The organism is Bradyrhizobium sp. 44, from assembly GCF_023073095.1.
Lineage (GTDB): Bacteria > Pseudomonadota > Alphaproteobacteria > Rhizobiales > Xanthobacteraceae > Bradyrhizobium.
In genome coordinates this window covers 845999-1071951 of the sequence record NZ_JADPIY010000014.1, presented here as the reverse complement: position 1 = coordinate 1071951, position 225953 = coordinate 845999, and the positions used below count along the sequence as shown (strand labels likewise).

Below are 225953 nucleotides of genomic sequence, written 5' to 3'. Positions count from 1 at the left end.
TATCTTCTTGATCAGGTCGTGCCCGCTGTTGATGTGCTCGATCGCGAGCTGATAGCCCTTGAGCTCGTCTTCACCCTGTACGGCATAGGTGCCGGTGCGCGGCACGGAGATGCCGATGAAGGCGGTGGAGCCCGAGACCCCGGCGGGGTAGGAGCCGATCGCCAGCTTGTCCTCGGCAAACGCCGGCATCCCGGGCAGAACCGCGCCGCCGATGAGGCCCGCGGTGGTCTGAAGCAGGCCACGGCGCGAGAGGCCGCGGCGGATGAGATTGTCAGTCATGATCGTTTCCTCCGAACATCGTTCTTGTTTGCAGGCAAAGCACGTCCTGTCCGGGGGCAGCCGGCCTCAAGGGCCTGCCCGCGCCGGGCACGTCACATCCGCGTGTAGCTCTTGGACGCAAGCATTGCTTGTGAACGCCTTCTGTCAATTTCGTCTTTGGTCGAACGCCGAAAATTATCTCGTGAAAACATATCGCATCACGATATATATTAGTCTTTGTGAGTACGAGGCTGGCGGGTTCGGCGAGAGAAATGGCGCGGCAGACGACGGTGGCGGGTACCCGGAAGCGACGGTCTTGGCCGCAAGGTGCGGAGCGGCAGGAGGCAGGGTGGCCAGTGGAAGAGGCGAACGGACAGCGAGCGACACCGCAGTCCGGCGATGCCTCGCGCATGCCCGATCCGCGCAACTGGCCGGCCGGCCGGCGCGGGCCCGCCGTCGGCCCCGTTCAGGCGAAGCGCGCACCCGGTCCGATGCAGAAGCTGAGCGTGCGCGCCCAGAACGTCCTCAAGGAGCTCGCGGTCGAGCTCACTGCCGAGCAGCCGCCGAAGGGGAATTGGTCGCCCTCGCGCGAATTGCTGCTTGCTCTGACGGCTGAACGCCTCGCCACCGCGCGCAATTGCGGCCCTCACACGATGAGGGAGATCATCGACTGGGCGCAGGGCTGCGGCGTGACCATCAAGCCGGTGATCCCACCCGGCGGCTCGCTGTCGCAGATGTGGGCGGAGATGATTACCAATGCATCCGCCGGTACCTTGACCAGCTCCGAGATTGCCGGCGCGCTGCAGCGCTCGATCCGGCGGAAGAGCGTCCGCATCCCGATCGCGTTACAGGTCATCCTGGTGAAGATCCTGCTGTCCAGCTTCGAATAGGTGGCGATATTTGTGCATCCGGGGCGCCGGTCGGTTGGTTCGGCCTGACCTTCCTTGCTAGTCTCGGTGAGGCCGCCCGTTGCACCGGCTGGCTCGACGTCGCAGGCAGGGAATGGCCCCATCGAAGCGGAAGACGACACGCCCGGCGCGTGCTGTGCCCACAAAGAGTGGCGCGATGCGCGAGGCCGACTACGCGGCGCTTGCGCAGTTTCGCTATCAGCTCCGAACCTTCCTGGCCTTCAGCGAAGCCGCGGCTCAGAGCGCCGGGTTGACGCCGCAGCAGCACCAGGCGCTGCTGGCGATCAAGGGATTGGCTGCCCCTGATGGCGCCAGCGTCGGCGACATCGCGCGCTTCCTGCTGATCCGGCACCACACCGCGGTGGAGCTGGTGGATCGCATGGCGAAACTGAAGCTGATTGGCCGGGAAGCCGACCCCGATGATGCGCGGCGCGTCTTGGTCAAGCTGACAGCGAAGGGCGAGCGGAAGCTGCGATCCCTCTCGCGCATCCATCTGGACGAGCTCAGCGCCGCCGCGCCCGGTTTGGGCAAGATCCTGCGAGCGTTTCGAGCAAAGAGACGCTGAGGACACGCTGAAGAAAGCGCGAAGCCGCGAGCTTTACGCCGCCGCGCCCTGGGCGGCGAGCTGCGCGGCCTGGTGTTCGGTGGTCAGCGCGTCGGTCAGTTCGCCCAGCGCTTCGCCCGCGATCACCTGCGGCAGCTTGTAGAGCGTCAAATTGATGCGGTGATCGGTGACACGTCCTTGCGGAAAATTGTAAGTGCGGATGCGCTCGCTGCGGTCGCCGGAGCCGACCTTCTCCTTGCGCTCGGCCGAGCGCGCCGCGTCGAGACGTTGCTGCTCGGCGTCGTAGATGCGCGAACGCAGGATGTTCATGGCGGAAGCGCGATTTTTGTGCTGCGAGCGGCTGTCCTGCATCATCACCACGATGCCGGTCGGGATGTGGGTGATGCGGATCGCCGATTCGGTCTTGTTGACGTGCTGGCCGCCGGCGCCTCCGGCGCGCATCGTCTCGATACGCAAATCATCGTTCCGGATCTCGACATCGACCTCCTCGACCTCGGGCATCACGGCGACGGTGGCGGCGGATGTGTGGATGCGCCCCTGCGTCTCGGTGTCCGGCACGCGCTGTACGCGGTGCACGCCGGATTCGAACTTCAGCTTCGAGAACGCGCCGCGGCCCTGCACCTCCGCGATGATTTCCTTATAGCCGCCGACGCTGCCTTCGCTGGCCGAGATCACCTCGACCTTCCAGCCCTGCAGGGCCGCGAAGCGCTCGTACATCCGGAACAAATCGCCGGCGAACAGCGAAGCCTCGTCGCCGCCGGTGCCGGCGCGGATTTCCAGCACCACGTTGCGGTCATCCATCGCGTCCTTCGGCAGCAGCGCGACGCGGATCTTCTGGACCAGCTCCTCGATCCTTGGCGTCAGCTCGTCGCGCTCGGCTTCCGCCATGGCGCGCATCTCCGCATCGGTCGCGGGGTCGGCGATCAGCGCTTCGGTGTCGGCGAGCTCCTTGACGGCCGATCGATAGGTCTTGACCGCTTCGATCAATGGCGTGAGCTCGGAGAGCTCACGCGTGATCTGCACATAGCGTTCGGAAGCGAGCTGACCGAGCGATTCGGCCTCCAGCGAGGCGTGATGCGCGAGCAGGACGTCCAGTTTGGCTTCGGGGAGTGACGACATCGGTTCAGTCTCAAAATGCGGAAAAGGGCGAGGCGGCGGGAAGCGGCGACAGGCCCGCTACAACGCCAGGCCTTCGGCCTCGGCAAATTCCGTCAGCTTCTGCCGGATCGAGACGCTGCCGGCGGGCGCGTCCAGCAACGGGCCGAGCATCGCTTCGGCCTTCTTGGCGTCGAGATCGATCACCATCGCCTTGACCGGGCCGAGCGCGGTGGCCGAGAGCGACAGCGAGCGATAGCCCATCGCGATCAGCGCCAGCGCGCCGATCGGCTTCGACGCCATCTCGCCGCAGAGCGACAGCGATTTCTTCGCGGCTTGCGTCTTGCGTGCGATGTCGCGAAGCGCGCGCAGGATCGGCGCCGACATGGTGTCGAAGCGCTCGGAGACTTTTGCGTTGCCGCGGTCGACCGCGAACAGGAACTGGAACAGATCGTTGGATCCGACCGAGATGAAGTCGACCTTCTTGAGGAGTTCGTCGAGCTGATAGAGCAGCGCCGGCACCTCGACCATGGTGCCGATGTCGATTCTTTCAGGCAGCGTGTGGCCGTGCTGGCGCAGATAGGTCAGCTCGCGCTCGACCAGCGCCTTCGCCGAATCGAATTCGGCGACCTCCGAGATCATCGGGAACATGATGCGCAGCGCGCGGCCACCTCCGGCGCGCAGCAACGCGCGGATCTGGCCGCGCAACAGGCCGGGACGGTCGAGCCCGAGCCGGATCGCGCGCCATCCGAGCGCGGGATTCTCCTCGATCACCGCTTCCATGTAAGGCAGCGCCTTGTCGCCGCCGATGTCAAGGGTGCGGAAGGTGACGGGCTTCGTGCCGGCGGCATCCAGCACGGTGCGATAGAGCGCGAGCTGGTCGCTGGTGCGCGGCAGGCTCTGGCCGACCATGAATTGCAGCTCGGTGCGGAACAGGCCGATGCCGGCGCTGCCGGTGTCTTCGATATGCGGCAGGTCGATCGCGAGACCCGCATTGATCATCAGCTCGACCTTCTGGCCGTCTTTGGTGACGCAGGGCAGGTCGCGCAGCGCCAGATACTGCGCCTGGCGGCGGGCGCGGAAGCGCACGCGCTCTGCGAAGGCCGCTTCGACCTCCTGCGACGGGCGCACATAGATCATGCCGGAGGTGCCGTCGACGATGACGGCGTCGCCGGGATCGGCGATGCCAGGCGCGTTCGGCACTTCGCCGACCGCGGGAATGCCGAGCGCGCGCGCCACGATCGAGACGTGGGAATTGGCGGTGCCTTCCTCCAATATGATGCCGCGCAGGCGCTTGCGGTCATAGTCGAGCAGCGCCGCCGGGCCCATCGCGCGCGCGATGACGATGGCATTGTCGGGCAATTGTTCGCGTGACGGCGCGTGATCCTGGCCGACCAGCTGGCGCATCAGGCGATAGCCGAGATCCTCGAGATCATGCAGCCGGTCGCGCAAATAGGGATCGGTCGAGCGCAGCATGCGCGCGCGGGTGTCGGATTGCACACGCTCGACGGCGGCTTCCGCCGTGAGGCCGGTGGCGACCGCCTCGTGCAGCTTGTGCGACCAGCCCTGGTCGTTGGCGAACATGCGGTAGGCTTCCAGCACCTCGCGATGCTCGCCGCCTTCCGCGACGTCGCCGCGCTCCAGCATGCGGTCGAGATCGGCGCGCAGCTTGGCGAGCGCGGTGTCGAGCCGCTTGATCTCCTTCGGCAGGTCCTCGGCGATGTAGTCCTTGATGACGACGCGCGGCTCGTGCAGCACGACATGGCCGAGCGCGATGCCTTCCGACAGGATGGCGCCGACCTTCTGCGCCGAATGACGTGCCGCGGGCTCATGGCCCGGCTGGGCCAGCGCAGACAGCTCGCCGGAGGCGATCAGCTCCGCCAGCACCATCGCGGTGGTCTGAAGCGCCTCGAGCTCCTCCTCGACATAGTTGCGCTTGGCGCGGTTCTGCACCACCAGCACGCCGAGCGTGTTGCCGGCGCGCAGGACCGGCACGCCGAGGAAGGAGTGGTAGATTTCTTCGCCGGTCTCGGGGCGGAACGAGAACGCCGGGTGACTCTGTGCGTCGTTCAGATTGAGTGGGGTCGCCTCGCTGGCCACAAGGCCAACCAAGCCCTCATGGGCGGTCAGCACGGTGTGGTGCACCGCCTCGCGGTTGAGGCCTTCGGTGGCATAGAGCTCGAGCGTGTTGTCGACGCGCAGCACATAGACCGAGCACACCTCGGCCACCATGTTGGCGGCGATCAGCACCACAATCTTGTCCAGCCGCTCCTGGGCCGAGACCTGCTCCGCCATGGTTTCGCGGAGCCGTCTCAACAAGACGCGGGGACCTCCCGACGCGCTCCGCATGAACCGTCAATCTCCTACGTCTGCCGGGGTCGAAATGACCCGCGGCGGCTCGCCCAGAAATCCAGAAAAACAACAAATTTGCTCGTCCGGCGCCGGCCCCGGCGGTTGCCTGGGCCGAATCAGCACCGCCTCAACTGGGGCACAGTTTCCGGCAGCCCACCCTGTTCGCCGTATAGCGAATTGGGGCTTGTTTTGCCAAGCAAAACGCCTGCCAAACGCGAAAGTGTGGACACCTTCGCGTTTGCTGCGACCGCTAAGAGAAAATTAGCCTAAGCCTGATCGAGACCGTAGAGCGTGTGCAGGGTGCGCACCGCAAGCTCGGTATAGGCGGTGTCGATCAGAACCGAGAATTTGATCTCGGAGGTTGTAATGGCCCGGATGTTGATATTCCGTCCCGCGAGGGCTGAGAACGCTTGGGCGGCAACGCCGGCATGGCTGCGCATGCCGCTGCCGATCACCGAGATCTTGGCGACGTCGGTCGCGGTGTCGAGTCGGGCATAATTGATCTGGCTCTTGGCCGCGGTGATCGTCTCCTTGGCCCTGGTGTAGTCGGCGGCCGGGACCGTGAAGGTGAGGTCGGTGGTCTTGCCGTCCTCGGAGACGTTCTGCACGATCATGTCGACGTTGATGTTGGCATCCGCGAGCGGGCCGAAGATCGACGCCGCAACGCCCGGCTTGTCCTCGATCTGGCGTACCGAGATCTGGGCCTCGTCCTTCGAAAAGGCGATGCCGGTGACGACGTGGCTTTCCATGATCTCCTCCTCGCTGCAGATCAGCGTGCCGGGCGGCTGGTTGGCATGCGGGTCGATATCCTCGGGCTTGTCGAAGCTCGAGCGGACGAAAATCGGCATGTTGTGGACCATACCGAGTTCCACGGAGCGGACCTGGAGCACCTTGGCGCCCTGGGAGGCCAGCTCCAGCATGTCTTCGAACGCGATCTTGTCGAGCCTCTTGGCCTTCGGCACGATTCGCGGATCGGTGGTGTAGACACCGTCGACGTCGGTGTAGATGTCGCAGCGGTCCGCCTTGACGGCGGCGGCGATTGCCACGGCCGAGGTGTCGGAGCCGCCGCGGCCGAGCGTGGTGATGCGGTTGGTCTCCGGGTTGATGCCCTGGAAGCCGGCGATCACGGCGACTTCCTTGCGTTCCCTGAAGCGCTTGATGATCTCGCTGCCGTCGATGCCCTCGATCCGGGCCGAAGCATGGGCGTTGCTGGTCGCGATCGGGATCTGCCAGCCCTGCCAGGAGCGGGCCTGGATACCCATGCCCTGAAGCACGATGGCAAGCAGGCCGGAGGTCACCTGTTCGCCCGAGGCGACCACGGCGTCATATTCGCGCGCGTCGTGCATCGGCGAGGCCTCGGTGCACCAGGCCACCAGCTCGTTGGTTTTACCGGACATCGCCGAGACGACCACGGCCACTTCATGGCCGGCGTCGACCTCACGCTTCACATGGCGTGCGACGTTGCGGATACGTTCGATGTTGGCGACGGACGTGCCGCCGAATTTCATCACGAGGCGGCTCATGACGACGCGTGCATTCCTTCATAAGGATCAGTATGGTGGCCCGCACTGGACGGGCCTCGCGGACACCGACCGCGCGTATACATAGCGGCGGGGCCGGGGGCAAGCGGGTTCCTGCGGGGCAGGGTGCGGGGTAGTGGGTTAACCGAGATCATGGCGCGCTATATCGACGAGATCCTGCAGCCTGGCGAGAAGGTGCTGTATTCGACCAATGCGCACTGGATCTTCTATTTTCCGGCGATCCTGGCCTGGATCGTGGCGCTGATCCTGTTCGTCCTGTCCCGGCAAACCATCGTCGAGGGGCTTGTCCTGCTCTGTCTCGTCGCGGCCGGCCTGGTGGCTCTGGCGGCGCTGTACTGGGCTGTGAAGGGCTGGTTCCATCGCTTTACCACCGAGACCGACGTGACCAATTTGCGGGTCGTGCACAAGACCGGCTTCATCAAGCGCCGCACCTTCGAGATGGCGCTGGACAAGGTCGAGAGCGTCGATGTGAATCAGACCATTCTTGGACGTATTCTCAACTATGGCGACGTGACGATCAACGGCGTGGGGGAAGGTCGCGAAACCATCCGGACCATCGCCTCGCCGCTCGCCTTCCGCAGTTCGATCACCACGCGGTAGGACCGCGCGCAACCCATGAGCATGCAGCAAGATACTTCCGCAACCGCAAGCCCGCAGCCGGGCTCGACCGTCGACGCCGCCGAGATCGCGAAATTCTCAAAGCTTTCGGCCGAGTGGTGGGACCCCAATGGCAAGATGGCGCCGCTGCACCGGATCAACCCGCTGCGGCTCGGCTACATCCGCGACGCCGCCTGCCGCAAGTTCGAGCGTAATGTGCGCAGCCTCAACTGCCTCGGCGGTCTGCGCGTGCTCGACATCGGCTGCGGCGCCGGCCTGCTCTGCGAGCCGCTGTCGCGCCTGGGCGCGCAGGTCATCGGCGTCGATCCGTCGGTCAGCAACATCGCGGCCGCGAAGCTGCATGCCGACAAGGCGCATCTCGCGATCGACTATCGCTGCACCACGGTGGAGGAGATCGACCCGCGCGAGCGCTTCGACATCGTGCTGGCGATGGAGGTGGTCGAGCACGTCGTCGACGTCGGCGTTTTCCTGAAGCGCTGCGCGGCGATGCTGAAGCCGAACGGCCTGATGGTGGTCTCGACGCTGAACAGGAACTGGAAGAGCTTTGCGCTCGCCATCGTCGGCGCCGAATACGTCCTGCGCTGGCTGCCGCGCGGCACCCACGAGTGGAACAAGTTCGTCACCCCCGACGAGCTGACGAAATACCTGCTCGACAACCGCCTGGTCATTACCGAGCAGACCGGCGTCGTCTACAGCCCCTTCGCCGACAGATGGACCCTCTCGTCAGACATGGACGTGAACTACATGGTGGTGGCGGAAGGCATGGTGTGAGGCCGCGCCGCTTCCAGACATTCGGCGTCGTCCTGGCGAAGGCCAGGACCCATTACCCCAGTTAGGCGTAGGCTGATAAGCACGAGTCTTCGCCAAATCACTCCCTGGGGTAATGGGTCCTGGATCTGCGCTTCGCTTGTCCAGGACGACGATTGAATTTGGCGAAGGCATCGCACCTATGACGTGGGCGTGATTGACCTGATTGAGTCCTGGCGGCACGTTGGCCGCAATCATTGGCCCTCCCACCCATTTCCCCATGTTCACCATCGCCAGCCTCTGGATTCCCTTTACCGTCATTGCCGCGCTCGGCCAGGTCGCGCGCAATGCGATGCAGCGATCGCTGACGAAGCCGCTGGGGACCTGGGGCGCAACCAATATCCGCTTCCTGTTCGGCTTTCCGTTCTCGCTGCTGTTTCTCGCGGTGGTGCTGGTCGCGACCGGCGATCATCTCGGCATGCCGCCCGGCGTGTTCTGGCCGTGGCTCCTGCTCGGCGCCCTCAGCCAGATCGTCGCGACCGGCCTGATGCTGCTCGCCATGAACGAGCGCTCTTTCGTGGTGACGACGGCCTATTTGAAAACCGAGGCGATCCAGACCGCCATCTTCGGCTTCGTCTTTCTCGGCGATCATCTGACATGGCTCAAGGTGCTTGCGATCGTGATCGCGACCATCGGCGTCGTCATCACCGCGCTGCGTCCCGGTGGCGAGAAGAGCTTTGCCGAATTGAAGCCGACCATCACCGGCCTCGTCGCGGCGGCAGCGTTCGCGTTGTCAGCGGTCGGTTTCCGCGGCGCCATCATCAACGTGCCTGATGTCTCGTTCGTGACGGCGGCATCGTTCACGCTGGTGCTCGGCCTGTTCGTGCAGACGCTGATCCTGACGATCTACCTGCTTTGGCGCGCGCCAAAAGTGCTTCAGGGCATCCTCTCGATGTGGCGACCCTCGATGCTGGCCGGCTTCACCGGCGCCTTCGCCTCGCAGTTCTGGTTCCTCGCCTTTGCGCTGACGGCCGCCGCCAATGTCCGCACGCTCGCCTTGATCGAGGTACTGTTTGCGCAAGGCGTGGCCTATTACTCGTTCAAGCAGCCGATCGCGCCGCGCGAGATCATTGGCATCGCGCTGATCGTGCTCGGCGTCGCAGTGCTGGTGGGAGCCTAATTCCGATCTTCCGGCAGCGTCGGCAGCGGCGACACCTCGATGCCTTCGTCGATCAGCGACTTGGCCTCGTCGGGTGAGGCCTCGCCGTAGATCGGACGGTGCTCCTTGTCGCCGTAATGCATCGCGCGGGCTTCGGTGGCGAATCGCTCACCGACATTGTCGGCGTTCTTCACGATGTGATCGCGCAGCTCTTTGAGCTTGGCACGCAGCTCGCGCTCCTGCGCCATCAACAGCGAGGTCGGTGCGGATTGCGCAGCCTCGGGCGCGGGCGCGGGCGTCGTGGCGGTGGGCTCAGGCGGCGGCGTGGCGCGTCCGCGGCCCTTCTTGCCGACGACGCGCGGCGCCATGATCGCCTTTTCGACCTTGGCCGAGCCGCAGATCGGGCAGGTCACGAGCTTGCGCTTCACCTGAGAATCGTACGCGGCCGAGCTCTGGAACCAACTCTCGAAGTCGTGGCTCCGGTCGCAGCGGAGCGCGTAGCGGATCATGCCGATCCCCGCACGAGGTGCAGATGGTCCGGCCCCGCCTTGGGGTCGGCGACGCCGAAGCGGCGGCCGTGCTGGAGCGAGGGGATCGCGCGGCGCGCGGTCTCGACCTTGGCCGGGTCGATTTTTGCCATGATGATGCCGGGCTCGACGTCGCCTTCGGCGAGGATCTCGCCCCAGGGATCGATGATCAGCGAATGGCCATAGGTCTCGCGCTTGTTCTCATGCAGGCCTGCCTGCGCCGCGGCGAAGATGAAGCACCCGGTCTCGATCGCGCGCGCACGCAACAGCACGTGCCAATGCGCCTCGCCGGTCTTGCGGGTGAAGGCCGAGGGCACCGTGATGAAATACGCGCCGCTTTCGGCCAGCGCGCGGTAGAGCGCGGGGAAGCGCACGTCATAACAGATCGTCAGGCCAACGCGGCCCCAGGGCAGGTCGGAGATCACGGCCGTCTCGCCCGGCTGGTAATTGGCGGATTCGCGATAGCTCTCGCCGTCCGGCAGCTCGATGTCGAACATGTGGATCTTGTCGTAGCTCGCGAGCACATTGCCCTCGGGCCCGATCAGGAAGGAGCGGTTGACCGCTTTTTCGTCCGAAAAGCGCAGCGCCAGCGAGCCGACATGGATGTGGATCTTCAGTTCGGCCGCGAGCGCCCGGTAGGCCCTCAGCGAGTTGTCGTCGTCTTGGCTCTGAAGGTGCTCGAACAGTGCCTTGCGGTTGAGCTGCATCATGTTGCTGACTTCGGGCGTCTGCACGTAGTCGGCGCCATCGGCCGCAGCCTGGCGGATCAGCCTGGTGGCCTGCGCGAGGCTCGGCTCGGGCATCAGGCCGGTGCGCATCTGCACCATCGCCGCCGTGAAGGGCCTGTTGTCGCTCATGACTCCGCCTTGACGCTTTCGAGCATGGCGTCGAGCTTGCCTTCGCGATCGAGCGCGTAGAGCTCGTCGCAGCCTCCGACATGGGTTCCGCCGATCCAGATCTGCGGGAAGGTCGAGCCCTCGCCGGCGCGATCGTACATCTCCTGGCGCCAGGACGGGTTCTTGGCGATATCGAACTCCGTGAAGGTCGCCTTCTTGCGGGTCAGCAGCGACCTGGCGGCGGAACAATAGCCGCAGCCCGGCCTCGTGTAGATCTCGACAGCAGCGGTCATCTTGTCTGGCGCTCTCATGTCATGAATTCATTGAATTATATGGGACTTCACCGGCTCTCGACAACCCGGGCAAACACCAGCACATCCACTTGCGCCGCCTTGGCCCGGAGCAGGGCCCGCGCACAGGCATCCAGTGTCGCACCCGACGTCAGGACGTCGTCGACGAGGACAATGCGCCGACCCTGGACCTCCGCCTGACGGTCGGGGGATACCTGGAATGCGCCCTGCACATTGGTGGCGCGCTGGGCTCGCGACAGGCCGATTTGCTGCTCGGTCGCGCGCACCCGGCGCAGCACCTCGGGCTTCGCTTTCACCCCGCTCTGCCGCTCGATGATCCGCGCCAGCGCCCCGGACTGGTTGTAACGGCGGCGCCAGGCCCTTCGCCAATGCAGGGGAACGGGCACCAGCATGTCGGCCTCGGCGAGCAGCTCGCCGCCCGCGCGCGCCATCCAGCGGCCCATGGCAGGCGCCAGATCCGTGCGGTCCTGGTATTTCAGCGCATGCACCAGGGTGCGCGCGACGTCGTCATAACGCACCGCAGCGCGCGCCCGCTGGTAGGCCGGCGGGCTCGCGATCGCCTCCATCGACAGCATGTCGGGGCCGGGATCGTACACAAAAGGAATGCCGAGCCGCGGGCAGTAGGGCCGTTCGATGAACGACAGCCGTGCCCAGCACGCCGCGCACACGCCCTCGCCGTCAACCGGCTCGCGGCAGGACACGCATAGCGTCGGCAGCGCGATGTCGAGCGCAAGCCGTGCTGCACGTGACAGCACGTGCCGGCCAGCCGTCCATGCGGCACGCAAGGGGGCGGCGATGGAACGAGAAGGGGCGGCGTCGGATGCCATGGCCGAAAGCTAGCGCCCCACGCACCGGATTGCCAGAACCGTCGCGATCGGCGTAACCAGCGGCATGGCTCAAGATCCGCAAACCCCGCCCGCTTTGTTCGATCGTGCTTTGCTGCATGCGCGACAGCGCCGCGCGCAGGCGCAAGGTGCCGTGAGCTTCCTGCTGGATCGGGTCGCCGAGGACATGTCCGACCGGCTGGCCGCGGTGATGCGGGAGTTTCATACAGCGGTCGATCTCTGGACGCCCGGCGAGGGTCTGGCGGTGCTGTGCGCGCGACTGCCCTCGATCGAGCGCATTAATCTCGATGCGTCGGGTGCGGAGAAGCTGCCCTTTGCGCCCGAAAGCCTCGACCTCGTGGTCTCGGCGCTGGCGCTGCAATTCGTCAACGATCTGCCGGGGGTACTTGCGCAAATCCGTCGCGCGCTGAGGCCGGACGGCCTGCTGCTGGCGGCGATGATCGGCGGCGACAGCCTGACCGAGCTGCGCCAGGCTTTTGCCGCCGCCGAGGCCGAATGCGAGGGCGGCGTGTCGCCGCGCGTCGCACCGTTTGCCGATCTGCGCGACGTTGGCGCGCTGTTGCAGCGGGCGGGGTTTGCGCTGCCGGTCACCGACGTCGACCGCGTCGTGGTGCGCTACGCCAACGCGTTCGCGCTGATGCAGGATATCAGGCGCATGGGCGCCGCCAATGTGCTGATCGAACGGCGGCGCACGCCGAGCCGGCGATCGACGCTGCTGCGGATGGCGGAAATTTACGCGGAACGCTTTGCCGATGCCGACGGCCGCATCCGTGCGACATTTGATATCATCTGGCTCTCCGGCTGGGCCCCGCATGCGAGCCAGCAGCAGCCGCTCAAGCCCGGCTCAGCGAAGGCGAGCCTGGCGGAGGCGGTGAAGAAGGCGGGGAAAGAGTAATCCTCATGGTGAGGAGGCGCGTCAGCGCCGTCTCGAACCATGCAGGCCCGGCTCTCATCCGCAGCCATCCTTCGAGACGACCGCTGCGCGGTCTCCTCAGGATGAGGTCTGAGCTCACATCAGCAGATCAATCAAATGCGGGATCAGCGGAATGTCCGCGGGCGGCATGGGATAGTCGCGCAGCTTGTTGGCGCGGACCCAGGCGAGGGTCTGGGCTTCGCGTGGCATGACCTGTCCCTCCCAGCGCCGGCAGATGTAGAGCGGCATCAGGAGGTGAAAGGTCTCGTAGCCGTAGCTTGCGAATGTCAGCGGCGCCAGGCAGGGCTCCGCGACGGTGATGCCCAGCTCCTCGTGGAGTTCGCGGATCAGGCTCTGTTCCGGCCGCTCGCCGGGCTCACACTTGCCGCCGGGAAATTCCCAGAGGCCGGCCAGCGTCTTGCCCTCGGGGCGCTGCGCGATCAGGACGCGGTTGTCGGCGTCGACCAGCGCGCAGGCCACCACCAGCGTCAGTTTGAGATCAGCCATGCCTGGAATGTCGCTCGCTGAAGGTCATTCGCAACGGTTCGTTAACCCTGTTAAGGCCCGTGTTTCCGAGGTCTCCATAAGTCATATTTAATCCACGGTTCCTAGAGTGGAAACGCCGAAACCAATCCGGGCCAGATCCATGCGCGCTGAGTGTCGTACCATCTTCCGCCGGTTCCTCCGCGACCGGCGCGGCAATGTGGCGGTGATCTTCGCAATCTGCTGCGTGCCTCTGATCACGTTCGTCGGCAGTGCAATCGACTACTCCCGCGCGACGCAGGTCCGGGCGAAACTTCAGGGCGCGGCCGACGCGGCCAGCGTCGGTGCCATCGCCAAAGCCTCGCCGGGGTTTGCCGCCGCGGGCTCGATGACCACGGACGGCTCGATCGCGGTCGGCGTCACCGACGCCCAGAAAATCTTCGATGCCAATCGCGCCAACCTGACCGGCTATACGCTCAACAGCGTCACCCAGACCGTCGTCAAGACCGGCTCGACCATCAACTCGACCGTCTCGTTCACCGCCTCCATCAACACCATGTTTCTCGGTTTGATGGGCAAGACCACGCTGACCATGAGCGGCACGTCGGCGTCGACGGTCAATATGCCGCTCTATGTCGACTTCTATCTCCTGCTGGACAATTCTCCGTCGATGGGTGTCGCAGCGACGCCGACCGACATCACGAATTTGCAGGCGAAGACGGGTGGATGTGCATTTGCCTGTCACGACACCACCAAGGCGGCCGGCACAAGCAACTACGACATCGCCAAAGCAAATGGCATCACGACCCGAATTGACGTGGTGCGCCAGGCGAGCGCGAACTTGATGGACACGGCCCAGAGCACGCAGACCTACGCGAACCAGTTCAGAATGGCGATCTACGATTTCGGCGCTTCGTCGGCGACGATCGGATTGAGAAATCTGTTCGCGCTCTCGTCGAGCCTGACCTCCGCCAAGACGGCGGCGGGAAACATCGACCTGATGGCGGTTGCCGGTCAGAATGACGTGTACACTATCGACAAAGATACTCCCCTCACCACTATTTTTCCCGCAATCAATAGCGCAATCGCCTCGCCTGGAGCAGGTACGTCCGCGTCACCGCTGAAATATCTGTTTTTTGTATCCGATGGGGTCGCTGACGAAGCCAACTCGGGCACGACGATGTGTAGTGTCTCGTCTTCTTCGTATCCTCTCGCGTCATCGAACCGCTGTCAGTCGCCGATCAATCCGGCGCTCTGCACGACCATCAAGAACCGGGGCATCAAGATCGCGGTGCTGTACACGACATACCAACCGCCTACTGACGGCTGGTACAACACATGGATATCGCCCTTTAATTCCGGGCCGTGGGGGCCGTCTCCGAACAGCAAGATCGCGCAGAACATGGAGAGCTGCGCTTCGCCGGGATTCTATTTCGAGGTTAGCCCCACCCAGGGCATTTCGGCCGCGATGAACGCGCTGTTCAAGAAGGCGGTCGCCGACGCGCGGATTGCAGGGTGAGACAGCCGTAGACTCTACGACCTGTAATCCCCGTTGATCGCGACATACTCCTTGGTGAGGTCGCAGGTCAGCACGCGATCGCGGCCCTTGCCGAGGCCGAGCGAGACCTTGATCGCGATCTCCGGCGCCTTCATGGCTTCCGACACCTGCGCCTCGTCATAGGACGGATCGCGCGCGCCGTTCTTGGCGACGCGGATGCCGTTGAAGGAGATCGAGAGCTTGTCGCGGTCGGCCGGCTCGCCGGCCTTGCCGACCGCCATCACCACGCGGCCCCAATTGGCGTCCTCGCCGGCGATAGCGGTCTTCACCAGCGGCGAGTTCGCGATCGACATCGCGATCTTGCGCGCCGAAACCTTGGTCTTGGCTCCCTCGACGGTGATCTCGACCAGCTTGCGCGCGCCTTCGCCGTCGCGGGCCACCTGCTCGGAAAGATTGGCGAGCACCTGGTTGAAGGCCTTGACGAAGGCTTTCAGGCGCGGGTCGCTGGCCCGGCTGATCTTCGGCGCGCCGTGTTCTGCAGCAGCACCGGTGGCAAAGGCCAGCAGCGTGTCCGAGGTCGAGGTGTCGCCGTCGATCGTGACCGCATTGAACGTGTCTTCGACGCCACTCTTGAGCAGCGCCTGCAGCGCGGCAGGCGCGATCGGTGCGTCGGTGAAGATGAAGGACAGCATCGTCGCCATATCGGGCGCGATCATGCCGGCGCCCTTGGCCATGCCGTTGATCGTGACCTTGGCCTTGCCGAGCTTCACGGTCGCTGTCGCGACCTTCGGGAAGGTGTCGGTGGTCATGATCGCCTTGGCGGCGGCGAGATAATCGCCGGCCTCGGCGGTCTCCGCGAGCCGACCAAGCACGCCGTCGAACTTGGTCGCGTCCAGGGGCTCGCCGATCACGCCGGTCGAGGCCAGGAAGATTTCTCCCTCGGTGCAGCCCACGGCCTTGGCCGCGATCCTGGCGGTCAGTGCGGTGGAGCTGCGACCGGTCTTGCCGGTAAAGGCATTGGCGTTGCCGGAATTGACCACCAGCGCGCGCGCCTTGCCGCCCTTGAGCTTGGCGCGGCACCATTCCACCGGCGCGGAGGGGCATTTCGACTTGGTGAAGACGCCTGCGACCGCGGTGCCCTTGTCCATCACCGCGAGCAGCACGTCGGTGCGGTTCTTGTAGCGGATGCCGGCCTCGGCCGTCGCGAGACGGACCCCCGCGATCACGGGCATGTTCGGAACATTCTTCGGGGCGAGGGGAGAGACGGAGGAGGACATCGCGGGCGCCTTGATGGGATCTGGATATGCAGATGCCCGGCGCGGGGGCCGGGCATCACAAAGGCTTAGATACTCTTCACGTCACTGAAGTGACAGCGAATTCTTACTTCTTCGCGGGCGGAGCCATCTTGCTGTCGGACGGCTTCGCATCGGCAGGCTTGGCATCGGCAGGCTTGGCCGCATCAGCCGGCTTCGCGTCCTTGGCCGCATCCGCCGGCTGGTCCAGCCGCTCGACCTTGGCTTCCGCGCGCAGCTTGGCGACATAGTCGGCCTGGGCCTTGCGGGTGACATACTGCTCGATCTGCGCCTTGACCTGCTCGAAATCAGGCGCCTTGCGGCTGCGCTTTTCCTCGACCTTGATGACGTGCCAGCCGAACTGCGACTTCACGGGGTCGGAGATCTTGCCCGGCTCGAGCGCGAAGGCGATTGCCGAGAATTCCGGCACCATCTGCTCCTTGGTGAAGAAGCCGAGGTCGCCGCCGTCGGCCGAGCCCGGATCCTTGGACTTCTTCTTGGCGAGTTCGGCGAAATCGGCCCCCTTGTCGAGCTCGGCCTTCACCGCCTTGGCCTCGTCCTCGGTCTCGACCAGGATGTGGCGGGCGTGCACTTCCTGCTCGCCGGTGATCTGCTTGGAGGCCTCCTCATAGACCTTCTTCATGGCATCCGGGGTGGTGGCGGCCTTGCCCTCGCCGGCGAGCAGGCTGTCCATCAGCAGGCGGTTGCGGGCGAACGCGAGCCGCTTCTTGAACTCCTCGCCGTCGGCGAGCTTCTTGTCCTCGGCGGCCTTGCCGACGATCTTCATGTCGATCAGGAAGGACAGGACGTTCTCGTCCTTGGTCGCCGGGTCCATCTGGGCGAGGCTCGGCCCGAGTTCCTCTTCGGCCATGGCGACGTCGCTCTTCTTGATTTCAGCGCCATTGACCTTCGCCAGCACCGGATCGTCGGCAGCCCGGCCGGGACCCGCGATCAGCGCCAGCGCAAGGCAGCCCACGAGGGCGGTGGCGAGGCCGAAGCGCAGGCCGGTTTTGGTTACCGGGAACGAGGTGGTCATGGAAAATCCTTTTGTTGAAGCAGGGGGCTGCTCGAGCGGGGCGGACACTCGCCCAATTCAGGGGGCCTTGGCAACGCGAAAAGTCTGTCAAAATGATGAATTAGCCGCAATGCACCCGCCGTTGACAAGGCCCTGACCGGGCCATATCTCTGCCCGGTCGCGTCCATGCGATGGCGTTTATTTTGCTGCGTTTTTGGCCGTTGAACCCAGACTTGCCCAACTCCCACCCATATGGCGGATGGACCCCCCGCAGACGGGGCTCCGGCGCCCAGCAGGCGTCACGGTGAGTTGATAGGCAGGCGGGTGACAACCTCTTGGCTGCAACGCGAACGCGGTTGAATCGCGAACACAGGAACTAAGCATGATCGGCGCGCTCGCCCGCAAGTTTTTCGGCTCCGCCAACGACCGGCGGGTGAAGGGATATCAGTCCCGCGTCAACGCGATCAACGCGCTGGAGCCCGAGGTCTCGAAACTCTCCGACGAGGCCCTCAAGGCCCGCACCGCCGAGTTCAGGAAGCAGCTCGCCGAGGGCAAGACGCTGGACGACCTCCTGGTCCCCGCTTTCGCCACGGTCCGCGAAGCCGCCAAGCGCACGCTCGGCCAGCGCCATTTCGATGTCCAGCTGATCGGCGGCATGGTGCTGCACGAGGGCGACATCGCCGAGATGAAGACCGGCGAAGGCAAGACCCTGGTTGCAACGCTCGCGGTCTATCTCAACGCGCTCGCCGGCAAGGGCGTCCACGTCGTCACCGTCAACGACTACCTCGCCCGCCGCGACTCCGACTGGATGGGCCAGATCTACGGCTTCCTCGGCTTGACCACCGGCGTGATCGTGCACGGCCTCGACGATTCCGAGCGCAAGATGGCCTATGCCTGCGACATCACCTACGGCACCAACAACGAATACGGCTTCGACTATCTGCGCGACAACATGAAGTACCGGCTCGAGGACATGGTCCAGCGGCCGCACTTCTATGCGATCGTCGACGAAGTCGACTCCATCCTGATCGACGAAGCGCGCACGCCGCTGATCATCTCCGGCCCGCTCGACGACCGCTCCGACTTCTACAACACCATCGACGGCTTCCTGCCCAAGCTCGACAAGTCCGACTACGACGTCGACGAGAAGCAGCGCACGGTGACGCTGACCGAAGCCGGCATGGAGAAGATCGAAACGCTGCTGCGCGATGCCGGACAGCTCAAGGGCGAGTCGCTCTACGACGTCGAGAACGTCTCCGTCGTGCACCACATCAACCAGGCGCTGCGCGCCCACACGCTGTTCACGCGCGACAAGGACTACATCGTCCGCGACGACGAGGTCGTCATCATCGACGAGTTCACCGGCCGCATGATGCAGGGCCGCCGCTATTCCGAAGGCCTGCATCAGGCGCTGGAAGCCAAGGAGCACGTGCAGGTCCAGCCCGAAAACCAGACGCTGGCCTCGATCACCTTCCAGAACTATTTCCGGATGTACGAAAAGCTCGCCGGCATGACCGGCACGGCGCTGACCGAAGCCGACGAACTGTTCGACATCTACAAGCTCGAGGTCGTGGAGATCCCGACCAATTTGCCGGTCGCCCGTCTCGACGAGGACGACGAGGTCTATCGCACCCAGAACGAGAAATACGCCGCGATCCTGGCCGAGATCGAGCGCGCCAATGCGCGGCTGCAGCCCGTGCTGGTCGGCACCGCCTCGATCGAAAAATCGGAAGTGATCGCCGAATATCTCAAGAAGCACGGCTATCGGCAGATCGATTTCGGCAACGAAAATTCGATGCAGAAGCTGTACGCCGCGGCCCGCGCCGGCAAACCGGCAAAGCTGTTCGCGGTGCTGAACGCGCGCTTCCACGAGCAGGAAGCCTACATCGTCGCGGAAGCCGGCGTCCCCGGCGCGATCACGATCGCGACCAACATGGCCGGCCGCGGCACCGACATCAAGCTCGGCGGCTCGCTGGAAATGCGCATCCAGCAGGAGGCCGCTTCGATCGAGGACGAGGCCGAGAAGGCCTTGAAGATCGAACAGATCAAGGCCGACATCGAGCATTTCCGCGAGATCGTGCTGAAGGCCGAGGAAGAGGTCGAGATCGAGCCGGCGAAGGGTTCGAAGCCGGCCAAGACCGTGAAGAAGCCCGGTGGCCTCTACATCATGGGCTCCGAACGCCACGAATCCCGCCGCATCGACAACCAGCTCCGCGGCCGTTCCGGCCGTCAGGGCGACCCCGGCCGCTCCAAATTCTTCCTGTCGCTGGAAGACGATCTGATGCGCATCTTCGGCTCGGATCGCCTCGACAGCATGCTGCAGCGTCTCGGCCTGCAGGAGGGCGAGGCCATTATCCATCCCTGGATCAACAAGGCGCTCGAAAAGGCGCAGCAGAAGGTCGAGGCCCGCAACTTCGACATCCGCAAGAATTTGCTCAAGTTCGACAACGTCCAGAACGACCAGCGCAAGGTGATCTTCGACCAGCGCGTCGACCTGATGAAGGACGACAGCGTCGCCGAGACCGTCGCCGACATGCGCCACGCCTTCATCGACGACCTCGTCGCCAAGCACGTGCCCGAGCATGCCTATGCCGAGCAGTGGGACGTCGCGGGCCTGAAGGAAGAGCTCAAGCGCGTGCTCGATCTCGACCTGCCGGTCGAGGACTGGGCCAAGGAAGAGGGCATCGCCGACGAGGAGCTGCTCACGCGCATCGAGACCCGGGCCGACGAGCACATGGCGGCCAAGGTCGGGCAATGGGGCCCCGACGTGATGCGTTACGTCGAGAAGACCATTCTGCTGCAGACGCTCGACCATCTCTGGCGCGAGCATCTGATCATGCTCGACCATCTGCGCCAGGTCATCGGCCTGCGCGGCTACGGCCAGCGCGATCCGTTGCAGGAGTACAAGACCGAAGCGTTCAACCTCTTCCAGGAGATGAGCGCGCATCTGCGCGAGGCCGTCACGGCGCAGCTGATGCGGGTCGAGATCGTGCCGCCGGAGCAGGAAGCCCCGGTGCTGCCGCCGATGGAAGCGCACAAGTTCGACCCGAACACCGGCGAGGATGAAATGGCGCTCGCCAGCGTCACACTCGGAGCGCAGGCCACCGACGCCGCGTTGCGCGATCCCAAGAACCCGGCAAGCTGGGGCAAGATCGGCCGCAACGAGGATTGCCCCTGCGGCTCAGGCAAGAAGTACAAGCACTGCCACGGGCGGTATGCCTAAGGTTTGAATGTGAGGCGCCGACGTCGGCGCCTCACTCTCCGCTGTCGTCGCCCGGTTTAGCCGGGCGACCCAGTACGCCGCGGCTTCTCGGTTCAAATCACATCAGTCTCTGGAATACTGGATCGCCCGATTAAATCGGGCGATGACATCGAGTATGTGGCGCGCAGCTCCATCTCCATCGTCGGGACGACCGTGTCGAGAGAGCTAGCTAAACGCACCACTCAATTCGAACTGTCGATCAAGCTCTCCAGCAGCCGCTTCAGCTCGCTCGTCGACTTGTCGCCGTAGCTCTCCAGGATGTGCTCCTCCTGGTCGACCGCGAGCGAGTTGAGCTTCTTGCTCAGCACCTTGCCGCGATCGGAGATGAACATCAGGACCTTGCGGCGATCGTTCGGGTCCTGCACGCGATAGACCAGCGTGTCGGAGACCATGCGGTCGATCATCTTGGTCAGCGTCGGATGGTTGAGCAGCACGGCATCGGCGAGCTCGCCCATCGAATGGCCGTTGCCGTCCGACAGGACTTTCAGGATGCGCCACTGCTCGACGGGCACGCCTTCCTTGCTCAACCGCAGTTCGAGCTGCCGGTTGATCTCCCGGTTGGCTTGCGCGAGCAGGTAGGCGAGGTGTTCGGTGATCGGGGTGTTCGGTTTTGCCACGGCTAAGACTTTGTCTTGACCCAAATGAGTGAATGTCTTGCAATCGATGCTGCATCTATATGCACTTCAATTCTTGAATATTCAATATTTTCAAAATAGGATATTGCCCAACAATAGGGCGGGTGCCGCGGCCGCCTCTCGAATGAGCTTTCAAGTCTGGTCTCAGACAGGAGTTGGCGTGCGCGCGACGGTAAACTTCCCGGCTCACGGCGGTCCGGCGTTACCGCCGTCCTTGCTGTTCAGGAATCTGTCGTCCGCGGCAGCGGATTTCGATCTGTCGCCGACTGACGCGCATTTCATGAAGCGCCGCGGCGCACACAACAAGCTCCGCATCGGGGGCTTCATGTGCTGCACCGGCTCGCCCGGCGTTTGGGGCCCGTGCGCGACAAGCAGCGCGCAGCTCGCGGTCGCCGAGATCAACAAGCGCGGCGGCATTCTCGGGCGCGAAATCGAGCTTTCGATCTATGACGCGGGCGGCCCGCTCGACGGGATTCTGAGCCGCGCCGAGCAGGCGATCGCGTCCGATGAGATCGATCTCATCGTCGGACTGCATACCAGCGCGGTGCGCGTGGCGCTGCGCAAGGTCACCACGCGCCACCGCATTCCCTACATCTACACGCCCGTTTACGAGGGCGGCGAGCAGACGCCGGGCGTCATGGCGATCGGCGAGACGCCGCGCTGGCAGAGCCGCCCCTCGATCCACTGGCTTGCCGACGTCAAGAAGGCGGCACGCTGGTACCTGATCGGCAGCGACTATGTCTGGCCCTGGCAATCGCACCGCGCGGTGAAGCGCTACATCAAGGAGGCCGGCGGCCATGTCGTCGGCGAAGAGTTCGTTCCCCTCGGCGAAGACAACCACGAGCCGCACCTGGAGCGCATCCGTGCCGCGAGGCCGGACGTCGTCCTGATCTCGTTGATCGGCACCGACAGCATCACGTTCAATCGCGCGTTCGGCGAATGCGGCCTCGGCGCCACGACGCTGCGGCTGGCCGGGGCGATGGACGAGACCGTGCTGCTCGGAATCGGCGCCGACAACAGCGAGAACCTGTTCTGCGCCTCCGGCTATTTCCCCGGCATCGGATCGCGGGCCAATGACGACTTCCAGAGCCGCTATCGCGCGATGTTCGGGCCGAACGGGCCCCCGATCGGGTCGCTCGGTCAATCCAGCTATGAGGGACTGCGCTTCCTCGAGGCCGTGGCGAACAAGGCGGGCACGTTGGCGATGGGGCCGATGCTCGCGGCCGGCCGCAACATCGTCTATGGCGGCGCGCGCGGCCCCGTCACGGTCAGCAACGGTCACACCCGGATGCAAATGTATCTCGCCGGGGCGGATGGCCTCGACTTCAAGCTGATCAAACCGATCTGATGCGGGCGCAGTGACGTGCACAGGCGGAAATCCAAAATAATACTTGAAAAGGAAAATATTTCCGTCTGTAATATTGAGGCGAAGCCGCCCGACCGACGCCATGCAGGCGCAGGACGGCTTCCGTCCGATGCCAGGGATCAAGAAACTTCAGGAGAGCGCCGTGACAGTTGTCCTTCCCACGCCAGCCCAATTGCGCAGCGTCGCCGACCAGTGCGGCCTTTCGCTGACCGACGACGATGTCGCCTCGTTCCGCGGCCTGATGCAGGGCTCGATCGAAGCCTACAATCTGGTCGGAGCCATGCCGGACGAGGTGCCGGAGGTCAAATATCCGCGCACGCCGGGTTATCGGCCCTCGCCGGAAGAGAACCCGCGCAACGCTTGGTATCGCAAGTCGACCGTGAAGGGTGCGGCGAGCGGCAAGCTCAAGGGCAAGACGGTCGCCCTGAAAGACAACATCATGCTCGCCGGCGTTCCCATGATGAACGGCTCGGCGACGCTCGAAGGTTACGTCCCCGATTTCGACGCCACCATCGTCACCCGCATGCTCGATGCAGGCGCCGAGATCGCCGGAAAAGTCCATTGCGAATCCTTCTGCATGTCCGGCGGCAGCCACACCAACGCGGTCGGCGCCGTCCACAATCCGCACAAGATGGGCTATTCGGCCGGCGGCTCGTCGTCAGGCTCAGGCGTCGTCGTCGCGCTCGGCGAGGTCGACATGGCAATCGGCGGTGACCAAGGTGGTTCGATCCGCATGCCGTCCTCGTTCTGCGGCACCTACGGCATGAAGCCGACCTGGGGCCTCGTGCCCTACACCGGCATCATGCCGATCGAGGTGTTCGTCGATCACACCGGCCCGATGACGGCGACCGTCGCCGACAACGCGCTGCTGCTGGAGGTGCTGGCCGGCGACGACGGCTACGATCCCCGCATCAAGGCGCCCAAGGTCGAGGAGTACACCAAGGCGCTCGGCCAGGGCGTCAAGGGCATGAAGATCGGCATCCTCAAGGAAGGCTTTGAGCAGGCGAACGCGGAGGCCGCCGTGAACGAAAGCGTGCGGGAGGCCGCAAAGCGTTTCAGGGATCTCGGCGCCACGGTCGAGACCGTTTCGATCCCGATGCATCTCATGGGTCCCGCGATATGGACGCCGATCGGCACCGAGGGCATGACCCAGACCATGATGTATGGCGACGGCTATGGCCTGTCCCGCTCGGATCTCTATTCGACCACATTGATGGACTTCCATCGCGGCTGGCGGCGGCAGGCGGATTCCCTGTCCGAGACCACAAAGCTGTTCCTGCTGCTCGGCACCTACATCAATAACACTTTTGGTCCGCGCTATTACGGCAAGGCGCTCAACATCTCGCGACGCCTAACCGCGGCCTATGACAAGGCCTTCAAAGACTACGATTTGCTGCTGCTGCCGACCACGCCGATGAAGGCGACGAAGCTGCCGGAGCCCACGGCCAGCCGCGAGGACTATGTCGCACGTGCGCTGGAGATGATCTCCAACACTGCGCCGTTCGACATCACCCATCATCCCGCGATGTCGCTGCCCTGCGGCATGGTCGACGGCCTGCCCGTCGGCCTGATGCTGGTCGGCCGCATGTTCGAGGAATCCACCATCTACCGCGCCGCCCACGCCTTCGAGCAGATCGGCGACTGGAAGAAGATGTGAGCGAGGCATTGATGCGGGCCAACGGAACAGGGAAGCGTTTCCGCGCGACGTGGATACCGGTTCGCGCCAGGAAAACGTGTCAAGACAACAAGCCTGAGCCCCGTTCCGATTCCATCGGAACGGGAAAGGCTCCGGCGCATGGCTAACGCGTTCGTCGCGGCGTTCGAGATCCTGAGCTTCGGCGCGATCATCGTCCTGATCGTGCTGGGGCTCGGGATCATCGCCAGCATGATGGGCATTTTCAACTTCGCGCAGGGCGAGTTCGTCCTGCTCGGGGCCTACATTACCTATCTCGCCTACGCCAAGGGCCTGCCGATCTGGGCCGGCATGGTCGCCGCGCCCTTCCTCGTCGGCGCACTCGGCTTCGTGCTGGAGGCGCTGATCATCCGACGCTTCTACGCAGCCCCCATCGTCGCCATGCTCGGCACCTATGCGCTCGGCCTGATCATCCGCGAATCCGTGCGCGGCCTGATCGGCGGCTTCTATCTCACCGTGCCGGAGCCGATCGGCGGCTCGATCGACATCGGCGCCATGCATATCTCGGCCTGGCGCTTCACAATCATCGTCATCACGGCGCTGGTGATGGGCGGCTGCTATCTGCTGCTGGCGCGCACCAGCTTCGGCCTGCGCGTGCGCGCCACGCTGGAAAACCCGTCGCTGGCACGCGCCTCCGGAATCTCCACGCCGCTGATCTACGGCGCCACCTTTGCGTTCGGCGCGGCGCTTGCCGGCCTTGCCGGCGCGCTGATCGTCCCCGTGTTCAGCCTGTTCGCCGATCTCGGCCTGCGCTTCCTGATCCAGGGCTTTGTCGCGGTCATGGTCGGCGGCGTCGGCTCCTTCATCGGGCCGGTCGCGGGCGCCGGCGTCATCGGCACGCTCAGTGCCGCGCTGCCCTGGGTGATGGCGCCCGTCGTGGCCGATGTCCTCGTCTTCGTTCTCGCCATCGTCTTCATCAAATTCCGGCCGCAGGGCCTCATTGCTGGAAAAGGGGTTTAGTCACATGTCCGATCGCACTCAGCTCTCCCGCCGCCGCTTCCTCTCGAATTTCGCCTTTGCCTCCGGGGCGGTCGCAACCGGCGTCGGCAGCTGGGTGATCCCGGCGCCCTGGGCCAATGCGGCCGAAGCCCCGATCAAGGTCGGTATCGCCACCGACCTCACGGGGCCGATCGCCTATGCCGGCAATGCCGACGCCAACGTCGCCAAGATGGTGATCAAGGAGATCAACGCCGGCGGCGGTCTGCTCGGCCGCCCGCTCGAGCTCTACATCGAGGACACCGCCTCGAACGAATCCGTCGCGGTCGGCAACGTCCGCAAGCTGATCCAGCGCGACAAGGTCGACATGGTGCTCGGCGGCATCACCTCGTCGATGCGCAACGCGATCAAGGACCCGATCGTCGCGCGCGGCAAGACGCTCTACATCTATCCGCAGCTCTACGAGGGCAAGGAGTGCACGCCCTATCTGTTCTGCACCGGGCCGACGCCCGCGCAGCAGTGCGACGAGTTCATTCCCTGGCTGATCAAGAACGGCGGCAAGAAATTCGCGCTGCCGAGCGCCAACTACGTCTGGCCGCACACGCTCAACGTCTATGCCCGCAAGGTGATCGAGGCCAATGGCGGCGAGGTGGTGTTCGAGGAATATTATCCGCTCGATCAGGTCGACTTCTCCTCGACCGTCAACCGCATCATCTCCAACAAGGTCGACGTCGTCTTCAACACCGTCATCCCGCCGGGCGTCGGTCCGTTCTTCAAGCAGCTCTATGAAGCGGGCTTCCTGAAGAATGGCGGACGGCTGGCCTGCGTCTACTATGACGAGAACACGCTCAACATCAATCAGGCCGCCGAGATCGAGGGTCTCGCCAGCTGCCTCGATTATTTCAAGGTGCTGACCAAGGAGAACCCGTTCGACGCAAAAATCCAGGCGGCCTATGAGAAGGATTTCCCGGGCAATTTCCTGTTTGCCGCCGGCAGCGCCGCCACCGGAACCTATCGCGGGCTGAAGCTGTGGGAAGCCGCCGTCAAGGAAGCCGGCAAGATCGACCGCGAGTCGGTCGCGGCTACGCTCGACCACGCCAAGATCGCCGAGGGCCCGGGTGGACCGGCCGAGATGGTCCCGGGCAAGCGGCACTGCAAGATGAAGATGTACACCGCGGTCGCCAAGGGCGGGAATTACGAGATCGTCGGACGCAGCGACGGGCTCGTCGATCCCAAGGAATGTTAAGGCGGAATGCTGAAGTCGATGGGCGCAGTGAAACAGGCGATCCCCGCCGAGATCGGCGGGGAGGCGGCCGCCGCCATGACTGAGCACGGACCAACGAAGCAAGCCGCTTCGGGCCGAAAGGTCTTGCCGATCGTGGAGGGCGTCGTGCTGGTCGCGGCGCTGTTCGCGCCGCTGCTGCTGCAGGACTATCTCACAGTGTTCGCGACGCGTGTGATCATCCTCGCGCTGTTCGCGCTGTCGTTCGACCTGGTGTGGGGCTATGCCGGCATCATGAGCTTCGGCCAGGCGCTGTTTTTCGGCTCGGCCGGCTATGGCGTGGCGCTGCTCGCGCGCGACCTCAACATCACCAACATCTTCCTGGTGCTGCCTGCGGGCACCATCATCGGCCTCACCTTTGCGCTGCTGCTGGGCGGCTTCCTGCTGCTGGGACGGCATCCCTCCAGCGTGATCTTCGTCTCGCTGGGCACGCTGACCGGATCCTACGCCGCCGACCGGCTCGCGCGCGGCTGGTACTATCTCGGTGGCCAGAACGGCATCCCCTCGATCTCGTCGATGACGCTCGGCAGCTACGAGTTCTCGGAAGGGCCGCCGTTCTATTATCTCGTGCTTGGCCTTCTTGTGGTGGTCTATCTGCTTTGCCGTTTTCTGGTGCGCTCGCAATTCGGGTTGGCGCTTGCGGGATTGCGCGAGAACGAGCAGCGCATCGCCTTCTTCGGCTACAAGACGCAGCACCTGAAGGCGATCATCTTCGCAATCGGCGGCGCGGTGGCGGGTCTTGCCGGCAGTCTTTACGCCTTCCACGAAGGTTTCGTCTGGCCCAACATGGTCGGCGTCGTGGTCTCGACGCAAGTCGTGCTCTATGTGCTGTTCGGCGGCTCCGGCACGCTGATCGGCGCCGTCATCGGTGCCGTCATCGTCGAGGGCGTCAGCTTCTGGCTCTCGGACAATTACCGCGAGGTCTGGCCGATCATCCTTGGCGTGCTGCTCCTGCTCGTGATCCTGTTCCGGCCGCTCGGCCTGATCAGTTTCGTGCTCGGCGAGCGCGAGCGGGTCGGCAGCTTTGGTGGCAAAGCGAAGGAGAAGCGCGATGCCGCTCCTTGAAGCCACCGGCGTCAAGAAGATCTTCGGTAAGCTGACCGCGCTCGATGGCGCCGCGCTGACCGTCGGCGAGAACGAGTTTCACGGCCTGATCGGCCCGAACGGCTCCGGCAAGAGCACGCTGATGAAGTGCATTGCCGGCGCCGAGGTGCCGACGCAGGGCAAGGTGAGTTTCATCAACACCGACATCACCGCGTTCACGCCGACCGAACGTGCCCGCGCCGGCATGAGCCTGAAATTCCAGATCACCAGTGTGCTGCCGACGCTGACGCTCTATGACAACATCCTGCTCGCGCTGCAGGCGCAGTCCTCGCTGTTCGATCTCGTGTTCTCGCGCACGCGCGGGCTCCTGCACGATCAGGTCATGACCATGCTGACGCAATTTCGCCTTGCCGGCCGCGCTTTCGATGCGGCCGCGGCGCTGTCGCACGGCCAGCAGCAATGGCTGGAGATCGCGATGGCGCTTGCCTGCAAGCCGAAGCTTCTGCTGCTGGACGAGCCCACCGGCGGCATGAGCCTGGAGGAGCGCCGCGTTACCGGCGAACTGTTGCAGCCGATCAAAAAACACTGCTCGCTCGTCATCGTCGAGCACGACCTCGATTTCATCCGCGACATCTGCGATCGCCTCACCGTGCTCGACCAGGGCAAGGTGCTGGCGTCCGGCACGGTGTCGGAGATCCAGGCCAACAAGGCCGTCCAGGAGATCTATTTGCGCCGTGCCTGAATTTTTGCACATCAAGCATCTCGACGCCGGCTATGGCCGCAGCCAGGTCCTGTTCGACGTCAACCTCGGCATTCCCTGGCGCGGCGGTGTCGCCGTGCTGGGCCGCAACGGCGCCGGCAAGACCACGCTGATGAAGACCATCGTCGGCGAGCTGCCGGCGTGGAAGGGCGAGGTCGCCTTCGACGGGCGCGACATCAGCCGCCGCGCGACCCAGGAGCGCGTGCGCGCCGGCATCGGCTACGTGCCGCAGGAGCATTCGGTGTTCGCGCGCCTGTCGGTGCGCGACAATCTCGCGGTCGGCTCGCTCGCGAGCAGGAAGGCCGACGCGGTCGACCACGTGCTGACCATATTCCCAAAGCTCGGCCAGCGCCTCGACCAGCCCGCCGGCACGCTGTCCGGCGGCGAACGCAAGATGCTCGCCATCGGCCGCGCCATGCTGGGCGATCCAAAATTGCTTCTGCTCGACGAGCCGACCGAGGGCGTCTGGATCGGCGTGATCGAGGAGATCACCGAGCGCCTGATCGAACTCGCGAAAACCATCGCCGTCATCATCGTCGAGCAGCACCTCGACCTCGCGCTCCGCGTCGCCGACTACGCCTACGTGCTCGACCGCGGCCGCGTCGCACTACAAGGCGAGGCAGGCGAGGTGAGGGGCAATCCGGAGCTGCTGCGGTATCTGGCGCCGTAGGAGAGCGCGCGTGAAGCGCGTCGCTCTCACACCGAACTCGGCTGTCATGCCTCGCGGAGGCGGGGCATCCCGTACGCCGCAGCTTCTCGATCGATAAGGGGTGCCTGGAATACTGGATTCCCCGCCATCGCGGGGAATGACGGCGTCAGGCTGGGATGGATCGGAGAGATTAAGCGGAGCGCCCGCTTACTTCACCGCCCCAAACCGGCTGTCGAACGAGTTCGACTGCACGACCGGCGCGGCGCCCATGATCTGGGTCGCTTCACCCGCGCCATCCGACACCGACGGCTTCAGCGTCGGGCGCGTCGCCGCGAGGCGGGTATCGGGCTTCGCAGGTTCGGCGGGCTTGGCTGCGGCAACAGCCGGCTTCGGCGCATCCTTCGCTGCATCCTTGGACGTGTCGCGACCCGGTACGAACCGGGTCACCGCGGCCTTCAGCCGGGACGCTGCGGTCGGCGGTGTCGTGGTCGTCGCGGCCGGAGCGACGGATGCCGTGGCCTGCGGCGGAGGCGTGGTTGCCGTGGCGTCGGCGTTGCCCATGCCCATCTTGCGGCCGAGGTTGGAGAAGAAGCCGGATTTCTCAGGCGCAGCTGCGGTGGCGACGCGGGCGTTGGCGGCGGGCGTGCTGACGGCGACGACCGGCTCTTCCTGCGGCGAGGGCGCGGCTGCATCGAGATTCGGCTTCGGCGGATTGACGTGTCCAGGGATCGTGCCGGGCGCCTTCGCCATCGCCAGCATCTGCAAGGTGGTGCCTTCGGCGCCCTCCGACAGGCCGGTCGAGCCTTCCGGAATCTTCGCGGCGAAGATCTTGTTCATGCCGCCGTCGATACCGGTGTTCATGCGCGCAACGGGCGTACCGCGCGAAACCAGCTTGTTGTACTCAGCCTGGTCGCGCGCATCCTTCTCGCGCACGGCGCTGACGATCTCCTCGGGGACCACATAGGCCGGACATTTCGCGGACGCGTCGAACACCGGATCGCGCTTGGCGTCAGGCGCCTTCGCCGCGTCGAACACGTACTTCTTCTCGCAGAAATCGACCTTCGGCTCCTGCCGCGTCACCTCGAAATGATCATAGCCTTCCTTGATCATCTTCCAGAACGGCATGTTCGGATTGTTCCGGTGCTTGGCCATGTTCACCGGGGTCATCTTGAACGGATAGGCCTGCAGCTGGAACGCCTTCTGGCCGCCGAAGAAGGATTCGCGCCCGAGCGAATAGATCTCGGCGATCTGCTCGTCCGTCATCGCGTAGCAGCCGCGCGACGAACAATCGCCATGCACCATCAGCTGCGAGCCGCTGCGGCCCAAAGCCTTGTCGAACGCGTTCGGATAGCCCGTGTTGAACGACAAATAGTACGCCGACTGCGGATTCATCTGACCCGGATTGATCGAGTAGAATCCTTCCGGCGCCTGGCGGTCGCCTTCGCGCACCTTCGGGCCGAGGTCGCCCGACCAGCGACAGATCGGATAGGTCTTGAGCAGCGCGAACTGGCCGTTGCGGGTCTGCTTCCAGACCTCGAGCTCGGCCTCCTGCTTGAACAGGCGCACCAGAATCGGCGATTGCAGGTCCATGTTCTTCTCGACCATCGCGGCGAGAAGTTTTGGCGGGACCGGCTGGTTGGCCTTGGCATTGGTCGCAAGCGAAACCTGGTCGGTATCGCAGCCGGCCAGCACGAAGCTGGCGGCAAGCGCCACCGAAACCAGAAACGCGCGAGCAAGCGAACGAGAAATCAAGATGGACCCCACACCGTCCAGGGCAGCGCGCGCAAACCCCAATCTTGAAGCATGATCCGACCGGAGACCCGGACCCGTCGCGACGGGCTTTTTCGCAATCACGCTCCAGCGCTTATGCCCTAAAGCATTGATTAAAATTCTAACCTCTGGGTCATGTGGTCGCAACCCGAACGGGGATCACGAGCCCGTTGGCCCAAAGGCGTGGTCAACGAAGACTTAAACTGGGCCGTAACTTGGGCCTCGCGGCCAAACCGGTACAGAGATCGCTGATTTGGGCAAAAAAAGGGTTAACGCGGGGTTACCGGACGCCTGCGGGGCTTGGCCGGCCTCAAATCCAGCGTCGTCCTGGCGAAAGCTTGGACGACGGCGGAGGGTAACGCGTCCAACGGGTCCCAAACCGCCCGAATCAGCCCAGTTTCCGGCCGATATCGAGGAATTTCTGCCGCCGATGCTTGCGAATGGCGTCACCGTCGAGGCCCCGGAGTTCGTCGAAGGCCTTGGCGATGGCATCGCCCGTGGTGGCGATCATGGCGGCGGGGTCGCGATGGGCGCCGCCGACCGGCTCCTTCAGGATGCTGTCGATCACGCCGAATCGGAGCATGTCCTGTGCCGTGATCTTCATGTTGTTGGCGGCTTCCTGCGCCTTGGAGCCGTCGCGCCAGAGGATCGAGGACGCCGCCTCGGGCGAGATCACGCTGTAGATCGCGTGCTCCAGCATCAGGACCTTGTTGGCGGTGGTGATGGCGATGGCGCCGCCCGACATGCCCTCGCCGGTGATGATGGCGACGTTCGGCACGGTCAGCGCCATGCAGGCATCGGTCGAACGCGCGATCGCCTCGGCCTGGCCGCGCTCTTCCGCACCGATGCCGGGATAGGCGCCGGCGGAATCGGCGAGCGACAGCACCGGCAGGCCGAACCGCTCGGCCATCTCCATCAGCCGCACGCATTTGCGATAGCCCTCGGGCCGCGCCATGCCGAAATTATGCTTGATGCGGCTCTCGGTGGAATCGCCCTTTTCCTGGCCCATCACGCAGATGGCCTCGCCGCGGAAGCGGCCGAAGCCGGCTACCAGCGCCTCGTCCTCGCCGAACTTGCGGTCGCCGGCGAGCGGGGTGAACTCGGTGATCAGGCCCTTGATGAAGTCGTTGAAATGCGGCCGCTGCGGATGCCGCGCGACCAGCGTCTTCTGCCACGGCGTCAGGTTCAGATAGAGGTCGGCCATCGCCTGCGCCGCCTTGTCCTCGATCCGCCCGATCTCCTCGGCGATGTCGCTGCCGGAGGCCGCAAGCGTCCGCAATTCATCGAGCTTGGAATCGAGCTCGGCGACGGGCTTTTCGAAATCGAGATAGCTGCGCATCTGGTCTGGCATCAACTCAATATAGGGAGGACGGGGCGAGGCGGCGAAGCGGATTCGATGTCGTGGAAAGAAATGTAGGTCCGTCAATGAGTTGGCTTGTGTGTTCGCAACCAGCGCAGGCCAATCATCGTGAGGCCCCGGCTCTTTCTGCGGAGATGTGGCCGAAGTCAAGGCGGTTTCGGCCTTGGCCTGTAGCGGGGCGACGCGCAGACCTACTTCTCCGCCAGCGGGTGCAGGTCGCGGACCAGGCTCTTCAGCCGCTCCTCGACCACGTGGGTGTAGATCTGGGTGGTCGAGATGTCGGTATGGCCGAGCAGCGTCTGCACGATGCGCAAATCGGCCCCGTTGTGCAGCAGGTGGCTGGCGAAGGCGTGGCGCAGCACGTGGGGGGAGACCAGCCGGGCCTGCAGGCCCGAAGCGACCGCGAGCTCCTTCAAGTCGCGGGCAAAGTGCTGCCGCGTCAGATGCCCGCTCTCGCCGAAGGAGGGGAACAACCATTTCGAGGCCGCCACGCTGTTTTTCTTGTCGGACTTGTTGTTGTCCTTGGCGGCCTCCGTCGCCGCGAGGTAATCGGCCATCGCCTGCCGCGAGGCCTCGTTGAGCGGCACCAGCCGTTCCTTGTTGCCCTTGCCGCGCACCACGATCATGCGGGCGTCGCGCTTCGCGGCCGTGCGCGGCAGCGCCACCAGTTCGGAGACGCGCAGGCCGGTGGCGTAGAGCACCTCGAGCAGGCAATAGAGTCTCAGGGCGCGCAGCCGTTTCGAGGGCGAGGCATCCTCCGCCTCGCTCAATTCCTTGGCGCGGCGGAGCATGCGGTCGACATCGGCGATCGACAGCACCTTCGGAAGGCCGCGGCCGCGCTTGGGGCCGGACAGGATCGCCGCGGGATCGTCGGTTCTGATGCGTTCGTTCAGGAGGAAGCGATAGAGATGCCGCATCGCCGACAGCCGCCGCGCGACGCTGGTGGACTTGAAGCCGCGCGTGTCGAGATCGGCGAGATAGTCGCGCAGCGTCTGTGTCTCCGCGTCCGCGAATGCATGGCCGACACGGCCGAGAAACTCGGAGAAGTCGGTGAGGTCGCGGCGATAGGCATCGAGCGTATTGGCACCGGCGCCCTGTTCCGCCGCGAGCATGTCGAGGAACAGGCCGGTGAGTTTTGTGTCCGAGGGCTTGCTGGCGGAAGATCTGGCACGCATGCCCGGCAGCCTAGCTTCTATTTCTTGAGAAACTTATCCGGCGGGATCGTCACCGTCATTTCCCGCGGCTTGGGATTGACGAAGTTCGCCAGCGCGAAGACCACGCCATAGACGATGCCGGCGATCACGGCGACGACCGTCAGGAAGCGGAACAGGCTGGGCATCGGCAGGATCTCGGAGAGGGTCTCGGTCAGGCGGCTTGGCGGGCAAATTAACCAATGAAATCATCCAACACGTTAGCCGTTTCGTGGCAAGAGTCCTCTGGCGAGGGCCCCTGCGGGGTCGTATAGGTGGCCAAAGGATGCCGCCTTTGGCGGCAGATCGAGCGAGACCCATTCGAGCGAGACAAATGCCCGACGCCGCGTTGCCGATCCAAGCTTCGCCCGAGGCCGACATCCTGTCGGCGCTGGGGACGCGCTCGATCGTGCTCGTCGGCATGATGGGGGTGGGCAAATCCACCATCGGCCGCCGCATGGCTCTCAGGCTCAAGCTGCCCTTCGTCGATGCCGACACCGAGATCGAGGCCGCAGCCGGCATGACCATACCGGAAATCTTCGAGCGCCACGGCGAGCCGCATTTCCGTGACGGCGAGGCCCGCGTGATCGCGCGTCTGCTCGACGGCGGCCCCATCGTGCTGGCGACCGGCGGCGGCGCCTTCATGCGCGAGGAGACGCGGAGCCGTATCGCGGCAAAGGCGATCTCGATCTGGCTCAAGGCCGATCATGACGTCATCATGCGCCGTGTGCGCCGGCGCGCCGACCGTCCGTTGCTCCAGACCGCCGATCCCGAAGGAACCGTGACGCGCCTGCTCACCGAGCGCGAGCCGGTCTACGGCCATGCCGACCTCACCATCGCCTCGCGCGACGTGCCGCACGACAAGATCGTTGAGGAGACCATCGAGACGCTACGCGCGCATCTTTGCGGCGAACGGGCGTCCCCGCCACCAGCCGACGTCGCGAGTGCCGCACGATGACCGCGCCTTTGAAACATTCCGATCCCGTCAACGTCGAGGTCGCGCTGGAGAATCGCGCCTATGACATCGTCATCGGCCGCGGCGTTCTGGCTTCGCTCGGCGAACGCGTCGCGCGCCTGCGCCCCGGCGTGCGCACCGCGATCGTGACGGATCGCACCGTCGCGAAATACTGGCTCGAACCCGCCGAGGCCTCGCTCGCAGCCAGCGGCATTGCGACATCGCGCATCGTCGTCGAGGAAGGCGAGATCTCGAAGACCTATGCCGGTCTCGAAAAGGTCAGCGAAGCCCTGATCGCCGCGAAAATCGAGCGCAACGATCTCGTCATCGCGCTCGGCGGCGGCGTGGTCGGCGATCTCGCCGGCTTTGCAGCGGCGATCCTGCGCCGCGGCGTCGATTTCGTGCAGGTGCCGACCTCGCTGCTGGCGCAGGTCGATTCCTCCGTCGGCGGCAAGACCGGCATCAACTCGCCGCAGGGCAAGAATCTGCTCGGCGCCTTCCACCAGCCGGTGCTGGTGATTGCCGACACCGCCGTGCTCGACACGCTGTCGCCCCGGCAATTCCGCGCCGGCTATGCCGAGGTCGCCAAATACGGCGTGCTCGGCGACGAGGCCTTCTTCACCTGGCTCGAGAAGAACCATTCCGACATCTCCAAAGGCGGTTCGGCGCGCGAGCATGCGATCGCGACCTCCTGCCGCGCCAAGGCCGGCGTGGTCTCGCGCGACGAGCGCGAGACCGGGGAGCGCGCGCTGCTCAATCTCGGCCATACGTTCGGCCATGCGCTGGAAGCCGCGACCGGCTTCTCCGACCGCCTGTTTCACGGCGAGGGCGTTTCGATCGGCATGACGCTGGCGGCGCAGTTTTCGGCGAAGCTCGGCATGATCGGTGAAGCGGATGCGACGCGCGTCGAGCGTCACCTCGTTGAGGCAGGCCTGCCGACGCGCTTGCAGGACATCGCGGGCTTCGCGCAGGAGGGGCTTGCCGATGCCGACGCGCTGATGGCGCTGATGGCGCAGGACAAGAAGGTCGTGCGCGGCAAGCTCACCTTCATCCTGCTGGAGGCTGTGGGACGCGCCGTCGTCGCGAAGAACGTCGAACCGGCTCCGGTGCGCGACTTCCTCAAGGACAAGCTCGCCCACAAGGCGTGACACGCGGTTGAACGGCGCTAAAGCGTTTTCGAGCGAAGTGGGTACCGGTTCGCGTCAAGAAAACGCGTCAAAACAAGAAACCAGAGTGGTTCATGGATTGGCTCGGATTCACCATCGTCATTCTCTGCCTGCTCGTCTCCGGCTTCTTCGCCGCGAGCGAGACCGCGTTGACCGGCGCCTCGCGCGCCAGCATGCTGCGGCTCTCCAAGCAGGGTAATCGCGACGCCGACGTGGTCTCGCAGCTGCTCGACATGCGCGAGCGCCTGATCGGCGCGCTGCTGCTCGGCAACAACATCGCCAATATCAGTGCATCCGCCCTGGCCACCAGCATCTTCACGGCCTGGTTCGGCGACGTCGGCGTGCTCTATGCCACCGGCCTGATGACCGCGCTGGTCGTGATCTTCGCCGAGGTGCTGCCCAAGACCATTGCGATCAACGCGCCTGATCGCATGGCGCTGGCGGTGGCACGCCCGATGCGGCTGACGATGTACGTGCTGGGGCCGCTGCTGCGGATCGTGGAAGTCATCGTTCGGCTGTTGATGCGCCTGTTTGGCCTTGCCGGCGAGCACCAGGCGATCCTGTCGCCGACCGAGCGCCTCCGCGGCGCGGTCGACCTGCTGCACCATGAAGGCAAGTTCGAGAAGCACGACCGCGACATGCTGGGTGGGCTGCTCGATCTGCGCGAGCTCCAGGTCTCCGACGTCATGATCCATCGCACCGAGATGACGATGATCAACGCCGACCTGCCGCCGGAGGATCTGGTGCGCGAGGTGCTGGCGGCCGAATACACCCGCATTCCACTGTGGCGCGAGAAGCCGGAAAACATCATCGGCGTGCTCCACGCCAAGGATTTGCTGCGCGCGATTCGCGCGGCCGACGGCGAGACCTCGCGCATCGACGTCTCCACCATCGCGCTGCCGCCGTGGTTCGTGCCGGAGATGCGGCCCGTCTCCGAGCAGCTCAAGGCGTTCCGCCGCCGCAAGACCCATTTTGCCCTGGTCGTCGACGAGTACGGCGAAGTGGAAGGTCTCGTGACGCTAGAAGACATTCTGGAAGAGATCGTCGGCGACATCTCCGACGAGCACGACGTCGTGGTCGCGGGCGTGCGCGCCCAGCCGGACGGCTCGGTCGTCGTCGACGGCTCGGTGCCGATCCGCGACCTCAACCGCGCCATGGACTGGCACCTGCCTGACGAAGAGGCAACGACGGTCGCCGGCCTCGTCATTCACGAGGCGCGCTCGATTCCCGACCGCGGCCAGAGTTTCACCTTTCACGGCTTCCGCTTCCGCGTCCTCCGCCGCGAACGCAACCGCATCACCGCACTCCGTATTTCACCGGTGCCGCGCGAGACGGAGATGGAGGAAGCCAAGCGGCGGCGGGCCGGGACGTCGTTTTGACGCGGTAGCTGTCATCGTCCGCGAAGGCGGACGATCCAGTACGCCGCAGCGGCTCGATTCTAGCCGCGCCGCCTCGGAGTACTGGATGCCCGCCTTCGCGGGCATGACAGCCGTATCGGCGAGCTAGCTCCCGCCTTCTCCCGGCGCTTGCGCGTGGATCGCCAGTGCGTGCACGCTGCCGGAGAGTTCCGCGGCGAGCGCCGAATTTATCATGCGGTGCCGATCAACCCGGCTCTTCCCTTTGAAGGCGGAAGACACAATATAAACGCGGAAGTGCGTCTCGCCGCTCGGCCGATGGCCGGCGTGGCCCTCATGCAAATGTGACTCGTCGACGACTTGCAGGCTTTCCGGCGTGAAAGCTTCCTGCAACTTGTTGCTGATAGTGTCTCTGATGGCCATCTGGGTCATTACGGTGCGAGATCGCTCTCCGTATTGCATAGGCCGCCTCTGGCGGTCGTTCAAGGACGCCTCAGCATAGTTTCGGCTATGCTTTTCAGCTAATTGCAATGTCAAGACTTGAAGGTTTTTGCATTGCGTAGTCAAAGTCAGCCATGCCGATCGATTCATCAAAGTTCTTCGACTCCATCCGGATCAAGCCGAAAGGCAAGCAGCCGGAAGTGAAGCCGCGCGACGCCGTGGTCAATTGCGAATGGACCGGGTGTCAGAACAAGGGCGCGCATCGTGCGCCCAAGGGTCGCGACAATCAGCGTGAGTACTGGCACTTCTGCCTGAATCATGTGCGCGAGTACAACCAGAACTACAATTTCTTCTCCGGCATGAATGCCGACGCTGTCGCGCGCTATCAGAAAGATGCGCTGACCGGTCATCGTCCGACCTGGAAGATGGGCGCCAATGGCGGCGTCAAGAAAGGCGCCGAGGCCGAGATCGACGGTGCCTTCGATCCGTTCAGCATGTTCCAGGAGCTCAACGGCCGCACCGGCTGGCGCGCCGGCCCGCAGGCCGCGCCCAAGGCCGAGACGCGCAAGATCATGAACGCCGAGCGCAAGGCGCTCCAGGTGATGGGCCTCGGCCCCGAGTCCACCCTCGCCGACGTCAAGTCCAAGTACAAGGCGCTGGTGAAGCAGCACCACCCCGACGCCAACGGCGGCGACCGCTCCACCGAGGACCGCCTGATCGAGATCATCAAGGCGTATAATTATCTGAAGACCGTGGTGCGCGAGGCCTGAGGCCGCGCCACTGTCTTCCCTTCTCCCCTTGTCGGAGAAGGTGGCGCGAAGCGCCGGATGAGGGGTTGCTTCCTCAAATTCCAATGCAAGGGATTGTGCGGGGAGAGAACCCCTCACCCGTCTCGCCGCTACGCGGCGAGCCACCCTCTCCCACAAGGGGAGAGGGAAAGAACGCCGTTCTATCCAGGCTACGTTTCATCACGCCTCCGGCATCGCCCCCACATATGACGAGCTCGGCCGGATCAGCCGCCCCGTCCGCTGCTGCTCGCGCGCATGGGCGGTCCAGCCGGCGGCGCGCGCCACCGCGAAGATCGGCGTGAAGGCCTGCCTCGGGATCGCCAGCGCATCGAGCAGGATCGCGGTGAAGAACTCGACATTGGTCTCCAGCGGCCGGTCCGGATTCTTCTTGCGCAGCGCGCTGCGGATGTAGGCCTCCACCTCGCCGGCAAAGGGCAGGTCGGCGCCGTCCGAGGCCAGCGCCTCGATCGCGGTCTTGAGCACGTCGGCGCGCGGATCGCGCACGCGATAGACGCGATGACCAAAACCCATCATCCGCTCGCCGCGGGCGAGTGCCGCGTCCACCCAAGGCTGGATGCGCTCGCGCGAGCCGATGGCGTCGAGCATTTCCAGCACCGGCTCCGGCGCGCCGCCATGCAGCGGACCCGTCAGCGCGCAATAGCCGGCGGTGACGGCGGCGAATAGATCAGCCTGCGTCGAGGCCACCACGCGCGCGGTGAAGGTCGAGGCGTTCATGCCGTGGTCGCTGGCGGTGACGAGATAGGCGTCCAGCGCCGTGACCTCGCGTGGTTCGGGCGCGCGTCCGTGCAGCATGCGAAGCGTATCGGCGGCGTGGCTCGCGTTCGGATCGGGCGCCACGGGATCGAGACCCCTAGCGCGGCGGACGAGCGCGCCCGCAATTACCGGGAATGCGCCTACGATCGTCGCCTCATGGGCTAGGTCGTGCTCGGCGCGAAGTCCCGCGACCGCCGCGCGAAACCCGTCGACGACGCCCATGCCGCGCGTTGCCGGCAGCAGCTCATCCAGCCGCGCGAAGGCGCGCTCGCGTGCCGCGCCGAGGCTCGCGCGCACATTGGCTTCGCTCAGCGTGGTCGTGCTGGCGCCGTTCCAGAGCCGGGCGGTGACGCCCTCAAAGCTCGACTGACTCGCCAATCGGCCGACATGCTCGCCGGCGATGATCAACTCGCCGCGCTCGCCGTCGACATGGCTCAGCACGGTTTCGGCCGCGGGAACGCCGTCCAGCCCGATCTGGCTCTTGGTGAGGTGGATGTTCATGGCCCAAATCTCCTTTGCACCAGCCAAAGGTCGGGCCTCTCGACAGATTGATCAATCTTGATTATATAAATGAATATGAAAAATTCCGAGGGGCTTTACCTCTCCGCCCGGGAAGCCGCCGCCGAGCTCGCGATCTCGCCGGCCACGCTCTACGCCTATGTCAGCCGCGGCCTGGTCCGCTCCGAGCCGACGCCGGACTCGCGCAAGAACCGCTATCGCGCCGAGGACGTCCGGGCGCTGAAGGAGCGCCGGGTGCCGTCGCCGGAGCCGCGCGGCCTGCGCAGTTTCGATGCCGATCTGCCGGTCATGGACACGGAGATCTCCACCATCACCGAGGACGGCGCGATCTATCGCGGTGTCAATTGCGTCGATCTCGCCGAAAACGACACGCTGGAGCACACGGCGACGCTTTTGTGGGATGTCTCCGGCGTCGATCCGTTTGCGCCGGATAATCAGCCCGCGGTGTCCGACGAGATGCGCGCGATCGCACAGGCCGCGCGCCGGGCGGCACCGATCGATCGCGCCATTGCCGTGCTGGCGCTCGCATCGAGCGCCGATCCCCGCGCGTTCACGCGTGCACCGGATGGCCGCGCCATGGTCGGTGCGCGCATCGTCCGGCTCCTGGTCGCGACCATGCTCAACGCGGAGCCGTCCGCCGAGCCGCTACATCAGCAGATCGCGAGGGCCTGGGCGCCCGACAACAAGCACGCGGCCGATCTGATACGTCGCGCGCTGGTTCTGCTCGCCGAGCATGAGTTGAACGCGTCCACCTTCACCGCGCGCTGCGCGGCCTCCACCGGCCTCAATCTTTATGATTCCGTCATCGCCGGCCTCGCCGCGCTGAAGGGACCGAAGCACGGCGGCGCCGGCGTGCTCGCCTCGCAGCTCGTCAAGGCGCTGGTGGATCGTGACGTCGAGCCAATGGTCCGCGAACGCGTCGCGCTCGGCGAACGCTTTGCCGGCTTCGGTCACGGCGTCTACAAGCGGGGCGATCGGCGCGCGCAGTCGCTCCTGAATGCCCTGGCCCGCGCCGGCGCACCCCGCAAATTCACCAAGGAGGTGCCGGAGCGGATCGCGGAGGCGACCGGCGAGCTCGTCAACATCGACTACGCGCTCGCGGTGCTCGTGCACGCGCTGCGCCTGCCCGCAGGCAGCGAGCTCGCCTTGTTCGCGATGGCCCGCAGCGTCGGCTGGATCGCTCATGCGAGCGAGCAATTACAGCACGGCAAGCTGATCAGGCCGCGGGCAAGGTATGTCGGGCCTGCGCCGGGGCGGAGGGCGGGGGTTGCGGATTCCAAAGGATGATCAAGAAACCTCATGGTGAGGAGCGCGGAACGCGCGTCTCGAACCATGCAGGCCCCGCTGTCGCCCGCGGCCATCCTTCGAGACGCCCGTCGTTGGCAGGTCCTCTCAGGATGAGGGTGGTGTGCTTGGATAGATCACCCTCGCGGCTTCGCCACCGCGACGCCGCCGCCATTCCGGCGGCGATAGATCCAGACCGCCAGGCCCAGAACGATCGCGACGCCGATCACGGTCAGGATCCAGATGTGCTTGCCGACATGTCCATGGTGGTGCAGCCCGGCATATTCGTGCAGCACAGAGACCGCCAAAACACCCGGCAGCACATGCGCCGGCGCCCAGACCAGGATCGCCGGGATGTTGATGGCATAGAAGCGGGCCGGGGGCATGCCCAGCGCACCCGCGGTGACCGGGACGAAGGCACGGATCGGCGGCACGAAGCGGGCGAAGAACACCGCCCAGGTGCCGAAGCGGTGGAAGAAATTCTCGCTCTGCTCGACCACGCGCGGATAATTGGTCAACGGCCAGGTGTTGAGGATCTCCCGTTGCTGCCGGTGGCCGATCCAGTAGGCCGAACCGTCGCCGAGCACTGCGCCGAGGGCTGCCGCCAGCAACACCCATTGCAGCCTAAGCTCGCCGCCCGGGACCAGGGCGCTTAGCGCCAGGATGATGGTCGAGCCGGGGATCACAGACCCCACCACCGGAACCGCCTCCAGCAGGGCCGCCAGGAACAGGGTCAGATAGGCCAGCCACGCATGGGCCGAGACGAAGGAAATGAGGGGATCGAGAAAGGACGTCACGTCGTCTCTGTGGTGGGATCGGGCCTCGGGGTTCGGGCCCTGCATTCGGACCCTACATAAGTAACAAGCGGCGGTAAAAGTGCCACCCGCGTGGGCAGGACCGCGCCCTTGGCACGAAATTCAGGCGTGATTCGCAGGGCAGCCTTCCAAAAATCGCGTTCCTTGCCTATCTAAATGAAAAGACAACGGAACTTTGATTGGGGGGCGGGCTTCTGCCCGCACGTTGTCTCTGATAGGTTCGCGATCGCACCCAGCCGCAGCCAACGTGCAATAACTGGTCTCGGGATCGCCCGGGACCTCGGAGGATTGATGACGACCGCCGCGATGTCCAAAGTTGAGGAAGTTTCCGGTTTGCCCGACATGAAGGTGTCGGTGCGCCAGGTGTTCGGGATCGACAGCGATCTCGAAGTCCCCGCTTATTCCGAAGTCGATCCTCACGTCCCCGAAGTCGATTCCGATTACCGCTTCGATCGCGCCACCACGCTCGCCATTCTCGCCGGCTTCGCGCACAACCGCCGCGTCATGGTCACGGGCTATCACGGCACCGGCAAATCCACCCATATCGAACAGGTCGCCGCGCGGCTGAACTGGCCCTGCGTGCGCGTCAACCTCGACAGCCACATCAGCCGTATCGACCTCGTCGGCAAGGACTCGATCGTGGTCCGGGACGGCAAGCAGGTCACTGAATTCCGCGACGGCATCCTGCCCTGGGCGCTCCAGCATAATGTCGCGCTGGTGTTCGACGAATACGACGCCGGCCGTCCGGATGTGATGTTCGTGATCCAGCGCGTGCTGGAAGTCTCCGGCCGGCTGACGCTGCTCGACCAGAACAAGGTGATCAAGCCGCACCCGGCATTCCGCATGTTCTCGACCGCAAACACCGTCGGCCTCGGCGACACCTCGGGCCTCTATCACGGCACCCAGCAGATCAACCAGGGCCAGATGGACCGCTGGTCGATCGTCACCACGCTGAACTATCTCAGCCATGACGAGGAAGTGGAGATCGTGCTGGCCAAGGCCAAGCACTATCGCACCACGGAGGGCCGTGACATCGTCAACAAGATGGTTCGCCTCGCCGATCTCACCCGCAACGCCTTCGCCAATGGCGATCTGTCGACGGTGATGAGCCCGCGCACGGTGATCACCTGGGCCGAGAACGCCGACATCTTCAGCGACATTGGTTTTGCGTTCCGGGTCACCTTCCTCAACAAATGCGACGAGCTCGAACGCCCCCTCGTCGCCGAGTTCTACCAGCGCTGCTTCAACGCGGAGCTGCCGGAATCGGCGGTGAACGTGGCGCTCAGCTGATCTCTCTCGGTGTCGTCCCGGCCGAGTGCGCAATTGCGCACGGGGACCGGGACCCATGCCGCGAGGTCTCTCGGTGAAGCGACGCTGATAGTTTTCCCTGACGCAACAACCGTCGGTGGCTATGGATCCCGGCCTTCGCCGGGACGACGGTGAGATCGAGATGAGCACCACCTCCAACTCCAAGTTCCGCAACACCAAGGAAGCCCCGACCGAGCCGTTCAAGCGCTCGGTGGCCTCCTGCCTGAAGGCGATCGCCAAGGCGCCCGAGCTCGATGTCAGCTTCGCCGCCGAGCGTCCCGGGCTCGCGCCGGGCAAGGCGCGGCTGCCCGAACCCGCGCGAAAAATGACCAGGCGTGATGCCGCGATCGTGCGCGGCCACGCCGATTCCATCGCGCTCAAGCTCGCCTGTCATGATCCAAAGCTGCATCGCAAGCTGATGCCGGGCAATCCGCAGGCGCGCGGCGTGTTCGAGGCGGTGGAGCAGGCCCGTGTCGAGGCGATCGGCGCGCGGCGCATGGCGGGCGTTGCGAAAAACCTCACCGCGATGCTCGACGACCATTTCCATCGCGGCAAGTTCGACGAGATCACCGATCGCGCCGACGCGCCGCTCGCCGACGCGCTGGCGATGCTGGTGCGCGAACGCCTGACCGGCATGGCGCCGCCCACGGCCGCCAAGAAGATGGTCGATCTCTGGCGTCCCATCCTGGAAGACAAGATCGGCAGGCGGCTCGACCGGCTCGATACCGTGGTCGAGGACCAGACCAGGTTCGGCGATGCCGTGCATGATCTGCTGACGGCGCTGGAAATCGGCGACGAGCGCAGCGCCGACAGCGAAGACAATGACGAGAACGACGAGAACCAGGACGGCGACAACGATCAGTCCGGTGCCGAGGGCTCGCCCGATTCCGACGCCGCGCAGGAGATGAGCGCCGACCAGGCGCAGGCCTCGAGCGAGGAGATGAGCGAGAGCGCGATGGAAAGCGCGCAGGCCTCGACCTCCGACACCTTCGACGACGGCGAGCTCGGCGACGACGAGACGCCGGGTGAGGCGACGCGGCCGAATTCGCACGGCAAGAACGAGCCGCGCGGGCCGGAATATCATGCCTTCGCGCCGAAGTTCGACGAGGTCATCGCCGCCGAGGACCTCTGCGACCATGACGAGCTGGAGCGGCTGCGTGCCTATCTCGACAAGCAGCTCGCGCATCTGCAGGGCATCGTCGCCCGTCTCGCCAACCGCCTCCAGAGGCGCTTGATGGCGCAGCAGAACCGCGCCTGGGAGTTCGATCTCGAAGAGGGCATTCTGGACCCGGCGCGGCTGTCGCGCGTGGTGACCGATCCCTATCACCCGCTGTCCTTCATGCACGAGAAGGAGGCGACGTTCCGCGACACCGTGGTGACGCTGCTCTTAGACAATTCCGGCTCGATGCGCGGGCGCCCGATCACGGTCGCGGCGACCTGCGCCGACATCCTCGCCCGCACGCTGGAGCGCTGCGGCGTCAAGGTCGAGATTCTCGGCTTCACCACGCGCGCCTGGAAGGGCGGGCAATCGCGCGAGGCGTGGCTTGCCGCCGGCAAGCCGGCCAGTCCGGGCCGTCTCAACGATCTCCGCCACATCATCTACAAGTCGGCGGACGCCCCGTGGCGCCGTGCGCGAAAAAATCTCGGCCTGATGATGCGCGAGGGGCTGTTGAAGGAGAACATCGACGGCGAGGCGCTCGACTGGGCGCACAAGCGCCTGCTCGGCCGGCCCGAGCAGCGCAAGATCCTGATGATGATCTCGGACGGCGCGCCGGTCGACGATTCCACGCTGTCGGTCAATCCCGGCAACTACCTCGAGCGGCACCTGCGCCACATCATCGAGGAGATCGAGACCCGCTCGCCGGTCGAGCTGATCGCGATCGGCATCGGCCACGACGTGACGCGCTATTATCGCCGCGCGGTGACGATCGTGGACGCCGAAGAGCTCGGCGGCGCCATCACTGAAAAGCTCGCCGAACTGTTCAGCGAGACCAACACCGCGCCCACGCAACCGGCCGGCCGCCCGCGACGCAAACTGCATTCGTGAGCAATCATCGATCCCGCCGCAGCTTTATCGGCCACGCGGCGGCGGGATTTTCCACTTTCGCACTGTCTCGCCTGGCGCAGGCGCAGCCTGCGCCGAAGCCGGCGCTGATCGAGCACGCCGTCGCAGCGCCCGTCGGCATCGAGGTCAACGCGCGGCCGATCCCCAATTTCGAGCCGCGCGACCGCGCGCGCACGCGGTTCGGTTCGCTGGACTATCGCGGAGGCCTGGTGCTGACCTCGCCGCATCGCGGCTTCGGCGGCCTGTCCGGCTTCCGCTTTCTCGACACCAAAGGCGAGCGCTTCCTCGCGGTCTCCGACCAGGGCACCTGGTTCACCGGTCGCATCCGCTATTCCGGGCGGAGCATGACGGGTCTCGACGACGTCGTGGCCGCGCCGGTGCTCAATGCGGAGGGGCGGCCGATCACGGAGAAGCGGCTGTGGTACGACACCGAGGCGCTCGCGCGCGACGGCGACCTCGTCTATGTCGGGCTCGAGCGCGTCAACCAGATCATGCGGTTCGATTTTGCGAAGGGCGGCACAAGCGCCCGCGGCGAGGTGCTGCCGACGCCGCCCGCGGTGCGAAAGCTGCCCTATAACAAGGGGCTCGAGGCGCTGGTGTTTGTCCCCAGGGACATACCAAAGGGGCAGCCGCTCGCGGGGACCTTGATCGCGCTGTCGGAAGGCGGCTTCGATGCCGACGGCAATCTGATCGGCTTCTTGATCGGCGGCCCGACGCCGGGCCAGTTCAGCATTCGCCGCACCGACCAGCAGCTCATCAGCGACGCCGTGCTGCTGCCCTCGGGCGATCTCCTGATCCTCGAACGAAAATTTTCCTGGTTCACCGGCGTCGATATCCGCATCCGCGCGATCCCCCTGAAATCGATCGTGCCGGGCGCATTGGTCGACGGCCCTGTGCTGTTCAAGGCCGATCTCGGCCATGAGATCGACAACATGGAAGGCATCGATGCCCACGTCACCGCCGACGGCGAGACCGTGCTGACGCTGGTGTCCGACGACAATTTCTCGATGCTCCAGCGCACCCTGCTGCTACAGTTCGCGCTAGTGGAGTAGGGCGCCCTCGGCGCGCGGCCGCAATGCATGACGCTACGGGCGGCCATTCCCCCGGCGCGGCTGGCAATCCGCGTTTCCCTCACTAAACTCCCCTGCATCGCCCTCCCTCCCTTTCGGAACTCCCCCGCATGAGCGCCCTGTTTTCCCCGATCAAGCTGCGCGGCCTGAATTTGAAGAACCGCGTCGTGGTGTCGCCGATGTGCCAATATTCGGCCGAGGACGGCGTTCCCACCGACTGGCACTTCACCCACATCAACAATCTCAGCCTGTCGGGCGCGGCGATGTTCTGCATCGAGGCGACCCATGTCGAGGCGATCGGCCGCATCACGCCGGGCTGCCTCGGGCTCTACAGCGATGCCGCCGAGGCCGCGCTGAAGCAGATCCTCGCCTCGGTGCGGAAACATTCTTCCACCGTCGTCGCGATGCAGCTCGCGCACGCGGGCCGCAAAGCCTCGAGCGCGCGGCCCTGGGACGGCGGCCAGCTGATCCCGCAGAGCGAGGGCGGCTGGCAGACCGTGGCGCCGTCGGCGCTGCCGCACAAGGAGGGCGAAGCCGCGCCGCTGGCGCTCGATGCCGCCGGCCTCAAGCGCATCCGCGATGCCTTCGTCGATGCGGCGAAACGCGCCGATCGCATCGGCATCGACGCGATCGAGCTGCACGGCGCGCACGGCTACCTCCTGCATCAGTTCCTGTCGCCGATCTCGAACAAGCGCACCGACGAATATGGCGGCTCGCTGGAGAACCGCATGCGCTTCCCGCTGGAGGTCTACGACGCGGTGCGCGCGGTGTTCCCGCACGACAAGCCGGTCGGCATGCGGGTGTCGTCGACCGACTGGGTCGACGGCGGCTGGGATCTGGCGCAGACGATTGAGTTCGCCAAGGCGCTGAAGGCGCGCGGCGTCGACTGGATCGATGCCTCCTCCGGCGGCGTCTCGCCGCTGCAGAAGATCGCGCTCGGCCCCGGCTATCAGGTGCAGTTTGCCGAAGCCATCAAGCGCGAGACGGGATTGCCCACCATCGCAGTCGGCCTGATCACCGAGCCGAAGCAGGCCGAAGACATCGTCGCATCCGGCAAGGCCGACATGGTCGCGCTCGCCCGCGGCTTGCTCTACGACCCGCGCTGGGCCTGGCACGCGGCAGCCGAACTCGGCGGCGAGGTCGAAGCGCCGCCTCAATTCTGGCGCTCGCAGCCCTCGACCCAGAAGGCGTTGTTCGGCAAGACGACGTTCGGGGCGCGGTGAGGGGGTGCCTGATTGTGGTGCGAGAGCCGAGCCACAAACTCGTCATTGCGAGGAGCCCTTGCGACGAAGCAATCCAGACTGCGTCCGCTGAAAGAGCCTGGATTGCTTCGCTGCGCTCGCAATGACGGTCGGGGAGGCATGCGCCCACGCAAAGGTCGCCGCGCTGTGCGTCCTTTGGTCCTGAACCACCCCCCGCCTCACGCATCCGTAAACCCTCTCAGCTTCCACCTCCGCCAAATCTGGCCTAACCTCACGCGCGTCCAACTCCTCGCGGAGGCCCGCCATGCGGTTTCGTGTTCGAAAGGCTGCCCACGTCATCGAGCGCGTGGGGCTTGCGATGGCGGGCGCGGCGTGCGGGCTGTTCGTCGGCGCTTACGTGGGATCTGCTATACCCGCGCTCACCACCGAGGGCTTCCTGCTGCTGATGATGGTGCTGGGCTTCGTCGGCTTCTATCTCGGCATCGACACGCCGCAATTGCCGTTCGACGAGGCCCACGGCGACATCGACGCCGCGGAACTGTTGAGCGCCGCCGGCACGCTCTGCGCCACGCTCACCGCGCTCGCCTCCGTCGCCATCATCGTGCTCCGCCTCGAGCCGCATATCGCCTGGAGCTGGTTCGCCTTGTTCGGCTGGATCGCCGGCGTCGCGATGCAGATCGTCGCGGGCGCGAAGGCGCGGATGCGGACGTAGGGAGACCGTCTTAAAACACCACGCCCACCTTCGTGCCGCGCTTCCACGCGACGCGGCAGCGCTTCTTGGTGTTGACGTGCAGCAGCTCGAACCGATCGGGAATCTTCACCTGGCCGCCGAGATCGACGCAGGCGCCGCCCGGCGAATAGTCGATCAGCGTGCAGGGGATCACCGGCGCGCGCGGGTCGGTGATGATCTTGGCCTGGCGGGACACGAGGCCCGCGGGTTTGACGCGGGCATGTCGTCGCGGATGCATTGGCACTCTCCTCCAATTTCCGCGGATGGCGCGGGTGGTCAGGGCACCATGATGAACGAGAGGTGATTCGATCCGGCTAAAGCGGGGGCGATAATTTTAATGAATATTGGTGGTAGCCTGGTGGGGTGGGGTGGGGCGGGGCCTGCTTCGCAGGCACGACAGGGATGGTGTCGTGCGACGCTGCCTCAACCATCGTCATTGCGAGCGCAGCGAAGCAATCCAGACTGCCTCTGCGGAAAGATTCTGGATTGCTTCGCTGCGCTCGCAATGACGAGTGGGCTCACCCCACCACGATCTCCCCCGCCTCCGCCGCCATGCCCACATGCGGCGGCAGCGGCATCGGCACGGTCACATAATCCTTCGGCAGATTCACCGGCCGATAGTCCGGCTCCACCGCCATCCGCTTCACCACGCTCTCATGCACATGCGCGCCTTCGGGGATGGGGCGCGGTTCGCAATCGGGGATGTAGAGCCCGAGAAACACTTTCCGTTCCGGCCATTCCTTGTAGGTCGCGCTCTTCGGCAGATACTCCAGCACGCGCCACAGCGCCGTCATCGAATCATGAAGCTCGCCCGTCTTGCCGGTGTAAGCCGGCGGCACGTATTGGAACGGCGAGTTCGTGCGCTGGACGCCCCAGGCGAGCTGGTTCACCGTGCGCGGGTTGAAGTTCAGCCCGGCCTTGGTCGCCTCCTCGATCATCCAGAGCAGCGGATATTTGGACTCGCCGCTCTCGGCCTCCGGATAGCCGCCGCCGACGTCGCAATGCACGCCGGCGAACCACACCTGCAGGATGTCCTGCGGCTCCTTCTTGTCGTCGGGCACGAAGCGGTTGCGCCAATAATCCTGCGGCTCGTCATACTGCTTGAGGCGGAACATGCAGCGCCGCTCGTCGATGGCGATCGCCTGGCGGAAGATGTTGACGCTGGGATTGCGCAGCGTGAAGGCGAGCTCCTCAAAGCTCGGCAAATAGAGCCGGTCGGCGCGCGGCACGATCACGCTCGCCACCGTGTCCCAGACGCCGATGAAGTGGATGGTCGGCCAGCGCGACGAAGTAATGCGTGCGAACTGTGCGGCGAGATCGAACTTGTTTTTCGGCAGCGGCCCGTTGTCGTCAAAACCCTCATCGATGAGGTCGCTGACATCGTTGCCGCGCCCGGTGCCGGAATATTGCTTGTAAGCGACGAGGCCACTGCCTGCGAGGTTGGCCTGCTCCGGCGAGATCAGGCCGATCTTGTGGATCAGCCCCGCCAGCACCCGCACGGTATAGGCGCCGCGCGAAAAACCGAACAGGTAGATCCTGTCGCCCGGCGCGTAGTGCTGGACCAGGAAGCAATAGGCCGACAGCGTGTTGTCATCGAGCCCGTAGCCGGTGGCGAGCCCCAGCACCAAATTGACGTTGGCTTTCCAGCGGTGCCACGTCGACGGCTCCGTCACCGTGCCGACCCCGGGATCGTAGAACACCTTCTGCCGCGGCCGCGTCTTGTCGGTTTTGCGCAGGCAGCGATAGAGCTTCAGGACGTTGGAGATGTTTTCGGAAATCTCATTGCCGGTGCCGTCACAGCAGATGACGAGGTTCTTCGGCTCTGGAAGTTCTCGACTTAGATCCGCTGGACTGCTGCTATGATGCTCTTTCTGAATATTCTTTCTGTAGGTATCTGAAGTGCTTTCGCGTTCTTGGTCGAGCTCAAGCCCATACATTAATCTTATTGCTTGAGATACCTTCCCTTGGTCCTTTGGTGATAGCTTTGGAGCTACCGCGGAAATGAACTCGTAAAGTCTGTTGCCGAATTTCCTTCGAATCCCCTCTAGCCTTGGAATCAAATGCTCCGAATCCAAAAGCTCGTCACCGGCCGCCTCTACAAACGCCCGTTTGACATTTACGAAGCTTTCGTTTGCGGAAATGAGAGTAAGCCATTCACCTGTGTACTCCCGTCGCAACTCACGATCGGCGTTTAGAGCCGCAATCGTTGGCGGGAATCCGAGATCCATCAGAGCGAGCATAAGCATCAATCGCGCCTCGCCGTTTAGGACAGCCGGCTCGGCAAGTAGAATTCTAAGTGAATCGGCGAGGCGCCGATCTTTCAACTGCAATTGAGACACTATCTTGCGGCCCAATCGAAGATATCGGCCGCCATCGCGAACAAGCTGAGGATAAAGATTGATCAGATAGTTTATGAGGCCTTCTCGATCATCGTCATCGGACGCGCGCTCGATCGCCTCATCTAAAGGCGTTTTGCCCGAAGAATCTTGCATGCCTTGCGCGGTAACTTGGAGGCTAGCCCCTATGTAATCGAATGGCATCCTTTAGGTCGCTCTTAGCTGGGTTATTTTCTTGACCTCGCCGAATTTCGGTGAGCCGGCAACTAACTCTTCCAGTCCTTCCAGAAGACACATGGCCGGCGTGCCGACTAAAGGAAGGGTCTTTCCATTAGGTCGCCAATATTCGTGCATCTCCCAGTTTACATCAATGAAGATGGCTGCGCGCGGATGCTGAAGTGTAGCGTGATCGATTTCGAAGCCAACATAATTGGAGCCAGTACGGACGTACTGAAGGCCCAATCGCCACGGCAGACACCCGGCGTTGCTGGAAAATGGAGCAGCATTGCGTGGCGCCGCGCGAAAGTACCAGCCATTTTCTAAATCGATCCTTTGATCTTTGATGAAGGTATCGAACCAATAACTTGCTGCGGATTCCTCTATCGTCGACGGCTCCTTAAGTAGCCATTTAACGAATTCAGTTACTTCGGAGATATCGAGTTCGAGTAGATCGGCTATATGAGCGATAAAACGGGCTCGATATCGCACTCGTCCTACTAGATCGTTTGCCTCAAAGGTCATCGTGTGATTTGGAAAGCTCTTGTTGCTTTGTACTGAGAGTCGCCACTCTTCGTATATGCGCTTTGCGTCCGGCTCATCTTTGGCCATAGCTAGGGTGCGGAGGACGTCATCCTTAAGCCCATCAGGCATCAATTCGTCGCAATCAATATTTTCGAAGCATTGTGGTTGAACATAGGTGGGGCAATTTCGGACCACGTAAAGATGTCCCTAAAATAAGGCTACTGGGTTGTCTCGCACTATATTCGCTGCCCTTTTTTGCAGTCAACGAGCCCGCGTCGATACGGCTTCGTCTTGTCGGTCTTGCGCAGGCAGCGATAGAGCTTCAGGACGTTGGAGATGTTCTCCGAGATCTCGTTGCCGGTGCCGTCACAGCAGATGACGAGGTTCTTCGGCTCGGATGTGTGGTCGGCGTTGCGCTCGTGCTCCACAGGATGCCCCTCCCGCTGATGCTACCCGGGCGAGTATAGCGGAAAAGGGTGCGGAGAGGGAGATGGTGCTTCTTCCCCTCTCCCCTTGCGGGAGAGGGTGGATCGCCGCGAAGCGGCGAGACGGGTGAGGGGTCTCTCTCCGCGCGCGAATCTCCCGCGTCGGAGCTCCGCGGAGACAGACCCCTCATCCGGCGCCATAGCCGATGCGAAGCATCGGCGTTTTCAAGAACGGCGGCCGAAGACCGCCTACGCCACCTTCTCCCGCAAGGGGAGAAGGGAAAACAGCGCCCGCTACTTCTTCTTCTGACCGATCTCCGGCTGCCACGCCGCATCCTTGCGGCTCGGCGCTGCGGCGCTGGTCTTGATCTTGTCCTTCTTCGGCTTCTTGGTCTCGCGGTTGCTGCGTTGCTGTCCCTTGGCCATGACGTCGTCTCCTCCTGGGTTTCGAGTTCGTCCGCGTGCGAGATCGGCGCTGCAATGGTCACTGGCGGGGCTGTAAGATGCGTCCGCCGAGCCATTGAAGATCGCCGCCGCGCACACGAGGCGCGAAAGATGCAGCGCAACATCGACGCGCGGCAATTGCGTGAGCTGCGCTGACGTGGTCGAGCGTACGCCCGCGCCATGCCGATTGCGAGGACTAAAACGCCGCGCGCGAGCGCCGCGCTTGCGCCTTAAGTCCCGGCCCGCGCTGACATAATGCTGGCTATTGCCGCGCAAGAAGCGCATGCTTCGCCACAGCTGGCGTCGGTTCGGGGCCCCTTCTTTGCGAAAGGCAGGCGCGCATGACCATCCGCTCGCGGCGAGAAACCATCACCTTCAAGCATCCATTCCACATCCGCGGCCTCGATCGCGAATTGCCGGCCGGCGCCTATGAGGTCATCACCGACGAGGAGATGATCGAGGGCCTGTCGTTCGCGTCCTATCGCCGCGTCGCCACCATGATCACGGTCCCCTCCGAAGGCGTGCGCGGTGCGACGGAAATGCTGTCGATCGGCTCGGTCGACCTGGCGGATGCCCAACGTATCGACGCGAGTGCCTGAAATGACTGACATCCCGGTCGATCTCGACAGCCACCGCGGCATGGCCGCCCAGAAGGCAACCGATCTGCGCCGCGCGCTGGCCGATGTCGAGGCCCAGGTCAGGGAGCTGCGCGAGCGCGAGGCCGATCTCGAAAACCGCATGATGTCGGTGCCGGCCGCGTCCTGGCCCGAGGCCGCCGTGAAGGCCCGCCATCTGCTCAACCTCTATGCCGCGGGCCTGCCCGCCGAGGACACCCGCCACCGCGCGCTGGTGACCGCGCTGTTCGACGATTTCGCAAGGCTGAACGGCGACGGCTGACGCGGGCCAACTCAGGCGTCGTCCCGGCCGAGTGCGCTATTGCGCACGGAGCCGGGACCCATAGCCACCGAAGCGCATTGTTGTGCACCCTTGTGCCACAGCGTGCTTCGATAACGCTGACCGGCGTCCCCGTGCGCGACGCGCGGACGCAAAAGGAGTACCCCATGACACTCACCACCAGCCGCTTCATCGCCCACGACCAGGACCGCGGCATCGTCCAGTTCTCGATGCAGGACGGCCCCAAGGAGATCGCCTGCGCGATCTCGACCTCCGCCATGGACGACCTCGAGCGCGGCCCGCGCGCCAGGCCCAGCGAGCGCGAAGAGCAGTTCACCCGCCTGCGCGAACGCATCGAAGCTTGCACCGGACGGAAGTATCAGGCGACGGAGTTCGAGGGGACGCCGCCGGGCATCGTGCTGCGGAGCATTGATTTTCGGGGGTAGGGGGAGCGAGGACGCCTACTTCGGCGGTTCCTGGGGTTTGCCCTGGAATTGAATGTTGCACTTCTTTGCGATCGAGGCCTGCTCGACCGCAATCAATTGTCCCTTCATCTGCGCAAGTTCGGCCGCAGCCTGTTTGTCGCCGCCGACCAGGAACGCCGCGGGCCAGAACACAACGACGGCAACGCCCGTCGCGACCTGATCTTTGGTGCGCTGGCTGTCTTGAACGCCGGAGAGGGTCGCAGCTCTAGCGGATACCGACTGCGCCTCAAGCGCGAGCTGCTGGCAATTGTACTGTTGATATTGCACCGGCGAGACGTAAGCCGCCGATATGTCAGATGAAGACGACGCGCAGCCAGCAAGTGCGGCCGCAAGGACCGCCAGGCCCAAATTACGCATCAGAAGAATCCCCCCGGAAAGTTGCACAAAAGCGCAACCACTGCGGGAGATCAATAAGACCTTGGCTTAGCTAGTAACACTACGGGGTGGCTCGTTGCGCGGCGGCAACTGTGGATCGACAATTCTGAGTCTTGGATCGTCGCCACCTCGCATGAGCGTCCGGTTCTCTCTGCAGGACGGCGCGAAACGAGCTCGCCTGCGCGAACTCGACCTCCGCCGGGGACAGGGTCTTTCTCGATCAACCGCTGATTGCGTTGGTCCGGCAGTATCCCTAAGCTATCTGCTTCTGATTCAATCCATATTGCAGGCAAATGACAAGAGACAGCGGCGGTTACGATGAAGGCTATTCGTCGAGTGATTGCTTTTGGGGGACGTCCCCCGGCTCTTTAGTGAAATCGTTTCTCGAAGAGCATCGGGATTTACGTGGAATTCGCGTACTCGACTTAGGTTGCGGGGAAGGGAAGAACGCCGCCGCATTTGCTCAATGCGGCGCAAGCGTAACAGCAGTTGATTGCTCCGCGAAGGCTATAGAAAATGGTCGGCGCTCGTTTCCAGACCCGCGAATTGAATGGCTCGTCTTAGACGGAGGGGCTTATCTTACTAGGGATGAATTATTTGATGTGGTTGTGCTCTATGGCTTAGCGCACTGCCTTAGTTCGTCTGAAGAGATATCCTCACTGATCCAAACGGCGCTGCTGAGGACACGGCTTGGCGGGTATCACTTCCTTGTTTCATTCAATGATGGGCCCCATGATTTATCTGCCCATCCGAACTTTTCGCCAACCCTACTGGCTCATTCGTTTTATGTGGAGCAATACGGAGGCCACACGGTCTTGGCTGAGTCTGACTCGATCATTCACGAGACGCATCCCAATAACAACATCCCGCATTTTCACAGTCTTACTCGCTTAGTAGTGAAGAAGGTTCGATGACCTGTCCCCCCGATCTTCGAAGACTATACCGCGATAGGCGCGTCGTCCCGTTCGTCGGCGCAGGAGCGTCAATGTCAGTTACCTGGGACGGAGGAACCAAGAGGGGGCCGTCCTGGGAAGCGATGGTGGACCAAGCAGCGAAGTTGATTGGCTGTAATGACGAGAATTTGCTGCGGATGCGGGGAAGTGACCTCCAAATCTTGGAGTACTTCAAGATTTTGAACCGCGAACTCGCACCGCTAACGAATTGGCTTTCGCTACAATTCGCTGAAGCGACGGATGCAGACATTCTTGCTTCGCCGGTGCATTCAGAGTTGGTCCAACTGGATCGTTGCAGCCTCTATTATACAACAAATTACGACGATTTTATCGAACGAGCTCTAAAGAAGAGCGGACGAAACACGCACATCGTATCGGGCGAACACACAATTGCGCATGATCGGTCCGTGATCGAAGTCGTCAAATTTCACGGCGACTTCAATAATCCTCAACAGATGGTGGTCTCCGAATCGCAATACATGGAGCGAATGCGATTGGAAAGTCCAATGGACTTCAAGTTACGGGGCGACATACTCGGTAGAGCCGTTTTGTTTATCGGGTACAGCTTCCGCGATCCGAATGTGAATTACTTGTTTCACATCGTGAATCGCTTATTTTCCGATCTGCCGAACTCTTCGAGCGGGCGAAGAGCATACATAGTTTTGCCAGAGCCGTCGGAATTCGAGCGGCGCCTATTCAATGAGCGCAACATCGATGTCATACCCGTTGGGGCGGAAGATATTTCAAAGAACGTCGCTGAAGTGCTTCATGAGATGAGAATCTAGTGATGAGCTCCTCTCCCATACAAATCGCGTATTGCTCCTGGAGCGATTACAAGAAGGAGGAATGGGCACTAGCGAAGGACACGATCGAGCTTGAGTATACCGGCAAGACGCTGGGCGAGCTCTTCGATGTTCGCTTTAGGAAGATCGCAACAACGGAGCCGCTATTATGCGATCTTGAGTCTATGGTGAAGTTCAAAGTTGAATCTGCGTATCGACAGATTCAGATACCCTGCATTGTTGAGCATGCAGGGCTCGTTCTGGAAGGCTTCGGGGATAAGTCGTTTCCGGGTGGGCTTACTCAGCCGATGTGGGACTCTCTTGCTCCCGAACAGTTTGTGGCGGCTTGTTCGACGCTCACGACTAGAGCTATTGCGCGAGCTGTAGTCGGCTATTGTGATGGTCTAAACGTCCACACCTTTGTCGGCGAGACCCAAGGCGCTTTGAGTAATTCTCCAAGAGGAACTAGAGAGTTCTACTGGGACACCATTTTTTGTCCTGACGGCTTTGGCGGTCGGACCTATGCGGAGATCGTGAAGGACGACCATTCAGGTCTTGGGGAAAAACTCGTCGTATCGCAATCAATTAAGGCCCTCAAGGCATTCATGACGTATCGCTTGGCCGCTGAACCGTCTTTGTTTCCAGCGCTATGAACGCATTTGCGGCAATAGTTCGTCTAGCGTTCGCCGAAAGGCTTCCATCCCAAAAGAGTTGTAGATGTAGGCGTTTGCTCGGCGCCCCAGACTTGAGATCTCCCCCTCTACTGGGGCGTCGTATACCTTAAGAAAATCGCGATAGCTGAATTTCAGCGTTCCTGCCTCTCTGGCGCGATACATGTCGAACGCGAGATCCGGTGGAGTCTGCACAAAGAGTAGTCCGATCCCGCCAGCGCACTTTCTTTCTAAGTGCTCGAAGGTGTCGAGATTTCGAATTCCATCGACAATCGTACGATTGCCACCTTCGTGCGCGATTTGGCTCGCTATAGCGTCAGCCAACTTCTTAGTGCCGCCTTCCGCGCTGATGAATTTGTATGCTCGAGTTTGAAATTCCTCTCGTCCAATCTCCCCGATTGGAGGTGATTCCATTAGCGCGCGAACCAACTCCCCAGTCTTGATCAAAGAGCAGTGTAAGCGTTGGCTGAGGTAATTGGCGGTCTCCGACTTCCCCGATCCAATTCGGCCAGCGACAACTAAGATGCGGTCGCTCGCGAAGCGAGAGTTACTTACGATTTCGAGTCTTGCTCGCGTGAAGAGAGTGGACGGATAAAAGCGTCGCAAACATAGCTGCGACCAATATTCGAAATCGGTTATGTCTACCTTGTCCTTTGAAAGATCGATCCATCCCAAGCCTTTGATCGATGAATCGCCCTTCTGCAGCTTCTTGGCTGTGTTCCAATCGGGAAGCCATGCACGGTAAACAACGGCAACGTGCCGCCTTCCGACCTCCGAAGAGTCGTCGTTCAGAACTCCCAAACACTCTAGTGGAACGCTCTGAAAGAGATCGATAGTAGGCTTATCTGTAAGACTTGCCTCAGCCGAGACCTTGCGTTTCCGTCTGGTTCGGTCTGGCAAAAAAAGTTCTTCCGCGAGCTCTCTGCGTCCGCAAGCTGACAAACCAAAGTCGGCTCGCGAAAGCATATCGAGATCAGCGGCGCTAACGTGGCCACCGAAGCCAATGCACTTCGATCCTCTTAGAAATTCGGCTGCTCGGCTGAGATAGGATCGCTTGAAGAACAGCAAGCGCTGACCACATTGAACCAAGACGTACGTTATGAATTGCTTCGCGTCGTTGTTGACCTCAGCCTCAGCTCGCCCGAGATAGGTGGTAGTTTTTTCGCTAAGAAGCTGCCCCAGTATCAAGGGTGTATCGGTGTCTATACCCTGAAAGGTCAGGACATCGCGATATGCAGGCTCTGGAACGCACAGAACTTCTTCTCGCGGCGTATTTAGTACACGGCGCTCGGCTACGTATTCAGACTGAACTTCGCCGGGCGCAATGTCCGGTTCACTTACTGGTGCTCCTAGCGAAGCGCGAAGGGTAAAGCGCCCGCGACCGGTTCGAACAAATCGTGAGTCAGTCTTTCTGTGTAGGATGTCCATGCTAAGCCGAGCCTGCATGGATTTCTGGGGTGTGCGACCCATTGTGTGGTCGCCAAAGAGTCCTTGCTCGACTCCTCGATCAACAATCTCACCAGCGCTAAGTGGGACACGAGACTTGCTCAACACAATCTCCGCGACACGAAGAAAGGTTTGTCGTTCACCTTCGACGCGCTCGTCGGTCTGATTCTGCACGGCAACCGTTTGTTTTTGGTAACTATGCATTAGGATGACGTGCTTCCGCTCGGCGAGTGCTCTCTCAAAGCTACCTCGATCTAGGCCGCGCGCGAAGGACGATACGGCCGTCGTTGAGAGGCTCCCAAAAAGTCGTGGCAATTGATGATCTTAGCGTAGCCTACTCCAAGCGAAGCGGCGACATAGACATTTGCACCGCAAAAACAAAAACGGCCGGATCTTCCGATCCGGCCGTCCCGCAAAACTCTCTCCGGCTAAGCCTACGCCTCACGACGCAAGCCCCCGTCCAATTCGAAAACTCTCAGCTCGCCTTCTTCGCCGGCGCGGGCGTCGGGCCGACCTTCTTCTGGATGGCGCGCTTCAGCTCGAGGGCGCGCGGCGACAGCAGGTCGGCCTTGACCTTGAGCAAATAGGGATCGAGGCCGCCATTGTGGTCGACGCTCTTGATCGCGTTGGTGGAGACGCGCAGGCGCACGTTTCGGCCCAGCGCTTCGCTGATGAAGGTCACGTTGACCAGGTTCGGCAGGAAGCGGCGCTTGGTCTTGATGTTGGAGTGGCTGACCGTGTGGCCGACCTGGGGGCCCTTGGCCGTCAATTCGCAGCGGCGAGACATGGTAAAATCCTCAATCTTTCCCAACGATGTGCGGCCGCCATTCGGGGCGCCACGGGCAAATTCTCTGTCCTTGCAGGGAGCGGGCGGACGTATAGGGGGGAAGGGGCGGGACGTCAAGGTTTTGGGGTGGCTGGGACGCCAGTTTCGCGCCCAGCGCTCGGTGTCGTCGCCCGCCTTGCGCACTCGCGCGCCGGGGCGGGCGATCCAGTACTCCGAGCCGGTGCGGCTGACCAGAGGGGCCGCGGCGTACTGGATGCCCCGGTCAAGCCGGGGCATGACAGCGGTGGAGGTGGCGGGGTGAGGTGCGCGCTTCTGACCCGCCCCGATCACCAAAACGGCAATGATTATCGCGTCTTACCATCACATAAAGGGCGTATTCGCGCCCGAAGAGTCCGGTGGAGTTCCGGACGCGGACTTGCCCGGACGCATTGCCTGGCGCGGTTTTTGGCTTAAGTAACAACCGTTCGCGCCCCGATTGGATTGTTTCGTGCTCACAACGCCTCATCTCGCGCCAAGTCTGCGTCCAAATGAGCTGCGCCCAAAAGAGCTGCGCTCAGCGGAGCGGGGCGCAAGGAATCCGCACGCAAGTCATCCGCGCTCTGCCGGCCGCTGGGTCATGGCGGCCCTTGGCGGGCTGGTTTTGGCGTGGGCGGCGGAGCCCGCGGCGGCGCAGGGCAAGCTCGAGGCGCAATACGAGGCGACGCTGGCGGGCATTCCCGTCGGCAAGGGCGCCTGGAACATCGACATCCAGGACGATGTGTTCGCGGCCGCGGCCTCCGGCGGCACCTCGGGGCTATTGAAATCCTTCGCGGGCGGGTCCGGCACCGGCGCCTCGCAAGGGCGCGTGGTCAACGGCGCGCTGGTGGCGACCGGCTACCAGGCCTCCACCACCACCTCGAAGAAGACCGAAGAGATCCGCATCACGCTCGACAAGGGCAATGTGAAGGATTTTGCCATCGTGCCGGAGCCTCCGGTCGATCCCGACCGCATCGTCGTCACCGACGCGCATCGCCGCGGCGTCTGGGACCCAATGACGGCCTCGCTGGTGCGCGTCTCAGGCAGCGGCGACGTGCTGTCGGCGGACGCCTGCCACGGCAGCGCCGCCGTGTTCGACGGCCGCATGCGCTACGAGCTCAAGCTCGATTTCAAGCGCATGGAAAACGTCAAGGCGGAGAAGGGCTATCACGGCCAGGTCGTGGTCTGCTCGCTGTATTTCGTGCCCATTGCCGGCTACATCCCCGACCGCCCGGTGATCAAATATCTCGCCGCCCAGCGCAACATCGAGGTCGCCTTCGCGCCGATCGCGGGAACGCGCATCCTGGTCCCGTTCTGGCTGAAAGTGCCGACCCCGCTCGGGCCGGCCATGCTGGAAGCGACGTCCTTCGTCACCAGCGCCCAGCCGCCCAAGGTGGCGAAGACGCAGTAGGCTCGGCGTCCCGCGCTGAACCTCCTTTTTCGGCGAAAATAAACACTAATGATTTCAACGACATGCCTACTGTGCATGGGGTTGTTTTCGCACTTTTTGTTTGGAGGGGGTCGAGGACCGGGAATCCATTTGACTCCTCCCCGATTCTGATTCGACTCCGCGCCGTCCCCAGCTTTAACGAATCCGCCATCGAAACGTCGCTTGTGCGGCGGGGCAAAACTCCATCTAGTGCGAACCCATAAGCCTCCCGCGACATGTTGCGTGAACGGAACAGGACTCACGGGGGAGTCTGCGATTCGGCCGCGATTCGTTCTCAACTCGTTCCGAAGCTTAAAGCCAACGGGAAAAGCGTCGCAAAGTGAGACAGTTGCGCGAGGTTCGGGGAGAATGCTCCCACACTCTCGGTGTCATCGCCCGGCTTGACCGGGCGATCCAGTACGCCGAGGCGTCTGTGATTGAGCCGAGAAGCCGCGGCGTACTGGATGCCCCGGTCAAGCCGGGGCATGACAGCGGAGAAGCCGAAGCCGGGTGACTTCCAGGCGCTTCGCGCCACAGCCCCAAAACAGCACTGACATTCGCCCCAATCGCCATTACCTAATCCCCCAGATGCCTTTTTCCTCCTCCCCCTTCGCTTCCGAGCGACTCCCCGGCGCCGGCGTCACTGCGGTGCTCGGGCCCACCAACACCGGCAAGACCCATCTCGCCATCGAGCGGATGCTCGCGCATCCCTCGGGCATGATCGGGCTGCCGCTGCGCCTGCTCGCGCGCGAGGTCTACAACAAGATCGCAGCAAGGGTCGGCCCCGATGCCGTCGCGCTCGTGACCGGCGAGGAGAAGATCAAGCCGAAATCGCCGCGCTATTGGGTCTCGACCGTCGAGGCGATGCCGCGGGATCTCGACGTCTCGTTTCTTGCTGTGGACGAGGTGCAGATCGCATCTGATCTGGAGCGCGGCCACGTCTTCACCGACCGCATCCTCAACCGCCGCGGCCGCGACGAGACGCTGCTGCTCGGCGCTGCGACGATGCGTCCGATCATCGAGCGGCTGCTGCCGGGCGTCTCCATGATCACGCGGCCGCGCCTGTCGCAGCTGGAATTCGCGGGCGATCGCAAGATCACGCGGCAGCCGCGCCGCACCGCCATCGTCGCCTTCTCGGCCGACGAGGTCTACGCCATCGCCGAGCTGATCCGTCGCCAGCATGGCGGCGCCGCCGTGGTGCTGGGCTCGCTCTCGCCGCGCACCCGCAACGCGCAGGTCGCGATGTTCCAGGACGGCGAGGTCGACTACCTCGTCGCCACCGACGCCGTCGGCATGGGCCTCAATCTCGACGTCGACCACGTCGCCTTTGCCTCCGATCGCAAGTTTGACGGCTACCAGTTCCGCCGGCTGACGCCGTCCGAATTCGGCCAGATCGCCGGCCGCGCCGGCCGCGCCACCCGCAACGGCACCTTCGGCACCACCGGTCGCTGCGCACCGTTCGAGCCCGAGCTCGTCAATGCGCTGCAGAACCACACCTTCGACCCCGTGAAGGTTTTGCAATGGCGCAATTCGAAGCTGGATTTCGCGTCCCTCGGCGCGCTTCAGGTCTCGCTGAACCTGGCCCCCGGCCATGAGGCGCTGACGCGCGCGCCCATCGCCGAGGACATGCGCGTGCTCGATCACGCCGCCCGCGACGCCGAGGTGCGCGATGTCGCGCATGGCAAGGACGCGGTGGAACGGCTGTGGGAGGCCTGCCAGGTCCCGGATTATCGAAAGCTGTCGCCGGCCGCCCATGCCGAGCTGGTCACGACGCTGTACGGCTTCCTGATGCGCAAGGGATGCATCCCCGACGCCTGGTTCAGGACCCAGATCGACCAGGCCGACCGCGTCGACGGCGATATCGACACGCTGTCGGCCCGGATCGCGCAGATTCGCACCTGGACCTTCGTCGCCAACCGTCCCGACTGGCTGAAAGACCCCGAACGCTGGCAGGGGATCGCCCGCGAGGTCGAAAATAAATTATCGGATGCGCTCCATGAACGCTTGACTGAGCGTTTCGTTGATCGCCGGACCAGTGTATTGATGCGCCGCCTGCGGGAGAACACGAGCTTGAATACGGAAATCGGCAAGACCGGCGAAGTCATCGTCGAAGGCCATGTCATCGGCCGCCTCGATGGCTTCACCTTTGCACCGGATGCGGCGGAAGCCGGCTCCGATGCGAAAGCGTTGCAGGCTGCAGCGCAGGCCGTGCTCGCCGGCGAGATCAACGCGCGCGCCGAAAAACTGGGCAATGCGCCGGACGAGCAGTTCGTGCTGACCTCGGAAGGCATGATCCGCTGGACCGGCGACGCCGTGGCGCGGCTGTCTGCCGCAGAGGACGCGCTGCATCCGCGCATCCGCATCATCTCCGACGAACGCCTCACGGGCGCCCCCCGCGACAAGGTGCAGGCCCGGCTCGAGCTCTGGCTCAAGACGCATATCGAAAAGCTGCTCGGGCCGCTGTTCGAGCTCAGCAAGGCCGAGGACGTCACCGGCATCGCCCGCGGTATCGCCTATCAGCTCGTCGAGGCGCTCGGCGTGCTGGAGCGCCCGAAGATCGCCAACGAGCTGAAGGACCTCGACCAGCCCTCGCGCGCGACCTTGCGCAAATACGGCGTCCGCTTCGGCGCCTATCACCTCTATTTTCCCGGCCTGCTCAAGCCGGCCGGGCGTGCGCTGGCCGCGCTGCTCTGGGCGCTGAAGCAGGACAATGTCGATCCCTCCGCGCTGTCGGGCGCGCAGCATCTGGCAAGCTCGGGCCGCACCTCGTTCCCGGTCGACAAGCAGCTGCCGCGCGACGCCTATCGCGTGCTCGGCTACAAGCAGGCCGGCGAGCGCGCCGTGCGCGTCGACATCCTCGAGCGCCTGGCCGACCTGATCCGTCCGGCGCTGGCCTGGCGCGAGAACGCGTCCGGCGAAAAGCCCGCCGGTGCGTTCGACGGCCGCAGCTTCGTGGTGACGCAGGCGATGACCTCGCTCACCGGTTCGGCCGGCGAGGATTTTGCGTCGGTGCTGCGTGCGCTCGGCTATCGCATGGACAAGCGCCCGCCGCTGCCGGCGAAGCCCGCTGCGGCTGTTGCCGAGATCCCTGTTGCTGAAGCCTCCAGCGAAGAGACACCCGCAACCGAAGCGCCGGTCGAGGACGCCGCCGCGCCCGCGGACACCGCGATCGAAGCCGCCGCCGAGCCTGTGACTGTCGAAGACGCGCCCGGCATGGAGCAGCACGACGAGCCCGCACACGACGAGCCGGCGCTTGAGGCTTCCGTCACGCCGGAAGACGCTCCCGGCATCGCGCCACCTGCGAAAGAGGCTGCGGCACCCGTTGAAGCTGCTGAAACCGCTCCCGCTGAAACCGCGTCTGCCGAAACCGCGCCTGCGGAGACTGCTGCAACCGAAGCTGCTGCGTCGGCCGATGCGGCTTCGCCTGTGGAGGCCGCCGCGACGCCCGCCGAGCCCGAGCTCATCGAGGTCTGGCGTCCCGCCGGCCGTCACGACGATCGCAAGCCGCGCCACGAGCGCCATCGCAACCCGCGTCACCAGCCGCGCCCGCAGGCGGCTGCTGAAGCCGGCGCCGCGCCTGCCGAAGGCGAAGCCCAGCCTGCCGCCGACGGCGAGAAGCGCGGTGAGCGTCATCGCCATGGCGGCGGTCATCGTCGCGATTCCGGTCGCGATGGCGGCAGGGATTTCCGCAAGCCGCGCGAAGGCGGCACCGAAGCCGCGCCGCGTCCTGAGGACAAGAACCGTCGGTTCGAGGGCAAGAATGGCGGCAACAAGGACCGCGACAACAAGGATCGCAACAAAGGCAAGTTCGGCGGCGATCGCGACAAGGGCCGCGACAACCGTGGCCGCGACCGCGACAAGGGCCGCGACCGCCAGGGCGGGCCGTCGTTGCGCCCCTACGCATCGAGCGCCACCCCGCGCGAGCGCGATCGTCCGGTCGATCCGAACTCGCCGTTTGCAAAACTCGCTGCGCTAAAGGAGCAGCTGTCAGGGCGTAAGGAGTGAGCCCACGACCGAGCGGCAGCGCATCGACAAATGGCTATGGCACGCGCGGGTGGTGAAGGCGCGCACCTCCGCTGCCGAGCTTGTCGAGTCCGGCCATGTTCGCGTCAACGGCGCACGCGAGAAATCGCCGGGGCATGCGATCAAGATCGGCGACGTGCTCACCGTCGCGCTCGATCGCACCGTGCGCGTCTTGAAAGTCATCGCCTTCAACGAGCGCCGCGGCGATGCCGCCTCGGCCCGTGTACTCTACGAAGAGCTCAGCGAAGGCCATCCGAATTCTCAGCGCAATTAATTGCGCTTTGAATTCATTTCTTGGTCGATCAAGCGCATAAAGCCGTCATGATCGGCCGTTCCTGAGCTTGCGGCGCCGGGCCATCCGCGCTACGCAAGCCGCGACTTTTAAAAGAGCTTTTCGGAGCGTTGGATGACTTACGTCGTCACTGAAGCGTGCATCAAGTGCAAGTACACCGACTGCGTCGAGGTCTGCCCGGTCGATTGTTTCTACGAGGGCGAGAACATGCTCGTCATCCATCCTGACGAGTGCATCGACTGCGGCGTGTGCGAGCCGGAATGCCCCGCCGATGCCATCAAGCCGGACACGGAACCGGGCCTGGAAAAGTGGCTCACGGTCAACGCCGACTACGCCAAGAGCTGGCCGAACATCACCCAGAAGAAAGAATCACCTGCCGACGCCAAGGATTTCGACGGCATGGAGGGCAAGTTCGACAAGTATTTCTCCTCGAACCCCGGCTCCGGCGACTAATTCGGGTCAAACTTAACCCTATTAGCGGCGTTATCGCTGAAAACCAGCCCTTAAGACCCCTAAATCATTGATTTTTGCGGGAAATGTGCTATATTGGGCACATTGAGCCGAACCCTGGTTAGCCCCGTCGGCCCCGTTGGGTTCCCGTGAAACCAAATGTCGAACAGGGGCGTGGCAGTTTCCGCGCGCAGGCTGTGTCACAGAAAACGCGTAAAAAGAGTACTTCAGCGAAGGCTTCCCATAAGGACGCCAAGAAAGTCGCCGCGGCCAGCCGTAGCGCATCCAAGGGTCGGACCGCGACGAAGGCGCCGGCTGCAAAGTCCTCGAAGAACAAAAGAAGCGCAATGCCTAACAAGACTGCCAAGCCGGCCGCGAAAGCGACCGTTGCCAAGCCTGTTGCCGCCAAGCCTGCCGCCAAGCCCGCTGTTGCAAAGACGCCCGCTGCCAAGGCTCCCGCTGCCAAGCCCGCCGCGCCGAAGGCTCCTGTTGCTGCTGCTCCCGCCAAGGCCCCTGTCGCTGCCGCCAAGCCGGCCGTGAAGCCAGCGGCTGTCGCGCCGAAGGTCGAAGAAAAGAAGGTCGTGACCCAGCGTCAGGGCTTCAAGGCCAACGAATTCGTCGTCTATCCCGCTCACGGTGTCGGCCAGATTCTGGCCATCGAGGAGCAGGAGATCGCCGGCGCGAAGCTCGAGCTGTTCGTCATCAACTTCATCAAGGACAAGATGACGTTGCGCGTGCCGACCGCCAAGGTCGCCAATGTGGGCATGCGCAAGCTGTCGGACCCCGCGCTGGTGAAGCGTGCGCTCGAGACTCTCAAGGGCCGTGCCCGCGTCAAGCGCACCATGTGGTCGCGCCGCGCCCAGGAATACGAAGCGAAGATCAATTCGGGCGACATCGTCGCGATCGCGGAAGTCGTGCGCGACCTCTATCGCTCCGAGTCGCAGCCGGAGCAGTCCTACAGCGAACGCCAGCTCTATGAAGCCGCGCTCGACCGTCTCTCCCGCGAGATCGCGGTGGTGCAGCACTCGACTGAGACCGAAGCGGTCAAGGAGATCGAGGCCCAGCTCGCCAAGAGCCCGCGCCGCACCGGCGCCAAGTCCGAAGCCGCCGAAGGCGAAGGCGATGCGGACGCCGAGGGCGACAGCGACGAGACCGATGGCGGCGCCACGGTCGCCGACGAGGCCGCGTAAGCGTCTCACGCGTTCATCGCAACAGATCAAAAGCCCGGCCGTTTGGCCGGGCTTTTTGTTTCGGAGGGACGGTCAGCGGGCCGAATTGCTTCTAAGCCTATGCGGTCCTGAACGGCATCAAACCCGCGATGCGCTTCCCGAAGCGCCGCGCCCGGTCTCGTGGCCGTCTCCGCCCGCGTCAGTCGCAACTGTCGACCACCAGGCGCCCAACGCATCGATCAACGGCACCAAGGTGTGGCCGGCGGCGGTCAGATCGTACTCGACCCTCAACGGGTATCCGCCGAATTCCGTGCGGGTCACGATACCGGCGTCCTCCAGTTTGCGAAGCTCGAGGGCGAGCATCCTGTGCGAGATGGTCGGATTGTCCCGACGCAAGTCGCTGAACCGTTTGGTGCCCTGTTTCAAATAGTAGATCAGAAGCGTAGGCCACCGGCCGCTCAGGATCTGCATCACTTCCTCGATGGGACATCTCGAAACGAGGTCTTTCATCGGCGGACTCCAGGTTACAAAAATGTTCGCAATTTACTTGATGGAGCGAGCGACTAGGGTTCGGGACCGCTGCGCAGCGTGATCATCAGAAATCACGGAGAATAGATCGATGGATCCAATCCTACTTTACGGCTTCCCGACGGGAAGCTCCATGGGACTCGTTGCAGCTCTTGAATGGCTTGGCAGGCCATATCGCCTGTGTCGCGTCGACATGCTGGGCGAGATGCTGAGCCCGTCATACGCCAGGATCAATCCGCGACACGAGACGCCTGCACTCATCACGGAGCAGGGTGATGTACTGACGGAAACCATGGCGATCGCAGCTTGGCTCGAAGCCAGGGATACCGAACGGCGCATCAGCTTTGATCCGTTGTCGCCGAAAGCCGATCGCATGCATCAGCTGATGGCGTTCGTGAATACCGGCTTTACCGGCGCCTTCGCGCCGCTTTGGGTCGCAATGGAAGGCGTGGCGATGGACGACGCCATGCGCTCGGCCTTGCGGGAGTTCGGAAGGAGAAAGGTGATCGAACGCCACGACAAGCTCGAAGGCATGATCGAGCCGGCAAGATTCCTGCTGGCCGACCGGCCGACCCTTGCCGACGCCTTGCTGACAGGTGTGGCGCGCTGGCTCGACTTCCACGCCGTCGCGGAGAGGAGCCGCTGGCCAAAGCTGGCGGCGCTGCGCCAACAACTCGAGGCCGATCCCGGGGTCATCTACGCCACCGCCGTGGAGCGCGGCAGCAATGATCCGGGAGCAGGATCCTGCGCCGGCCATATCGCGCTGGCCGATGTCATCGCGCGATATGGCAAGCAAGCCTAACCAGTGGAGAGGAGGAGCGGCTTCGATCCGCTCCTCCCTACTTCACCGGCCGCTTCTCGAGCTTCCTTGCCAGCGTGCGCCGGTGCATCCCGAGTCGTCTTGCCGCTTCCGAGATGTTGAAGTCGGTCTCGATCAGGGTCTGGTGGATGCGTTCCCATTCCAGCGTTTTGATCGAGGTCGGCCGGGCATCGAGCGCGACCTCGGCATTGCCTGCGGCCTTGTTGAAGGCGGCCTCGATGTCGTCGGTGTTCGACGGCTTGGCCAGATAGTGGCATGCGCCCAGCTTGATGGCCTCGACGGCGGTGGAGATACTGGCAAAGCCCGTCAGCACCACGATCAACATCTCCGGATCGTGCGTGTGCAAGAGCTCGACGCAGGCCAGGCCCGAAGCTCCCCCGAGCTTGAGGTCGACGACGGCATAGCCGAACGATCGCTCCTCCAGGACTTTCCGCACCTCCTCGATCGAGGCGGCGAGCACGACCTCGTAGTCGCGGCGCTCGAACGAACGCTTCAGGGTGCGCGCGAAGCCGGCATCGTCCTCGACGACGATGAGCGAACGGTCAGGCGTCAAAGCTGCCTCCGATCGCCAGCGTTGCGAGCGGCAGCGTGAGGCGCACCGTGGCGCCGCGCTTCCTGTGGTTCTCGGCGGTCACGCTGCCCCCTAACTTGCGCACCACGTTCACCACCAGGAACAGGCCGAGCCCGCCGCCGGCGCGGCCCTTGCTCGACTGATAAGGTTTTCCGATTTGTGCCAGCATCTCCGGCGCAAAACCGGGGCCGCGATCGCTGATCGACAGCACGAGATTGTCGCCCTCGCGCCCGGCAACGAGCTCGACCCAGTCGCGCGAGACCTCGTAGGCGTTGTCGAGCACGTTGAAGATCACCTGCTTCAGCGCGACGTCCGAGACGATCGCGACGTCTTCGCCGAAGGTGTTGACGAAATACAGCGTGCGCGCCGAGCGCGCGTCGCGCCACTCCTCCACCAGCGCGGTGACGAAAGCCGCAACCGTCGTCGGCGACGATCCTTCGCCGCGGGCCTCGCCCGCTGAGACCAGGATGCCCGTCACGATCGACTTGCAGCGTTGTAGCGAGGTCTCCATCTCCGCGAGGTCCTCGGCCAGTTCCTGATCGGCGGCGAGGTCGGGCATGCGGCGCCAGTCGCCGAGGATGACCGAGAGCGAGGCGAGCGGCGTGCCGAGCTCGTGCGCCGCGCCGGAGGCGAGCAGGCCCATGCGCACGATATGATCCTGCTCGGCGGCATGCTGGCGTAGCGCCGCCAGATGCGCGTCGCGCTCGCGCAAATTCCTGTTGATGCGGGTGACGAACACCACCAGCAGCACGGCGTTGAGCACGAAGCCCAGCAGCATGCCGGCAACCGTGAGCGTGTAGGTCTCGCTCAGCGGGTTCGGCGGCAGATCGAGCGGCCGGTAGGCGACGGTCAGCCAGACGAAGCTCGCGCAGGTCAGCGCGACCAGCGACCAGGTCGAGCGGCCATCGAGCAGCACCGCGCCCAGCGTCACCTGAAGCAGGAACAGCGAGGTGAAGGGATTGGTGGCGCCGCCGCTGAGGTAAAGCTGCGCGGTCAGCGCGGCGACGTCCAGCATGAGGGCGACGAGCAGCTCGTTGTTGGTGATCGCGGCGCGATGGCGCACCCAGACCAGGCTGGAGATGTTGAGAAATATCAGGGCGCCGATCACTGCGCCCATCCGGGTGAGGGGCAGGGGAATGCCGAGCCACATATGCACGCCGCCGATGGTCACGATCTGGCCGACCACTGCAGTCCAGCGCAGCTGGATCAGCAGCGCCATGTTCTTGCGGTTGGTCTCGTCGTCGGTCGGCGCAGCGCCGATCAGCTCGCTGCGCGCGTCCGCCTGCGATTGCAGCGTGACGGCGCCATGCGTTCTTCCGTCGTCAGGTGGGCTCGACGATCGTTCCAGCATCTGATCCCGTCTTGCGGGCGACGGCATCGGAGCCGCCGGCCGCTTCGTGGACGAAGCCGCTCCAGGGCTCCTTGCGGCGGAACAGCCCGCCGCCGAATGTGACGAAAAGTTTACCGGCCAGCATGAAAGCCAGGGCAAACCACGTCAGCGCGTAGATCAGGTGGTTATTGGGAAAGCTGATCACGGTCAATCCGCCGATTGGGCTGCTGCCGGATTGTGATCGAGCGTCGGCATCGATGAAAAAGGGCGCGACGTGGTCGAGGCCGCGTGCCGCCGCAATCGCGGCGACATCCCGCGAGTACCAGCGATTGTGCTCCGGCACGTTGGTCCTGAGGAATCCGCCTTTTGGCTCCGTCACGCGCAACAGGCCGGTGATCTCAACCGGGCCTTGCGGATTGCCGTCCCGGCGCGTCGAGGCGTCGCGCCGCTCGGACGGCACGAAGCCGCGGTTGACCAGGACCAGCGTGCCGTCGCTACGCTGAAGCGGCGTCAGCACCCAATAGCCCGGGCCTTCTTCGGTGACGGCCTGAACCAGCGTCTCGCGGTCATGCAGGAAGCGGCCGGTGACGCTGACGTGCCTGTACTCGTCGTTTGCGGCGGAGACGGTCGGCCATGCCGCCGGCGAGGGGATCGGTTGGGCCGGGGCATGAACGCGCTGCTCGACGCGATCGATCAGCGCCAGCTTCCAGGCGCGGCGCTCGATCTGCCAGACGCCGAGCGCGATCAGAAGCGCAAAAGCCGTGAGCGAGAGGACCGCGAGCCACAAGGGCGGGCGCGCAGCGTCGCGGTGCGCCCCGTTTGCCTTGCTCGTCACGGTCCGGGTCTTGCTCACTTCAGGGCCTCGCTCATTTCATCCCGGTCATCTGGTGGATCGGCATCATGTTGCTGTTGAGGTGGTTCATCACCCACAGCGAACCCGACAGGGCGATCACCACCATGACGATGGTGAAGATCAGCGCCATCATGCTCCAGCCGTTCTCGGACGTCGTGTTCATGTGCAGGAAGTAGATCATGTGCACGACGATCTGCACGACCGCGAAGGCCATGATCACGAGCGCGGTGATCTGCTTGCTCGGAAGCGCGCCGCTCATCACCAGCCAGAACGGGATCGCGGTGAGCACGACCGAGAGCACGAAGCCGAGCATGTAGGTCGAGAACGAGCCGTGGGCGTGGGCTTGCGCGTGGCTATCGCCGCGGTGATGATCGCCCGCATGGGCGGCGTGAGTATCGGTGTTCATCGCAGAACTCCCAGCAGATAGACGAAGGTGAAGACGCCGATCCAGACCACGTCGAGGAAGTGCCAGAACATCGACAGGCACATCAGGCGGCGGCGGTTGGCCTCGATCAGGCCGAACTTCCAGACCTGCACCATCAGGGTCACCAGCCAGATCAGGCCGCAGCTGACGTGCAGGCCGTGGGTGCCGACCAGGGTGAAGAAGGCGGACAGGAAGGCGCTGCGCTGCGGCGTCGCGCCCTCATGGATCATGTGGGCGAACTCGGACAGCTCGATGCCGATGAAGGCGGCGCCGAACAGGCCGGTGATCGCCAGCCAGATCTGGGTCTGCGCGATCTTGTTCTGCTGCATCGTCAGCATGGCGAAGCCATACGTGATCGACGACAGCAGCAGCATCGAGGTGTTCACCGCGACCAGCGGCAGCTCGAACAGATCCTTTGGCGCGGGACCGGCGGCGTAGTTGCCGCCGAGCACGCCGAAGGTGGCGAACAGGATCGCGAAGATGAGACAGTCGCTCATCAGATAGATCCAGAAGCCGAGCGAGGTGCTGTAGCCTTCCGGATGCGGGTGTTCGTCGGCGAGGTAGAACGCCGGCTCGCCGGTTTGCGTGGGATTGACAGCGACAGTCATTTACTTGGCTCCGGCGAGCAGTTTGGTGCGCGCGTCTTCGGCCCGGATGACGTCCTCGGCCGGAATGTCGAAATCGCGATGATAGTTGAAGGTGTGACCGATGCCGACGGCGAGCATCGCGATGAAGCTCGCGGCCGCCAGCCACCAGATGTACCAGATCAGGCCGAATCCCATCGCGGTGGCAAAGCCGGCCAGGATGATGCCGGTGCCGGTGCTGCTGGGCATGTGGATCGGCTTGAAGCCGGTGAGCGGGCGCTGATAACCGCGCCTCTTCATGTCCCACCACGCGTCATTGTCGTGAACGACGGGGGTGAAGGCGAAGTTGTAGGCCGGCGGCGGCGAGGAGGTCGCCCATTCCAGCGTACGCGCATCCCAGGGATCGCCGGTGACGTCCTTGAGCTGCTCGCGCCTGAGGAAGCTGACCGCGAACTGCATCAGCATCGAGAGGATCCCGAGGAAGACCAGGAAGGCGCCGATGCCGGCGACGATGAACCAGATCTGCAGGCTCGGGTCGTCGAACACACGGAGCCGGCGGGTCACGCCCATCAGGCCGAGCACATAGAGCGGCATGAAGGCGAGGTAGAAGCCCGTGACCCAGAACCAGAACGACAGCTTGCCCCAGAACGGATCGAGCTTGAAGCCGAACGCCTTCGGGAACCAGTAGCCGATACCGGCGAACGCGCCGAACACGACGCCGCCGATGATCACGTTGTGGAAGTGGGCGATCAGGAACAGGCTGTTGTGCAGGACGAAGTCGGCCGGTGGCACCGCGAGCAGCACGCCGGTCATGCCGCCGAGCACGAAGGTCAGCATGAACGCGATCGTCCACATCATCGGCAGCTCGAAGCGGATGCGGCCGCGATACATCGTGAACAGCCAGTTGAACATCTTCGCGCCCGTCGGGATCGAGATGATCATCGTGGTGATGCCGAAGAAGGAGTTGACGCTGGCGCCCGACCCCATCGTGAAGAAGTGGTGCAGCCATACCAGGTAGGACAGGATGGTGATGACCACCGTGGCGTAGACCATCGAGGTGTAGCCGAACAGCCGCTTGCCCGAGAAGGTCGAGGTCACTTCCGAGAAGATGCCGAAGGCGGGGAGAACCAGGATGTAGACCTCGGGATGACCCCAGATCCAGATCAGGTTCACGTACATCATCGGGCTGCCGCCGAAATCGTTGGTGAAGAAGTTGGTGCCGACGTAGCGGTCGAGCGAGAGCAGCGCGAGCACGACGGTCAGAACCGGGAAGGAAGCGACGATCAGTACGTTGGTGCAGAGCGCGGTCCAGGTGAACACCGGCATCCGCATCATGGTCATGCCGGGGCATCGCAGCTTGACGATGGTGCAGATCAGGTTGATGCCGGACAATGTCGTTCCGACGCCCGCGACCTGTAAGCCCCATATGTAATAGTCGACGCCGACATCCGGACTGTAGCCGATGTTCGACAGCGGCGGATAAGCCAGCCAGCCGGTGCGGGCGAATTCGCCGATGAACAGCGAGGCCATCACCAGCACCGCGCCGCCGACCGTCATCCAGAAGCTGAAATTGTTCAGGAACGGGAACGACACGTCGCGCGCGCCGATCTGGAGCGGCACGACGAAGTTCATCAGGCCGGTGACCAGCGGCATCGCCACGAAGAAGATCATGATCACGCCGTGGGCGGTGAAGACCTGGTCGTAGTGATGGGAATTGAGGTAACCCTCGGAGCCGCCGAAGGCGAGCGCCTGCTGCAATCGCATCATCAGCGCGTCGGCGAAGCCGCGCAGCAGCATCACGATGCCGAGGATCATGTACATGATGCCGATACGCTTGTGGTCGACGCTGGTGAACCATTCGCTCCAGAGATAACCCCAGACGCGGAAATAGGTCAGGCCGGCAAGCATGATGAGGCCGCCGGTCGCCACCACGGCAAAGGTGCCGACGACGATCGGCTCGTGCAGCGGCAGCGATTCGAAGGTGAGCCGGCCGAAGATGAGCTTGAGAAGATCAGGAGACATGCGGGATCTCTTTACGAATCTGACTTCGGACGTTGTCCGAGGAAGAAGGACGAGGACTTCAGCGGCGTGAAAGTCGGCCGCTTCAGGCCGGCGCCGAGCAGCGGCGCGGTGTCGACAGGTGCCGTGATGGAGGCGGTGGTCCTGCCCTGCGGCGCATCGGGCGTGCAGGTGCCGGCGACGAAGGTCGGCTCCGGGCCAAGCGCCGTGCCGCGGCGGGCGTACTTGTCGTAGGCCAGCGGCAGGGTGTTGTTCAGGCCCTCATGGCCGAGGCCGCCCTTGGCGTCGATCGCCATCATCTCGCTCTGGCACATCTTGCCGGTCTCGACGCACATGTTGAGGATCAGGCGGTAGAGATCGGAATCGACGGTGCCGTAGCGCCGCACCGGCTCGTTCTGGCTGGGCTTTTCGAGCTGGAGATACTCGGCGCGGCCGAGCGAGCCGCCGCCGGACTTGGCGCTGGCGATCCAGGCGTCAAAGCCCTTGTCATCGAGACCCTGGAAGTTGAAGTGCATGCCGGAAAAGCCGGCGCCGCTGTAGTTCGCGGAAAAGCCCCGGTAGGTGCCGGCGTGGTTCACGACGGCGTGGAGCTTGGTCTCCATGCCCGGCATCGCGTAGATCTGGCCGGCCAGCGCGGGGATGTAGAACGAGTTCATCACCGAGGACGCGGTGATGCGGAAATTGATGGGGCGATCGACCGGAGCTGCCAGATCGTTGACGGTGGCGATGCCGTAGTCCGGATAGATAAAGAGCCACTTCCAGTCGAGTGCGACGACGTCGACCTCGAGCGGGGCCTTGGATTGGTCCACGGCGCGGTCGGCATGGATGCGGCCGAGCGTGCGATAGGGGTCGAGCAGATGCGTGCCCATCCAGGTCAGCGCGCCCAGGCAAACGATGATCAAGAGCGGCGCCGACCAGATCACCAGCTCGAGGCTGGTCGAGTGGTCCCATTCCGGCTCGTAGCGGGCGTCGGTGTTGGACTGGCGGTAGCGCCAGGCGAACAGCACCGTCAGCGCCATCACGGGGACGACAATCAGGAGCATCAGGACGGTGGAGATGATGACGAGGTCGCGCTGTTGCGCTGCGATATCGCCGGCCGGCGCCAGCACGACGTAGTTGCAGCCGCTGAGCGCAACCACCAGGGGTAGCAGCGCCAGGATCTTGAAACGGGACACGGGCCGAGCCTTATGAGAATGAGTTTCCTTTGCGAGGCCAAGGGGTAGCTGCGGCGCAGCAATCCGGACATTGGACAATTTGTCCAATGTTGCAGTGCGGGATGTTGCGCCAGACAGGGCTAGATTGCCTGGCGCCTCGCCGGGCGGTCGGCTTTGGTTTTCAGGACGTTAAGGGCGCACGAATGGCGACGGCACAGACCCCCGCAATGGCAGACCACTCGGGCGAGCACGGCCACGACCAGGCCAGTCCCGGCGAGATCGCTATCGGCGTCATCATCGGCCGCACCTCGGAATTCTTCGACTTCTTCGTCTTTGCGATCGCCTCGGTGATCGTCTTCCCGCGCCTGGTGTTTCCGTTCACGAGCGAACTGACCGGCACCCTCTATTCCTTCATGGTTTTCGCGCTGGCCTTCATGGCCCGGCCGATCGGCACCGTCATTTTCATGACGGTCGACCGCGGGTACGGCAAGACGGCCAAGCTGATCTCGGCGCTGTTTCTGCTCGGCACCGCCACCGTCGCGATCGCGTTCCTGCCCGGCTATCACGAGATCGGCGCTGCCGCGATCTGGCTGCTGGCGCTGGCGCGCATCGCACAGGGTCTGGCCTGGGGCGGCGCCTGGGACGGCATGGCCTCGCTGCTGGCTCTGAACGCGCCGCCTTCGCAGCGCGGCTGGTACGCGATGGTGCCGCAGCTTGGCGCGCCGCTCGGTCTGATCGTGGCGAGCGGCCTGTTCGCCTATTTCGCTGGGAATCTCTCGGCCGACGATTTCTTCGATTGGGGCTGGCGCTATCCGTTCTTCGTCGCCTTTGCCATCAACGTCGTGGCGCTGTTCGCGCGCCTGCGCATGGTGACGACGGAAGAATATGCCTCGCTGTTCGAGACCCGCGAGTTGCAGCCCTCGCGCATCTCCGAGACGGTGGCGCGCGAAGGCCAGAACATCATGCTCGGTGCGTTCGCGCCGTTGGCAAGCTTCGCGCTGTTCCACATGGTTACGGTGTTTCCGCTGTCCTGGGTGTTCCTGTTCACGCGCGAAACCCCGGTGCGCTTCCTGATCATCGAGATCGTCGCCGCCGTGTTCGGCGTCGGCGCGATCGTGCTCTCCGGCGTCATCGCCGACCGCGTCGGCCGCAAGTCGCTGCTGATGGGATCGGCGATTGCGATTGCGATCTACAGCGGCTTTGCCCCGCAGCTGCTCGATGCCGGCGCGTTCGGCGAGACCATCTACATGGTGATCGGCTTCATCCTGCTCGGTCTGTCGTTCGGCCAGTCGTCGGGTGCGATCGCATCGAACTTCAAGCAAGCGTATCGCTACACGGCCTCGGCGCTGACCTCCGACATGGCCTGGCTGTTCGGCGCCGGCTTTGCACCGTTGGTCGCTCTGCTGCTTGCCACCAATCTCGGCGTCATCGCCTCGGGTGCGTACCTGCTGTCAGGGGCGTTCTGGACCTTGCTTGCGCTCTGGCTCAGCGGCCAGCGCGAGGCCGGCGATATGGATGCGGGGCGCTGATCGGGCGGAGCTTGAAGGGTGGGCAAAGGCGCGTAAGCGCCGTGCCCACCACCTTTCGACAATCCTGACTGGAAATGGTGGGCACGCTTCGCTTTGCCCGCCCTACGGCAGTTTAGTGTATGTCAATCCGCCACGACCTTCACACGATCGCGCACCTTCACCTGCGCGTTGCGATCGAGCCCGTTGAGGACGCGAAAACGCTCGGCGGGGTGGTCGACGCCGGCCATGCGGTGGGAGAGCGATTCCACGGTGTCGCCGGGCTGCACGGTGATGACCTTGATGCGCAGCGGGCGCGCGGCCTGGATCTCGTCGAGCGTCAGCCGGCGGAATGAACCGACGGTCTCGCGCGCATTGCGCTCGCTCTCGGTCGATTTCTGCCGGGCCGCGAAGATGAAGCGGTAGACGTCGCTGCCGAAGCGCAACGCATAGACCTTGAACTGCCACTGGTCACCTTTCGCGGTCGCGGACGCAGCCGGAAAACCGTTGATAGTGATGTCCTCGGTGGAGGCCTTCTCGACGCCCTCCATCCAGCCGGAATTCAGGTAATCGCCGAGCGACTGTTCGGCCGGCACCCGCACGACGTCGAACCGCATCGCCTGCGAGCCGCCGTCGCGCACGCCGATCACGGCCTGCGCGGTGTTGTCGAGCGTGAAATTGTCCGGCGCCTGGAAGGTGAAGCCGAGCTTCGGATGCAGGAAGCGCCGGCCGCGGACAAAACCTTCGCTGGGGTCTTCGCCGTAGACGAGATTGTCGATCGCGGCGAGATAGGTCTCGCGGTCGCGCTCGCCGCCCTCTGGCGCTGCGTATTGCCGCGCGATGGTCTGCGCGTTCTGCACGCGCTCGGGCGTTGCCGGATGCGACGAGGTGAAATCCTGCGCGCGCGGATCGAGCGAAGTCTTGCCGACCTTCAGCTCGGCATTGCGCTCCATCGCCGAGAGAAAGCGTGCGGCACCATAAGGGTCGAAATGCGCCTTGGCGGAAATGCCGACGCCGACGCCGTCGGCCTCGAACTCCTGATTGCGCGAAAAGCTCGCCATGGTCAGCTTGGTCTTGGCGAGCGCGAGCGCGGTGAGATCGGGATCGTTGCTCATGTCGGTGACGACGCGGGTGACGATCGCCGCTTGGCGGGCCTGGTCCTCACGCATCGCGGCGTGCTTGGACAGCACATGCGCCATCTCGTGGCTGAGCACGGAGGACAATTCCGAGGTGTCACTCGCCAGCGCAAGAAGGCCGCGCGTGACATAGAGCTGACCGTTCGGCAGCGCGAAGGCGTTCACCGCGCCGGAATTGAGGATCGTGACCCGGTAACCCTGATCGGGGCGGTCGGACGCCGCGACCAGCCGGTCGACGGTCTTGGTGACGAGCGATTCGAGCCTGGGGTCGTCGTAGGTGCCGCCATAGCTCGCCAGGATGCGCTCGTGCTCCTTCTCGGTGGCGGGGGTCTGCGCGACGGCCGGCTTCGGCTTGGGCATCGCGACGGTCGGCGGGGCCGCCGCGGTCTGGAACCGGCCCATATCGCCGCAGCCGGCGAGGGCTGAACCCAGCACGAGGCATAGCGCAGCCGGCGCTGCCCGCAGGCGGCGGCGTTCACCTCGTCCGTGCCGTCCTAGCACCCCATTCACGTCGCTTAACCCGTGCCTGGCCCCTTTTAGGGCCTTACCCCTGTCGGCTCGTTTGCGCCCAGCAACTCGATCTGTCCCACGAGGCGGACATCGATACGCGGCCCCGTATTCCCCTCAGCCCAGCCCCGGACACGAATACGTTTATTTTCCAGAGACTTAAGGACGATCCCGGCGCCTTCGAACGCGGGTACCATGCGCTTTGAGATAGTCACGGCGAAGCCGCGTGTCCAGTTCCGTCCGAAGTTGAGGTAGGTCATTGCCCCAGCTTGCCGGACCGACAGGACTTTGCCCTCGACCACCACAAAACGCCCGATCCCCGCCAAAATATCGTCCGGACTTTCCGCGTTTTTTATGGCCGACGGGTCAGCCCAGCTGCCCTTTTTTTGGCGCCTCGCCTCGGCCTCCGACGCCATCAGGGCGGCCGCGCAGTCCTTATCGGCGATCTCGGCGGAGACGATGGCGTCGCCCTGGGCGAGGAGCGTTGCCTGCACGGAGATGTCGCTCTCGCCGACAAAGACCAGCGCGCCCTGGCGGCCATAGCGATCGGGCGTGTCGTCAGCGCTGCGCAAAATAACGTCGCGACCGACGAGCAGCGTGGTCAGCGCCTGCTTCGTGGTCGCGGTCGGCTCGATGCCGGTCAAGCGGATTTCCCGGCCGTCATCGAGACGCAGACTGCGCGCATCGATCGCGGCGACGCGGCCTTCGCCCTGGGACTCGAACTGGCACGGCGTGGCGGACGCACCGCGAGCCGCGACCAGAAGACATGCGACGATGAGATGAAGCAGTCGCGTCACGTTGCCCGGAAAGGTTGCGTTGCGCTCCAACCATAACTCAAGCGCGGTGGGGAGCGAAGACTGTTTGTTCATACTCCGTCATTGCGAGCGCGGCGAAGCAATCCAGAGTCCCTCCGCGGAAAGATCCTGGATTGCTTCGCCGCGCTCGCAATGATGGCGGAGGCACTCTTCCGCATCTCGTCATTCCGCTTTGCGGAAAGCGCGTGTTGATCGTTCATCTGCATCGTCCCGCGCGCTTGCTGCGCTGTCGCGCATGCGGCATGATTGCGGCAACACCAATAACCAAGCCGCCATTAGAGACAGGCGATCAAGGGAGGTCTTTTTCGATGAAGCATGTTTTGTCGGGCATTTTCGCTGCTGCGCTGGCGCTGAGTGCAAGCGCCGTGCAGGCGCAGGACAAGCCGCCACTGAAGATCGGCGGTATCCTCGACATGTCGAGCCTTTATGCCGACATCACCGGCCCCGGCAGCGAGACCGCGGCCAAGATGGCCGTGGAGGACTTTGGCGGCGAGGTGCTCGGCCGCAAGATCCAGGTGCTGGCTGCCGACCATCAGAACAAGGCCGATCTCTCTGCCAACATCGCTCGCGACATGCTCGACAATCAGGGCGTCGAGATGATCTACGACGTCGCGGCCTCCGCGACTGCGCTTGCCGCCGGCGAGATCGCGAAAGCGCGTAACAAGATCATCATGTTCAACGGCCCGGGCTCGATCCGCCTCACCAACGAGGCCTGCGGTCCCTACACCATCCACTACGTGTTCGACACCTACGGTCAGGCCAATGTGACCGGCCTTGCGGCCGTGAAGTCCGGCCTCGACACCTGGTACTTCCTCACCGCCGACTACGCCTTCGGCCAGGATCTGGAGAAGGACACCAGCGCCGTCGTGACCAAGACCGGCGGCAAGGTGCTTGGCAGCGTGCGCCATCCGCTCAACACGTCGGATTTCTCGTCGTTCCTGCTCCAGGCCCAAGCCTCGAAGGCAAAGGTGATCGGGCTTGCGAACGCCGGCGGCGACACCGTCAACGCCATCAAGCAGGCGGCCGAGTTCGGCATCACCAAGGGCGGCCAGAAGGTCTCGCCGCTGCTCGCCTTCGTGACCGACATCGACTCGATCGGGCTCGAGACCGCGCAGGGCCTGTTGCTTGCGGAAGCCTTCTACTGGGATCTCAACGATGACACCCGCGCGTTCTCGAAGCGCTTCCAGGAGCGCATGAAGCGGCCGCCGACCTCGGCGCAAGCGGGCGTCTATTCCTCCGTGACTCACTATCTGAAAGCGGTGAAGGCGGCCGGGACGACCGACGCTGCGACGGTGATGAAAGTGATGAAGGAGACGCCGATCAACGACTTCTTCGCCAAGAACGGCAAGATCCGCGAGGACGGCCGCATGTTGCACGACATGTACCTGTTCGAGGTCAAGAAGCCGTCGGAATCCAAGGGCCGCTGGGACGACTACAAGCTGCTCGCCACCGTGCCCGGCAGCGAGGCGTTCCAGTCGCTGGAGCAGTCGCGCTGTCCGTTGGTGAAGAAATAGACCTCGTCATTGCGAGGAGCGAAGCGACGAAGCAATCCAGGCTGTCTCCGCGGAAACATTTCCGGATTGCTTCGCTTCGCTCGCAATGACGAGGTCGATAGACCGAAGCAAAGAACAGCAAGGGAGACGTCCCATGAACGACATGGTCCTGCAGAAGCTCGAAGGCGGGCTGCTCACCATCACCATGAACCGGCCCGAGCGGAAGAACGCGCTCAACCCGGACATGGTCGCCGGGTTGGTCGTGGCGGCACGGCGCGCGGCTGATGATCCGGAGGTGCGTGCGGTCTTGTTCAAGGGCGCGGGCGGCAGCTTCTGCGTCGGCGGCGACGTCAAGTCGATGGCCGAGGGCCGGGCGCCGCTGCCGTTCGAAGTGAAGATGGCGAACCTGCGCCGCGGCATGGAAGTGTCGCGTATCCTGCACCAGATGCCAAAGCCCGTGGTGGCACAGCTCGATGGTGCTGCGGCCGGCGCGGGTCTGTCGATGGCGCTGTCGTGCGACCTCCGCGTCGCCTCCGAATCCTGCAAGATCACCACCGCGTTCGCAAAAGTCGGCTTCTCCGGCGATTACGGCGGCACCTATTTCCTCACCCAGCTGCTCGGCAGCGCGCGGGCGCGCGAGCTCTATTTGACCTCGCCGGTGCTTTCCGCGAGAGAAGCGCATGCGATCGGCATGCTGACGAAGGTCGTCCCCGACGCCGAGATCGACGCGGCCGCGCACGAGCTCGCACTGTCGCTGGCGCAAGGGCCCTCGATCGCGCTCGGCTTCATCAAGCGCAACATCAACAATGCCGAGCATCTGGCGCTGGAGGATTGCTTCGACGGCGAGGCGATCCACCACACCCGCTGCAGCGACACCGAGGATCACAAGGAGGCCGCCAAGGCGTTCGTCGAGAAGCGCAAGCCGACCTTCAAGGGCGCATGACGATGGCGCCCTATATGCGGTTGCGGCAGATCTGCCTGGTCGCGCCGCAGCTCGCGCCCGTGATCACCGATATCGCTGATATCATGGGCCTCGCTGTCTGCTACCGCGACGGCAATGTCGCAAAGTACGGCCTGGAGAACGCGCTGCTGCCGGTCGACACGATCCTGCTGGAGGTGGTCGCGCCGTTCAAGGACGGCACCACGGCCGGCCGCTTCATCGAGAAGAGCGGCGGGCGCGGCGGCTACATGGCGATCTTCTGCTGCAACGATCCCGACGAGCGCGGTCGTAACGCCAACGCGCTTGGCGTGCGCACCGCCAACGTCATTGACCACGCGCCCTATCACGGCGTGCAGCTCCATCCCCGCGACTGCCGCGCCGCCTTCATCGAGTTCAACCACACCGAAGGCAGCGACGACATTTTGGGTCCGTATCCACCGGCGGGGCCCGACTGGCAAAAATTCATCCGCAAGGACGTGACGCAGGCGTTGACGAGCGTGGAAATGCAGAGCCCGGATCCGCAAGGGCTGGCCGAGCATTGGGGCAAGATCATCGGCGTTGCGCCGAGCGGCGATGCTGAACTGAAGTTGCCCAACGCGACCTTCCGTTTCGTGAAGGGCGCCAGCGAAATCATGAGCGCGCTGGAGTTTCGGGTCGCTGATGTTGCCGGTGTGTTGCACGCCGCGAGGGCGAAGGGACATGCCGTGGCGGGCAACGAGTTCTTGCTCGGCGGGGTGACGTTCCGCGTCAGTTGAGTGCTTGGTAGTGATCCGTCACCCTGAGGTGCTCGCCTCTTGGGCGAGCCTCGAAGGGCGACGGCCACCAGCGGGGCCGCTCATCCTTCGAGGCTCCCAGCGCGATGCTAGGCATCGCGCTACTCGCACCTCAGGATGACGGATTGAGAGAGGGCGTGCGGCGCGACCCTGCCGCAATCACCTGCCCTTGAAATTCGCCGTCCGCCGCTCTTCCGTGGCTTTCACGCCTTCCTTGAAGTCTTCCGTCGCGCGCAGGCGGGTCTGCTCCTCGAGCTCGTGATTGGTCGCCGCCATGACGCGGTCGGCCAACCCGGCGCGCATCGTGGCGCGGGTGGAGACGAGGCCGAGCGGGGAGCATTCGGCGATTTCGCTGGCGAGCTTCAGTGCCGCCGCCCTGACCTGGTCCTGCGGCACCAGTTCGTTGGCGAGGCCCCATTTGAAGGCTTCCTCGCCGGTGACGCGGCGGCTGGTGTAGAACATCAGTTCGGCGTTGTTCTTGCCGATCAGCTCGGGCAGCGTCACGGTCAGGCCGAAGCCGGGATGGAAGCCGAGCTTGGTAAAGTTCGCGGAGAAGCGCGCTTCGGGGCAGGTGACCCGGAAGTCCGCCGAGACCGCGAGGCCCAATCCGCCACCGATGGCGGCGCCCTGCACGGCCGCGACGATCGGCTTCTTGGCGCGGAAGATGCGCACGGCCTGGATATAGAGATGGTTGATCGCCCCGAGGCTGTCGGCCGGATCGCCCTTTGCCGTCTTGTCGGCTTCGCGTGCCTCTTGCGCCTGCCGTGCCGGATCCTGGAAATTCGCGCCGGCGCAAAACGCTTTGCCCTGCGCCGACAGCACCGAGGCGCGAATCTCGATGTCGCGATCGAACTCGTCGAGCGCGTCCGCGATCTGGTTGATCAGCGAAATGTCGAAGAAGTTGAGCGGCGGGCGGCGGATTTCGATGGTGCCGACGTGACCAACTTTCTCGACGCCGATATCTTTGTAAGTGCTCATGATGTCCTCGAATGATTAGCGCAAACCAAGCCCGCGGGCGATGATGCCGCGCAGCACCTCGGTGGTGCCGCCCTGGATGGTGAGTTTCGGCGCGGTTTTGATGGCGAAGTCGAGCTGCCGCTCCAGCGTCTCGCGGTTGGTCGCGGTCTCCTCGACGAAGGCGGCGAGATCGCGCACGCGGTGCGGCAGCTGCTGTTCCCACACGGTGCCGATGTCCTTGACGATGGAGGCTTCAACGACCGGCTCCTTGCCGGCCTGCAGCATGCCCGCGACCGAGACCGACATGCGCCGCATGGTGTGGAGCTGCGCCACCAGCCGGCCGATGCCTTCGGCACTGCGGGTATCAGGATTGGGGCCGACAGCGCGAACCAGCTCGGTCAGCACGTAATAGGTCTCCAGGAAACGCTCGGGGCCCGAACGCTCATAAGCGAGCTCGCTGGTGGCCTGCTTCCAGGCGCCGTCGACTTCGCCGAGTACATGATCGTCGGGCACGAAGAAATCGGTGAAGACGACCTCGTTGAACTCGTACTGGCCGGTGATCTGGCCGATCGGGTTCACCTGGATGCCTGGCTGCTTCATCTTGACCAGGAACTGGGTCAGGCCGTGACGCCGGTTTTCCTTGGTCGGCTGCGACGTCCGGAAGATCGCGATCATGTAGTCGGCGATATGCGCCGACGAGGTCCAGATCTTGGTGCCGTTGATGAGATAGCCGCCGTCGGTCTTGGTCGCGCGCGTCTTCGCGGCGAACAGGTCCGAGCCGGAGTTCGGCTCGCTCATGCCGATCGCGAAGCAGATCTCGCCGCGACAAATACGCGGCAGGATGTCCATCTTGATGTGCTCCGGGGCGTACTTGATCAGAACCGGCCCGCTCTGGCGGTCGGCGACGAAGAACCGCCGCGTCGGCGCGTTGGCGACGCGCATCTCCTCGGTCACCACGTAACGTTCGAGGAAGGAGCGCTCCTGGCCCCCATATTTTTTCGGCCATGTCATGCCGAGCCAACCCTTGGCGCCGACCCGGCGAGAAAATTCCGGCGCGTCGGTGTCTTCACGGTTGGGCTTGTGCGGATCGAAGGTGCCGGCGGCGATTTCCTCCGCGAGGAAGGCGCGCACTTCCTTGCGCAATTGCTCGCATTTCTCGGGCAGGCGGATCGGATCGAAACGGAGGGCAGCAGTCATTGTTGTCTCGTCCCTGATCAGCGCGAAGCCACGAGCGGCCACAATTCGTCGGCGCCGCGGTTGGCAATGAGCTTGCCGAGCTCGACGGCCCAGTGGCTTTCCGAACCGAAATCATCGCGCCAGGCCAATGCCCGCAGCGAATAGCGGTGCAGGATGTGCTCCAAGGTGAAGCCGATCGCGCCATGAACCTGATGCGCGATGGCGCCGCCCTTTTCCGCGGCTTCCGCGCAGCGGATCTTTGCCGAGGCGGCTTCGAGATAGACCGCGTCGTCGAACGATCTTGCGTTGGCGATGGCATCGGCGGCCGAGGTCGCCGCGGCAAGGGCGGCAGCCGACTCGCCGGCGAGGCGGGCGAGATTGTGCTGCACGGCCTGGAATTTCGAGATCTTCTTTTCGAACGCGACGCGCTCGTTGGAATAGCGCACGGAGATGTCGAGCATCGATTCCAGCGCGCCCGCGATCTGAAGGCTGCGCGCGACGCCGCCCATCAGCATCATTGTGGTCTGGTCAAAGCCGCTCGGGGCGGGCTTGACGGTGACGGGCTGCACCTTGTCGAGCGTGACGGTGTCGCTGTGGTCGTAGCCGACATTGAGCCCGGTCTCGATCCGGCCCTTGCTCGCATCGACCAGCGCGATCGAGGCGCCGTCCTTGCCGTGGACCAGCACTGCGAAGTGCTTTGCCGCCTTTGCGAAGGGCACGCCGCGGGCGCGGCCGGAGAGCGCGCCGTCGGCGTCGCGGGTGATGCGATCCTTGGGCGACGCCGGCAGCACCGTCATCTCCCCTTCGGGGGATGCGATCTTCGCCTGCGCCAGCAGCCAGCCCGCCAGCATGGTTTCGGCCAGGGGAACCGCGACGGCGAAACGGCCGGCGGCGTTCAGGAGCGCAAAGCCGTCGGCAAGGCTCGCGCCGGAGCCGCCGAGATCGTCCGGCACCCAGGCCAACGGCAAACCGGCTTCGCTCAGCGCCTGCCACAGCGGCGCCTGCCATGAATCCTTCTTGTCGTTGTTGACGGTCTGCGGATCGGCGAGATCGGCGAAGATTTTCTCCGCGGTCTCGACGACGATATTGTCACTCTCCGCCACAGCGTTCCCCGTGTTTTGCCATTGGCGCTTCCCGCCCCGTGGGCGGACGCGCAGGTTCTTCTTGCGCCCGATGATCCAAAAAAGCCATGGCCCTGACAAGCGCTGATCGCAGGTCAACCTGCGGCGCGGGCATGGGCGATGAGCTAATTCCGCTTAGCGGAGTTTGCTCGATTTGCAGGGCGCGGCAAACTCGCTAAACAGAATGTCGATACTCAATCAAGGGGAAGGAAATCCGGATGGCAAAGGACAGTTTGTGCGCAGTCGTGACGGGGTCCGCCTCCGGCCTGGGTGCTGCGACCGCGGAAATTCTCGCACGGAGCGGAGCGCGGCTCGTCATCAACTATTCCTCGAGCCAGAAGGAAGCGGAGGCGACCGCTGAGCTGTGCCGCAAAGCGGGCTCACCGGAAGTTCTGGTCGCGCAGGGCGACGTCTCCAAGGATGACGATTGCCGCAAGATCGTTGCGGCAGCTGGCGCCTGGGGCCGGCTCGACGTGCTCGTCAACAATGCCGGCACCACCAAGCATGTCGCTCATGCCGATCTCGATGGATTGTCGGCGGAAGATTTCCAGCGCCTGTACGGCGTCAACACCATCGGCCCGTTCCAGATGGTGCGCGCGGCGCGCAGCCTGCTCGAGGCGGGCGCCAAGGCCTCTGGGCGGCCGTCCGCCGTGGTCAACATCTCCTCCGTCGCCGGCATCAGCGGCGTCGGATCGTCGATCGCATACGCCGCGAGCAAGGGCGCGCTCAACACGATGACGCTGTCGCTGTCGCGCGCGCTGGCGCCGCTGATCCGTGTCAACACGGTATGCCCGGGCTATATCGATACGCCCTGGTTCACCAAAGGCCGTGGCGAGGCGGGCGCCAAGCAGGTGCGCGACAGCGTCGTGGCCAAGGTGCCGCTGAAGGTCGCATCATCGGCGGAAGACATCGCGCAGCTCGTCTGCTTCCTGGCGATGCCGGCCTCCAGCAACATGACCGGCGAGGTCGTGCGCATGGATGCGGGGATGCATTTGGTGACGTGAGGGCGCGGCTAGCGCGGCAAATACGGGCGTCGTCCCGGCGAAGGCCGGGACCCATAACCACAAGAGGTAGTGAGGCGCGAAACCGGGAATTGCTAGTCTTCGCCAAACTGAATTCGGTGGCTATGGGTCCCGGCCTTCGCCGGGACGACACCGAGTATGTTGATAGCTCCCACTGGCGCGCTACCCCTTGATCACGCCGCTCGCCACCAGCCGGTGCCAGATGAACAGCACCACCACGGCGCCGATGGTGGCCATGATGAATCCCGCGCCCTGGTCGGGACTGTAGTGCCCGATGGCCTGGCCGATGAAGGTCGCGAGAAACGCGCCGGCGATGCCGAGGATGGTGGTGAGGATGAAGCCGCTCGGATTGTTCGGTCCCGGCGCCAGCCAACGCGCGATGAGGCCGGCGACGAAGCCGACGACGATGATCCACAACAAGCCACCCATGCTCATGTCCGTGCTTCCCTCGTTTGACTAAACTAACTCAGACTCTGCCCGCGATCTCATGCTCGGTCGGCAGCCGTCCGTCCGGCGTCAGATGATCGACCACCTGCGGCAGATACTGGCTGAGACCCGAGAGCAGCTCGTCACGCGACAAGCCGCTTTGGGCGGACAGGCTCTCGATCTGGTCGGCGCCGAGCGCATTGGCGAGATCGCCTGGTGCGATCGCCTTGTTCTCGCCCTTGCCGACCCAGGTGTTGGCAGCGTCGCCATGACCGCTCTGCTGGAGCTGGTTGAGGAGATCGCCGAGCCCGCCGCTGAGCACGCTGCCGGCCGCGCCGCCCGCGAGCAGGCCGCCAAGGCCGCCCTTCAACAGGTCACCGAGGCCGCCGCCAGCACCCGCATTCACCGGCGGGGGGAGATGCGTCGGCGTCGGTGCTGGGGACGGCTGCGGCGCGCTGCCGGTCTGGTTGCCGCTCAAATGCTTGAATGCCTTCCAGGCGAGCAGGCCAAGGAGGGCCATGGTCATGGGCGACATGCCGCCGCTGGATGAGGATTGTGAACTCGGCGTGCTTGGGCCGCGCGGGCCGTTCTGCATGCCGTTGAGGACGTCGAGCAAACCCATGGCGTTCTCCTTTGGCGCTTTCTTGCCGGTAACAAGCCCCGTTCGAAAACATATGAGGCTGTCATGACGGTTACAAGGCGATTGCGCTGCAACTGCGGGAATGGGCAGCAGGCACAGCCTCTGCTATCGAGGGCAGATCGTTAAAGGGGGCAGGCCGAGGTGATGGCGGATCGACCGATCGTGGTGGCCGGCGCAGGCGCCATCGGATGTTTCGTCGGCGGCACCTTGGCGGCTGCCGGCCGCCGCGTCGCGTTCCTGGTGCGGCCGCGGGTGAAGACCGAGATCGAGCGGTTCGGCCTGGTTCTGACCGATTTCGTCGGCTCCGAGACGAAGCTCGACCCGGGCCAACTCGCGCTGTCGGAAGATCCCGCGATCTTCCACAGTGCCGGCATCGTGCTGGTCACGGTGAAGAGCGCCGACACGGCCGGTGTCGCCGACCAGATCGCGCAGCATGCGCCGCAGGACGCCGTCATCGTCTCGCTGCAAAACGGCGTCGGCAATGTCGCGGTGCTGCGCGAGCGCCTCGGCGACCGCCGCGTGCTCGCCGGCATGGTGCCTTTCAACGTGGTCGGGATGGGCGAGGGCCGCTTCCACCGCTCGACCTCCGGCGACATTCATGTCGGCGAGGATGATGCGAGCACGGCCGCAGCGCTGTCGGTGCCGGGGCTCGCCATGCGCGCGAGCCACGACATCACCGGCGTGCAATGGGGCAAGCTGATCATCAATTTGAACAACGCGCTCAGCGCCTTGTCCGACATGCCGCTCGCCGCGCAATTGGCGAACCGCGATTGGCGAAGGCTGTTCGCCGACCAGATGGCGGAGGGGCTGGCTGCGATGAGGGCCGCGGGCATTACACCGGTCTCGGCGACGCCGATCCCGTCATCCTGGACGCCCAGCTTACTGAGACTGCCTGATCCGATTTTCAAGCTGATCCTGGGACGGACCATGAAGATCGATCCCGAGGCGCGTTCCTCAATGTGGCAGGATTTGAAGCAGGGCCGCAAGACCGAGATCGACTATCTCCAGGGCGCGATCATCGCGCTCGCCGAACAAAACAATGTCGACGTGCCGCTGTCGCGCCGCATTGTTGCGCTGATCAAAGAGGCTGAGGCCGCGGGCAAGGGCTCACCGCGGCTGACGCCGCAGCGGGTTCGCGGATAACGCATGAGTGCAGGCTGCGCGACGGGAGGAGCAACGATGAAACGTCGTCTGACGATCGGATTCGCGTTGGCCGTGCTCTGCGCCGCGTCCTCGGTCGCGGAGGCCCGGCCGCCGACGGTCATGAACTCTCCCGGCTATGACAGGCGATTGCAGGAGAGCAGGTCGCAATTGGGCAGTTCTCCGACGACAACGGCGCCTGCGAATGCACCCGTTGCGTCTCCCAAGCGCAGCAAGAAGAAGCCTCCGAACTGAGGATGTAAGCGCGGTCTCCATCACACCCGTCATTGCGAGCGCAGCGAAGCAATCAGAATCCCCACGCGGAAAGACCCTGGATTGCTTCGCTGCGCTCGCAATGACGGCGGAGACTCAGCCCTTCTTCGCCGGCTTGCTCGGCGTAGGGCTGAACAGCTTCTTGATGTCGTTCAATCCATCCGACAGCCGTGGCCATTCGCAGGAGAACGAGCCCTTGGTGCAGGGCGCGCCCTTCGGCCGCGGCCGCGCGTCGCCGATGGCGGCCTGCTGGACTTTCGGCCGCTCGACCGGCACCGGCACGCGCTCGACCTCGGTTCGCAACGCGACCCGCTGGAGCTGCTGCACCTGTTGTTCCTGCTGCTCGCGCTGCTGGCGCGCGGTGGCCTGCGCGGCTTCATTGCTGCGGCGCTGATTGGCGAGATAGGCGGTGTAGGCTTCGTCGATCTTCTTCTGCTCCTCCGGCGTCGGATTGGGGCCGGCGATATCGAAGGTGCGGTCCTGGAGGAAATCGTAATAGGAATAGCCGCCGCCTGCCTTGCGCCGGCCGGCGAATTTGGCGTTGCAGTCGGCAAGCGCAGCCGTCTTCTCGGATTTGGTCGTGGCTTTTTCGGCGGCGTCGGCGCAGGCCTCGAAGTCAACAGGCGCGCGCTTCCACCATTGTGCCTGGGCATGCGACGGCGCCAGCAGGAAAAATCCTGCTGCGGCAACCACAAGCGCCGCACGACGCGATGCAACTACGTCCGACATTCTACGAGAGCATTCCTTGCAAAACTCAACCCGAACTGAGTCGGGCTGATTTTTGCCCCTTTATGGCCGGCTTGTCACCCATGGAACCCGGGAATTTCATGACTGCGATGCTGACATTTTTTGCTTGACGTGGCGCAGGAGTCACAGCGTCACTTCATCCTGCGGTCGCCTCATTGGCGACGCCAAGAAAACGAAGTGGAAACGCCTGATGCTGCTGCCCCTGTCCGATGTGCCGCGCTGGTACGCCGAGCGCAAACCGCAAGGCACGATCGCCGTCCGTCACGGGCAGGATACGCTGACATGGGACGCGCTGGAGCGCGGCGCCAATCGGCGCGCGCGGGCGTTCATGGCCAAGGGCGTCAGGCCCGGCGACTTCGTCGCGATCGGTTTGCCCAACGGCAATGCGTTCTTCGAGACCTCGTTTGCGGTGTGGAAATGCGGGGCGACGCCGACCTCGCTGTCATGGCGGCTGCCGCGCGGCGAAGCCGCCGCGGTGCTCGACATCCTGAAGCCGGCGCTGGTGGTTGGCGGCGAAGTCGACTGGAACGCGCCGAACCGACTGCCCGCGGATTTCGTGCCGGAAGGCTTTTCGGACGAGCCGCTCACCGCACCGGTGGCGCGCTATTGGAAAGCCATGACCAGCGGCGGATCGACCGGCCGCCCGAAGGTGATCCTCGATCACCAGCCGGCGGTGACCGACACCATCGCCGCGCCGCCGCTCAACATCCCCTTCGGGGTCTCGCTGCTCAATCCCGGTCCGCTCTACCACAACGCGCCGTTCATCGTGTCGCACTACGCGCTGTTCACCGGCGGCCAGCTCACCGGGCTTACCAGGTTCGACGCCGAGGAGACGCTGCGGCAAATCGCGCAAGAGCGCGTGCAATGGGTCAATTTCGTGCCGACCATGATGCACCGGATCTGGGCGCTGCCGGAGAGCGTGCGCAACGCCTACGACGTCTCGAGCCTTCAGACCGTGTTTCATATGGCTGCACCCATGCCGCCCTGGCTGAAGGAAAACTGGATCGCCTGGCTCGGACCTGACAGGGTCTGGGAGCTCTATGGCGGCACCGAACGCCAAGGCTCCTGCGTCATATCAGGCACGGAATGGCTGACGCATAAAGGCTCGGTCGGCAAGATCGGCGAGACGGCGAAGCTGCGTGTCATCGGCGAGGACGGCAACGACGTCGCGCCGGGCGAGACGGGCGAGATCTATTTCCTCAACAATGACGGCCAGGACGCCACCTATCACTATCTCGGCGCGGAGCCGAAGCGCCGCGCGGACAGCTGGGAATCGCTCGGCGACATCGGCCGGCTGGATGCGGAAGGCTACCTCTATCTCGGTGATCGCCTTGCCGACATGGTGTTGCGCGGTGGCGCCAACATCTATCCGGCCGAGATCGAGGCGGCGGTCTCCGAGAGTCCCGGTGTGCGCTCCTGCGTGGTGGTGGGATTGCCCGATCCGGAATTGGGCCAGCGCGTGCACGCCATCATCGAGCCGGAGGGCGATACGGATGGTCAGGCCATCGCCGACGGCATGGCGGACTTTTTGAAGGACAGGCTCAGCCGCTACAAACATCCCGAGAGTTTTGAGATCGTCAGCGTCCCGCCGCGCGATGATTCCGGTAAAGTTCGCCGCACGCTGTTGCGCGACGAGCGCGCGGCGTGGATGAAGGAGGGGCGCGCCTTCCGGATTTGGCCGGCGAAGGCGCGGGCGCACGCCGAGTAAGACAATTACGGAAGGATTTCTGGACATGACCATCACCATCGCTGCGAACAGCGTGCCGAAGCCGCCGGCCGAGATCATCGAGGGTTTTCGCGGAGCGCCGACCTCGGTCATTTCGGACAACCTCGGCCGGCTGCCGGGCGCAGTGGGGCTCAAGCCCTATCACCGAGGCGCCAAGCTGGTGGGCACGGCCTTCACGGTCCGCACCCGTCCCGGCGACAATCTCGCCATCCACCGCGCGCTCGAGCTGGTGGGCCCCGGCGACGTCATCGTGATCGATGGCGGCGGCGATGAGACCCGGGCGCTGGTCGGCGAGATCATGAAGAACATCGCGCAGTGGCGCAAAGCCGAAGGCTATGTCATCGACGGCGCGATCCGCGACGTCGCTGCGTTCGCGGCCGATGATTTTCCCTGCTACGCCCGCGCGGTGATCCACCGCGGCCCCTACAAGAACGGCCCCGGCGAGATCAACGTGCCTGTTTCGATCGGTGGCAGCGTGATCTCGCCCGGCGACATCGTCGTCGGCGACGAGGACGGCGTGGTGTCGTTTGCCGCCTCCGGTGCCGCGGCGCTGCTGGATGCCGTGCGGGCCCAGGTCGCGCGCGAGGAGGAGACACTGAAGGCGATCCGCGAGGGCCGTTATCAGGGCTCGTATGGCAAATCCTGAACAGAGAAAAAGAAGGGGAGGATGGCGTGAGCCAGAAAGAGGAATTCCACAATCTCGACGACACCGGCGACGGGCTGTTTCGCGAACTCGCGGCGGGGGTGACCACGCGCATCTTCTCCGGCGAGCAGGCGATGCTGTCGGTGGTGACGCTGGCGCCGCATGCGCAAGGCACGCTGCACCATCATCCCGAGGAGCAATGGGGCGTGCTGCTCGACGGCTCCGCCATCCGTGTCCAGGGCGATGAGGAGATTGCCGTGAAGAAGGGCGATTTCTGGCGCACGCCCGGCAACGTGCCGCACACCATGCGCGCCGGCCCCGACGGCGCTCGCGTGCTGGACATCTTCAGTCCGCCGCGGCCAGAATACAGAAAAGCGGGATCCGGTTTCGGAACGACCTAAAGCGCCAAGAGCAAAAGCCGGGCGCGAGAAAACAGGGGAGGGATAACATGACCATCACACGACGGACGCTGCTCGCAGCGCCGGCTATTCTCGCGATGACGCCGGCGTTGGCGCAGGCTTCAAAAATCACGCTGGTGGTGCCGTTTCCGCCGGGCGGATCGACCGATGCGATGGCACGGCTGCTCCAGAGTCATCTGCAAACCAGGCTCAACCGCATCGTCATCGTCGAGAACAAGTCGGGCGCCGCCGGCGCGCTCGGTGCGGCGCAGGTCGCCAAGAGCCCGCCTGATGGCTCGACGTTCCTGGTCACCTTCGATTCCCACGCGGTGATCCCCTCCATCCTCGACAAGCCGCCCGTCGATGTCGAGCGCGAGCTGATGCCGGTGTTGCTGGTCGGCACCGCGCCGTATGTGATCGCGGCCGGTGCGGGCCGTCCCTACAAGAGCTTTGCCGACGTGGTGGCGGCCTGCAAGGCGACGCCCGGCGCGGTGAAATATGCCTCCGTCGGCATCGGCACGCTCGGCCATCTCGCCATGACCGTGCTCGGCAACAAGGCCGGTGTCGAAATCATGCATGTGCCCTATCGCGGCGGCGGCCCCGCGATGAACGACGTGCTCGGCGGCCATGTCGATCTGATCGCGGGATCGGCGGCGCTGGTCTCAGCCCAGCTCGGCACCAACATGCTGCGTCCGATCCTGCAACTCGGCCGCGAGCGGCTGCCGGGCCTGCCGGAGACGCCGACCGCGATCGAGGCCGGCTTTCCGGATTTCGAGACGCTGGCCTGGTGGGGCATCTTCGCGCCCACGGGGACGCCGCCGGACATCGTCGCTGGCCTCGCGACGGCGTCCAAGGAGATTTTGAGCGAGCCCGCGACCGCGGCGCAGCTCAAGGAGACCCAGCAGATGACGCTGCTGCTCGAGGATGGTCCCGCCTTCAAGACCTTCTTCGACAAGCAGGTCGCCACTTGGGGTAAGGTGGTGAAGGACAACAATATCCGGGCGTGAGGCTGTCCGGCTGGCGTTTGCATTGATCGAGGTGAGGGCTTCCGATCCCGCCTCCGCTTTGATATGAAGCCCCGGTAACCCGCTCTGCGGGTTCCGCGGTCCCGTAGCTCAGCCGGATAGAGCGACGGTTTCCTAAACCGTAGGTCGCATGTTCGAGTCATGCCGGGATCGCCAGTTTTTCAGTGAGCAATCGTCGCGTTTGCCACGCTTGTCGGCGCAAAAATTGCTAGAAGCGCGAAGCTTCCTTCCTGGCCCGGACTGACTGCCGGCCCGCCTCACCGCCCCATCCGGAGACCACGATGCCTTTCGACTTGATCCTGCGCGGCGGCCGTGTGGTCGACCCGTCCCAGAAGCTCGATGCCGTGACCGATGTCGCCTTTTCCGGCGGAAAGGTCGCTGCGATCGGTAGCGGGCTCAAGGCCGATCCGGGCACCGATGTGCGCGATGTGTCACGCTACATCGTGACGCCGGGGCTGATCGATCTTCACACCCATGTCTATTGGGGCGGCACTTCGCTTGGTATCGACGCCGAGGAATTCTGCCGCCTCTCCGGCGTCAGCACCGCGGTCGACACCGGCAGCGCGGGGCCGGGCAATTTCGCGGGCTTCCGCAAGCATGTGATCGAGCCGAGCCAGGTCCGCATTCTCGCTTATCTGCACGTCTCGCATGCCGGCATTTTTGGCTTCTCGCACCGGATCATGGTCGGTGAGAGCGAGGAACTGCGGCTGATGAATCCGGTCGAGGCGGCCAAGGTGGCTGACGAAAATCGCGATCTCATCGTCGGCATCAAGGTGCGCGTGGGCTTGCACTCCTCGGGCACGTCGGGCGTCGTGCCGCTCGACATCGCGCTCGAGGTCGCGAACGAGGTCGGCATGCCGCTGATGGCGCATATCGATCATCCGCCGCCGAGCTACGAGGAGGTGCTGGCGCGCCTGCGCCCCGGCGACGTGCTCACCCACGCGTTCCGGCCCTTCCCCAACACGCCCGCGACCGCGCAGGGCACGGTGAAACGTGCGGTGCTCGACGCCCGCGAGCGCGGCGTGCTGTTCGACATCGGCCACGGCAAGGGCTCGTTCGCGTTCAAGACCGCACGTGCCATGCTCGCCAACGGCTTCTATCCGGACACCATCTCGTCCGACATTCATCAGCTCTGCATCGACGGCCCGGCGTTCGACCAAGTGACGACCCTGTCGAAATTCCTGTGCATGGGCATGCCGCTGTCCGACGTCATCGCAACCTCCACTGTCAACGCCGCGATGGCGCTGCGGCGGCCCGAACTCGGCAGCCTCAAGCCGGGCAGCGTCGGCGACGCCACGCTGATCTCGATCCAGCAAGGCCAGTTCGACTATGAGGACGTCGTCGGCGAGCACCTGATCGGGGATCGCAAGATCGTGTCCGAAGGCGTCGTCATCGGCGGCCGCTGGTGGCATCCGAATTGAGCGGTGGGCCGCTCACGACCTGATTACAGCGATCTCGCGATCAACAGCTTCATGATCTCGTTCGTGCCGCCATAGATCTTCTGGATGCGGGAATCGATGAAGATGCGCGAGATCGGATATTCCTGCATGTAGCCGTAACCGCCGAACAGCTGGAGGCATTCGTCGGCGGTCTCGACCTGCTTCTCCGAGCACCAATATTTCGCCATCGACGCCGTGACGGTGTCGAGGTCCTTGGCGACCAGTCGCTCGATGCACCAGTCGACGAAGACGCGCGCGATCATCGCTTCGGTCTTGCGCTCGGCGAGCTTGAAGGCGGTGTTCTGGAAATCCATCAGCGGCTTGCCGAACGCCTTTCGCTCCTTGGTGTAGTCGACGGTGAGTTTTATCGCGCGCTCCATCGCGGCGACCGCGCCGACGGCGAGCGCGAGGCGCTCCTGCGGCAATTGCTGCATCAGCTGCACGAAGCCCTGGCCTTCCTCGCCGCCGAGCAAATTGTCTGGCGGGACCGCGACGTTGTCGAAGAACAGCTCGGACGTGTCGGAGGCATGCAGGCCGATCTTGTCGAGGTTGCGCCCGCGCTTGTATCCATCCGCGCCTGAGGTTTCGACCACGATCAGCGAAATGCCCTTGGCGCCGACATCGCCGGTGCGCGCGACCACGATGACGAGATCGGCGGCCTGGCCGTTGGTGATGAAAGTCTTCTGTCCGTTGATGACGTAGGAATTGCCCTGCTTCCTGGCGGTGGTCTTGACGGCCTGCAAATCCGAGCCGGTGCCGGGCTCGGTCATGGCGATAGCGCCGACCATCTCGCCGGAGGCCATCTTCGGCAGCCAACGCTTCTTCTGCTCCTCGGAGCCGTAATTGAGGATGTAGTGGGCGACGATGGCGCTGTGCACGGAGACGCCGGTCGTCAGCTCCGGTACCGTGCTTTCGAGGTCGTCGAGCACGGCGGCGTCATAGGCGAAGGTCGCGCCGAGGCCACCATATTCCTCCGGCACGCTCGCCAGCAGCGCGCCCATCTCGCCGAGCCCGCGCCAGGCAAAGCGGTCGACCATCTTCTGCTCGCGCCATTTTTCGGCATGCGGGGCCAGATCCTTGGCAAGGTATTTCCGGAACTGGTCGCGGAAGATTTCGAGCTCTTCGGTCATCCAGGAGGAGCGGTAGGACATGGAAACCTCGGTTGATGCGGCTTGCCGGCTTGGTAGGCCAGTCGGCAGCGTCAATTATTGTGTTTTCAGGCTGCGCCGGTGAAGCTACCAAGGCGGCCGGAGTAGCGTCTGTCGGAATGGTTGATTGTGGCTGCCAAAACCAAAGAGCTCAAGCTCGACATCGCGCGCATCGGCACGGTCTCCGCGATCCTGATGCAGCCGGACAAGGCGCGCGGCTGCTACGTGCTGGCGCATGGTGCCGGTGCAGGGATGCGGCACGCATCGATGGACAAGATTGCGGAGGGGCTCGCTGCTCGCGGCATCGCGACTTTCCGCTTCAATTTTCCCTACATGGAGAACAAGCTGGGCCGTCCCGACCAGCCGGCGGTCGCCCATGCCACGATCCGCGCGGCAGTCGAGGAAGCCGCGCGGCTCTGCCCAGGTGTGAAGCTCGTCGCGGGCGGAAAATCCTTCGGCGGGCGCATGACATCGCAGACGCAGTCCAAGACGCCGCTGCCTGGTGTCAAAGGGCTCGCCTTCCTCGGCTTTCCCCTGCACGCCGATAAGAAGCCGTCGACGGAGCGCGCCGAGCACCTGGCCCGTGTCGAGATCCCGATGCTGTTCCTGCAAGGCACCCGCGACGGGCTCGCCGATCTCGGCCTCCTCAAGCCCGTCATCGCCGCTCTTGCCCCGAAAGCGACGCTGCACGAGGTCGAAGGCGGCGATCACTCCTTCGCGGTGCTCAAAAGGTCCGGCCGCAGCAATGAGGAGGCGCTTGCGGAGGTGCTTGATGCGCTGGTGGTCTGGATCGACAAGCTCGCCTGAAATCTCACGACGAATAAAGCCCTTTGTCGCGCGCTTTCTGGATCGCGAGGGCGGCGATCAGGTCGAGCGTTGGCGTGGACAGGCCGGCGGTGCGCGCGAAGGCTTGGGGCGCCTTCACCAGGACGTCGATCTCCATGGCGCGGCCGAGCTCGTAATCCTGCAGCAGCGACGGCTTGTGATTGGGGGCGGGGCCGCTGCGTGATACGCGCTTGACCTCGGGGATGAAGTGCTGGGCGATCTCGTTGGCCTCGTTCAGCATCCGCGGGATAACCTCGGCGAACGCAGGATCGTCGCGCACGCCGCGCGCGGTCTGGCCGGTGAGCAGGCACAGCACCGACAACGACATGTTGGTCAGCAGCTTTGACCAGATCGCCTCGCGGATCTCGGCGACCGGCGGCGATTCCAGCCTCGCGTCTGTGAAGACACCGCGCAGCGTCGTGATGCGCTCGCAATTGCGATCGTCGCATTCGCCGATCAGCAGGCGGTTGCGGTCCGGCGTCAGGTTCTGCACCACACCGGGCGCGATCACCTCGTTCGAGGAGAAGACCACGCCGCCGACGATCCGCTCCTTCGGAATGCAGGCGCGCAAGCGCCCGCCCGGGTCGAGGAACGAGATGTCGGGCGGAGTCGGGTGTCGCGGCGGCAGGCCGATCCCGTACCACCAGGGAATGCCGTTCTGCGCGAACACGATGGCGGTGTCGTCCTGCAGCAGCGGCTTGAGACTGGAGACCAGCCCGGTCAGCGCGGTTGCCTTCAAGGTGCTGATCACGACGTCCTGTGGGCCGAGCTGGGCCGGATCGCCGGAGGCGTTCACCTTGGCGGAGACCTCGGAATCGCCGACGCGCAGCTTGAGGCCGTTGGCCCGGACCGCCTCCAGGTGGGCGCCGCGCATCACGCACGAGACCTCGTGGCCGGCGCGGGCCAGCCTGACCGCGAGATGGCTGCCGACGGCGCCCGCGCCGAAAATGCAGATGCGCATGTAATGTCCGTCCCTGATCCCTTGATGCCGCCCCGCGACAGCATGACACAAGCCGCCATGCGATGGACGCGGCTGCCCTACGCTCGAAAGATATGGATCAAGGTGCGGAGCCTCGGTCATAGTGCGCGCCAAACAAACGAGCGGAGGAACACCAATGACCGACAGCCCCGTCCTGTGGACCCTGGACGCGCGTGGGGTTGCGACCGTCACGTTGAACCGGCCGGAGGTCAACAACGCCTATGACGGCGCATTGATCGCGGGCGTGCTTGCGGCCATGGACGATCTCGGCAGCAAGCCCAACCTTCGCGTCGTCGTGCTCCGGGGCAATGGCAAGCATTTCCAGGCCGGCGCCGACCTCAAATGGATCAACGGCGTCCGGCCGCAATCGACTGAGGCGAACGAGGCCGCGTCGCGTGCGACGTTCGAGGCCGTGCAGCGGCTCAACACGCTGCCGATCCCGACGGTTGCGCTAGTGCAGGGCGGCTGCTTCGGCGGCGGCACCGGCGTGATCGCAGCCTGCGACGTCGTGATCGCGGCCGACAACGCCCTGTTCTCGATCACCGAAGTGCGCTGGGGCCTGACCGCGGCCATCATCATCCCGCAGCTCTGCGATGCCATCGGCGTACGGCAAGTCCGCCGCTACGCGCTGACAGGTGAACGTTTCGGCGCCGAGGACGCCCGCCGCATCGGCCTCGTCCACGAGGTCGTGCCGCTCGCCGATCTCGAGGCCGCCGGCGCCAAGGTGGTCGAGCAGTTGCTTGCCAACGGACCTGAAGCGATGGCCGAGACCAAGCGGCTGGCGCTGGAGAGCTCGTTCGGCGGAATGGCAGTCGACGATGCCGCTTACAAGCGGCTCGTGCACCTGCATTCGGTCAAGCGACAGAGTGCGGAAGCCGCGGAAGGGCTGGCGTCGTTCGCCGAAAAGCGCGCGGCGAATTGGAGCGGCGGCAAGGCATGAGCGCGCCGCTCTGCGGCAGCCCCATACGATCTGCATCGTGCATCATCGCCAAATCTTGTCCGCGGGACCGATTCGAATCCCCGTAATTCCGCGGGGTCATCCTTAAGAGTTCAATCATTCCCGGCCATTATGGTTACGACAATTGTCACGCCATGGTGTCGAATGCACAGAGAAGTTCTGGGGTTTTGGAAGGCCGGATCGATCGTCGCGGCGGCAACGCTGCTGCTCCTGCATCCGGTTGCCGCTTCACCTCGGCTGGTCTCTCTGGCGTTCAATTCCCAGCTCGGAAGCCCGCAGCAGATCGGGGCGGATGAGTTTCGCCAGAAGCTGGTGGCATTGTCCGGCAAGCACATCGTGATCGACCAGCGCGCCACCAATGCGCTCGGGAGCGAGAACGCCATTCTCGCAGCGACGCAGTCCGGCGCCGTCGATATGGCGGTGCTGTCGGGTTCGGTGGTCAGTGCAGTCGTCCCCGAACTCGGCGTGTTCGACATTCCCTTCCTGTTTCGCGATACGGCTCACGCCAAAGCCGTGGCGCAAGGTCCGGCCGGCGCGGCAATCGCCGCCAAATTCGGCGATAAGGGGCTGACCCTGCTGGCGATTGGCCGACAGGGCTTCCGCAACGTTACGAATTCAAAACGGCCCGTTCGTAGCCCCGACGATATCAAGGGTCTGAAGATTCGTGTCATCCCGAACCCGATCTATCAGATGACGTTCAAGGCGCTCGGTGCCGAAGTGGTCCCGATGGAATTTCCGCTGGTCTATACCGCGCTCAAGGACGGCCGGCTCGATGGGCAGGAAAATCCGGTGCCGACCATTGCCGGCTCCCGTCTCTATGAAGTCCAGAAATACCTCACATTGACCGGCCACTTCTTCGCGCCGATCGTGTTCATCGCCAACCGGGCCATGTTCGAGCAGCTCACTCCGGCCGACCAGGCAACGCTGATCGCGCAGGCAAAGGCGGGGGCGGAGGCGACATGGCAGGCAAAGCTCGATGCCGCGTCGCTCGAGCAGGTGCGCAACGGCGGCATGGACGTGATCGAGAAATTCGATCGCCAACCCTTCGTCGACGCGGTCAAGCCGCTCGATCAGGAATTCGAGAAGCGGTTCGGCAAAGATCTGCTCGCCACCATCCGGTCCACCCAGTAAGAATTTCGGGATCCCCATGAAATTATCGCACATGATGTCCCGGGTCGGCATCCGTCCGCGCGTGTTTGGCGGTTTCGCGCTGGTTCTCAGCTTCCTGGTCCTGCTGGCGGGCTTTGCCGTGGTCCAGGTCGAGCGGATCGGCGGAACGGTCAATGACCTCGTGACCAGCGCTGCGGGCGACGCCGGCATGTCACAGGCGCGTGCCGCGCTTTTGGAAGCGAACTCGGCGGTCGAGAAATTCATCCGAACCTGGAATGTCGGCGACAAGGATGCCGCAGCCAAGGCGATCGACGGCGTGGGCAAACTGGCCGATCAGGCCGATCGGCAATTCGGCAAACTGCAAGCGATCGCGGAAGGCATCGGCCCGGTCAAGACGGCGCTGGAAACCTATCGTTCGTCGTTCACCGCGGCGGCGGATGCCGCGGATCGGCTGCGCGCCGCCACCACGAAGACCGACGCCCAGGGCGCGGCCGCCGGCCTCAATGTCAGCGGCATTCAGGTTGCACTCGCCAATCGCTCGGATGACGCGGAACGGCTTGTCAACCCGATGCGGCTGGCCGGCGTCGTCGACGCGCTGCGCGTCACCGTGATGCGCTATGGCTCCACTTTGTCGACAGGCGATGCCGACGACGCCAGGCAGGCGTTGTCCTACGCCCAGTTGGCGATCGCAGACACCGAGGCTGAGCTGGCGACGGCGGACGCCCCCAAATTGAAGACGCTGGTCGCAGCACTCAAGACCGCGATCGCCGCCGACACGACGGCGCTCGAAGAGGTCATCAAGGTTGCCGCCGATCTACGCGCCAGGCAGGCCGAACTGAAGAAGGCGAGTGCGGCGATCGACGATCAGGTCAACAAGATCAATGCGAAGCTCGGCACCGTGCGCGCCGAGCAGGGTGACAAGACCTCGGCAGCGGTCGATCAAACCAAACAGACCGTCATCGCGACCGCGGCCGGCGCGCTGCTGCTGGGAGCGGTGCTCGCATGGCTGATCGGCGCCAGCGTATCCGGCCCGATTCGCGGCATGACAGACCGGATGCAATCGCTGGCGGCGGGCGAGCTCGATGATCCCATTCCGGGCGGCGAATCGCGCGACGAAATCGGTCGCATGGCGCGTGCCGTCGAGGTGTTCCGCGAAAACGCACTGGCGGTTCGTCGCATGGAAGGCGAAGCCACGGCACAGCGCGAAGCTACCGAGGCCGACCGTGCCCGCATGATGTCTGATCTTGCCGGCCGCTTCGAGCAGGGCATGCAGGGGGTGATTGCCGGTGTCGGTGGTCGCGCCGACGACATGGGGCGCAGCGCCGAGGAGTTGGCAAAGGTCGCCGAGCGTGGTCGCGGGCTCGCCGAAGCGGTCGCGACCCGCGCCGAGCAGGCATCGATGAACGTGCAGACCGTCGCCTCCGCCACCCAGCAGCTCGCGGCCTCGATCCGCGAAATCTCGAGCCAGGTGCATCGCTCCGTCGCGGTCTCGAACCGGGCGACCGACGAGACCAACCGCACCTCCGATTTGATCCATGGGCTGTCGGATGCGGCTGAAAAGATCGGCACCATCATTCAATTGATTCAGGCCATCGCCAGTCAGACCAATCTGCTGGCACTGAACGCGACCATCGAAGCGGCGCGCGCCGGTGACGCCGGCCGGGGCTTCGCGATCGTCGCCAGCGAGGTCAAGAGTCTCGCGACCCAGACAGCGCAGGCGACCGAGCAGATCGCCAGCCAGATCGCGACGATCCAGAGCGCGACCGGCCAATCGGTCCAGGCGATCAAGCAGTTCGGCACCACCGTCAAGGAAATGGCCGACATCGCCACCGCGATCGCCGCGGCGGTCGAAGAGCAGGGCGCGGCAACGGGCGAAATCGCCCGCAACGTCGAAGAGGCGGCCAACGGCACCACGGCGGTGACGCAGGAAATCGGTCAGGTGCGCGCGGTGGCGGGCGAGACCGACGCCGGTGCTGAAGCCGCTCTTACGGTCGCGGCGGCCCTCAAGCAGCAGGCGGATTCAATGAAGTCGAACGTCGACGATTTCCTCCACACCATCCGCTCGGCGGCCTGAATTTCCGGAGAAATCGGCGACGCCGCCGGTGCAAACGAAACGGGCCTTACAGCACCGGCAACAGCGAACTCTTCAATTCGCGCAATAGCGCCTGAACCGCTGCAGCCTGGACCCGTCGCTCGGGAATGGTTGCCTTGACCCATAAATCGGGGATTGGAAAATCCGGCAACACGACCTGCAACGTGCCTTGGCGTAGGGCCTCTTCCGCAAGGTAGTGCGAGATGAAGGCGATGCCGTTGCCGGCGATCGCGCTCTTCACGAGCACGTGGCCTTCGTTCGAACTCAACAGCGGGCGGACCTGAACGGTGATACGGTCGCGCGGCCCGTCGAACACCCAGTCCGGGCCGGTGGGAAGAAAACTCAGGCAACGATGATCGACCAGATCGCGCGGGTGCCGCGGCATGCCGTGTGCGCTGAGATAGGCCGGTGACGCGCACAACAAGCGCTTCAATCGGCATAGGGGTTCGTCGACCACACCGCCGAACGAATGCGGGAACGCGCCGATGGCGATATCGAATCCTTCCGTCACCGGATCGACGGGACGGTCGATCAAGACGATTTCGAGTTTCAGCTTCGGGTTTTGGGTCTGGAACGCGCTGAACACATCGGCAAGCCGGGCGATGGTCAGCGATGTCGGTGCCTTGATACGCAAATGATCGATAAGATCATGTCCTTTCTCGCCCATGCGCGACAGGAGATCGCCGACATCGGCGACCACGCTCCGCGCCCTCTGGACATATTCCTGGCCGGCCGCGGTCAGCCGCAATTGCCGCGTCGAGCGATGAAACAGCGGCGTGCCGATCCGCGCCTCCAATTGGGTGACCCGCTTTGCGACCACCGAAGTCGCGACGTTGAGTTTTCTCGCCGCGGCGGAAAATCCGGCGGCGTCCGCGGTGGCGAGGAAGGCTTGGAGGTTCACGAGGACGTCCATTTTTCACCTTTCTCGATTCGCGAAAGCTGATCGTGTATTTTGGTGGATTGTAGCCCGGCACGCGTTAATTCATAGTCGGCTTAACAACAGATTTCGGGAGCAGAACGCGCCATGCAGGCCATGACGATCGAAGAACCGGCGCGCCATGTGCCGATCTATGGCGAATATGAAGTGGTCGTGCTCGGCGGCGGTCCGGCCGGCATCGTGGCGGCGGCCTCAAGCGCACGCGCGGGACGGAAGACGCTGCTGATCGAGCGCTACGGCTTTCTTGGCGGCATGGGGACCGCTGCCGGCGTCACCAATTTCTGCGGCCTGCACGGCAATGTTTACGGCGAGGCCCACCGGCTGGTGCAGGGCATGGCGTCCGAGCTGCTGGCGCGGATCGATCGCTTGAACGGCCTCAATGCGCCGCATCTGATTCTCGGCAAGGTCTTCGCCCAGGCCTACGACACCGCCGCCTACAAGATCGCGGCCGACCAACTGCTCGCCAGTCACAAGGTGCACATCCTCTTCCATGCGCTCGGTGCCGGCGTCGTGATGGGCAACGATCGGCGCATCGATGCGCTGATGGTCGAGACCAAGGCCGGCCGGCAGGCGGTGCGATCGGAGATCTTCATCGATTGCTCCGGCGACGGCGATCTTGCGGTCTGGGCCGGCGCGCCGTTCGAATTCGGCGACGAGCACGGTCATCCGATGTACCCGTCGATGATGCTCCGTCTCAACGGCATCGATCCCGCGAAGGCCGGCGATGCCTGGCGCACCATCCCGCAATTGATGGAGAAGGCAACCGCCGCCGGCACCCACACATTCCCGCGCAAGAGCGCGATCGTGCGGCCGCAGAAGTCCGGCATCGAATGGCGGGTGAACTTCACGCAAGTGGCGCGCGAGGACGGCCACGCCATCAACGGCATCGAGCCTGACGATCTCACCCGCGGCGAGATCGAGGGCCGCAAGCAAGCGCTCGCCGCATTCGAATTCCTGCGCACCGTGCCGGGCTTTGAAAAATCCTACATCGTCGACCTGCCGCCGCAGCTCGGCATCCGCGAAACCCGCCGCATCACCGGCGGCTATCAGCTTAGCGGCGAGGACGTGCTCGGCTGCGCCTCGTTCGAGGATTCCATCGGGGTCAATGGCTGGCCGATCGAGGCCCATGTCCCCGGCGACGTCGTCTTCACCTTCCCGCCGATCCCGGAATCGCGCGGCTATAACGAGCTGCCTTACCGCATGCTGGTGCCCGAAGGCGTCGACAATCTGCTGGTCGCCGGCCGCTGCGCCTCGATGACCCATGAGGGCCAGTCGGCGGCCCGGGTCTCCGGTGCCTGTTTCGTGATGGGGGAGACCGCCGGTTCCGCCGCCGCGCTGGCGCTCTCCGGAAACCGGATCCCGCGTGACATCCCCGTTGAAAAGCTGCAGGAAACGTTGAAACAACAGGGCGCCTTCATCGGACGGGACCAGCCCGTGCCCGAGGGCCTGTAACCGACTGCAAGATAACGACGGCGAGGAAACGAAATGACCGGAATTGTGCGGCTCGCGCTAGCTGCCCTGATGGCGATCACAGCGATGGGCACGGCCCGAGCCGAGGACGCGCTGAAGGCCAGGATCGGGGTGCTCAGGCTATCCTCCTCCGCGCCGGTCTTCATCGCGCAGGACAAGGGCTATTTCCGCGAGGCTGGCCTCGACGTCGAGCTGAAATTCTTCGATGCGGCGCAGCCGATCGCGGTGGCCACCACCTCCGGCGACATCGATTTCGGCGTCACCGCCTTCACCGCCGGTCTCTACAATCTCGCCGGCAAGGGCGTGCTGAAGGTGATCGGCGGCATGAGCCGCGAGAAGGCCGGCTATCCCCTGATCGGCTATTTCGCCAGCAACAACGCCTATGCGAGCGGCCTGAAGACGCCGAAGGACCTCGCGGGCAAGCGCGTGGCGATGACGCAGGTCGGCTCCTCCTTTCACTATTCGCTCGGCCTGCTTGCCGACAAATACGGCTTCAAGCTCGCGGACGTGAAGATCGTGCCGCTGCAATCGCTGTCGAATGCGGCGGCCGCGCTGAAGGGCGAGACCGTGGATGCAGCGCTGCTGCCGATCTCCACCGCGCGAAAGCTGATGGACGACGGCGGTGCGAAGTTTCTCGGCTGGGTCGGCGACGAGACGCCCTGGCAATTGGGCGCGGTGTTCGCTTCACCGAAGACGCTGACCAACAAGGTGCTGGTGACGAAGCTGCTCGGCGCTTTGGCAAAAGCCGACCGCGAATATCACGACGTCATCCTTGCCGCGATGAAGGACGGCGTCGCGCCGATCAATGACAAGACAAAGCCGCTGCTGGAGATCATCGCCAAGTATACGAACCTCCCGGTCGAGCAGGTGGTCGGCAATTGCGCCTATATCGATCCCGACGGCAAGCTGGATGTGAAGAACGTCGACAACCAGATCAAATGGCTCCAGGAGCAGGGTTTTGCCGACAAGGGCTTTGACGCGAATGCGATCATAGCCAAGGAATTTGTGAAGGCGGATTGAGAGTAGAACGCAGCCTATGGACCTGATCGCCAACCACATCACCCATCGTTTCGGCGAACTCGCGGTGCTCGACGACGTCTCGTTCACCGTCAGCGCGGGCGAGGTGGTGGCGATCGTAGGGCCCTCGGGCTGCGGCAAGAGCACGCTGCTGTCGATTCTGGGCGGGCTGTTGCTGCCGACCTCCGGCGCGCCCGAGCTGCGTGGATCGCCGCCGACGGACAGTCTCAATCCGCTCACCTTCGTGTTCCAGGACTTTGCGCTGCTGCCCTGGGCCAATGTGGAGGAGAACGTCGAATTCCCGCTGCTGCACACCCAGCTCTCGGCCGTGCAGCGCCGCGCGCTGGTCGACGACGCCTTGCGCCGCACCGGCCTGACCGATTTTCGCAAAACCTATCCAAAGCAGCTTTCCGGCGGCATGCGCCAGCGCGTCGGCATTTCGCGTGCGCTTGCGGTCAGGCCGGCCATTCTCCTGATGGACGAGCCGTTGTCGGCGCTGGATTCGCAGACCCGCGAACTGCTGATGGAGGATTTCGTCCGGCTGCTCGCCGATGGCGGCATGGGGGCGGTCTATGTCACACATAATCTCGAAGAGGCGGCGCGGCTTGCCGATCGCATCGTGGTGCTGTCGCGGCGTCCTGGCCGTATTCGCGAGGTCGTGAGCGTGCCGATGACGCGCACCGAGCGCGGTGACATTGCAGCCCGTGAAAAGCTGCTCGCGCTGCAGAACCAGATCTGGTCGCTGATCCGCAACGAGGCGATCGATGCCGAGCGCGAGGTTCAGCATGCTTGATCGCGCTCCGGCGGGAACATCTGTGAAGGATGAATTGGTCCGGCGCGTCCGTTTTCGCGGCGCCGGCTTCGTGCCGGCGAGCAGCCGTTTCGGCGGCTGGATCGCGCTCGCGCTGGTCATTGCGATCTGGCAGGCGGCGGGCAGCGGCGGTCTCGTCAATCCGCTGTTCCTGCCACCACCATCGGCGATCGCGCGTGCGATCTACCAGCTCGCGATCTCGGGTGCGCTGTGGCAGCACCTTTCCGCGTCGCTCCTGCGCATCGGTGTCGGCTGGCTGCTCGGCACGGCGGCCGGTGTTGCGGTTGGCTTTGCCATCGGCCTGTCGCGGCTGGCGCGCAGCGTCGGCATCACTTTCATCTCGGCGCTGTTTCCGATCCCGAAAATCGCGCTGCTGCCGCTGTTGATCCTCTGGCTCGGCATCGGTGAAGAGCCCAAGATCGCGACCATTGCGCTCGGGGTGTTCTTCTCGACCGCGATCTCGGTCTATAGCGGTGTCGACGCGGTGCCGCGCAACCTGATCCGCATGGCACAAAGCTTCAACGTGCCGTTCGCCACCATCGTGCGCAAGGTGGTCTGGCCGGGCGCGCTGCCCGCGATCCTCGCCGGCTTCCGCATCACGTCGTCGGTGGCGCTGCTGCTCGTCGTCAGCGCCGAGATGATCGGCGCGCAATACGGCATCGGCGCGTTCGTGCTGCAGGCCGGCAATTTGATGCAGACGGATCAGCTGCTCGCGGGCGTGGTGATTTTGTCGGTGTTTGGATTGATGGTGGGCAGGGTGATCAACTGGCTGGAGACGCGGCTGTTGCACTGGCGGTGAGGTTTACTCCGTCATTGCGAGCGCAGCGAAGCAATCCAGACTGTCGCCCCAGAAAGATTCTGGATTGCTTCGCTGCGCTCGCAATGACGATGGAGCTGACAGCGCAGCCTAAACGTTCCCACGATCCTCGCGGAACAAGTCCAGCTTCTGCTGCACGGGTCGGTCCGAGAAGCTGAACAGCACCGCATCCATGTCAGCCTCGTGCGTCACCCATTGCCAGCTCGGCACCACGAACAAATCGCGCGGGCCCCATTCGAAGGTCGCTTCCCCGATGCGGGTACGGCCGTGGCCTTCGATCGGACAGAACACCGTTGCGTCCGTCGCGCGATAGCGCGCGGTCTTGAAGCCCTTGGGCAGCAACTGGATGAAGGTACCGATGGTCGGCATCGCGAAGTCGCCGGTCTCGGGGTTGCTGAACTTCAGCTTCAGCCCGTGACATGCGTCCCACTCCTGGCTCGCGCGGGCCTTCTCCAGTGCCTCGCGCGTGTAGGCATAGGGATAGCTGAAGATCGGCGAGGTCTTCGAGCTCCGCTTCACGTCGACCGGCAGCAAATTGTGGCCGTAGCGCGCGAAGCTGTCGCCGGCGGGCCTTGTAATCTTCTGCTGATCCTCGTTGGAGCCTTCCGCGAAGGAGCAGTCGAAGAACTGCACCAGCGGAATGTCGAGACCGTCGAGCCAGAACATCGGCTGGTCGGTCTCGTTGGAATGATCGTGCCAGGTCATCGACGGCGTGATGATGAAGTCGCCGGGCTCCATCGCGGTGCGCTCGCCGTCGACCGCTGTGTGGGCGCCCTTGCCTTCGAGCACGAAGCGCAGTGCCGCTTGGCTGTGCCGGTGGGCGGGCGCGACGTCGCCGGGCACCACCATCTGCACGCCGGCATAGAGCGACGTGGTGATTTTCGACTGCCCGCGCAGGCCGGGATTTTCCAGCACCAGTACGCGCCGCTCGGCTTCTTTCGCCGTGATCAGCTTGCCGGCTTCCGTCATGTAGTCGCGGATGATGTCGAACTTCCACAGATGGGGCCGGCAGGCGCTCTTCGGCTCCGGCGTGATCAAATCGCTCATGACGGTCCAGAGCGCGGTGAGATTCTCGCCGTCGATCTTCTTGTAGAACGCCTCGCGTTCCGGCGTCTTGGTCACGGCTTCCATGGTGCGCTCCCGTCGTTTTGTTTATTGACAGTATACTTACGATCTAGGTAGCGTCAACGCGCGAACGAGAACGAAACGGGAGGGTTCCGATGAAGCTGCACGGCTATTTCCGCTCCAGCGCCGCCTACCGGGTACGAATCGCGCTAAACCTCAAGGGTCTCGGTGCCGAGCACCTGCCGCATCACCTTCGCAAGGGCGAGCAATGCGCGCCCGCCTATCTCGCCATCAATCCGCAGGGCCTGGTGCCCGCGCTGGAGAACGATGCGGGCGCAGTGCTGACCCAATCGGTTGCCATCATCGAATGGCTCGACGAGACCCATCCCAACCCGCCGCTGCTGCCGAAGGATATTTTGCAGCGCGCCAAGGTGAGGGCGTTCGCCTTGGCGATCGCCTGCGACACTCACCCCGTGCAGAATCTGAAGGTGCTGGCGCGGCTGCGCGAGCTCGGGCTGCCTGAGGAGAAGGTTCAGGATTGGGCGGCTTGTGTCAACCGCGAGGGGCTCGCGGCCTGCGAGACGCTGATCAGAAACGAGCCGGGCCCGTTCTGCTTCGGGGATGCGCCGACGCTCGCCGACCTCTGCCTGGTGCCGCAGCTCGCCAATGCGCGCCGCTTCGGCGTCGACGTCTCCGCCTATCCGCGCCTGCTTGAAGCGGAAGCTGCGGCCAAGGCGCTGCCGCCGTTCGTCAACGCCGCGCCGGAGAAGCAGCCCGATGCCGAGTAAGCCGCCTCCGATCACGATAGACGCGGTTTATGCCGCGCCGGGCTATCTGTTCCGTCGCATGCAGCAGATCGCGGTCTCGATCTTCATGGAGGAGTGCAAGGCGTTCGACCTCACGCCGGTGCAATACGCGGCGCTGATCGCGATCCACACCCATCCCGGCATCGACGCGACGCGGCTGTCCGCGGTGATCGCCTTCGACCGCTCCACGCTCGGCAGCGTGATCGAGCGGCTTCAGGCCAAGGATTTCGTCGAGCGCAGGCCAGCGCCGGAAGACAAGCGGATCAAGCTGCTCTATTTGACCAAATCAGGCGCGGCGATCCTGCGCGACATCATTCCCGCCGTCGAACGCGCCCAGGCGCGGATGCTCGAACCGCTCAAGCCGGCGGACCGCAAGGCGCTGATGGGGCTCCTGGTGCAGCTCGTCGATCTCAACAACGAGGCATCGCGGGTGCCGCTCCGGGCGGAGGACGCGCTGGAGCATATGGGGAAGGCGGGGTGAGGGTGGGGCGTCAAATACCGCCGTCGTCCCGGCGAAGGCCGGGACCCATAACCACCTAGTTGGGTTTGGCGAAGACAGGTGGTGACCAGCTCGCGCAATAACTCTCACTCGGCGTATGGGTCCCGGCCTTCGCGGGGACGACAGCGAGAGTGTGGCCACATCCTTCCTCACATCCGCAACAGCGCCTGCCGGTCGATCTTCCCTGTCCCCGTCTTCGGCAACTCGTCGATGAAGATCACCTCACGCGGATACTTGTACGGAAGCAGCTTGCCTTTCACGTAGTCCTGCAGCCTGCGGGTCGTCTCGCTCTGATCCGCCGCGCGGCTGTTCATCACCACGACTGCCTTCAGCGTCATGCGCCGGTCCGGCAGCTCGGCCGCGAACACCGCGCATTCGCGGATGTCCGGGTGATCGGCGAGGCACAGCTCGACCTCGAGCGGGTAGACCCACTGGCCGGAGATCTTGATGAGATCGTCGGCGCGGCCGCGGAAGAAGTGAAAGCCGTCGGCATCGCGGACGAAGCGGTCGCCGGTGTAGATCCAGCCGCCTTCGCGGATGGTCTCGGCGGATTTGTCCGGCCGGTTCCAGTACAGCGGCGTGTTGGAATCGCCGCGCACCCACAAGATGCCTTCCTCGTCGTCGGCGACGTCCCGGCCGTCCCTGTCGCGCAGCGCGACCTCGTAGCCGGGCACGCGCAGGCCGGCGGCGCCGAGCTTCTTCCGCTCGGGGCGGTTGGAGAGATAGATGTGCAGCACCTCGGTCGAGCCGAGGCCTTCGACGATCTCGAGACCGGTGAGCGTCTTCCAGCCGTTGAAAACGTCGGCCGAGAGCACCTCTGCGGCTGAGAGCGCCATGCGCAGGGACGAGAAGTCGGTCCTGTCCGCACCCTCGGCCTTGGTCAGCGACGTATAAAGCGTCGGCAGGCCGAAGAAGACCGTCGGCTTGTATTGCTCGATCGCCTTGAAGATCGCCGCGGGCTTCGGCTGGCCCGGCAACAGCAGCGTCGTCGCGCCCGCCGAGAACGGGAAGGTGATCGCGTTGCCAAAGCCATAGGCGAAGAAGATTTTCGGCACCGAGAAGCAGATGTCGCCGGGAGCCAGCTTCAGCACGTCCCGGGCAAAGGCGGCCTCGCTATAGGCCATGTCGTGCTGGAGATGCACGATGCCCTTGGGCCGGCCGGTCGATCCGGACGAGTACATCCAGAACGCCATCTCGTTGCGGTGCGTGTCGGCTTCCGCGAGCTCAGTCGGAAATTGCGGGAGCCAGCCGGCGGCAGAAATGGCGTTTGGTGCTGCGTGATCGCTCACCGCGCCATTGACGACGACCAGCGTATGCAGGGCCGTGTCCTTGCAGGCCTCGGCGTTGAAACGTGCACAGAACTCGGCATCCGCCACCGCGACAGAAGCGCCGGAATCGGCGAGATAGAATTGCAGCAGATCCGGCGGCGTCAGCGTGTTGATCAGCAGCGGCACGAAGCCGGCGCGCACCGCGCCGAAGAACGCTGCCGGATAGGCCGTGGTATCGTCGAGGAACAGCAGCACGCGGTTGCCGCGCTCGAGGCCGAGCGAGGCAAAGCCGTTGCCCCAGCGCCCGGCTTCCGCGCAGAGCTCCGCGTAGGTGCGCGTGCCCGCGGGGCCAATGAGCGCGAGCTTGTCGCCGCATCCTCTTGCGAGATTGTCGAACAGCACGCGGCTGGCATTGTAGACCTGCGGAACGGAAAAGCCGATCTCGCGCGCGCCCGCGCTGTTGGCGGGCACCTGGTCGTGAATCTGCTCGCTCATGCCTCGTCCCCACCGTTCTTGGCGGCTTCGTAGCGCGCCATGAAGGCCGGCGACATCGCGCGCAGGCGGGAGTCGTCGATGCGGCCTGAGCGGGTGATGTAGCTGTAGGCAAAGTCCATCAGGCCCTGCTGCATGTGCTGAGCAAAGTGCTCGTACCAGAAAGCGCTGGTCCGCGCGGCGTTGACGAGCTTCTGCACCACCGGCTTTCGCGCGGCCTGGTAGCGATGCAGGGCGGTCGAGAGATGGGCATCCGATTCCAGCGCCTTGACCAGCGCAATGGCGTCCTCGATCGCGAGCCGCGTGCCCGAGCCGATCGAGAAATGCGCCGAGTGCAGGGCGTCACCGAGCAGCACCATGTTCTTGAACGACCAGTGCTCGTTCCAGACCCAGGGGAAGTTGCGCCAGACCGATTTATTGGAGACCAGCGAGCGGCCGCCGAGCGTGTCGGCGAACACCTCCTCGCAGACACCCTTGGACTGCTCCACGTCCTTGTAGGCGAAACCGTAGGCCTGCCAGGTCGCGTGATCGCATTCGACCAGGAACGTGCTCATGGTGGGCGAGTAGCGGTAGTGGTGGGCGTTGAAGGCGCCGCGGTCGGTCTTGACGAAGGTCTGCGACAGCGTGTCGAAGCGTTTCGAGGTGCCGTACCAGACGAACTTGTTGGAGGAGTAGGACAGCGAGGTGCCGAAATCGCCCTCGAAGGCGCGGCGTACCAGCGAGTTCAGCCCGTCGGCGGCGACGATCAGATCATGGCCGTTGAGCTGGTCGATGGAGTGGATCGGCGTGTCGAAGCGCGGGGTGACGCCGGCATCCAGCGCGCGCTGCTGCAGGAATCGCAAGAGTTCGAGCCGGCCGATCGAGGAGAAGCCGACACCGTCGATGGCGACGCTGTCGCCGCTCAGGTTCAGCGTGATGTTCTCCCAGCTCTCCATGTGTGGCGCGATCGCGTCGACCGTCTCGGGGTCGTCGGCACGCAAGAATTCCAGGGCCTGGTCCGAGAACACGACGCCAAAGCCCCAGGTCGCGTCGGCCGGGTTCTGTTCGAACAGGTCGATCTGATCCTCGGGGTGACGCTTCTTCCAGAGATAGGCGAAGTAGAGCCCACCGGGCCCCCCGCCAATCACGGCGATCCGCAACGTCTGTCCTCCCTGATTGACAGTATACTTACTATCTAGGGGTAGACTAATGTGCTCCGGCTTCCCGCGCCAGCGGAATTATCGGCGAAGCGCGCGGCACGCCGAAGCTCATGCCCGGACACGCGTTTGGCGCGTGTCCGAAGCAGTGACGCGCGAAGCATAGACAAACCGCGCCGGCTTGGCCATCCGCAGGTCAGACGCAGGGCTTGATCCAGCCGCCGTTCACCAGCGCCGTGGTGCGGCGGGCCGCCGGATGGCTTGCTTCTCTAGCGTGCAGCGAACGGCGCCAGCACGTCCTTGCAGGCGGGCGACAACGACGCGGCGTTGCTGGCAACGCATTGGATGATCCGACCTCCACCTGGCGCCACGCTGCCGCACAGCGTGCGGACATCTTCGCGACATGCGGACTGGACGATGAACAGCTCTTCGCGTGGCCGCAGCGGGCGCAGCACGATCACGGCCGGCGCGGCCGCCGGTGCTGCTGCCGCCGCAGGAGCCGCACCCGCAGGTGCTGTCGCGCCACCGCCGCCGGCCGCGGTGGTCACGGCCTTCTCGCAGGCCGGCGAAACCTTTGCCTTGTTCTTCTCCAGGCATTCGAGCGCGGGCGCGCCGCCCGGCGGCACGCTGGCGCACACCTTGGGATAATCGGCGCGGCACGCGCTCTTGACGGCAGCGACCTGCGCGCTGCTCGGCTGTTTGGTCGCCGGGGCGGCTGCAGCGGCCTTGGGCGCGGCCGCGGGCTTTGCGGCGGGAGCGGATTCAGCCTTCGGCGCGGCAGGCGCGGTCTCCGCCTTGGGTGCAGCCTCCTTGGGTGCAGCTTCGGTCTTCGGCGCGGCTTCGGCCTTCGGCGCCGCAGCTGGCTCGACGGCGCGAACCGCGGTTTGGCATCCGGAGGACAGGCCCGACATGTTCTTCTGCAGACATTGATACGCTTCCACACCGCCCGGCGTGACGCTCGAACAGTGCGCCATGAAGTCCGAGCGGCATGCGGAGCGGATCGCGCCCTTCTGCGCCTCGGTCGGTGCCTGTGCGAACGCGCCTGCTGCAGTTGCGAAGAGAGCCGCCGCCAGCAACGTCCCGCGTGCCGACGCATGTTTCAACATGTTGAACATCTGAGTGAATTCCCGCCCTGTCGATAACGCCGACAATTTTTCAAATGTGATGCAAACAATCGTCGCGGGTGATGCCGCGCGCGGCATCATTGGCCGCCGCGACCTCTACCGCAAGTAGATATTGGCTTTGCAATTGCGACGTAACTACGTCGTCAGAGCTTGACCATCCGCTTGCCGCGGTTGTCGCCCGCCAGCAATCCGATCAGTGCCTTCGGCGTGTTCTCGAGGCCGTCGATGATGTCCTCCTGCACCTTCAGCTTGCCGGATGTGACCCAAGCCTGGAGGTCGGCGAGCGCGCGCTGGCTTTCCTTCATGTAGTCCATCACGATGAAGCCTTGCATGACGAGCCGTTTCACCACGATCAGGCCGGGCACGCCGCGCGGGCCGTGTGCCGAGGGCGCGCCGTCATATTGCGAGATCGCGCCGCAGCAGGCGATGCGGCCGTAATTGTTCATCTGCGGCAGACAGGCCTCGAGAATGTCGCCGCCGACATTGTCGAAATAGACGTCGATGCCCTTCTGAGCCGCCGCGCGCAACGCCTTGAACACCGCGCCGTCCTTGTAGTCCACGGCGGCATCGAAGCCGAGCTCGGAGGTCAGCCAGTTGCACTTGTCGGCGCCGCCGGCGATGCCGACCACGCGGCATCCCTTGATCTTCGCGATCTGCCCGACGATCGAGCCGACCGAGCCTGCGGCCGCGGAGACCACGACCGTCTCGCCCTCTTTGGGCTTGCCGATCTCCAGCAGGCCGAAATAGGCCGTGAGGCCGGCGATGCCGAACACGCTGAGCAGATGCGTCATCGGCTCGAGCTTCGGCATCTTGGTGAGGTGCTTGGCGGGCACTGCCGCCAACTCCTGCCAGCCGGTGTCGCCGAACACGATGTCGCCCGGCGCAAGCCCCGGCGCCTTCGAGCTGACGACCTCGGCGATGGCGCCGCCGGCCATCACGCTGTTGGCTTCGACTGCTGAACGGTAGGTCGCGCCGTGCATCCAGGCGCGGTTGGCGGCGTCGAGCGAGATGTAACGCACGCGCAGCAAGGCCTCGCCGTCCTTCGGCTCGGGCACCGCACCTTCGACCAGCTTGAAGTGCTCGGGACCGAGCTTGCCGCTGGGCTTTTCCACCAAAAGAATCTGACGATTGACGCTGCCGCTCATGATGTTTCCCCTCGATCGTTTGACGATTATTGATGCAGCTGCCGCAAGAAAAACGTGCAAGCCGCTTTCGTTGTGCGCTGCATGAAGGCTAGATCGCGGGCGCCAGTTTCGCAACGGGAACATCCGCCCCGACGATCGCACGCCAAGCGTGTTGCGCAGCCGTCATATCTGCGACATCATGAAGCGGTCGGTGTAGCGGGGGTGTTCAATGTCGAACAGGTTTACGCAATTCATTCTGGTGGCGATGGTGCTCGGCATCATCATGGGCGCGGCGATCTACAATTTCCTGCCCGATACGCGGGGCGATTGGGCCTCGTCCATCAACCTGATCGCCGTGATTTTCCTGCGCCTGATCAAGATGATCATCGCGCCGCTGGTGTTTGCGACCCTGGTCGGCGGCATTGCTCATATGGGTTCGGGCTCCAAGCTCGGCCGCATCTTCGCCAAGACCATGGGCTGGTTCGTCAGCGCCTCTTTCGTCTCGCTGATGCTCGGCCTCGTGATGGTCAATCTGCTCCAGCCCGGCGCGAATTTCCCGGGTACGCTGCCTGACAAGGCGCAGTCGACCGGCCTGCCGGTTTCCGCCTTCTCGATCGAAAAATTCCTGACCCATCTGATCCCGACCTCGATCGCGGACGCGATGGCGCAGAACGAGATCCTGCAGATCGTGATCTTCGCCGTGTTCTTCTCGGTGGCGATGGGTTCGATGCCCGAGCGCTCCAAGCCGATCCTGGCGCTGATCGACGATATCGGCCACATCATGCTCAAGGTGACGGGCTATGTGATGCTGTTCGCGCCGTTCGCGGTCTGGGCCGCCATCACCGCGACGGTTGCCAAGAACGGCCTGCTGGTGCTCTGGAAGCTCATCGTCTTCATGGGTGGCTTCTATCTCTCGCTCGCGCTGCTGTGGGGCATCCTGGTGGTCGTGGGCTTCATCGTGATCGGGCCGCGCTACGCCCATCTGCTGAAGCTGATCCGCGAGCCGCTGATGATCGCGTTCTCCACCGCGAGCTCCGAAGCGGCCTATCCGAAAACCCTGGAGGGGCTGAACAAGTTCGGCGCCTCGTCGCGGATATCGAGCTTCGTGCTGCCGCTCGGCTATTCCTTCAATCTCGACGGCACCATGATGTACTGCACCTTCGCGAGCGTCTTCATCGCGCAGAGCTACCACATCGACATGCCGCTCGGCACTCAGCTCGCGATGCTGGCGACCCTGATGATCACCTCGAAGGGCGTCGCCGGCGTGCCGCGCGCCTCCCTCGTGGTGATCGCCTCGACGCTGTCGCAGTTCGGCATCCCCGAGGCGGGGCTGTTGATGATCATGGGTATCGACACCTTCCTCGACATGGGCCGCAGCGCCACCAACGTGATCGGCAACACGCTCGCGACCTCGGTGGTGGCCAAGTGGGAAGGCGAGCTCGGGCCCGAGCACGAGCTTGAGCCGGGCGATGCCGTGCCGGGGGACATGATCCCCGGCGAAGTGCCTGCGATGGCCGGCCATTGATCGGAGTGCATCATGCGCCTTTCAATGGCGATATCGGGCGGCTTGTTGCTGGCAGCGTGCCAGCTGGCCACGGGTGCCTCCGCCCAGACCGGTGGCAGCGAAGGGCTTAGCCCGACGCTGTCAGCGATCAAGACGGCGCACACAGTGCGGCTCGGCTATCGCGAGAGCTCGCCGCCGTTCTCCTTCCTCGATCAGGCCAACCGGCCGATCGGCTACAGCCTCGAGCTTTGCGAGGCCATCGTCGAGGAGATCGGCGTCGAGGTCGACGATCCCAATCTCAAGATCGCCTACGTCAAGGTCACCTCGGATGACCGCATCGACGCCGTGCTCCAGAACAAGATCGACCTGGAATGCGGCTCGACCACGGCCAATGCCGAGCGCGGCAAGCGCGTCGCCTTCTCGCCGCTGATGTTCGTCGCCGGCACCAAACTGATGGTGCCGAAGGCGTCCAGCGTCCAGTTGCTGGCTGATCTGAAGGGCAAAACTATCGTGGTGACGAAGGGCACCACCAACGAGCAGGCGATCCAGGCGGCCGACAAGAAGTCCTCGTTGGGACTGACCATCGTTGTCGGTGCTGATCACGAACAGTCATACCAGATGCTCGTCGACGGCAAAGCCGATGCGTTTGCGACCGACGACATCCTGCTGTCCAGCCTGATCGTGCGCCACAAGGCACAGGACAAGTTCCGCGTCACCGGCGATTACCTGTCCTACGACCCCTACGGCATCATGTTCCGCAAGGGCGAGCCGCAACTGACGGCCGTGGTCGACCGCACCTTCCGCAAGCTCGGCTCCAACCACGACCTCGTTCCGCTCTACAACAAATGGTTCACCGCAAGGCTTCCGACCGGCGAACGGCTGAACGTGCCGATCTCGCTGCAGCTGGAGGAAGCCTTCAAGGCAATGGACGATTCCGCGAGCGCGAATAACTAGCGCCTGTGCGACGAGCGAAAGTGCGCCCTCTCCCTTTACTAGGGAGAGGGCCTGGCAACGATCAGCGCGTGCTCACGCGCCTGCGGGCACCTGGTCCAGAAATCCCGTGATGCTCCTGATGCGGCCGTCCTTCAGCACGGCGAAATCCGTGCCCTTGATCGGGCTGTCGATGCCCTCGGGACCAAGGCCCCAACTGAAGCGGACATGGTCGCCGTAGCCGTTGGGCTCGCCGATCAGCTTGAACTTGAAATCGGGAAAGCGCTGCTGCACGCCTGCGATCAGCGCATCGACGCCGTCATGGCCATCCCCCTTCATCAGGGGATCGACATAGCTCGCATCCGCCGTCCAGTTCTGGCTCAGCAGTTCGCGCCGGCGGCCGGCTGCACGTTCGTTCCAGAGATCGATGTAGCGGCGGGCGATGGTGATGGGGTCGGTCATTGTCGTCTCCTTCGATGGCGCCGTGTCGTTCGGCTGACCTGACTATCGAAGGTTTGCGCGCGCTGATCGATTACCTCGGAGGTCATGCGCATGATCCGGGAAGGCGGTTTCCCGATCGGATCATGCGTCGACAAGCGCGCGCAAATGTCGTCTCGAACTTACTTCGCCGCGGTGACCATGATTTCGACGGTGTATTGGGCTGCCGCGAGCTTGGCTTCGACGGTGGCGCGTGCGGGCGTGTTGCCGGGCGAGACCCAGGCGTCCCACACCGCGTTCATCTCGCCAAACGTCTTCATGTCGGTGATGTAGATCGTTGCCGAGAGCAGCTTCGACTTGTCGGTGCCCGCTTTGGCGAGATGGCTGTCGATGGTCGCCAGGATGTCCTGGGTCTGCTTCGTCACGCTTTCGCCGGCGGCGTTGTTGGCGACGACACCGGCGAGATAGACGGTGTTGCCGTGCACGACGACCTGGCTCATGCGCGGGCCGGTTTCAAGACGCTGAATGCTCATTGGGAGTCTCCTTTGAATGGCGGCTCTGTCTAGCGCAGCGGCCTGCCTCGTGCCACCCCAGGCACGCATGCATTGCCGGGCACGCATGCGTCGCCGGCTATGCATGCGCTGCACTTCAAGGAAACTGGCCGAAGAACGTCCAGATCGTCTCGGCGGCGTCGATGTCGCCGTTCTGCGATCCGAGCAAGCTGGCGGCGACCTTCGGGAAGCGGGCATCCGGAGAAAATCCGGGCATGCGGTGACCGCCTTGATTGATGCGATAAAGCACGACGTCGTGCCCTCCAGGACAGCGCGACGAGATCCGTGTCACCGTGGACTGATCTGCGGGCGCCCTGTCGGGCAAATCGGTCGCGTCGGCATTGTCGGTCTCGCAGCCGTTGAGCTTGCGCCAGAACGCAAGCGTCTCGTCGGTGGACCAGAACCCGTCTGCGGCATAATAGCTCGATCCGCGGCCGCCTTCGTAGGGGACCAGCGGATCGGCGGTGCCGTTCATCAGCAGCATCGGCAGCGGCCGCGACGGATGGCACGTGACCGCGGCCTCATCGGTGAGGTTCATGCTCACGCTCGCGCCGGCAGCAAACAGATCGGCGCGGGCACAGACCAGCGTCATGGCCATGGCGCCGCCATTGGAGATGCCGGTGACATAGACGCGGCGAGGATCGGCGGTGCCGCTCGCCACCAGCTTCTCGACGAGCTTTGCGATGAAGGCGACGTCGTCGGTGCCCGCGGGCGGGCCACGGAGCGCCGGTCCCGCCTTGGTCCTCGCATCGGCCCATGCGTGGTTGAGGCCATCAGGAAAGACCACGGCAAACCCTTCGCGCTTTGCGACCTGCGGCCACGCCGTCCGTGTCATCATGTCGGCGCCGCGCTGGGTCTTGCCATGCAGCACGACGACGAGCGGCACGAGCCGCTTCGTTGGCAGTTGCACAGTGTAGGACCGCTTCACGCCGTCGATGTCGATCGTGTCGGCGGACGCAGCCGAAGTGGCGGCCAATGCCGCGACAAACGCCGCGATGCGCGTTCGCCGCCGCATCATCTAGCCCACGGCCTTCGCCGCGGCGCGGCCCGCATTGCGGCCCGAGAACAGGCAGCCGCCGAGGAACGTGCCTTCCAGCGAGCGATAGCCGTGCACGCCGCCGCCGCCGAAGCCGGCGGCTTCGCCCGCTGCATAGAGACCGGGGATGACGCTGCCCTCCTCGCCGAACACGCGCGAAGAGAGGTCGGTCTCGAAACCGCCCAGCGTCTTGCGCGTGAGGATGTTGAGCTTGACCGCGATCAGTGGCCCTTGAGCGGGATCGAGGATGCGGTGCGGGGAGGCGGTGCGGATCAGCCTGTCGCCGATATAGCGCCGCGCATTGTGGATGTTCATCACCTGCGCATCCTTGACGTAAGGATTGGCGATCTCACGGTCGCGCGCCTCGATCTGCATCTTGATGTGCTCGAGCTTGAGGAGGTCGCTGCCGGCCAGCTTGTTCATGGCCGCAACGAGGTCCTCGATCTTGTCGCGCACGATGAAGTCGACACCATGGCTTTTGAACGCTTCCACCGGCGCCGGCGCGCCCTTGTTGGTGGCGCGCTTGATGGTCATGCGCCAGCTCTTGCCGGTGAGGTCGGGGTTCTGCTCCGAGCCCGACAGCGCAAACTCCTTCTTGATGATGCTCTGGGTCAGGATGAACCAGGAATAATCGTAGCCGGTGGACATGATGTATTGGAGCTGGCCGAGCGTGTCGGAGCCGGGAAACAACGGCGCCGGCAAGCGCGTGCCGGTGGCGTCGAACCACATCGAGGAGGGGCCGGGCAGGATACGGATGCCGTGGCGCGGCCAGATCGGTGACCAGTTCTGGATGCCTTCGACATAATGCCACATGCGGTCGCGGTTGATCAGGCGCGCGCCTGATTTCTCGGTGATGCCGATCATGCGGCCGTCGACATGCTCGGGCACGCCGGAGATCATGAATCTCGGCGGCGCACCGAGCCGCTTCGGCCAGTTCTGCCGCACCAGCTCGTGATTGCCGCCGATGCCGCCGGACGCCACGATCACGGCTTGGGCCTTCAACGCAAACTCGCCGACGACGTTGCGCGATGAGCTCTTGCCGCGCTCGACATTATCCGGGGCGAGAATGGCGCCGCTGACGCCATCCACCGTGCCGTTGGTGATCGAGAGCGCATCGACGCGATGGCGGAACCGAAAGCTCAGCCGGCCGGTTCTGACGGCCTCGCGCGCGCGGCGCTCGAACGGCTCGACGATGCCGGGCCCGGTGCCCCAGGCGACATGAAAGCGCGGCACCGAATTGCCGTGGCCCATGGCGTCATAGCCGCCGCGCTCGGCCCATCCGACCACGGGGAAAATGCGATGGCCCATCGCGCGCAGCCACGCACGCTTCTCGCCGGCCGCGAACGCCACATAGGCCTCGGCCCATTGCTGCGGCCAGAAATCCTCGTCACGGTCGAAGCCGGCGGTGCCGAGCCAGTCCTGCATCGCGAGGTCGAAGGAGTCCTTGATGCCGAGCCGGCGCTGCTCCGGCGAATCGACCAGGAACAATCCGCCGAACGACCAGAACGCCTGGCCGCCCAGCGACTGCTCGCCCTCCTGGTCGACCACGATCACGCGCTTGCCGGCGTCCGCGATCTCGGTTGCGGCCACGAGGCCCGACAGTCCTGCGCCGACAACGATGACGTCAGTCTCTTCAGCCATCTGTTCGGCCATATGTTTCCCCCTTCATGTGTCTCCCCTTCACAGGTTCCCCCCTGTAGTTGCCCGGATTGAAGCCGGCGGTTGCAACTGAGATCAAGAGTGTGCCGCGTAAGACATCGTTAACTTGTTCCACTTCGGGAAAAAGACCGGCTGAGTGCAGCGCCGGCGCAACACTGGATTTGAATTTGTTTTGAGCGAGCCGGCATGCCTAGACAAAACCGCGGTTACGACGGACCCTAGCAGGGCATCACCACCTGACACACAGATTCGAATTCGACTGGGGCGGGGGCCAATGAAGTTTCTGACGGGGTTGCTTGCGGCGGTTCTCCTGATCGCGAGCATGGGCGCTTCTCACGCGGTGGTTCGGATCGCGGATGACCGCGGTGGCCGGATCGGAACCTACGTCGACAAATACCAGGACCTGCGACAGTCGGGCGACACCGTCATCATCGACGGTCTCTGCGCCTCCGCCTGCACCATCGTCCTCGGCGCCATCTCGCCTGACCGCATCTGCGTGACGTCGCACGCGACACTGGGCTTCCACGCCGCGTGGGATTTCGGCAGCAACGGCCGCGCCGTCACCAATACCGAAGCGACCCAGATGCTCTATGCGATGTATCCTTCGCAGGTGAAACGCTGGATCAATCAGCGCGGCGGCCTCACCCCGCATATGCTCTTCCTGAAGGGCAGGCAGCTCCAGGCCATGTACAAGCCCTGCTACCTCGACGCACAGGCCTCCGCCAACAAGCCGTCGCCGCGGTAGGGCGCGGCAGTCATTCGCCTTTCACTAATTGATCGTCATGGCCGGGCGTAGCCGTCCGAAGGACGGCGTCGCTTTCGCTCGCCTATGTCCCGGCCATCCACGTTTTTGGCCCGGCTGGAAAGTCCGTGGATGCCCGGGCCTTCGCCTCGCCGGAGCGGCTCCGGCCGCGCAGGCGGGACAAGCCCGGGCATGATGGAGATCCTCCGCCCCAATTGATCTCCGGCCCGCCGGCTGCGCTTGCCCGGTCCCGTCCCAACGCCTATTTGAAAGGCAGGGAATTCCGGCCTTCACCCCGATCGTTGTCATGGCTCAACCACTGCACCCCGCACATCCTGTATCGGACAATTCGCCCACTGCCGGCCGGATGCCGTTCGTGCTGCTGTTGGCGGGTGCTGGCGTCGGCGGCCTGGTCGTGCTCGGCGTGCTCGCGCTCTGGTTCCACTACGGCAGCCAGGTGTTCTTCGAAATGATCAGGACCGGTTTCGCCGCCTGCTTCTGACCCGCGACAGGAAGTTTTCCGCCCATGAGCTCCGCCGCCCGTCCGCTGGTGATCGCGACCGCCTTCGCCGCAAGCCTCATCCTCGGGCTGCTGATCGTATTCTGGGCCATGGGCGGGGTCAGCAAGGTGGCGCAGCCGGCCGCGATCGGCGGCCCGTTCCAGCTCACTGACCAGAACGGCAAGGCCGTCACCGACAAGAACCTCAAGGGCAAGCCGACCCTGATCTTCTTCGGCTACACCCATTGCCCCGACGTCTGCCCGACCTCGCTGTTCGAGATCTCGGAAGTGCTGCGCGCGTTGGGCAAGGACGCCGACAAGGTCAATGCCGTCTTCATTTCGGTCGATCCCGAGCGCGATACGCCGGCGGCGATGAAGGATTATCTGTCGAGCTTCGACCCGCACCTCGAGGGCCTGAGCGGCGATCCTGCCGAGACCGCCAAGGTGATCACCTCCTACCGGGTCTACGCCAAGAAGGTCCCGACCAAGGACGGTGACTACACCATGGACCACACCGCGCTGATCTATCTGATGGACCGCGACGGCCGCTTCGTCTCGCCATTCAACCTGAAGCGCACGCCTGAAGAGGCCGCGGTGGACTTGAAGCGGTATCTGTAGGCTTCCCTATTGGCCGCAATCCGCGCTCGCGTTCCCGGCCGGATGGGCTATAAGGCCCTCCGATCCCAACGAAAATCGTTCATTTTCAGCCGATGGCCCCATCGCAACAGGCGAAATCGTCCAAATCCGCCCGTGGCTTGCTGACCGGGCTGGTCGTCGGCGTCTGCCTGCTCGCTGCTGCGCCGCGCGCGCAGGCGCAGGCCCCGGCCAAGCAGCCCCCAACGGCTCCGCAAGCCTCACCCCAGGTCGCGCCGCAAGCCGCCCCGCAGGCCGTGCCGGGCTTCTGGGACCCGCGGCGGCGGCCGGAGCGGCCGGATTTGTCGCGCCTGACCGTGATCCGCTTCCTGACCGAAACTGATTATCCGCCGTTCAACTATACCGGCGCCGACGGCAATCCGGCCGGCTTCAACGTCGACTTCGCCCGCGCGCTGTGCGAGGAGATCAAGGTCACCTGCACGGTGCAGATGCGCCGCTTCGAGACGCTGGTCGACGCGCTCGCCTCCAACCGGGGCGACGCCATCATCGCCTCGATGGCGGTAAGCCCGCAGCTCCGCGCCCGGGTCGACTTCACCGACCCCTATTACCGCGTGCCGGCGCGCTTCGCCTCGCGCAAGGACGCGGTGATGCCGGAGATCCGTCCCGAATATCTCGAGGGCAAGAAGGTCGGCGTCATCGCCGGCTCCGCGCATGAAGCCTATCTCAAGGCGATGTTCACCGACGCCGAGCTGCACCCCTATCCCAACGACGATGCCATGCGCGGCGCCTTGCGCAAGGGCGAGGTCGATTTCATCTTCGGCGACGCCATCGCGCTCGCGTTCTGGATCAACGGCACCGATTCCGGCGATTGCTGCGCCTTCTCCGGCGGTCCCTTCGTCGAGAGTCGTTTCTTCGGCGAAGGCATCGGCATCGCCGTGCGCAAGGGCAACGACGTGCTGCGCCAGGCCCTGAACTGGGCGATGTTCCGCGTCTGGGAAAAGGGCCGCTACACAGATCTGTGGCTGCGGTATTTCTCGGTGAGCCCGTTCTAGTTTCGCTGCCTGCTCTGCCGTCATTGCGAGGAGCCCTTGCGACGAAGCAATCCAGGCTGTTTCCGCAGTGGCAGTCTGGATTGCTTCGCTTCGCTCGCAATGACGGCGCGGTGGCAGTACTCCGCAAAATTGCATTCTGCCTGGAAATCGCTATTTTCCGCGGCCCGGAGGCCCCTTAGATGTCCGTTATCGATCTTGCCGCGAACCCGAGCGATCTGCGTGCGCTCGCCGAACAATCCAACGCCTGGCCGTTCGAGCAGGCGAAGGCCATTGTCGCGCGGCTGAAGAAAAGCCCGAAGGACGAGGTGCTGTTCGAGACCGGCTACGGGCCGTCAGGCCTGCCGCATATCGGCACCTTCGGCGAGGTCGCGCGCACCTCGATGGTGCGGCACGCCTTTCATGTGCTGACCGAGAACAAGATCAAGACCCGCCTGCTCGCGTTCTCCGACGACATGGACGGGTTTCGGAAAGTGCCCGACAACGTCCCCAACAAGGAGATGCTGGCCGCGCATCTCGGCAAGCCGCTGACCCGCGTGCCGGATCCGTTCTCCAACGAATATCCGTCGTTCGGGCACCACAACAATGCGCGGCTGCGCGCCTTCCTCGATCATTTCGGCTTCGACTACGAATTCGCGAGCTCGACCGACTATTATACGTCCGGACGTTTCGACGCGACGCTGCTCAAGATGTTAGCTGCCTACGACAAGGTGATGGCGATCATCCTGCCGACGCTCGGACCCGACCGCCGCGCGACCTATTCGCCGTTCCTCCCCATCAGCAAGACCACGGGTGTCGTGCTGCAGGTGCCGATGATCCGCCGCGACGTTGCGGCCGGCACGGTGACCTATCTCGATCCCGATACCAACCAGGAAGTCGAGACGCCGGTCACCGGCGGCAACGTCAAGTGCCAATGGAAGGCCGACTGGGCGATGCGCTGGGTCGCGCTCGGCGTCGATTACGAGATGGCCGGCAAGGATTTGATCGACTCGGTCAAGCTGTCCGGCGCGATCGCGAGGGCACTCGGCGCCACGCCGCCGGAGGGCTTCAACTACGAGCTCTTCCTCGACGACAAGGGCCAGAAGATTTCGAAGTCGAAGGGCAACGGCCTCACCATCGACGAATGGCTGCGCTACGCCTCGCCGGAATCGCTGTCGCTGTTCATGTATCGCGAGCCGAAGGCGGCCAAGCGGCTGTATTTCGACGTCATCCCGCGCAACGTCGACGACTACCAGCAGTTCATCGACGGCTTTGCCAAGCAGGACGCCAAGCAGCAGCTCGGCAATCCGGTCTGGCATGTCCACAGCGGCCATCCGCCGAAGTTCGATATGCCCGTCACGTTCCAGCTCTTGCTGACGCTGGTGTCGTCGTCGAACGCGGAGAATGCCGAGACGCTGTGGGGTTTCATTGGCCGCTATCGGCCCGGCGTGAGCCCGCAGACGCATCCCAAGCTCGATGCGATGGTCGGCTATGCCATCAACTATTATCGCGACTTCGTCGCGCCGACAAAGACGTTCCGCGAACCGACCGAGACCGAGCGCGCGGCGCTGCAGGATTTGCGGGATGCATTATCGCAGCTTCCGCAGGACGCCTCGGCCGAGGACATCCAGAACGTCGTCTACGAGATCGGCCGCCGCGAGCCGTTCCTCGACCAGGTCAAGAAGGGCAAGGACGGCCGTCCCGGCGTGACACTCGACTGGTTCAACATGCTCTACCAGGTGCTGCTCGGCCAGGAAAAGGGCCCGCGCTTCGGCTCCTTTGTCGCGGTGTATGGCGTGCAGAACGCGGTGAACATGATCGACGGCGCGCTGGCGCGGAGTGCGTGAATCCAGCACTCACCGTCATCGTCCGCGAAGGCGGACGATCCAGTATTCCAGAGACCGCCGTGCTGAACCGAGACGCCGCGGCGTACTGGATTCCCCGCTTTCGCGGGGAATGACAGCGGAGCACCCCTCACTGGCTCGCCCACACGATCCTTGCGATCCACGCAACCTCGCTCGCTGCCATCGTCCGCTCGGGCTGTGGCGGATCGAGCGGCTGCAAATCCAGAACCTTTGCTGTGCGGCGCTTCAGCGTTGCCACCGTGACCTCGCCCGCTTTGGTCTTCACCACCACGCGATCGCCTTTGCGGACCGGTGTGCCGGGTGAGACCAGGATGACGTCGCCGTCGCGATAGGCGGGCTGTAGCGCTTCGCCGGAAATCTGCAGCGCGAAGCTGTGGCTGTCTTCGGCGGTGGGAAGCGCAAACTCGGTCCAGCTCTTGCCGATGGGAAAGCCGGACTCGTCGAAGGCGCCGCTCGCGCTCGCCAGCGCGAAGCCGAGCAGCGGCACCGAGCGGCCGCCGCCCGTCTCGTCGCCGACCAGCCTGGCAAAGGTGTCGATCGAGGAATCTGCCGCCGCCAGCGCTTTCGCGATCGATTCGGTCGAGGGCCAGCGCTCGCGGCCGTCGGAGGTGACGCGCTTGGACTTGTTGAAGGTGGTGGGATCGAGCCCGGCGCGCTTGGCAAGGCCCGACGGTGACAGGCCGGCACGCTCCGCCAGCCGATCCAGCGCGCCCCAGATCTGGTCGTGAGAGAGCATCCTCTGAGCTTTGGCCTGTCTGACCATGGAAGGTCCAGCCCGTCGCAACTCAGGAAAACTATCCTCAAATCAATCGGTTTTCCGCTTTTCGTGCAAGGGGCGCGGTGAGCGTGTTGTCGAGCCAAGTGGATACCGGTTCGCGCCGGGAAACGCGTCAAAACAGGAATTTGGAGCCCCGCTTCGATTTCATCGGACCGGAATGGCTCTAAGTCTTGAGTTCGGAGGGGGCGGCCATTACGGTCGCGCCCGGGTTTCAGGGACCCGCACGACCCAAAAACCCCAAAAGACTCAACGAGCAAACAGGACTGCGTAAGCGGTGGTCAAGATCTACAAAATCTGTCCGGCCTCGGCCTGGCGTGAGGCGGAACGGCAGGGTGTCTACCGCGGCAGCGCGGACGATTCGCGCGACGGATTCATCCATTTCTCGACCGCCGCCCAGGTTCCCGAGACCCTGCACAAGCATTATGTCGGGCAGCGCGCGCTGTTCCTGGTCGAGGTCGACGGCGATGCGCTCGGCAGCGCATTGCGCTGGGAGCGTTCGCGCAATGAGGAGCTGTTTCCGCATCTCTACGGCGAGCTCGATCTCGGCGCTGTGATGGCCGTGATGAACCTCAACACGCGCTCCGACGGCGGCCACGACGTTCCGGAGCTTGCCCCGTGATCCGCGCTTTCGACGCTCTCTCGCTGCCGGTGTTGCGTTGGCTCGATCCGGAGGATGCGCATCGCCTCGCGATCCAGGGCCTGCGCTTCCTGCCGCCGGGCAAGCCGCAGGCTGACGATCCCAAGCTCGCGGTGCGTGCCTTCGGGCTCAACTTCCCCAATCCGATCGGCATGGCCGCGGGCTTCGACAAGAGCGCCGAAGTGCCGGATGCGCTGCTGCGGCTCGGCTTCGGCTTCGTCGAGATCGGCTCGGTGACGCCGAAACCGCAAAGCGGCAATCCGCGGCCGCGGCTGTTTCGCCTGGAGCGCGACGAGGCCGTGATCAACCGCATGGGCTTCAACAATGACGGCGCGGAGACCGCCCTGCGCCGGCTCGCGGCGCGCGCGCAGCACGGCGGCATCGTCGGCGTCAATGTCGGCGCCAACAAGGATTCGCCCGATCGCGTCAATGACTACGTCAAGCTGATCGAGACCTTTGCGCCGGTCGCGAGCTATTTCACCGTCAACGTCTCCTCGCCGAACACGCCGGGCCTGCGCAATCTGCAGGAAGGCGCGCTGCTCGACGATCTCCTCGCCAGGGTGATCGACGCGCGCCAGCGGGTGCGCGAGAGCGCCGGCGACACGCCGGTGCTGCTCAAGATCGCGCCGGATCTGAGCCTCGCCCAGCTCGACGACGTCGTGCAGGTCGCGCGCTCGCGCCGGGTCGACGGCATGATCGTGTCGAACACCACCATCGCGCGGCCGAGCACGCTGCGCGAGGAGATGCGCGCCAAGGAGCAGGGCGGCCTGTCAGGCCGGCCGCTGTTCCGGCTGTCGACGCGGATGGTCGCCGAGACCTATGTGCGCGTCGAGGGCGCATTCCCCCTGATCGGCGTCGGCGGCGTGGATTCGGGCGGCGCCGCGCTGACGAAAATCCGCGCCGGCGCGAGCCTGATCCAGCTCTATTCGTCGCTGGTCTACAAGGGCCTCGGCCTCGTTGACGAGATCAAGCGCGACCTCACCTCAACCCTATTGCGCACCGGGCGGGATTCTCTCTCCGAGATCGTCGGCTCCGACGCCGCCACGTTGACGGCGGAAGCCTGGCCGGGGATGTAGCTCTTCGCGGCGTAGCCCGGATGGAGCGAAGCGCAATCCGGGATTCGATCCGCGGACGCGAAGGCCCCGGACTACGCTTTCGCTCCATCCGGGCTACGCGTTACAGCGACTGTTTCGAAAACGTCTTCCTGTACAGCGCCGGATAGCGCGCGGCCTGCAAGCCGCCGCGCGAGACGTAGGAGGCGATCAGCGCGCTCCACAGCCCGGCATTGCCGAACGATTGCAGCGCCCACCATGTGGCGAGGAAGATCGCGAGCGAGGCCAGCATCAGATTGCGCATCTCGCGCGCCCAGGTCGCGCCGATATAGATGCCGTCGAAGCCGAAGGCGTACACGCCGGGAATGGGCGCGAGCACGACGAACGGCAGGAATTCCCGCGCGCCGCGACGGACGCTTTCGCTCGCCGTCATGACATCGATCAAATTCGGCCCGAGCAGCGCGAACAGCGCGGACACGACCAGCGCGAAGCCGAGCCCCCATAGCAGCACCAGCCGGGTCGAATCCGCAAATCCCCTCGCGTCGCGTGCGCCGAGCGTACGGCCGCAAAGCTGCTGGGCTGCGTTCGCTAGACCGTCGAGGAAGAAGGCGCTAACCAGCAGAAAATTGTTGAGCACGGAATTGGCGGCCAGCGTGACGTCGCCAGCCCGTGCGCCCTTGGCTGTGAAAAACAGAAACACGGCGATCAGTGCCGCGGTGCGGATCAGGATGTCGGAATTCACCGCCAGCAGCCGCATCAGCTTGGTCCGGTCGAACAGCTCTGCGTATGGCACCGCGAACCCGCCGTCCGCATAGCGGCGGCAGACCATCATGCCGAGCCCGAATCCGGCCGCTTCAGATAGCAGTGCGGCGATCGCAGCACCCGCGATGCCGGTGTCGTAGACCAGCACCAGCAGGATCGTCGCCGCCGCGTTGACGAGATTGATGACGACCTGGAGAGCGAGCGCCGGATTGGCGCGGGCCTGGCCGACCAGCCAGCCGAGGATGACATAATTGGCGAGCGCCAGCGGCGCCGACCAGATCCGGATCACGAAATAGGTTTTCGCCGCGCGCGTAACGCCTTCGCTGCCGCCCATCAGGTCGAACAGCACGGCGGCCAGCGGCAGTTGCAGCGCGATCAGGGCTATGCCGATCAGGCCCGCGACGATGAAGCCGCGCACCAGAATCGCGGTCAGCTCGCGCGTCTCGCCGGCGCCGAGCGCCTGCGCCGTGAAGGCGAGCGTGCTCATGCGAAGGAAGCCGAATAGCCAGAACAGGCAATCGAAGATGACGGACGCGATGGCGACGCCGCCGAGCAGCGCGGCATCGTCCAGCCGTCCGATCGCGGTGGTCGAGACCACGCCGATCAGCGGCGTGGTGAGGTTCGCGACCATCGCGGGGCCTGCGATGGCGAAGACCTGACGGGAACCGATCTTCACGTGAACGGGTGCGTGCATGTCAGAACACGAGCACCATGCCGTCTTCGGCGGCGAGATGGGCGATGTCGTCGAGGCGCGACAGCACGTCTTCGCTCATATGGGTGAGCACGAGCCGTTTTGCGCCGATTTCGGGAAGGTGCTGTTCCAAGGTCTTCAGGCTGAGGTGATTCTTGACCACCTTCTCGTACATATAGGCCTCGGCGATGAAAAGGTCCGCGCCATGTGCCAACGGAATGAGCGTCTCCGTCCATTCGGTATCGGCGCTGTAGGCCAGCGTGCGGCCTTCCGCTTCGACGCGATAAGCGAGGAACGGTCCGCCGGATTCACCGTGCACGACGGGGTAGGGCGTCACCGTCACCGCGCCGAAGCTTTGGCTCTGCTCGGGCGCGAGCTCGACGACCGACAGCTCGAAGCGCTGTTTCGTCTTCGAGGAGTGCTCGAACAGAGCCTCCATCACCGCACGCAGCCGCGTCTCGATGCCTTTGGGGCCGGCGATCGTGAGCGGCCGCGTCCGCCGCGAGAATTGCGCGCCGAGCAGAACAAACGGCAGCCCCGCAAAATGGTCGCCGTGGAAATGCGTGATCAGGATGAGATCGATCTCATTGCAGTCGATCTCAAGCCGCTTCAGCGCCGGCAAAGCCGACGCGCCGCAATCGATCAGGAAGTTGGCTTCGCGCCCCGAGACGTGGAAGCAGGTGTTGAGCCTGCCCCCCGATCCGAAGGCGTCGCCGCAGCCGAAAAAGCGCAATTGCATCGGCTGCGAGCTCCCTAGAGCATGATCCGGAAAAGTGTGAAGCGGTTTTCCGACAAGATCATGCTCAAAACTAACGGCCTACCTGCGCGGCGCGCCGAAAACGCGCATCAGCAGCCAGATCGGGATCACGATGACAGCGCCGAGCAGGAAGTAGCGCCACAGCCAGTTCACGGTATCGAAGCCGAGATCCCACAACCGCTGGAACAAGAGACGAATGCTGGTGAGAATATTCCAGGGATCGAAGCCGATCGCCGCCAGCACGACGCCGACGAGGATCGAGAGCAGCACCAGGCGAAACGCGACCGCCAGCGGCGAGCCGCCGAGAAAGCGGTTCAGGCCATCACTGCGGCCGGCCGGCAAATCTCTGACGTCGTGGGCCATCTCAAACTCCTCAGGGGATTCGACCCTATCATAGGGCAAGGCGGTGGACATGGGGAACCCGTGAGGGGGCGTCAATCGGCTTACGGGATTTTAATTCGGGCAACCACACGCCCGGGGCTTCTTAAGCCTCAATCTCCGCCGCCTCCGCTTTCAGCATCTTTTCCAGTGTTTCCAGCCGGTCGGCCTCCCGCGGCGGCTTGTCCCAGCGCAAGCGGCTGATGCGGGGAAAGCGCATCGCGACGCCGGATTTGTGCCGTGGTGAGCGCTGCAGCCCCTCGAAGGCGACCTCCAGCACCAGCCCCTTGTCCGGCCCGTGCACGACGTGGCGGACGGGGCCGAATTTTTCGGTTGTATTGCGACGCACGAAGCGGTCGATCTGGAGCAGCTCCTCGTCGGTGAAGCCGAAATAGGCTTTCCCGACCGGCACCAGCTCGTCACTGCCCGCGCCTGCGGTCCAGACGCCGAAGGTGTAGTCGGAATAGTAGGACGAGCGCTTGCCGTGGCCGCGCTGCGCATACATCAGCACGGCGTCGATGATGTGCGGATCGCGCTTCCACTTCCACCACTGTCCCTTCGGCCGTCCCGGCAGATAGGGTGCATCGCGCCGCTTCAGCATCACGCCTTCGACGGCATCCGCGTCTTCGCCCGCACCGGCGCTCGCGGGATCGGCGCGTGCGGCGGTCAGTGCGTCCCAGCTTGCGAAGGGCACTGTGGGCGAGAGATCGATGCGGGAATCGTCGAGCTTGCCGATGAAAATCTCCAACCGTTCGCGGCGCTCCGCGAACGGTAGCTCGCGCAAATCGTTCTCGTCGTCGCCGAGCAGATCGTAGGCGCGCAGATGAATCGGAAACTCCTTGATCAGCTTCGGAGACACGACCTTGCGGTTGAGCCGCTGTTGCAGAACATTGAAACTCTGCACGCGCCCTTCGCGCAGAATCAGAAGCTCGCCGTCAATGGCGCCGGGTAGCCGCAACGATGGCACGAGATCCGGAAAGCTTCCGGTGATGTCCTCGCCGGTGCGCGAATAGAGCCGCGCGGTGATCTGGCCGTGCTCGTCGCGGCCGGCGACCGCCTGCACGCGGATGCCGTCCCATTTCCATTCGGCGATGTAGTCGGCGGGATCGAGCGCGGCGAAATCCGTGTCCTCGATCGCATGCGCCAGCATCACCGGGCGAAACGGCGCGGGATCGCGATTGACCGGCTTGTCGCCGCGGCCTTCCAGCCAGGCGAACAGGTCGAGATAGGGCGGCGCGAGACCGGGCCAGATCAGCTCGACCTCATGCGGGTCCTTGTCGCCGAGTGCCGCGGCCGCAGTCTTGGCCAGGCGCGCGGAGATGCCGATGCGCAACGCGCCGGTTACGAGCTTCAACAGCGCCCAGCGGCCGGTCTCATCCAACTCGTCGAGCCAGCGCTCGATCTGTTTTGGCAGCTCGGTCTTGCCGAGCGTGCGCAGCGTGGTGACGACCTCGGTGAGGGTTGGGGGTGGCGGGTTGTTGTGGACACCCATGGCCTTCGGCCACATCAGCGCCACCGTCTCGGAGAGATCGCCGACATAATCGTAACTCAGCCCGAACAGCACCGGATCGGTGCGCGAGGCGATCAGGTCGCGGATCAATGCGGGCTTGGCGTGCTTGAAGCTGAGCGCACCGGTCAGCGCGGCCAGCGCGTAGCCGCGGTCGGGATCGGCGACCTCGCGAAAATAGCTGGTGATCAGGCGCAGCTTGTTGTTGCGGCCGGGCTCGTAGGCGAGGCGGTCGAGCAGTTCGGCGAAGCGGTTCATGCTTCGGCCTCGTCAGCGAGCGGGGTCTCGGTCTCCTCCTCGTCGCCGTAGCCGACGAGATCGAGCGGCCGCGCCCGCAAGCCCTTGCTTTGGCACCAATGCACCAGCGCGTCTTCCTGGCCGTGGGTGACCCAGATCTCGCCGGCACCGGTCGCCGCGATCGTGGCGGTAAGGCCGTCCCAATCGGCGTGATCCGAGATCACCAGCGGCAGCTCGATGCCGCGTTGCCGCGCGCGGGCGCGCACCCGCATCCAGCCGGAGGCGAATGCCGTGACCGGATCGGGAAACCGCCGGGTCCAGAGATCGGATGTCGCAGAGGGCGGCGCCAGCGTGATGGTGCCGGCGAGCGCCGCCTTCTTCACCCCCTTCACCGGCCGCAACTCGCCGAGCTCGATCCCGCGGCTCTGATAGTAATGCGTGATCTTCTCCATCGCGCCATGCAGATAGATCGGCGCGTCGTAGCCGGCTTGGCGCAGCAGCGCGATCACGCGCTGCGCCTTGCCGAGCGAATAGGCGCCGACGAGATGCGCGCGCTCCGGAAACAGCGCCACCGAAGCCAGCAGCTTCTTGACCTCATCGGCCGCATCGCCATGGCGAAACACCGGCAGACCGAACGTCGCCTCGGTGATGAAGACGTCGCAGGATACCAGCTCGAACGGCGTGCAGGTCGGGTCGGGTGCATCCTTGTAGTCGCCGGAGGCGACGATGCAGGTGTCCTTGCAGGTGACCGCGACCTGCGCCGAACCGAGCACATGGCCGGCCGGGTGAAACTTCACGCTGACGTCGCCGAGCCGGATCTCCTCGCCATAGCGGATCGCCTGCGTCGAGCCGGCGAAATTCTCGCCATAGCGCAGCCGCATCATGTCCAGCGTTTCCTGCGTCGCCAGCACCGCGCCGTGGCCGGCGCGGGCATGGTCGGAATGGCCATGGGTGATCACGGCCCGCTCGGCTGGGCGGACGGGGTCGATATGGAAGCCGCCCGGCTTGCAGCAAAGGCCGGCGGTAACTGGCAGCAGGATGTCTTGCGGACGCATGCCTGTTATATAGGTTGCGACCCCGCATCTTCGAGTCATCACCGCTTCGTTCCCTGGTTCCCACAATGCCCCTGCGCCTGTTCCTGACCTCCGGCGATCTCATGGCCGACCGCCGCTTCGAGTTCGCGCGCGATCTTCAGCTCAAGGGCGATCTGGCGGCCGCTGCCGATCTGCTGGAGCAGACCATCGAGCTTGCGCCGAATTTCACCTCGGCCTGGTTCACGCTGGGCGAAATCCGCGCGCAACTCGGCGAGCGCGACAAGGCGATTGCGGCCTTTCGCAAATCGCGCGAGTCCGACCCGAGCGATCAGCACGGCGCCCATTTGCATCTGATACGCCTCGGCGACGCGCAATTGTCCGAGATGCCAAAGGCCTACGTGCAGGCCTTGTTCGATCAATACGCGCCGCGTTTCGAGCACGTGCTGATCAACGATCTCGGCTATCGCGCGCCGTCGCTGATCTTCAAGGCGGTGGTGGCTGCCCGCGTCGCCGCGAAGAAGCCCGCCCTGTTCAAGCGCGCCGTCGATCTCGGCTGCGGGACGGGGCTGGCGGCCGCCGCCTTCGCAAAACAGGTCGACCAGTTCATCGGCATCGATCTGTCGCCCGGCATGGTCAAGGAGGCGCGCGCCACCGGCCTCTATGCCGAGCTCGAAGTCGCCGACATGATCGAGGGCCTGCACAGCAGGAGCGATGCGAGCACGAACCTCGTCGTCGCGGCCGATGCGTTCGTCTATCTCCCCGATCTCGCCCCGGTGCTCGGTGAAGCCAGGCGCGTGCTCGCGCCCGGCGGCGTGCTTGCGTTCACGCTGGAGACTCATGACGGCAGCGGCATCGTGCTCGGCGAAGGCCTGCGCTATGCCCATTCGGCGGAATATGTGCGCGATATGATGGCGCAGGCCGGCTTCAAGCTCCTCACTTTGGAGCAGGCTTCGCCACGCACCGAAAACAACGAGCCGGTGCGCGGCCTCGTCGTGGTCGCCGAGAAAACTTGAGTCTAGGCGCTACATGCGGCGCTTTAAGCGTCATTGCGTCGCAAAGCCGTGACTTCCCACTTGCGAGCCGTGCGGCGATGCCAGCACAATGCGCGCACCAGGGAGAAACGAATAATGACGAAGAATCCATCGCGGCGCGATTTCAGCGCCGCCGCGCTCGCCACCATCGCGGCATCCACCTTGCCCGCGCCCTCCGTCTGGGCTGCCGAGAAGAAATACGATGCGGGGGCCAGCGACACCGAGATCAAGATCGGGCAGACCGTGCCGCATTCCGGCCCCGGCTCGCTCTACGGCGTGCTCGGGCGGATCGGCGAAGCCTATTTCCAGATGCTGAACGAGAAGGGCGGCATCAACGGACGCAAGGTCAAATTCCTCACCATGGATGATGCCTACAGCGCGCCGAAATGCGTCGAGGCGACGCGGCGCCTGGTCGAGCAGGAGGAGGTGCTCGCGCTCTACGGCTCGCTCGGCACCGCGCCACAGACTGCTGTGCACAAATACCTCAACTCCAAGGGCGTGCCGCAGCTGCTGCTGAACACCGGCGCGTCGAAGTGGAATAACCCGAAAGAGTTCAAATGGACCATGGCAGGCCTGCCGCTCTATCCGACCGAAGCGCGCATCCTGGCGCGGCACGTCGTCAGCGTGAAGCCGAACGCGAAGGTCGGCATCCTCTACCAGAATGACGATTTCGGCCGCGATTTCCTCGGCCCCTTCAAGAAGGTTTTGGAAGATTCCGGCGGCACCGCCAAGGTGATCATGGAGCAGACCTACGATCTGACCGATCCGACCGTCGATTCCCAGCTCATCAACCTCTCGAAATCGGGTGCGGACGTCTTCTACAACATCTCCACCGGCAAGGCGTCGTCGCAGTCGATCCGGAAGGTGGCCGAGCTCGGCTGGAAGCCGCTGCAGCTGTTGTCGGCCGGCTCGACCGGCCGCTCGATCCTCAATGCCGCGGGCCTCGAGAACGTCGCCGGCATCGTCGCCATCCGCTACAACAAGGAAGTCGGCCTGCCCAAATGGGAGAAGGACCCCGACGTGATGGCGTTCGAGGAGCTGCGCAAGAAGTACACGCCGGCGATCGATCAGGACAACACCATCGCCTTCGCCGGCTACGGCCAGGCCGTCACCATGGGCGAGATCCTGCGCCGCTGCGGCGACGAGCTCACCCGCGCCAACGTGCTGAAGCAGGCCTCCAACCTCAAAGGCTTCCACTCACCTTATTTCCTCGACGGCGTCACCTACGACTACACGCCTGACGATTACACGCCGATGAAGACGCTCTTCATCTCCACCTTTACCGGCAAGGACTGGGACATCTCCGACAAGCCGATGTCGGAGTAGGGGGCGCTTTCTTCCTTCTCCCCTTGTGGGAGAAGGTGGCGTAGGCGGCCTCCGGCCGCCGTTCTTAAGAACGCCGAAGCGTAGCTTCGGCTATAGCGCCGGATGAGGGGTCTTTCTCCGCGTACTCGAACGATGCTCTCTCGCGGAGAGATACCCCTCAGCCGTCTCGCCGCTTCGCGGCGATCCACTCTCCCACAAGGGGAGAGGGAACGGCGGTATCTCGCTCGTCGTTCGCGCCACCCCCTCGACGAACCCACACCCACGGCTTACCTGTGATGCCGTGCCGCCCCGCATCCGCAAAATCCCGGCCAAGCCTGCCGCGCTGTTGCCCGACCGCTTCAAGGCGTGGTTCGCGGCCCGCGGCTGGTCGCCGCGCGCGCATCAATTGGCGCTGCTGGAGAAGGCGCGCGAGGACCGGTCCGCACTGCTGATCGCGCCCACCGGCGCCGGCAAGACGCTGGCGGGATTTTTGCCGACGTTGGTGGAACTGAGCTCTGCGCCCAAAGCTTCGGCGACATCGGTGGTCTCCACCGGCCGCAGCCTGCAACGCAGCGGCGGCCTGCACACCCTCTACATCTCGCCGCTCAAGGCGCTCGCCGTCGATATCGCGCGCAACCTCGAGCGTCCCGTCGCCGAGATGGCGCTGCCGATCAAGATCGAGACCCGCACCGGCGACACGCCAACATCGCGGCGGCAGCGGCAGCGGCGCTATCCGCCTGATATCCTGCTGACGACGCCCGAACAGCTCGCGCTGCTGCTGTCCTCCGACGACGCGCCGTTCCTGTTCTCGTCACTGAAGCGCATCGTGCTCGACGAGCTGCATGCGCTGGTGACGTCCAAGCGCGGCGATCTTCTCTCCCTTGGGCTCGCGCGGCTGTGGCGATTGGCGCCGCAGATGCGCGCCATCGGCCTGTCGGCAACCGTGGCCGAGCCGGAATCGCTGGCGCGCTTCCTGGTGCCGCAGCCCGGCGGCAAGGAAGCGGCGGCCGACATCGTCATTGCCGGCGGCGCGGCGCCGCCGCTGGTCGAGATGATGGACACGCGCGAGCGCCTGCCCTGGGCCGGCCACAGCGCGCGCCATGCGCTTCCCGAGATCTACGAGCTGATCAAGGCCAACAAGACCACGCTTGTTTTCGTCAACACCCGCAGCCAGGCCGAGATGCTGTTCCAGAACCTCTGGAGCATGAACGACGACAACCTTGCCATCGCGCTGCATCACGGCTCGCTCGACGTCGCCCAGCGCCGCAAGGTCGAGGACGCGATGTCGGCGGGCAAACTGCGTGGCGTGGTCTGTACCTCCTCGCTCGACCTCGGCGTCGACTGGGGCGACGTCGATCTCGTCGTCAATATCGGCGCGCCCAAGGGCTCCTCGCGCCTGATGCAGCGCATCGGCCGCGCCAACCACCGCCTTGATGAAGCCTCGCGCGCGGTGCTGGTGCCCGCGAACCGCTTCGAGGTGCTGGAGTGCCGCGTCGCGATCGACGCCATCGCGGAGAATGCGCAGGACACGCCGCCACTACGCATCGGTGCACTCGACGTGCTGGCGCAGCACGTGCTCGGCTGCGCTTGCGGCGAACCGTTTTTCTCCGACGAGCTCTATGACGAGGTGCGCACCGCCGCGCCCTATGCCGATCTCACGCGGCAGGATTTCGACGACGTGGTCGATTTCGTCGCCTCCGGCGGCTACGCGCTGAAGACCTACGAGCGCTTCGCCCGCATCAAGCAGGACAAGGAGGGGCGCTGGCGCGTCGCCAATCCCAGGGTGCGGCAGAGCTACCGCATGAATGTCGGCACCATCGTCGAGGACGACATGCTGAAGGTGCGGCTGGTGCGCTCGCGCGGCGGCGGCCAAGGCAAGGCAGGCGGCTCGACGGGCGTGATCGCGCGCGGCGGCAGGCTGCTCGGCGAGATCGAGGAAGCCTTCATCGAGGGCCTCAGCCCCGGCGACACCTTCGTGTTCTCGGGCGAGGTGGTGCGCTACGAGACCTTGGTTGAGGACCAGGTCTATGTCTCGCGCGCCAACGACAAGGACCCGAAAGTGCCGTCCTACATGGGCGGCAAGTTTCCGCTGTCGACCTACCTTGCCGAACGGGTCCGCCGCCTGCTCGATGACGGGCGCGCGTGGGGCGCCTTGCCGGAGCAGGTGCGCGATTGGCTGTCGTTGCAGAAGGATGTCTCGCGCGTGCCTGAAGTGCGCGAGCTGCTGGTCGAGAGTTTTCCCCGTGCCAACAAGCATTACATCGTCTGCTACCCCTTCGAAGGCCGTCTCGCGCACCAGACGCTCGGCATGCTGTTGACTCGCCGGCTGGAGCGCGCCCGCGCCCGGCCGCTCGGTTTCGTCGCCAACGAATATGCGATCGCGGTCTGGGCGCTCGGCGACCTGTCCTTCATGATCCGGGACGGCAGGATCGACCTCGACGCGCTGTTCGATCCCGACATGCTCGGCGACGATCTCGAAGCCTGGCTTGCCGAATCCGCGCTGATGAAGCGCACGTTCCGCAATTGCGCGATCATCTCCGGCCTGATCGCGCGCCGGCACACCGGCGAGGAGAAGAGCCGGCGCCAGGTGCTGTTCTCGACCGATCTCGTCTACGACGTCTTGCGCAAGCACCAGGCCGATCACGTGCTATTGCGTGCCGCACGGGCCGATGCCGCCACCGGCCTGCTCGATCTGCGCCGCCTCAGCGACATGCTCACCCGCATCCAGGGCCGCATCACACACCGGGAACTCGACCGTGTCTCCCCGCTCGCCGTCCCCGTGATGCTGGAAATCGGCCGCGAGTCAGTTTATGGCGAAGCTGGAGACGAGCTCCTGGCCGAAGCCGCCGACGAGCTCGTCAAAGAGGCGATGGGATAACAGCAGGTTTTGACGTGACGGCAGGCGCGCTGGGTTCAGGGGATATCGAGGACATGCGCGTTTCGAATGTCAGCATCAGCAGCGTGACGTTCGCGGCCGATCTTTCCGGCGCGCTGTTCTGGGAAGAGCAGCGCCTGCTCGTCGTCTCCGATCTGCATCTGGAAAAAGGTTCCAGCTTCGCCATGCGCGGCGTGCTGCTGCCGCCTTACGACACCATCGCGACGCTCAGTCGTCTCGCTGCTGTCATCTCCCGCCATGATCCGCGAATCGTCATTGCGCTCGGCGACAGTTTTCACGATCGCACCGCGCATGGACGGCTGTCGGCGGAGGATCGCGACGCGGTCGCCGCCTTGCAGGCCGGTCGGGACTGGATCTGGATCTCAGGCAATCACGATCCGGCGCTGCCGCGTGATCTCGGCGGCACCGTCGCAGCCGAAGTCGCGATCGGTGCGATCACCTTCCGCCACGAGCCGACCGGCGCGGGCGGCGAGATCGCCGGCCATCTCCATCCCAAGGCCCGCGTCTCCGCGCGCGGCCGTTCGATGGAGCGCCGCTGTTTCGCCTGTGACGGGATGCGCGCCGTGATGCCCGCCTTCGGCGCCTATGCCGGCGGCCTCAGCATCCGCGACGAGGCGTTTGCAAAGATCTTTCCAAAGAACGGTTTCGTCGCGCATTTGCTCGGCGACCGCCGCGTGCACGCGATTGCCGCGTCAAGGTGCAGCTAAGCCGCCTTCACCTGCACATCGTCGCAGAACTCCGCCAGCCGATCCGCCAGCCGCAGCGTTGCGGGGCTCGCGCCCGGCGCGGCCATCAACGCGACTTCCGTCCGATTGATTGGCGCAAAGCCGTCCTTTGCGGTCAGCACGCGATGGTCGGACTGGATCGCCATCTCCGACAGGATGCTCAAGCCCATGCCGGCGGCGACCGCGGCCTGGATGCCGGCGAGGCTCGATGACGTATAGGACATGTGCCAAATGCGGCCCGCGCTTTCCAGCGCGTGGATGGCGCCGGCGCGGTAGAGGCAGCCGAGCGGAAAGCCGATCAGCGGCACGGAGGCGACATCGGCATGGATCGGATGGCTCTTGCTGGTGACCCAGTGCACCTGCTCCGGCCACACCGCAATGGCGCCCTTCTCACCGGCCGCGCGCTTGAACAGCGCCAGATCCAGTTCGCCGCGATCGAGATCGCGCGCCAGATGCTTGCTCTGATCGGCGCGCACATCGAGCCGCAGGCCCGGATGCGAGCGCGAGAAGGCGCCAAGCAGCTTCGCCAGCCGATACGCGGCAAAATCCTCGGGAATGCCGAGCCGGATCGCGCCTTCGCCGTCGGGCTGGCGCAGCACGTCGCGTGCCTCCTCCGCAAGCGACAACAACCGCCGCGCATAGGACAGCAATCGTTCGCCGGCTTCGGTGGGGCGCACGTCCTTGCCGTCGCGATGCAGCAGCACCTGGCCGACATCCTCCTCCAGCCGCTTGATCTGCTGGCTGACGGTCGATTGCGTCCGATGGACGCGCTCGCCGGCGCGGGTGAAGCCGCCGGCATCGACCACCGAGACGAAGCTGCGCAGGAGCTCCAGATCGAGCATGGACGGCCTCCATTCGAAAATCCACTGATCGGTAGTTAATCATTTAATTTCCAAATGGCAAGCGGGCCCTCTAGATCGAGGGCTAGGAGAATGTCCCTCATGTCGCTCGCCCCTTCGATCTCCGTTCCCCGCAGTCGCTTCAACACGCTGCCGCTTGCGATCGGCCTGTTCTGCCTGCTCTGGAGCTACGCCTTCGTCGCCGGCAAGATCGGCGTCACCCATTGCCCGCCGCTGATCCTGCTCGCCGCGCGCTTCTCGCTGGCCGGCATCCTGATCCTTGGCGCCACGCTCGTTCGCGGCGATGACTGGTCGCTGTCGTGGCGCGATGCCGCGATCTTCGCCGTGCTCGGCGTCGCCAACAACGCGCTCTATCTCGGGCTTGGCTACACCGGCCTGCAGTCGGTTTCGGCCGGCCTCGGCGGCCTGATCGTGTCGGCCAATCCGGTGTTCACGGCCGGCCTCGCCGCGCTTCTGCTCGGCGAAGGCATGACGTGGCGCAAGGCGAGCGGCCTCCTGCTCGGCATCATCGGCGTGACCTTGATCGTCTGGCACCGCCTGTCGGTCGGCACCGACTCGCTGCACGGCATCGTGTTCACGCTGGCCTCGCTTGCCTCCCTCGTCGCCGGCACCATCCTGTTCAAGCTGCTCGCGCCAAAAGGTTCGTTGTGGATCGGCAATGGCGTGCAGAATCTCGCCGCCGGCATCGTCCTGACGCCGGTGGCGCTGACCTTCGCCGATGTTCATGCCATCGACTTCACGCCGGGCCTGATCGGCGCCTTTGCTTTCCTCGTGCTCGGTGGCTCGATCCTGGCGTACTGGCTCTGGTTTCATCTCCTGAAAGTGTGTGGCGCGACGGCTGCCAGTGCCTATCATTTCCTGATGCCGCCGCTCGGCATGCTGTTTGCGTATCTCGTGCTCGGCGAGCACGTCGAGGCGCGCGATCTGCTCGGAATCATTCCGGTCGCACTCGGCATCTACCTGGTGACGCGGCCCGCCAAATCCGTCTCGTAACAGGAGTCCATCATGCCCATTTCCATCACCCTGATCGGCGGTCCCACTGCGCTGATCGAGATCGATGGCTTTCGCCTGCTCACTGATCCGACCTTCGATGCGCCGGGCGCCTATCAACTGCCGCACGTGAAGCTGGAGAAGACGATTGGACCCGCGCTGAAGGCAGACGCAATCGGCCCGATCGATGCGGTCCTGCTCAGCCACGACCAGCACTCGGACAATCTCGACAATTCCGGCCGCGACTTTCTCAAACATGTGAAGCACGTGCTGACGACCGAGGCCGGCGCGCAGCGCCTCGGTGGGCATGTCGAAGGTTTGGCGCCGTGGGGCACGGCGCAGCTGAAAGATCGTGACGGCAACTCGCTGACGATCACCGCGACCCCGGCGCGTCACGGCCCGGCCGGCATCGAGCCGCTGTCAGGCGATGTCATCGGCTTCGTGGTGACGTCGAGCCGGACCGACACCACATCGGTCTACATCAGCGGCGACACCACCTGGTTCGACGGCGTCGCCGAGGTCGCGCGCCGCTTCAAATGCGGCGTGGTGATGCCTTTCGCCGGCGCCGCGCAAACGCGCGGGCCGTTCCATCTCACCATGGACACCAACGACACCATCGAGACCGCACGCGCCTTCCCCGATGCGATGATCGTGCCGGTTCATACGGAGGGTTGGGCGCATTTCCGCCAGAACAGCGAGGATCTGCGCAAGACATTTGATGTGCTGGGTTTCGGGACGCGGCTGCGGTTGCTCGAGCCCGGCGTGCCGACGGTGGTGCAGGCGCCGTAGTCAGCACCACAGCCGTCATTGCGAGCGCAGCGAAGCAATCCAGAATCCCTCCGCTGCGACAGTCTGGATTGCTTCGCTGCGCTCGCAATGACGAGCGTATGCGGCTAATCCTTCCGAAACACGATCGACGCCATCCACCCCGTCATCAGCGCCATCGCCGCGGTGACGAGGCCGTAGATCAGCCCGTTCTGCCGCGCGGTGGTTGCGACGAATTGCTCGAAGCCGACCTTGACGATCTCGAACGCGGTCTCGGTCTTGCCGATGAACGCGCCGTCGGCGAACAGCTTGATCTCGACCTCATAGGTGCCAATCGGCACCTCCGCCGGCAGTGGAATGCCGGTGCGAAACAACGTTGGCGTCAGGAACGTCACCGCGCTCGGATCCTCGCGGTAGAGACCGCGCTGGGTGCGCAGGCGGATGAAGGCGGAGCGGAACGCGTCGTTCGGCACCACGTCGGCATAGTCGCCGCTGACCCGTTGGGTCAGCAGCACGTTGTTGAGCCCGATCTGCTGGCGCCGCGCGATCTCGGGCGAGGTGATGACATCGAAGGAGCGGTTGGCGAACAGCGCAAGATAGCTCGGCACCGCCAGGAACTGACGGTAGTCGGTGTTGATCCAGATCCCGAAGGTACGCTCCTTGCGCCGCGTCACCATGTCGGCGCGCGGGCCCATCACGGTGACGACGAGATCGTAGGTCTTGCGGTCGGCGCCCGTGGAGGCGTCCTTCTCAACCGAGCCGAACAGTACCAGCTCCTCGCCGGAATAGTTTGGCGTCACCGTGACGCGATGGTTGGAGACCGACACGATCAGCCGCTCGGCGCGCGCGGCGGAGCCGAGCAGCAGAACGAGCAGGACTGCGAGAGCTGCGCGCATCATCCGTTCACCCCCAGCTCGCGGATGGTGAAGAGGTCCTCGGGCCGGATCACCAGCTCGATGGCGAAGCGAACGCCGACCGAGAGGATCAGCAGGCCGAGCAGCAGCCGCAGCTGCTCGCCGCGGATCTTCTGGCCGGCGCGTGCGCCGAACTGCGCACCGGTGACGCCGCCGACCATCAGGATCAGCGCCAGCACGGCGTCGACCAGGTGGTTGGTCACGGCATGCAGCAGGGTCGCAAACAGCATCGTGACCAGCGTCAGGACCATCGAGGTGCCGATCACCGTCGAGGTCGGCACCCGAAGCAGGTAGATCATGATCGGCACCAGGATGAAGCCGCCGCCGATGCCCATGATGGCGCCGATGAAGCCGATCAGGATGCCGACGATCACGACCGGAATGACCGAGAGGTAGATCTTGGAGCGCTTGAACCGCATCTTCAGCGGCAGGCCATGAATCCAGCTATGCGTGCGTCGTGGCGCCAGCGCGCCGCGCCGGGTCCGCATCAGGGCACGCAGGCCTTCGGAGAACATCAGGCTGCCGACGGTGGTGAGCAGCACGACGTAGGACAGTGCGATCATCAGATCGAGCTGGCCGAGCGCGCGCAGCTGCGTGAAGGTCCACACGCCGAGCGCCGTCCCGGTGACGCCGCCGCACAACAGCACGCTCGCCAGCGCGGGGTCGATCGCGCGGCGCCGCCAATAGGCAAGCGCGCCGGAAAAGGACGAGGCTGCGATGTGGCTCGCGACGGAGGCGACCGCGACCGCCGGCGTGATGCCGATGAAGATCAAAAGCGGCGTCATCAGGAAGCCGCCGCCGATTCCGAACATGCCGGAGACGAAGCCGACCGCGGCGCCCATCGCCAGCACGAGGAAGACGTTGACCGGAAGATCGGCGATCGGGAGATAGAGCTGCATCGAGAGACCACGCTTCCCGCGAGACGGATCGGTTGGGCGGAATGCTCGCAGGAGGGCAGAACGATTGCCGCGTCCCTCAATAGCGGAATTCGGCGGCGGGCGGGACCAGGAATTTCGGGCGTGGTGAATGGGGGTGAGGAGGGCGATCGAGGAAGCCGTGGCTCCTCCAATGTCGTCCTGGCGAAAGCCAGGACCCATTATCCCGACTGGTAGTTATCGCGGCAGGCTGTGGCCACACCGTCCTCCAACAACGATCGCTTGTGGTAATGGGTCCTGGCTTTCGCCAGGACGACCAGTCCAGATTTTCGTCAGAGACGGTTGAGTGACCCCTCTCAATGCACCGCCGACGCCGCGCGCTTGGCGGCAACCGGCTTCGGCGCAGGCTTCGCGTTGGCCTGCGGCGCGCTGTCCCAGCCGCCGTTCGGGGCCGCAACATTGACGGCGTCGTCGGGCTGCGGCTCGGCGCTGAAGGTCTGGATCGCGAGCTTGGCGGCGGCGAGCGATTGCGGGTCGAGCCGCTTGGCAACATCATCGCGCTTGGTTGCTGCGTCCGCATCGCCCTGGGCGGCGGCGAGGGTGAACCATTTGTAGGACTCGGCGAGGTTCTGCTCCACCCCGATGCCGCGGGCATAGAGGATGCCGAGGTTGAACTGGCTGTCGGCGACGCCGCGGTCGGCGGCCTTGCGGAACCACAGTGCCGCGCTCTTGTAGTTGGCGCCGCGTCCGCCGCCATCGGCGTCGAGCACCGCGAGATTGTGCATCGCCTTGGCGTTGCCGCGCTCGGCCGCCTGCGTGTAGTAGCGGCGGGCGATGTCGGCGTCCTTCTTCACGCCGAGACCTTTTTCGTAGAGTGTCCCGAGGCGGAAGGTCGCGGGTACGACGCCGGCCTGCGCCGCGCGGTCGTACCATTTGGCGGCTTCTTCATAGTTTGCAGCCACGCCCTTGCCCTCGGCAAAGCGCACGCCGATCTCGTAGGCCGCGGTCGCATCGCCCTTCATCGCGGCGGTACGCAAGCCGGGGCCACCGATGCCGTCAGGCAGCTTTTCGGTCGGCGGCACCTGGATCATCGCGAGTTTCGCGCGGCTCGTGCCCGACAGCGCGCCGGTGACGTCGCTGGAGGCCGGCTGCGGCGCTGCGGCAGGCACCAGCGGAATTTCGACCGAGGCCGAGTTGCCAGAATTGGCGGCAGCAGGCGCGGCATTGTTCTGGGATTGCCGGCCGATCGGGGTCGGCGAGGTCATTGACGGCGTGACCTGCTCGGGCGTGGCGGGCTTGTTCTCGACCGGCGGCGGTGCCTGCGGCGCGGGTGCGGGCGACGAATTCTCCATCGCCTGCGGCGACGGTGACGAGCTGCTGCCATCGAGCAGGTTCATCGCCATCTTGAAGGTGCCGAGCACGATCACGACCACGCTCGCGCCGACCAGCAGCGAGCGGATCTTCGAGGTGATGGTCGAACCGCCATCCTTATCGCTGGCCTTACCCTTGTCCTTTGCGCCGCCGGCAGACGCCTTGGCGGCCCGGCCTGTTTTCTCGGGTGGCTGCGCGGCGGCGGCTTGCGCTGCGCGGCGCGCGGCCGCGATGAAGCTCGACGACGACACCGGCTCCTTGGGCGCGGCCGGGATTTCGCTGATCGCGCTTTCGGACGCGGCAATGCGCTCCGACGGCGTGGCGATGCGTGCACCCGGCCTTGTGCCCGGCTCGAGCGGATGATCCGGCGGCAGTTCGGGCGCAAGCGCGGCGCGCGTGGGCGCCGTATGCGGCTCCAGGATTTCGCTGATCGCGCGTGGTGGAAGCGGCGGCGCCATCGGCATCGGCGGCGGCGCTGCCGGCGCGGCGGCATGGAATTCGCGCGGGGCGGCGGCGAAGGCGGCGTGCGCCGCCTGCGCGGCGGCAGGATTGGGCAGCTCGGGCTTCGGATCGTATTTCGGATGCTGCTGTGGCTGCGGCCGCGGCTCGCGCGCCATCGGCGCTGGCTCCATGGGAGCGGCCATCGGCATCGGCATCGGCTGCGGCGCAGGGGCGGGCGGCGCGGTGCGCACATTGCGAAGATCGCCCTCGATCATCGAGAGACGATCGACGACGTGGCCAAGGGCGTTGTGGACGGCCTCCAGCGAATCCTGGGTGGTCCGGTTGGTCTCGGCCTGGCTGAAGCGGATGTCGGAGAGCTCGCGCTTGACGAGATCGACCATGCCGGAATCGGCAGGCGGCGTGGAGTTGCGGCTCTCGGCCAGCGCGGAATAGGTCGCCTGCTGCCGCTCCAGGTGGCGCAGGATGTCGTGCAGCCCGTCCTCGACGCGGCTGAAATTGCCGTTGCGCGGATCGGCGGCGGCCTCGAGCCGCTCCAGCAGATACGAGACCCGCTGTTCAAGATGAGCAAAGGTCGAAGCCGAGTCGTTGCCGACCTGCATGCGATCGAAACGGTCGGACAGGGCGCGGATCGCGCTTTCGAGCTGCTCGCTGCTCTCGGATGGCTGAGGGCGCTCGCGCGTTTCCAGAGCGGCGGTGAGCGCCGCGATGCGCTGCTCCAGCACCGCAAAACTGTCGCCTTGGCCGGACGCACGGGTGACCTGGTCGACCTTGGACGACAGCAGCTGCACGTCGTCCGAGAGCCGTGCCAGCGCTTCGTTGGAGGCGACGTTGGAGACGATGCCGCGCAGCGCCGAGATCGCGCCTTCGAGCTGGCGGACCGTCGAGGGATCGTCATTGGCGCGCAGGATCAGATCGAGCTTGGCGCCGAGATTGCGGATCGCCTCGTCATAGCCGGTGAGCTGCTCGGCCGGGGTCAGCGTGCGGAGCACCTGCTTGATCTCGGACAGCGCGTGCTCGATGCCGGACAGGACCTGACCGTCGGTGCCGTTGGAGCGGGTCTCGTCGATGCGCCGATGCAGCGAGCGGATCTCGTTCTCGATCGATTCGATCGCGCGGCGCGGCATTGCCTCGGTGATGGCGTTGCGGATCTCCGCAAGCTCGCTGCGGAACGTGTTGATCGCCTGCTCGGTATTGTCAGGGCGCTGCAGCGATTCGATCTGGCTCGTGATCTTGAGCAGATGGCGCTCGAGCGCAGAGAAATCCGGCCCCGGCTGCGGTGGCGGCGGAGCGTAGGCAGGCGGCGCGGCGGGCGCGTAAGGAGCTGCCGCAGGCGCGATCGAGGGCGCGGCGCGCGGCGGCATCTGCCTGGGCGTAAAGCCGTCGAGCTCGCTCTGCCGTGCCGTGATCTCGGCGACCGCGACGTCGAACGAAGCGGGGCTCAGGGGCGGTGAGCTGCGATAGACCTGCGCTGCCGCGCGCTCGACCGCATCGGCCTGGCGCTGGCGCGTTTCAACGGGGGCCTGTCGCGGTGCCGGAGCCTGCTGCGGCTTCGAAATTTGCGACAGCCTTGCATCGAGCCGTGAGATCGCGTCGTTGAGCTGGCGCGCAACGCCCTGCTCGCGCGAAACGTCTGGTCGCGGAGTGTCTTGCCGCGAAGGATCTTGGCGCGAAGAATCTTGGCGCGGCGCCGGCTTTGAAATCCGTTCGATCTGCTGGGTGATGGCGTCGAGCCGCTGGTGGATGTCGGCGACTTCGCGGCTTTCCTGGCTCGGCACGTGACTCGGCAGTTGACTCGGAACGTGCTGGGCTTGCGGACGCTGGTCGTAAAGTCCGCGAAAGTTCGGCGGGGCGGTCTCGCCGAGCGTGGAGTTCAGCCAATCGTTGAGTGACATTCCGGCGCGACGCGCAGCAGCTTCGGCCCGCTCCCGGACGGATGGATCGATGCCGTCAACACTCCACGATACGCGCGAATTCATGACTCTGTCCGGTTCCGACTCCGGCGCCCCACCCGGCGCCTCCAGTCTTCCCTCGCGTGCCGGTTGCAAAGACAATCGGATTTGGCGCGGGTCGTCTGCCTCGAAAACCGACTTTTGTCTGTTACGGTAAATAACGGGTTAAGGAACCCGTTGACGGTGTCTTAAAGTTGGGCGGCGGGGTGCGGGTGGCTTGCACAAAAGCCCGGCCATGACGAAGCAGAGACACCTCAGCCCTTGCCCTCGCGCTTGCCGTCCTCCAACGCCACCACGGTGCCGCTTGCGCTCATCGCAGACAGGGCCTCCAGCGCCTCTTCACAGAAGTCGGCGACCATCTGCTCATGCCGCGCTCCGAGCTGAAGCAGCAGCAGGTTACCGAGGTCGAGCACGCCGGAGGCTGCCCCTTCCGGAAAGCGCTTCTTCAGGATGCGCTCGTAGTTCTCGTGGCGATCGCGGTGGTGCTCGAGCCGGGCCATCAGGTCGGTGCGCATCGGCTCGAGGCCGATACTGTCCAGCGCATGCAGCCGCACCAGGAGGTCGTCCTTGATGGAGGGGGGCGTGCTTGGCCGCGCGGCCCAGTGCCGCAGCGCTGTTCGGCCCTCCGGAGTCAGCGTATAGATCAGCTTATTGGGCTTGCCTGTCTGCACGACCTCGCGGCCCTGGATGTAGCCGCGGTCGCGCAGCTTGGAGAGCTCGCGGTAGATCTGCTGGTGGTCGGCCTTCCAGAAGAAGCCGATCGAGGAATCAAATGTCTTGGCGAGCTCGTAGCCCGTCATCGGACGTTCCGTCAGGCATGCGAGGATTGCGTCGCCTAAAGCCATGACCCGGTCCTCCTGTTCTCGACCTTAACCAATTGGCTTGACTTTATGCGCATCGGCGCATATGCGTCAATGTGCATATGAGGCGACCCAAAAACGAGGGCAGAAACCGCCCCGAAAACCTCAATGGAATCAACCTTCGCGCTACTGTGCATGGGGTTGTTTTCCCGTTTTTGCCGAAGCCTTAGTTGCTTTGCCTTTAGGGAGGCACCTGAATGACCGGCCTCGATTCCTGGTACGGCTACATGAAGTCGCATGACCGGGCAGCGCTGTGGGATCTGCTCCATCCCGACGCCGTCTTCGAAAGCCCCGTCGTGCACGCGCCGCAGCGCGGCCGCGACATCACCTTCAAATATCTGGCCAGCGCCGAGAAGGTGCTTGGCGGTCCCGGCTTCACTTATGTCGGCGAATGGAAGAGTGAGAGCGGCGCCGTGCTCGAATTCAAGACCATGATCGACGGCATCGAGATCAATGGCGTCGACATCATCAGTTTCGACGGCGAGGGCCGCATCACGCATTTCAAGGTGATGGTGCGGCCGCTCAAGGCCATCAACATGCTGCATCGTCTGATGGCGGAGCAGTTGGCCGCCGCCCAATCCTAAACCAGCATCATCACTTCAAGGCCTGCCGGGAGACCACCATGCCGATCTACAAAGCCCCCGTCGAAGACGTGAACTTCCTGCTCAACGACGTCTTCCAGATCGACCGCTACGACAATCTGGCCGGCTTCTCCGATGCGTCGAGCGACGTGCGCGAAGCCATTCTCGGCGAAGCTGCCAAGCTCGCCGAAGAGGTGCTGCAGCCGCTCAACCGCATCGGCGATCTCGAGGGCTGCAAGCGCGCCGATGACGGCAGCGTCACCACGCCGAAGGGCTTCAAGGACGCGTTCAAGCAGGTCGCCGAGGGCGGCTGGCTCGGCCTGTCGGCGCCGACCGAGTTCGGCGGCCAGGGTCTGCCGGTGACGCTGAGCCAGGCGGTCAACGAATTCCAGATCTCCGCCAACATGGCGTTCTCGATGTATGGCGGCCTCACCATGGGCGCGACCGCGGCGCTGATCGTCCACGGCACGCCGGAGCAGAAGCAGACCTACGTGCCGAAGATGGTGGCGGGCGAGTGGACCGGCACCATGAACCTGACCGAGCCGCATTGCGGCACCGATCTCGGCATGCTCCGCACCAAGGCCGTGCGGCAGGCCGACGGCAGCTTCAAGATCACGGGCACCAAGATCTTCATTTCGGCCGGTGAGCATGACCTCGCCCCCAACATCATCCACCTCGTGCTCGCCCGCGTCGAGGGCGCGCCCGCCGGCATCAAGGGCGTGTCGCTGTTCGTGGTGCCGAAATTCCTCGTCAATGCCGATGGCTCGGTCGGCGCACGCAATGGCGTGGTCTGCGGCTCGATCGAGCACAAGATGGGCATCCACGGCAATTCCACCTGCGTGATGAACTACGACAACGCCGTGGGCTGGCTGATCGGTGAAGAGAACAAGGGCATGCAGGGCATGTTCGTGATGATGAACGAGGCCCGCCTCGGCGTCGCCGTGCAGGGTCTCGCGCAATCGGAAGTGGCCTATCAGAACGCGGTTGCCTATGCCCGCGATCGCATCCAGGGCCGTTCGCTCACCGGTGCCAAGGCGCCCGACAAGCCGGCCGATCCGATCATCGTCCATCCCGACGTGCGCCGCACGCTGCTGTCGATCCGCGCCTTCAACGAGGCCGCGCGCGCCTTCGTGATGTGGACCGCGCTGAAGAGCGACGTCGCCCATCGCTCCGAGGATCCCAAGGACCGCCAGGCCGCCGACGATCACATGGGCCTGATGACGCCGGTGCTGAAGGGCTTCCTCACCGACTACGGCTTCGCCAATGCGGTGCAGGCGCAGCAGATGTATGGCGGCCACGGCTACATCGCCGAGCAGGGCATGGAGCAGTTCGTGCGCGATGCCCGCATCGCCATGATCTACGAAGGCGCCAACGGCATCCAGGCGCTCGACCTCGTCGGCCGCAAACTGCCGCGCGACGGCGGCCGCGCCATCATGGCGTTGTTCGGCGAGGTCATGGCCTTCGCCAAGGAGAACGGCGGCGACGAGGCGATGAAGCCCTACGTTACCCCGCTCTCGGCTTCGCTCGGCCATCTCCAGCAGGCCACGACGTGGCTGATGCAGAACGCGATGGCCAAGCCCGACAATGCCGGCGCCGCCGCGACCGATTACCTGAATCTCTTCGGGTTCGTTGCGCTCGGCTACATGTGGGCGAAGATGGCGAAGGTGACGCAAGCCAAGATTGCCGAGAGCGGCACGACCCCCTATCTCTCGACCAAGCTCGTCACCGGCCGCTTCTTCATGGAGCGGATGCTGCCGGAGACCGCCGCCAATCTCGCGCGCATCCAGGCCGGCTGCGCGACCATCATGGAACTGCCGGCGGAAGCGTTCTGAAGCCGCTTTCGCTGCGACCCGATCAAGACCAGAAGATCATCACATCAGGAGGGCGTTATGCCTGAGGCATTCATTTACGACCACGTCCGCACCCCGCGCGGCCGCGGCAAGGCGGACGGCGCGCTGCATGAAGTCACCGCGCTCGCGCTCGCGACCGTGCCGCTCAAGGCGCTCAAGGACCGCAACAACCTGCCGGAAGATTCCGTCGATGACGTCATTCTCGGCGTGGTCGATCCGGTCGGCGAAGCCGGCTCCGACATTGCGCGCTTCGCCGCGCTGAAGGCGGGCCTCGGCGAAGCGGTACCGGGCGTGCAGATCAGCCGCTTCTGCGCCTCCGGCCTCGACGCCGTGAATTTTGCCGCAGCCCAGGTGATGAGCGGCCAGCACGAGCTCGTGATCGGCGGCGGCGCCGAATCGATGAGCCGCGTCGGCATCGGCGCCTCCGGCGGCGCCTGGCCGATGGACCCGTCGATGGCAGTGCCGGCCTATTTCATGCCGCAAGGTGTCTCGGCCGATCTGATCGCGACCAAATACGGCTTCTCGCGTGACGACGTCGATGCCTATGCGGTGCAGAGCCAACAGCGTGCGGCGAAGTCCTGGGATGAAGGCCGCTTCGACAAGTCGGTCGTCCCGGTGAAGGACATCAACGGCCTCACCATCCTCGCCAAGGACGAGCATATGCGTCCTTCGACGACGATGCAGTCGCTGGCGCAGCTGCAGCCGGCGTTCACGATGATGGCACAGATGGGCGGCTTCGACGGCGTCGCGGTGCAGTCGCATCCGGAAATCGAACGCGTCAATTACGTGCACCACGCCGGCAATTCGTCGGGCATCGTCGATGGAGCCGGCGCGGTCCTGCTCGGCAGCAAGGAAGCCGGCGGCAAGTACGGCCTGAAGCCGCGCGCGAGAATCCGCGCCTTCGCCAATATCGGCTCTGAGCCCGCGATGATGCTGACCGGTCCGGTCGACGTCACCGAAAAGCTGTTTGCGCGCTCCGGCATGAAGAAGTCGGACATCGACCTGTTCGAGCTCAACGAAGCCTTTGCCTCCGTCGTGCTGCGCTACATCCAGGCCTTCGACATCGACAACGCCAAGATCAACGTCAATGGCGGTGCGATCGCGCTCGGCCATCCGCTCGGCGCGACCGGTGCCATGATCCTCGGGACCGTGCTCGACGAACTCGAGCGCACCAACAAGGCGACCGCACTGGTGACGCTGTGCATCGGCGGCGGCATGGGCACCGCGACCATCATCGAACGCGTCTAAGGGTAGGGAGCAACCAGCATGGCTTACAAGAACTTCAAGGTTGAGACCGATTCCGACGGCATCGCGCTGGTCACCTGGGACATCCCGAGCCGTTCGATGAACGTGCTCGACGAGACCTCGACCAATGAGCTCGACGCGATCGTCAAGGCAACCACGGCGGATGCTGCGGTGAAGGGCGTCGTCATCACCTCTGCAAAGGAGGCGTTCTGCGCCGGCGCGGACCTGTCCATGCTCGAGGGCATGAACCAGGCCTACGCAAAAGTGTTTGGGGAGCAGGGCGAGACCGCCGCGAACCAGATGCTGTTCGAGCAGAGCCGACGCTTCTCGCAGGTGCTGCGCTCGATCGAGACCTCCGGCAAGCCGTGGGCGGCGGCGATCAACGGCCTCGCGCTCGGCGGCGGTTTCGAGATCACGCTGTGCTGCCACTATCGCGTGGCGGCGGAGAATCCCAAGACCCGCCTCGGCCTGCCCGAGGTCAAGGTTGGCCTGTTCCCGGGCGCCGGCGGCACGCAGCGCGTGCCGCGCCTGGTGCCGCCTCAGGACGCGATGACGATCCTGCTCAAGGGCGATCCGGTCACGATCGAGAAAGCCAAGGCGCTGAATCTGATTCACGCCGTCGTTCCCGCCGCCGATCTCATTAAGGCGGCAAAGGACTGGATCAAGGGCGGCGGCAAGGCCGTCGCGCCCTGGGACGAGAAGGGATTCAAGCTGCCGGGCGGCCCGGTGTTCTCCAAGGCCGGCATGATGATGTTCCCGGCCGGCAACGCGATCTATCGCCGTGAGACCTACGACAATTATCCGGCCGCGCGCGCGATCATGAGCTGCGTCTATGAGGGCCTGCAGCTGCCGATCGACGCCGCATTGCGCGTGGAATCGCGCTACTTCACCTCGGTGCTGCGCTCGAAGGAAGCAGCCGCGATGATCCGCAGCCTGTTCCTGTCGATGCAGGAATTGAACAAGGGTGCGCGCCGTCCGAAGGATGTGCCGCCGACCAAGGTGAAGAAGATCGCCGTGATCGGCGCCGGCTTCATGGGCGCGAGCGTCGGCTATGTCTCGGCCCGTGCCGGCCTCGACGTCGTCCTGATCGATCGCGACCAGGAGAGCGCCGACAAGGGCAAGGCGCATGCGCAAAAGGTGATCGAGGAGCAGATCAAGAAGGGCCGCGCCAAGCCCGGTGACGCAGAAGCGCTGCTCGCCCGCATCACGCCGACCGCGGACTATTCCGCGCTGAAGGACGTCGATCTCGTCATCGAGGCCGTGTTCGAGGACCGCAAGGTCAAGGCTGATACCTTTGCAAAGGCGCAGGAGCACATGAAGCCGGACGTGATCTTCGCGTCCAACACCTCGACGCTTCCGATCACCTCGCTGGCGGAATCCTTCAAGGACCAGGGCAGGTTTGTCGGCATCCACTTCTTCTCGCCCGTCGAGAAGATGATGCTGGTCGAGATCATCCAAGGCAAGAACACCGGTGATCTCGCGATCGCGACCGCGCTCGATTACGTCCGGCAGATCGGCAAGACGCCGATCGTCGTCAACGACTCCAGAGGCTTCTTCGCCAATCGCTGCGTCGGCCGCTACGTCGCCGAAGGCAACGAGATGTTCCTCGAAGGCGTGCCGCCGGCGATGATCGAGAACTGCGCCAAGATGGCCGGCATGCCGGTCGGCCCGCTCTCGCTGTCGGACGAGGTTGCGCTCGACCTCGGGCTCAAGATCATGAAGGCGACGGAAGCCGACCTCGGCCCCAACGCCATCAATCCCGACCAGAAGAAGCTGATGGTGGAAATGGTCGAGAAGCAGGGCCGACTGGGCCGCAAGAACAGCAAGGGTTTTTACGACTACCCCGAGAAGGGCAAGGGTCAGAAGAGCCTGTGGCCGGGCTTGTCCGCGCTGCAACCCAAGCAGCTCGACCCTGATACCCTCGACGTCGAGGAGCTGAAGCAGCGCTTCCTGGTGGTGCAGGCGGTGGAGGCCGCGCGCACGGTGGAGGACCACGTCATCACCGATCCGCGCGAAGCGGATGTTGGCTCGATCCTCGGCTTCGGCTTCGCGCCGTTCACCGGTGGCACGCTGTCCTACATCGACTTCATGGGTCCCAAGAAGTTCGTCGAGCTTTGCCACAAGCTGGAAGCGAAATACGGCTCGCGCTTCACCCCGCCGAAGCTCCTCGAGGAGATGGCCGCGAAGGGAGAAACCTTCTACGGCCGCTTCGCGCCGAAGAAGGCGGCCGCGTGATTCTCTGAACCCCTAGCCGGGATGAAAAATACGAAAGGCCGGATCTCGATCCGGCCTTTCGCATCTGCGCCTCAGGCAGCCTGAATCAGCCCTTCCTTCTTCATCGCTTCCTGCACCTGCGGCCGCGCCGCGACGCGGGTCTTGTACGCGGCAAGGTTCGGCATCGCCGAGAGGTCGAACTTCATCCGGTCGCCCCAGGTCAGCATCGTGAAGAGATAGCCGTCGGCCACCGTGAACTGCTTGCCCATGAGGTAGTCGCGGCCGGCGAGCTGGCTGTCGATGTATTTCAGCTTGCCCATGACGCGGTCCTTGAAGAAGGCCTTGGCCTCGTCGTTTAGGGCCGGCGCGAACATCGGGCCGAAGCTCTTGTGGACCTCCGAGGTGAGGAAGTTCAGCCATTCGAGCAGCTTGTAGCGCTCGGCGCTGCCGTGGGCCGGCGCCAGCGCCTTGGCTGAGGCCTGATCGGCGATCATCTGGACAATCACCGGGCCTTCGGTCACGATCTCTCCGCTATCGAGGCCCAGCGCAGGGACCTGGCCCTTGGGGTTCAGCTTCAGATAATCCTCACCGTTTTCGAGCTTCTTGGCCCGGATATCGACCTTGACCAGTTCATAGGGCAGGCCGGCCTCCAGGAGCGCGATATGGGGGGATAGCGAGCAGGCACCGGGCGAATAGTACAATTTCATGGAATTTCCTCCTCTTGTTGCTTGGTTCAGGCGAAAGAACGACTACATGCATCTGCTTGAAATAGTCAAGATTGATGCAGGTGCATCGAATAGGGTAAGAGACGGGCGACGAGCTTGAGCGGGACCATGAAACGCAAACCATCGACCGAGGCGACTTCCGCCTGGATCCGCTTGATGCGGGTGCAGAGCCGTGTGCTCAATTGCGTCGAGCAGGACCTGAAGAAGGCCGGCTTCCCGCCGCTGGCATGGTATGACGCGCTGCTCGAACTGTCACGGGCGCCCTCGGGCGAGCTCCGGCCGGTCGAACTCGAACGGCAGATGCTGATCCCGCAATATTCGACATCGCGGCTGATCGACCGTCTGGTCGACGAAGGCCTCGCCTCGCGGCGTGAATGCAAGATCGACAAGCGCGGCCAATTCGTGGAGATCACGGAAGCCGGCCGCGAATTGCAGAAGCGGATGTGGGGCGCCTATTCGGCCGCAATCGAGAAATATGTCGGTTCGAAACTGTCCGATGCGGATGCCGTGAAGCTCAGCGGTCTGCTCGACCGTCTCGGCTGCTCGTGCGGCGAGATGAAACTGCCGCCTGCCCACGTCAACGAAACCACGCCGTCGCGATGAGCGCGCGGCACACCAGCTCGTCCGTGCAGCCGGTGGCTGCGCGGACCATCCCTGTCACCCACGCGCGTTCGATCGAAGCGCTTTTGATTAGAGTCTGATATGGCGCGAGACCAGATCGATATGACGCCGTTGCAATCGCGTGACGAGCTCGTCAAGTGGTTCGAGGAAGGCTGCAAGGACCCGTCCGAATTCCGCATGGGCACCGAGCATGAGAAGACGCCGTTCACGCTCGAAGGCCACCGCCCGGTGCCCTACGAAGGCCCGCGCGGTATCGGCGCGCTGCTCGAAGGCATGAAACTCCTGCTCGGCTGGGAGCCGATCATGGAGAAGGGCAACATCATCGGCCTCTACGACGTCACCGGCGGCGGCGCGATTTCGCTGGAGCCCGGCGGGCAGTTCGAGCTTTCGGGCGCCCCGGTCGAGAACGTGCACCAGACCCAGAGTGAGCTGATGGCGCATCTGGCGCAGGTGCGCGAGATCGCGACGCCGCTCGGCATCGGCTTTCTCGGGCTCGGCATGACGCCGTCCTGGTCGCGCGCCGACATCCCGGTGATGCCCAAGGGCCGCTACAAGATCATGACCAATTACATGCCGAAGGTCGGCCAGTACGGCCTCGACATGATGTACCGGACATGCACGGTCCAGACCAATCTCGACTTCTCCTCCGAAGCCGACATGGTCAAGAAGCTGCGTGTCTCGCTCGCGCTCCAGCCAGCCGCAACCGCCTTGTTCGCCAACTCGCCGTTTACCGAGGGCAAGCCGAATGGCTTCCTCTCCTTCCGGTCCGAGATCTGGCGCGACACCGACAACGCGCGTGCCGGCATGATGCCTTGGGCATTCGAGGATGGCATGGGCTTCGAGCGCTATGTCGACTACGCGCTCGACGTGCCCATGTATTTCGTCAAACGCGACGAGGACTACATCGACGTCTCGGGCTCCTCGTTCCGCGCCTTCTTCGATGGCCGCAACAACAATTTGCCCGGGGAACGTCCGACGTTGTCGGATTGGGCCAACCATCTTTCGACGATTTTCCCGGAGGTGCGGCTCAAGCGCTATCTCGAGATGCGCGGCTCTGATGGTGGCCCGTGGGGCCGACTGCCGGCGCTATCGGCGTTCTGGGCCGGGCTGCTCTACGACGATGTGTCGCTGGATGCCGCCTGGGACTTGGTAAAGCAGTGGAACGCGCATGAGCGTCAGGCCCTGCGCGACGACGTGCCGCGCTTCGGGTTCAAGTCGCGGATCAAGGACCGCTATCTGTTCGAGATCGCCAAGGAGTGCCTCGCTTTGGCACATGCCGGCTTGCGCCGGCGCGGCCGGATCGACCAGCTCGGCCGCGACGAGACCAGGCATCTGGAGCCGCTTGACCGCATCATCGATTCCGGCCGCACGCCAGCTGAGGAGATGCTCGACAAGTTCAAGGGCCCGTGGAACGGCTCGGTGGAACCGGCGTACGCGGAATACGCGTTCTAGACCAAGGTCCCAACGGTCGGGACTCGAGCCGTTCATCGCCCGTACAGGTTTGCGGCGATCAAATGGCCGGCTGAAAAACCCGAGCGTCGTCAATAACTCGAAAGCTGTTCCGATGGGGAAGGGCCGCCTGGCCGTCATGGCAAGGGTCCTGGCAAGCGTCGTGGCCTGCGCCGCGCTGCTTTCGCTCGCGTTTGCGAGCTGGCCTGCGCGCGCGCAGACGGCGTTCGATCGGCCAGGCGGAGACTATTTCAGCACCCCCGTCACGTCGGGCGATCCCGAGGATTGCGCACTGCTGTGCGAGCGCGACCGCCGTTGCCGCTCGTGGAGCTTCAGCTATCCTGACGTCGAAGGCGGCTCGGCGGTGTGCTGGCTGAAGAACACGGTGCCTGCGCGCGTGCCGGGAAGCTGCTGCATCTCCGGTGTGCGCGGTGCCGGCGTGATCGAGCCGCGTGTCGAAGGCGTGGAGACCTCGATCGACCGCCCCGGCGGCGATTTGCGCAATTTCGAGATGAAGGACGGCGAAGGCGAAGAAGCCTGCAAGGCCGCCTGCACCGCCGACAACAAATGCCGCGCCTTCACCTATGCCCGCCCGGGCTACACCGGACGCGAAGCGCGCTGCTTCCTGAAAAAGGAAATCAAGCCGCCGCGGCGGAAGGCGGGGTTCACGTCGGGCGTGGTGCGGTAGCATGCAGCTCTCACCACCGTCATTGCGAGCGTAGCGAAGCACTCGAGAATTGCTTCCGCGGCGGCAGTCTGGGTTGCTTCGTCGCTTCGCTCCTCGCAATGACGAGGAGGGTAAAGCGACACCTCACTCGGCCGCGATCACCGTGATCTCGGGCCACAGCGTCTTCCAGCGTGCCGCCTTCGCCGCGTAATTGGCGGCGGAAAAATTCGGCGCCCGATTGGGTCGCACGATCAGCTTCGCGACGTCGTCGAACCCGTGCGGCGCGTAGACGTCGAAATCCCCGCCGGCAGGGCGGATGCCCACCTGCGTATTCTCCGTGAGGAAGCGGTCGATACCGTCGGTCGCGCGCATCAAGGGCGGATAGGGCAGACCGTGCTTGCCGGGATACCAAACGTGCACGCGCGCCTGGTTGCGGATTTCGACCTTGGCGCCGAGATGCGCGAGCGGCGCGTGCAGCTTGCGGATCACCGCGTCTTCCGCCTCCCATGCGGTGTCGGAATCGAAATAGAACACGTCATAATCGACGATGCCGTGATCGATCGGGCGGCCCGTGAGCACGTTCCACACCGTCTGCACCAGGCAACCCGCGACGAGCCACGCATCCGGCACTGCGAGACGATGGATTTCATCGAGGATCGCTGCGTTGAACGGATTTCGCAGGGCGAGAGCCAGAAATTCGTCGCGGATCATTACTGTTGCGCTCCCTCTCCCGCGTGCGGGAGAGGAGTGAAGACATTCCGGCCTTCAATGCACGGCGGTGAAAAACCGTGCCATGCGAAATCCGGACAGCCAGGTCCACACCGGCTGGCCCCGGATGCCGAGATCCCAGGATCCGAGCACGGCATCCGCGCGGCCGACCAGATTGTCGATCGGCAGCATGCCGACGCCGCCGGAGCGCAAGGGCACGCGGCTGTCGGCGGAGTTGTCGCGGTTGTCGCCGAGCACGAAGAGATGGCCAGCCGGCACCGTCACTTCCTGCGTATTGTCGAGCGGACCGTTGTCGCGCATCTTGAAGATCAAATGCGAGACGCCGTTCGGCAGTGTCTCGACATAGCGATAGGCGGGTTCGCTGCCGCCATTGTCGTCCTCGGCGGCGCCAACGCCGTCCGGCTTCAGCTCGGCGGGGCGGTCGTTGACGAAGAGCTGGCCCTGGCGCAGCTGGATGCGGTCGCCGGGCAGACCCACGACGCGCTTGACCCAGGCCTGCGAGCGGTCGCCGGGCCAGCGGAAGACCACGACGTCGCCCTGCTTCGGTGTCTCCGCGAACACGCGGCCGCTCTCGGGCAGGTTGATCTGGATCGGCAGCGACGAGGTGCCGTAGCCGTAGGGGAATTTCGAGGCGATCAAGGCGTCGCCGATCAACAGTGTCGGCTCCATCGACCCCGACGGCACGTAGAACGGCTCGGCCAGCGCACCCTTGGCGATGAACACCGCCGCGACGATGCCTGCGAGCTGCACGAGCTGGCCGCCCCAGCCGCTGCTCTTCCGCTTGGTGGTGACAGTTATCTTCTCGACGCTCATCCGCCTGTTCCACCCACCGTAATGCGTTCCATCAACAGCGACGGCTGGCCGACGCCGACCGGCACGCCCTGACCGTTCTTGCCGCAGGTGCCGATGCCGGTATCGAGCGCGAGGTCGTTGCCGATCATGCGGATGCGATGCAGGTCGGTCGGCCCGTTGCCGATCAGCATGGCGCCCTTCAGGGGCGCACCGATCTTGCCGTTCTCGATCTTGTAAGCCTCGGTGCACTGAAACACGTATTTGCCCGAGGTGATGTCGACCTGGCCGCCGCCGAAATTCGCGGCGAAGACGCCGTTCTTCACCGAGGCGAGGATCTCGGCCGGATCACGGTCGCCCGCGAGCATGTAGGTGTTGGTCATGCGCGGCATCGGCACATGGGCATAGCCCTGGCGGCGGCCGTTGCCGGTCGGTTTCATGTTCATCAGGCGCGCGTTCTGACGGTCCTGCATGTAGCCGACCAGGACGCCGTCCTCGATCAGCACGGTGCGGTTGGTCGGCGTGCCCTCGTCGTCGATCGACAGCGAGCCGCGGCGCGAGGCAATGGTGCCGTCGTCGACCACGGTGACGCCCTTGGCCGCGACCTGCTGACCCATCAGGCCGGCAAACGCAGACGTCTTCTTGCGGTTGAAGTCACCTTCGAGGCCATGGCCGACCGCCTCATGCAGCATTACGCCGGGCCAGCCGGCCCCGAGCACGACGTCCATCTCGCCGGCGGGGGCGGGAACCGATTCCAGATTGACCAGGGCCTCGCGCAGCGCGCCATCGGCGGCGTCGCGCCAATTCTTGCTTTCGATGAATTCGGCGTAGCCGGCGCGGCCGCCATAGCCCTTGCTGCCGCTCTCCTGGCGGTCGCCCTGACCGGCGACGACGGAGACGTTGACGCGCACGAGCGGGCGGATGTCGCGATAGCTCTCGCCGTCGGGCCGCAGGATATCGACCACCTGCCAGGTCGCGCCCAGGCTGACGCTGACCTGCCGCACTCGCGGATCCTTGTCGCGCAGATAGGCGTCAATCTCGGCGAGCAGCTTGACCTTGGTCTCGAAGCCGGGGGCATCGAGCGGATTGTCGTCACTATAAAGCCGCACGTTGGTATGCGCTGGAGGCGCGGCGAAGCTGCCGGAATAACCACCGCGCACCGCCGCGACCGCGTCCGCAGCGCGAATCAGCGCCGGCAGCGACACGTCGGAGGAATGCGCGTAGCCGACGGCGTCGTCCTTGACGGCGCGCAGGCCAAAGCCCTGCGAGGTGTCGTAGGTCGCCTGCTTCAGCCGTCCATTGTCGAACATCAGCGCTTCGGTCTGGCTGTATTCCAGGAACAATTCGCCGTCGTCGGCACCGGCAAGCCCGCGCGCGAGCTCGTTGCGAACCTGGTCGCGGTCGAGATTGGCGCGGTCGAGCAGGGAGGTTGTGGCAGGGTTGGTCATGCGTCCGTCCATTATCGGGGGATGTGAGGCAAGATAATGGTTTCCCGGCAGTTCCGCGAGGGCGCCAAGTCTCACATTACGGAAACAATAGGATTCGCGGGCCTAACCGCCCTTCGCCCTACGGCAGCTTATCATATCCCTCGCCGAGCCCGTTCAGGCTGAGCGGGAAGCCGATGCCTTCTTCCGGGGTCTCGAAGATGATGAAGGTCGCGGTCTTGGCGGTGCGGAGCTGGCCGAGCAGCTTGTCGTCCATCACGACCTCGGCGACGCAGCCATTGGGCAGGCAGCGGACGAAGCCGGCGCGGCCGACATCCTGGTTGTCGAGCTTGAGGCCGAGGCCGGAGGGCAGGAGAACGCCGAGGGGGGCGACCACCCGCATCAGGCGGCTCTTCTGGTCGGCGGTCTTGAGAACGATCACGGTCAGGCCGGCGTTGGAGCGGTCTTCGGCCACCACGCTCTGGATCAGGGCGCATTGCTCGGACTGGGCGCCCGGCGGGGTGTCGCAGCGGATCTGCCAGTCGCCATGGACGGAGCGCACCGCGCCCTGCGCATGGGCGAGGCCCGGAAGCGCCAGGACGACGACCGCCGCCAGCAGGGCAATCAGCATCGTGAGGCTGCCAGCCTGGCTTTTAGCTCGCCTTGCCATGGATCTCGAAAACCCCATCGGGTCGGTCCCTCTGCTCGCCTGGGTCGCTCGCGCCGGGCGGACTGATACGGGAATGACGGCGTCTTGAAGGCGATTCGCAAGCAAATTCCACGCCGCCACGGCCGCCGTCGCCCGCACGAATCAGGTTCCTGTGCGGCTGTCTGCCAGTGCCTACCGCGGGCAATTCCGCTGTCAAGCCGCAGCATCCCGGGAAATGGTAATTTTGTCTGATGTTACTAGGAAATATCTTGCGGGTGATGGCTGACAGACGAGGCTCAAGACTGCATTGCGATAGATCAAGAATTATGGTTTGAGAGGCTTGATTTCGGCGTTCTAGCGATCTGGCCCCAATTCCTCTTAGAGGTATTCTTGCGCGGCGGTTTGTCAGACGGGGGGATCGAATAAAGCGTTTCCCGAAAATAGGGGAATGCACTTGGGGTGATTTCGTTAGGGGAGCGCGAACGGCATGAAGATGTCGATGGGCCCGGTGGGCCGGCACTTGCTGGGATTGGCCGTGGCGGGTCTGACGCTGGCGACGGGCGGCGCGGCATTTGCCGAGCTCGGGCAACCGGCTGCGTGGGAGTGGACTCTTCAGCAGTCCGCGTCCCCGGTGATGGACAACATCGTCTGGTTCCACAATTTCCTGTTCGTGCTGATCACGCTGATCACGCTGTTCGTTCTGGCGCTGCTCGTGATCGTGGTCGTGAAGTTCAACGCGAGAGCCAATCCTGTGCCGTCGCGGACCACGCACAACACGCTGATCGAGGTGGCATGGACGCTCGTTCCGGTGCTGATTCTGGTCGGTATCTCGGTGCCGTCGTTCCGCCTCCTGTTCCTCGAGCTCGACGTGCCGAAAGCGGATCTGACCATCAAGGCGACCGGCAAGCAGTGGTACTGGTCCTACGCCTATCCGGATAACGGCAAGTTCGAGTTCGACTCGCTGATGGCCCAGGACAAGCAGCCCCGTCTGCTCGGCGTCGACAACGAGATGGTGGTGCCCGTCAACAAGGTGGTCCGGGTTCAGGTCACCGGCGCCGACGTGATTCATGCCTTTGCGCTGCCGGCCTTTGGCGTCAAGATCGACGCCATTCCGGGCCGGCTCAACGAGACCTGGTTCAAGGCCACCAAGACCGGCATGTTCTACGGCCAGTGCTCGGAATTGTGCGGCAAGGACCACGCCTTCATGCCGATCGCTATCCGCGTGGTGAGCGACCAGGAGTTCGCCTCCTGGGTCGAGACCGCGAAGAAGAAATACGCGAGCGGCGGCACCAGCACCTACGCCTCCACGGCCGGCCCGACGCAGTAAGCGCCGGGCGAAGGGTTCGAGGAAACTGAAAGCGACATAAGGCGAGACCTCCAGAGGTCCGATCGGGACGCAAGGCAGGATTAGAAAATGGCAACGAGCGCAGCGGCACACGGCGATCACGCGCAAGACCACGGACATGACGAGCACGCCCATCCGACCGGATGGCGGCGCTACGTCTATTCGACCAACCACAAGGACATCGGCACGATGTACCTGATCTTCGCGGTCATCGCCGGCGTCATCGGCGCCGCGATGTCGATCGCGATCCGTGCCGAGCTGATGTATCCGGGCGTGCAGATCTTCCACGAGACGCACACCTACAATGTGTTCGTGACCTCCCATGGTCTGATCATGATCTTCTTCATGGTCATGCCTGCGATGATCGGCGGCTTCGGCAACTGGTTCGTGCCGCTGATGATCGGCGCGCCCGACATGGCGTTCCCGCGCATGAACAACATCTCGTTCTGGCTGCTGCCGGCGTCGTTCGCGCTCCTGCTGATGTCGACCTTCGTCGAGGGCGAGCCGGGCGCCAACGGCGTCGGCGCCGGCTGGACCATGTACGCGCCGCTGTCGAGTTCGGGCCATCCGGGCCCGGCCGTCGACTTCGCGATCCTGTCGCTGCATCTGGCGGGCGCCTCGTCGATCCTCGGCGCCATCAACTTCATCACCACCATCTTCAACATGCGCGCGCCGGGCATGACCCTGCACAAGATGCCGCTGTTCGTGTGGTCGATCCTGGTGACGGTGTTCCTGCTGCTGTTGTCGCTGCCGGTGCTCGCCGGTGCGATCACGATGCTGCTCACTGACCGCAATTTCGGCACGACGTTCTTCAACCCCGAAGGCGGCGGCGATCCCGTGCTGTTCCAGCATCTGTTCTGGTTCTTCGGTCACCCCGAAGTGTACATCCTGATCCTGCCCGCCTTCGGCATGGTCAGCCAGATCGTCTCGACCTTCTCGCGTAAGCCCGTGTTCGGCTATCTCGGCATGGCCTACGCCATGGTCGCGATCGGCGGCATCGGCTTCGTGGTGTGGGCGCACCACATGTACACGGTCGGCATGTCCTCGGCGACGCAGGCCTATTTCGTCGCCGCCACGATGGTCATCGCGGTCCCGACCGGCGTGAAGATCTTCTCGTGGATCGCCACGATGTGGGGCGGCTCGATCGAGTTCCGCGCGCCGATGATCTGGGCGGTGGGGTTCATCTTCCTGTTCACCGTCGGCGGCGTCACTGGCGTGGTGCTGGCGAATGCCGGCGTCGACCGCGTGCTGCAGGAGACCTACTACGTCGTCGCGCACTTCCACTACGTGCTCTCACTCGGCGCGGTGTTCGGAATCTTCGCCGGCTGGTACTACTGGTTCCCGAAGATGTCGGGCTACATGTACAATGAAGGGCTCGCCAAGGCGCACTTCTGGGTCACCTTCATCGGCGTGAACCTGGTGTTCTTCCCGCAGCACTTCCTCGGTCTGTCGGGCATGCCGCGGCGCTATGTCGATTATCCCGACGCGTTCGCGGGCTGGAACCTGGTCTCGTCGGTCGGCTCCTACATCTCCGGCTTCGGCGTGCTGATCTTCCTCTATTGCGTGATCGACGCCTTCGCGAAGAAGGTGCCGGCTGGCGACAATCCGTGGGGTGCAGGTGCGACCACGCTGGAGTGGACGCTGCCCTCGCCGCCGCCCTTCCACCAGTTCGAAGTGCTGCCCCGCGTGCAGTAAGCCAACGCTCGCGGCGCCCGTGACGGGCGCCGCGGCTCGACAAAGAAGCGAGTCAATCTAGTGTCCGTCCTCGACCACAATGCCGTCGACATCAATCCCCGCATCTCCGAAGCGGAGGTTGGCGATTACATCGCGCTCCTGAAGCCGCGGGTAATGTCGCTGGTGATCTTCACCGCGCTGGTCGGAATGGCGATGGCGCCCGGGCATTTCCACCCGGTGCTGGCCTTCACCTCGCTGCTCTGCATCGCCGTCGGCGCCGGCGCGTCCGGGGCGCTCAACATGGCGCTGGAAGGCGACATCGACGCCAAGATGTCGCGCACGGCGAACCGGCCGATTCCGCGCGGCCGCATCACCCGTCCCGAGGCGATGACCTTCGGCATGACGCTCGCCTTCTTCTCGGTGATGACGCTCGGCATCCTCGTCAACTGGATCGCGGGCGCGCTGCTCGCCTTCACCATCTTCTTCTACGTCGTGATCTACACGATCGGCCTGAAGCGCTGGACCGCGCAGAACATCGTGATCGGCGGTGCCGCCGGCGCGCTGCCGCCGGTGGTGGCCTGGGCCGCGGTCACAGGCACGGTCGACGTCGAGCCTCTGCTGCTGTTCGCCATCATCTTCTTCTGGACCCCGCCGCACTTCTGGGCGCTGGCGCTGTTCCGCTCCGACGACTACGCGCGCGCCGGCATTCCGATGCTGCCCAACGTCGCCGGTCCCGACGCGACGCGGCTTCAGATCCTGCTCTATACCATCGTGCTGATCGCAGTCGCGGCTGCGCCCTGGGCGCTCGGCTATTTCGACGCCATCTACGGCATCGTCTCGCTGATCCTCGGCGCCGGCATGCTGGCGTTCGCCATCAATGTCTATGTCCGTCGCGAGCGCAGCCAATCGCTGCGGGCGACCCGCAAGCTGTTCGCGTTCTCCATCCTTTATCTGTTTGCGCTGTTTGCGACCTTGCTGGCCGAGGTCGTGTTCCGGGCGCTTGCGCCGATGGTAGGGGGCGCATGATCGCAGGAATGGCCGACAAACCCGAGATAGATGGAATCGTCCTCACCGAGGCGCAGAAGAAGAGCCGTCGTCAGCGCTCGATCGCGATCGCGCTCGCGCTCGGCGTGCTCGTGGTGCTGTTCTTCGCCGTGACCATGGTCAAGGGGCCGGCCGTGCTCGTCCGGCCGATGTAGGAAACATGGATCAGAAGCCGATCATATCGCGGGATCAGAGCCGGACGGCCACCAAAGGCCGCAGGCCTGCCAAGGGGCTTGGCCGCGACGTGGTGGTCGCCTCGATCTGCGGCGGCGTGGTCGCGCTGATGGTCGGCGCCTCCTACGCGGCGGTGCCGTTCTACAACTGGTTCTGCCGCGCCACCGGCTTCAACGGCACGACCCAGGTCGCGACCTCGGCGCCGGCCAGCGGGCCGATCGCACGGAAGATCGCGGTGCGTTTCGATTCCAACGTTGCGCCCGGCCTGCCCTGGAAGTTCGAACCAGAGCAGAGCGAGATCGAGGTCAATATCGGCCAGGTCGTGACCGTCTTTTACACGGTGACCAACCAGGCCGCACGGACCACTGCAGGCCAGGCCGCCTACAATGTCGCGCCGCTGACGGTCGGATCCTATTTCCAGAAGATCAACTGCTTCTGCTTCACCGAGCAGACCATGGCGCCCGGCGAGAAGCGCGAGATGCCGGTCGTGTTCTACGTCGATCCGTCGATTGCCGACGACCACGAGAACGACGGTCTCAACACGATCACGCTGTCCTACACGTTCTATCCGGTGAAAGATCCGGTGGTGAAGCCGCTCGCGGCCAGCGAAGACGACAAACGCAAGGGAAATCTCTGATCTCCGGGCTCACGCGCCGGGGTTGGAAATAAGGGGATAGGTGCCTGACAGGCACGGGATTGAGGAGCGAGACCGCAAATGGCAACGGCGCACACCAAGCATCACGACTACCACCTGGTCGATCCCTCGCCATGGCCCGTCGTCGGCTCCATCTCCGCCTTCATCATGGCGGTCGGCGCGATCACCTGGATGCACCACATGTTCTCGGCTGCGCCGATCATCTTCGGTGTCGGCACCGTCGGTGTGCTCTACACCATGGCGAGCTGGTGGGGCGATGTGATCAGGGAAGCCCAGTACAAGGGCGATCACACCCGCGTGGTGCAGCTGCATCACCGCTACGGCATGATCCTGTTCATCGCCTCGGAGGTGATGTTCTTCGTCGCCTGGTTCTGGGCCTATTTCAACGCGGCGCTCTTCCCGGCCGACGCCGTCCACGCCACCCGCGATGCGGTGTTCGGGTGTGGTCTCGGGACCGCGGCCGGCGCCTGCGCCGTGCCGGGGACCTGGCCGCCGCACGGCATCGAGACCTTCGATCCCTGGCATCTTCCACTCCTGAACACGCTGATCCTGCTCACCTCCGGCACCACGGTGACCTGGGCCCACCATGCGCTGCTCGAGAACGATCGCCAGGGCCTGAAATATGGCCTGATCCTCACTGTCGTGCTCGGCGCGCTCTTCACCTGCGTGCAGGCCTATGAGTACAGCCACGCGGCCTTCTCCTTCGGCGGCAACGTCTACGGCGCGACCTTCTTCATGGCGACCGGCTTCCACGGTTTTCATGTGCTGGTCGGCACCATCTTCCTGCTGGTGTGCCTGTTCCGCGCCTATGCCGGCCACTTCACGCCGACCCAGCATCTCGGCTTCGAGTTCGCCGCCTGGTACTGGCACTTCGTCGACGTGGTCTGGCTGTTCCTGTTCCTCTGCATCTATGTCTGGGGACACGGCGCCGAGACCATGGCCCACGGCGCGCATTAAGCGGGCTGACTTCGGATCGAGAAAGGGCGGCCTCCGGGGCCGCCCTTTTGCTTTTTTGCGCGCAGGGGTTTCGGCAGAAACTGTGATAGACCCTGTCATCATGAACGAAGCCGCCGATACGTCCGAGCCGCAAGCCACCGTCCTGCAGAGCGCGCTGCGCGGGCTTGCCTGCAAATGCCCGCGCTGCGGCCAGGGCAAGCTCTATGCGGGCTTCCTGACGCTAGCGCCGTCCTGCGAGCGTTGCGGCCTCGACTATGCCTTCATCGATTCCGGTGACGGTCCGGCGATCTTCATCATCATGCTGGCCGGCGCGATCGTGGTCGGCTGCGCGCTCGTCGTCGAAGTCAAGTACCAGCCGCCGTACTGGCTGCACGCGGTGTTGTGGCTGCCGCTGATCCTCGCGACGACCCTGCTGCCGTTGCGCGCGATGAAGTCGCTGTTGATCGCGCTGCAATTCCACCATAAGGCGGCGCCGGGCCGGCTGGTCGACCGCGCGAAATGAACGAGACCGCGCGCAAGCCCCGCGTGGCCGGCTTCGCGCTGTTCACGCTATTCCTGACCGCGGTCTGTATCGTGCTCGGTGTCTGGCAATTGCAGCGCCGCATCGCCAAGCACGAGCTGATCGCCGCACTGACCGAGCGCCTCGCGGAGGCACCGGTCGCTCTGCCGCCGCCGGCACGATGGGCCGCGCTAAGTCCCGCGCGCGATGAATTCCGCCGCGTCAGCTTTACCGCGACCTACGCGCCCTTGCCCGACGCGATGGTCTATTCCCCCGGCTCCGCCGTGCGCAAGGACGCGTCGGGCCCCGGCACCTGGGCGTTCCTGCCGGCGCGGCTGCCGAGCGGCGAGACGGTGGTGATCGATGCGGGCTTCGTCGAAAACACCATGCAGGATCGCAGCGTCGAGGATCGAGCGGTCAAGAAGCTCGTCACGGGGCAGGAGGTCTCGTTTACCGGTTATCTGCGCTTCCCCGAGGCGCCTGGCTGGCTGACTCCGGCGGAGAACCGCGACAAGCGGCTGTGGTTCGTGCGCGATCACGTGGCGATCGCGAGCGCGCTGGGCTGGGGCGCGGTTGCGCCGTTCTATGTCGACCTTGAGCAGCCGGCGCCCGAGAACGGCATTCCGCGGCCGGGACCGCTCGACGTGCATCTCAAGGACGATCACCTGCAATACGCCATCACCTGGTTCACGCTTGCAGGCGCCGTGCTCATCGCCTTCGCCGTGTGGGCAAGAGGGCGGCGGCGGGGCTGAGCTCCGTAGATCCACCTAGGGAACCCGGTATCGCCCGGGGTTTACCATTCAGCGCACATTCACGAGTGTGGTCCTAAGCCGCCATCGTTTTTTCGCGGCAGACAGGATTGCAGCGTGAGCGATTTCGACCAGATGGGAATTGTCGTCGACTGGGTGGATGCCTGCAGGAAGGGCGACCTCGCGACGCTCCTCGACCTCTATGCGGACGATGCGCAGGTCGAATGCACGTGCAACGGCACGCAGCACTATCGCGGCCGGAGCGAGCTCGAAGCCTATTGGCAGCCGCGGCTCAGCGCTTTTTCGTCGGCCGGTTTTGGGCTGGAGGAAATCCATCCTGCGCCCCACGGCATCGATCTCGAATATTCCGTCGCCGGCGCGCTGCGCATCCGCGCCTCGTTTTGCTTCAGCCCGGACGGCAAGATCCGCGCCACGCTGTGCGAACCGGCGCGACAGAACGCGCAGCTTGGCTGTGCTTGCTAGAGACTCCAGATTCTTATTTTGACGCGTTTTCTTCACGCGAACCGGTATCCACCTCGCGAAAACGCTAGCCGGTGACCGGCGCCTCGCGCGCCGGTCCGGCGGGAAGGCGGCAGCGCACATAGGTCCGGTCGTCCACGCGCAGCAGTGACAGCGATCCGCTGAGTGCGCGCACGCGCTCATGCATGCCGGTCAGGCCGCGACCGAACAAATTGCCTTCGGGGAAGCCGCCACCGTCGTCGGAAATCTCGATGACGACCGCCTCGCCGGCGAAGGTCGCCTGCACATGGGCATTGCTGGCGCCGGCATGACGCAACACGTTGGTCAGCGCCTCCTGAATCACGCGATAGACGGTTTGAGCCAGCGGCCCGTCGATCGCGTTGAGATCCGGATCGATCGTGTCCGTCAGGTCGAGTGACGGCGCCTGCTTGCGGAAATTCCGGAGCAGCGTCTGCACGGTGGTCTCCAGACCCAATTCCTCGATGTAGAGCGGTCGCAACCGGTCGAGGATGCGGCGGTTGGTCTGCTGGAGCGCCTCGACCGATTGCAACACATCCTGCGCCGAACTGCTGGGATTTCCCGCCGGGGGCGAGGCGTCGGCCAATGCGATCGTGCCGGCGCGGATGCTGAACAGCAGCGGACCGAGTTCGTCGTGCAGTTCGCGCGCGAGATCGCGCCGCTCGTCGTCCTGGAGCGACACCAGGCGGTGCAGCAGGTCGCGATTGTCCTGGCTCAATTGCGCCAGCGTTTCGGCCAGCGCGTTGGCCTCCTCGCAGCTTTGCCGGATTTCCGGCGGTCCTCCGACCGGGATCGGCGTGGCGTAGTCGCCGCGCCGCATCCGCGTGAGCCCTTCGCCGAGATATTGCAGCGGGCGCAGGGCCGATCCCGCGAAAACATAGGCAATGGTGCCGGTGAGCACCATCAGCACGGCAACGAGGCTGGTCAGCGCGAGAAAGCCGATCCATTTCTCGAACAGGTCGGCCGACAGGTCCGGCCGGAAGACGAGATCGCCGACACGTTTTTCGCCGATCGTCACCGGAGCTGCCGCCTCCATGTCCGGAATGGTGAGCAGGTCGACAAACCATTGCGGGACGCCATGCGGCTTGCGCGGACCGTCCCTCGCTGAGGACGCGGGACCCATCTCCGCGGCACGGAATTGGATATCAGAGGAGTTGTCCAGAGAATGGACAAAGGCGTCGAGCGTCTGCCGCGGATTGTTCGAGGTGCGCAGGGCGTTGTTGAGCGCGGCGGCAACGGTCTGGATCGAACGCCGCCCCGGCTCGTTCTCGTCCGCCAATTGGTCGGTCGCGAAGATCTGGAGCAGCACGCCGCTCATGATCAGCGCGGCGAGGAAGCTCAGGCCGAGCGGCAGAAACAGTTGGGTTCGGAACGAGAGGCGTTGCCACATTAGGTCAATTCTAACGCGCATCGGTCGGATTTGCTCTTTCCATTTGTTCCCGTCGGTTTATGAGTCGAAAAACTAGAGAGTTACAATGCAAGATACTGCCAAGCCGGCGACCCGCGTCCTGATTGTCGACGACCATCCCGTGGTCCTGTCCGGTTGCCGCACCCTGTTCGCCTCCGACCATTCGATCCGGATCGACGAGGCGACCGACGCCAAATCCGGGCATCGCGCCTATGTCAGCAAGCGGCCCGACGTCACTGTGATCGACATCAGCCTGCCGGACGTCTCCGGCTTTGAACTGATGCGGCGCATTCGCAAGGACGATCCCGACGCCAAGATCATCATGTTCAGCATGAACGACGATCCGGCCTTCGTGGTGCGGGCGGTCGAGCTGGGCGCGCAGGGCTACGTCTCCAAGGGCGACGATCCCCGGATCCTGCTCAAGGCGGTGCGCAAGGTCGTTGCGGGCGACAATTTCATCTCACCGCAGCTCGCGGAAGCCGTGACGTTTTCCGGCGCGGCGATCAAGGCCAATCCCGCCTCGCAGATGACGCCGCGGGAGCTCGAGATTCTCCGCCTGCTGGGGCGAGGCGACAAGATCGTCGAGGTCGCCGAGGCGCTCGGTATCTCTTACAAGACCGTCGCCAACACCACCTCCCTGCTCAAGCAGAAGCTCGGTGCCAAGAACCATTCCGACCTGATCCGGATCGCGGTGGAAATCGGGATGAACTGACGCCCGGGGCGCCGAACCGGCTGCTCCAGGATGCTGCCGGTTCGGCGGGCGGACCGGTCGGCGCTCAGCCGGGCAATGCATGGATAGCGCCGACACCATCCGCCGACACAATGAGCGCAGCCGTCGTTCGTTCCCGAACGGTCTGTCGCTCGGGATATAATGGCAATGTGCGATGCGGTGCCGCTGGCGAATGCTTGTCCGGGCCGAAACCTGTCGGGAAAAACAGGAACATTTTCTCACACAACCCGTTTTGTCCCTTGACGATGTCGTGACAGCCGACGAAAGCTTGCGCGAACAGTTTTTGCGGGTCGGTGACCCCAAGAGGCCAAACCGGTCTGCACACAACGACAGACCTTCCAAGAGAGGGCTGCGGCATTGCCGCAGCCCTTTTTGTTGGCAGCCTTTTTCCTTGGATGGCCCCAGCCGCGAAGCGGTTTCCTGATGCCGCAAAACACTTTATGGTGGCTCAAAGCCTCTGGCTGTTGACAAGTAATTTCGTAAAATCAAAGGCTTGCGGATCGAGCCCAGGCTCGGCCGGCCTTTGGAGGGCAGTTTGACTCGTTATATCTCGACCCGGGGCGAGGCCCCCGAACTCGGCTTCTGCGATGTGATGCTGACCGGGCTCGCCCGCGACGGCGGCCTGTATGTGCCGGCCACCTGGCCGCAACTCTCGACTGACGCCATCGCCGGCTTCTTCGGTCGTCCCTATTGGGAGGTCGCGGTCGAGGTGATCCGCCCCTTCGTCGCCGGCGAGATCTCGGACGCCGAGCTCGGCCGCATGGCGAACGAGGCCTACGCCACTTTCCGCCATCCGGCGGTGGTGCCGCTGCGCCAGATGGCGCCGCACCAGTTCGTGCTGGAGCTGTTCCACGGTCCGACGCTCGCTTTCAAGGACGTGGCGATGCAGCTGATCTCGCGGCTGATGGACCACGTGCTCGCCAAGCGCGGCCAGCGCACCACCATCGTGGTCGCGACCTCGGGCGACACCGGCGGTGCTGCAGTCGACGCGTTCGCAGGGCTCGAGAATGTCGACCTCATCGTGCTGTTCCCGCATGGCCGCATATCCGAGGTGCAGCGGCGGATGATGACGACGACGGGCGCGGCCAACGTCCATGCGCTCGCCGTCGAGGGCAATTTCGACGATTGCCAGGCCCTCGTGAAGGCAATGTTCAACAACCATCGCTTCCGCGATGCGACGTCGCTGTCCGGCGTCAATTCCATCAATTGGGCGCGGATCGTCGCCCAAGTGGTCTACTATTTCACCTCCGCCGTTGCCGCCGGTGCACCCGCGCGCGCGGTGGACTTCGTCGTGCCGACCGGCAATTTTGGCGACATCTTCGCCGGCTATGTCGCCAAGCGCATGGGTCTTCCGGTGCGGACCCTGGGCATCGCCGCCAACGTCAACGACATCCTGGCGCGCACGCTGAAGACCGGGATCTACGAGGTGCGGGAGGTCCACGCGACGGCGTCGCCGTCGATGGACATCCAGATCTCCTCGAATTTCGAGCGGCTGCTGTTCGAGGCTGGCGGCCGCGATGCTGCCGGCGTGCGCCGTCTGATGGATTCGCTGAAGCAGTCCGGCCGCTTCGTGCTGCCCGATGCGACGCTGGCCGCGATCCGCGAGGGATTCGACGCGGGCCGGGCCGACGAGACCGAGACCGCGGCCGCGATCCGCGCCGCCTGGCGCGAGGCGGGCGAACTGGTCGATCCCCATACCGCGGTCGCGCTTGCGGTCGCCGACCGCGACACCACGGACAGGACGGTTCCCAGCATCGTGCTGTCCACCGCCCATCCGGCCAAATTCCCCGATGCGGTCGAAGCGGCCTGCGGCCAGCGGCCGCAACTGCCGGCCTGGCTCGATGGCCTGATGACCAAATCCGAACACATGAAGGTGATGAAGAACGACCAGGCCGAGGTCGAGCGGTTCGTGCTGTCGGTCAGCCGCGCCGCGAAACAGGGAGTTGCCGGATGAGCGTCGAGATTTCCAAGCTTGCGTCCGGCCTGACTGTCGTCACCGACAAGATGCCCCATCTCGAGACTGCGGCGCTCGGCGTCTGGGCCGGCGTCGGCGGGCGCGACGAGAAGCCCAACGAGCACGGCATCTCGCATCTTCTGGAACATATGGCGTTCAAGGGCACGACGAAGCGCTCCTCGCGCGAGATCGTCGAGGAGATCGAGGCGGTCGGCGGCGACCTCAACGCCGGCACCTCGACCGAGACCACGTCCTATTATGCGCGGGTGCTGAAGGCCGACGTGCCGCTCGCGCTCGACGTGCTCGCCGACATCCTGGCCAACCCGGCCTTCGAGCCCGACGAGCTCGAGCGCGAGAAGAACGTCATCGTGCAGGAGATCGGCGCGGCGCAGGACACGCCTGACGACGTCGTGTTCGAGCATCTCAACGAGCTCTGCTATCCCGACCAGCCGATGGGCCGCTCGCTGCTCGGCACTGCGAAGACCTTGCGTGCCTTCAGCCGCGACTCGCTGCGCGACTATCTGTCGACGCATTACCGCGGCCCCGACATGGTGGTGGCGGCAGCCGGGGCGGTCGATCACAAGCAGGTGGTCGCCGAGGTCGAGCAGCGCTTTGCCAGTTTTGAGGGGACCGCGGGTCCCAAGCCGCAAGCCGCGCAGTTCGGCAAGGGCGGTACCAAGGTGGTGCATCGCGAACTCGAGCAGGCGCATCTGACGCTGGCGCTGGAGGGCGTGCCGCAGACCGATCTGTCGCTGTTCTCGCTCCAGGTCTTCACCAACATCCTCGGCGGCGGGATGTCGTCGCGGCTGTTCCAGGAGGTGCGTGAGAAGCGCGGTCTCTGTTACTCGATCTACTCGTTCCACGCCCCCTATACCGACACCGGCTTCTTCGGCCTCTACACCGGCACCGATCCGGCCGATGCGCCCGAGATGATGGAGGTCGTGGTCGACATCATGAATGATTCGGTCGAGACCCTGACCGAGGTCGAGATCGCGCGGGCCAAGGCGCAGATGAAGGCGGGGCTGCTGATGGCGCTGGAGAGCTGCTCGTCCCGCGCCGAGCAGCTCGCCCGGCATGTGCTGGCCTATGGCCGGCCCCAGACCGCCGAGGAGCTGGTGGCCCGGATCGACGCTGTCAGCGTCGAATCGACCCGTGATGCGGCGCGTGCGCTGCTTTCGCGCAGCCGCCCTGCGGTTGTCGCATTGGGCAGTGGCAGGGGTCTGGACACGGCGGTGTCTTTTGCGGAAGGATTGACCCGGGCACGCGCCAAGGCGCGGCTGCATTAGGAGCCGCGCACGGGTTGATCCGCCCCCGGGAAGCATCACCATGGCCCTCTTCCGCCTGCCATCCAGTGGACCCGCCGCTCTCGCGCCGCGCGGCAACGGCCTGTTGCTACGCGCGCCGCAGATGTCGGACTTCCTGCAATGGGCCCATCTGCGCGAGTCCAGCCGCGATTACCTGACGCCCTGGGAGCCGATCTGGCCGTCGGACGATCTCACGCGCTCCGGCTTCCGCCGTCGCCTGCGCCGCTATTCCGAGGACATCGCCGCAGACCGGTCCTATCCCTTTCTGATCTTCCGGGAGCTCGACGGCGCCATGGTCGGCGGCATCACGCTCGCCAATGTCCGCCGCGGCATCGTCCAGGCCGGCACCATCGGCTATTGGGTTGGGAAGCCCCACGCCCAGCGCGGCTACATGACGGCCGCGCTGCGGGTGCTGCTGCCGACGCTGTTCGGCGAGCTCAATCTGCACCGGGTCGAGGCCGCCTGCATCCCGACCAATGCGCCGTCGATCCGGGTGCTGGAGAAGTGCGGTTTCTCCCGCGAGGGGCTGGCGCGCCGCTATCTCTGCATCAACGGGATCTGGCAGGACCATTTGCTGTTCGGCCTGCTGCACGAGGATTTCCGCGGCTGAGCCCGCTTATCCATGTGACCAAAGTCTGCTTGTTTGCTGCCTTGGGTTCGTCGGTTTTGACGATATAACGGCGCAGCCCGGCCGGTGATCGGCCGGGCTGTCGTCATGGAGTTTGGGTGTTGATGGTGCAGGAGCTTCGGTCACCGCGGAATGCGTTGCGGCGGGGGGCAGCGGTCGCGCTGGTGTTGTCAGTTGCGCTCGTCTCCGTCTCGCCAGTCGCGGCGCAGTCGCTGACCGATCGATTCAAGGGCCTGTTCGGCGGCAAGTCGGACGAGCCGGCCCAACCCAAGCCGGCGCCTGCACCGGGACAGCCGGCGGCTGATGATGATCTTGATTGCCCGCAGGTCACGGTGCGTGCAGGAGCCTCCACCTACGCGGTCGGTGCCACCGGCAAACCGGCCGTCGGCAACGAGATCCGCTTCCAGGCCACCATCACCAAGATGGCGCGCGAATGCACCCGCAATGGCGGCGACATCACGGCCCGGATCGGCATCCAGGGCCGCGTCATTGCCGGTCCCGCCGGCGCGCCGGCGAGCGTCGAGGTGCCGCTGCGCGTCGCCGTGGTGCATGGCGGCATCGGCGAGAAGGTGATCGCTTCCAAGGCCTACCGGACCACGGTCGGAATGTCGGAGGGCGGCAGCGTCCCCTTCACCTTCGTGGCCGAGGATCTGGTCTATCCGATGCCTTCGGCCAAGGACGCCGATAGCTACATCTTCTATGTCGGCTTCGATCCGCAGGCGCTGTCACCCGAGCCGAAGGCGCGGGCGAAGAAGAAGTAGCGAATGATTTTGCAAGTGACCGTCATGCCCGGGCTTGTCCCGGGCATCCACGTCCTTCGCTCCGCCTGAATAGAACGTGGATGGCCGGGACAAGCCCGGCCATGACGTCGAGAAAGCAAACTATCAAACAAAAAAAGCCGGCGCTCATCGCGCCGGCTTTTTGATGAGTGAAGGCGAAGCCCCTCAGTTCAGCTTCTGCCTGACTTCGGTAATGCCCTTGGCGAGCAGATCGTCGGCGACCTGGCCCCTGACCGACTGCGACAGGATCGTGGAGGCGGCCTGGACGGCGGCTTCCGCAGCTGCGGCGCGAACATCGGCCACCGCCTGAGCCTCGGCGAGCGCGATCTTGCCCTCCGCGGTCTTGGTGCGGCGAGCGACGAAATCTTCCACCTTGGCCTTGGCCTCGATTGCGATGCGCTCGGCTTCGCTCTTCGCGTTCGCGATGATGTCGGCGGCCTCGCGTTCGGCCGAGGCGGTGCGCGCCTTGTAGTCGGCGAGCACCTTGGCGGCTTCCTGCTTGAGGCGCGTCGCGTCGTCGAGTTCGGCCTTGATGCGATCGGCGCGATGGTCGAGCGCAGTCATGGCCTTCTTGAAGACCCCGAGATAGCCGAACACGACCATCAGGATCACGAAGGCGATGGCGACCCAGGTTTCAGGATCGAAGAACATATCGATTAACCCTTCAAGGACGCATCAACGGCGGCATTGACCAATGCCGCGTCCGGAACCACGCCGGTGAGCTGCTGCACGATGGTGCCTGCCGCATCGGCCGCGATGCCGCGGACGTTGCTCATGGCGGTCGCACGGGTCGAGGCGATGGTCTTCTCCGCCTCGGCGAGCTTGGCCGCCAGTTGCTCTTCCAGCGCCTTGCGCTCGGCGTCCGCCTGCGCATTCGCCTTGTCGCGGGATTCGTTGCCGATGGCCTGCGCGCGCGAGCGCGCCGAAGCAAGCTCGCTTTCATAGGCCTTCAGCGCCGCTTCGGACTGGTCCTTCAGCTTCTGCGCTTCGGCGAGGTCGCCCTCAATCTTGTTCTGACGCGCCTCGATCGCACCGCCGACGCGCGGCAGAGCGAGCTTGGACACGATCACGTAAAGCGCGACGAAGAAGATCGCGAGCGACACCAGCTGTGAAGCATAGGTGCCGCTCTCGAACGGGGGAAAGCCGCCACCGTGACCGCCTTCGGACCCGGTGTGGGCGCCCGCCGCCGGACCTTTTGCGCCGCCATGACTTTCAGCCATGGATTACTCCTGTTGCTGTCATGCGCGTCGCTTCGGTCGAAGCGGCGCGAAAAATCGTCCTCAGAGCGGAACGAACAGCAGCAGCAGCGCGATCAGCAGCGAGAAAATGCCCAGCGCTTCGGTCACGGCGAAGCCGAAGATCAGATTGCCGAACTGGCCCTGAGCGGCCGAGGGGTTGCGAACGGCTGCGGCAAGATAGTTGCCGAAGATCACGCCGACGCCGACGCCTGCGCCGCCCATGCCGATGCATGCGATGCCCGCGCCGATAAGTTTTGCTGCTGCCGGATCCATTTTAGACTCCTTGGAAGAAAGATTGGGTTTTGGGTGGAAATTCCCCGGACCGCTCAGTGTCCCGGATGAATAGCGTCGTTGAGGTAGATGCAGGTCAGGATCGCAAACACATAGGCTTGCAGGAACGCGACCAGAATTTCGAGAGCGTACAGCGCGACCGTGAGCGCCAGCGGCAGCACGCCGCCGACCCAGCCAAGGGCGCCGAGCGAGAAGCCGAGCATGGCGACGAAGCCCGCGAACACCTTCAGCGCGATGTGGCCGGCCAGCATGTTGGCGAACAGACGGACGCTGTGGGAGACCGGCCGCAGGAAGAACGACAGGATCTCGATGAACATCACCAAGGGCAGGATGTAGCCGGGGACGCCGTGGGGCACGAAGATCGAGAAGAATTTCAGGCCGTTCTTGGCAATGCCGTAGATCAGGACCGTGAAGAAGACCAGCAGCGCCAGAGCGGCGGTGACGATCAGATGGCTCGAGATCGTGAAGGTGTAGGGGATGATGCCGACCAGGTTCGAAACGCAGATGAACATGAACAGCGAGAAGATCAGCGGAAAGAACTTCATGCCTTCCGCGCCGGCCGTCGAGCGGATGGTCGAGGCCACGAACTCGTAGGAGATTTCGGCGACCGACTGCAGGCGCCCGGGAACCAGCTGCGTGCCGCTGGCGAGCATCAGGATCGAGATGATCGCGACCGCCACCAGCATGTAGAGCGACGAATTGGTGAAGGCGATCGTGTGGTTGCCGATATGGCCCAGGGTGAAGAGAGGCTCGATGTTGAATTGGTGGATCGGATCGATTTTCATCAGCGCGGCATCTCTTGGTCTGCCGGGCGATGCCGGCGGGTCTCGGTCTGCCGGTCGGGCCCGGCCCGTACCGGCACGAGCCGGCACGATCATTCCTCTCCTGGTGTGGATCGCTTAAGAACCACCGCGCCTGTTTTGACCCGCGCCTGCCGTTCTCACCACATTCACCACGCCGGCGACGAAGCCCAGCAGCAGGAACACGATAAATCCGAAAGGCGACGTCGACAGCAAGCGGTCGAAACCCCAGCCAATCCCCGCTCCGACAACGACCCCGGCGACCAACTCGGAGGATAACCGGAAACCAAGCGCCATCGCCGAGGCTCTGGCCGCTCTGTCCTCACCGTCACCTGCGGGTTGCTCGGTCTTGACGTGGCGGCCGCGAAATTCGGACAACCGCTGATCAAGATTTCCGAGCCGATCGGAAAGCGCAGCTTCCTCGGGCGATCTATCGCGATCTCCATTCTCGCCGTGTCCCGTGCCCTGTGTCATGCAACAAAGACCCGAAACGCCGCGGCTGAATGGAAATTACGCCCGCCACCCTCAAAAGCCGCGCGGACCATACTGATGGCCCATAATCAAGTCAAGCCAAGTCACGATTGTGTCCATTCCAGTTATGTGACTGATTTATTTGACAATATTGGCGCAGGCGGCAGCGCTGCACACAGCGTGACGCCGCACCGCAGCAGGTCTCCGCTTGATCGGCGGACGCAGTCGCCATTTCGCGCGGCTGCCGGGATCAAAGGGGGCGCCGTGATCGTTCATATCAGAGGCGCGTTTTGAGCGGCGGATCGCCTCGCCGGGGTGTAGAATTTGCAAGAAGTGCCACCCTTATGAGTGCCACCTTTATGAGCGCCATCTTTGGACGTGCTACCGGCCCGTCGTGGCGGAGAACGCGATGAGACCAGCGAATTCATCCACAGCATCATGGCTTGCGGCGGCGGCGTTCGCGGCGGTGATGGCGGTCAGCGCCGGCGGCCTCGCCGCGCAATCCGCGCCCGACGGCGAAAACGGCCGCTACAGCATGAGCCCCATCCCCGAGGGCGTGCTGCGGCTCGACAGCCGCACCGGCACGGTGTCGACCTGCACCCGCAGCGGCGCCGGCTGGGCCTGCTACGCGGTGCCCGATGAACGTACCGCGCTCGACGCCGAGATCGGCAGGCTCCAGGCCGAAGTCGAGACGCTGAAGGGACGGCTTGCGGCGGGGCCGACCGTGTCAGGCAAGATCGACGAGGCGCTGCCGAAAACCGACCCGCTCAAGAAGGCGGAGCCGCAAGCACGAGAACCAAAGGCCGCCGAGGGCGAGCGCAGGATCGAGATCCCGCTGCCGAGCGACCAGGACGTCGATCGCGTGATGTCGTTCCTGGAAAGGGCCTGGCGCCGGCTGATCGACATGGCCAATCGCGTGCAGAAGGACGTGTCGGGGAAGATTTAGCGCGCGGCGAGATGCCGTAGGGTAGGCAAAGGCGCGACGCGCCGTGCCCACCATCTATCCGACTATGCAGGGTGGGCACGCTTCGCTTTGCTCACCCTACGGCAGCTTTCGATCAGGCGAGACTTTCATGACATCAGCCAAATCCATCACGCGCTCGGCGCCATCGTCGGTGCAGGCCACCACCCTCACATCGTCGCTGTTGACCGTGCAGACGCCGGGCCGCGGCTTCACCGACCTCACGGGCGAAGCTGCGAAGTTCGTTGCCGAGGCAGGCGCGCGAGATGGCGCGTTGACGCTGTTCGTCCGTCACACCTCGGCATCGCTGGCGATCCAGGAGAACGCCGACCCTTCCGTGCTCGTGGATCTCACCACGGCATTGTCCCGACTCGCGCCGGAGAACGCCGGCTGGACGCATGATGCCGAGGGACCGGACGACATGCCGGCGCACGTCAAGACAATGCTGACCCAGACTTCGCTTCATGTGCCGGTCCTGAGCGGCAAGCTCGCGCTCGGCACCTGGCAGGCGATCTACCTGATCGAGCACCGCAAGCGCCCGCACCGACGCGAAATCGTGCTGCAATTCATCGGCAATCCGTAGAGCGTTTTCGAGCGAAGTGGATACCGGTTCGCGTCAAGAAAACGCGTCAAAACAAAGAATTTGGAGATCAAAACAAAACCGGCCGCGGAGACCGCGGCCGGTTGGTGTTGATCTGGATCTGCGTCGATCAGGTCGACTTGATATCGACGTCCTTGGTCTCCGGCAGGAAGAACAAGCCGATCACGACGGTAATCGACGCGAAGATAACCGGATACCAGAGGCCCGCATAGATATCGCCCGTCGAGGCCACGATGGCGAAGGCGGTCGCCGGCAGCAGGCCGCCGAACCAGCCGTTACCGATGTGGTAGGGCAGCGACATCGAGGTGTAGCGGATGCGGGTCGGGAACAGTTCGACCAGCATCGCGGCGATCGGGCCGTACACCATGGTGACGAAGAGCACCAGGACGAACAGCAGTCCGACGACCGCGGCCACCTGCGGACGGAAGATGTCGAACGGATGCGCCATCTTCACGATGCTCGCATCGCCGGGCTTCGGATAGCCGGCTCCCTGCACGGCGGCGAGGACTGCCGGGTTGCCGTCCTTGGCGTTGGCGTAGGCAACTTCCTTGCCGTTGACCATCACCTTCACGCCGGAGCCTGCCGCACCCGGCGTGGTCGAGTACTTGACCGACGACTGCGACAGATAGGCACGTGCGGTGTCGCAAGGCGAGGTGAAGACGCGGGTGCCGACCGGGTTGAACAGGTCGCCGCAACCTGCGGGATCCGCCACCACGTCGACCTTGACCGTCTCGATCGCTTTTTCCAGCGCCGGGTTGGCGTTGGTGGTGATCATCTTGAAGATCGGGAAGAAGGTCAGCGCCGCGATCAGACAGCCGCCGAGGATGATCGGCTTGCGGCCGATCCTGTCGGAGAGCATGCCGAACACGATGAAGAAGCCGGTGCCGAGCAGGAGCGACCAGGCGATCAGCAGGTTGGCAGTGTAGCCGTCGACCTTGAGGATCGATTGCAGGAAGAACAGCGCGTAGAACTGGCCGGTGTACCAGACCACGCCTTGGCCCATCACGCCGCCAAGCAGCGCCAGCAGCACGAGCTTGCCGTTCTGCCAGTTGCCGAAGGCTTCCGTCAGCGGGGCCTTGGAACTCTTCCCCTCGTCCTTCATCTTCTGGAAGATCGGGGATTCGTTGAGGCGAAGCCGGATCCAGACCGAAACGCCGAGCAGCAGCACCGAGACCAGGAACGGAATGCGCCAGCCCCATGCCGCGAACTCGGGTTCGCCGAGCGCAGAGCGCGTGAACAGGATCACCAGCAGCGACAGGAACAGGCCGAGCGTCGCCGTGGTCTGGATGAAGGAGGTGTAGTAGCCGCGCTTGCCGTTCGGAGCATGCTCTGCGACGTAGGTGGCCGCACCGCCATACTCACCGCCGAGCGCCAGGCCCTGGGCGAGACGCAGCGCGATCAGGATGATCGGGGCCGCGATGCCGATGGTCGCCGCGTTGGGCAGCAGGCCGACGATGAAGGTCGACAGACCCATGATCAGGATGGTGACGAGGAAGGTGTATTTGCGGCCGACGATGTCGCCGACACGGCCGAACACGATCGCGCCGAACGGGCGCACCAGGAAGCCCGCCGCGAAGGCCAGCAGCGCGAAGATGTCGCGGGTTGCCGGCGGATAGGCCGAGAAGAACTGCGCGCCGATGATGCCGGCCAGCGAACCGTAGAGATAGAAATCGTACCACTCGAAGACGGTACCGAGCGAGGAGGCGAGAATGACGAACCGTTCGTCCTTCGTCATCCCTCCCGCGCCTGCTTGAGACACAGCCATTGTCGACATATTGAGTCGCTCCCCGAAAATCGTTTCCTCGCGTCCTGGATGTCCGGTCATGCCGGATCAACCCAAGCCTTATCCCCAAGGTAACATTGGCGTGAAACCCGCCCCAATACGACTTTCGGCCTTTCGCACTGACGCGCACCTGACGTCGCGGGCGTTCCATTCGGCAACATAGTGCCGGCCTGTGGATTAACCCCGTTGCCGCAAAGGGATAATGTCCACTTGCATGCCACGGCTGGTCGGGAAACAATTGACCAAGGCCCCGCGCCGGCCTACTGGCCCGGTGCGATTGCCAGCAAGAGAACGATGAACGCTCCCTCGACCCATCTCGTCATTGCCGATGACCATCCATTGTTCCGCGCCGCGCTGCGGCAGGCGGTGGCGGGCGTCCTGAGCTCGGCCAGGATCGACGAGGCTGGATCGTTCGAGGATTTGACCAAGCTTTTGGAACAGACCTCCGACGTCGACCTGATCCTGCTCGACCTCTCGATGCCCGGGATCTCCGGCTTTTCAGGCCTGATCTATCTGCGCGCGCAATATCCGGCGATCCCGGTGGTGATCGTCTCCGCTTCCGACGACAGCGCCACGATCCGCCGCTCGCTCGATTTCGGCGCCTCCGGTTTCATTCCGAAGCGATTTGGCGTCGAGACCTTGCGCGACGCCATCCTCAAGGTGATGGAGGGCGACGTCTGGGTTCCGGCAGACACCGATCTGTCGGCCGTCGCCGATCCCGACATGACGCGCCTGCGCGACCGGCTGGTGACGCTGACGCCGCAGCAGGTCCGGGTCCTGATGATGCTGTCGGAGGGGTTGCTCAACAAGCAGATCGCCTATGAGCTCGGCGTCTCCGAGGCCACCATCAAGGCGCATGTCTCGGCCATCCTGCAAAAGCTCGGCGTCGAAAGCCGGACCCAAGCCGTGATCGCCGCCGCGAAGATCGCCGGCGGCCAATGGAAGCAGGGCACCCCGACGGGGTGAGCATGGAGCGAGCTTCCCGTAGTCCGGATGCGCTCGCTGTGTCGCCCTCCTGTCAATCCCACCGCGCAAAATATTCCACTTTACCGAAATTCCGTTTTGGCGTGTGTGTCGCCCATCCCGGCTCATCCTTGAGGGGCGATCTTGTGGTCGTCACGTTCGCGAGCCGGGCTTGCGGTGGACGCGGCAGCGTTCGGGTACGAGAGGCCAAGGGCAGGGCGGATTGCTCTCCGTGAGCCCAAAACTTCGTGTCGACGAGCGGCGCTGCTAGGCTTCGACGGTGCGCTGCAGAGCCGCGGCCCATGTCGCTGCATTGTACCGTGTCGCTCGTGGATCCCGGCTCTGCGCAGCAGCGCAAGAGCGTTGCAGTGCGCCCGGGACACGAGCGGCACCGAGTCCGCGTCATAATGTTTGCAACAACTTGTCGGCGGCCCGGATATCCGCTGTCTCCGAGCCCGCGGCGAAGCCTTCATACGCCAATTGAAGCCACCGCCTCGCTTCCTCGCGCCGGCCGCGTTCGGCAAGGAGACCGGCGAGATCGATCGCGGCCCGCAGCTCCCAGGCTTTGGCGCCTTTGCGACGACTCAATTCCAGTGATTGGACGAAGTGGGCTTCTGCCTGATCAGCGTCGGGCTTGGGCCTCGCCAAGAGAACCCTTCCCTTCATGCGCAGCAGCTCGGGCATGTACAGATGATCGCCGCTTTGCTCGACGAGGCGGATCGCATCGTCGATCAGGCACGCACTCCGCTCGATCTGCCCAAGCGCCATCAAGCCCTGAACAAGCGCGATGTTGAACGTCGTGGTGAGCAGCTCGTAGCCGGCATCGTGGAGCTCACGCAGACACGTCCCGATCGTCTCGACGCCTTCGGCGGCATGGCCGCGCCGGATCGCCAGTTCGCCTTTGACGCCGCGGCCGACCGCAAGATAGGGGCCCATGGAGCGCGATTCGGCATGGGCGATGAAGCGGTCGATGTTCTCTTCCGCGGCATCGAGGTCTCCGCTCCAGAGATCGATCGAGACCGCCCAGATCAACGCAATGCAGAGCGTGATCGGATGGTCCATCTGCGCGGCCTCGACGACCGTCTGTCGGGCCAGTTGCAGCGCATCCGCGGGGCGGCCCTGCAACCAGAACTCGCGCGCGAGCGAGATGCCGGCCCGGTTGCGGTGATCGAAGCCATAGACGGTGCTGATCCGTTCCGTGCCCGGCCCATGCCAGGCGGCCTCCAGCATCGTCAGCGCGTCGCGATGCTCGCCGGCAAGATGCAAGGAGACACCGAGGAGCGAATGGGCGAGGGCGAGGGAGGCGGCCCCGCCGAGTGTCCCGGCGACCGTAAGGCTTTGCTGCGCATAGCCGAGCGCGGCGTCGAACTGTCCCATGCGCTCGTGGAAGATATGCATGCGCCCGAGCAGCTGGAGCTGGTTCGGCGCGTCGCCGCGCGCCTCGGCGATCGCAAGGCTCCGGCTCAACGCGGCACGCGCCGCTTCGCTGCCGCCGCGCGTGAACATCAAGGTCAGTCCGAGAGCGGCCTGGATGTGCATTTCCTCGGCGCCGCCGCGCGAGGAGGGATCGATCGCAAGCAGCGCCCGTTCAGACCAGCGCCGGCACTCGACCAGCAACGACATCGCGAGAAAAATTGGCGCTGCAGCTGCGGCCAGTGCAATGCCGATGCTGGCATCGCCGTCCGTGCCAAAACACCAGTCCAGCGCCGCGCGCACGTTGTGAAGCGCGGAGAAGTGGATCGCGCGCTCGTCGGCGCTCGGCACCGTGGCCCACGTCGTGCCGGCCTGCTCCAGCCATTGCCGGTAATAGGTCGCATGCCGGGCGGCGAGCGCCGCGTCATCAGGCTCGATCTCGAGCAGATAGGCGCGCGTCGTGTCGAGCAGACGGTAACGCATCATGGCGCCGATCGGCCGCGCCGCGACCATCGACTTGGCCACCAGGCCGTCGATGGCGTCGAACAGGCGGGAGCGGTCGACACGTTCGTCCGGCACGATCTCGAGTGCGGCGTCGATGGTGAAGTGACCGGCGAAAACCGCGAGCCTGCGTAGCACGAGGCGTTCGATGTCGGACAAGAGCCCGTAGCTCCATGCCAGCGTCGCCTGCAACGTCTTTTGTCGCGGCGGCGCCGTGCGCTGGCCCTGCCAGAGCAGATTGAGGCGCTCGTCGAGCAGTGCTGCGGTCTGCTCCAGGCCGTAGGCTTCGACGCGGCCGGCGGCGAGTTCGATCGCCAGCGCCATGCCGTCGAGCTTGCGGCAGATCCCGGCGACGATCGCGGCATTGGCATCGTCGAGCGCGATCTGCGCGCCGCCGGCCGTGGCACGTTCGAGGAAGAGTTGAAGCGCGGGATAAGTCTGCGCAGCGGCCGCCGTCAGCCCAGGATTGTCGGGCGGTACGGCGAGCGGCGCCAAGCGATAGACCTGCTCACCCTCGACCCGCAGGGCTTCGCGGCTCGTCGCCAGGATATGGACATGCGGTGCGGCGTGGAAGATGTCGGCGGCCAGCGGCGCCGCCGTGGCGATGACGTGTTCGCAATTGTCGAGGATCAGCAGCATCCGCTTGTCCCTGAGATGCGCGAGCAGCGCAGGCAGGGGATCCTCGGTTTGCGCCGGCAAGCCCAGCATCAGCAGGATCGAGGTGATCACGAGATCGGGATCGCTCAGCGCGGCAAGATCGACGAAATGTGCGGCGTCGGAAAATGTCGCGAGCAGATCGTGAGCAATCGCAACCGCAACGGCGGTCTTGCCGACACCGCCCGGGCCGGCGATCGTGACGAAGCGGGAGCCGACGAGCCTGTCGGAGACGGCGGCGACCGCATCGTCGCGCCCGACCATCCGTTGCAGCCGGTTCGGCAGTTTGACGGGCGGCAATTCCGTTCGCGCGGCGGTGCGCCGCTCTGCCGGGATATTCACCTGCGAGATTAGCGCCACGAAGCAATAGCCGCGGCCGGAGAGTGTGGTGATGTAGCGGGCACCGTCCTTGCCGTCGCCAAGGGCCTTACGAAGCGCCGCGACGTGAAAGCGGAGATTGGCGTCCTCGACCGTCATGCCGGGCCACACCAGCGCCATCAGATCATACTTGCTGACGACCTGGTTCGGCCGCGACATCAGTGCGAGCAGCGTGTCGAAGGCCTTTGCACCGAGCGGCAGCGCGACGCCGTCGCGCACCACGAGTCTTTCATGCGGCGTCACAGTGAATGGCCCAAACGAGAGGGTTCCCGTTGCGGTGCCGGCCGGCTCGGTCATGGCGAAATCCTGATCCTTTCGAACGGACCGGATAGCCAGATGACCGCAATCCGGCAAGACCGTTCCCGGCGTTGCGATCAGACTGCGGTTGCAGGCCCTGTGAGGCGCGCGAGCGGAGACCTCACAACTTCTCACAAGTCCCAACGGGTGTGTCGCGGCAGCCGCTGCTAGTCACTTGTGCGACGGCAAGGAGACCTTCATGACCCAGGCGGCAAAGTTGCTTTACACGGCCCGGACCCACACCAGCGGCGGGCGACAGGACGGGATGTCGCGCAGTTCCGACGGCCGCCTGGATGTCAAGCTGTCGCCGCCGGGCGGCACCGGCATCGGTACCAATCCCGAGCAATTGTTCGCGGCCGGCTGGTCGGCCTGCTTCGAGGGCGCGATGGAGATCGCGGCCCGCAAGCGGAAGATCGAGCTCCCCAGGAAATGCGCGATCGATGCGGAGATCGACCTGGTGCTCGACGAGGGCGCTTATTCCCTCAGGGCACGCCTCGATGTCAGCCTACCCGGCCTCGATCGCGAGATCGCGCGCGGGATCGTCGATGAGGCGCATCAGACCTGTCCCTATTCCAAGGCCGTCCGCGGCAACATCGACGTCACGGTCGCGCTGATCTGACGGCACCACCTCCAACCATCAACAAGGTAGCACCATCATGAAACAGATCATCGATCAGCACCGCCGCCAGTTTTTCGGCATCGCCGCGGGAACTGTCGCCGCCGGCCTCGGCGTGATCGGCCTCGCCCGCGCCGAATCGGAAGCGCCGCGCTCGGTCGCGACGAATGCGCCGTTCGGCGCGATCAAGCAGATCGATGCCGGCGTCCTCAACGTCGGCTACGCAGAGGTCGGTCCTGCGAACGGCCCCGTCGCAATCCTGCTGCACGGCTGGCCCTACGACATTCACGCCTTCGTCGACGTCGCGCCGATCCTGGCAAAGGCCGGTTATCGCGTCATCATTCCCTATCTCCGTGGTTACGGCTCGACCCACTTCCTCTCCGCCGAGACGCCGCGCAACGGCGAACCTGCAGCAATGGCCGTCGACATCATCGCTCTGATGGACAAGCTCGACATCAAGAAGGCGGTTGTCGCCGGCTTCGACTGGGGCGCGCGTACCGCCGACATCATCGCCGCGCTGTGGCCGGATCGCTGTCGTGCGCTGGTGTCGGTCAGCGGCTATCTGATCTCCAGCCAGGCCGCAGGCAACGCGCCGCTGCCGCCGTCGGCCGAGCTGCAATGGTGGTACCAGTTTTATTTCGCGACCGAGCGCGGCCGCGCCGGATACGAGAAGTACACGCATGATTTCGCAAAACTGATCTGGAAGCTGGCTTCGCCGCAGTGGAAGTTCGACGACGCCACTTTCGATCGCAGCGCGGCGGCGCTGGACAACAAGGATCACGTCGCGATCACGATCCACAATTACCGCTGGCGGCTCGGGCTCGCCCAGGGCGAAGCGAAGTACGAGGAGCTCGAAAAGAAGCTCGCCGCAGCTCCCGTCATCAGCGTCCCGGCGATCACGATGGAAGGCGACGCCAACGGCGCGCCGCATCCCGATCCAAGCGCCTATGCCAAGAAGTTCTCCGGCCGGTACGACTATCGCCTGATCACTGGTGGCATCGGCCACAATCTGCCGCAGGAAGCACCGGAAGCCTTTGCCAAGGCCGTGATCGACGCCGACGGCGGTGCCTGAGAATTTTGGCAGCACCTCGGTCCGGCAAGGCCGGGCCCAGGCCTGATATGCGATCGCAGCTCAGTGAGGCGTCATGACGACAATGAAATCTGAAAAGTCAAAATTTCCATCGTCTACGACGATGATCGTGCTGGCCGTGCTCCTCCTCGTCGTTGTCCTGACCTGCGTGCCATATCTGGTCACGATCGCTTTCGCGCAGGGCGAGGCCGATGCCTCGCCGATCTTCGGCGTCACTGTCCCGGAAGGCTACAAGCAGTGGGAGCTGATCGCGCCGGCCGAAGAGGCGGCTCCCCTGGACGAGCTGCGTGCCGTCGTCGGCAACAGGACCGCGATCGATGCCTATCAAGCCGGCAAGCTTCCGTTCCCGGACGGGACAATTCTGGTCAAACGCGCCTGGAAGCGGAAGCAATCGCCCGAATTTGCGTCCGCGACGATTCCCGGTGAAGCCACCACCGTCCAGGTGATGGTCAAGGACTCCAGGAAATATGCCTCGACCGGCGGCTGGGGATTTGGTCGCTTCGTCAACGGCAAGCCGGTCGACGAGGCCCAGCATCGCACCTGCTTCGCCTGCCACGAAGCTCGTGTGAAGAGCCGCGACTACGTGTTTACGAGGCTTGCGCCCTGAGAGCGGAGGTTCACTCCGCCGCCACCATCTGCTGCGTGCGCCACTGGCCGAGCAGGGCGCGGAGCGAAGCCGGCTTGACCGGCTTGTTGAGCACCGCGACCTTTTCGTCGCGCGCCGCCATTTGCACGGCGGGGCTGCGGTCGGCGGTGATGAGGATCGCGGGAATGCCGTCACCGAAGCGGCGGCGGATGTCGCGGATCGCGGCGATGCCGTTGCCGCGGTCGAGATGGTAGTCGACCAGCAGGCCGGTCACGCGGCGGCCGGCAGTTTCGATCGCGGCGATCGCGCCCTCGGGATCGGCGACCGCGATCACTTCGGCGTCCCACGCCTTCAGTAGTGTGCGCATGCCGTCGAGGATCGCGGCGTCGTTCTCGATGCAGACGATCAGGGTCCCCGAGATCGAGGTGCGTGCGAGCGGCGTTGCGCTGGTCACGGCCGCGGTGTGGGTGATCGCCTTCGCCGTCGGCACCGTCACGGAAAAAACCGAGCCGCCGCCGACATTGGAATCGATGGCGATGTCGTGCTTGAGCACGCGCGCCAACCGCTCGACGATCGACAGGCCAAGGCCGAGGCCGCGGGCGATCCGCGCGCCCTGCTCGAGGCGGTGGAATTCCTTGAAGATCTCGCTGCGCTTGACCGTCGGGATGCCGACACCGGTGTCGTAGACGCAGATCTTGAGCGAGGCGCCGCGGCGGCGGCAGCCGACCAGCACGCGCCCGCGCGGGGTATATTTGATCGCGTTGGAGATCAGGTTCTGGAGCAGCCGCCGCAGCAGGAGACGATCCGACTCGACGGGCAGCGAGCACGGCACGAAGACGAGCGCCAGATTCTTGGCGCGTGCGATCGGAGCGAACTCGATCTCCAGCGAGCGCATCAGGTCGGCCATCTTGAAGCTCGAGATCGAGGTCGTCATCGCGCCGGCGTCGAGCCTGGAGATGTCGAGCAGCGCGCCGAGGATCTCCTCGATCGCCTGGAGCGATTCGTCGATGTTCTCGACCAGCCGCGTCTCCTCGCCGCTGTGCTGGCGCTCGACCAGGCTCGTGACATAGAGCCGCGCCGCGTTCAGCGGCTGGAGAATGTCGTGGCTGGCGGCGGCGAGAAAGCGCGTCTTGGAGATGCTGGCGTCTTCGGCCGCGCTCTTGGCCAACGCCAGCTCGGAATTCAGCCGGGTCAGCTCCTCGGTGCGGTCTCGCACCCGCTTTTCCAGCGTCGCATTGGCGCGCTCGAGCGCTTCGGCCGCCTCGAACGTGGGCGTGACGTCGGTGAAGGTGATGACGAAGCCGCCGCCGGGCATGCGGTTGGTCAAGATCTCGATCACCATGTGGCGGTCGGGCAGGCGCTCGAGATAAGGCTCGCCGTCGGTGGTGTAAGCCACTAGCCGGCGCTCCAGCATGGCCTCGCGCTCGATCGGATCGGCCGGCTCGCTCACGCCCATGAATTCCAGGATTTCACGCAACGGCGTGCCGAACTGGATGAAATGTGGGGGAACGTTGAGGAGATCGCCGAACTGCCGGTTCGAGCAGATCAGTTGCAGATCGGCATCGAACACCGCGATGCCCTGGCGCACATGGTTGAGCGCGGTCTGCAGGATCTCGCGGTTGAAATGAAGCGCCGCATGGGAATCGTCGAGCAGCTTGAGCGCAGCCTTGGCGGAGACCGTCCGCTTGCGCAGCAGCAGCGACATCACCAGACGCGATGAGGCCGCACCGATCGAGGAGGCGATCAGGTGCTCGGCGTGCTGCAGCAGCTCGAAATCGGCGGGCGCCCCGGACTCCAGCCGCACATTGCGCCGCGCGGAGAATGCCTCGAAGGAATGCCGCGCGCGGTCAGGCCCGAGATATTGCGCCACCGTGGTCTGGATGTCCTGCACCGTGACGGTGGTGCGCCAGCGCCGGAAGCTCGGGGAGATCGGCGCCAGGGTGTTGGGGACGAACAGATCGGCCTGCACCAGCTCGATCGAAGACGGCCGGCGCGCCAGCGACAACAGCACGTAGGTGAGGATGTTGAGCGACAGCGACCAGACCACGCCGTGCATCAGCGGCGGCAAATCGGCGCCGAACAGCGCCTGCGGCCGCAGCGCCTCGATCCCGAACGGGCCGTGCTGGAGCAGCAGGATGCCCGCCGTGGAAGTATCCATGAAGCTCGGGATGAACAGTGTGTAGAGCCACACCGCAAAGCCGACCAGCATGCCGCCGATCGCGCCGCGCGCGGTCGCTCGCCGCCACAGCAATCCGCCGAAGAAGCTTGGTGCAAGCTGGGCGATGGCGGCAAAAGACAGGAGCCCGATCGCGGCGAGCTGGGTGTTGCCGAGCGCGCGGTAGTAGAAATAGGCCATCACCATGATGGCGAAGATCGCGAGCCGGCGCGAGCGCAGCAGGAAGTCGCTGAAATCGGCGCCGCCGGTGCGCCCCTCGGGCCGTCGTTGCAGCACCAGGGGCACCACGAGATCGTTCGAGACCATGATGGAGAGCGCGACGCATTCGACGATCACCATCGCGGTCGCCGCCGACAGCCCGCCGACGAAGACGGCGACGCTGAGCAGATCCGCGCCGCCCTCCATCGGCAGCGCCAGCACGTACATGTCAGGATCGGCGGCGCCGAACGGGAAGCTGACGAGGCCGGCGAACGCGATCGGGATCACGAACAGATTGATGGCGACGAGATAGAGCGGAAACAGCCAGCGCGCGCGTCCGACCTCGGCGTCCGAGGAATTCTCCACCACGCTGACGTGGAACTGGCGCGGCAGCAGCATGATCGCGCACAGCGACAGCAGCGTCATGGTCAGGAAGTTGCCGATCGACGGCGAATAGTTGATGACGCGCACCGCCTCCGGCGTCTTCATCGCGCGCTCGATCAGTTCGTGCGGCGAGAACATCCAGAACGAGACGAAGATGCCCGCGGCGAGGAAGGCGACCAGCTTGATGATGGATTCGGTCGCGACCGCGAGCATCAGGCCGTGCTGGTGCTCGGTGGCGTCCGTCTGCCGCGTGCCGAACAGCACCGCGAAGGCCGCCATCGCCAGCGTCACCATCAGCGCTACGTCGCCGACGATCGGGATGTGGGAGAAGGCCTGGTCTTCGCTCAGGATGGTTTCGAGCGAGGAGGCGACCGCCTTGAGCTGGAGCGCGATGTAGGGCACCGAGCCGATGATGGCGATCAGCGCGACGGTTGCCGCCACCGCCTGGCTCTTGCCGTAGCGCGCACCGATGAAGTCGGCGATCGAGGTGATGTTGTGGGCCTTCGCGAGCTGGATCACGCGGCGGAGGACGCCGGCCCCTAACCCGATCATCAGGATCGGGCCTACATAGATCGCGAGGAAGTCGGTGGAGGTGCGGGTGGCGAAGCCGACCGAGCCGAAGAAGGTCCAGGAGGTGCAGTAGATCGCCAGCGACAGCGGATAGATCAGCCCCGAGGCGCGGCCGCGCCCGGCCGGCGAGCGGCGGTCGCCATGGCTCGCCACCAGGAACAGAAAGCCGATATAGCCGAAGGCGGCGGCGATCACGCCCCAATCGTGCAGCATGGCGAGCGTGCTTCTCCCAGGGCGCGCGCTGGCCGCGCCCGATCTCATTTTCCCTGTAATTCTAGCGCGCTGGACGGCCGCAGGCGACAGCGAAATGCCGTGCGGGTGCGGGAACTGGGGTTGTCGTTAAGCAGGACGACCCGGAGCTACTCCGCCGCCAGCGACTTCTCGCGCATCGGCAGACCCAGGCGGTCCCACACCTGCAGCAGGGCTTCGGCGAGCTGATCGATCAGGCCGTCATCATGATAGGGCGAGGGCGTGATGCGCAGGCGTTCGGAGCCCTTGGCGACCGTCGGATAGTTGATCGGCTGGATGTAGATGCCGTGCTGCTCGAGCAGGAGGTCGGAGGCCTGCTTGCACTTCTCGGCATCGCCGATGAACAGCGGGACGATATGAGTGTCGCTCGACATCACCGGCAGGCCGGCCGCGCTGAGGATCGCCTTGACCCGGGCGGCGCGATCCTGGTGACGCTCGCGCTCCCAGCTTGACGTCTTCAGATGCTTGATCGCGGCGGTCGCGGCCGAGCAGATCGCCGGCGGCAGCGCGGTGGTGAAGATGAAGCCCGGCGCATAGGAGCGCACCGCGTCGATGATCTGACCGTTGGCGGCGATGTAGCCGCCGAGGCAGCCGAACGCCTTGGCGAGCGTGCCCTCGAGAATGTCGATGCGATGCATCACGCCGTCGCGCTCGGCGATGCCGCCGCCGCGCGGGCCGTACATGCCGACGGCATGGACCTCGTCGACATAGGTCATGGCGCCGTACTTCTCGGCGAGGTCGCAGATCTTGGCGAGCGGGGCGATGTCGCCGTCCATCGAATAGAGGCTCTCGCAGGCGATCAGCTTGGGTCGGCTCGGGCCCGCAGCCTGCAACAGCGCTTCGAGATCGGCGAGGTCGTTGTGGCGGAACACGACCCGCTCGCAGCCGGACTGGCGGATGCCCTCGATCATCGAATTGTGGTTGAGCTCGTCGGACAGGATCAGGCAGTTCGGAATGAGCTTTGCGATGGTCGCGATGCCGGTCTGGTTCGAGACGTAGCCGGACGTGAAGAGCAGCGAGGCTTCCTTGCCGTGGAGATCGGCGAGCTCGGCCTCGAGCTGCACCAGCGGATGATGCGTGCCGGCGATGTTGCGGGTGCCGCCGGCGCCGGTGCCGATGCGGGTCGCGGTCTCGACCATTGCGCCCACCACCTTCGGGTGCTGGCCCATGCCGAGATAATCGTTCGAGCACCAGATCACGACGTCGCGCTTGCCCTTCGGCGAGTGCCAGAGCGCATGCGGGAACCGGCCGGCGATGCGCTCGAGATCGGCGAACACGCGGTAGCGCCGCTCGGTGTGGAGACGATCAAGGGCGGAATTGAAGAACTGGGCGTAATCCATCGTCAAACCTGCAGCGGAACCGACCAAAGACCCGCATATCCTTAGAGCTTTTCCAGCTCCAATGTCTATGCGCTATCCCACATTTGGACCTGCGGGGCATTTGGGCAAAATGCCCTATCGTGCGATTTGAAACTTGATCCGGATCAAGTTCGCGCGAGGCTCAATGTTGCTCTGCACCATTGCGCCCGGGCTAACTGCGCGCCCCGATCGCCTGATGGGCCTGCGCGGCGGACTTGCGCACATGTCCGTCGTCATCGTTCAGCAGCGGGGTCAGCGCAGGCAGGACGTCCGGATCGCCGAAAGTGTTGGCGATCTCGCAGGCCCACAATCGATGCCGGGGAAGCTCATCCCTGGAAAAAGCATCGAACAGCAGCCGCCAATTGCCCGCAGCGGCGCCTCGCCGCAAGGTCCACGCGGCTTCCTTCCGAACTCCGATTTCCGGATCGCGCCTGTAGAGATTGAAGATCGAATGGAAATCCGCCTCATGCCAAATCTCAGCAAGGGCGCGAAGCGCGCACTCCCGTCGATGCTTCGGGCGCCCTCAGAAGGGGCAGCACGAGATCATGAGCTTCGGCAAGCTTCCATTGCTCGACGATGCCGCAGGCGGTGCGCCTGACGTAATCCGACGTGTCGGAAAAGGCAGCGGCAATGCTCGTGCGGAGTTCATGCCCCCGCTTGTGTTGTCCGATGACCTCGATTGCGGTTCGCCGCACAAAGGCATCGCTCGCCGTTGACAGTGTCCGAAGCTCGCCCAGCGCTTCGTCGTCGTCCCGTGCTAGCAGGTTGCGGATGGCCTCATGGGTCATCGGCGGCCCCTGAAACTCAAGTCGTCCTGAACTGCAACACGCCATCTTTCATCTCCGCCGTCAGCCGGCCTTCCACGATCATGTAGTTGACGTGGGCGACCAGTTCGCCGGCGGCGAAGCCCATCTGGTGTTCGTCCAGCACGTGCTTGTTAAACACCACGGGCACCAGGGCGCGCGAGGTCTGCGGCACCTCGCGGCAGGCTTCCGCGATCAGGCGGCAGCGCTCCTCGTGGTGATCGGCGAGCTGCTTGATGCGGGTCTTCAGGCCGTAGAACGGCACGCCGTGGCCGGGCAGCACCAGCACGTCATAGGGGAGAGTCGTCGTAAGGCTGGCGAGCGAGGCCAGATATTCGCCGAGTGAGTTCTGATCGGGTTCGACCGCCCACACGCTGACGTTCGGCGAGATCTTGCTCAGCACCTGGTCGGCCGAGAGGAACAGCTTGTCGTCGGCGCAATACAGCATCACCTGGTCGAGCGCGTGACCGCCGCCGGTGATCACCTTGAAGCGGCGCGTGCCGATCACGACGTCCTCGCCATGCGAGATGCGGCGGTAGGACGGGGGCAGCACCGAGACGCGCTTGAGGTAGTCCTGGCCGCGGCCGAGCAGTTTTTCGGTGAGCGACTCGTCCATGCCGTGGCGGCGGAAGAACAGCCGCTGCGCTTCCTGCCGCTCCTCGGTGCCGCGGTTCTGGTGATAGACCGATTGCAGATATTCGACCTGCGACATCACCAGCGGGCAGTTGAACCGCTCGACGATCCACCCGGCCAGACCGACATGATCGGGATGGGAATGGGTCACGATCAGGCGCGTGATGTTGACGCCCCTCAGCGGCCCGTCGAACAGCTTCGTCCAGGCTTCGATCGTCTCCTCATTGCCGAAGCCGGCATCGATCATGGCATAGCCGTCACCGTCGGCGAGCAGGTAGATGTTCACATGGTTGAGCCGGAACGGTAGCTTCAGCCGCGCCCACAACACGCCGGGCTTCACCTCGACGACCTGTTCGGGGCCGGGATGCTGTTCCCAGGGATAGCGCAGGGCGTCGGCGGAGGACTGCACGGTGTCGGTCTTTGCGTTCATGCTACCGACTTAAACCCGCCGCCCCCGCCGCGCCAGCCGAAAAAGGACGCTGGCGGGGTCCGCATAGCGGTCATTCCGGGTTACGGAACGGCGCCTACGCCGCCCGCATGTTGTTGAGAAACGCGTCGATCTCTCCGCGCAGCATGTCGGCCTCGCGGCGGAGCGCGTCGGAGGCGCCGAGCACTTCGTTCGCCGCTGCGCCGGCTTCCGCCGAAGCCGTGGAGACGCCGACGATGTTGCTGGAAACCTCGCTGGTGCCGCCGGCGGCATGCTGGATGTTGCGGGCGATCTCGCGGGTCGCCGCGCCCTGTTCCTCGACCGCGGCGGCGATCGTCGTGGTGACGTCGTTGATCTCGCCGATGATCCGGCCGATGCCCTGGATGGCGCCGACGGCCGAAGTCGTCACTGACTGCATGCTGGCGATCTGGCTGCGGATCTCCTCCGTCGCTTTGGCGGTCTGGCTCGCGAGGCTCTTCACCTCGGAGGCGACCACCGCGAAGCCACGACCGGCTTCACCCGCGCGCGCCGCCTCGATGGTGGCGTTGAGCGCCAGCAGATTGGTCTGCGAGGCAATGGTCTGGATCAGGTCGACCACCACGCTGATGCGGCTCGCGCTGTCGGCGAGGCTCTGCACCGTGGCATCGGTCGCGCCGGCTTCGTCGACCGCCTTCCTGGCGATCGCGGCCGAGGTCACGACCTGCTTGCTGATCTCCTCGATCGAGGATGAGAGCTGCTCGGTGCCTGATGATACGGTCTGCACGTTGACCGAGGTCTCTTCGGCTGCGGAGGCAACCGCGTTCACCAGCGCATTGGACTGGTCTGCCGTGTTCGACATGCTCTGCGCGGTCGATTGCATCGAATTGGCTGACTGCGCGAGATTGTCGAGTGCGGTGCGGACCGCGCCCTCGAATTCTGCAATCTTCGCCTCCATCTGCGCCGCACGCTCGGCCTTGGCGACGCGATCCCTGTCTTGCTCGCTCGCAAGCGCGCGAGCTTCGATCATGCTGTCGCGGAACACCGTCAGCGTTTCCTTCATCGCGCCGATCTCGTCGTTCTGCCGGGAGCGGACGATCTCGGTGTCGAGGTCGCCGGCCGAGAGCAACTGCATGGCGCGTTGAAGCTCGCGAACGCGGCGCAGGATGTTGCGGCCGACATAGAGCCAGACGAACAGCGCCGAGCCGACCAGCGTCAGAGCGCCGAGTGCCAGCATCGCGGTGGTCGCGAGCGAGATCTCATGCCGCGCCTGGAAGGTCGACGCGTTGGTCTCCTTCTGCACGCCCTCGACGAGCTGCTGCACGCTGATGCCGAGGCCGACATTGAGCTTGCGGGTCTCGTCCAGGATGGTCTGGCCGTAGTCGATCGCGTCGAGCTCTTTCTGGCGGATCTTGAACACGCCGGACCTGCCTTCGCCGAAGGCGAACAGCTTTTGCACGGTGTCGCGCACCGCCTGCATCGAGGCCATGTTCGGCAGGTCCTCGAGATTCGACTTGACGCGGTCGCGCGTCGCCTTGAACTCCTTCTCGATCGCCTCCAGCGTATCGCTGTTGTTGGCCGACAGCGCCGCCATCATGTCGGCGGCCATCAGATTGCCGTTGGCGGAGATGGTCGCGACCTGGGAGACGGTGCGGGCGGCTTCGGTGGCATCGTCGGCGGAAACTTCCGCCGCGCCGAGGATCGCGTTCAGGCGCGTTTGCGCATCCAGCATGGCAGGACCGGCCGCACCGACGAAGGTGAGCTGCGCCTTGCGGAGCGCTTCATATTGCTTGTCGTGCAGTGCGCCGGTATCCAGCCGTTCGCGCGCGGCCGACACCAGGCTCTGGGTCGCCTCGTCGATGCTCTTGGCGGTGTCGCGCAACGCGGTTGCGATCTGCTTGTCGGCGCCGAGCTCGATGATCTCGCCGAGCTTGGCCATGGCGAGCTGCTGGATCTCCTGCACCTTCTTGGTGCGTTCGTTCAGCGCCTCGTCGGACGGCGACGCCAGGAGGCCCGGCCCCTGTGCCGCAAGCGTTGCGCTTTGCGATGCGAGTTGAAGGCTGGCGGAAAGGCGCGGGATGTCGCGGCCGCTCAGGTCCATCATGGTGCTGCCGAGATGATTGAAGACGAAGCCGGCGCCGGCTGCAATCACGAGGCCCATGCCCGCGATCACCGCGAAGGCCGTGAACAGGCTGCCGCGCACGCCCCATGTCGGCATTTTGAAACGAGGCCGGATACGACCAAGCAAGCGGCCAAGGCCCAGACGGATCGCCATCGAAATTCCCCCACGCGTGATCTTTATGTTTTCGCCGCGGAGTATCCTCGGGCCAGGTTAAAAAATCGCAAGTTGCTCAATCGGTTGCCTACGTTCCGCACAGCGAAAAAAGAAAGGGCCGGCAATGATGCCGGCCCTTCATCATGATAAGGTCTTGGTAACCGTTCAGTAGCGCGCGACCGCCGAGTTGGCCCAGTTGAAGCGGTAGTTGACGCCCGCCTTGATGGTGTGGTCGTCGGTGGTGAAGTTGCCGGTGCCCGCCAGCGGACCACCGGTGAAGTGCGCGTCGCCGAAATTGTAGTACTGGTACTCGGCCTTGGCCGACCAGTTCGGCGCGAACATGTATTCGAGCCCGGCGCCGACGGTGTAGCCGTTGCGGTGATCGCCCGTGATGACGAAGGCAGTCGGCACGCCGCCGACGGTCACCTTCTCGTTGTTGTCCGAATAAGCGTAGCCGCCCTTCACATAGAGCAGGCCCGGACCCCAGGTGTAGCCGACGCGGCCGGTGATCGAGCCGAGACCACGCTGGTCGTTGGTGTAGGCGACGCCGCCCGGGAACACCGCGCCGACGCTGCCGGAGAGCCAGGAATACTGGCCTTCGACGCCGACAACGAAGTTCGGGTTGAACTGCCAGTCCGCGCCGGCCTGCAGACCGCCGAGGAAACGGCCGTTGCCGTTATTGCCGGTGGAGAGGCCGCTGAAATTGTTGTCGCTGGAGAACGCGCCGCCGACATGGCCGCCGATGTAGAAGCCGGTCCAATTGTAGATCGGCGCGGCATAGGCGGGCGCGGGCGCCTTATAGTAATTGCGGTTACCGAGATCGGCACCGACCGCCGGCGCGGCAGCGCCCACCACGAGCAGCGCAACGGTCGCAAACAGAATCTTCTTCATCATCCAAACTCCAACACTTAGGTCCGCGGCAGGCGCGCTTTCCGCGCCGTCGTTGGTTCTGCAGATAGCTCGCTTTTGACGAAAATGCTGTCACATCCGTGGCACAGCGGCAGCCAACCTAACTTATTGGGCTGTAAATGATTTTCGTGCTTAATGGCGGCTTAAGAAGTGGTGAAGGAAGGCTTAACTCGGCGCTATCAGGGTAACTTGCGCGCGCATCTCGTTAACCAAGGCGGCGCCGCGCCTCATCGCGCATCTGTTCGCGGAATGCAGCGCGCTTTGCGGGCCGGTCTTCCTCGCGCACGTCATGACGATCGAACACGTCGAACTTCTCCAGGATCGGATAGCGCTCGCTCGCCATCGCGAGCACGCGCAGCACCTTGGTCGCCGACGGTGTCGGGCCGCTCACCTCCCAGCGCCGGATGGTGTCGGCGCCGCCCTTCTCCGGCAATCCGCAAAGCCGGGCCATGTCGGCCGCGGTGAGCTTGCGCTCGAGGACCTCCGAGAGATCGTTGCGGAGTTGCTTTAGTTCGAGACCGGTCATGTCGCCTCAATACGCGAAGTCGATGAGGTGAATGCACTAGCGCTGATTCGGGTCCATCCGAAGGCGGGCAATCCGCGCCTGACCTCATCCATGTTGCCTCGCCAGCGCGACGCAATCGACCTCGATGTCAAATGGCCCAGGCCACGACGGAACGTTCAGGAAGATGCGCGCCGGTGAACAGTCCTGGAAGTAACGGGCATAGACCTCGTTGAACGTGGCGAAATGCGCGGGATCGGGCGTACAATAGACATTGCACTTGATCACCTCCGCCAGCGACGACCCCGCCGCTTCCAGGCAGCATTTCATCTGGTCGAGCACGATCTCGGCCTGCCGCTCGAACGGTAGCGCTCTGACCTCGCCCGTTTCGGGATCGAATGGCGGCAGGCCGGATAGATAGACGAAGCCTTCGACGACGACGACCGGATAGATCGGGCCTCTGCGGCGGCGCTCCAGATAGGTCGATATCGGCTCCACGCGGATGCGTTTCATGCTGGGTCTCCGGATTGTGTCGGAGCCACGGTAGAGCGCGCTCGGCGTCCAATGGTTCGGCCGCGGCCAAACCATCACCGTTGTCGTGCCGGGACGGTCGCGATACGCTTTCTCCATGGTCGCAGCGGCAAACATGGTCGAGGTGGCGGCACTGGTCGGCGATACCGCGCGGGCCACGATGCTGGCGGCGCTGATGGGCGGGCAGGCCCTGACCGCGAGCGAACTGGCGGCGCGCGCGCGAATATCGAGGTCGACGGCAAGCGGACATCTCGGCAAGCTGGTCGGGGCGCGGCTGCTCATCGTGACGCAGAAACGTCGCAACCGCTATTACCGCATCGCGTCTCCTTTGGTGGCCAGGATGCTGGAGAGCATCAAGGCCGTTGCCGCCATCGAGGTTCCGCCGCGCCATCAGTCGCGCTCGATCGCCGACGATCAACTTCGCTTTGCGCGCACCTGCTACGACCATCTGGCCGGCTATCTCGGCGTCGCCATCGCCGACGCCCTCGTCGCCAAAGCGCACGTCGTGCTCACCGATGACGGCGGAGAGGTAACGGCCTCCGGAACGCATTTCCTCTCCGCGTTCGGCGCGGTGCTGGAGCCGAAATCCGGAAGCAGGCGAATCTTCTGCCGCCCATGCCTGGACTGGAGCGAGCGTCGCTTTCACGTCGCCGGTCACGTCGGCGCAGAGATTCAACGTTGCTGCCTGGAGCGCGGCTGGCTGAGACGGGACCGCGACACGCGGATCGTGCACGTCACGCCAGCCGGGCAAATCGGCTTGCGCAAGACATTCGGCATCCATCTGAGCGGTAACGGCGACCGGTCCGCGGCATCTTCGCCCGCGCACGAAGTTATGAATGGGGTGCCCATGGAAATCCGCCGCTGAATGAACAAATGCCAAGGGGGCGGCAGAATGAAGTGATCAGCCATGACAAGCATCAAACCCGCCATCGCCGCCCTCGTCACCATCGGGCTGCTTGCCGCGCCGTTCGCGGCTGAAGCCAAAAAGCACCGGTCAATCCGATCTTACAGCACCGGCGTGGTGGCTCCGAATTATGGGAGCGCCGGATCGTTGGCAGCACAGCCCAGAGCCTACGGGTCGAGCGGACAGTCGGTCGGGACGGTCACGGCGCCATCGATCGGTACGTATAATTGGCCGTCCGTCGGCGTGACCAACGCAGTCCCGACCTGGAACAACACCAACCCGCCCATCCGATAGGCGCGCTTGTCCGGCGAGCCAATGCCGGTCACCCTGCGCCGGTCGCAAGGCCAGAGAAGATCAAGCGCGACAGCAATGATCATGGCGGTGGACCAGGCATTTCGGATCGTTCAGGGACAGCGCAGCCCGATCCTAAATTCCCCGACCGACCTGTTGGCCGATCACGCAGCGCCATCCGGCGAGGCGCTCGGCTGGATGCTGGTTCATCCATTCGGCGAGCTGTGGCGCACCCATCAGGCACGATTGCATCGAGACGTCGGCGAAGTCGGATGTGGTGACGGTTTGCTCATGACAGTTCGCTGGAGAGGCGAGGTTGCAGAGCACGGCAATGATCTTGATCACGCGAGGTTTCCTCCGTCGCTGCGACGCGCGGAGGCTCCGCTCGATCGTTCGCCTACCGGATCAGCCGGCGGGAAGATGCTGTCGTAGATCGCGCGCGCTTCCTGGATGAGGCGAATGCGCTCGCGCTCAGATTTCGAGATAAACTCAATAACCTGGCCCATGTCGGCTCCAATAGATCCTCAATCCATCATCACATGATGGAAATCATTTCATGCGGATGTGGGGTGCCGGCTTCGGCTTTGCAGCCGTGCGGGCGGTCACGAGGGATAAAAAGCCCGTGAGTATTCCGTTCCTGAAGTGGAACGGGATACCTTCAGCGATGCGCCGGTCTCACGACGCATCTGTTCGCCGGGATCGCTTCGCCGCTTCGTGATGACGTGTTGAGGCTCTGCGGTGTGAGGGCATTGCGGCACATTTTCTCGCGCGCGGAGTTGTAAGATCACTCAGTGCACGTGCGCCTGACGAACGGCATTGCGATTGAGAGACCGCCCGAAAGGATCAGCCATGACAACAACGAAACGCTCCATTGCTGCACTCATTGCTCTCGGACTGGCCGCAGCGCCACTCGCTGTCAACGCACAGACGTCGGCGACAGGTACACCAGGCAGCACGAGCGGACGCACCGGAGCGCCGGTACAGCAAGGAACTATCGGAAGTTCCGGGAAGACCGTCGGGACCGTGACAGCGCCCTCGGTCGGAACGTCCAACCAGCCCTCCGTCGGCGTAACAAACTCAGTCCCCACCTGGAACAACACGAATCCTCGACCGAAGTAGCCGCAATCGGCTGACTTACGCTGCCGGCGCGCGCTCCTTGCGCCCCGGCACCGCCGCGAGCAGTTCGCGCGTATAGGCATGTTCGGGCGCGGCGAACAGCTGCGCGGTCGGCTTCAGCTCGACGATGACGCCGCGCTGCATCACGGCGATTCGGTCGCAGATCTGGGCGGCAACGCGTAGATCGTGGGTGATGAACAGCATCGAGAGGCCGAGGCGGGCCTTGAGGTCTTCGAGCAGCCTCAGGACCTGCGCCTGCACGGAGACGTCGAGCGCCGAGACGGCCTCATCCGCGACGATGATCTCGGGCTCGAGCGCGAGCGCGCGCGCGATGCCGATGCGCTGGCGCTGGCCGCCGGAGAATTCATGCGGATAGCGCTCGAGGGCGCCGGCATCGAGGCCGACCATCTTGAGGAGATCGCGGGCGCGGTCGAACGCGACTTTCGGATCGGTACCGGCCGCGATCGGGCCGTCGGCAATGATATGACCGACCTTGCGGCGCGGATTGAGCGAAGCGAACGGATCCTGGAAGATCATCTGGATGCGATGACGCTCGGCGCGTAGCGCCTTGCCCGCGAGCTTTGTGAGATCGGTCTCGCCGATCCGCACGGTGCCGCGATCGGCCTCGATCAGCCGCATCACCAGCCGGGCCACCGACGATTTTCCGGAACCGGATTCGCCGACCAGGCCGAGCGTCTCGCCCTTGAGAATCGTGAAGTTGACTTCGCGAGCGGCATCGACGCGGCGGTCCTCGCGAAACCAGCCGCCCGAGGTGACGTAGGTCTTGTCCAGTCCGATCACCTCGACCGCCTTGGCCTGGTCGTCGAGGGCGCTGCGGGCGGGCGGGTCCATCGAGGGCACGGCGGCGAGCAGCGCCTTGGTGTAGTCGTGCTGCGGCGCGTTGAAGACGGCCGAGGCGGGGCCTTCCTCGACCACCTTGCCATGGCGCAACACGACGACCTGGTCGGCGATGTCGGCGACCACGCCGAAATCATGGGTGATGAACATCACCGCCATGTTGCGATTGCGCTGGAGGTTGCGGATCAGTTTCAGGATCTGCGCTTGCGTGGTGACGTCGAGCGCGGTTGTCGGCTCGTCCGCGACCAGCACCGCCGGTTCGAGCGCGAGCGCCATCGCGATCATGGCGCGCTGGCGCTGGCCGCCGGAGAGCTGGTGCGGATAGGCGCGCACGATGCGCTCGGGATCGGGGAGGCCGACCTCGCGCGCCAGCGACAGCGCCTTGGCGCGCCGCTCCCTCGGCGTGAGCAGCCCGTGCGCCTCGAACATCTCCGCCATCTGGTCGCCGATCCGCATCAACGGATTGAGGGCGGTCATCGGCTCCTGAAAGATCATCGCGAGCCGGCGGCCGCGCAGATCGCGCCAGCCGTCGTCGTCGAGCTTGAGCAGGTCGCGGCCTTCGAACTGGATCTCGCCGGAGGTGACGGTGACCGTGTCAGGCAACAGGCCCATCAGCGCATGCGCGCACATCGATTTGCCCGAGCCGGATTCGCCGACGACGCAGACGATCTTGCCCGGCCGCAGATCGAGCGAGACGCCGTCGACCGCGAACGGCCGTTCCGCGCCCTTGGGCAGCGCGATCCGCAAGTTCTTGATGGAGACGGCGGGCGGTGCGGTCATGATCAGCGGCCCTCCCGTGACAGCCGCGGATTGAGCGCGTCATTGAGGCCTTCGCCGATCAAATTGAGGCCGAGCACCGAGATCAGGATCGCGACGCCGGGAAATACGGTGATCCACCAGGCCTGGCGGATCACGGTACGGCCGGCACCGACCATGTAGCCCCAGGAGATCAGATTGGGATCGCCGAGGCCGAGGAACGCCAGCGAGGATTCCAGCAGGATCGCGGTCGCCACCATCAGCGAGGCCAGCACGATCACCGGCGACAACGTGTTCGGCAGGATTTCGCGCAGGATGATCCAGGTGTTGCTCTGGCCCGTGACCACCGCGGCCTGGACGTACTCCCGCGTGCGCAACGACAGCACCTCGCCGCGGACGAGGCGCGCGACCGGCGGCCAGCTTACCAGCGCGATCGAGGCGACGATCGAATAGATCGAGGGCTGCAGGATCGCGACCAGCACGATCGCGAGCGCAAAGCTCGGAATGGTCTGGAAGAACTCGGTGAAGCGCATCAGGGCGTCGTCGACCCTGCCGCCGAAATAGCCGGCCACGGCGCCGATGGGAACGCCGACGACCAGCGCCACCAGCGTAGAGACCATGCCGACGAGCAGCGAGACGCGTGCGCCAAAGATCATTCCCGCGAACACGTCGCGGCCGAGCGCGTCGGTGCCGAGCGGCACGGTCGCGAGCGTGAACGGCGGCAGGAACGGCCGCTGCACCATGCGCCAGGGCGAGTTCGGGAACAGCATCGGACCAAACAACGCGACCGAGATCGCAAGGAGCAGGATGATGAGCCCGATGACGCCGCTCGGGCTCCTCAGCATCGATTTCCAGAACTGTTTCATGTGGTGAATTCGATGCGCGGGTCGACCAGGCGATAGACCAGGTCGGTGATGAGGTTGAAGATCAGGACCATGGCGGAGCAGATCACGAAGACGCCGAGCAGCAGATTGTAGTCGCGCTGGAGCAGGGCGTCGTACATCAGGCGTCCGATGCCGGGCCAGGCGAACACGGTCTCGGTGATGACGGCGCCGCCGATCAGGGTGCCGGAGTGGACGCCGGCGAGCGTCACGACGGGGAGCAGCGCGTTGCGCAGGACGTGGCGACGCTGGATCACGGCATCGGAGAGGCCTTTGGCGCGCGCGGTCTTGACGAAGTCGAGACGCTTCACCTCCAGCATCGAGGCGCGCGTCATGCGGGTGTAGGTCGCCATAAAGAACAGGCCGAGCGTCATCGCCGGCATGATCAGGTGCTTCGCCACATCGACGGCATGAGCGAAGCCGGTGAAGTTGGCGCCGACGGTCTCGTAGCCGAAGCTCGGCAGCCAATCCATGGTGACCGAAAACAGCAGGATGCCCATCAGCGCCACCCAGAAGATCGGCATTGCGTAGAATATCAGGGCAAAGACGGTGATCGCGGTGTCGAGAAAGGTTCCGGCAAAGCGCGCGGCGAAGGTGCCGAAGAGTATGCCGAGCACGAGCGAGATCGCAAACGCCGTCAGCGTCAGCAGCAATGTCGCGGGCAGCCGCTCGCCGATCAGCTTCGCGACCGGTGCCTGCTGGCGGAACGAGAAGCCGAGGTCGAGGGTAGCAATGCCCTTGACGTAGATGAAGAGCTGCTCAGGCAGCGGCTTGTCCAGACCGAACTTCTCCCTGAGCTGCTGGACGAAGATCTGGTCGCTGGCGCCCGCCTCGCCCGCCATCACGACGGCGGGATCGCCGGGCGCGAGCCGGATCAGGAAGAAATTGAGGACGACGATCGCAAGCAGGACGATCACGCCCTTCGCGATACGCTGAGCGACAAAGGAGAGCATCTAGAGGATCATATCGGTGACGTGACCTGGAGCGACAGAGATGGAGCGATCACCTCTCCCCGCGAGCGGGGAGAGGTGACGGAGGCAGCCCTCACTTGTCCAGCCATGCGTCCTTGAAGCCGTCATTGACGCCGATGCCGGTCGTGATCAGGTTCTTGACCTTGCAGCGCATGATGGTCGGGAATTGCAGCTCGAGCATCCAGGCCACCGGCACGTCCTCGACCAGGATCTTCTGCGCCTTCTCGTAGATCTCCTTGCGCTTGGAATCGGGCGTCGCCACCGCGCCGTCGGCGAACAGCTTGTCGATTTCCGGGTTGGAGTAACCCTCGACGTTGTTGAACACCTGGCCCTTGGCGATGGCGCTGGAGACGTAGTTGCGACCGACGCCGAGGGCCGGATCGCCGTACTGGTAGAGATAGGTGAAGGCGATGTCGTAGTCCCAGTCGCCGATCTTCTGGTTGCCGCCGGCGACGTCAGTGGCGATGGTCTCGATGTTCATGCCGACGTCCTGGAGGTTCTGCTTCACGGCTTCACCCCAGCGCTGCCAGGTCTCGCCATAGGCGAGCGGCAGAAGACGGATCTTCTCGCCCTTGTAGCCGGCTTCCTTCAGCAGCGCCTTGGCCTTGGCCGGATCGTATGGGTATTTCGGCACGTCGTCGGTATAGTATTTGATGGTCGAGGCGGACGGGCCGGTCGCGACCTTGCCGAGCCCGTTCCAGATCACGTCCTTGGCGAAGTCGCGGTCGATCGCATACATGACCGCCTGCCGCACCCGCTTGTCGGCGAGCGGACCCTGGCGATTGTTGAGCCACAGCCAGGCCAGCGGTGAGAAGAACTCCCAGCCGGCGCCGGTGACGCAGGTGTCCTTCAGCTTGGACAGCCGCGGCACGTCGAAATTCTCGACCGAGCCGCCGGGCAGCACGTCGACCTTGCCAGTCTCATACGCCACCGAGCGCGCCGCGGCATCGGGAATGATCTGCCAGTAGATCTCGTCGAGATAGGGTTTGCCCTTCTCGTAATAGTTCGGGTTCTTGACCAGGCGGATGAAAGAGCCCTTCTGCCATTCCTTGAACATGAAGGGGCCGGTGCCGACAGGGGCGTTATTGTAGGGATTGGTCTTCCAGTCGGTGCCTTCATAAAGATGCTTCGGTACCATCGGCATTGAGCCGACCTCGAAGATGCCGAGGAACGGGCCGAACGGCTGCTTCAGCGTGAACACCACCGTGTAGTCGTCGGGAGCCTCGACCTTGTCGACCTGCGCCAGATTGTTGCGGGCACGCGCGTGGGTTTGCTTCAGCATCTCGAGCGAGAACAGCACGTCGGCGGCGGTGAAGGGCTTGCCGTCATGCCACGTCACGCCCTTCCTGAGCTTGAATGTGTAGGTTTTTGCGTCCTCGCTGACACTCCAGCTCTCGGCGAGCTCGGGCTGCGGTTCGAGCTTGGGGCTGTAGCGAAGCAGGCCCTCGAAAATGTTGCCCGACACCATCTGCACCGGGCCGTTCTGGACCATCGCCAGCATCAGGCCGGGCGGCTCGGGCTGAATCACGGCATTGATCGCTCCACCCGCTTTCGGCTCTTGCGCCAGCGCCGGGGCCGCGAGACCGCAAGCCAGGAGGACACCAAGCAACACTCGTTTTGACATGTCGTATCTTTCTCAAGCGAGACCAGCCGCAAACGCTTCGCACGTCATGGCGCGCAAAGCTATGGCCGGCCCATCCCAGTCCCCATCCGGGATCGAGGCTCACACAGTCTCGTTCGGCGCCGCAAGATGAAAGTCTCGACAGTGTTCGCACAAAAAATGTACAGCGCGTCCTGTTACGGCATTTGACGGCCAAGCCGGCGCCGCCGCGCCGCACGGCTTCAGGAGGGCCGCAGCACCCGTTGCAACTCGGCAAGCGCATCCGCGAGTTGCTCCCGGTGCGCGATGTCCTCCTTGGGGATGGCCGCGACACTGCCCGCGAGCTCGCGCAGGATCCCGGCGAGCAGGCCGAAATTGAGGTGCAGGTGCACCGATTTGCGTTCCTCCGCCGTCCCCGGATGCTGCAGCACCAGCGCAACGCCGCTGCCGTCGAGGCGAGCCTCGAACCGCGATGAATGCCCGAAGGTGCCGACATAGAACTTGTCGGGATATTCTAGCGCGATCTCTGCCTTGTCGGGAACCGGCTTGGACATGCGAGCCTCATTGATGTCAGGCTATTCTGGCCGGGAATAAACTGGGGCGCCTTGTGATAGGTCAGAGGCGGGCTCGTTCCGGATTTGATCGGGATCAAAGCCGGGCTGCCGCTTCTGCGATCTGATGGCAGGACGCGTGAAGCCCCGCGTGCCCGGTCAACTGCGAGTACCTCGGCGATGAACGTCCATTCCACCCCACCCGAAGCGGATTCAGACGATATCGCCATCTCCTTCGCAGACGAGGCGTCGGCACGTTGCGCGCAATTGCTCGGCGATGCCGGCCTCAGGCTGACGCGCCACCGTCTGGCGCTCGGTCAAATGCTGTTCCTCTGCCCCCATCGTCATGTGACAGCGGAGGGGCTTTATGAAGAAGCGACGGGCGCCAATCTGCGGCTGTCGCTTGCGACCGTCTACAACACGCTGAACCAGTTCACCGAAGCCGGCCTGTTGCGCCGGATCGCGGCCGACGGTATCAAGTCGTTCTTCGACACCGATACGTCCGTGCATCCGCATTTCTACCTCGAAGGCGAGGATGTGCTGGTCGACGTCACCGACGGCCTGACCTTCACCAGGATACCCGAGGCGCTTCCGGGCCACGAGATCGCGCGGCTCGACGTCGTCGTCCATCTGCGCCGGAAGCGCGACGCAGATCCGGCATGAGGATCGTCTAGCGTAAGCCCGCCCGCCGAAATCCTTCCAGATAGTGCTCGCGGTCGGCCTCGTTGGCCCACGGCAATTGTGTCGCGATCCAGTGCAACGAGATGTTGGGCTGGGTGCGGCGGAGCTCGCCCAGCGCCATCTCCGCAACCATGCCGTCGCCGGTCATACCGGCAGAAACCGCCAGCACGCGGTAGGCGCCGGTGAGGTCGCCGCGGTGGCGGATCGCCTCGCGCGCGAGCGCGATGGCCTCGCCATAGCGCCGCTCGGTGAAGCGGGCATAGCCGGCGATGCCATGATAGATCGCCAGGGATGGATCGCGCGGCGAGAGCCGCATTGCCCTCTGCGCTGCCTCGAATGAATCCTTCGGTCGCCCGGCATAGGACAGCGCCAGTGCGTAATAGCCCTGCGCCAGCGAGAAGTTCGGATTGAGCGCGAGCGCCTGCTCGAACTCGGACAGTGCGTCTGCAAGCCTTCGCGTCGAGAAGTAGACGCTGCCGAGCGCGGCGTGCGCCCAGGCATCCTCGTGGTCGCAGCGCACCGCGGCGAGCGCGGCGACTTCCGCCACCGGCGCCACCAGCGCAAGCTCGGCCCAGCCGAGATGCACGCCGAACATGTGGTTCGCCGCGAGCACCGACAGCGCCTGACCGTAGTTCGGGTCGATCCCGATCGCGCGTTCCAGCAGCACCCGTGCGGTCTCGTGATCCCGCCGCGTCACGCGCCAGTAATGCGATAGCGCCCGCATCAGGAGATCCCAGGCATCCAGGCTCGCGGGGGGCTTGCGATGGGCGCGAAAACTTTCCGCCGCATGAATCTGCGGCTCGATCGCCGCGGCGATCGCGTTGGTGATTTCGTCCTGCACGGCGAACACGTCGACCAGCTCGCGGTCGTAGCGTTCGGCCCAGAGATGGCTGCCGGTCGTGGCGTCGTTGAGCTGAGCGGTGATGCGCACCCGGTTGTCCGACTTGCGCACGCTGCCTTCGACGACGTAGCGGACGCCCAGTTCCTCGGCGATCTGCCGGATGTGGACCGCGCGGCCCTTGTAGGTGAAGGACGAGTTGCGGGCGATCACCATGAACCAGCGCTGCTTCGACAGCGCGGTGAGGATGTCCTCGCTGATGCCGTCGCCGAAATAGTCCTGTGCGGGATCGCCGCTCATGTTCTCGAAAGCGAGCACCGCGACCGCCGGACGGTCCGCCTGGGCGCGCGGCAGAACAGCGACGGGTTGCGCAGGCGCCGTCGCGGCTGCCACTTCTTCCCGGACTTCGCCGACGAAACGAAAGCCCTTGCGCGGAATGGTCTTGATCAGCCGCTGGCTCGCACCGTCGTCGCCGAGCGCCTTGCGCGCGGCGTTGATCCGGCTGTTCAGGGCGGAATCAGAGATGATCCGATCGCTCCAGATCTGGCTGATCAGGTCATCCTTGCTGACCACACGGGTGCGCTGCGCCACCAGATAGAGCAGGAGATCGAACACCTGCGGCTGCAACGGCACGGCGGCGCCGCTGCAGGTGAGTTCCCGCAGGTCGCCGTCGAGCACGTTGTTTTCAAAGCGAAATCGCACGTTTCTGTCGTCTCAAGCAAAAATCAAAGTCATCTCAGGCGAAAATCAACCGTCCGCGAAAGTCTTGAGACCTCCGGTGCGGCATGGTGCAGCGACCAATGAAGTGCCGGCGTTTTGGCACAACGGAGCTGTTTATGACCCAAATTGATTATCAGGTTCATCCTATCGGCCCGGTTGCGGGCTCACGCATTTTCAAGTTCATCGCATTTCTGTACGGAATTGCGGCGTATCTCGTGTTTTTCGTCACCATTCTGTACGCCATCGGCTTCGTCATGGGGCTGGTGGTGCCGAAGACCATCGACACCGGGACCGACACGCCCGTGGCCGAGGCCGTCATCATCAATCTGCTCCTGATGGCCCTGTTTGCGGTCCAGCATAGCGTGATGGCGCGCCGGCAATTCAAGGCCTGGTGGACGCAGTACGTCCCCAAGCCGGTCGAGCGCAGCACCTATGTGCTGTTTGCGAGCCTGTCATTGCTCCTCCTGTTCTGGCAGTGGCGTCCGCTGCCCACGGTCGTATGGGACGTCGCGAACCCGGATCTTGCTGTGACGATCGTCACGCTGTCGCTGGTGGGCTGGGTCCTCGTATTCACCTCGACCTTCATCATCAATCACTTCGAGTTGTTCGGATTGCATCAGGTGACCAATCATCTCGTCGGCAAGGAGGCGTCGCCGCCGCGATTCAAGACGCCGCTACTCTACAAATTCGTCCGTCATCCGATTTATCTCGGCTTCATCATCGCGTTCTGGGCGGCGCCGGTCATGACCGCGGGCCATCTGCTGTTCGCCGCCGTGACCACGCTCTACATCTTCGTCGGCATCGCGCTGGAGGAGCACGACCTCATCGATCTCTTCGGTGACGAGTACCGGCAGTACAAACAACGGGTGTCGATGCTTATTCCCTGGCGCAAGTCGGTATAGCTTGCGCGTCTTTCCGTCGCGTCCTCCGTAAGGAGGACGCGCGGCGGCGCCGAGGCGCGTATCGGAGCTTGCCGGACGCAACCTTCAACGTTTCTCGGGGTGAATCCCCCTCATCCCGACGCTATCAGTGCGAGCAAAGCTCGTCGCGACCCCCGCATTCGTTCTTGCCGAGTTATCGGCAAACAGGAGCGGGGAGACGAATCTGAACAATCATCAACGGAGACGACCTAATGAGACATGTTGGAAACTGCTTCTGTGGCGCGGTCACGATCGAGGTTACAGGCGCGCCGGAGGCTATGGGCTATTGCCATTGCAGCTCGTGCCGCTCGTGGTCGGGCGGTCCGGTGAACGCCTTCAGCCTGTGGAAGCCCGAAGCCGTGCGCATCACCGAAGGTGCTCAGAATGTCGAGACCTTTGCGAAGACGCCGCTCAGCCAGCGCAAATATTGCAAGAAGTGCGGCGGCCATCTCATGACCAACCATCCGCCGCTCGGCCTGGTCGACGTCTTCACCGCCACCATCCCCACTCTCGCCTTCGCGCCCGGCGTCCACGTCAACTACGCCGAGACGGTGCTGCCAATGCGCGACGGCCTGCCCAAGCTCAAGGATTTCCCGGCCGAATTCGGCGGCAGCGGCGAGATGATGCAGGAGTGATGCGCTTTCTTCCTCTCCCCGCAAGCGGGGAGAGGAGAGATTCGCTACCTCATCCCCGCGCGCCGCAATCCCTCGAGATAATGCTCGCGATCCTCGTCCCGCAGCATCGGCAGCTCGCGCGTGATCCAGGCGAGCGAGATTCCGGGTTGGGCGCGGCGCAAGCCTTCCAGGGCGGAAGCCGCGCGCGCGGGATCGCCCGACATTCCGGCGGCGGCCGTCAGCACGCGATGCGCGCCGACGAAATCGGCGCGCTGCCGCATCGACTCGCGCGCCATCTGTGCGGCGCCTTCGTAATCGCGGCCGATGAACCGGGCATAGGCCGCGACGCCGCAATAGATCGCCGCGAGCGGGTCGCGCGGGCTCAGCCGCAGCGCGCGGCGCGCGGCGACATCGCCGTTCTGCCATCGTCCCGCGTAACACAGCGTCACGCCGTAGAAGGCGTGCGCCATCGCAAAATTCGGATTGAGGTTCAGCGCCAGTTCGAACTCCGCCAGCGCGTCGTCGAAGCGGCGACGGAATAGATAAGTATAAGCCAGACCATGATGAGCCCAGGCATCCTCGCGATCGGCCTCCACCGCCGCGAGCGCGGCGCGCTCGGCGACCGGCACGGTCGGGGCCATGTCGGACCAGCCCATATGCGCGCCGAAGATGTGGCTGGTCGCGAGCAGGCCGAGTGCCTTGCCATAGGCGGGATCGAGCGCGACGGCCTTTTCGAGCAGTCCCTGCGCGGCGGCATTGTCCTCGCGGGTGATGCGCCAGTAATGCGACAATGCGCGCATCACGAGGTCCCATGCATCCAGGCTTCCCGGCGGCTTCTGCTGGGCGCGAAAACTCTCGGCGGTATAGAGCTGCGGCTCGATCGCGGCGACGATCGCCTCGGTGATCTCGTCCTGCACCGCGAAGATGTCGGCAAGCTCGCGGTCGTAGCGTTCGGCCCAAAGATGGCTGCCGGTTGAGACGTCGTTGAGCTGCGCGGAGATACGCACGCGATCGCCGCTCCGCCGCACGCTGCCTTCGAGCACGTAGCGCACGCCGAGCTCGCGCGCGACCTCGTTCATGTGCACCGCGCGGCCCTTGTAAACGAAGGAGGAGTTGCGCGCGATGACGAAGAACCAGCGCAGCTTCGACAGCGCGGTGATGATGTCCTCGCTGATTCCGTCCGAGAAATAATCCTGCTCGCGGTCGCCGCTCATGTTGGTGAAGGGCAGCACCGCGATCGCCGGCCGGTCCGGTAGCGGCAGCGGGGCCCGCAGAAGCTTCGCTCCGAAATCGGATTCCGGCGCGGTTGCCCCACGCTTGGTTTCGACGTCGCCGACGAAACGAAAACCCTTGCGTGAGATGGTTCGGATCAGCGCTTGGCTCGCGCCGCTGTCTCCGACTGCCTTGCGTGCCGCATTGATCCGGCTGGTCAGCGTGGATTCGGAGACGCTGCGCCCGTGCCAGATCTTGTCGATCAGCTCGTCCTTGCTGACCACCCGATCGCGGTTCTCCATGAGGTGGACAACGAGATCGAACACCTGCGGCTCCACGGCAACGGGAACCTGCTCGCGGCTCAGCTCGCGCAAGTCGGTATCGAGCAGATGATCCCGGAACAGAAACTGCACGTCGAAAACTCAGACCTCAAGGCAACATCGGGCAATGATGAAAGCAAAACGGATTTCGGCTGATGTCTGTGAGTCCGCCAAGGGGCCTGTCCGGTTCACCACGATCGCGTGATGGCAGCCATGCGATTTACGGGGAGGAATGCAACCTGGATTAGAATAAAGCCGTTTCGGCCGGATTGTGGCGATTTCGTCACGGCGTTGCGAGCAATCCATCCTGCCGCCGCGGAGCTAGCGTGGATTGCTTCGTCGCAAGGGCTCCTCGCAATGACGGTGTTGAGGCAATGGCGTGCGGCAGCTTCCATGTTGTCCTGGCCTTCGCGACAGCATCGAATACCTGACGAATAGTGAATGTCCATTGCCGAACAGTTCCGTGTGCGTAAGCTGCCCTCACACAAAACACCAACCACGAAGAAACGCCCATGCCCGCTTTTCATGCCTCAACCACCGTGCTCGATTCCATGCTGTTCCGCGATGCCTTCGGCACGCCGCAGATGCGGGAGGTGTTTTCCGATATCGCGACGGTCGCGCGCTATGCCGAGGTCGAGGTGGCGCTGGCGAAGGCGGAAGCGAGATGCGGGGTGATTCCGCAGGACGCGGCCGATCAGATCGCGGCGCGGACCGACGTTGCCGCGCTGGATTTCGACCTGTTACGGCAGGAGACCGATGTCGTCGGCTATCCGATCCTGCCGCTAGTGCATCAGATGGTGAAGCAATGCGGCGATGCCGGCCGCTATGTGCATTGGGGAGCGACCACGCAGGACATCATGGACACCGCCGTGGTGCTGCAACTGCGCGCCGGGCTCGAGATCGTCGAGCAGGACATCGCCGCGCTGCGCACAATCCTCGCCGCCCTCTCGAAGCGCTACCGCGACACGCCGATGGCGGGGCGCACCCATCTCCAGCAGGCGTTGCCGGTGACCTTCGGCTACAAGACCGCGATCTGGCTCGCGATGTTCGACCGCCACGCCGAGCGCATCAGTGAATTGAAGCCGCGCGTTCTGGTCGGCCAGTTCGCCGGCGCCGCCGGCACGCTGGCCTCGCTCGGCGACAAGGGGTTCGAGGTGCAGGAAGCGCTCTGCGCCGAACTGAGGCTCGGCGTTCCCGCCTCGACCTGGCACGTCGCACGCGACGGTTTTGCCGAGGCCGTCAATTTCCTGGCGCTCATCACCGGCTCGCTCGGCAAGATCGCGCTCGACGTCATGATCATGGCCTCGACCGAATTCGCGGAGGTCTACGAGCCCTTCGTCAAGGGACGCGGTGCTTCCTCGACCATGCCTCAGAAGCGCAACCCGATCTCCTCGGAACTGATACTTGCGGCGTCCAAGGCGGTGCGCCAGCACGCCGGCCTCATGCTGGATGCCATGGTGCAGGATTTCGAGCGCGCCACCGGGCCCTGGCACGCCGAATGGATGGCTATCCCCGAGAGTTTCGTGCTGACCGCCGGCGCGTTGCATCAGGCGAAGTTCGCGCTCGCCGGCCTGATCGTGGACGAAAGCAAGATGAACGAGAATCTCGCCGTCAGCCGCGGTCTGATCGTGGCCGAAGCCGTCATGATGGGGCTCGCGCCGCAGATCGGGCGGCAGGAGGCCCATGACGTGGTCTATGACGCCTGCCGGCTCGCCAATGAGAAAGGTCTGACATTGGCGGACGCACTGTCGTCCGATTCCCGCGTCTCCGTCAGAATCGATCGTGCCACGATCGAGGCGCTGACATCACCGAAAAATTACCTCGGCCTTGCTCCCGCCATGGTCGACCGGGTGCTGAAATCGGCAACGCGTTGAAAACCAAAATGCGCGAAACTGCGTATCTTTGGGGTGTCGCAAGGCACTCGCGCACTTGTGTCTCGCGATGCTAGACTTAGATTGAGCGAGAGACGTTCGGCAGAGGATTCGGCATGACTGATCAACGCATCACCTCCACTCCCATCGATCCCGTGAAGCTCGACCGGCTGGCCGAGGTGGCGGTGAAGGTGGGCCTGGGCTTGCGGCCCGGCCAGGATCTGCTCTTGACGGCGCCTGCGATCGCGTTGCCGCTGGTGCGGCGGATTGCCGTGCATGCGTACAAGGCCGGCGCCGGCATCGTGACGCCCATTCTCTCCGACGAAGAGATGACGCTGGCGCGCTACCGCCACGGCCACGACGACAGCTTCGATCGCGCCGCCAACTGGCTCTACGAGGGCATGGCCAAGGCGTTCTCGAACAACACCGCGCGTCTCGCCATCGTCGGCGACAATCCGATGCTGCTCTCGGGCGAAGATGCATCCAAGGTCGCGCGCGCCAGCAAGGCCAATTCCATGGCCTATCAGCCCGCGCTGGAAAAGATCGTCAATTTCGACACCAACTGGAACATCATTGCCTATCCGAGCCCGTCCTGGGCGAAGCAGGTCTTTCCGAACGATCCTGAAGAGGTCGCGATCGGCAAGCTCGCGGACGCGATCTTCGCGGCGTCCCGCGTCGATCGCGAGGACGCGCCGGCCAATTGGGCGAGCCACAACGCGGTGCTGCGGGAGCGCACCAACTGGCTCAACGGCCAGCGTTTCCGCGCGCTCCAGTATTCAGGACCGGGCACCGACCTCACGATCGGCCTCGCCGACGGCCATGAATGGGAGGGCGGTGCTTCGCTCTCCAAGAACGGCATCAGCTGCAACGCCAATATCCCGACCGAAGAGGTCTTCACCACGCCGCATTGCCGGCGCGTCTACGGCCATGTTGTGAGCTCGAAGCCGCTGTCCTACCAGGGCACGCTGATCGACAACATCGCGGTGCGCTTCGAGGACGGCAGGATCGTCGACGCCAAGGCTTCGCGCGGCGAGGAGGTACTGAACAAGGTGCTCGACACCGACGAGGGCGCGCGCCGTCTCGGCGAGGTGGCCCTGGTGCCGCATTCCTCGCCGATCTCGCAGAGCGGATTATTGTTCTACAACACGCTGTTCGACGAGAACGCGGCCTCGCACATCGCGCTCGGCCAGTGCTATTCGAAGTGCTTCGTCAACGGCGCCCAGCTCACGCCGCAGCAGATCGCGGCGCAAGGCGGCAACCAGAGCCTGATCCATATCGACTGGATGATCGGCTCGGCCGAGACCGACATCGACGGCATTCTGGCCGACGGCAGCAAAGTGCCGGTGTTTCGCAAGGGCGAATGGGCGAAGTAACGCGTCTTTCAGTCCATCCTTCGAGACGCCCGCTTCGCGGGCTCCTCAGGATGAGGTTTCTTCTTGCGGTGAGATATTAGACCCTCGAACTATGAAGGCCGAGCACGTTCCTATTCTCAAAGCCCGCCTTACGCCGCCGCGTTGCGCAGCATCGGGCTGTTGTCGATGCTGAAGCGGTTGAACAGCGTCGTGAACGGGCTGCCGTCGGTGGCCCGCACGACGGCGTCGGAGGCCGCCACCGCGTCGTAGAGCGCACCGACCGGATCATTCGCCTCGGGCAAGTCGAGGCCGTTGCGGATTTGCTCGCGGGCCTCGTTGACGTCGTCCTCGTCGTCGAGTGTGGCCTCCAGCGCGTCGGCCGCCCGCCGCATTTCATGGAGGTCACCGCCGGCGGAAAATTTGAGGATGTCGAGCCAATAGGGGCGCGCCACGACGAGCTGGACGAAAGCCTCGAAACCTTCCGCGATGATTCCCGCGCGGCCTTCCGATGAGACGTAGAGCACGTTCTGAGACGGCAGCAGCACGAACGCGCCGCCGGAGCCGTCGCTGCCGATCTGCCGGGGGCGGTCGATGCCGTCGACCGTGAACCAGGGCTCCTCTTCGGTTGCGAAGGAGACATCGAGGCTGCCGAGCCAGGCGATGACCTCGCCTTCGGCTGTCAGAACCTCCGGGGTGAGGGGCATCGGCATGGCTCCTTTCAGATAGCTTCGCGCACTTTGTCGCACCCCGGAAAACAAGGGTTCATGTGCCCGAAATTGCAGGGAAATTGCGACGTTAACCGTTTCGCGTCTGCAACTTGCGGCTGATTGTCGGCCCCTGCGTAAGAAAGAATTAAAAACCGGCTACTAGCGTTCCCGCCATCTTTGAACAATCCGGGCCGAGACCCGGCGGATCATATTTTATCCCCTGGGAAACAGATGTCGCGTACATTGATTGAAATCAGCAGTTGCAATGTAGAACTCGAGCTGCGGCCGATCGAACCGTCCTGGATCATCGAAGGCAATCCGGTGTCGCGCTCGCACATCCTGTCCACCAGCGCCGACGGCACCGCTTCGACCATCATCTGGGCCTGCACCGAAGGGCGCTTCAACTGGTACTACGATATCGACGAAACGATCATGATCATGGAAGGGTCGATCGTGCTCGAAAGCGACGGCATGCCGCCGAAGCGCTACGGCCCGGGAGACGTCATCTTCTTCCGCAACGGCGCGCATGCCAAATGGCATGTCGAAGGCCACGTCAAGAAGATCGCGTTCTGCCGCAAGACCAATCCCGTGATGATCGGCTTCCTGATCCGCGTCGTCAACAAGCTCAAGAAGATCTTCGTCTCCACCGGCGAGCGCCGTCCGGCCTCGCTGATGGGCGCCGGCTAGAGTTCAATCAGTTTCAAGGACGCTTCCCAGCGGTCACGACGGAACAGGGGCCGGGATCAAGATCCCGGCCCCTGTTCTCGTCATGACGGCAATCCTTTTCAAGGCAAATCGAGCCGGTAGAAGTTGCTCGCGGTCTGCGAGAACAACGCCGTCTTCTCGGTCTCGCTCAGGGGCGCCGCGATACGCTTGAAGGCGTTGAAGATCGCCTGGTAGCTGCACTGGCCCTTGTCCGGCGGGAAGTTGCTCTCGAACATCGCGCGCTTGGGTCCAAACGCCTCGATGCAGGTCTCGACGTAAGGCCGCCACGCGGCGGCAAGCTCCTCGGATGACGGCGGCCTCTCGCGCAAATGGAAGTCGTAGCCGAGCAGGCACATCGCGAGCCCGCCGAGCTTCACCACCACGTTCTCGCATTTGGCGATCTCCTGGATCGACGCCCGCCATTGCGGAAACACCTCCTCGCGTCGCCCGGCAAACCGGCCGATTCCGGCCGGGCCGCCGCAATGGTCGAGCACGATCCTGGTGTCGGGAAATGCGCGGGCGAGCTCGGTCAGCTCGCCGATCTGCGGATGGAACAGCCAGGCATCGAAGCTCAGATTCAGCGGCGCGAGACAGGCGAAGCCCCTGCGGAAGGTCGGGTCCTGCAGCAATCCCTGCGGCCGGTTCGCATACATGCCGGCGACAGCAGGATCCGGGTCCCAGGCCGAGGAATGCCGGATGCCGCGGAAGCGACCGTTGCCTGCCGCGATCTCGGCCTCCAGCACCGGCTTTGCGGCACCGCCGAGCAGCAGATTGACGTGGCTGACGATGCCGGCGCAAATCGCGGCCTTGCCGTAACCGCCGCTGGCGCTCATCGCGGCGACGCCATTGGCGAACTCGACTTCGCCGACCGGCCGGAATGCTTCTGGCCCGTACGCACGATACATCGAGCGGCAATCGACATAGACGGTGGCGAGGACGTTGTGGCCGGAGGCGATATCGGCCGCCATCTCCTCGATCAGATAGCGGTGCCCGCGATTCCAGAGATGGTGATGGGGATCGACGATCGGCCGTAAGGGATCGATGATCTCCTCCTGATGCAGCGCGAGCCAGTCCTCGCGCGGCTCGACGAATAACCCGCTCGTGTTGATGGGCAGACCGCTTGCAGCCATGGGCGTGCGCTCCCCTTATGAATGCTTCTTGTTCGGGGAGCCTAGCACCTCGTCATCGCACACAGCAGCGCGCGTTGCGCAACCGCACCCGTCATCGCGGGCACAGCGGCGCCGTCGTCAACCCTTGCGCCGCTTCGCCCTTACATCGACCACGAGCCGCCAATCGGTTGCGGTGGCCGGCTTGACCTCGCCGAGCCAATGGAAGAAATCCTCGGTGATTTCCGTAAAACTCCAGCGCGTCAGGTCGCCGGCTTCGGTCGTGCCTTCCTGCACGATGTCGGCATCGCGTGGACGGCCGATCTGCTGGCGGAATATGCAGCGACCGGGATCGAACCAGGAAATCCGCCAGGCATCGATGGTCGGATCGTAGACCCGCAGCGTCGTGCCGTACCAATTGCCGGCGATCGGCAAGGCCGGGCTGCCGGCCGGGCGCGGAATGATCCAGACGTCCTGCACGGCGCGGCCCTCCAGCACCCAGCCGAAATGGATTTCGCCGGGCGCGGTGTGTTTCGTTCCATCGGGTTTATGGGCGGTGATCTCGGCGTCCCAATCGCCGACGAAACGGCCGTAAAGTCGCAGCGCCGCCGCGTGCTCGGGGTTCGGTCCGTCCGCGTGCAATAATCTCGCAAAATCGGTCATGTCGATCTCCTGTTGCGAGGAGATCAGCACGACCGGCCGGCAGCCGACTTGGAGAAAATTGCGCGGCGCCCGCCGTCAAGTCTTGTTGGGCGACAGATGCCCTATGCCAGGATTAGACTTTTCGTTCGTTGGTCGGCTCGTCGAACGTTCCGCGAGCCAAATGACGATCACGGAGACAATGACGAGACCCGCACCAAGCAGCATCATGCGCGAAAATGGCTCGTTCAGCACGACAGTGCCGAGCAGCACAGCGATCACCGGGTTGACGAAAGTGTAGGTCGACACCAACGAGGTCGAGACGTTTTCCAAAAGCCAGTTGTAGGCGACGAATCCGATCACGCTGCCAGCGATGATCAGCCAAAGCGCCGCTGCGAGCGAGACCAGCGAAACCTCGCTTGGCCTGAAGTTTCCGATCTCGCCTGTCAGCCAACTGATCGCGAACAACACGGTGCCGCCGATCGAAAGCTGGATGCCCGAAAGCAGGATAGCGGATGCCTGGCTCGACATGCTCCGGGACAAGACAGTCCCGGCCGACCATGACAAGGCCGCAGCCAGCAGCCAGACGACGGGAAAGATGCTGATGCCAGCCTGCTCGACGTTTTGCCACGCCACGAGTCCGACGCCGAAGAAGCCCGGCGCGAGAGCGAGCAGGGCAAGGGGCTTCGGTCGCTGATCGCCGGGGAACAAGATATCGATCAGCAGGATCCAGAACGGGATCGTGGCCAGCACGATGGCCGCGACGCCCGACGGAACCGATTGCTGCGCGAAGGCGAGTACGCCGTGGCAACCGACAAAGAACAGGAGTCCGCACAGGCTCGCCCTTATCCATGCCTGCGCGGATACGTTCGCGACCTCACCGGCACTCATGGCCAGCAACAAGATGCCGCCACAGAACGAACGTAACGCCATCAGCAGAAATGGCGGAATCGATTTCAGGCCCAAAGTGATGGCGAAGTAGGTGGAACCCCACAGCAGGTAAATGGCCGCAAATGAGCCTATGACCAGCAACCGTCTGCTCATGATTGCTCCGATCGTAACTGATCTCGAAGCAACCAAGTCGGAGGAGGCTGATGCGTTCCGACTTCGCGCCTCACACCCCGTCGAGGATGATCACCGTCGGCTTCGACGGCAGCGCATCCCGGGACATCCGGAAACTTCGTTCCATGCGGCGATCGATCTCGAACTGCTGGCCGATGCGTAGCATGAAATCGTCGAGCGGGGTGGCGAAGCGGTGCATCGGCAGCACGACCGAGGCGCGCAGCCGCTTGGTGATCTCGGAGACGCCGTCGAGCGACATGGTGTAGGTGCCGTCGATCGGCACCATCACGATGTCGAGCCGCCCGATCTGGGCAAAATGGCTGTCGTCGAGCTTGTGGTGAAGATGGCCGAGATGGCCGATGCAGAGGCCCGCGACCTCGAAGATGAAAATGGAGTTGCCGTCACGGATCATGTCGGCGCCGGAATCGTCGCCGAAATAGCGGCGGATGTCGGTCGTGACGTTGCGAATGAAGGTGTCGCCGATGCGCTCCGACACGATGGCCGGCTTGCCGTCCTCGCCCCAGCCATGCAGCACACGTGGAATGCGCTTGTCGGGATATAAAGAGTAGTGCGTGCTGTGGGCCCGGTTCATGGTGACGACATCGGGCAGCCGGCCCACCTGGTAGGCCCCGCTATAGTCGGTGGCGATGCGCAAGCCGCCGGGCGTGTCGATGAAATAGGTGGAATGGCCGGCATAGGTGATCTCGACCTCGGCCGCGGCCGCCGCCTGCTTGAACGCGACCGACATGAGGCGCGGCGCAGCATTGGCCATCGCCAGGCATTCGCTGCGCTGTGGCTGTTGGGCGAGGGTATGCGACAGAGTTGCGCCGAACAGCGCCAGAGCCACCGAAACCAGTCGCCGCATGAATCCATCCCCGATGACTTCAGGGGAAAGTCTAGCGTGCAATGCAACGCGTGGCCAACAGCGCGCGATCAACAGCGCGTCAGTGTCGCACCCTCACGCCGGCCCATTGTCACTACCGCCGCGGGCTGAACTTCCAGGTGATGGCGACGAGGCTCGCGGTGATCAGGCCGCTGACGAGACCGACGATGGGCAGCGTGAGCACTAGGGCAGCGCTGGCAGCCCAGCCGATCGAGGAGAACGCCTCGGCAAAGGTCGCAAGCCGCGACGAGGTCTGGCGGCGGCGAAATTGGCTGCGCCGGGCCTGCACCCGGAACCAGAGCTGGATTGCGGTGGCGGAGGCCGCGCTGACGATGACCGCACCGGCGCTGACCGCGGCCTGGAACGCCGAGGCGAAAGCGAGCGCCGCGATCAACGGGCAGAAGATGACGGCGATCGCGATCAGCACCACCTCGATCTTGGCGCGGACGACGCTCGACGGCGTCAATGGCGCGGTTGCAACCAGGTCGGGCGCGTCCTCGCCCGAGATCGTCAGCCAGGCAAGCCCGCCGGCGAGTTGTCCCGCCGCCATGACGATGACGGGCGTGATCAGCGTCAGTGCCGCGGAGCTGTCGGCAAAGTTGCGCCAGAGCAGCAGCGCCGGTGGCACCAGATAGAGCAGCTGCATCAGCGTCTGCGAGATCAGCCAGGGATCGCGCCAGAGCAGCGAAAACTCCTTGCGCCGCAGGGCATGCTGCCGCGATCCGCCGCGAAACGGGCGCTCCTTCGCGCTGCGACGGCCGGACGCGCCATAGGCGGCGGCATCGATCGCCGTGTCTGCAAATCGGCTCGAGAAGATCGCCATGACGCTTCCGAGCAACACGAGCCCGAGTGCCAGGAGCAGCAGCAGCGCCTCGGCGTCCCCCATCGCCGCCCGCGCCGGCCACCACCAGATGCTCTCGGCATCGGGCGCGTAAGCGGCCAGGCTACCCGAAGTCAGGATGGTGAAGCGCGATAGCGTGCCGTAGGACATGATTGCCGCGACCTGGAGCGCGATCACGAAGCCGGCGCCGATGATCGCGGCGAGGATCTGGGCGACGAACCGTGTCCGCGCCGGACCGATCAGGCGGAACAGCAGGATGGTGACGGCGATCGCGACCGCTGCGGCCGACAGGCCCATCGCGACGACAACGCCGAACGCTGCAAGCCAGCGCGCGCCGCCCCCGAATACCAGCACGTCGATAAAGGGTGTCGAGAACAGCAGCGCCATCACCGTGACGGTGAGCGCGATCGCGGCGATGCGCACCGAGAACAGATTGGCCAGCGTCGCGGGTGAGGACATGATGAGGTCGAGATCGGCGCGGGCGTAAAACACCCGGGTCACCGATTCGATCGCCTGCGACAGCATCAGCGTCCAGGCGAGAAAAATCGTCGCCGAGATCACGATCAGCGAGGATTTGTCGAGCGGCAATTGCAGGTCCGCGAAGCGGCCGATCACCGCCCAGGCCGGCACGTGCAGCAGCGCCGCGAAGAACAGCAGGCCGATCACCGCGGCGCGCGTTCGTTTGCGCCGCCCGCCGGTCATCATGGCGAGCCATTCGCGCCAGGCGAGCCGGAGCTCGTGGCGGGCGAACCAGGACAGCGCGGTGGCCGAGCTCATGCGGCTTCCTGGAGCGTCACCAGCGCGATGAAGAGATCTTCCAGGCTGGTATCGGCATGCCCGTTTTGCTGCCGCAGCTCGGTCAGCGTGCCCTCCGCAACCAGCCGGCCGGCTGCGATCACGCCGATGCGGTCGGCCATACGTTCGGCGACCTCGAGGATATGCGTGGTCATGATGACGGTGCAGCCGGCGCGGACGCGCTCGCTGAGGAGTCCCTTGACATGGCGGGCGGAGACGGCGTCCAGTCCCGTCAGCGGCTCGTCGAGGATGATGAGGCGGGGATCGTGCACCAGGGCGCCGGCGAGGGCGACCTTCTGGCGCATGCCCTTGGAAAAACCCTCGCAGCGTTCGTGCCGGTGCGGCTCGAGCCCGAGCGAGTTCAGGAGCTCCGCGGCGACCGGTTCCGAGGCCGATGGTGCGATGCCCCACAGACCGGCCACGAATTCGAGATATTCGAGCGGCGTGAGCTTGTCATAGATCATGGGCTCGTCGGAGACCCACGCCATCACCTGCTTGGCGGAGACGGGGTTTTGGAGCGCATCGATGCCGAAGATGGAGACTGCGCCGGCATCGGGCCGCAAAAGGCCCGCAACCATGCGCAAAGTGGTGGTCTTGCCGGCGCCGTTGGGGCCGACCAGCGCATAGAATTCGCCGGCATGGATGGTGAGATCGAGGTTGTCGACCGCCAGACGGTCAAAACGCTTCGTTAACCCCAGGACTTCGAGCGCCGAGTCGTCCCGCTTCATCACGGCCACACCTTGCGGTTTTGCATCGCTCGCGACCATGCCCCGAAGATGTTTCGGCACCGTGAATCGCGCTGCGGCAAATTCCGTCATCCGGACTGGACTAATGGCAAGTCACCGTTTGTTGACAGCGCTTGGCGGTTCAGGCTGAATTGGCGAAGGGACGAATGGCGCGAACGCAGCGAAACGACTGCGTAGCGACTGAACACAAGATGCGGCAAGGCGGTCAGGAAGAACCGCCGGTTGTATCGGGAGGATGCGCGACGATGCTGGATTTCGTTCAGCAGCTGGTCAGCGGTGTTGCGCTCGGCTGCGTCTACGGCCTGATCGCGCTCGGCTTCGTGCTCGTCTACAAGGCCACCGAGGTCGTCAATTTCGCCCAGGGCGATCTGATGATGCTGGGCGGCTTCTTTGCCTTCACCTTCATCGGTATGATGGGCCTGAACTACTGGATCGGCTTTGCCGGCGCGGTGGCGGCGATGGCGCTGTTCGGCATGCTGGCCGAGCGCGTGGTGGTGCGGCCGATCCTCGGCTATCCGCAATTCTCCATCATCATGGCCACCATCGGGCTCGGCTATTTCCTGCGCTCGGTGTCCGGCATGATCTGGGGCACCGACGATTTCAAGATCGACACGCCGTTCAGCCAGGGCGTGCTGCGGATCGGCTCGCTGGTGCTCGCCCATGACAAGCTCTCGGTGATCGCGGCGACGGTCATCCTTTGCGCGCTGCTCTGGCTGTTCTTCAACAAGACCACGCTCGGCACCGCGATGCGCGCGAGTTCCGAGAACATGCTGGCGGCCTATTACATGGGCATTCCGGTCAAGCGCGTGGTGTCGATCGTCTGGGCGATCAGCGCGGCGGTTGCGACCTGTGCCGGCGTGTTGCTGGCGCCGATCACCTTCATCCATTCCAATGTCGGTCTGGTGCTGGGCCTGAAAGCGTTTCCGGCCGCCGTGCTCGGCGGCTTCGGCTCGATCCCCGGCGCCGTCGTCGGCGGCGTTCTGATCGGCGTCATCGAGAGCATGGCCGGCTTCTATCTGGCCGAGGGCTGGAAGGACGTCGCGCCCTATATCGTGCTGCTCGCCGTGCTCTTGCTTAAGCCCGAAGGCCTGTTCGGCCTTCACGTCCGCAAGAAGGTCTGAACGCATGCGCTTCCTGTTCAAGACCGACTACGAGGACGACATCAGGCTGTTTCCGCATTCGGGCTATTACGTCTCGTACGGTCTCCTGCTGGCCGTGCTGCTGATCGCGCCCTATGTGCTCTCCAGCTATTTGATGAGCCAGCTCGTCTTCGTCTGCATCTACGCGACGGTCGGCGTGGCGTTGTTGATCTTGACGGGTTTCACCGGGCAGGCCTCACTCGGGCATGCGGCGTTTCTCGCGATCGGTGCGTATACGGCGGCTTATTTGCAAAAATATGGTGTGCCGTTCCCGGTCTACTTTCTCGCCGCCGGGCTCCTGACCGGGCTGATCGGTGCGCTGGTCGGATTCCCCGCGCTGCGGCTGCAAGGCATTTATCTCGTCATCGCCACCATCTCCTTCGCCTTCATCGTCGAGGAGATTCTGGCGCGTTGGGAGAGCGTCACCAACGGCAACGAGGGCATGCGGATCAAGGCGGTGTCGCTGTTTGGGGTTGCAGTCTCGCGCGACAGCCCCACTTTCTATTTCCTCTGCCTCGCGGTGCTGGTGCTGACCATCGTCGGTACGCTCAACCTGTTGCGCTCGCCCACGGGGCGCGCCTTCGTCGCGATCCGCGACAGCGAGACGGCGGCGCGCAGCATGGGCGTCAATGTCGCGCTCTACAAAGTGAAGTCCTTTGCGATCTCCGCGGCGATCACCGGCTTCGCCGGCGTGTTGTTCGCGCACAAGCTCTCCTTCATCTCGCCGGAGATGTTCACGCTCCAACTCTCGATCGAGTTCATCATCGTAATCCTGATCGGCGGCACCTACAGCCTGCACGGCGCGGTGCTGGGGGCGATCTTCATCGTGATGATCGATCCGTTCCTGACCTACCTCAAGGACGACATGCCCGGCATCATCGCCGGCATTGCCGCGACCTTCGGAGCGGGCACGCAGACCGCCGCCAATGTCCAGTCGAAGGTCGCGGCCTTTGCTTCACTCAACGGCCTGAAAGGCGCGATCTACGGCATCATCATCGTATTGTTCGTGCTGTTCGAGCCGCTCGGGCTTTACGGCCGCTGGCTCAAGATCAAACTCTTCTTCCAGCTGTTCCCGCTCTACAAACGCGCCACTTTCAAGCGGCAGAAGATCTACGTGAAGTCGGAGCGCAACCGATGAGCTATTTTCGCGCCGAGAGCTTGTCGCTGCATTTCGGCGGGCTGAAGGCCGTCGATGCGGTGTCTTTCGCGGTCGAGAGGGGCGAGATCCTCTCGATCATCGGGCCGAACGGCGCCGGCAAGAGCTCGATTTTCAACCTGATTTCGCGGATCTACCGGCCGACCTCCGGCCGCATCTTCTTCGAGGATCAGGACATCACGGAGCAGCCGCCCCACGACATCGCAAGGCTCGGCATCGCCCGCACGTTCCAGAACATCGAGCTGTTCGAGAACGCGACGGTGTTGTCGAACCTGCTGGTCGGACGCCACCGGCATTCGACCACGCAGCTTTGGCAGGAACTGTTGTTCCTGCCGGGCGTACGGGCCGACGAGAAGGTGCATCGCCGCAGGGTCGAGCAAGTCATCGAATTCCTCGATCTCGAACCCTACCGCGACAAGCTGATCTCGGGTCTGCCTTACGGCGTGCGCAAGGTGATCGAGCTGGCGCGCGCACTATGCTCGGAGCCGAAGCTGATCCTGCTCGACGAGCCGTCCTCCGGCCTCAACGTGGAGGAGACCGACGACATGTCGTTCTGGATCCGCGACCTCAAGAGCGAGCTCGGCGTCACCGTGCTCATGGTCGAGCACGACATGTCACTGGTCAACCGCGTCTCCGACCGCGTCATCGCCCTGAACTACGGCCGGGTGCTGGCGATGGGCTCGCCCACTGAGGTGCAGCAGCACCCCGATGTCGTCGCCGCCTATCTGGGAGCCTGACGCGATGGATGCCGTGGTGACACCAGACATCATCCTGAAACTCTCCAACATCGAGAGCTATTACGGGCCGATCATGGCGATCCGCGGCATCTCGCTCGAAGTGCCGCGCGGCCGCATCGTCACGCTGCTGGGCGCCAACGGCGCCGGCAAGACCACGGTGCTCAAGACGATCTCGGGCATTCTCGATCCGCAGAAGGGCGCCATCGAGTTCATGGGCAAGTCGATCCAGCGCATGGAGGCGGACAGGATCGTGCGGCTGGGTCTCAGCCATGTGCCGGAGGGACGCGAGGTGTTCCCGTTCCTCTCCGTGCGCGAGAACCTGATGATGGGCGCCTATCCGCGCAAGGATCGTGACGGCGTTGCCGAGGATCTGGAGCGCGTCTACGGCTATTTCCCGCGGCTGAAGGAGCGCATTAACCAGCCGGCCGGACAGCTCTCCGGCGGCGAGCAGCAGATGCTCGCAATCGGCCGCGCGCTGATGAACCGGCCGACGCTGTTGCTGCTCGACGAGCCCTCGCTCGGGCTGTCGCCGATCCTGGTGAAGGAGATCTTCGCCATCATACGCCGCGTCAACGAGGAGCAGGGCATGTCGATCCTGCTGGTCGAGCAGAACGCCAAGGTGGCGCTGGAGACGGCGCATTATGGCTATGTGCTGGAGATCGGCCGGATCGTGATGAACGACAGCTGCGACCGTTTGATGCATTCGAAGGACATCCAGGAATTCTACCTTGGCGCCAAGGAAGCGGGCGCACGAGGCGAGCGGCGCTGGAAAAAGAAGAAGACTTGGCGTTGAAGCAAGACTTGGCGTTGAAGCAAGACTTGGCGTTGAAGGAAGAATTGGCGTTAGATCGGGAGACCCGTCCGGAACAATAGACCGCCGGCAAGGCAGGCAGCGGAGGGGAATGCGACAAGGAGGAGACGTGAATGGCCCGACCGGCGGTGCTGACGGTCGCTGACACGATCGCGAAGAGCTTTTTGCGCGCCGCGGAAACGCGGGGCGACAGGCCGGCTATACGCGAGAAGAAATTCGGGATTTGGCAGCCGACCAGCTGGCGCGAATGGTTGGAGATCTCGAAGGAGATCGCCTACGCGCTGCACGCCATCGACTTCAGACCCGGCGACGTTGCTTCCATCATCGCCAACGCAGTGCCGGAATGGGTCCATGTCGACATGGGCATTCTGTGCGCCGGCGGCGTCTCCTCCGGCATCTATCCGACCGATGCCTCATCCCAGGTCGAATATCTCGTCAACGATTCCCGGACGAAAGTGATCTTCGCCGAGGACGAGGAGCAGCTCGACAAGGTCCTGGCCTGTCGCGCACGCTGTCCCTCTCTGCGAAAGATCATCGTGTTCGACATGGAG

At 64.4% G+C, this 225953-nt stretch carries 218 protein-coding genes, 1 tRNA gene and 1 pseudogene (2 of these 220 running past the window's edge); 115 read left to right on the top strand and 105 right to left on the bottom strand.

The annotated features are described in order from the left end of the window. Positions 1-279, bottom strand: the 5' portion of a protein-coding gene (locus IVB41_RS15915; protein WP_027568014.1) for a substrate-binding protein. The gene continues 1056 nt to the left of window position 1, outside the view; 279 of the gene's 1335 nt are visible here — the first part of the coding sequence; it begins with the start codon at positions 277-279; its stop codon lies beyond the left edge, outside the window. Positions 280-614: 335 nt separating this feature from the next. On the opposite strand from IVB41_RS15915, the gene IVB41_RS15910 reads away from it, so the two are divergent. After that, positions 615-1148, top strand: coding sequence for a hypothetical protein (locus IVB41_RS15910; RefSeq protein ID WP_247282963.1), 534 nt, complete (start codon positions 615-617; stop codon positions 1146-1148). A gap of 112 nt (positions 1149-1260) precedes the next feature. Next, the gene (locus IVB41_RS15905) at positions 1261-1731 is read left to right on the top strand and encodes a MarR family winged helix-turn-helix transcriptional regulator (protein WP_247284068.1); all 471 of its coding nucleotides are present in this window, start codon (positions 1261-1263) and stop codon (positions 1729-1731) included. Between the two features lie 33 nt (positions 1732-1764). On the opposite strand, the gene prfA is transcribed toward IVB41_RS15905, so the two are convergent. The 3 genes from prfA to IVB41_RS15890 form a co-directional block, all read right to left on the bottom strand. Next, entirely contained in the window at positions 1765-2850 is a 1086-nt protein-coding gene (gene prfA, locus IVB41_RS15900) for a peptide chain release factor 1 (protein ID WP_247432541.1), read from the bottom strand. A 57-nt stretch (positions 2851-2907) separates the two neighbouring features. Further along, positions 2908-5175, bottom strand: a complete 2268-nt coding sequence (gene ptsP, locus IVB41_RS15895) for a phosphoenolpyruvate--protein phosphotransferase (RefSeq protein WP_247432538.1) — start codon at positions 5173-5175, stop codon at positions 2908-2910. Between the two features lie 269 nt (positions 5176-5444). Beyond that, complete coding sequence (locus IVB41_RS15890) at positions 5445-6701, bottom strand: aspartate kinase (RefSeq protein WP_247432535.1); 1257 nt, start codon at positions 6699-6701, stop codon at positions 5445-5447. Between the two features lie 150 nt (positions 6702-6851). Here IVB41_RS15890 and IVB41_RS15885 point away from each other — a divergent pair, with 150 nt between their 5' ends. The 3 genes from IVB41_RS15885 to IVB41_RS15875 all read left to right on the top strand — a co-directional run bounded on the left by IVB41_RS15885 (position 6852) and on the right by IVB41_RS15875 (position 9264). Continuing rightward, entirely contained in the window at positions 6852-7319 is a 468-nt protein-coding gene (locus IVB41_RS15885; protein WP_247432532.1) for a PH domain-containing protein, read from the top strand. Between the two features lie 15 nt (positions 7320-7334). Beyond that, positions 7335-8108 carry a bifunctional 2-polyprenyl-6-hydroxyphenol methylase/3-demethylubiquinol 3-O-methyltransferase UbiG gene (gene ubiG, locus IVB41_RS15880; RefSeq protein WP_247432528.1) on the top strand — a complete coding sequence of 258 codons (774 nt, stop codon included), beginning with the start codon at positions 7335-7337 and terminating at the stop codon, positions 8106-8108. 256 nt (positions 8109-8364) lie between these two features. Beyond that, positions 8365-9264 (top strand): EamA family transporter, encoded by a 900-nt coding sequence (locus IVB41_RS15875; RefSeq protein ID WP_247432525.1) that lies wholly within the window; start codon positions 8365-8367, stop codon positions 9262-9264. On the opposite strand, the gene IVB41_RS15870 is transcribed toward IVB41_RS15875, so the two are convergent. Genes IVB41_RS15870 through IVB41_RS15855 form a run of 4 tightly spaced genes read right to left on the bottom strand, consistent with a single transcriptional unit; the run spans position 9261 to position 11744 of the window. Further along, positions 9261-9752: a DUF1178 family protein gene (locus IVB41_RS15870; RefSeq protein ID WP_247282973.1), complete on the bottom strand. Its 492-nt coding sequence runs from the start codon at positions 9750-9752 to the stop codon at positions 9261-9263. The genes IVB41_RS15875 and IVB41_RS15870 overlap by 4 nt on opposite strands. Beyond that, positions 9749-10627: a carbon-nitrogen hydrolase family protein gene (locus IVB41_RS15865; RefSeq protein ID WP_247432522.1), complete on the bottom strand. Its 879-nt coding sequence runs from the start codon at positions 10625-10627 to the stop codon at positions 9749-9751. Before IVB41_RS15865 ends, IVB41_RS15870 begins: the two co-directional genes overlap by 4 nt. Further along, positions 10624-10899 carry a glutaredoxin 3 gene (gene grxC / locus IVB41_RS15860; protein ID WP_247284080.1) on the bottom strand — a complete coding sequence of 92 codons (276 nt, stop codon included), beginning with the start codon at positions 10897-10899 and terminating at the stop codon, positions 10624-10626. Before grxC ends, IVB41_RS15865 begins: the two co-directional genes overlap by 4 nt. Before the next feature lie 47 nt (positions 10900-10946). Continuing rightward, positions 10947-11744, bottom strand: a complete 798-nt coding sequence (locus tag IVB41_RS15855; RefSeq protein WP_247432520.1) for a ComF family protein — start codon at positions 11742-11744, stop codon at positions 10947-10949. A 64-nt stretch (positions 11745-11808) separates the two neighbouring features. Here IVB41_RS15855 and IVB41_RS15850 point away from each other — a divergent pair, with 64 nt between their 5' ends. Beyond that, positions 11809-12657 (top strand): methyltransferase domain-containing protein, encoded by an 849-nt coding sequence (locus IVB41_RS15850; protein ID WP_247432516.1) that lies wholly within the window; start codon positions 11809-11811, stop codon positions 12655-12657. 114 nt (positions 12658-12771) lie between these two features. Here IVB41_RS15850 and IVB41_RS15845 read toward each other — a convergent pair whose 3' ends face one another. Beyond that, positions 12772-13182: a (deoxy)nucleoside triphosphate pyrophosphohydrolase gene (locus tag IVB41_RS15845; RefSeq protein WP_247432513.1), complete on the bottom strand. Its 411-nt coding sequence runs from the start codon at positions 13180-13182 to the stop codon at positions 12772-12774. A 139-nt stretch (positions 13183-13321) separates the two neighbouring features. On the opposite strand from IVB41_RS15845, the gene IVB41_RS15840 reads away from it, so the two are divergent. After that, positions 13322-14677: a TadE/TadG family type IV pilus assembly protein gene (locus IVB41_RS15840; RefSeq protein WP_027567999.1), complete on the top strand. Its 1356-nt coding sequence runs from the start codon at positions 13322-13324 to the stop codon at positions 14675-14677. Positions 14678-14691: 14 nt separating this feature from the next. Here IVB41_RS15840 and argJ read toward each other — a convergent pair whose 3' ends face one another. Together argJ and IVB41_RS15830 are read right to left on the bottom strand one after the other, a co-directional pair. Beyond that, positions 14692-15933 carry a bifunctional glutamate N-acetyltransferase/amino-acid acetyltransferase ArgJ gene (gene argJ / locus IVB41_RS15835; protein WP_247432510.1) on the bottom strand — a complete coding sequence of 414 codons (1242 nt, stop codon included), beginning with the start codon at positions 15931-15933 and terminating at the stop codon, positions 14692-14694. A 103-nt stretch (positions 15934-16036) separates the two neighbouring features. Then, positions 16037-16984, bottom strand: coding sequence for a peptidylprolyl isomerase (locus IVB41_RS15830; RefSeq protein ID WP_027567997.1), 948 nt, complete (start codon positions 16982-16984; stop codon positions 16037-16039). Positions 16985-17345: 361 nt separating this feature from the next. On the opposite strand from IVB41_RS15830, the gene secA reads away from it, so the two are divergent. Further along, positions 17346-20186 (top strand): preprotein translocase subunit SecA, encoded by a 2841-nt coding sequence (secA, locus tag IVB41_RS15825; protein WP_247282987.1) that lies wholly within the window; start codon positions 17346-17348, stop codon positions 20184-20186. Positions 20187-20407: 221 nt separating this feature from the next. Here the strand turns inward: secA and IVB41_RS15820 are convergent, their stop codons facing one another. Next, positions 20408-20842 carry a MarR family winged helix-turn-helix transcriptional regulator gene (locus IVB41_RS15820; RefSeq protein ID WP_007599198.1) on the bottom strand — a complete coding sequence of 145 codons (435 nt, stop codon included), beginning with the start codon at positions 20840-20842 and terminating at the stop codon, positions 20408-20410. 178 nt (positions 20843-21020) lie between these two features. Here IVB41_RS15820 and IVB41_RS15815 point away from each other — a divergent pair, with 178 nt between their 5' ends. The 7 genes from IVB41_RS15815 (at position 21021) to IVB41_RS15785 (ending at position 28611) form a co-directional block, all read left to right on the top strand. Then, positions 21021-22208 carry a substrate-binding domain-containing protein gene (locus tag IVB41_RS15815; RefSeq protein ID WP_247432507.1) on the top strand — a complete coding sequence of 396 codons (1188 nt, stop codon included), beginning with the start codon at positions 21021-21023 and terminating at the stop codon, positions 22206-22208. 160 nt (positions 22209-22368) lie between these two features. Further along, positions 22369-23883, top strand: coding sequence for an amidase (locus IVB41_RS15810; protein WP_247363084.1), 1515 nt, complete (start codon positions 22369-22371; stop codon positions 23881-23883). 138 nt (positions 23884-24021) lie between these two features. After that, positions 24022-24879 (top strand): branched-chain amino acid ABC transporter permease, encoded by an 858-nt coding sequence (locus IVB41_RS15805; protein WP_027567993.1) that lies wholly within the window; start codon positions 24022-24024, stop codon positions 24877-24879. A gap of 4 nt (positions 24880-24883) precedes the next feature. After that, a complete protein-coding gene (locus IVB41_RS15800; protein ID WP_007599205.1) occupies positions 24884-26101 on the top strand; it encodes a substrate-binding protein in 1218 nt (405 codons plus the stop codon). A 6-nt stretch (positions 26102-26107) separates the two neighbouring features. Beyond that, complete coding sequence (locus IVB41_RS15795) at positions 26108-27202, top strand: branched-chain amino acid ABC transporter permease (RefSeq protein ID WP_247432504.1); 1095 nt, start codon at positions 26108-26110, stop codon at positions 27200-27202. Continuing rightward, positions 27189-27923, top strand: coding sequence for an ABC transporter ATP-binding protein (locus IVB41_RS15790; RefSeq protein WP_027567990.1), 735 nt, complete (start codon positions 27189-27191; stop codon positions 27921-27923). The genes IVB41_RS15795 and IVB41_RS15790 overlap by 14 nt, the downstream gene beginning before the upstream one ends. Then, positions 27916-28611 carry an ABC transporter ATP-binding protein gene (locus IVB41_RS15785; RefSeq protein WP_247432501.1) on the top strand — a complete coding sequence of 232 codons (696 nt, stop codon included), beginning with the start codon at positions 27916-27918 and terminating at the stop codon, positions 28609-28611. Before IVB41_RS15790 ends, IVB41_RS15785 begins: the two co-directional genes overlap by 8 nt. Before the next feature lie 186 nt (positions 28612-28797). On the opposite strand, the gene IVB41_RS15780 is transcribed toward IVB41_RS15785, so the two are convergent. From IVB41_RS15780 to IVB41_RS15765, 4 genes are all read right to left on the bottom strand, one after another. Next, a complete protein-coding gene (locus tag IVB41_RS15780) occupies positions 28798-30342 on the bottom strand; it encodes a murein L,D-transpeptidase family protein (RefSeq protein WP_247405727.1) in 1545 nt (514 codons plus the stop codon). 406 nt (positions 30343-30748) lie between these two features. After that, complete coding sequence (locus IVB41_RS15775) at positions 30749-31711, bottom strand: acetyl-CoA carboxylase carboxyltransferase subunit alpha (RefSeq protein WP_007599220.1); 963 nt, start codon at positions 31709-31711, stop codon at positions 30749-30751. A 200-nt stretch (positions 31712-31911) separates the two neighbouring features. After that, entirely contained in the window at positions 31912-32895 is a 984-nt protein-coding gene (xerD, locus tag IVB41_RS15770) for a site-specific tyrosine recombinase XerD (protein ID WP_247432496.1), read from the bottom strand. Between the two features lie 17 nt (positions 32896-32912). Beyond that, positions 32913-33059, bottom strand: coding sequence for a hypothetical protein (locus IVB41_RS15765; protein ID WP_035669499.1), 147 nt, complete (start codon positions 33057-33059; stop codon positions 32913-32915). Between the two features lie 185 nt (positions 33060-33244). Here IVB41_RS15765 and IVB41_RS15760 point away from each other — a divergent pair, with 185 nt between their 5' ends. From IVB41_RS15760 to IVB41_RS15750, 3 genes are all read left to right on the top strand, one after another. Further along, positions 33245-33868, top strand: a complete 624-nt coding sequence (locus IVB41_RS15760) for a shikimate kinase (protein ID WP_247363073.1) — start codon at positions 33245-33247, stop codon at positions 33866-33868. Then, positions 33865-35013, top strand: coding sequence for a 3-dehydroquinate synthase (aroB, locus tag IVB41_RS15755; RefSeq protein WP_247432493.1), 1149 nt, complete (start codon positions 33865-33867; stop codon positions 35011-35013). The genes IVB41_RS15760 and aroB overlap by 4 nt, the downstream gene beginning before the upstream one ends. 92 nt (positions 35014-35105) lie before the next feature. Beyond that, complete coding sequence (locus IVB41_RS15750) at positions 35106-36410, top strand: HlyC/CorC family transporter (protein ID WP_007599226.1); 1305 nt, start codon at positions 35106-35108, stop codon at positions 36408-36410. A 123-nt stretch (positions 36411-36533) separates the two neighbouring features. Here the strand turns inward: IVB41_RS15750 and IVB41_RS15745 are convergent, their stop codons facing one another. After that, a complete protein-coding gene (locus IVB41_RS15745; protein WP_026232423.1) occupies positions 36534-36809 on the bottom strand; it encodes a BolA family transcriptional regulator in 276 nt (91 codons plus the stop codon). Positions 36810-36961: 152 nt separating this feature from the next. Here IVB41_RS15745 and IVB41_RS15740 point away from each other — a divergent pair, with 152 nt between their 5' ends. Further along, positions 36962-37597 carry a J domain-containing protein gene (locus tag IVB41_RS15740; RefSeq protein ID WP_027515160.1) on the top strand — a complete coding sequence of 212 codons (636 nt, stop codon included), beginning with the start codon at positions 36962-36964 and terminating at the stop codon, positions 37595-37597. Positions 37598-37795: 198 nt separating this feature from the next. Here the strand turns inward: IVB41_RS15740 and IVB41_RS15735 are convergent, their stop codons facing one another. Further along, the gene (locus IVB41_RS15735; RefSeq protein WP_027567983.1) at positions 37796-38890 is read right to left on the bottom strand and encodes a citrate synthase/methylcitrate synthase; all 1095 of its coding nucleotides are present in this window, start codon (positions 38888-38890) and stop codon (positions 37796-37798) included. 75 nt (positions 38891-38965) lie between these two features. On the opposite strand from IVB41_RS15735, the gene IVB41_RS15730 reads away from it, so the two are divergent. Further along, positions 38966-40195, top strand: a complete 1230-nt coding sequence (locus tag IVB41_RS15730; protein ID WP_247432888.1) for a citrate synthase family protein — start codon at positions 38966-38968, stop codon at positions 40193-40195. A gap of 134 nt (positions 40196-40329) precedes the next feature. Here the strand turns inward: IVB41_RS15730 and IVB41_RS15725 are convergent, their stop codons facing one another. Further along, positions 40330-40989, bottom strand: coding sequence for a DedA family protein (locus IVB41_RS15725; RefSeq protein WP_027567981.1), 660 nt, complete (start codon positions 40987-40989; stop codon positions 40330-40332). A 309-nt stretch (positions 40990-41298) separates the two neighbouring features. Between IVB41_RS15725 and cobS the strand changes: the two genes are divergently transcribed. The 5 genes from cobS to IVB41_RS15700 all read left to right on the top strand — a co-directional run bounded on the left by cobS (position 41299) and on the right by IVB41_RS15700 (position 47364). Continuing rightward, on the top strand, positions 41299-42297 hold the full coding sequence (gene cobS, locus IVB41_RS15720; protein ID WP_007599232.1) for a cobaltochelatase subunit CobS: 999 nt from the start codon (positions 41299-41301) through the stop codon (positions 42295-42297). Between the two features lie 160 nt (positions 42298-42457). Beyond that, positions 42458-44362: a cobaltochelatase subunit CobT gene (cobT, locus tag IVB41_RS15715; RefSeq protein WP_247432490.1), complete on the top strand. Its 1905-nt coding sequence runs from the start codon at positions 42458-42460 to the stop codon at positions 44360-44362. Continuing rightward, the gene (locus IVB41_RS15710; RefSeq protein WP_247432487.1) at positions 44359-45432 is read left to right on the top strand and encodes an esterase-like activity of phytase family protein; all 1074 of its coding nucleotides are present in this window, start codon (positions 44359-44361) and stop codon (positions 45430-45432) included. Before cobT ends, IVB41_RS15710 begins: the two co-directional genes overlap by 4 nt. Positions 45433-45560: 128 nt before the next feature. Then, positions 45561-46673: an NADH:flavin oxidoreductase/NADH oxidase gene (locus IVB41_RS15705; RefSeq protein ID WP_247432484.1), complete on the top strand. Its 1113-nt coding sequence runs from the start codon at positions 45561-45563 to the stop codon at positions 46671-46673. A 283-nt stretch (positions 46674-46956) separates the two neighbouring features. Then, positions 46957-47364, top strand: a complete 408-nt coding sequence (locus IVB41_RS15700) for a hypothetical protein (RefSeq protein ID WP_247363061.1) — start codon at positions 46957-46959, stop codon at positions 47362-47364. A 10-nt stretch (positions 47365-47374) separates the two neighbouring features. Here IVB41_RS15700 and IVB41_RS15695 read toward each other — a convergent pair whose 3' ends face one another. From IVB41_RS15695 to IVB41_RS35615, 5 genes and pseudogenes are all read right to left on the bottom strand, one after another. Continuing rightward, positions 47375-47620 (bottom strand): PilZ domain-containing protein, encoded by a 246-nt coding sequence (locus IVB41_RS15695; protein WP_007599245.1) that lies wholly within the window; start codon positions 47618-47620, stop codon positions 47375-47377. A gap of 280 nt (positions 47621-47900) precedes the next feature. Further along, positions 47901-49259: a DUF2235 domain-containing protein gene (locus tag IVB41_RS15690; RefSeq protein ID WP_247432885.1), complete on the bottom strand. Its 1359-nt coding sequence runs from the start codon at positions 49257-49259 to the stop codon at positions 47901-47903. Between the two features lie 666 nt (positions 49260-49925). Continuing rightward, positions 49926-50588, bottom strand: a complete 663-nt coding sequence (locus IVB41_RS15685; protein WP_247432481.1) for a hypothetical protein — start codon at positions 50586-50588, stop codon at positions 49926-49928. A gap of 152 nt (positions 50589-50740) precedes the next feature. Beyond that, positions 50741-50887, bottom strand: a pseudogene (locus tag IVB41_RS15680) (phospholipase effector Tle1 domain-containing protein); the annotation flags it as partial. Positions 50888-51178: 291 nt separating this feature from the next. Then, positions 51179-51310, bottom strand: a complete 132-nt coding sequence (locus tag IVB41_RS35615) for a hypothetical protein (protein WP_007599247.1) — start codon at positions 51308-51310, stop codon at positions 51179-51181. Between the two features lie 359 nt (positions 51311-51669). On the opposite strand from IVB41_RS35615, the gene IVB41_RS15675 reads away from it, so the two are divergent. The 3 genes from IVB41_RS15675 to IVB41_RS15665 all read left to right on the top strand — a co-directional run bounded on the left by IVB41_RS15675 (position 51670) and on the right by IVB41_RS15665 (position 52668). Next, positions 51670-51927: a hypothetical protein gene (locus IVB41_RS15675; RefSeq protein ID WP_027567974.1), complete on the top strand. Its 258-nt coding sequence runs from the start codon at positions 51670-51672 to the stop codon at positions 51925-51927. A gap of 1 nt (position 51928) precedes the next feature. Next, complete coding sequence (locus tag IVB41_RS15670; protein WP_027567973.1) at positions 51929-52225, top strand: hypothetical protein; 297 nt, start codon at positions 51929-51931, stop codon at positions 52223-52225. 164 nt (positions 52226-52389) lie between these two features. Further along, positions 52390-52668 (top strand): DUF1488 family protein, encoded by a 279-nt coding sequence (locus IVB41_RS15665; RefSeq protein WP_247432479.1) that lies wholly within the window; start codon positions 52390-52392, stop codon positions 52666-52668. A 15-nt stretch (positions 52669-52683) separates the two neighbouring features. Here IVB41_RS15665 and IVB41_RS15660 read toward each other — a convergent pair whose 3' ends face one another. After that, positions 52684-53118: a hypothetical protein gene (locus tag IVB41_RS15660; protein WP_247432476.1), complete on the bottom strand. Its 435-nt coding sequence runs from the start codon at positions 53116-53118 to the stop codon at positions 52684-52686. A gap of 257 nt (positions 53119-53375) precedes the next feature. Here IVB41_RS15660 and IVB41_RS15655 point away from each other — a divergent pair, with 257 nt between their 5' ends. The 3 genes from IVB41_RS15655 (at position 53376) to IVB41_RS15645 (ending at position 55470) form a co-directional block, all read left to right on the top strand. Then, positions 53376-53996, top strand: a complete 621-nt coding sequence (locus tag IVB41_RS15655) for a bifunctional 2-polyprenyl-6-hydroxyphenol methylase/3-demethylubiquinol 3-O-methyltransferase UbiG (RefSeq protein ID WP_081747867.1) — start codon at positions 53376-53378, stop codon at positions 53994-53996. A gap of 71 nt (positions 53997-54067) precedes the next feature. Further along, positions 54068-54820: an SIR2 family protein gene (locus tag IVB41_RS15650; RefSeq protein WP_245287796.1), complete on the top strand. Its 753-nt coding sequence runs from the start codon at positions 54068-54070 to the stop codon at positions 54818-54820. Positions 54821-54822: 2 nt separating this feature from the next. Continuing rightward, positions 54823-55470, top strand: coding sequence for a non-canonical purine NTP pyrophosphatase (locus IVB41_RS15645; RefSeq protein ID WP_027567970.1), 648 nt, complete (start codon positions 54823-54825; stop codon positions 55468-55470). On the opposite strand, the gene IVB41_RS15640 is transcribed toward IVB41_RS15645, so the two are convergent. Next, positions 55465-57138 carry an HTH domain-containing protein gene (locus IVB41_RS15640; RefSeq protein ID WP_081747866.1) on the bottom strand — a complete coding sequence of 558 codons (1674 nt, stop codon included), beginning with the start codon at positions 57136-57138 and terminating at the stop codon, positions 55465-55467. The two genes, IVB41_RS15645 and IVB41_RS15640, sit on opposite strands and share 6 nt — an antisense overlap. A 271-nt stretch (positions 57139-57409) precedes the next feature. Further along, positions 57410-57721, bottom strand: a complete 312-nt coding sequence (gene rpmB, locus IVB41_RS15635) for a 50S ribosomal protein L28 (protein ID WP_027567969.1) — start codon at positions 57719-57721, stop codon at positions 57410-57412. A 616-nt stretch (positions 57722-58337) separates the two neighbouring features. Here rpmB and IVB41_RS15630 point away from each other — a divergent pair. The 5 genes from IVB41_RS15630 to IVB41_RS15610 all read left to right on the top strand — a co-directional run bounded on the left by IVB41_RS15630 (position 58338) and on the right by IVB41_RS15610 (position 65120). Next, on the top strand, positions 58338-59147 hold the full coding sequence (locus IVB41_RS15630; RefSeq protein ID WP_247432473.1) for a DUF3108 domain-containing protein: 810 nt from the start codon (positions 58338-58340) through the stop codon (positions 59145-59147). Positions 59148-59753: 606 nt separating this feature from the next. Then, positions 59754-63170, top strand: a complete 3417-nt coding sequence (locus tag IVB41_RS15625) for a helicase-related protein (protein WP_247432470.1) — start codon at positions 59754-59756, stop codon at positions 63168-63170. 22 nt (positions 63171-63192) lie between these two features. Further along, positions 63193-63462, top strand: coding sequence for an RNA-binding S4 domain-containing protein (locus tag IVB41_RS15620; protein ID WP_081747864.1), 270 nt, complete (start codon positions 63193-63195; stop codon positions 63460-63462). Positions 63463-63594: 132 nt separating this feature from the next. Further along, complete coding sequence (gene fdxA, locus IVB41_RS15615; protein ID WP_027567965.1) at positions 63595-63933, top strand: ferredoxin FdxA; 339 nt, start codon at positions 63595-63597, stop codon at positions 63931-63933. A gap of 344 nt (positions 63934-64277) precedes the next feature. Then, on the top strand, positions 64278-65120 hold the full coding sequence (locus tag IVB41_RS15610; protein ID WP_081747863.1) for a CarD family transcriptional regulator: 843 nt from the start codon (positions 64278-64280) through the stop codon (positions 65118-65120). Between the two features lie 117 nt (positions 65121-65237). Here the strand turns inward: IVB41_RS15610 and IVB41_RS15605 are convergent, their stop codons facing one another. Continuing rightward, complete coding sequence (locus IVB41_RS15605; protein WP_027567963.1) at positions 65238-65609, bottom strand: helix-turn-helix domain-containing protein; 372 nt, start codon at positions 65607-65609, stop codon at positions 65238-65240. A 109-nt stretch (positions 65610-65718) separates the two neighbouring features. Between IVB41_RS15605 and IVB41_RS15600 the strand changes: the two genes are divergently transcribed. Then, positions 65719-66429 carry a glutathione S-transferase family protein gene (locus tag IVB41_RS15600; RefSeq protein ID WP_247432468.1) on the top strand — a complete coding sequence of 237 codons (711 nt, stop codon included), beginning with the start codon at positions 65719-65721 and terminating at the stop codon, positions 66427-66429. Between the two features lie 37 nt (positions 66430-66466). On the opposite strand, the gene IVB41_RS15595 is transcribed toward IVB41_RS15600, so the two are convergent. From IVB41_RS15595 to cyoA, 7 genes are read right to left on the bottom strand one after another with little or no spacing between them, the layout of a single operon-like run. Next, positions 66467-67000: a response regulator transcription factor gene (locus IVB41_RS15595; protein WP_027515183.1), complete on the bottom strand. Its 534-nt coding sequence runs from the start codon at positions 66998-67000 to the stop codon at positions 66467-66469. Beyond that, complete coding sequence (locus IVB41_RS15590; RefSeq protein ID WP_247432465.1) at positions 66990-68369, bottom strand: ATP-binding protein; 1380 nt, start codon at positions 68367-68369, stop codon at positions 66990-66992. The genes IVB41_RS15595 and IVB41_RS15590 overlap by 11 nt, the downstream gene beginning before the upstream one ends. Then, a complete protein-coding gene (locus tag IVB41_RS15585; protein ID WP_247432462.1) occupies positions 68341-69201 on the bottom strand; it encodes an SURF1 family protein in 861 nt (286 codons plus the stop codon). The genes IVB41_RS15590 and IVB41_RS15585 overlap by 29 nt, the downstream gene beginning before the upstream one ends. Positions 69202-69214: 13 nt before the next feature. Then, a complete protein-coding gene (gene cyoD, locus IVB41_RS15580; RefSeq protein WP_247432458.1) occupies positions 69215-69607 on the bottom strand; it encodes a cytochrome o ubiquinol oxidase subunit IV in 393 nt (130 codons plus the stop codon). Beyond that, positions 69604-70233 carry a cytochrome o ubiquinol oxidase subunit III gene (cyoC, locus tag IVB41_RS15575; RefSeq protein WP_247432454.1) on the bottom strand — a complete coding sequence of 210 codons (630 nt, stop codon included), beginning with the start codon at positions 70231-70233 and terminating at the stop codon, positions 69604-69606. The genes cyoD and cyoC overlap by 4 nt, the downstream gene beginning before the upstream one ends. After that, entirely contained in the window at positions 70234-72231 is a 1998-nt protein-coding gene (gene cyoB / locus IVB41_RS15570; RefSeq protein ID WP_247405786.1) for a cytochrome o ubiquinol oxidase subunit I, read from the bottom strand. It lies immediately after the preceding gene. A gap of 11 nt (positions 72232-72242) precedes the next feature. Further along, positions 72243-73403, bottom strand: a complete 1161-nt coding sequence (gene cyoA, locus IVB41_RS15565; RefSeq protein ID WP_247432450.1) for a ubiquinol oxidase subunit II — start codon at positions 73401-73403, stop codon at positions 72243-72245. A gap of 182 nt (positions 73404-73585) precedes the next feature. On the opposite strand from cyoA, the gene IVB41_RS15560 reads away from it, so the two are divergent. After that, a complete protein-coding gene (locus IVB41_RS15560) occupies positions 73586-74911 on the top strand; it encodes an MFS transporter (protein ID WP_247432446.1) in 1326 nt (441 codons plus the stop codon). 122 nt (positions 74912-75033) lie between these two features. Here IVB41_RS15560 and IVB41_RS15555 read toward each other — a convergent pair whose 3' ends face one another. After that, positions 75034-76425 (bottom strand): M48 family metalloprotease, encoded by a 1392-nt coding sequence (locus IVB41_RS15555; protein WP_018452960.1) that lies wholly within the window; start codon positions 76423-76425, stop codon positions 75034-75036. A gap of 134 nt (positions 76426-76559) precedes the next feature. Continuing rightward, positions 76560-77399, bottom strand: a complete 840-nt coding sequence (locus IVB41_RS15550; protein WP_247283044.1) for a thermonuclease family protein — start codon at positions 77397-77399, stop codon at positions 76560-76562. A gap of 254 nt (positions 77400-77653) precedes the next feature. Here IVB41_RS15550 and IVB41_RS15545 point away from each other — a divergent pair, with 254 nt between their 5' ends. The 3 genes from IVB41_RS15545 (at position 77654) to IVB41_RS15535 (ending at position 80533) form a co-directional block, all read left to right on the top strand. Then, on the top strand, positions 77654-78859 hold the full coding sequence (locus tag IVB41_RS15545) for an ABC transporter substrate-binding protein (protein WP_018452962.1): 1206 nt from the start codon (positions 77654-77656) through the stop codon (positions 78857-78859). A gap of 133 nt (positions 78860-78992) precedes the next feature. Continuing rightward, complete coding sequence (locus tag IVB41_RS15540; RefSeq protein ID WP_247432443.1) at positions 78993-79781, top strand: enoyl-CoA hydratase; 789 nt, start codon at positions 78993-78995, stop codon at positions 79779-79781. A 2-nt stretch (positions 79782-79783) separates the two neighbouring features. Next, on the top strand, positions 79784-80533 hold the full coding sequence (locus tag IVB41_RS15535) for a hypothetical protein (RefSeq protein WP_247283050.1): 750 nt from the start codon (positions 79784-79786) through the stop codon (positions 80531-80533). A 177-nt stretch (positions 80534-80710) separates the two neighbouring features. Here the strand turns inward: IVB41_RS15535 and IVB41_RS15530 are convergent, their stop codons facing one another. The 3 genes from IVB41_RS15530 to IVB41_RS15520 are packed head-to-tail and all read right to left on the bottom strand — an operon-like array spanning position 80711 to position 83787. Next, positions 80711-81529, bottom strand: coding sequence for an enoyl-CoA hydratase/isomerase family protein (locus IVB41_RS15530; RefSeq protein WP_247432440.1), 819 nt, complete (start codon positions 81527-81529; stop codon positions 80711-80713). A 15-nt stretch (positions 81530-81544) separates the two neighbouring features. Beyond that, complete coding sequence (locus IVB41_RS15525) at positions 81545-82705, bottom strand: acyl-CoA dehydrogenase family protein (RefSeq protein WP_008133127.1); 1161 nt, start codon at positions 82703-82705, stop codon at positions 81545-81547. A 17-nt stretch (positions 82706-82722) separates the two neighbouring features. Then, complete coding sequence (locus tag IVB41_RS15520) at positions 82723-83787, bottom strand: acyl-CoA dehydrogenase family protein (RefSeq protein WP_247432436.1); 1065 nt, start codon at positions 83785-83787, stop codon at positions 82723-82725. A gap of 236 nt (positions 83788-84023) precedes the next feature. Between IVB41_RS15520 and IVB41_RS15515 the strand changes: the two genes are divergently transcribed. After that, a complete protein-coding gene (locus tag IVB41_RS15515; protein WP_247432434.1) occupies positions 84024-84809 on the top strand; it encodes an SDR family NAD(P)-dependent oxidoreductase in 786 nt (261 codons plus the stop codon). Positions 84810-84989: 180 nt separating this feature from the next. Here the strand turns inward: IVB41_RS15515 and IVB41_RS15510 are convergent, their stop codons facing one another. Together IVB41_RS15510 and IVB41_RS15505 are read right to left on the bottom strand one after the other, a co-directional pair. Beyond that, a complete protein-coding gene (locus IVB41_RS15510) occupies positions 84990-85262 on the bottom strand; it encodes a GlsB/YeaQ/YmgE family stress response membrane protein (protein ID WP_196236584.1) in 273 nt (90 codons plus the stop codon). Positions 85263-85293: 31 nt separating this feature from the next. Further along, entirely contained in the window at positions 85294-85875 is a 582-nt protein-coding gene (locus IVB41_RS15505) for a YidB family protein (protein ID WP_247283058.1), read from the bottom strand. A gap of 159 nt (positions 85876-86034) precedes the next feature. Between IVB41_RS15505 and IVB41_RS15500 the strand changes: the two genes are divergently transcribed. Continuing rightward, complete coding sequence (locus IVB41_RS15500) at positions 86035-87036, top strand: 2-dehydropantoate 2-reductase (protein WP_247432431.1); 1002 nt, start codon at positions 86035-86037, stop codon at positions 87034-87036. A 366-nt stretch (positions 87037-87402) separates the two neighbouring features. Here the strand turns inward: IVB41_RS15500 and IVB41_RS15495 are convergent, their stop codons facing one another. Then, positions 87403-88035, bottom strand: coding sequence for a hypothetical protein (locus tag IVB41_RS15495; RefSeq protein ID WP_007599309.1), 633 nt, complete (start codon positions 88033-88035; stop codon positions 87403-87405). A gap of 208 nt (positions 88036-88243) precedes the next feature. On the opposite strand from IVB41_RS15495, the gene IVB41_RS15490 reads away from it, so the two are divergent. The 6 genes from IVB41_RS15490 to IVB41_RS15465 all read left to right on the top strand — a co-directional run bounded on the left by IVB41_RS15490 (position 88244) and on the right by IVB41_RS15465 (position 93266). Beyond that, positions 88244-89761: an AMP-binding protein gene (locus tag IVB41_RS15490; RefSeq protein ID WP_247432428.1), complete on the top strand. Its 1518-nt coding sequence runs from the start codon at positions 88244-88246 to the stop codon at positions 89759-89761. A 25-nt stretch (positions 89762-89786) separates the two neighbouring features. Further along, positions 89787-90425 carry an RraA family protein gene (locus IVB41_RS15485; protein WP_247432426.1) on the top strand — a complete coding sequence of 213 codons (639 nt, stop codon included), beginning with the start codon at positions 89787-89789 and terminating at the stop codon, positions 90423-90425. Between the two features lie 26 nt (positions 90426-90451). Further along, positions 90452-90823 (top strand): cupin domain-containing protein, encoded by a 372-nt coding sequence (locus IVB41_RS15480; RefSeq protein WP_247432423.1) that lies wholly within the window; start codon positions 90452-90454, stop codon positions 90821-90823. Positions 90824-90870: 47 nt separating this feature from the next. Beyond that, entirely contained in the window at positions 90871-91827 is a 957-nt protein-coding gene (locus IVB41_RS15475; RefSeq protein WP_247432420.1) for a tripartite tricarboxylate transporter substrate-binding protein, read from the top strand. A gap of 97 nt (positions 91828-91924) precedes the next feature. Then, positions 91925-92001, top strand: a tRNA-Arg gene (locus IVB41_RS15470). Between the two features lie 125 nt (positions 92002-92126). Next, positions 92127-93266 carry an amidohydrolase/deacetylase family metallohydrolase gene (locus IVB41_RS15465; RefSeq protein ID WP_247432418.1) on the top strand — a complete coding sequence of 380 codons (1140 nt, stop codon included), beginning with the start codon at positions 92127-92129 and terminating at the stop codon, positions 93264-93266. 23 nt (positions 93267-93289) lie between these two features. Here the strand turns inward: IVB41_RS15465 and IVB41_RS15460 are convergent, their stop codons facing one another. Further along, positions 93290-94435, bottom strand: a complete 1146-nt coding sequence (locus IVB41_RS15460) for an acyl-CoA dehydrogenase family protein (protein ID WP_018452979.1) — start codon at positions 94433-94435, stop codon at positions 93290-93292. Between the two features lie 126 nt (positions 94436-94561). On the opposite strand from IVB41_RS15460, the gene IVB41_RS15455 reads away from it, so the two are divergent. After that, complete coding sequence (locus IVB41_RS15455) at positions 94562-95239, top strand: alpha/beta family hydrolase (RefSeq protein ID WP_247432415.1); 678 nt, start codon at positions 94562-94564, stop codon at positions 95237-95239. 4 nt (positions 95240-95243) lie between these two features. Here the strand turns inward: IVB41_RS15455 and IVB41_RS15450 are convergent, their stop codons facing one another. Next, positions 95244-96218, bottom strand: coding sequence for a ketopantoate reductase family protein (locus IVB41_RS15450; RefSeq protein ID WP_027569978.1), 975 nt, complete (start codon positions 96216-96218; stop codon positions 95244-95246). Between the two features lie 154 nt (positions 96219-96372). Between IVB41_RS15450 and IVB41_RS15445 the strand changes: the two genes are divergently transcribed. From IVB41_RS15445 to IVB41_RS15435, 3 genes are all read left to right on the top strand, one after another. After that, a complete protein-coding gene (locus tag IVB41_RS15445; protein ID WP_247405888.1) occupies positions 96373-97176 on the top strand; it encodes an enoyl-CoA hydratase-related protein in 804 nt (267 codons plus the stop codon). 162 nt (positions 97177-97338) lie between these two features. Next, a complete protein-coding gene (locus tag IVB41_RS15440; protein WP_247432412.1) occupies positions 97339-98325 on the top strand; it encodes a TRAP transporter substrate-binding protein in 987 nt (328 codons plus the stop codon). Between the two features lie 16 nt (positions 98326-98341). Continuing rightward, positions 98342-100378 carry a methyl-accepting chemotaxis protein gene (locus IVB41_RS15435; protein ID WP_027569981.1) on the top strand — a complete coding sequence of 679 codons (2037 nt, stop codon included), beginning with the start codon at positions 98342-98344 and terminating at the stop codon, positions 100376-100378. A 46-nt stretch (positions 100379-100424) separates the two neighbouring features. Here the strand turns inward: IVB41_RS15435 and IVB41_RS15430 are convergent, their stop codons facing one another. Then, positions 100425-101309: a LysR family transcriptional regulator gene (locus IVB41_RS15430; protein ID WP_247363017.1), complete on the bottom strand. Its 885-nt coding sequence runs from the start codon at positions 101307-101309 to the stop codon at positions 100425-100427. Positions 101310-101420: 111 nt separating this feature from the next. On the opposite strand from IVB41_RS15430, the gene IVB41_RS15425 reads away from it, so the two are divergent. Genes IVB41_RS15425 through IVB41_RS15410 form a run of 4 tightly spaced genes read left to right on the top strand, consistent with a single transcriptional unit; the run spans position 101421 to position 105430 of the window. Further along, positions 101421-102785 carry an FAD-dependent oxidoreductase gene (locus tag IVB41_RS15425; RefSeq protein ID WP_247432409.1) on the top strand — a complete coding sequence of 455 codons (1365 nt, stop codon included), beginning with the start codon at positions 101421-101423 and terminating at the stop codon, positions 102783-102785. A 33-nt stretch (positions 102786-102818) separates the two neighbouring features. Continuing rightward, the gene (locus tag IVB41_RS15420) at positions 102819-103823 is read left to right on the top strand and encodes an ABC transporter substrate-binding protein (RefSeq protein ID WP_247363014.1); all 1005 of its coding nucleotides are present in this window, start codon (positions 102819-102821) and stop codon (positions 103821-103823) included. Positions 103824-103839: 16 nt separating this feature from the next. After that, entirely contained in the window at positions 103840-104613 is a 774-nt protein-coding gene (locus tag IVB41_RS15415) for an ABC transporter ATP-binding protein (RefSeq protein ID WP_247432406.1), read from the top strand. After that, positions 104606-105430, top strand: coding sequence for an ABC transporter permease (locus tag IVB41_RS15410; RefSeq protein WP_247283097.1), 825 nt, complete (start codon positions 104606-104608; stop codon positions 105428-105430). Before IVB41_RS15415 ends, IVB41_RS15410 begins: the two co-directional genes overlap by 8 nt. 108 nt (positions 105431-105538) lie before the next feature. Here the strand turns inward: IVB41_RS15410 and gtdA are convergent, their stop codons facing one another. After that, positions 105539-106579, bottom strand: a complete 1041-nt coding sequence (gtdA, locus tag IVB41_RS15405) for a gentisate 1,2-dioxygenase (protein ID WP_247432403.1) — start codon at positions 106577-106579, stop codon at positions 105539-105541. 89 nt (positions 106580-106668) lie between these two features. Between gtdA and maiA the strand changes: the two genes are divergently transcribed. Both maiA and IVB41_RS15395 read left to right on the top strand, forming a co-directional pair. Continuing rightward, a complete protein-coding gene (gene maiA / locus IVB41_RS15400; RefSeq protein ID WP_247432400.1) occupies positions 106669-107301 on the top strand; it encodes a maleylacetoacetate isomerase in 633 nt (210 codons plus the stop codon). Further along, a complete protein-coding gene (locus IVB41_RS15395; protein WP_247432397.1) occupies positions 107291-107800 on the top strand; it encodes a MarR family winged helix-turn-helix transcriptional regulator in 510 nt (169 codons plus the stop codon). Before maiA ends, IVB41_RS15395 begins: the two co-directional genes overlap by 11 nt. A 167-nt stretch (positions 107801-107967) precedes the next feature. On the opposite strand, the gene IVB41_RS15390 is transcribed toward IVB41_RS15395, so the two are convergent. From IVB41_RS15390 to IVB41_RS15375, 4 genes are all read right to left on the bottom strand, one after another. Next, positions 107968-109581: a benzoate-CoA ligase family protein gene (locus IVB41_RS15390; protein WP_247432394.1), complete on the bottom strand. Its 1614-nt coding sequence runs from the start codon at positions 109579-109581 to the stop codon at positions 107968-107970. Further along, positions 109578-110717 (bottom strand): FAD-dependent monooxygenase, encoded by a 1140-nt coding sequence (locus IVB41_RS15385; protein ID WP_247432390.1) that lies wholly within the window; start codon positions 110715-110717, stop codon positions 109578-109580. Before IVB41_RS15385 ends, IVB41_RS15390 begins: the two co-directional genes overlap by 4 nt. A gap of 266 nt (positions 110718-110983) precedes the next feature. Then, the gene (locus tag IVB41_RS15380) at positions 110984-111829 is read right to left on the bottom strand and encodes a cysteine rich repeat-containing protein (RefSeq protein ID WP_247432387.1); all 846 of its coding nucleotides are present in this window, start codon (positions 111827-111829) and stop codon (positions 110984-110986) included. 152 nt (positions 111830-111981) lie between these two features. After that, entirely contained in the window at positions 111982-112983 is a 1002-nt protein-coding gene (locus IVB41_RS15375) for an NADP-dependent oxidoreductase (protein WP_247432384.1), read from the bottom strand. 208 nt (positions 112984-113191) lie between these two features. Between IVB41_RS15375 and IVB41_RS15370 the strand changes: the two genes are divergently transcribed. Together IVB41_RS15370 and IVB41_RS15365 are read left to right on the top strand one after the other, a co-directional pair. Continuing rightward, positions 113192-114487, top strand: a complete 1296-nt coding sequence (locus IVB41_RS15370; RefSeq protein ID WP_027569994.1) for a dicarboxylate/amino acid:cation symporter — start codon at positions 113192-113194, stop codon at positions 114485-114487. Positions 114488-114499: 12 nt separating this feature from the next. Continuing rightward, positions 114500-115420, top strand: a complete 921-nt coding sequence (locus IVB41_RS15365) for an amino acid ABC transporter substrate-binding protein (protein WP_247432381.1) — start codon at positions 114500-114502, stop codon at positions 115418-115420. 72 nt (positions 115421-115492) lie between these two features. Here IVB41_RS15365 and IVB41_RS15360 read toward each other — a convergent pair whose 3' ends face one another. The 4 genes from IVB41_RS15360 to IVB41_RS15345 form a co-directional block, all read right to left on the bottom strand. Next, the gene (locus IVB41_RS15360) at positions 115493-115858 is read right to left on the bottom strand and encodes a nuclear transport factor 2 family protein (protein ID WP_063994233.1); all 366 of its coding nucleotides are present in this window, start codon (positions 115856-115858) and stop codon (positions 115493-115495) included. 158 nt (positions 115859-116016) lie between these two features. Beyond that, positions 116017-116367 carry a RidA family protein gene (locus IVB41_RS15355; RefSeq protein ID WP_007599359.1) on the bottom strand — a complete coding sequence of 117 codons (351 nt, stop codon included), beginning with the start codon at positions 116365-116367 and terminating at the stop codon, positions 116017-116019. Between the two features lie 115 nt (positions 116368-116482). Further along, complete coding sequence (locus IVB41_RS15350) at positions 116483-117403, bottom strand: PHB depolymerase family esterase (protein ID WP_247283113.1); 921 nt, start codon at positions 117401-117403, stop codon at positions 116483-116485. Continuing rightward, entirely contained in the window at positions 117404-119062 is a 1659-nt protein-coding gene (locus IVB41_RS15345) for an FAD-binding dehydrogenase (protein WP_247432882.1), read from the bottom strand. It abuts the gene before it with no gap. Between the two features lie 292 nt (positions 119063-119354). Between IVB41_RS15345 and IVB41_RS15340 the strand changes: the two genes are divergently transcribed. From IVB41_RS15340 to IVB41_RS15320, 5 genes are all read left to right on the top strand, one after another. Further along, positions 119355-119825, top strand: coding sequence for a hypothetical protein (locus IVB41_RS15340; protein WP_247432378.1), 471 nt, complete (start codon positions 119355-119357; stop codon positions 119823-119825). A gap of 304 nt (positions 119826-120129) precedes the next feature. Beyond that, on the top strand, positions 120130-120324 hold the full coding sequence (locus tag IVB41_RS15335; RefSeq protein WP_027570000.1) for a hypothetical protein: 195 nt from the start codon (positions 120130-120132) through the stop codon (positions 120322-120324). Between the two features lie 24 nt (positions 120325-120348). Then, positions 120349-120939: an SCO family protein gene (locus IVB41_RS15330; protein WP_247283115.1), complete on the top strand. Its 591-nt coding sequence runs from the start codon at positions 120349-120351 to the stop codon at positions 120937-120939. A 92-nt stretch (positions 120940-121031) separates the two neighbouring features. Continuing rightward, positions 121032-121967: a transporter substrate-binding domain-containing protein gene (locus IVB41_RS15325; RefSeq protein WP_027570002.1), complete on the top strand. Its 936-nt coding sequence runs from the start codon at positions 121032-121034 to the stop codon at positions 121965-121967. Between the two features lie 179 nt (positions 121968-122146). Next, positions 122147-123790, top strand: a complete 1644-nt coding sequence (locus IVB41_RS15320) for a lysine--tRNA ligase (RefSeq protein WP_027570003.1) — start codon at positions 122147-122149, stop codon at positions 123788-123790. Positions 123791-123917: 127 nt separating this feature from the next. On the opposite strand, the gene IVB41_RS15315 is transcribed toward IVB41_RS15320, so the two are convergent. Further along, a complete protein-coding gene (locus IVB41_RS15315) occupies positions 123918-124571 on the bottom strand; it encodes a helix-turn-helix transcriptional regulator (RefSeq protein WP_247283119.1) in 654 nt (217 codons plus the stop codon). 289 nt (positions 124572-124860) lie between these two features. Between IVB41_RS15315 and IVB41_RS15310 the strand changes: the two genes are divergently transcribed. Together IVB41_RS15310 and IVB41_RS15305 are read left to right on the top strand one after the other, a co-directional pair. Beyond that, the gene (locus IVB41_RS15310; protein WP_027570005.1) at positions 124861-125205 is read left to right on the top strand and encodes a DUF952 domain-containing protein; all 345 of its coding nucleotides are present in this window, start codon (positions 124861-124863) and stop codon (positions 125203-125205) included. Further along, positions 125202-126299: a quinone-dependent dihydroorotate dehydrogenase gene (locus IVB41_RS15305; RefSeq protein ID WP_247432374.1), complete on the top strand. Its 1098-nt coding sequence runs from the start codon at positions 125202-125204 to the stop codon at positions 126297-126299. The genes IVB41_RS15310 and IVB41_RS15305 overlap by 4 nt, the downstream gene beginning before the upstream one ends. 100 nt (positions 126300-126399) lie before the next feature. On the opposite strand, the gene IVB41_RS15300 is transcribed toward IVB41_RS15305, so the two are convergent. The 5 genes from IVB41_RS15300 to IVB41_RS15280 form a co-directional block, all read right to left on the bottom strand. Further along, complete coding sequence (locus IVB41_RS15300) at positions 126400-127731, bottom strand: MATE family efflux transporter (protein ID WP_027570007.1); 1332 nt, start codon at positions 127729-127731, stop codon at positions 126400-126402. A gap of 1 nt (position 127732) precedes the next feature. Further along, positions 127733-128467, bottom strand: coding sequence for an MBL fold metallo-hydrolase (locus tag IVB41_RS15295; protein WP_247432370.1), 735 nt, complete (start codon positions 128465-128467; stop codon positions 127733-127735). A gap of 78 nt (positions 128468-128545) precedes the next feature. Then, a complete protein-coding gene (locus IVB41_RS15290; RefSeq protein WP_247432366.1) occupies positions 128546-128848 on the bottom strand; it encodes a DUF6460 domain-containing protein in 303 nt (100 codons plus the stop codon). A gap of 121 nt (positions 128849-128969) precedes the next feature. Next, on the bottom strand, positions 128970-130628 hold the full coding sequence (locus IVB41_RS15285) for a cisplatin damage response ATP-dependent DNA ligase (protein WP_247432362.1): 1659 nt from the start codon (positions 130626-130628) through the stop codon (positions 128970-128972). Further along, positions 130625-131662 (bottom strand): ligase-associated DNA damage response exonuclease, encoded by a 1038-nt coding sequence (locus IVB41_RS15280; RefSeq protein ID WP_247432879.1) that lies wholly within the window; start codon positions 131660-131662, stop codon positions 130625-130627. Before IVB41_RS15280 ends, IVB41_RS15285 begins: the two co-directional genes overlap by 4 nt. 65 nt (positions 131663-131727) lie before the next feature. Here IVB41_RS15280 and IVB41_RS15275 point away from each other — a divergent pair, with 65 nt between their 5' ends. The 4 genes from IVB41_RS15275 (at position 131728) to pdeM (ending at position 137580) form a co-directional block, all read left to right on the top strand. After that, positions 131728-132654, top strand: a complete 927-nt coding sequence (locus IVB41_RS15275; protein WP_247432359.1) for a methyltransferase domain-containing protein — start codon at positions 131728-131730, stop codon at positions 132652-132654. A 114-nt stretch (positions 132655-132768) separates the two neighbouring features. Continuing rightward, positions 132769-133998 carry an ABC transporter substrate-binding protein gene (locus IVB41_RS15270; protein WP_247432356.1) on the top strand — a complete coding sequence of 410 codons (1230 nt, stop codon included), beginning with the start codon at positions 132769-132771 and terminating at the stop codon, positions 133996-133998. 280 nt (positions 133999-134278) lie between these two features. Next, on the top strand, positions 134279-136855 hold the full coding sequence (locus IVB41_RS15265) for a ligase-associated DNA damage response DEXH box helicase (protein ID WP_247432352.1): 2577 nt from the start codon (positions 134279-134281) through the stop codon (positions 136853-136855). Positions 136856-136908: 53 nt separating this feature from the next. After that, positions 136909-137580, top strand: a complete 672-nt coding sequence (gene pdeM, locus IVB41_RS15260) for a ligase-associated DNA damage response endonuclease PdeM (RefSeq protein WP_247432349.1) — start codon at positions 136909-136911, stop codon at positions 137578-137580. On the opposite strand, the gene IVB41_RS15255 is transcribed toward pdeM, so the two are convergent. Next, complete coding sequence (locus IVB41_RS15255) at positions 137577-138440, bottom strand: LysR family transcriptional regulator (RefSeq protein ID WP_247432347.1); 864 nt, start codon at positions 138438-138440, stop codon at positions 137577-137579. The genes pdeM and IVB41_RS15255 overlap by 4 nt on opposite strands. A gap of 99 nt (positions 138441-138539) precedes the next feature. Between IVB41_RS15255 and IVB41_RS15250 the strand changes: the two genes are divergently transcribed. Further along, the gene (locus tag IVB41_RS15250; protein WP_247432344.1) at positions 138540-139451 is read left to right on the top strand and encodes a DMT family transporter; all 912 of its coding nucleotides are present in this window, start codon (positions 138540-138542) and stop codon (positions 139449-139451) included. A gap of 12 nt (positions 139452-139463) precedes the next feature. Beyond that, a complete protein-coding gene (locus tag IVB41_RS15245) occupies positions 139464-140237 on the top strand; it encodes an MBL fold metallo-hydrolase (protein ID WP_247362981.1) in 774 nt (257 codons plus the stop codon). Between the two features lie 104 nt (positions 140238-140341). Here the strand turns inward: IVB41_RS15245 and IVB41_RS15240 are convergent, their stop codons facing one another. The 4 genes from IVB41_RS15240 to IVB41_RS15225 all read right to left on the bottom strand — a co-directional run bounded on the left by IVB41_RS15240 (position 140342) and on the right by IVB41_RS15225 (position 146629). Then, a complete protein-coding gene (locus IVB41_RS15240) occupies positions 140342-141112 on the bottom strand; it encodes a TIGR02186 family protein (RefSeq protein ID WP_247432341.1) in 771 nt (256 codons plus the stop codon). After that, positions 141109-142026, bottom strand: coding sequence for a sulfite exporter TauE/SafE family protein (locus IVB41_RS15235; protein WP_247432338.1), 918 nt, complete (start codon positions 142024-142026; stop codon positions 141109-141111). The genes IVB41_RS15240 and IVB41_RS15235 overlap by 4 nt, the downstream gene beginning before the upstream one ends. Positions 142027-142358: 332 nt before the next feature. Continuing rightward, positions 142359-145811, bottom strand: coding sequence for a tetratricopeptide repeat protein (locus tag IVB41_RS15230; protein WP_247432335.1), 3453 nt, complete (start codon positions 145809-145811; stop codon positions 142359-142361). Positions 145812-146038: 227 nt separating this feature from the next. Then, positions 146039-146629: a PadR family transcriptional regulator gene (locus IVB41_RS15225; protein ID WP_027570021.1), complete on the bottom strand. Its 591-nt coding sequence runs from the start codon at positions 146627-146629 to the stop codon at positions 146039-146041. 212 nt (positions 146630-146841) lie between these two features. Between IVB41_RS15225 and IVB41_RS15220 the strand changes: the two genes are divergently transcribed. The 4 genes from IVB41_RS15220 to IVB41_RS15205 are packed head-to-tail and all read left to right on the top strand — an operon-like array spanning position 146842 to position 152555. After that, positions 146842-147228, top strand: a complete 387-nt coding sequence (locus tag IVB41_RS15220) for a nuclear transport factor 2 family protein (RefSeq protein ID WP_027570022.1) — start codon at positions 146842-146844, stop codon at positions 147226-147228. A gap of 38 nt (positions 147229-147266) precedes the next feature. After that, positions 147267-149057, top strand: coding sequence for an acyl-CoA dehydrogenase C-terminal domain-containing protein (locus tag IVB41_RS15215; RefSeq protein WP_247432331.1), 1791 nt, complete (start codon positions 147267-147269; stop codon positions 149055-149057). Positions 149058-149114: 57 nt separating this feature from the next. Continuing rightward, on the top strand, positions 149115-150323 hold the full coding sequence (locus tag IVB41_RS15210) for an acetyl-CoA C-acetyltransferase (protein ID WP_027570024.1): 1209 nt from the start codon (positions 149115-149117) through the stop codon (positions 150321-150323). Positions 150324-150341: 18 nt separating this feature from the next. Then, entirely contained in the window at positions 150342-152555 is a 2214-nt protein-coding gene (locus IVB41_RS15205; protein ID WP_247432327.1) for an FAD-dependent oxidoreductase, read from the top strand. Between the two features lie 71 nt (positions 152556-152626). Here the strand turns inward: IVB41_RS15205 and gstA are convergent, their stop codons facing one another. Further along, complete coding sequence (gene gstA, locus IVB41_RS15200; protein WP_007605052.1) at positions 152627-153241, bottom strand: glutathione transferase GstA; 615 nt, start codon at positions 153239-153241, stop codon at positions 152627-152629. Between the two features lie 126 nt (positions 153242-153367). Here gstA and IVB41_RS15195 point away from each other — a divergent pair, with 126 nt between their 5' ends. From IVB41_RS15195 to IVB41_RS15185, 3 genes are all read left to right on the top strand, one after another. After that, positions 153368-153862, top strand: a complete 495-nt coding sequence (locus tag IVB41_RS15195) for a MarR family winged helix-turn-helix transcriptional regulator (protein ID WP_027570026.1) — start codon at positions 153368-153370, stop codon at positions 153860-153862. 99 nt (positions 153863-153961) lie between these two features. Further along, entirely contained in the window at positions 153962-155332 is a 1371-nt protein-coding gene (locus IVB41_RS15190) for a glutamate--cysteine ligase (protein ID WP_027570027.1), read from the top strand. A 112-nt stretch (positions 155333-155444) separates the two neighbouring features. Next, a complete protein-coding gene (locus IVB41_RS15185) occupies positions 155445-156017 on the top strand; it encodes a PAN domain-containing protein (RefSeq protein WP_247432324.1) in 573 nt (190 codons plus the stop codon). Positions 156018-156140: 123 nt separating this feature from the next. Here the strand turns inward: IVB41_RS15185 and IVB41_RS15180 are convergent, their stop codons facing one another. From IVB41_RS15180 to IVB41_RS15165, 4 genes are all read right to left on the bottom strand, one after another. Further along, positions 156141-156707 (bottom strand): nucleotidyltransferase family protein, encoded by a 567-nt coding sequence (locus IVB41_RS15180; protein WP_247432321.1) that lies wholly within the window; start codon positions 156705-156707, stop codon positions 156141-156143. 54 nt (positions 156708-156761) lie between these two features. After that, a complete protein-coding gene (lepB, locus tag IVB41_RS15175) occupies positions 156762-157538 on the bottom strand; it encodes a signal peptidase I (RefSeq protein WP_018460010.1) in 777 nt (258 codons plus the stop codon). Further along, on the bottom strand, positions 157535-158962 hold the full coding sequence (gene tldD, locus IVB41_RS15170; RefSeq protein ID WP_247432317.1) for a metalloprotease TldD: 1428 nt from the start codon (positions 158960-158962) through the stop codon (positions 157535-157537). The genes lepB and tldD overlap by 4 nt, the downstream gene beginning before the upstream one ends. Before the next feature lie 118 nt (positions 158963-159080). Beyond that, complete coding sequence (locus tag IVB41_RS15165) at positions 159081-159626, bottom strand: invasion associated locus B family protein (RefSeq protein ID WP_247283155.1); 546 nt, start codon at positions 159624-159626, stop codon at positions 159081-159083. Positions 159627-160074: 448 nt separating this feature from the next. Here IVB41_RS15165 and coxB point away from each other — a divergent pair, with 448 nt between their 5' ends. From coxB to IVB41_RS15120, 9 genes are all read left to right on the top strand, one after another. After that, positions 160075-160914, top strand: coding sequence for a cytochrome c oxidase subunit II (gene coxB, locus IVB41_RS15160; protein ID WP_247362964.1), 840 nt, complete (start codon positions 160075-160077; stop codon positions 160912-160914). Between the two features lie 87 nt (positions 160915-161001). Continuing rightward, positions 161002-162627, top strand: coding sequence for a cytochrome c oxidase subunit I (gene ctaD, locus IVB41_RS15155; protein WP_007605061.1), 1626 nt, complete (start codon positions 161002-161004; stop codon positions 162625-162627). 60 nt (positions 162628-162687) lie between these two features. Next, positions 162688-163632: a heme o synthase gene (locus tag IVB41_RS15150; protein WP_027570034.1), complete on the top strand. Its 945-nt coding sequence runs from the start codon at positions 162688-162690 to the stop codon at positions 163630-163632. Beyond that, positions 163629-163805 carry a hypothetical protein gene (locus tag IVB41_RS15145; protein WP_007599435.1) on the top strand — a complete coding sequence of 59 codons (177 nt, stop codon included), beginning with the start codon at positions 163629-163631 and terminating at the stop codon, positions 163803-163805. Before IVB41_RS15150 ends, IVB41_RS15145 begins: the two co-directional genes overlap by 4 nt. Positions 163806-163810: 5 nt before the next feature. Then, positions 163811-164461 carry a cytochrome c oxidase assembly protein gene (locus IVB41_RS15140; RefSeq protein ID WP_247432314.1) on the top strand — a complete coding sequence of 217 codons (651 nt, stop codon included), beginning with the start codon at positions 163811-163813 and terminating at the stop codon, positions 164459-164461. A gap of 78 nt (positions 164462-164539) precedes the next feature. Then, a complete protein-coding gene (locus IVB41_RS15135) occupies positions 164540-165436 on the top strand; it encodes a cytochrome c oxidase subunit 3 (protein WP_007599437.1) in 897 nt (298 codons plus the stop codon). Between the two features lie 100 nt (positions 165437-165536). Then, positions 165537-165938, top strand: a complete 402-nt coding sequence (locus IVB41_RS15130) for a DUF983 domain-containing protein (protein WP_027570036.1) — start codon at positions 165537-165539, stop codon at positions 165936-165938. Then, positions 165935-166687: an SURF1 family protein gene (locus IVB41_RS15125; RefSeq protein ID WP_027570037.1), complete on the top strand. Its 753-nt coding sequence runs from the start codon at positions 165935-165937 to the stop codon at positions 166685-166687. Before IVB41_RS15130 ends, IVB41_RS15125 begins: the two co-directional genes overlap by 4 nt. A gap of 114 nt (positions 166688-166801) precedes the next feature. Continuing rightward, positions 166802-167167: a nuclear transport factor 2 family protein gene (locus IVB41_RS15120; protein ID WP_027515278.1), complete on the top strand. Its 366-nt coding sequence runs from the start codon at positions 166802-166804 to the stop codon at positions 167165-167167. Positions 167168-167231: 64 nt separating this feature from the next. Here IVB41_RS15120 and IVB41_RS15115 read toward each other — a convergent pair whose 3' ends face one another. Further along, positions 167232-168572, bottom strand: a complete 1341-nt coding sequence (locus tag IVB41_RS15115) for a histidine kinase (protein ID WP_247432310.1) — start codon at positions 168570-168572, stop codon at positions 167232-167234. Between the two features lie 85 nt (positions 168573-168657). Between IVB41_RS15115 and IVB41_RS15110 the strand changes: the two genes are divergently transcribed. Then, complete coding sequence (locus IVB41_RS15110; protein ID WP_008541266.1) at positions 168658-169302, top strand: response regulator transcription factor; 645 nt, start codon at positions 168658-168660, stop codon at positions 169300-169302. A 64-nt stretch (positions 169303-169366) separates the two neighbouring features. Here IVB41_RS15110 and IVB41_RS15105 read toward each other — a convergent pair whose 3' ends face one another. Beyond that, a complete protein-coding gene (locus IVB41_RS15105) occupies positions 169367-169678 on the bottom strand; it encodes a hypothetical protein (RefSeq protein WP_247432307.1) in 312 nt (103 codons plus the stop codon). 177 nt (positions 169679-169855) lie between these two features. Here IVB41_RS15105 and thrC point away from each other — a divergent pair, with 177 nt between their 5' ends. From thrC to IVB41_RS15085, 4 genes are all read left to right on the top strand, one after another. Then, positions 169856-171274, top strand: a complete 1419-nt coding sequence (gene thrC / locus IVB41_RS15100; protein WP_247283169.1) for a threonine synthase — start codon at positions 169856-169858, stop codon at positions 171272-171274. Then, entirely contained in the window at positions 171271-172560 is a 1290-nt protein-coding gene (locus IVB41_RS15095; RefSeq protein WP_247283171.1) for a pitrilysin family protein, read from the top strand. The genes thrC and IVB41_RS15095 overlap by 4 nt, the downstream gene beginning before the upstream one ends. Positions 172561-172600: 40 nt before the next feature. After that, positions 172601-173188, top strand: coding sequence for a GNAT family N-acetyltransferase (locus tag IVB41_RS15090; protein ID WP_007605081.1), 588 nt, complete (start codon positions 172601-172603; stop codon positions 173186-173188). A gap of 122 nt (positions 173189-173310) precedes the next feature. Next, entirely contained in the window at positions 173311-173967 is a 657-nt protein-coding gene (locus IVB41_RS15085; RefSeq protein WP_027570042.1) for a hypothetical protein, read from the top strand. Positions 173968-174150: 183 nt separating this feature from the next. On the opposite strand, the gene IVB41_RS15080 is transcribed toward IVB41_RS15085, so the two are convergent. The 5 genes from IVB41_RS15080 to IVB41_RS15060 all read right to left on the bottom strand — a co-directional run bounded on the left by IVB41_RS15080 (position 174151) and on the right by IVB41_RS15060 (position 176788). Beyond that, positions 174151-174636, bottom strand: a complete 486-nt coding sequence (locus tag IVB41_RS15080; RefSeq protein WP_027570043.1) for an ATP F0F1 synthase subunit B — start codon at positions 174634-174636, stop codon at positions 174151-174153. Between the two features lie 5 nt (positions 174637-174641). Then, positions 174642-175205 carry an ATP synthase subunit B gene (locus tag IVB41_RS15075; protein ID WP_027570044.1) on the bottom strand — a complete coding sequence of 188 codons (564 nt, stop codon included), beginning with the start codon at positions 175203-175205 and terminating at the stop codon, positions 174642-174644. A 60-nt stretch (positions 175206-175265) separates the two neighbouring features. Then, a complete protein-coding gene (locus IVB41_RS15070) occupies positions 175266-175496 on the bottom strand; it encodes a F0F1 ATP synthase subunit C (RefSeq protein WP_007599451.1) in 231 nt (76 codons plus the stop codon). Between the two features lie 53 nt (positions 175497-175549). Further along, positions 175550-176299, bottom strand: coding sequence for a F0F1 ATP synthase subunit A (locus IVB41_RS15065; protein WP_018459993.1), 750 nt, complete (start codon positions 176297-176299; stop codon positions 175550-175552). A 114-nt stretch (positions 176300-176413) separates the two neighbouring features. Then, on the bottom strand, positions 176414-176788 hold the full coding sequence (locus IVB41_RS15060) for an AtpZ/AtpI family protein (RefSeq protein ID WP_007599457.1): 375 nt from the start codon (positions 176786-176788) through the stop codon (positions 176414-176416). Positions 176789-177194: 406 nt separating this feature from the next. Between IVB41_RS15060 and IVB41_RS15055 the strand changes: the two genes are divergently transcribed. Beyond that, positions 177195-177731, top strand: coding sequence for a hypothetical protein (locus IVB41_RS15055; protein WP_247432304.1), 537 nt, complete (start codon positions 177195-177197; stop codon positions 177729-177731). A gap of 127 nt (positions 177732-177858) precedes the next feature. Beyond that, positions 177859-178329, top strand: a complete 471-nt coding sequence (locus tag IVB41_RS15050; protein WP_247432301.1) for a secondary thiamine-phosphate synthase enzyme YjbQ — start codon at positions 177859-177861, stop codon at positions 178327-178329. Positions 178330-178456: 127 nt separating this feature from the next. Here IVB41_RS15050 and IVB41_RS15045 read toward each other — a convergent pair whose 3' ends face one another. Further along, positions 178457-180082, bottom strand: a complete 1626-nt coding sequence (locus IVB41_RS15045) for an MFS transporter (RefSeq protein ID WP_197031213.1) — start codon at positions 180080-180082, stop codon at positions 178457-178459. A gap of 342 nt (positions 180083-180424) precedes the next feature. Here IVB41_RS15045 and IVB41_RS15040 point away from each other — a divergent pair, with 342 nt between their 5' ends. Next, entirely contained in the window at positions 180425-181096 is a 672-nt protein-coding gene (locus IVB41_RS15040; RefSeq protein ID WP_007599462.1) for a response regulator transcription factor, read from the top strand. A 399-nt stretch (positions 181097-181495) separates the two neighbouring features. On the opposite strand, the gene IVB41_RS15035 is transcribed toward IVB41_RS15040, so the two are convergent. Further along, positions 181496-184336, bottom strand: coding sequence for a winged helix-turn-helix domain-containing protein (locus IVB41_RS15035; protein ID WP_247432298.1), 2841 nt, complete (start codon positions 184334-184336; stop codon positions 181496-181498). A gap of 199 nt (positions 184337-184535) precedes the next feature. Between IVB41_RS15035 and IVB41_RS15030 the strand changes: the two genes are divergently transcribed. The 3 genes from IVB41_RS15030 (at position 184536) to IVB41_RS15020 (ending at position 186649) form a co-directional block, all read left to right on the top strand. Next, on the top strand, positions 184536-184955 hold the full coding sequence (locus IVB41_RS15030; RefSeq protein WP_247432295.1) for an organic hydroperoxide resistance protein: 420 nt from the start codon (positions 184536-184538) through the stop codon (positions 184953-184955). Positions 184956-184992: 37 nt separating this feature from the next. Then, positions 184993-186024 carry an alpha/beta fold hydrolase gene (locus tag IVB41_RS15025; RefSeq protein ID WP_247432292.1) on the top strand — a complete coding sequence of 344 codons (1032 nt, stop codon included), beginning with the start codon at positions 184993-184995 and terminating at the stop codon, positions 186022-186024. Between the two features lie 121 nt (positions 186025-186145). Next, positions 186146-186649: a cytochrome P460 family protein gene (locus IVB41_RS15020; RefSeq protein WP_407062485.1), complete on the top strand. Its 504-nt coding sequence runs from the start codon at positions 186146-186148 to the stop codon at positions 186647-186649. A 10-nt stretch (positions 186650-186659) separates the two neighbouring features. Here the strand turns inward: IVB41_RS15020 and IVB41_RS15015 are convergent, their stop codons facing one another. The 9 genes from IVB41_RS15015 to IVB41_RS14975 form a co-directional block, all read right to left on the bottom strand. After that, positions 186660-190169, bottom strand: a complete 3510-nt coding sequence (locus IVB41_RS15015; RefSeq protein WP_247432286.1) for a PAS domain-containing hybrid sensor histidine kinase/response regulator — start codon at positions 190167-190169, stop codon at positions 186660-186662. A gap of 146 nt (positions 190170-190315) precedes the next feature. Then, complete coding sequence (hemA, locus tag IVB41_RS15010; RefSeq protein WP_247432282.1) at positions 190316-191545, bottom strand: 5-aminolevulinate synthase; 1230 nt, start codon at positions 191543-191545, stop codon at positions 190316-190318. A gap of 190 nt (positions 191546-191735) precedes the next feature. Next, a complete protein-coding gene (locus tag IVB41_RS15005) occupies positions 191736-191951 on the bottom strand; it encodes a HEAT repeat domain-containing protein (RefSeq protein WP_247432278.1) in 216 nt (71 codons plus the stop codon). Between the two features lie 88 nt (positions 191952-192039). After that, positions 192040-192351 (bottom strand): hypothetical protein, encoded by a 312-nt coding sequence (locus tag IVB41_RS15000; RefSeq protein WP_247432275.1) that lies wholly within the window; start codon positions 192349-192351, stop codon positions 192040-192042. 16 nt (positions 192352-192367) lie between these two features. Continuing rightward, entirely contained in the window at positions 192368-193429 is a 1062-nt protein-coding gene (locus IVB41_RS14995) for an MBL fold metallo-hydrolase (protein WP_247362939.1), read from the bottom strand. 94 nt (positions 193430-193523) lie between these two features. Further along, the gene (locus tag IVB41_RS14990; RefSeq protein ID WP_247432271.1) at positions 193524-195677 is read right to left on the bottom strand and encodes a methyl-accepting chemotaxis protein; all 2154 of its coding nucleotides are present in this window, start codon (positions 195675-195677) and stop codon (positions 193524-193526) included. 165 nt (positions 195678-195842) lie between these two features. Further along, entirely contained in the window at positions 195843-196568 is a 726-nt protein-coding gene (locus IVB41_RS14985; protein WP_247432876.1) for an outer membrane protein, read from the bottom strand. A gap of 223 nt (positions 196569-196791) precedes the next feature. Further along, complete coding sequence (locus tag IVB41_RS14980; protein WP_247432268.1) at positions 196792-197112, bottom strand: hypothetical protein; 321 nt, start codon at positions 197110-197112, stop codon at positions 196792-196794. 84 nt (positions 197113-197196) lie between these two features. Continuing rightward, entirely contained in the window at positions 197197-197601 is a 405-nt protein-coding gene (locus IVB41_RS14975) for a RidA family protein (protein ID WP_247432265.1), read from the bottom strand. A gap of 115 nt (positions 197602-197716) precedes the next feature. Here IVB41_RS14975 and IVB41_RS14970 point away from each other — a divergent pair, with 115 nt between their 5' ends. Further along, positions 197717-198484, top strand: coding sequence for a helix-turn-helix transcriptional regulator (locus IVB41_RS14970; RefSeq protein ID WP_247432262.1), 768 nt, complete (start codon positions 197717-197719; stop codon positions 198482-198484). 42 nt (positions 198485-198526) lie between these two features. Beyond that, entirely contained in the window at positions 198527-198817 is a 291-nt protein-coding gene (locus tag IVB41_RS14965) for a hypothetical protein (RefSeq protein ID WP_247283199.1), read from the top strand. 132 nt (positions 198818-198949) lie between these two features. On the opposite strand, the gene IVB41_RS14960 is transcribed toward IVB41_RS14965, so the two are convergent. Both IVB41_RS14960 and IVB41_RS14955 read right to left on the bottom strand, forming a co-directional pair. Continuing rightward, complete coding sequence (locus IVB41_RS14960; protein WP_027570060.1) at positions 198950-199159, bottom strand: hypothetical protein; 210 nt, start codon at positions 199157-199159, stop codon at positions 198950-198952. Next, complete coding sequence (locus tag IVB41_RS14955) at positions 199156-199320, bottom strand: hypothetical protein (RefSeq protein ID WP_247432259.1); 165 nt, start codon at positions 199318-199320, stop codon at positions 199156-199158. The genes IVB41_RS14960 and IVB41_RS14955 overlap by 4 nt, the downstream gene beginning before the upstream one ends. 343 nt (positions 199321-199663) lie before the next feature. Here IVB41_RS14955 and IVB41_RS14950 point away from each other — a divergent pair, with 343 nt between their 5' ends. Beyond that, complete coding sequence (locus IVB41_RS14950; protein WP_247432256.1) at positions 199664-199933, top strand: hypothetical protein; 270 nt, start codon at positions 199664-199666, stop codon at positions 199931-199933. 15 nt (positions 199934-199948) lie between these two features. Here IVB41_RS14950 and IVB41_RS14945 read toward each other — a convergent pair whose 3' ends face one another. From IVB41_RS14945 to IVB41_RS14925, 5 genes are all read right to left on the bottom strand, one after another. Beyond that, positions 199949-201568: an ABC transporter ATP-binding protein gene (locus IVB41_RS14945; RefSeq protein WP_247432252.1), complete on the bottom strand. Its 1620-nt coding sequence runs from the start codon at positions 201566-201568 to the stop codon at positions 199949-199951. A gap of 2 nt (positions 201569-201570) precedes the next feature. Beyond that, the gene (locus IVB41_RS14940) at positions 201571-202410 is read right to left on the bottom strand and encodes an ABC transporter permease (protein WP_247432249.1); all 840 of its coding nucleotides are present in this window, start codon (positions 202408-202410) and stop codon (positions 201571-201573) included. After that, positions 202407-203378 (bottom strand): ABC transporter permease, encoded by a 972-nt coding sequence (locus IVB41_RS14935; protein ID WP_247432246.1) that lies wholly within the window; start codon positions 203376-203378, stop codon positions 202407-202409. The genes IVB41_RS14940 and IVB41_RS14935 overlap by 4 nt, the downstream gene beginning before the upstream one ends. A gap of 91 nt (positions 203379-203469) precedes the next feature. After that, the gene (locus tag IVB41_RS14930) at positions 203470-205020 is read right to left on the bottom strand and encodes an ABC transporter substrate-binding protein (protein WP_247432243.1); all 1551 of its coding nucleotides are present in this window, start codon (positions 205018-205020) and stop codon (positions 203470-203472) included. A gap of 218 nt (positions 205021-205238) precedes the next feature. Next, positions 205239-205550, bottom strand: coding sequence for a hypothetical protein (locus IVB41_RS14925; protein ID WP_247432241.1), 312 nt, complete (start codon positions 205548-205550; stop codon positions 205239-205241). A 177-nt stretch (positions 205551-205727) separates the two neighbouring features. Between IVB41_RS14925 and irrA the strand changes: the two genes are divergently transcribed. Continuing rightward, a complete protein-coding gene (gene irrA / locus IVB41_RS14920) occupies positions 205728-206210 on the top strand; it encodes an iron response transcriptional regulator IrrA (protein WP_247432236.1) in 483 nt (160 codons plus the stop codon). Positions 206211-206217: 7 nt separating this feature from the next. Here the strand turns inward: irrA and IVB41_RS14915 are convergent, their stop codons facing one another. Continuing rightward, positions 206218-207768 (bottom strand): winged helix-turn-helix domain-containing tetratricopeptide repeat protein, encoded by a 1551-nt coding sequence (locus IVB41_RS14915; protein ID WP_247362927.1) that lies wholly within the window; start codon positions 207766-207768, stop codon positions 206218-206220. 134 nt (positions 207769-207902) lie between these two features. On the opposite strand from IVB41_RS14915, the gene mddA reads away from it, so the two are divergent. Together mddA and IVB41_RS14905 are read left to right on the top strand one after the other, a co-directional pair. Next, positions 207903-208688, top strand: coding sequence for a methanethiol S-methyltransferase (gene mddA, locus IVB41_RS14910; RefSeq protein ID WP_247432233.1), 786 nt, complete (start codon positions 207903-207905; stop codon positions 208686-208688). A gap of 230 nt (positions 208689-208918) precedes the next feature. Then, entirely contained in the window at positions 208919-209341 is a 423-nt protein-coding gene (locus IVB41_RS14905; RefSeq protein WP_247432228.1) for a GFA family protein, read from the top strand. Between the two features lie 44 nt (positions 209342-209385). Here IVB41_RS14905 and IVB41_RS14900 read toward each other — a convergent pair whose 3' ends face one another. Beyond that, positions 209386-210945 (bottom strand): winged helix-turn-helix domain-containing protein, encoded by a 1560-nt coding sequence (locus tag IVB41_RS14900; protein WP_247362926.1) that lies wholly within the window; start codon positions 210943-210945, stop codon positions 209386-209388. A 419-nt stretch (positions 210946-211364) separates the two neighbouring features. Between IVB41_RS14900 and IVB41_RS14895 the strand changes: the two genes are divergently transcribed. After that, entirely contained in the window at positions 211365-212726 is a 1362-nt protein-coding gene (locus IVB41_RS14895) for an adenylosuccinate lyase family protein (RefSeq protein ID WP_247432225.1), read from the top strand. 113 nt (positions 212727-212839) lie between these two features. Further along, positions 212840-214096 (top strand): aminopeptidase, encoded by a 1257-nt coding sequence (locus IVB41_RS14890; RefSeq protein WP_027570071.1) that lies wholly within the window; start codon positions 212840-212842, stop codon positions 214094-214096. Between the two features lie 128 nt (positions 214097-214224). Here the strand turns inward: IVB41_RS14890 and IVB41_RS14885 are convergent, their stop codons facing one another. Then, positions 214225-214779, bottom strand: a complete 555-nt coding sequence (locus IVB41_RS14885) for a hypothetical protein (protein ID WP_247432221.1) — start codon at positions 214777-214779, stop codon at positions 214225-214227. Positions 214780-215013: 234 nt separating this feature from the next. Here IVB41_RS14885 and IVB41_RS14880 point away from each other — a divergent pair, with 234 nt between their 5' ends. Further along, positions 215014-215469 carry a cupin domain-containing protein gene (locus tag IVB41_RS14880; RefSeq protein ID WP_247432216.1) on the top strand — a complete coding sequence of 152 codons (456 nt, stop codon included), beginning with the start codon at positions 215014-215016 and terminating at the stop codon, positions 215467-215469. Positions 215470-215567: 98 nt separating this feature from the next. On the opposite strand, the gene IVB41_RS14875 is transcribed toward IVB41_RS14880, so the two are convergent. From IVB41_RS14875 to IVB41_RS14850, 6 genes are all read right to left on the bottom strand, one after another. Beyond that, on the bottom strand, positions 215568-216617 hold the full coding sequence (locus IVB41_RS14875) for an amidohydrolase (RefSeq protein WP_247432213.1): 1050 nt from the start codon (positions 216615-216617) through the stop codon (positions 215568-215570). Positions 216618-216734: 117 nt separating this feature from the next. Further along, complete coding sequence (locus tag IVB41_RS14870) at positions 216735-217256, bottom strand: hypothetical protein (RefSeq protein WP_247432210.1); 522 nt, start codon at positions 217254-217256, stop codon at positions 216735-216737. Positions 217257-217331: 75 nt separating this feature from the next. Continuing rightward, positions 217332-218276, bottom strand: coding sequence for an EamA family transporter (locus IVB41_RS14865; protein ID WP_247432206.1), 945 nt, complete (start codon positions 218274-218276; stop codon positions 217332-217334). 70 nt (positions 218277-218346) lie between these two features. Then, the gene (locus IVB41_RS14860) at positions 218347-219159 is read right to left on the bottom strand and encodes an MBL fold metallo-hydrolase (RefSeq protein WP_247432203.1); all 813 of its coding nucleotides are present in this window, start codon (positions 219157-219159) and stop codon (positions 218347-218349) included. A 112-nt stretch (positions 219160-219271) separates the two neighbouring features. Further along, positions 219272-220795: a permease gene (locus tag IVB41_RS14855; protein ID WP_247432198.1), complete on the bottom strand. Its 1524-nt coding sequence runs from the start codon at positions 220793-220795 to the stop codon at positions 219272-219274. After that, a complete protein-coding gene (locus IVB41_RS14850; RefSeq protein WP_247362914.1) occupies positions 220792-221541 on the bottom strand; it encodes an ABC transporter ATP-binding protein in 750 nt (249 codons plus the stop codon). Before IVB41_RS14850 ends, IVB41_RS14855 begins: the two co-directional genes overlap by 4 nt. A gap of 263 nt (positions 221542-221804) precedes the next feature. Between IVB41_RS14850 and IVB41_RS14845 the strand changes: the two genes are divergently transcribed. The 5 genes from IVB41_RS14845 to IVB41_RS14825 form a co-directional block, all read left to right on the top strand. Further along, positions 221805-222680, top strand: coding sequence for a branched-chain amino acid ABC transporter permease (locus IVB41_RS14845; protein ID WP_027570079.1), 876 nt, complete (start codon positions 221805-221807; stop codon positions 222678-222680). A 4-nt stretch (positions 222681-222684) separates the two neighbouring features. Further along, complete coding sequence (locus IVB41_RS14840) at positions 222685-223836, top strand: branched-chain amino acid ABC transporter permease (protein WP_247432195.1); 1152 nt, start codon at positions 222685-222687, stop codon at positions 223834-223836. Further along, positions 223833-224591 carry an ABC transporter ATP-binding protein gene (locus IVB41_RS14835; RefSeq protein WP_247406045.1) on the top strand — a complete coding sequence of 253 codons (759 nt, stop codon included), beginning with the start codon at positions 223833-223835 and terminating at the stop codon, positions 224589-224591. Before IVB41_RS14840 ends, IVB41_RS14835 begins: the two co-directional genes overlap by 4 nt. A 4-nt stretch (positions 224592-224595) precedes the next feature. Then, on the top strand, positions 224596-225384 hold the full coding sequence (locus IVB41_RS14830) for an ABC transporter ATP-binding protein (RefSeq protein WP_247283233.1): 789 nt from the start codon (positions 224596-224598) through the stop codon (positions 225382-225384). 131 nt (positions 225385-225515) lie between these two features. Next, a protein-coding gene (locus IVB41_RS14825; protein ID WP_247432191.1) for a long-chain fatty acid--CoA ligase crosses the window boundary here: on the top strand, positions 225516-225953 show its start. It continues 1401 nt past the right edge of the window; 438 of the gene's 1839 nt are visible here — the first part of the coding sequence; its start codon is at positions 225516-225518; the stop codon falls past the right edge of the window.

Coding starts and splice junctions, on each gene's coding strand:
- IVB41_RS15905 (WP_247284068.1), top strand. CDS start 1,261: ATGGCCCCATCGAAGCGGAAGACGACACGCCCGGCGCGTGCTGTGCCC.
- prfA (WP_247432541.1), bottom strand. CDS start 2,850: ATGTCGTCACTCCCCGAAGCCAAACTGGACGTCCTGCTCGCGCATCAC.
- ptsP (WP_247432538.1), bottom strand. CDS start 5,175: ATGCGGAGCGCGTCGGGAGGTCCCCGCGTCTTGTTGAGACGGCTCCGC.
- IVB41_RS15890 (WP_247432535.1), bottom strand. CDS start 6,701: ATGAGCCGCCTCGTGATGAAATTCGGCGGCACGTCCGTCGCCAACATC.
- IVB41_RS15885 (WP_247432532.1), top strand. CDS start 6,852: ATGGCGCGCTATATCGACGAGATCCTGCAGCCTGGCGAGAAGGTGCTG.
- ubiG (WP_247432528.1), top strand. CDS start 7,335: ATGAGCATGCAGCAAGATACTTCCGCAACCGCAAGCCCGCAGCCGGGC.
- IVB41_RS15875 (WP_247432525.1), top strand. CDS start 8,365: ATGTTCACCATCGCCAGCCTCTGGATTCCCTTTACCGTCATTGCCGCG.
- IVB41_RS15870 (WP_247282973.1), bottom strand. CDS start 9,752: ATGATCCGCTACGCGCTCCGCTGCGACCGGAGCCACGACTTCGAGAGT.
- IVB41_RS15865 (WP_247432522.1), bottom strand. CDS start 10,627: ATGAGCGACAACAGGCCCTTCACGGCGGCGATGGTGCAGATGCGCACC.
- grxC (WP_247284080.1), bottom strand. CDS start 10,899: ATGACCGCTGCTGTCGAGATCTACACGAGGCCGGGCTGCGGCTATTGT.
- IVB41_RS15855 (WP_247432520.1), bottom strand. CDS start 11,744: ATGGCATCCGACGCCGCCCCTTCTCGTTCCATCGCCGCCCCCTTGCGT.
- IVB41_RS15850 (WP_247432516.1), top strand. CDS start 11,809: ATGGCTCAAGATCCGCAAACCCCGCCCGCTTTGTTCGATCGTGCTTTG.
- IVB41_RS15845 (WP_247432513.1), bottom strand. CDS start 13,182: ATGGCTGATCTCAAACTGACGCTGGTGGTGGCCTGCGCGCTGGTCGAC.
- IVB41_RS15840 (WP_027567999.1), top strand. CDS start 13,322: ATGCGCGCTGAGTGTCGTACCATCTTCCGCCGGTTCCTCCGCGACCGG.
- argJ (WP_247432510.1), bottom strand. CDS start 15,933: ATGTCCTCCTCCGTCTCTCCCCTCGCCCCGAAGAATGTTCCGAACATG.
- IVB41_RS15830 (WP_027567997.1), bottom strand. CDS start 16,984: ATGACCACCTCGTTCCCGGTAACCAAAACCGGCCTGCGCTTCGGCCTC.
- secA (WP_247282987.1), top strand. CDS start 17,346: ATGATCGGCGCGCTCGCCCGCAAGTTTTTCGGCTCCGCCAACGACCGG.
- IVB41_RS15805 (WP_027567993.1), top strand. CDS start 24,022: ATGGCTAACGCGTTCGTCGCGGCGTTCGAGATCCTGAGCTTCGGCGCG.
- IVB41_RS15800 (WP_007599205.1), top strand. CDS start 24,884: ATGTCCGATCGCACTCAGCTCTCCCGCCGCCGCTTCCTCTCGAATTTC.
- IVB41_RS15795 (WP_247432504.1), top strand. CDS start 26,108: ATGCTGAAGTCGATGGGCGCAGTGAAACAGGCGATCCCCGCCGAGATC.
- IVB41_RS15790 (WP_027567990.1), top strand. CDS start 27,189: ATGCCGCTCCTTGAAGCCACCGGCGTCAAGAAGATCTTCGGTAAGCTG.
- IVB41_RS15775 (WP_007599220.1), bottom strand. CDS start 31,711: ATGCCAGACCAGATGCGCAGCTATCTCGATTTCGAAAAGCCCGTCGCC.
- xerD (WP_247432496.1), bottom strand. CDS start 32,895: ATGCGTGCCAGATCTTCCGCCAGCAAGCCCTCGGACACAAAACTCACC.
- IVB41_RS15765 (WP_035669499.1), bottom strand. CDS start 33,059: ATGCCCAGCCTGTTCCGCTTCCTGACGGTCGTCGCCGTGATCGCCGGC.
- IVB41_RS15760 (WP_247363073.1), top strand. CDS start 33,245: ATGCCCGACGCCGCGTTGCCGATCCAAGCTTCGCCCGAGGCCGACATC.
- aroB (WP_247432493.1), top strand. CDS start 33,865: ATGACCGCGCCTTTGAAACATTCCGATCCCGTCAACGTCGAGGTCGCG.
- IVB41_RS15750 (WP_007599226.1), top strand. CDS start 35,106: ATGGATTGGCTCGGATTCACCATCGTCATTCTCTGCCTGCTCGTCTCC.
- IVB41_RS15745 (WP_026232423.1), bottom strand. CDS start 36,809: ATGGCCATCAGAGACACTATCAGCAACAAGTTGCAGGAAGCTTTCACG.
- IVB41_RS15740 (WP_027515160.1), top strand. CDS start 36,962: ATGCCGATCGATTCATCAAAGTTCTTCGACTCCATCCGGATCAAGCCG.
- IVB41_RS15735 (WP_027567983.1), bottom strand. CDS start 38,890: ATGAACATCCACCTCACCAAGAGCCAGATCGGGCTGGACGGCGTTCCC.
- IVB41_RS15730 (WP_247432888.1), top strand. CDS start 38,966: ATGAAAAATTCCGAGGGGCTTTACCTCTCCGCCCGGGAAGCCGCCGCC.
- cobS (WP_007599232.1), top strand. CDS start 41,299: ATGACGACCGCCGCGATGTCCAAAGTTGAGGAAGTTTCCGGTTTGCCC.
- cobT (WP_247432490.1), top strand. CDS start 42,458: ATGAGCACCACCTCCAACTCCAAGTTCCGCAACACCAAGGAAGCCCCG.
- IVB41_RS15705 (WP_247432484.1), top strand. CDS start 45,561: ATGAGCGCCCTGTTTTCCCCGATCAAGCTGCGCGGCCTGAATTTGAAG.
- IVB41_RS15700 (WP_247363061.1), top strand. CDS start 46,957: ATGCGGTTTCGTGTTCGAAAGGCTGCCCACGTCATCGAGCGCGTGGGG.
- IVB41_RS15695 (WP_007599245.1), bottom strand. CDS start 47,620: ATGCATCCGCGACGACATGCCCGCGTCAAACCCGCGGGCCTCGTGTCC.
- IVB41_RS15685 (WP_247432481.1), bottom strand. CDS start 50,588: ATGCCTGATGGGCTTAAGGATGACGTCCTCCGCACCCTAGCTATGGCC.
- IVB41_RS35615 (WP_007599247.1), bottom strand. CDS start 51,310: ATGGCCAAGGGACAGCAACGCAGCAACCGCGAGACCAAGAAGCCGAAG.
- IVB41_RS15675 (WP_027567974.1), top strand. CDS start 51,670: ATGACCATCCGCTCGCGGCGAGAAACCATCACCTTCAAGCATCCATTC.
- IVB41_RS15670 (WP_027567973.1), top strand. CDS start 51,929: ATGACTGACATCCCGGTCGATCTCGACAGCCACCGCGGCATGGCCGCC.
- IVB41_RS15665 (WP_247432479.1), top strand. CDS start 52,390: ATGACACTCACCACCAGCCGCTTCATCGCCCACGACCAGGACCGCGGC.
- IVB41_RS15655 (WP_081747867.1), top strand. CDS start 53,376: ATGACAAGAGACAGCGGCGGTTACGATGAAGGCTATTCGTCGAGTGAT.
- IVB41_RS15650 (WP_245287796.1), top strand. CDS start 54,068: ATGTCAGTTACCTGGGACGGAGGAACCAAGAGGGGGCCGTCCTGGGAA.
- IVB41_RS15645 (WP_027567970.1), top strand. CDS start 54,823: ATGAGCTCCTCTCCCATACAAATCGCGTATTGCTCCTGGAGCGATTAC.
- IVB41_RS15640 (WP_081747866.1), bottom strand. CDS start 57,138: ATGCATAGTTACCAAAAACAAACGGTTGCCGTGCAGAATCAGACCGAC.
- rpmB (WP_027567969.1), bottom strand. CDS start 57,721: ATGTCTCGCCGCTGCGAATTGACGGCCAAGGGCCCCCAGGTCGGCCAC.
- IVB41_RS15630 (WP_247432473.1), top strand. CDS start 58,338: ATGGCGGCCCTTGGCGGGCTGGTTTTGGCGTGGGCGGCGGAGCCCGCG.
- IVB41_RS15625 (WP_247432470.1), top strand. CDS start 59,754: ATGCCTTTTTCCTCCTCCCCCTTCGCTTCCGAGCGACTCCCCGGCGCC.
- fdxA (WP_027567965.1), top strand. CDS start 63,595: ATGACTTACGTCGTCACTGAAGCGTGCATCAAGTGCAAGTACACCGAC.
- IVB41_RS15610 (WP_081747863.1), top strand. CDS start 64,278: ATGCCTAACAAGACTGCCAAGCCGGCCGCGAAAGCGACCGTTGCCAAG.
- IVB41_RS15605 (WP_027567963.1), bottom strand. CDS start 65,609: ATGAAAGACCTCGTTTCGAGATGTCCCATCGAGGAAGTGATGCAGATC.
- IVB41_RS15600 (WP_247432468.1), top strand. CDS start 65,719: ATGGATCCAATCCTACTTTACGGCTTCCCGACGGGAAGCTCCATGGGA.
- IVB41_RS15590 (WP_247432465.1), bottom strand. CDS start 68,369: ATGCTGGAACGATCGTCGAGCCCACCTGACGACGGAAGAACGCATGGC.
- cyoD (WP_247432458.1), bottom strand. CDS start 69,607: ATGAACACCGATACTCACGCCGCCCATGCGGGCGATCATCACCGCGGC.
- cyoC (WP_247432454.1), bottom strand. CDS start 70,233: ATGACTGTCGCTGTCAATCCCACGCAAACCGGCGAGCCGGCGTTCTAC.
- cyoB (WP_247405786.1), bottom strand. CDS start 72,231: ATGTCTCCTGATCTTCTCAAGCTCATCTTCGGCCGGCTCACCTTCGAA.
- IVB41_RS15560 (WP_247432446.1), top strand. CDS start 73,586: ATGGCGACGGCACAGACCCCCGCAATGGCAGACCACTCGGGCGAGCAC.
- IVB41_RS15555 (WP_018452960.1), bottom strand. CDS start 76,425: ATGGGCCGGTTCCAGACCGCGGCGGCCCCGCCGACCGTCGCGATGCCC.
- IVB41_RS15550 (WP_247283044.1), bottom strand. CDS start 77,399: ATGAACAAACAGTCTTCGCTCCCCACCGCGCTTGAGTTATGGTTGGAG.
- IVB41_RS15545 (WP_018452962.1), top strand. CDS start 77,654: ATGAAGCATGTTTTGTCGGGCATTTTCGCTGCTGCGCTGGCGCTGAGT.
- IVB41_RS15540 (WP_247432443.1), top strand. CDS start 78,993: ATGAACGACATGGTCCTGCAGAAGCTCGAAGGCGGGCTGCTCACCATC.
- IVB41_RS15535 (WP_247283050.1), top strand. CDS start 79,784: ATGGCGCCCTATATGCGGTTGCGGCAGATCTGCCTGGTCGCGCCGCAG.
- IVB41_RS15530 (WP_247432440.1), bottom strand. CDS start 81,529: ATGAGCACTTACAAAGATATCGGCGTCGAGAAAGTTGGTCACGTCGGC.
- IVB41_RS15525 (WP_008133127.1), bottom strand. CDS start 82,705: ATGACTGCTGCCCTCCGTTTCGATCCGATCCGCCTGCCCGAGAAATGC.
- IVB41_RS15515 (WP_247432434.1), top strand. CDS start 84,024: ATGGCAAAGGACAGTTTGTGCGCAGTCGTGACGGGGTCCGCCTCCGGC.
- IVB41_RS15510 (WP_196236584.1), bottom strand. CDS start 85,262: ATGAGCATGGGTGGCTTGTTGTGGATCATCGTCGTCGGCTTCGTCGCC.
- IVB41_RS15505 (WP_247283058.1), bottom strand. CDS start 85,875: ATGGGTTTGCTCGACGTCCTCAACGGCATGCAGAACGGCCCGCGCGGC.
- IVB41_RS15495 (WP_007599309.1), bottom strand. CDS start 88,035: ATGTCGGACGTAGTTGCATCGCGTCGTGCGGCGCTTGTGGTTGCCGCA.
- IVB41_RS15490 (WP_247432428.1), top strand. CDS start 88,244: ATGCTGCTGCCCCTGTCCGATGTGCCGCGCTGGTACGCCGAGCGCAAA.
- IVB41_RS15485 (WP_247432426.1), top strand. CDS start 89,787: ATGACCATCACCATCGCTGCGAACAGCGTGCCGAAGCCGCCGGCCGAG.
- IVB41_RS15475 (WP_247432420.1), top strand. CDS start 90,871: ATGACCATCACACGACGGACGCTGCTCGCAGCGCCGGCTATTCTCGCG.
- IVB41_RS15465 (WP_247432418.1), top strand. CDS start 92,127: ATGCCTTTCGACTTGATCCTGCGCGGCGGCCGTGTGGTCGACCCGTCC.
- IVB41_RS15460 (WP_018452979.1), bottom strand. CDS start 94,435: ATGTCCTACCGCTCCTCCTGGATGACCGAAGAGCTCGAAATCTTCCGC.
- IVB41_RS15450 (WP_027569978.1), bottom strand. CDS start 96,218: ATGCGCATCTGCATTTTCGGCGCGGGCGCCGTCGGCAGCCATCTCGCG.
- IVB41_RS15445 (WP_247405888.1), top strand. CDS start 96,373: ATGACCGACAGCCCCGTCCTGTGGACCCTGGACGCGCGTGGGGTTGCG.
- IVB41_RS15440 (WP_247432412.1), top strand. CDS start 97,339: ATGCACAGAGAAGTTCTGGGGTTTTGGAAGGCCGGATCGATCGTCGCG.
- IVB41_RS15435 (WP_027569981.1), top strand. CDS start 98,342: ATGAAATTATCGCACATGATGTCCCGGGTCGGCATCCGTCCGCGCGTG.
- IVB41_RS15430 (WP_247363017.1), bottom strand. CDS start 101,309: ATGGACGTCCTCGTGAACCTCCAAGCCTTCCTCGCCACCGCGGACGCC.
- IVB41_RS15425 (WP_247432409.1), top strand. CDS start 101,421: ATGCAGGCCATGACGATCGAAGAACCGGCGCGCCATGTGCCGATCTAT.
- IVB41_RS15420 (WP_247363014.1), top strand. CDS start 102,819: ATGACCGGAATTGTGCGGCTCGCGCTAGCTGCCCTGATGGCGATCACA.
- IVB41_RS15415 (WP_247432406.1), top strand. CDS start 103,840: ATGGACCTGATCGCCAACCACATCACCCATCGTTTCGGCGAACTCGCG.
- IVB41_RS15410 (WP_247283097.1), top strand. CDS start 104,606: ATGCTTGATCGCGCTCCGGCGGGAACATCTGTGAAGGATGAATTGGTC.
- gtdA (WP_247432403.1), bottom strand. CDS start 106,579: ATGGAAGCCGTGACCAAGACGCCGGAACGCGAGGCGTTCTACAAGAAG.
- maiA (WP_247432400.1), top strand. CDS start 106,669: ATGAAGCTGCACGGCTATTTCCGCTCCAGCGCCGCCTACCGGGTACGA.
- IVB41_RS15395 (WP_247432397.1), top strand. CDS start 107,291: ATGCCGAGTAAGCCGCCTCCGATCACGATAGACGCGGTTTATGCCGCG.
- IVB41_RS15390 (WP_247432394.1), bottom strand. CDS start 109,581: ATGAGCGAGCAGATTCACGACCAGGTGCCCGCCAACAGCGCGGGCGCG.
- IVB41_RS15380 (WP_247432387.1), bottom strand. CDS start 111,829: ATGTTCAACATGTTGAAACATGCGTCGGCACGCGGGACGTTGCTGGCG.
- IVB41_RS15375 (WP_247432384.1), bottom strand. CDS start 112,983: ATGAGCGGCAGCGTCAATCGTCAGATTCTTTTGGTGGAAAAGCCCAGC.
- IVB41_RS15370 (WP_027569994.1), top strand. CDS start 113,192: ATGTCGAACAGGTTTACGCAATTCATTCTGGTGGCGATGGTGCTCGGC.
- IVB41_RS15365 (WP_247432381.1), top strand. CDS start 114,500: ATGCGCCTTTCAATGGCGATATCGGGCGGCTTGTTGCTGGCAGCGTGC.
- IVB41_RS15360 (WP_063994233.1), bottom strand. CDS start 115,858: ATGACCGACCCCATCACCATCGCCCGCCGCTACATCGATCTCTGGAAC.
- IVB41_RS15355 (WP_007599359.1), bottom strand. CDS start 116,367: ATGAGCATTCAGCGTCTTGAAACCGGCCCGCGCATGAGCCAGGTCGTC.
- IVB41_RS15350 (WP_247283113.1), bottom strand. CDS start 117,403: ATGATGCGGCGGCGAACGCGCATCGCGGCGTTTGTCGCGGCATTGGCC.
- IVB41_RS15345 (WP_247432882.1), bottom strand. CDS start 119,062: ATGGCTGAAGAGACTGACGTCATCGTTGTCGGCGCAGGACTGTCGGGC.
- IVB41_RS15340 (WP_247432378.1), top strand. CDS start 119,355: ATGAAGTTTCTGACGGGGTTGCTTGCGGCGGTTCTCCTGATCGCGAGC.
- IVB41_RS15335 (WP_027570000.1), top strand. CDS start 120,130: ATGGCTCAACCACTGCACCCCGCACATCCTGTATCGGACAATTCGCCC.
- IVB41_RS15330 (WP_247283115.1), top strand. CDS start 120,349: ATGAGCTCCGCCGCCCGTCCGCTGGTGATCGCGACCGCCTTCGCCGCA.
- IVB41_RS15325 (WP_027570002.1), top strand. CDS start 121,032: ATGGCCCCATCGCAACAGGCGAAATCGTCCAAATCCGCCCGTGGCTTG.
- IVB41_RS15320 (WP_027570003.1), top strand. CDS start 122,147: ATGTCCGTTATCGATCTTGCCGCGAACCCGAGCGATCTGCGTGCGCTC.
- IVB41_RS15315 (WP_247283119.1), bottom strand. CDS start 124,571: ATGGTCAGACAGGCCAAAGCTCAGAGGATGCTCTCTCACGACCAGATC.
- IVB41_RS15300 (WP_027570007.1), bottom strand. CDS start 127,731: ATGCACGCACCCGTTCACGTGAAGATCGGTTCCCGTCAGGTCTTCGCC.
- IVB41_RS15295 (WP_247432370.1), bottom strand. CDS start 128,467: ATGCAATTGCGCTTTTTCGGCTGCGGCGACGCCTTCGGATCGGGGGGC.
- IVB41_RS15290 (WP_247432366.1), bottom strand. CDS start 128,848: ATGGCCCACGACGTCAGAGATTTGCCGGCCGGCCGCAGTGATGGCCTG.
- IVB41_RS15285 (WP_247432362.1), bottom strand. CDS start 130,628: ATGAACCGCTTCGCCGAACTGCTCGACCGCCTCGCCTACGAGCCCGGC.
- IVB41_RS15280 (WP_247432879.1), bottom strand. CDS start 131,662: ATGCGTCCGCAAGACATCCTGCTGCCAGTTACCGCCGGCCTTTGCTGC.
- IVB41_RS15275 (WP_247432359.1), top strand. CDS start 131,728: ATGCCCCTGCGCCTGTTCCTGACCTCCGGCGATCTCATGGCCGACCGC.
- IVB41_RS15270 (WP_247432356.1), top strand. CDS start 132,769: ATGACGAAGAATCCATCGCGGCGCGATTTCAGCGCCGCCGCGCTCGCC.
- pdeM (WP_247432349.1), top strand. CDS start 136,909: ATGCGCGTTTCGAATGTCAGCATCAGCAGCGTGACGTTCGCGGCCGAT.
- IVB41_RS15255 (WP_247432347.1), bottom strand. CDS start 138,440: ATGCTCGATCTGGAGCTCCTGCGCAGCTTCGTCTCGGTGGTCGATGCC.
- IVB41_RS15250 (WP_247432344.1), top strand. CDS start 138,540: ATGTCGCTCGCCCCTTCGATCTCCGTTCCCCGCAGTCGCTTCAACACG.
- IVB41_RS15245 (WP_247362981.1), top strand. CDS start 139,464: ATGCCCATTTCCATCACCCTGATCGGCGGTCCCACTGCGCTGATCGAG.
- IVB41_RS15240 (WP_247432341.1), bottom strand. CDS start 141,112: ATGATGCGCGCAGCTCTCGCAGTCCTGCTCGTTCTGCTGCTCGGCTCC.
- IVB41_RS15235 (WP_247432338.1), bottom strand. CDS start 142,026: ATGCAGCTCTATCTCCCGATCGCCGATCTTCCGGTCAACGTCTTCCTC.
- IVB41_RS15230 (WP_247432335.1), bottom strand. CDS start 145,811: ATGAATTCGCGCGTATCGTGGAGTGTTGACGGCATCGATCCATCCGTC.
- IVB41_RS15225 (WP_027570021.1), bottom strand. CDS start 146,629: ATGGCTTTAGGCGACGCAATCCTCGCATGCCTGACGGAACGTCCGATG.
- IVB41_RS15220 (WP_027570022.1), top strand. CDS start 146,842: ATGACCGGCCTCGATTCCTGGTACGGCTACATGAAGTCGCATGACCGG.
- IVB41_RS15215 (WP_247432331.1), top strand. CDS start 147,267: ATGCCGATCTACAAAGCCCCCGTCGAAGACGTGAACTTCCTGCTCAAC.
- IVB41_RS15210 (WP_027570024.1), top strand. CDS start 149,115: ATGCCTGAGGCATTCATTTACGACCACGTCCGCACCCCGCGCGGCCGC.
- IVB41_RS15205 (WP_247432327.1), top strand. CDS start 150,342: ATGGCTTACAAGAACTTCAAGGTTGAGACCGATTCCGACGGCATCGCG.
- gstA (WP_007605052.1), bottom strand. CDS start 153,241: ATGAAATTGTACTATTCGCCCGGTGCCTGCTCGCTATCCCCCCATATC.
- IVB41_RS15195 (WP_027570026.1), top strand. CDS start 153,368: ATGAAACGCAAACCATCGACCGAGGCGACTTCCGCCTGGATCCGCTTG.
- IVB41_RS15190 (WP_027570027.1), top strand. CDS start 153,962: ATGGCGCGAGACCAGATCGATATGACGCCGTTGCAATCGCGTGACGAG.
- IVB41_RS15185 (WP_247432324.1), top strand. CDS start 155,445: ATGGGGAAGGGCCGCCTGGCCGTCATGGCAAGGGTCCTGGCAAGCGTC.
- IVB41_RS15180 (WP_247432321.1), bottom strand. CDS start 156,707: ATGATCCGCGACGAATTTCTGGCTCTCGCCCTGCGAAATCCGTTCAAC.
- lepB (WP_018460010.1), bottom strand. CDS start 157,538: ATGAGCGTCGAGAAGATAACTGTCACCACCAAGCGGAAGAGCAGCGGC.
- tldD (WP_247432317.1), bottom strand. CDS start 158,962: ATGACCAACCCTGCCACAACCTCCCTGCTCGACCGCGCCAATCTCGAC.
- IVB41_RS15165 (WP_247283155.1), bottom strand. CDS start 159,626: ATGGGGTTTTCGAGATCCATGGCAAGGCGAGCTAAAAGCCAGGCTGGC.
- coxB (WP_247362964.1), top strand. CDS start 160,075: ATGAAGATGTCGATGGGCCCGGTGGGCCGGCACTTGCTGGGATTGGCC.
- ctaD (WP_007605061.1), top strand. CDS start 161,002: ATGGCAACGAGCGCAGCGGCACACGGCGATCACGCGCAAGACCACGGA.
- IVB41_RS15145 (WP_007599435.1), top strand. CDS start 163,629: ATGATCGCAGGAATGGCCGACAAACCCGAGATAGATGGAATCGTCCTC.
- IVB41_RS15140 (WP_247432314.1), top strand. CDS start 163,811: ATGGATCAGAAGCCGATCATATCGCGGGATCAGAGCCGGACGGCCACC.
- IVB41_RS15135 (WP_007599437.1), top strand. CDS start 164,540: ATGGCAACGGCGCACACCAAGCATCACGACTACCACCTGGTCGATCCC.
- IVB41_RS15130 (WP_027570036.1), top strand. CDS start 165,537: ATGAACGAAGCCGCCGATACGTCCGAGCCGCAAGCCACCGTCCTGCAG.
- IVB41_RS15125 (WP_027570037.1), top strand. CDS start 165,935: ATGAACGAGACCGCGCGCAAGCCCCGCGTGGCCGGCTTCGCGCTGTTC.
- IVB41_RS15115 (WP_247432310.1), bottom strand. CDS start 168,572: ATGTGGCAACGCCTCTCGTTCCGAACCCAACTGTTTCTGCCGCTCGGC.
- IVB41_RS15110 (WP_008541266.1), top strand. CDS start 168,658: ATGCAAGATACTGCCAAGCCGGCGACCCGCGTCCTGATTGTCGACGAC.
- IVB41_RS15105 (WP_247432307.1), bottom strand. CDS start 169,678: ATGCCGCAGCCCTCTCTTGGAAGGTCTGTCGTTGTGTGCAGACCGGTT.
- IVB41_RS15095 (WP_247283171.1), top strand. CDS start 171,271: ATGAGCGTCGAGATTTCCAAGCTTGCGTCCGGCCTGACTGTCGTCACC.
- IVB41_RS15090 (WP_007605081.1), top strand. CDS start 172,601: ATGGCCCTCTTCCGCCTGCCATCCAGTGGACCCGCCGCTCTCGCGCCG.
- IVB41_RS15085 (WP_027570042.1), top strand. CDS start 173,311: ATGGTGCAGGAGCTTCGGTCACCGCGGAATGCGTTGCGGCGGGGGGCA.
- IVB41_RS15080 (WP_027570043.1), bottom strand. CDS start 174,636: ATGTTCTTCGATCCTGAAACCTGGGTCGCCATCGCCTTCGTGATCCTG.
- IVB41_RS15075 (WP_027570044.1), bottom strand. CDS start 175,205: ATGGCTGAAAGTCATGGCGGCGCAAAAGGTCCGGCGGCGGGCGCCCAC.
- IVB41_RS15070 (WP_007599451.1), bottom strand. CDS start 175,496: ATGGATCCGGCAGCAGCAAAACTTATCGGCGCGGGCATCGCATGCATC.
- IVB41_RS15065 (WP_018459993.1), bottom strand. CDS start 176,299: ATGAAAATCGATCCGATCCACCAATTCAACATCGAGCCTCTCTTCACC.
- IVB41_RS15060 (WP_007599457.1), bottom strand. CDS start 176,788: ATGACACAGGGCACGGGACACGGCGAGAATGGAGATCGCGATAGATCG.
- IVB41_RS15055 (WP_247432304.1), top strand. CDS start 177,195: ATGAGACCAGCGAATTCATCCACAGCATCATGGCTTGCGGCGGCGGCG.
- IVB41_RS15050 (WP_247432301.1), top strand. CDS start 177,859: ATGACATCAGCCAAATCCATCACGCGCTCGGCGCCATCGTCGGTGCAG.
- IVB41_RS15045 (WP_197031213.1), bottom strand. CDS start 180,082: ATGACGAAGGACGAACGGTTCGTCATTCTCGCCTCCTCGCTCGGTACC.
- IVB41_RS15040 (WP_007599462.1), top strand. CDS start 180,425: ATGAACGCTCCCTCGACCCATCTCGTCATTGCCGATGACCATCCATTG.
- IVB41_RS15035 (WP_247432298.1), bottom strand. CDS start 184,336: ATGACCGAGCCGGCCGGCACCGCAACGGGAACCCTCTCGTTTGGGCCA.
- IVB41_RS15030 (WP_247432295.1), top strand. CDS start 184,536: ATGACCCAGGCGGCAAAGTTGCTTTACACGGCCCGGACCCACACCAGC.
- IVB41_RS15025 (WP_247432292.1), top strand. CDS start 184,993: ATGAAACAGATCATCGATCAGCACCGCCGCCAGTTTTTCGGCATCGCC.
- IVB41_RS15020 (WP_407062485.1), top strand. CDS start 186,146: ATGATCGTGCTGGCCGTGCTCCTCCTCGTCGTTGTCCTGACCTGCGTG.
- IVB41_RS15015 (WP_247432286.1), bottom strand. CDS start 190,169: ATGCTGCACGATTGGGGCGTGATCGCCGCCGCCTTCGGCTATATCGGC.
- hemA (WP_247432282.1), bottom strand. CDS start 191,545: ATGGATTACGCCCAGTTCTTCAATTCCGCCCTTGATCGTCTCCACACC.
- IVB41_RS15000 (WP_247432275.1), bottom strand. CDS start 192,351: ATGACCCATGAGGCCATCCGCAACCTGCTAGCACGGGACGACGACGAA.
- IVB41_RS14995 (WP_247362939.1), bottom strand. CDS start 193,429: ATGAACGCAAAGACCGACACCGTGCAGTCCTCCGCCGACGCCCTGCGC.
- IVB41_RS14990 (WP_247432271.1), bottom strand. CDS start 195,677: ATGGCGATCCGTCTGGGCCTTGGCCGCTTGCTTGGTCGTATCCGGCCT.
- IVB41_RS14985 (WP_247432876.1), bottom strand. CDS start 196,568: ATGAAGAAGATTCTGTTTGCGACCGTTGCGCTGCTCGTGGTGGGCGCT.
- IVB41_RS14980 (WP_247432268.1), bottom strand. CDS start 197,112: ATGACCGGTCTCGAACTAAAGCAACTCCGCAACGATCTCTCGGAGGTC.
- IVB41_RS14975 (WP_247432265.1), bottom strand. CDS start 197,601: ATGAAACGCATCCGCGTGGAGCCGATATCGACCTATCTGGAGCGCCGC.
- IVB41_RS14970 (WP_247432262.1), top strand. CDS start 197,717: ATGGTCGCAGCGGCAAACATGGTCGAGGTGGCGGCACTGGTCGGCGAT.
- IVB41_RS14965 (WP_247283199.1), top strand. CDS start 198,527: ATGACAAGCATCAAACCCGCCATCGCCGCCCTCGTCACCATCGGGCTG.
- IVB41_RS14955 (WP_247432259.1), bottom strand. CDS start 199,320: ATGGGCCAGGTTATTGAGTTTATCTCGAAATCTGAGCGCGAGCGCATT.
- IVB41_RS14950 (WP_247432256.1), top strand. CDS start 199,664: ATGACAACAACGAAACGCTCCATTGCTGCACTCATTGCTCTCGGACTG.
- IVB41_RS14945 (WP_247432252.1), bottom strand. CDS start 201,568: ATGACCGCACCGCCCGCCGTCTCCATCAAGAACTTGCGGATCGCGCTG.
- IVB41_RS14940 (WP_247432249.1), bottom strand. CDS start 202,410: ATGAAACAGTTCTGGAAATCGATGCTGAGGAGCCCGAGCGGCGTCATC.
- IVB41_RS14935 (WP_247432246.1), bottom strand. CDS start 203,378: ATGCTCTCCTTTGTCGCTCAGCGTATCGCGAAGGGCGTGATCGTCCTG.
- IVB41_RS14930 (WP_247432243.1), bottom strand. CDS start 205,020: ATGTCAAAACGAGTGTTGCTTGGTGTCCTCCTGGCTTGCGGTCTCGCG.
- IVB41_RS14925 (WP_247432241.1), bottom strand. CDS start 205,550: ATGTCCAAGCCGGTTCCCGACAAGGCAGAGATCGCGCTAGAATATCCC.
- irrA (WP_247432236.1), top strand. CDS start 205,728: ATGAACGTCCATTCCACCCCACCCGAAGCGGATTCAGACGATATCGCC.
- mddA (WP_247432233.1), top strand. CDS start 207,903: ATGACCCAAATTGATTATCAGGTTCATCCTATCGGCCCGGTTGCGGGC.
- IVB41_RS14905 (WP_247432228.1), top strand. CDS start 208,919: ATGAGACATGTTGGAAACTGCTTCTGTGGCGCGGTCACGATCGAGGTT.
- IVB41_RS14895 (WP_247432225.1), top strand. CDS start 211,365: ATGCCCGCTTTTCATGCCTCAACCACCGTGCTCGATTCCATGCTGTTC.
- IVB41_RS14890 (WP_027570071.1), top strand. CDS start 212,840: ATGACTGATCAACGCATCACCTCCACTCCCATCGATCCCGTGAAGCTC.
- IVB41_RS14885 (WP_247432221.1), bottom strand. CDS start 214,779: ATGCCCCTCACCCCGGAGGTTCTGACAGCCGAAGGCGAGGTCATCGCC.
- IVB41_RS14880 (WP_247432216.1), top strand. CDS start 215,014: ATGTCGCGTACATTGATTGAAATCAGCAGTTGCAATGTAGAACTCGAG.
- IVB41_RS14875 (WP_247432213.1), bottom strand. CDS start 216,617: ATGGCTGCAAGCGGTCTGCCCATCAACACGAGCGGGTTATTCGTCGAG.
- IVB41_RS14870 (WP_247432210.1), bottom strand. CDS start 217,256: ATGACCGATTTTGCGAGATTATTGCACGCGGACGGACCGAACCCCGAG.
- IVB41_RS14865 (WP_247432206.1), bottom strand. CDS start 218,276: ATGAGCAGACGGTTGCTGGTCATAGGCTCATTTGCGGCCATTTACCTG.
- IVB41_RS14860 (WP_247432203.1), bottom strand. CDS start 219,159: ATGCGGCGACTGGTTTCGGTGGCTCTGGCGCTGTTCGGCGCAACTCTG.
- IVB41_RS14855 (WP_247432198.1), bottom strand. CDS start 220,795: ATGAGCTCGGCCACCGCGCTGTCCTGGTTCGCCCGCCACGAGCTCCGG.
- IVB41_RS14850 (WP_247362914.1), bottom strand. CDS start 221,541: ATGAAGCGGGACGACTCGGCGCTCGAAGTCCTGGGGTTAACGAAGCGT.
- IVB41_RS14845 (WP_027570079.1), top strand. CDS start 221,805: ATGCTGGATTTCGTTCAGCAGCTGGTCAGCGGTGTTGCGCTCGGCTGC.
- IVB41_RS14840 (WP_247432195.1), top strand. CDS start 222,685: ATGCGCTTCCTGTTCAAGACCGACTACGAGGACGACATCAGGCTGTTT.
- IVB41_RS14835 (WP_247406045.1), top strand. CDS start 223,833: ATGAGCTATTTTCGCGCCGAGAGCTTGTCGCTGCATTTCGGCGGGCTG.
- IVB41_RS14830 (WP_247283233.1), top strand. CDS start 224,596: ATGGATGCCGTGGTGACACCAGACATCATCCTGAAACTCTCCAACATC.